The sequence below is a fragment of the Acinetobacter septicus genome (assembly GCF_019355975.1).
GTDB classification, from domain to species: domain Bacteria; phylum Pseudomonadota; class Gammaproteobacteria; order Pseudomonadales; family Moraxellaceae; genus Acinetobacter; species Acinetobacter ursingii.
This window is the reverse complement of sequence record NZ_CP079898.1, coordinates 2,304,246-2,534,931: the sequence shown is the minus strand read 5'-3', so window position 1 is coordinate 2,534,931 and position 230,686 is coordinate 2,304,246. Positions and strand designations below refer to the sequence as shown.

Annotated in this window: 200 protein-coding genes, 8 tRNA genes, 3 rRNA genes and 2 pseudogenes (2 of these 213 only partly in view); 85 read left to right on the top strand and 128 right to left on the bottom strand. The window is 40.6% G+C overall.

What is annotated here, in order from left to right; genetic code table 11:
* The 10 genes from I6L31_RS12055 to I6L31_RS12010 form a co-directional block, all read right to left on the bottom strand.
* Positions 1-76 carry the 5' end (the start) of an FAD-dependent oxidoreductase gene (locus tag I6L31_RS12055; protein WP_005001109.1) on the bottom strand. Its footprint begins 1,346 nt before the window's first position, so 76 of the gene's 1,422 nt are visible here — the first part of the coding sequence; its start codon is at positions 74-76; its stop codon lies off the left edge, out of view.
* Positions 77-145: 69 nt separating this feature from the next.
* Positions 146-4,627 carry a glutamate synthase large subunit gene (gene gltB / locus I6L31_RS12050; protein WP_005001107.1) on the bottom strand — a complete coding sequence of 1,494 codons (4,482 nt, stop codon included), beginning with the start codon at positions 4,625-4,627 and terminating at the stop codon, positions 146-148.
* 442 nt (positions 4,628-5,069) lie between these two features.
* Positions 5,070-5,930, bottom strand: a complete 861-nt coding sequence (locus I6L31_RS12045; RefSeq protein WP_004991747.1) for a hypothetical protein — start codon at positions 5,928-5,930, stop codon at positions 5,070-5,072.
* A 13-nt stretch (positions 5,931-5,943) separates the two neighbouring features.
* Positions 5,944-7,026: a 3-dehydroquinate synthase gene (aroB, locus tag I6L31_RS12040; protein ID WP_004991748.1), complete on the bottom strand. Its 1,083-nt coding sequence runs from the start codon at positions 7,024-7,026 to the stop codon at positions 5,944-5,946.
* Between the two features lie 32 nt (positions 7,027-7,058).
* Positions 7,059-7,601, bottom strand: a complete 543-nt coding sequence (gene aroK / locus I6L31_RS12035; protein ID WP_004991750.1) for a shikimate kinase AroK — start codon at positions 7,599-7,601, stop codon at positions 7,059-7,061.
* Between the two features lie 36 nt (positions 7,602-7,637).
* Positions 7,638-9,770 carry a type IV pilus secretin PilQ family protein gene (gene pilQ / locus I6L31_RS12030; protein ID WP_010588590.1) on the bottom strand — a complete coding sequence of 711 codons (2,133 nt, stop codon included), beginning with the start codon at positions 9,768-9,770 and terminating at the stop codon, positions 7,638-7,640.
* 62 nt (positions 9,771-9,832) lie between these two features.
* Positions 9,833-10,357, bottom strand: a complete 525-nt coding sequence (locus I6L31_RS12025) for a pilus assembly protein PilP (protein WP_004991753.1) — start codon at positions 10,355-10,357, stop codon at positions 9,833-9,835.
* Positions 10,357-11,070 carry a type IV pilus inner membrane component PilO gene (locus I6L31_RS12020; protein ID WP_004991755.1) on the bottom strand — a complete coding sequence of 238 codons (714 nt, stop codon included), beginning with the start codon at positions 11,068-11,070 and terminating at the stop codon, positions 10,357-10,359. The genes I6L31_RS12025 and I6L31_RS12020 overlap by 1 nt, the downstream gene beginning before the upstream one ends.
* Complete coding sequence (locus I6L31_RS12015; RefSeq protein WP_004991757.1) at positions 11,067-11,705, bottom strand: PilN domain-containing protein; 639 nt, start codon at positions 11,703-11,705, stop codon at positions 11,067-11,069. Before I6L31_RS12015 ends, I6L31_RS12020 begins: the two co-directional genes overlap by 4 nt.
* Positions 11,705-12,763, bottom strand: a complete 1,059-nt coding sequence (locus I6L31_RS12010; protein ID WP_004991759.1) for a pilus assembly protein PilM — start codon at positions 12,761-12,763, stop codon at positions 11,705-11,707. The genes I6L31_RS12015 and I6L31_RS12010 overlap by 1 nt, the downstream gene beginning before the upstream one ends.
* A 163-nt stretch (positions 12,764-12,926) precedes the next feature.
* Between I6L31_RS12010 and ponA the strand changes: the two genes are divergently transcribed.
* Positions 12,927-15,491: a penicillin-binding protein PBP1a gene (ponA, locus tag I6L31_RS12005; protein ID WP_004991760.1), complete on the top strand. Its 2,565-nt coding sequence runs from the start codon at positions 12,927-12,929 to the stop codon at positions 15,489-15,491.
* A 48-nt stretch (positions 15,492-15,539) separates the two neighbouring features.
* On the opposite strand, the gene I6L31_RS12000 is transcribed toward ponA, so the two are convergent.
* The 8 genes from I6L31_RS12000 to I6L31_RS11965 form a co-directional block, all read right to left on the bottom strand.
* On the bottom strand, positions 15,540-16,343 hold the full coding sequence (locus I6L31_RS12000) for a putative RNA methyltransferase (RefSeq protein ID WP_004991763.1): 804 nt from the start codon (positions 16,341-16,343) through the stop codon (positions 15,540-15,542).
* 54 nt (positions 16,344-16,397) lie between these two features.
* Complete coding sequence (gene mraY, locus I6L31_RS11995) at positions 16,398-17,516, bottom strand: phospho-N-acetylmuramoyl-pentapeptide-transferase (protein WP_004991766.1); 1,119 nt, start codon at positions 17,514-17,516, stop codon at positions 16,398-16,400.
* Positions 17,517-18,923 (bottom strand): UDP-N-acetylmuramoyl-tripeptide--D-alanyl-D-alanine ligase, encoded by a 1,407-nt coding sequence (locus tag I6L31_RS11990; RefSeq protein ID WP_005001100.1) that lies wholly within the window; start codon positions 18,921-18,923, stop codon positions 17,517-17,519.
* Between the two features lie 11 nt (positions 18,924-18,934).
* Positions 18,935-20,434, bottom strand: a complete 1,500-nt coding sequence (locus tag I6L31_RS11985) for a UDP-N-acetylmuramoyl-L-alanyl-D-glutamate--2,6-diaminopimelate ligase (protein ID WP_004991771.1) — start codon at positions 20,432-20,434, stop codon at positions 18,935-18,937.
* An 11-nt stretch (positions 20,435-20,445) separates the two neighbouring features.
* Entirely contained in the window at positions 20,446-22,272 is a 1,827-nt protein-coding gene (gene ftsI / locus I6L31_RS11980; RefSeq protein WP_004991774.1) for a penicillin-binding protein PBP3, read from the bottom strand.
* A 10-nt stretch (positions 22,273-22,282) separates the two neighbouring features.
* Entirely contained in the window at positions 22,283-22,615 is a 333-nt protein-coding gene (ftsL, locus tag I6L31_RS11975; RefSeq protein ID WP_004991776.1) for a cell division protein FtsL, read from the bottom strand.
* A gap of 11 nt (positions 22,616-22,626) precedes the next feature.
* Complete coding sequence (gene rsmH, locus I6L31_RS11970) at positions 22,627-23,538, bottom strand: 16S rRNA (cytosine(1402)-N(4))-methyltransferase RsmH (protein ID WP_004991777.1); 912 nt, start codon at positions 23,536-23,538, stop codon at positions 22,627-22,629.
* Positions 23,539-23,875: 337 nt separating this feature from the next.
* Positions 23,876-24,880, bottom strand: a complete 1,005-nt coding sequence (locus I6L31_RS11965; protein WP_004991779.1) for a sulfate ABC transporter substrate-binding protein — start codon at positions 24,878-24,880, stop codon at positions 23,876-23,878.
* 380 nt (positions 24,881-25,260) lie between these two features.
* On the opposite strand from I6L31_RS11965, the gene I6L31_RS11960 reads away from it, so the two are divergent.
* The 5 genes from I6L31_RS11960 to I6L31_RS11940 all read left to right on the top strand — a co-directional run bounded on the left by I6L31_RS11960 (position 25,261) and on the right by I6L31_RS11940 (position 27,857).
* Positions 25,261-25,554 (top strand): hypothetical protein, encoded by a 294-nt coding sequence (locus I6L31_RS11960; RefSeq protein WP_004991781.1) that lies wholly within the window; start codon positions 25,261-25,263, stop codon positions 25,552-25,554.
* A 124-nt stretch (positions 25,555-25,678) separates the two neighbouring features.
* Positions 25,679-27,187, top strand: a complete 1,509-nt coding sequence (gene gltX / locus I6L31_RS11955) for a glutamate--tRNA ligase (RefSeq protein ID WP_010588592.1) — start codon at positions 25,679-25,681, stop codon at positions 27,185-27,187.
* A 57-nt stretch (positions 27,188-27,244) separates the two neighbouring features.
* Positions 27,245-27,320: transfer RNA gene (locus I6L31_RS11950), tRNA-Ala, on the top strand.
* A gap of 25 nt (positions 27,321-27,345) precedes the next feature.
* Positions 27,346-27,421, top strand: a tRNA-Glu gene (locus tag I6L31_RS11945).
* Between the two features lie 97 nt (positions 27,422-27,518).
* Entirely contained in the window at positions 27,519-27,857 is a 339-nt protein-coding gene (locus I6L31_RS11940) for a zinc-ribbon domain-containing protein (protein ID WP_004991784.1), read from the top strand.
* A 33-nt stretch (positions 27,858-27,890) separates the two neighbouring features.
* Here I6L31_RS11940 and I6L31_RS11935 read toward each other — a convergent pair whose 3' ends face one another.
* The 5 genes from I6L31_RS11935 to I6L31_RS11915 form a co-directional block, all read right to left on the bottom strand.
* The gene (locus I6L31_RS11935; RefSeq protein ID WP_004991787.1) at positions 27,891-28,832 is read right to left on the bottom strand and encodes a cation diffusion facilitator family transporter; all 942 of its coding nucleotides are present in this window, start codon (positions 28,830-28,832) and stop codon (positions 27,891-27,893) included.
* Positions 28,833-28,948: 116 nt separating this feature from the next.
* Positions 28,949-32,122 carry an efflux RND transporter permease subunit gene (locus I6L31_RS11930; protein WP_005001091.1) on the bottom strand — a complete coding sequence of 1,058 codons (3,174 nt, stop codon included), beginning with the start codon at positions 32,120-32,122 and terminating at the stop codon, positions 28,949-28,951.
* Positions 32,112-33,341, bottom strand: a complete 1,230-nt coding sequence (locus I6L31_RS11925) for an efflux RND transporter periplasmic adaptor subunit (RefSeq protein ID WP_004991790.1) — start codon at positions 33,339-33,341, stop codon at positions 32,112-32,114. The genes I6L31_RS11930 and I6L31_RS11925 overlap by 11 nt, the downstream gene beginning before the upstream one ends.
* Positions 33,341-34,744, bottom strand: a complete 1,404-nt coding sequence (locus I6L31_RS11920; RefSeq protein ID WP_004991794.1) for a TolC family protein — start codon at positions 34,742-34,744, stop codon at positions 33,341-33,343. Before I6L31_RS11920 ends, I6L31_RS11925 begins: the two co-directional genes overlap by 1 nt.
* Before the next feature lie 68 nt (positions 34,745-34,812).
* Positions 34,813-35,226, bottom strand: coding sequence for a cation efflux protein, CzcI-like (locus tag I6L31_RS11915; RefSeq protein WP_010588593.1), 414 nt, complete (start codon positions 35,224-35,226; stop codon positions 34,813-34,815).
* Positions 35,227-35,475: 249 nt separating this feature from the next.
* Here I6L31_RS11915 and I6L31_RS11910 point away from each other — a divergent pair, with 249 nt between their 5' ends.
* Positions 35,476-35,919 carry an SEL1-like repeat protein gene (locus tag I6L31_RS11910; RefSeq protein ID WP_005001087.1) on the top strand — a complete coding sequence of 148 codons (444 nt, stop codon included), beginning with the start codon at positions 35,476-35,478 and terminating at the stop codon, positions 35,917-35,919.
* Between the two features lie 65 nt (positions 35,920-35,984).
* Here the strand turns inward: I6L31_RS11910 and ettA are convergent, their stop codons facing one another.
* Together ettA and I6L31_RS11900 are read right to left on the bottom strand one after the other, a co-directional pair.
* The gene (gene ettA, locus I6L31_RS11905; RefSeq protein ID WP_004991802.1) at positions 35,985-37,646 is read right to left on the bottom strand and encodes an energy-dependent translational throttle protein EttA; all 1,662 of its coding nucleotides are present in this window, start codon (positions 37,644-37,646) and stop codon (positions 35,985-35,987) included.
* Positions 37,647-37,856: 210 nt separating this feature from the next.
* Positions 37,857-39,578 carry a thiamine pyrophosphate-dependent enzyme gene (locus tag I6L31_RS11900; RefSeq protein ID WP_005001085.1) on the bottom strand — a complete coding sequence of 574 codons (1,722 nt, stop codon included), beginning with the start codon at positions 39,576-39,578 and terminating at the stop codon, positions 37,857-37,859.
* A gap of 305 nt (positions 39,579-39,883) precedes the next feature.
* Here I6L31_RS11900 and I6L31_RS11895 point away from each other — a divergent pair, with 305 nt between their 5' ends.
* From I6L31_RS11895 to I6L31_RS11880, 4 genes are all read left to right on the top strand, one after another.
* Positions 39,884-41,167: an O-acetylhomoserine aminocarboxypropyltransferase/cysteine synthase family protein gene (locus I6L31_RS11895; RefSeq protein ID WP_005001083.1), complete on the top strand. Its 1,284-nt coding sequence runs from the start codon at positions 39,884-39,886 to the stop codon at positions 41,165-41,167.
* 282 nt (positions 41,168-41,449) lie between these two features.
* Positions 41,450-42,340: an SDR family NAD(P)-dependent oxidoreductase gene (locus tag I6L31_RS11890; protein WP_004991809.1), complete on the top strand. Its 891-nt coding sequence runs from the start codon at positions 41,450-41,452 to the stop codon at positions 42,338-42,340.
* A 164-nt stretch (positions 42,341-42,504) separates the two neighbouring features.
* Positions 42,505-43,404, top strand: coding sequence for a DUF2167 domain-containing protein (locus I6L31_RS11885; RefSeq protein ID WP_005001081.1), 900 nt, complete (start codon positions 42,505-42,507; stop codon positions 43,402-43,404).
* The gene (locus I6L31_RS11880; RefSeq protein ID WP_005001079.1) at positions 43,405-44,154 is read left to right on the top strand and encodes a hypothetical protein; all 750 of its coding nucleotides are present in this window, start codon (positions 43,405-43,407) and stop codon (positions 44,152-44,154) included.
* A gap of 83 nt (positions 44,155-44,237) precedes the next feature.
* On the opposite strand, the gene I6L31_RS11875 is transcribed toward I6L31_RS11880, so the two are convergent.
* Positions 44,238-46,592 carry a Tex family protein gene (locus I6L31_RS11875; protein WP_005001077.1) on the bottom strand — a complete coding sequence of 785 codons (2,355 nt, stop codon included), beginning with the start codon at positions 46,590-46,592 and terminating at the stop codon, positions 44,238-44,240.
* A gap of 580 nt (positions 46,593-47,172) precedes the next feature.
* On the opposite strand from I6L31_RS11875, the gene ompR reads away from it, so the two are divergent.
* From ompR to I6L31_RS11850, 5 genes are all read left to right on the top strand, one after another.
* On the top strand, positions 47,173-47,937 hold the full coding sequence (gene ompR / locus I6L31_RS11870; protein WP_004991813.1) for an osmolarity response regulator transcription factor OmpR: 765 nt from the start codon (positions 47,173-47,175) through the stop codon (positions 47,935-47,937).
* 22 nt (positions 47,938-47,959) lie between these two features.
* Positions 47,960-49,417 carry an ATP-binding protein gene (locus tag I6L31_RS11865; protein WP_004991819.1) on the top strand — a complete coding sequence of 486 codons (1,458 nt, stop codon included), beginning with the start codon at positions 47,960-47,962 and terminating at the stop codon, positions 49,415-49,417.
* A 207-nt stretch (positions 49,418-49,624) separates the two neighbouring features.
* Positions 49,625-51,139: an acetyl-CoA hydrolase/transferase family protein gene (locus I6L31_RS11860; protein ID WP_005001074.1), complete on the top strand. Its 1,515-nt coding sequence runs from the start codon at positions 49,625-49,627 to the stop codon at positions 51,137-51,139.
* Positions 51,140-51,271: 132 nt separating this feature from the next.
* Entirely contained in the window at positions 51,272-51,691 is a 420-nt protein-coding gene (locus I6L31_RS11855; RefSeq protein ID WP_004991825.1) for a GNAT family acetyltransferase, read from the top strand.
* Positions 51,692-51,825: 134 nt separating this feature from the next.
* Positions 51,826-52,254 carry a hypothetical protein gene (locus I6L31_RS11850; RefSeq protein WP_004991828.1) on the top strand — a complete coding sequence of 143 codons (429 nt, stop codon included), beginning with the start codon at positions 51,826-51,828 and terminating at the stop codon, positions 52,252-52,254.
* Between the two features lie 143 nt (positions 52,255-52,397).
* Here the strand turns inward: I6L31_RS11850 and I6L31_RS11845 are convergent, their stop codons facing one another.
* The 4 genes from I6L31_RS11845 to I6L31_RS11830 all read right to left on the bottom strand — a co-directional run bounded on the left by I6L31_RS11845 (position 52,398) and on the right by I6L31_RS11830 (position 54,019).
* Complete coding sequence (locus tag I6L31_RS11845) at positions 52,398-53,126, bottom strand: class I SAM-dependent methyltransferase (RefSeq protein WP_004991833.1); 729 nt, start codon at positions 53,124-53,126, stop codon at positions 52,398-52,400.
* 117 nt (positions 53,127-53,243) lie between these two features.
* Positions 53,244-53,319 (bottom strand) — tRNA-Phe (locus tag I6L31_RS11840).
* Between the two features lie 136 nt (positions 53,320-53,455).
* Positions 53,456-53,531: transfer RNA gene (locus tag I6L31_RS11835), tRNA-Phe, on the bottom strand.
* 98 nt (positions 53,532-53,629) lie between these two features.
* Positions 53,630-54,019, bottom strand: coding sequence for a GNAT family N-acetyltransferase (locus I6L31_RS11830; protein ID WP_004991836.1), 390 nt, complete (start codon positions 54,017-54,019; stop codon positions 53,630-53,632).
* A gap of 97 nt (positions 54,020-54,116) precedes the next feature.
* On the opposite strand from I6L31_RS11830, the gene hisB reads away from it, so the two are divergent.
* From hisB to hisA, 4 genes are all read left to right on the top strand, one after another.
* Positions 54,117-54,710, top strand: coding sequence for an imidazoleglycerol-phosphate dehydratase HisB (hisB, locus tag I6L31_RS11825; RefSeq protein ID WP_004991837.1), 594 nt, complete (start codon positions 54,117-54,119; stop codon positions 54,708-54,710).
* Entirely contained in the window at positions 54,710-55,327 is a 618-nt protein-coding gene (hisH, locus tag I6L31_RS11820) for an imidazole glycerol phosphate synthase subunit HisH (protein ID WP_004991840.1), read from the top strand. Before hisB ends, hisH begins: the two co-directional genes overlap by 1 nt.
* A 168-nt stretch (positions 55,328-55,495) precedes the next feature.
* Positions 55,496-56,011, top strand: coding sequence for a DUF805 domain-containing protein (locus tag I6L31_RS11815; protein ID WP_005001065.1), 516 nt, complete (start codon positions 55,496-55,498; stop codon positions 56,009-56,011).
* A gap of 132 nt (positions 56,012-56,143) precedes the next feature.
* Positions 56,144-56,875: a 1-(5-phosphoribosyl)-5-[(5-phosphoribosylamino)methylideneamino]imidazole-4-carboxamide isomerase gene (gene hisA / locus I6L31_RS11810; RefSeq protein ID WP_005001063.1), complete on the top strand. Its 732-nt coding sequence runs from the start codon at positions 56,144-56,146 to the stop codon at positions 56,873-56,875.
* A gap of 63 nt (positions 56,876-56,938) precedes the next feature.
* On the opposite strand, the pseudogene I6L31_RS11805 reads toward hisA, so the two are convergent.
* Both I6L31_RS11805 and I6L31_RS11800 read right to left on the bottom strand, forming a co-directional pair.
* Positions 56,939-60,927 (bottom strand): annotated as a pseudogene (locus tag I6L31_RS11805) (Pls/PosA family non-ribosomal peptide synthetase).
* Positions 60,928-61,336: 409 nt separating this feature from the next.
* Positions 61,337-62,497 (bottom strand): ATP-binding cassette domain-containing protein, encoded by a 1,161-nt coding sequence (locus tag I6L31_RS11800; protein WP_080632306.1) that lies wholly within the window; start codon positions 62,495-62,497, stop codon positions 61,337-61,339.
* 39 nt (positions 62,498-62,536) lie between these two features.
* Between I6L31_RS11800 and I6L31_RS11795 the strand changes: the two genes are divergently transcribed.
* On the top strand, positions 62,537-63,406 hold the full coding sequence (locus I6L31_RS11795) for an IS982 family transposase (RefSeq protein WP_005001054.1): 870 nt from the start codon (positions 62,537-62,539) through the stop codon (positions 63,404-63,406).
* On the opposite strand, the gene I6L31_RS11790 is transcribed toward I6L31_RS11795, so the two are convergent.
* The 3 genes from I6L31_RS11790 to I6L31_RS11780 all read right to left on the bottom strand — a co-directional run bounded on the left by I6L31_RS11790 (position 63,403) and on the right by I6L31_RS11780 (position 66,939).
* Positions 63,403-63,954: an ABC transporter transmembrane domain-containing protein gene (locus tag I6L31_RS11790; RefSeq protein ID WP_005001052.1), complete on the bottom strand. Its 552-nt coding sequence runs from the start codon at positions 63,952-63,954 to the stop codon at positions 63,403-63,405. The genes I6L31_RS11795 and I6L31_RS11790 overlap by 4 nt on opposite strands.
* A 207-nt stretch (positions 63,955-64,161) precedes the next feature.
* The gene (locus I6L31_RS11785; protein ID WP_005001050.1) at positions 64,162-65,580 is read right to left on the bottom strand and encodes an NAD(P)/FAD-dependent oxidoreductase; all 1,419 of its coding nucleotides are present in this window, start codon (positions 65,578-65,580) and stop codon (positions 64,162-64,164) included.
* Between the two features lie 30 nt (positions 65,581-65,610).
* The gene (locus tag I6L31_RS11780; RefSeq protein ID WP_005001048.1) at positions 65,611-66,939 is read right to left on the bottom strand and encodes an APC family permease; all 1,329 of its coding nucleotides are present in this window, start codon (positions 66,937-66,939) and stop codon (positions 65,611-65,613) included.
* Positions 66,940-67,038: 99 nt separating this feature from the next.
* On the opposite strand from I6L31_RS11780, the gene I6L31_RS11775 reads away from it, so the two are divergent.
* On the top strand, positions 67,039-67,398 hold the full coding sequence (locus I6L31_RS11775; RefSeq protein WP_005001046.1) for a COG3415 family protein: 360 nt from the start codon (positions 67,039-67,041) through the stop codon (positions 67,396-67,398).
* A gap of 322 nt (positions 67,399-67,720) precedes the next feature.
* On the opposite strand, the gene I6L31_RS11770 is transcribed toward I6L31_RS11775, so the two are convergent.
* The 3 genes from I6L31_RS11770 to I6L31_RS11760 are packed head-to-tail and all read right to left on the bottom strand — an operon-like array spanning position 67,721 to position 69,740.
* Positions 67,721-68,116 carry a DUF4870 family protein gene (locus I6L31_RS11770; protein WP_005001045.1) on the bottom strand — a complete coding sequence of 132 codons (396 nt, stop codon included), beginning with the start codon at positions 68,114-68,116 and terminating at the stop codon, positions 67,721-67,723.
* Between the two features lie 32 nt (positions 68,117-68,148).
* Positions 68,149-68,778, bottom strand: coding sequence for a DUF1294 domain-containing protein (locus I6L31_RS11765; protein WP_035271581.1), 630 nt, complete (start codon positions 68,776-68,778; stop codon positions 68,149-68,151).
* Positions 68,779-68,789: 11 nt separating this feature from the next.
* Positions 68,790-69,740 carry a homoserine kinase gene (locus tag I6L31_RS11760; protein WP_005001041.1) on the bottom strand — a complete coding sequence of 317 codons (951 nt, stop codon included), beginning with the start codon at positions 69,738-69,740 and terminating at the stop codon, positions 68,790-68,792.
* Between the two features lie 113 nt (positions 69,741-69,853).
* Between I6L31_RS11760 and hisF the strand changes: the two genes are divergently transcribed.
* The gene (hisF, locus tag I6L31_RS11755) at positions 69,854-70,612 is read left to right on the top strand and encodes an imidazole glycerol phosphate synthase subunit HisF (RefSeq protein ID WP_005001040.1); all 759 of its coding nucleotides are present in this window, start codon (positions 69,854-69,856) and stop codon (positions 70,610-70,612) included.
* A 63-nt stretch (positions 70,613-70,675) separates the two neighbouring features.
* On the opposite strand, the gene I6L31_RS11750 is transcribed toward hisF, so the two are convergent.
* Positions 70,676-71,323, bottom strand: a complete 648-nt coding sequence (locus I6L31_RS11750; RefSeq protein ID WP_005001038.1) for a sterol desaturase family protein — start codon at positions 71,321-71,323, stop codon at positions 70,676-70,678.
* Between the two features lie 105 nt (positions 71,324-71,428).
* On the opposite strand from I6L31_RS11750, the gene I6L31_RS11745 reads away from it, so the two are divergent.
* Together I6L31_RS11745 and aqpZ are read left to right on the top strand one after the other, a co-directional pair.
* Positions 71,429-72,430 carry a helix-turn-helix transcriptional regulator gene (locus tag I6L31_RS11745; protein WP_005001037.1) on the top strand — a complete coding sequence of 334 codons (1,002 nt, stop codon included), beginning with the start codon at positions 71,429-71,431 and terminating at the stop codon, positions 72,428-72,430.
* A gap of 139 nt (positions 72,431-72,569) precedes the next feature.
* On the top strand, positions 72,570-73,259 hold the full coding sequence (gene aqpZ, locus I6L31_RS11740) for an aquaporin Z (protein WP_005001036.1): 690 nt from the start codon (positions 72,570-72,572) through the stop codon (positions 73,257-73,259).
* Positions 73,260-73,308: 49 nt separating this feature from the next.
* Here aqpZ and I6L31_RS11735 read toward each other — a convergent pair whose 3' ends face one another.
* The gene (locus I6L31_RS11735; RefSeq protein ID WP_004994464.1) at positions 73,309-73,551 is read right to left on the bottom strand and encodes a hypothetical protein; all 243 of its coding nucleotides are present in this window, start codon (positions 73,549-73,551) and stop codon (positions 73,309-73,311) included.
* Between the two features lie 69 nt (positions 73,552-73,620).
* Positions 73,621-74,694 (bottom strand): DNA/RNA non-specific endonuclease, encoded by a 1,074-nt coding sequence (locus I6L31_RS11730; protein ID WP_201686714.1) that lies wholly within the window; start codon positions 74,692-74,694, stop codon positions 73,621-73,623.
* A 259-nt stretch (positions 74,695-74,953) separates the two neighbouring features.
* Between I6L31_RS11730 and I6L31_RS11725 the strand changes: the two genes are divergently transcribed.
* On the top strand, positions 74,954-75,391 hold the full coding sequence (locus I6L31_RS11725; RefSeq protein ID WP_005001034.1) for a hypothetical protein: 438 nt from the start codon (positions 74,954-74,956) through the stop codon (positions 75,389-75,391).
* 74 nt (positions 75,392-75,465) lie between these two features.
* Here the strand turns inward: I6L31_RS11725 and I6L31_RS11720 are convergent, their stop codons facing one another.
* Complete coding sequence (locus I6L31_RS11720) at positions 75,466-77,346, bottom strand: potassium transporter Kup (protein WP_004991903.1); 1,881 nt, start codon at positions 77,344-77,346, stop codon at positions 75,466-75,468.
* Positions 77,347-77,469: 123 nt separating this feature from the next.
* Here I6L31_RS11720 and I6L31_RS11715 point away from each other — a divergent pair.
* From I6L31_RS11715 to I6L31_RS11695, 5 genes are all read left to right on the top strand, one after another.
* A tRNA-Ser gene (locus I6L31_RS11715) sits at positions 77,470-77,559 on the top strand.
* Between the two features lie 207 nt (positions 77,560-77,766).
* Entirely contained in the window at positions 77,767-79,035 is a 1,269-nt protein-coding gene (locus I6L31_RS11710) for a tyrosine-type recombinase/integrase (RefSeq protein WP_005001032.1), read from the top strand.
* A gap of 81 nt (positions 79,036-79,116) precedes the next feature.
* Positions 79,117-79,380, top strand: coding sequence for a helix-turn-helix transcriptional regulator (locus I6L31_RS11705; RefSeq protein ID WP_005001025.1), 264 nt, complete (start codon positions 79,117-79,119; stop codon positions 79,378-79,380).
* A 4-nt stretch (positions 79,381-79,384) separates the two neighbouring features.
* The gene (locus I6L31_RS11700) at positions 79,385-79,702 is read left to right on the top strand and encodes a hypothetical protein (protein WP_005001023.1); all 318 of its coding nucleotides are present in this window, start codon (positions 79,385-79,387) and stop codon (positions 79,700-79,702) included.
* Positions 79,703-80,011: 309 nt separating this feature from the next.
* Positions 80,012-81,247 carry a hypothetical protein gene (locus I6L31_RS11695; RefSeq protein WP_005001019.1) on the top strand — a complete coding sequence of 412 codons (1,236 nt, stop codon included), beginning with the start codon at positions 80,012-80,014 and terminating at the stop codon, positions 81,245-81,247.
* A 737-nt stretch (positions 81,248-81,984) separates the two neighbouring features.
* On the opposite strand, the gene I6L31_RS11690 is transcribed toward I6L31_RS11695, so the two are convergent.
* Positions 81,985-82,215, bottom strand: coding sequence for a helix-turn-helix domain-containing protein (locus I6L31_RS11690; protein ID WP_035271577.1), 231 nt, complete (start codon positions 82,213-82,215; stop codon positions 81,985-81,987).
* An 87-nt stretch (positions 82,216-82,302) separates the two neighbouring features.
* Between I6L31_RS11690 and I6L31_RS11685 the strand changes: the two genes are divergently transcribed.
* The 9 genes from I6L31_RS11685 to I6L31_RS11645 all read left to right on the top strand — a co-directional run bounded on the left by I6L31_RS11685 (position 82,303) and on the right by I6L31_RS11645 (position 90,618).
* Entirely contained in the window at positions 82,303-82,617 is a 315-nt protein-coding gene (locus I6L31_RS11685) for a LysM peptidoglycan-binding domain-containing protein (protein WP_005001015.1), read from the top strand.
* Positions 82,618-82,695: 78 nt separating this feature from the next.
* Entirely contained in the window at positions 82,696-83,157 is a 462-nt protein-coding gene (gene tnpA / locus I6L31_RS11680; protein WP_005001013.1) for an IS66-like element accessory protein TnpA, read from the top strand.
* Entirely contained in the window at positions 83,154-83,489 is a 336-nt protein-coding gene (gene tnpB, locus I6L31_RS11675) for an IS66 family insertion sequence element accessory protein TnpB (RefSeq protein WP_005001008.1), read from the top strand. The genes tnpA and tnpB overlap by 4 nt, the downstream gene beginning before the upstream one ends.
* Before the next feature lie 74 nt (positions 83,490-83,563).
* Positions 83,564-85,147 carry an IS66 family transposase gene (gene tnpC, locus I6L31_RS11670; protein ID WP_035271574.1) on the top strand — a complete coding sequence of 528 codons (1,584 nt, stop codon included), beginning with the start codon at positions 83,564-83,566 and terminating at the stop codon, positions 85,145-85,147.
* A 603-nt stretch (positions 85,148-85,750) separates the two neighbouring features.
* Complete coding sequence (locus I6L31_RS11665; RefSeq protein WP_005001001.1) at positions 85,751-86,557, top strand: TIGR04255 family protein; 807 nt, start codon at positions 85,751-85,753, stop codon at positions 86,555-86,557.
* Positions 86,554-87,162 (top strand): hypothetical protein, encoded by a 609-nt coding sequence (locus tag I6L31_RS11660; protein WP_005000999.1) that lies wholly within the window; start codon positions 86,554-86,556, stop codon positions 87,160-87,162. The genes I6L31_RS11665 and I6L31_RS11660 overlap by 4 nt, the downstream gene beginning before the upstream one ends.
* Before the next feature lie 18 nt (positions 87,163-87,180).
* Positions 87,181-88,014 carry a hypothetical protein gene (locus tag I6L31_RS11655; protein WP_005000996.1) on the top strand — a complete coding sequence of 278 codons (834 nt, stop codon included), beginning with the start codon at positions 87,181-87,183 and terminating at the stop codon, positions 88,012-88,014.
* A 518-nt stretch (positions 88,015-88,532) separates the two neighbouring features.
* On the top strand, positions 88,533-89,702 hold the full coding sequence (locus tag I6L31_RS11650; protein WP_005000995.1) for a tyrosine-type recombinase/integrase: 1,170 nt from the start codon (positions 88,533-88,535) through the stop codon (positions 89,700-89,702).
* Between the two features lie 247 nt (positions 89,703-89,949).
* Positions 89,950-90,618, top strand: coding sequence for an IS1595 family transposase (locus I6L31_RS11645; RefSeq protein WP_005000992.1), 669 nt, complete (start codon positions 89,950-89,952; stop codon positions 90,616-90,618).
* Positions 90,619-90,706: 88 nt separating this feature from the next.
* Here I6L31_RS11645 and I6L31_RS11640 read toward each other — a convergent pair.
* From I6L31_RS11640 to I6L31_RS11570, 15 genes and pseudogenes are all read right to left on the bottom strand, one after another.
* A pseudogene (locus tag I6L31_RS11640) lies at positions 90,707-91,609 on the bottom strand (DUF932 domain-containing protein); the annotation flags it as partial.
* Between the two features lie 149 nt (positions 91,610-91,758).
* Positions 91,759-92,136 (bottom strand): hypothetical protein, encoded by a 378-nt coding sequence (locus I6L31_RS11635; RefSeq protein ID WP_005000979.1) that lies wholly within the window; start codon positions 92,134-92,136, stop codon positions 91,759-91,761.
* Complete coding sequence (locus I6L31_RS11630; RefSeq protein ID WP_005000977.1) at positions 92,120-92,821, bottom strand: alpha/beta fold hydrolase; 702 nt, start codon at positions 92,819-92,821, stop codon at positions 92,120-92,122. Before I6L31_RS11630 ends, I6L31_RS11635 begins: the two co-directional genes overlap by 17 nt.
* Positions 92,818-93,363, bottom strand: coding sequence for a PAAR domain-containing protein (locus I6L31_RS11625; protein WP_005000973.1), 546 nt, complete (start codon positions 93,361-93,363; stop codon positions 92,818-92,820). Before I6L31_RS11625 ends, I6L31_RS11630 begins: the two co-directional genes overlap by 4 nt.
* On the bottom strand, positions 93,364-94,905 hold the full coding sequence (locus I6L31_RS11620; RefSeq protein ID WP_005000971.1) for a hypothetical protein: 1,542 nt from the start codon (positions 94,903-94,905) through the stop codon (positions 93,364-93,366). It abuts the gene before it with no gap.
* A 7-nt stretch (positions 94,906-94,912) separates the two neighbouring features.
* Positions 94,913-95,806, bottom strand: coding sequence for a hypothetical protein (locus tag I6L31_RS11615; RefSeq protein WP_035271567.1), 894 nt, complete (start codon positions 95,804-95,806; stop codon positions 94,913-94,915).
* A 43-nt stretch (positions 95,807-95,849) separates the two neighbouring features.
* Positions 95,850-96,638 carry a hypothetical protein gene (locus I6L31_RS11610; protein ID WP_035271565.1) on the bottom strand — a complete coding sequence of 263 codons (789 nt, stop codon included), beginning with the start codon at positions 96,636-96,638 and terminating at the stop codon, positions 95,850-95,852.
* A gap of 152 nt (positions 96,639-96,790) precedes the next feature.
* A complete protein-coding gene (locus tag I6L31_RS11605) occupies positions 96,791-97,696 on the bottom strand; it encodes a DUF2515 family protein (RefSeq protein WP_035271563.1) in 906 nt (301 codons plus the stop codon).
* Between the two features lie 92 nt (positions 97,697-97,788).
* The gene (locus I6L31_RS11600) at positions 97,789-100,557 is read right to left on the bottom strand and encodes a type VI secretion system Vgr family protein (protein ID WP_005000965.1); all 2,769 of its coding nucleotides are present in this window, start codon (positions 100,555-100,557) and stop codon (positions 97,789-97,791) included.
* Between the two features lie 491 nt (positions 100,558-101,048).
* Positions 101,049-101,948, bottom strand: a complete 900-nt coding sequence (locus tag I6L31_RS11595; protein ID WP_005000964.1) for a SphA family protein — start codon at positions 101,946-101,948, stop codon at positions 101,049-101,051.
* A gap of 104 nt (positions 101,949-102,052) precedes the next feature.
* On the bottom strand, positions 102,053-102,697 hold the full coding sequence (locus tag I6L31_RS11590) for a CoA transferase subunit B (protein WP_005000961.1): 645 nt from the start codon (positions 102,695-102,697) through the stop codon (positions 102,053-102,055).
* Complete coding sequence (locus I6L31_RS11585) at positions 102,694-103,407, bottom strand: CoA transferase subunit A (RefSeq protein WP_005000960.1); 714 nt, start codon at positions 103,405-103,407, stop codon at positions 102,694-102,696. Before I6L31_RS11585 ends, I6L31_RS11590 begins: the two co-directional genes overlap by 4 nt.
* Before the next feature lie 13 nt (positions 103,408-103,420).
* Positions 103,421-104,980, bottom strand: coding sequence for a bifunctional 3-(3-hydroxy-phenyl)propionate/3-hydroxycinnamic acid hydroxylase (locus I6L31_RS11580; protein WP_005000958.1), 1,560 nt, complete (start codon positions 104,978-104,980; stop codon positions 103,421-103,423).
* Positions 104,981-104,993: 13 nt separating this feature from the next.
* Positions 104,994-105,956, bottom strand: coding sequence for a VOC family protein (locus tag I6L31_RS11575; protein ID WP_005000957.1), 963 nt, complete (start codon positions 105,954-105,956; stop codon positions 104,994-104,996).
* Between the two features lie 61 nt (positions 105,957-106,017).
* The gene (locus I6L31_RS11570; protein ID WP_005000955.1) at positions 106,018-106,854 is read right to left on the bottom strand and encodes a fumarylacetoacetate hydrolase family protein; all 837 of its coding nucleotides are present in this window, start codon (positions 106,852-106,854) and stop codon (positions 106,018-106,020) included.
* A gap of 250 nt (positions 106,855-107,104) precedes the next feature.
* Here I6L31_RS11570 and I6L31_RS11565 point away from each other — a divergent pair, with 250 nt between their 5' ends.
* Positions 107,105-107,800 carry a TetR/AcrR family transcriptional regulator gene (locus I6L31_RS11565; RefSeq protein ID WP_010588970.1) on the top strand — a complete coding sequence of 232 codons (696 nt, stop codon included), beginning with the start codon at positions 107,105-107,107 and terminating at the stop codon, positions 107,798-107,800.
* A 690-nt stretch (positions 107,801-108,490) separates the two neighbouring features.
* Here the strand turns inward: I6L31_RS11565 and ssb are convergent.
* The 3 genes from ssb to I6L31_RS11550 form a co-directional block, all read right to left on the bottom strand.
* Positions 108,491-109,054, bottom strand: coding sequence for a single-stranded DNA-binding protein (ssb, locus tag I6L31_RS11560; protein WP_004991990.1), 564 nt, complete (start codon positions 109,052-109,054; stop codon positions 108,491-108,493).
* 51 nt (positions 109,055-109,105) lie between these two features.
* Entirely contained in the window at positions 109,106-110,470 is a 1,365-nt protein-coding gene (locus I6L31_RS11555; RefSeq protein ID WP_010588969.1) for an MFS transporter, read from the bottom strand.
* 143 nt (positions 110,471-110,613) lie between these two features.
* The gene (locus I6L31_RS11550; RefSeq protein ID WP_004992003.1) at positions 110,614-111,693 is read right to left on the bottom strand and encodes a DUF475 domain-containing protein; all 1,080 of its coding nucleotides are present in this window, start codon (positions 111,691-111,693) and stop codon (positions 110,614-110,616) included.
* A gap of 194 nt (positions 111,694-111,887) precedes the next feature.
* On the opposite strand from I6L31_RS11550, the gene tenA reads away from it, so the two are divergent.
* On the top strand, positions 111,888-112,559 hold the full coding sequence (gene tenA, locus I6L31_RS11545; RefSeq protein WP_004992006.1) for a thiaminase II: 672 nt from the start codon (positions 111,888-111,890) through the stop codon (positions 112,557-112,559).
* Between the two features lie 64 nt (positions 112,560-112,623).
* On the opposite strand, the gene I6L31_RS11540 is transcribed toward tenA, so the two are convergent.
* Positions 112,624-112,908: a YciI family protein gene (locus tag I6L31_RS11540; RefSeq protein WP_004992008.1), complete on the bottom strand. Its 285-nt coding sequence runs from the start codon at positions 112,906-112,908 to the stop codon at positions 112,624-112,626.
* Between the two features lie 20 nt (positions 112,909-112,928).
* Positions 112,929-113,273: a GlpM family protein gene (locus tag I6L31_RS11535; RefSeq protein WP_004992011.1), complete on the bottom strand. Its 345-nt coding sequence runs from the start codon at positions 113,271-113,273 to the stop codon at positions 112,929-112,931.
* 206 nt (positions 113,274-113,479) lie between these two features.
* Here I6L31_RS11535 and I6L31_RS11530 point away from each other — a divergent pair, with 206 nt between their 5' ends.
* Positions 113,480-113,854, top strand: coding sequence for a hypothetical protein (locus I6L31_RS11530; RefSeq protein ID WP_005000946.1), 375 nt, complete (start codon positions 113,480-113,482; stop codon positions 113,852-113,854).
* A 96-nt stretch (positions 113,855-113,950) separates the two neighbouring features.
* On the opposite strand, the gene I6L31_RS11525 is transcribed toward I6L31_RS11530, so the two are convergent.
* On the bottom strand, positions 113,951-114,304 hold the full coding sequence (locus I6L31_RS11525; protein ID WP_005000944.1) for a DUF1304 domain-containing protein: 354 nt from the start codon (positions 114,302-114,304) through the stop codon (positions 113,951-113,953).
* A gap of 194 nt (positions 114,305-114,498) precedes the next feature.
* Between I6L31_RS11525 and uvrA the strand changes: the two genes are divergently transcribed.
* The gene (gene uvrA / locus I6L31_RS11520; protein WP_005000940.1) at positions 114,499-117,330 is read left to right on the top strand and encodes an excinuclease ABC subunit UvrA; all 2,832 of its coding nucleotides are present in this window, start codon (positions 114,499-114,501) and stop codon (positions 117,328-117,330) included.
* A gap of 646 nt (positions 117,331-117,976) precedes the next feature.
* On the opposite strand, the gene I6L31_RS11515 is transcribed toward uvrA, so the two are convergent.
* Both I6L31_RS11515 and gloA read right to left on the bottom strand, forming a co-directional pair.
* Positions 117,977-119,686 carry a GGDEF domain-containing protein gene (locus I6L31_RS11515; RefSeq protein ID WP_005000933.1) on the bottom strand — a complete coding sequence of 570 codons (1,710 nt, stop codon included), beginning with the start codon at positions 119,684-119,686 and terminating at the stop codon, positions 117,977-117,979.
* 433 nt (positions 119,687-120,119) lie between these two features.
* Positions 120,120-120,650, bottom strand: coding sequence for a lactoylglutathione lyase (gene gloA, locus I6L31_RS11510; RefSeq protein WP_005000930.1), 531 nt, complete (start codon positions 120,648-120,650; stop codon positions 120,120-120,122).
* A gap of 229 nt (positions 120,651-120,879) precedes the next feature.
* Here gloA and I6L31_RS11505 point away from each other — a divergent pair.
* A tRNA-Thr gene (locus tag I6L31_RS11505) sits at positions 120,880-120,955 on the top strand.
* A gap of 32 nt (positions 120,956-120,987) precedes the next feature.
* On the opposite strand, the gene I6L31_RS11500 is transcribed toward I6L31_RS11505, so the two are convergent.
* The 3 genes from I6L31_RS11500 to I6L31_RS11490 form a co-directional block, all read right to left on the bottom strand.
* On the bottom strand, positions 120,988-121,803 hold the full coding sequence (locus I6L31_RS11500) for an SAM-dependent methyltransferase (protein ID WP_005000927.1): 816 nt from the start codon (positions 121,801-121,803) through the stop codon (positions 120,988-120,990).
* Positions 121,804-121,807: 4 nt separating this feature from the next.
* Entirely contained in the window at positions 121,808-123,106 is a 1,299-nt protein-coding gene (locus I6L31_RS11495) for an FAD-dependent oxidoreductase (RefSeq protein WP_005000926.1), read from the bottom strand.
* Positions 123,107-123,517: 411 nt separating this feature from the next.
* Entirely contained in the window at positions 123,518-124,402 is an 885-nt protein-coding gene (locus I6L31_RS11490; RefSeq protein WP_005000922.1) for a pirin family protein, read from the bottom strand.
* Positions 124,403-124,688: 286 nt separating this feature from the next.
* Between I6L31_RS11490 and ycaC the strand changes: the two genes are divergently transcribed.
* Both ycaC and I6L31_RS11480 read left to right on the top strand, forming a co-directional pair.
* A complete protein-coding gene (ycaC, locus tag I6L31_RS11485) occupies positions 124,689-125,318 on the top strand; it encodes an isochorismate family cysteine hydrolase YcaC (protein ID WP_004992029.1) in 630 nt (209 codons plus the stop codon).
* Positions 125,319-125,422: 104 nt separating this feature from the next.
* A complete protein-coding gene (locus tag I6L31_RS11480; protein WP_005000918.1) occupies positions 125,423-126,349 on the top strand; it encodes a LysR substrate-binding domain-containing protein in 927 nt (308 codons plus the stop codon).
* Positions 126,350-126,353: 4 nt separating this feature from the next.
* Here the strand turns inward: I6L31_RS11480 and I6L31_RS11475 are convergent, their stop codons facing one another.
* From I6L31_RS11475 to I6L31_RS11460, 4 genes are all read right to left on the bottom strand, one after another.
* The gene (locus tag I6L31_RS11475) at positions 126,354-127,442 is read right to left on the bottom strand and encodes an HlyD family secretion protein (RefSeq protein ID WP_005000910.1); all 1,089 of its coding nucleotides are present in this window, start codon (positions 127,440-127,442) and stop codon (positions 126,354-126,356) included.
* Positions 127,443-127,460: 18 nt separating this feature from the next.
* A complete protein-coding gene (locus tag I6L31_RS11470; protein ID WP_005000901.1) occupies positions 127,461-128,993 on the bottom strand; it encodes an MFS transporter in 1,533 nt (510 codons plus the stop codon).
* 484 nt (positions 128,994-129,477) lie between these two features.
* Positions 129,478-130,242 (bottom strand): DUF1266 domain-containing protein, encoded by a 765-nt coding sequence (locus tag I6L31_RS11465; protein ID WP_005000898.1) that lies wholly within the window; start codon positions 130,240-130,242, stop codon positions 129,478-129,480.
* 50 nt (positions 130,243-130,292) lie between these two features.
* Positions 130,293-130,556, bottom strand: a complete 264-nt coding sequence (locus tag I6L31_RS11460) for a BapA/Bap/LapF family prefix-like domain-containing protein (protein ID WP_005000897.1) — start codon at positions 130,554-130,556, stop codon at positions 130,293-130,295.
* Positions 130,557-131,169: 613 nt separating this feature from the next.
* On the opposite strand from I6L31_RS11460, the gene I6L31_RS11455 reads away from it, so the two are divergent.
* The gene (locus I6L31_RS11455) at positions 131,170-131,514 is read left to right on the top strand and encodes a winged helix-turn-helix domain-containing protein (protein ID WP_004988700.1); all 345 of its coding nucleotides are present in this window, start codon (positions 131,170-131,172) and stop codon (positions 131,512-131,514) included.
* Positions 131,515-131,539: 25 nt separating this feature from the next.
* Here the strand turns inward: I6L31_RS11455 and hemN are convergent, their stop codons facing one another.
* From hemN to I6L31_RS11430, 5 genes are all read right to left on the bottom strand, one after another.
* Positions 131,540-132,904 (bottom strand): oxygen-independent coproporphyrinogen III oxidase, encoded by a 1,365-nt coding sequence (gene hemN / locus I6L31_RS11450; protein WP_010588961.1) that lies wholly within the window; start codon positions 132,902-132,904, stop codon positions 131,540-131,542.
* 267 nt (positions 132,905-133,171) lie between these two features.
* Positions 133,172-134,605, bottom strand: coding sequence for an amino acid permease (locus I6L31_RS11445; protein WP_004994487.1), 1,434 nt, complete (start codon positions 134,603-134,605; stop codon positions 133,172-133,174).
* A 187-nt stretch (positions 134,606-134,792) separates the two neighbouring features.
* Positions 134,793-135,152, bottom strand: coding sequence for a RidA family protein (locus I6L31_RS11440; protein WP_005000888.1), 360 nt, complete (start codon positions 135,150-135,152; stop codon positions 134,793-134,795).
* Positions 135,153-135,162: 10 nt separating this feature from the next.
* Positions 135,163-136,266 (bottom strand): alanine racemase, encoded by a 1,104-nt coding sequence (gene alr, locus I6L31_RS11435; RefSeq protein ID WP_005000885.1) that lies wholly within the window; start codon positions 136,264-136,266, stop codon positions 135,163-135,165.
* Between the two features lie 29 nt (positions 136,267-136,295).
* Positions 136,296-137,555 carry a D-amino acid dehydrogenase gene (locus I6L31_RS11430; protein ID WP_005000882.1) on the bottom strand — a complete coding sequence of 420 codons (1,260 nt, stop codon included), beginning with the start codon at positions 137,553-137,555 and terminating at the stop codon, positions 136,296-136,298.
* A gap of 137 nt (positions 137,556-137,692) precedes the next feature.
* On the opposite strand from I6L31_RS11430, the gene I6L31_RS11425 reads away from it, so the two are divergent.
* Both I6L31_RS11425 and I6L31_RS11420 read left to right on the top strand, forming a co-directional pair.
* Entirely contained in the window at positions 137,693-138,160 is a 468-nt protein-coding gene (locus I6L31_RS11425; protein WP_005000879.1) for an Lrp/AsnC ligand binding domain-containing protein, read from the top strand.
* Positions 138,161-138,562: 402 nt separating this feature from the next.
* Positions 138,563-139,777, top strand: coding sequence for an amino acid aminotransferase (locus I6L31_RS11420; RefSeq protein ID WP_005000878.1), 1,215 nt, complete (start codon positions 138,563-138,565; stop codon positions 139,775-139,777).
* A gap of 56 nt (positions 139,778-139,833) precedes the next feature.
* Here the strand turns inward: I6L31_RS11420 and I6L31_RS11415 are convergent, their stop codons facing one another.
* The 5 genes from I6L31_RS11415 to lldP form a co-directional block, all read right to left on the bottom strand.
* Complete coding sequence (locus tag I6L31_RS11415; protein WP_005000876.1) at positions 139,834-140,154, bottom strand: hypothetical protein; 321 nt, start codon at positions 140,152-140,154, stop codon at positions 139,834-139,836.
* Positions 140,155-140,274: 120 nt separating this feature from the next.
* Positions 140,275-141,987, bottom strand: coding sequence for a D-lactate dehydrogenase (gene dld, locus I6L31_RS11410; RefSeq protein WP_005000874.1), 1,713 nt, complete (start codon positions 141,985-141,987; stop codon positions 140,275-140,277).
* Between the two features lie 20 nt (positions 141,988-142,007).
* Positions 142,008-143,162, bottom strand: a complete 1,155-nt coding sequence (lldD, locus tag I6L31_RS11405; RefSeq protein WP_005000871.1) for an FMN-dependent L-lactate dehydrogenase LldD — start codon at positions 143,160-143,162, stop codon at positions 142,008-142,010.
* Positions 143,159-143,911, bottom strand: coding sequence for a transcriptional regulator LldR (gene lldR / locus I6L31_RS11400; RefSeq protein ID WP_005000868.1), 753 nt, complete (start codon positions 143,909-143,911; stop codon positions 143,159-143,161). Before lldR ends, lldD begins: the two co-directional genes overlap by 4 nt.
* Positions 143,912-143,947: 36 nt before the next feature.
* Entirely contained in the window at positions 143,948-145,609 is a 1,662-nt protein-coding gene (gene lldP, locus I6L31_RS11395) for an L-lactate permease (protein ID WP_171063257.1), read from the bottom strand.
* 470 nt (positions 145,610-146,079) lie between these two features.
* Between lldP and I6L31_RS11390 the strand changes: the two genes are divergently transcribed.
* Both I6L31_RS11390 and I6L31_RS11385 read left to right on the top strand, forming a co-directional pair.
* Positions 146,080-146,979, top strand: coding sequence for a LysR family transcriptional regulator (locus tag I6L31_RS11390; RefSeq protein WP_004988740.1), 900 nt, complete (start codon positions 146,080-146,082; stop codon positions 146,977-146,979).
* Between the two features lie 215 nt (positions 146,980-147,194).
* The gene (locus I6L31_RS11385) at positions 147,195-148,562 is read left to right on the top strand and encodes a phosphohexomutase domain-containing protein (protein ID WP_004988742.1); all 1,368 of its coding nucleotides are present in this window, start codon (positions 147,195-147,197) and stop codon (positions 148,560-148,562) included.
* Positions 148,563-148,588: 26 nt separating this feature from the next.
* Here I6L31_RS11385 and I6L31_RS11380 read toward each other — a convergent pair whose 3' ends face one another.
* The 6 genes from I6L31_RS11380 to I6L31_RS11355 form a co-directional block, all read right to left on the bottom strand.
* Complete coding sequence (locus tag I6L31_RS11380; RefSeq protein WP_005000864.1) at positions 148,589-150,430, bottom strand: LTA synthase family protein; 1,842 nt, start codon at positions 150,428-150,430, stop codon at positions 148,589-148,591.
* A gap of 235 nt (positions 150,431-150,665) precedes the next feature.
* Complete coding sequence (gene galE / locus I6L31_RS11375; RefSeq protein WP_005000863.1) at positions 150,666-151,691, bottom strand: UDP-glucose 4-epimerase GalE; 1,026 nt, start codon at positions 151,689-151,691, stop codon at positions 150,666-150,668.
* Between the two features lie 7 nt (positions 151,692-151,698).
* Positions 151,699-153,372 carry a glucose-6-phosphate isomerase gene (gene pgi / locus I6L31_RS11370; RefSeq protein ID WP_005000857.1) on the bottom strand — a complete coding sequence of 558 codons (1,674 nt, stop codon included), beginning with the start codon at positions 153,370-153,372 and terminating at the stop codon, positions 151,699-151,701.
* Positions 153,369-154,634, bottom strand: a complete 1,266-nt coding sequence (locus I6L31_RS11365; protein WP_005000856.1) for a nucleotide sugar dehydrogenase — start codon at positions 154,632-154,634, stop codon at positions 153,369-153,371. The genes pgi and I6L31_RS11365 overlap by 4 nt, the downstream gene beginning before the upstream one ends.
* Before the next feature lie 25 nt (positions 154,635-154,659).
* A complete protein-coding gene (gene galU / locus I6L31_RS11360) occupies positions 154,660-155,535 on the bottom strand; it encodes a UTP--glucose-1-phosphate uridylyltransferase GalU (protein ID WP_004988748.1) in 876 nt (291 codons plus the stop codon).
* A gap of 102 nt (positions 155,536-155,637) precedes the next feature.
* Positions 155,638-157,077: a capsule assembly Wzi family protein gene (locus tag I6L31_RS11355; RefSeq protein ID WP_005000853.1), complete on the bottom strand. Its 1,440-nt coding sequence runs from the start codon at positions 157,075-157,077 to the stop codon at positions 155,638-155,640.
* Positions 157,078-157,332: 255 nt separating this feature from the next.
* On the opposite strand from I6L31_RS11355, the gene I6L31_RS11350 reads away from it, so the two are divergent.
* Together I6L31_RS11350 and I6L31_RS11345 are read left to right on the top strand one after the other, a co-directional pair.
* Positions 157,333-157,992, top strand: a complete 660-nt coding sequence (locus I6L31_RS11350; RefSeq protein ID WP_004988750.1) for a sugar transferase — start codon at positions 157,333-157,335, stop codon at positions 157,990-157,992.
* A gap of 57 nt (positions 157,993-158,049) precedes the next feature.
* A complete protein-coding gene (locus tag I6L31_RS11345) occupies positions 158,050-159,468 on the top strand; it encodes a mannose-1-phosphate guanylyltransferase/mannose-6-phosphate isomerase (protein WP_005000850.1) in 1,419 nt (472 codons plus the stop codon).
* A gap of 54 nt (positions 159,469-159,522) precedes the next feature.
* Here I6L31_RS11345 and I6L31_RS11340 read toward each other — a convergent pair whose 3' ends face one another.
* Positions 159,523-160,668, bottom strand: a complete 1,146-nt coding sequence (locus I6L31_RS11340) for a glycosyltransferase family 4 protein (protein ID WP_005000847.1) — start codon at positions 160,666-160,668, stop codon at positions 159,523-159,525.
* 130 nt (positions 160,669-160,798) lie between these two features.
* Here I6L31_RS11340 and I6L31_RS11335 point away from each other — a divergent pair, with 130 nt between their 5' ends.
* From I6L31_RS11335 to I6L31_RS11325, 3 genes are all read left to right on the top strand, one after another.
* On the top strand, positions 160,799-161,782 hold the full coding sequence (locus tag I6L31_RS11335; RefSeq protein ID WP_005000845.1) for a glycosyltransferase family 4 protein: 984 nt from the start codon (positions 160,799-160,801) through the stop codon (positions 161,780-161,782).
* Positions 161,783-161,811: 29 nt separating this feature from the next.
* Positions 161,812-163,080: an O-antigen ligase family protein gene (locus I6L31_RS11330; protein ID WP_035271546.1), complete on the top strand. Its 1,269-nt coding sequence runs from the start codon at positions 161,812-161,814 to the stop codon at positions 163,078-163,080.
* A gap of 201 nt (positions 163,081-163,281) precedes the next feature.
* Positions 163,282-164,169 carry an acyltransferase family protein gene (locus tag I6L31_RS11325; protein WP_005000843.1) on the top strand — a complete coding sequence of 296 codons (888 nt, stop codon included), beginning with the start codon at positions 163,282-163,284 and terminating at the stop codon, positions 164,167-164,169.
* A 140-nt stretch (positions 164,170-164,309) separates the two neighbouring features.
* Here I6L31_RS11325 and I6L31_RS11320 read toward each other — a convergent pair whose 3' ends face one another.
* The 8 genes from I6L31_RS11320 to tviB all read right to left on the bottom strand — a co-directional run bounded on the left by I6L31_RS11320 (position 164,310) and on the right by tviB (position 172,206).
* Positions 164,310-165,236, bottom strand: coding sequence for a glycosyltransferase family 2 protein (locus I6L31_RS11320; protein WP_005000841.1), 927 nt, complete (start codon positions 165,234-165,236; stop codon positions 164,310-164,312).
* Positions 165,237-165,254: 18 nt separating this feature from the next.
* Positions 165,255-166,091 carry a glycosyltransferase family 2 protein gene (locus I6L31_RS11315; RefSeq protein ID WP_005000837.1) on the bottom strand — a complete coding sequence of 279 codons (837 nt, stop codon included), beginning with the start codon at positions 166,089-166,091 and terminating at the stop codon, positions 165,255-165,257.
* Positions 166,088-167,380 carry an oligosaccharide flippase family protein gene (locus tag I6L31_RS11310; protein ID WP_005000835.1) on the bottom strand — a complete coding sequence of 431 codons (1,293 nt, stop codon included), beginning with the start codon at positions 167,378-167,380 and terminating at the stop codon, positions 166,088-166,090. The genes I6L31_RS11315 and I6L31_RS11310 overlap by 4 nt, the downstream gene beginning before the upstream one ends.
* 3 nt (positions 167,381-167,383) lie before the next feature.
* Complete coding sequence (rfbC, locus tag I6L31_RS11305) at positions 167,384-167,950, bottom strand: dTDP-4-dehydrorhamnose 3,5-epimerase (protein WP_005000833.1); 567 nt, start codon at positions 167,948-167,950, stop codon at positions 167,384-167,386.
* A 67-nt stretch (positions 167,951-168,017) separates the two neighbouring features.
* Positions 168,018-168,911, bottom strand: a complete 894-nt coding sequence (gene rfbA / locus I6L31_RS11300) for a glucose-1-phosphate thymidylyltransferase RfbA (RefSeq protein ID WP_005000831.1) — start codon at positions 168,909-168,911, stop codon at positions 168,018-168,020.
* A gap of 1 nt (position 168,912) precedes the next feature.
* On the bottom strand, positions 168,913-169,818 hold the full coding sequence (rfbD, locus tag I6L31_RS11295) for a dTDP-4-dehydrorhamnose reductase (protein WP_004988768.1): 906 nt from the start codon (positions 169,816-169,818) through the stop codon (positions 168,913-168,915).
* Between the two features lie 18 nt (positions 169,819-169,836).
* Positions 169,837-170,907 carry a dTDP-glucose 4,6-dehydratase gene (rfbB, locus tag I6L31_RS11290; protein ID WP_004988769.1) on the bottom strand — a complete coding sequence of 357 codons (1,071 nt, stop codon included), beginning with the start codon at positions 170,905-170,907 and terminating at the stop codon, positions 169,837-169,839.
* Between the two features lie 21 nt (positions 170,908-170,928).
* The gene (tviB, locus tag I6L31_RS11285) at positions 170,929-172,206 is read right to left on the bottom strand and encodes a Vi polysaccharide biosynthesis UDP-N-acetylglucosamine C-6 dehydrogenase TviB (protein ID WP_004988771.1); all 1,278 of its coding nucleotides are present in this window, start codon (positions 172,204-172,206) and stop codon (positions 170,929-170,931) included.
* Positions 172,207-172,414: 208 nt separating this feature from the next.
* On the opposite strand from tviB, the gene I6L31_RS11280 reads away from it, so the two are divergent.
* The 5 genes from I6L31_RS11280 to I6L31_RS11260 all read left to right on the top strand — a co-directional run bounded on the left by I6L31_RS11280 (position 172,415) and on the right by I6L31_RS11260 (position 178,079).
* Positions 172,415-173,518: a polysaccharide biosynthesis/export family protein gene (locus I6L31_RS11280; protein ID WP_026039965.1), complete on the top strand. Its 1,104-nt coding sequence runs from the start codon at positions 172,415-172,417 to the stop codon at positions 173,516-173,518.
* Positions 173,519-173,530: 12 nt separating this feature from the next.
* Positions 173,531-173,959, top strand: a complete 429-nt coding sequence (locus I6L31_RS11275) for a low molecular weight protein-tyrosine-phosphatase (RefSeq protein ID WP_004988779.1) — start codon at positions 173,531-173,533, stop codon at positions 173,957-173,959.
* A 21-nt stretch (positions 173,960-173,980) separates the two neighbouring features.
* Positions 173,981-176,173, top strand: coding sequence for a polysaccharide biosynthesis tyrosine autokinase (locus I6L31_RS11270; protein ID WP_004988781.1), 2,193 nt, complete (start codon positions 173,981-173,983; stop codon positions 176,171-176,173).
* Between the two features lie 190 nt (positions 176,174-176,363).
* Positions 176,364-177,071: an FKBP-type peptidyl-prolyl cis-trans isomerase gene (locus I6L31_RS11265; RefSeq protein ID WP_004988785.1), complete on the top strand. Its 708-nt coding sequence runs from the start codon at positions 176,364-176,366 to the stop codon at positions 177,069-177,071.
* 318 nt (positions 177,072-177,389) lie between these two features.
* Positions 177,390-178,079, top strand: coding sequence for an FKBP-type peptidyl-prolyl cis-trans isomerase (locus I6L31_RS11260; RefSeq protein WP_004988787.1), 690 nt, complete (start codon positions 177,390-177,392; stop codon positions 178,077-178,079).
* Positions 178,080-178,214: 135 nt separating this feature from the next.
* Here I6L31_RS11260 and murJ read toward each other — a convergent pair whose 3' ends face one another.
* Both murJ and ampD read right to left on the bottom strand, forming a co-directional pair.
* On the bottom strand, positions 178,215-179,768 hold the full coding sequence (gene murJ / locus I6L31_RS11255; RefSeq protein ID WP_171063258.1) for a murein biosynthesis integral membrane protein MurJ: 1,554 nt from the start codon (positions 179,766-179,768) through the stop codon (positions 178,215-178,217).
* A gap of 70 nt (positions 179,769-179,838) precedes the next feature.
* Positions 179,839-180,408 carry a 1,6-anhydro-N-acetylmuramyl-L-alanine amidase AmpD gene (ampD, locus tag I6L31_RS11250; protein WP_005000824.1) on the bottom strand — a complete coding sequence of 190 codons (570 nt, stop codon included), beginning with the start codon at positions 180,406-180,408 and terminating at the stop codon, positions 179,839-179,841.
* Positions 180,409-180,569: 161 nt separating this feature from the next.
* On the opposite strand from ampD, the gene nadC reads away from it, so the two are divergent.
* A complete protein-coding gene (gene nadC / locus I6L31_RS11245; protein ID WP_005000817.1) occupies positions 180,570-181,415 on the top strand; it encodes a carboxylating nicotinate-nucleotide diphosphorylase in 846 nt (281 codons plus the stop codon).
* Here the strand turns inward: nadC and I6L31_RS11240 are convergent.
* From I6L31_RS11240 to I6L31_RS11220, 5 genes are all read right to left on the bottom strand, one after another.
* The gene (locus tag I6L31_RS11240; RefSeq protein WP_005000816.1) at positions 181,412-181,612 is read right to left on the bottom strand and encodes an ABZJ_00068 family colistin stress protein; all 201 of its coding nucleotides are present in this window, start codon (positions 181,610-181,612) and stop codon (positions 181,412-181,414) included. The genes nadC and I6L31_RS11240 overlap by 4 nt on opposite strands.
* A gap of 183 nt (positions 181,613-181,795) precedes the next feature.
* On the bottom strand, positions 181,796-183,961 hold the full coding sequence (locus I6L31_RS11235) for a phosphocholine-specific phospholipase C (protein WP_005000815.1): 2,166 nt from the start codon (positions 183,959-183,961) through the stop codon (positions 181,796-181,798).
* Between the two features lie 297 nt (positions 183,962-184,258).
* Complete coding sequence (rph, locus tag I6L31_RS11230) at positions 184,259-184,975, bottom strand: ribonuclease PH (RefSeq protein ID WP_004988810.1); 717 nt, start codon at positions 184,973-184,975, stop codon at positions 184,259-184,261.
* 105 nt (positions 184,976-185,080) lie between these two features.
* On the bottom strand, positions 185,081-186,232 hold the full coding sequence (locus I6L31_RS11225; protein WP_004988813.1) for a fatty acid desaturase family protein: 1,152 nt from the start codon (positions 186,230-186,232) through the stop codon (positions 185,081-185,083).
* Positions 186,233-186,270: 38 nt separating this feature from the next.
* A complete protein-coding gene (locus tag I6L31_RS11220) occupies positions 186,271-187,293 on the bottom strand; it encodes a flavin reductase family protein (RefSeq protein ID WP_004988816.1) in 1,023 nt (340 codons plus the stop codon).
* Positions 187,294-187,482: 189 nt separating this feature from the next.
* Between I6L31_RS11220 and I6L31_RS11215 the strand changes: the two genes are divergently transcribed.
* A complete protein-coding gene (locus tag I6L31_RS11215; RefSeq protein ID WP_004988819.1) occupies positions 187,483-188,118 on the top strand; it encodes a TetR family transcriptional regulator in 636 nt (211 codons plus the stop codon).
* Between the two features lie 124 nt (positions 188,119-188,242).
* Positions 188,243-188,890, top strand: a complete 648-nt coding sequence (locus tag I6L31_RS11210) for a TetR/AcrR family transcriptional regulator (RefSeq protein ID WP_004988820.1) — start codon at positions 188,243-188,245, stop codon at positions 188,888-188,890.
* Positions 188,891-188,953: 63 nt separating this feature from the next.
* Here I6L31_RS11210 and I6L31_RS11205 read toward each other — a convergent pair whose 3' ends face one another.
* Positions 188,954-189,571 carry a thiol:disulfide interchange protein DsbA/DsbL gene (locus tag I6L31_RS11205; protein WP_004988821.1) on the bottom strand — a complete coding sequence of 206 codons (618 nt, stop codon included), beginning with the start codon at positions 189,569-189,571 and terminating at the stop codon, positions 188,954-188,956.
* Positions 189,572-189,770: 199 nt separating this feature from the next.
* Here I6L31_RS11205 and ubiG point away from each other — a divergent pair, with 199 nt between their 5' ends.
* The 12 genes from ubiG (at position 189,771) to I6L31_RS11145 (ending at position 200,247) form a co-directional block, all read left to right on the top strand.
* On the top strand, positions 189,771-190,487 hold the full coding sequence (ubiG, locus tag I6L31_RS11200) for a bifunctional 2-polyprenyl-6-hydroxyphenol methylase/3-demethylubiquinol 3-O-methyltransferase UbiG (protein ID WP_004988822.1): 717 nt from the start codon (positions 189,771-189,773) through the stop codon (positions 190,485-190,487).
* A gap of 8 nt (positions 190,488-190,495) precedes the next feature.
* Positions 190,496-191,191, top strand: coding sequence for an HAD family hydrolase (locus I6L31_RS11195; protein WP_035271636.1), 696 nt, complete (start codon positions 190,496-190,498; stop codon positions 191,189-191,191).
* 43 nt (positions 191,192-191,234) lie between these two features.
* The gene (locus I6L31_RS11190) at positions 191,235-191,981 is read left to right on the top strand and encodes a YciK family oxidoreductase (RefSeq protein WP_004988824.1); all 747 of its coding nucleotides are present in this window, start codon (positions 191,235-191,237) and stop codon (positions 191,979-191,981) included.
* Between the two features lie 160 nt (positions 191,982-192,141).
* The gene (locus I6L31_RS11185; protein ID WP_004988825.1) at positions 192,142-192,297 is read left to right on the top strand and encodes a hypothetical protein; all 156 of its coding nucleotides are present in this window, start codon (positions 192,142-192,144) and stop codon (positions 192,295-192,297) included.
* 295 nt (positions 192,298-192,592) lie between these two features.
* Entirely contained in the window at positions 192,593-192,988 is a 396-nt protein-coding gene (locus I6L31_RS11180; protein WP_004994549.1) for an RcnB family protein, read from the top strand.
* Positions 192,989-193,192: 204 nt separating this feature from the next.
* Complete coding sequence (locus I6L31_RS11175; RefSeq protein ID WP_026039967.1) at positions 193,193-193,531, top strand: RcnB family protein; 339 nt, start codon at positions 193,193-193,195, stop codon at positions 193,529-193,531.
* 120 nt (positions 193,532-193,651) lie between these two features.
* Positions 193,652-195,007 carry an amino-acid N-acetyltransferase gene (argA, locus tag I6L31_RS11170; RefSeq protein WP_005000810.1) on the top strand — a complete coding sequence of 452 codons (1,356 nt, stop codon included), beginning with the start codon at positions 193,652-193,654 and terminating at the stop codon, positions 195,005-195,007.
* Positions 195,008-195,368: 361 nt separating this feature from the next.
* Positions 195,369-196,343 carry a sulfonate ABC transporter substrate-binding protein gene (locus I6L31_RS11165; RefSeq protein ID WP_035271542.1) on the top strand — a complete coding sequence of 325 codons (975 nt, stop codon included), beginning with the start codon at positions 195,369-195,371 and terminating at the stop codon, positions 196,341-196,343.
* Between the two features lie 24 nt (positions 196,344-196,367).
* Complete coding sequence (locus I6L31_RS11160) at positions 196,368-197,375, top strand: aliphatic sulfonate ABC transporter substrate-binding protein (RefSeq protein WP_005000802.1); 1,008 nt, start codon at positions 196,368-196,370, stop codon at positions 197,373-197,375.
* 74 nt (positions 197,376-197,449) lie between these two features.
* Positions 197,450-198,625, top strand: coding sequence for an FMNH2-dependent alkanesulfonate monooxygenase (ssuD, locus tag I6L31_RS11155; RefSeq protein WP_005000800.1), 1,176 nt, complete (start codon positions 197,450-197,452; stop codon positions 198,623-198,625).
* Positions 198,622-199,425: an aliphatic sulfonate ABC transporter permease SsuC gene (gene ssuC / locus I6L31_RS11150; RefSeq protein ID WP_005000798.1), complete on the top strand. Its 804-nt coding sequence runs from the start codon at positions 198,622-198,624 to the stop codon at positions 199,423-199,425. Before ssuD ends, ssuC begins: the two co-directional genes overlap by 4 nt.
* 18 nt (positions 199,426-199,443) lie before the next feature.
* Positions 199,444-200,247, top strand: a complete 804-nt coding sequence (locus I6L31_RS11145; protein ID WP_005000787.1) for an ABC transporter ATP-binding protein — start codon at positions 199,444-199,446, stop codon at positions 200,245-200,247.
* Between the two features lie 48 nt (positions 200,248-200,295).
* Here the strand turns inward: I6L31_RS11145 and I6L31_RS11140 are convergent, their stop codons facing one another.
* The 6 genes from I6L31_RS11140 to rutA all read right to left on the bottom strand — a co-directional run bounded on the left by I6L31_RS11140 (position 200,296) and on the right by rutA (position 205,456).
* Positions 200,296-201,162, bottom strand: a complete 867-nt coding sequence (locus I6L31_RS11140; RefSeq protein ID WP_005000785.1) for an NAD(P)-dependent oxidoreductase — start codon at positions 201,160-201,162, stop codon at positions 200,296-200,298.
* A gap of 15 nt (positions 201,163-201,177) precedes the next feature.
* A complete protein-coding gene (gene rutG / locus I6L31_RS11135) occupies positions 201,178-202,542 on the bottom strand; it encodes a pyrimidine utilization transport protein G (protein ID WP_005000784.1) in 1,365 nt (454 codons plus the stop codon).
* A 28-nt stretch (positions 202,543-202,570) separates the two neighbouring features.
* Positions 202,571-203,137: an NADH-dependent FMN reductase RutF gene (gene rutF, locus I6L31_RS11130; protein ID WP_004988841.1), complete on the bottom strand. Its 567-nt coding sequence runs from the start codon at positions 203,135-203,137 to the stop codon at positions 202,571-202,573.
* An 82-nt stretch (positions 203,138-203,219) separates the two neighbouring features.
* A complete protein-coding gene (rutC, locus tag I6L31_RS11125) occupies positions 203,220-203,600 on the bottom strand; it encodes a pyrimidine utilization protein C (RefSeq protein WP_005000783.1) in 381 nt (126 codons plus the stop codon).
* Positions 203,601-203,612: 12 nt separating this feature from the next.
* Complete coding sequence (rutB, locus tag I6L31_RS11120) at positions 203,613-204,350, bottom strand: pyrimidine utilization protein B (RefSeq protein WP_005000781.1); 738 nt, start codon at positions 204,348-204,350, stop codon at positions 203,613-203,615.
* A complete protein-coding gene (rutA, locus tag I6L31_RS11115) occupies positions 204,347-205,456 on the bottom strand; it encodes a pyrimidine utilization protein A (RefSeq protein ID WP_005000777.1) in 1,110 nt (369 codons plus the stop codon). The genes rutB and rutA overlap by 4 nt, the downstream gene beginning before the upstream one ends.
* Positions 205,457-205,909: 453 nt before the next feature.
* Between rutA and I6L31_RS11110 the strand changes: the two genes are divergently transcribed.
* The gene (locus I6L31_RS11110) at positions 205,910-206,530 is read left to right on the top strand and encodes a TetR/AcrR family transcriptional regulator (RefSeq protein ID WP_010588879.1); all 621 of its coding nucleotides are present in this window, start codon (positions 205,910-205,912) and stop codon (positions 206,528-206,530) included.
* A 92-nt stretch (positions 206,531-206,622) separates the two neighbouring features.
* Here I6L31_RS11110 and rutD read toward each other — a convergent pair whose 3' ends face one another.
* From rutD to I6L31_RS11095, 3 genes are all read right to left on the bottom strand, one after another.
* Positions 206,623-207,414, bottom strand: coding sequence for a pyrimidine utilization protein D (rutD, locus tag I6L31_RS11105; RefSeq protein WP_005000773.1), 792 nt, complete (start codon positions 207,412-207,414; stop codon positions 206,623-206,625).
* Positions 207,415-207,492: 78 nt separating this feature from the next.
* Positions 207,493-208,074 (bottom strand): 5'-methylthioadenosine/S-adenosylhomocysteine nucleosidase family protein, encoded by a 582-nt coding sequence (locus tag I6L31_RS11100; RefSeq protein ID WP_372463886.1) that lies wholly within the window; start codon positions 208,072-208,074, stop codon positions 207,493-207,495.
* 53 nt (positions 208,075-208,127) lie between these two features.
* Complete coding sequence (locus I6L31_RS11095; RefSeq protein WP_005000771.1) at positions 208,128-209,267, bottom strand: TDT family transporter; 1,140 nt, start codon at positions 209,265-209,267, stop codon at positions 208,128-208,130.
* A gap of 204 nt (positions 209,268-209,471) precedes the next feature.
* Here I6L31_RS11095 and ribF point away from each other — a divergent pair, with 204 nt between their 5' ends.
* The 5 genes from ribF (at position 209,472) to I6L31_RS11070 (ending at position 215,029) form a co-directional block, all read left to right on the top strand.
* A complete protein-coding gene (gene ribF / locus I6L31_RS11090; protein WP_004988860.1) occupies positions 209,472-210,473 on the top strand; it encodes a riboflavin biosynthesis protein RibF in 1,002 nt (333 codons plus the stop codon).
* Positions 210,474-210,538: 65 nt separating this feature from the next.
* Positions 210,539-213,376 carry an isoleucine--tRNA ligase gene (gene ileS / locus I6L31_RS11085; protein ID WP_004988862.1) on the top strand — a complete coding sequence of 946 codons (2,838 nt, stop codon included), beginning with the start codon at positions 210,539-210,541 and terminating at the stop codon, positions 213,374-213,376.
* Positions 213,369-213,908, top strand: coding sequence for a signal peptidase II (gene lspA, locus I6L31_RS11080; RefSeq protein WP_004988863.1), 540 nt, complete (start codon positions 213,369-213,371; stop codon positions 213,906-213,908). The genes ileS and lspA overlap by 8 nt, the downstream gene beginning before the upstream one ends.
* Positions 213,901-214,383, top strand: a complete 483-nt coding sequence (locus I6L31_RS11075; RefSeq protein WP_005000764.1) for an FKBP-type peptidyl-prolyl cis-trans isomerase — start codon at positions 213,901-213,903, stop codon at positions 214,381-214,383. The genes lspA and I6L31_RS11075 overlap by 8 nt, the downstream gene beginning before the upstream one ends.
* Before the next feature lie 97 nt (positions 214,384-214,480).
* A complete protein-coding gene (locus I6L31_RS11070) occupies positions 214,481-215,029 on the top strand; it encodes an NADPH-dependent FMN reductase (protein WP_005000761.1) in 549 nt (182 codons plus the stop codon).
* A 213-nt stretch (positions 215,030-215,242) separates the two neighbouring features.
* On the opposite strand, the gene I6L31_RS11065 is transcribed toward I6L31_RS11070, so the two are convergent.
* The 9 genes from I6L31_RS11065 to tyrS all read right to left on the bottom strand — a co-directional run bounded on the left by I6L31_RS11065 (position 215,243) and on the right by tyrS (position 224,488).
* Positions 215,243-215,548, bottom strand: a complete 306-nt coding sequence (locus tag I6L31_RS11065; protein WP_005000758.1) for an ankyrin repeat domain-containing protein — start codon at positions 215,546-215,548, stop codon at positions 215,243-215,245.
* A gap of 30 nt (positions 215,549-215,578) precedes the next feature.
* A complete protein-coding gene (locus tag I6L31_RS11060) occupies positions 215,579-216,523 on the bottom strand; it encodes a hypothetical protein (protein WP_005000756.1) in 945 nt (314 codons plus the stop codon).
* A gap of 97 nt (positions 216,524-216,620) precedes the next feature.
* A 5S ribosomal RNA gene (gene rrf / locus I6L31_RS11055) occupies positions 216,621-216,735 on the bottom strand.
* A gap of 175 nt (positions 216,736-216,910) precedes the next feature.
* Positions 216,911-219,804: ribosomal RNA gene (locus I6L31_RS11050) — 23S ribosomal RNA — on the bottom strand.
* A 420-nt stretch (positions 219,805-220,224) separates the two neighbouring features.
* Positions 220,225-220,300 (bottom strand) — tRNA-Ala (locus I6L31_RS11045).
* Between the two features lie 55 nt (positions 220,301-220,355).
* Positions 220,356-220,432, bottom strand: a tRNA-Ile gene (locus I6L31_RS11040).
* A 177-nt stretch (positions 220,433-220,609) separates the two neighbouring features.
* Positions 220,610-222,146: ribosomal RNA gene (locus I6L31_RS11035) — 16S ribosomal RNA — on the bottom strand.
* The 16S, 23S and 5S rRNA genes sit together here with 2 tRNA genes alongside, the layout of an rRNA operon.
* A gap of 459 nt (positions 222,147-222,605) precedes the next feature.
* Positions 222,606-222,869, bottom strand: coding sequence for a hypothetical protein (locus tag I6L31_RS11030; protein WP_004986177.1), 264 nt, complete (start codon positions 222,867-222,869; stop codon positions 222,606-222,608).
* A 386-nt stretch (positions 222,870-223,255) separates the two neighbouring features.
* Complete coding sequence (gene tyrS, locus I6L31_RS11025) at positions 223,256-224,488, bottom strand: tyrosine--tRNA ligase (protein WP_171065002.1); 1,233 nt, start codon at positions 224,486-224,488, stop codon at positions 223,256-223,258.
* A gap of 61 nt (positions 224,489-224,549) precedes the next feature.
* Between tyrS and I6L31_RS11020 the strand changes: the two genes are divergently transcribed.
* Positions 224,550-225,680 (top strand): anhydro-N-acetylmuramic acid kinase, encoded by a 1,131-nt coding sequence (locus I6L31_RS11020; protein WP_004986183.1) that lies wholly within the window; start codon positions 224,550-224,552, stop codon positions 225,678-225,680.
* A 70-nt stretch (positions 225,681-225,750) separates the two neighbouring features.
* Here the strand turns inward: I6L31_RS11020 and erpA are convergent, their stop codons facing one another.
* The 4 genes from erpA to I6L31_RS11000 all read right to left on the bottom strand — a co-directional run bounded on the left by erpA (position 225,751) and on the right by I6L31_RS11000 (position 229,733).
* Positions 225,751-226,086 (bottom strand): iron-sulfur cluster insertion protein ErpA, encoded by a 336-nt coding sequence (gene erpA / locus I6L31_RS11015; protein WP_005005404.1) that lies wholly within the window; start codon positions 226,084-226,086, stop codon positions 225,751-225,753.
* A gap of 120 nt (positions 226,087-226,206) precedes the next feature.
* On the bottom strand, positions 226,207-227,211 hold the full coding sequence (locus I6L31_RS11010) for a putative solute-binding protein (protein ID WP_004986189.1): 1,005 nt from the start codon (positions 227,209-227,211) through the stop codon (positions 226,207-226,209).
* A 291-nt stretch (positions 227,212-227,502) separates the two neighbouring features.
* A complete protein-coding gene (locus I6L31_RS11005; RefSeq protein WP_004986192.1) occupies positions 227,503-228,507 on the bottom strand; it encodes a putative solute-binding protein in 1,005 nt (334 codons plus the stop codon).
* A gap of 266 nt (positions 228,508-228,773) precedes the next feature.
* The gene (locus I6L31_RS11000; RefSeq protein ID WP_370684968.1) at positions 228,774-229,733 is read right to left on the bottom strand and encodes a putative solute-binding protein; all 960 of its coding nucleotides are present in this window, start codon (positions 229,731-229,733) and stop codon (positions 228,774-228,776) included.
* 310 nt (positions 229,734-230,043) lie between these two features.
* Between I6L31_RS11000 and I6L31_RS10995 the strand changes: the two genes are divergently transcribed.
* Positions 230,044-230,686, top strand: partial view of an ATP-binding cassette domain-containing protein gene (locus tag I6L31_RS10995; RefSeq protein ID WP_005005409.1) — the 5' end (the start) only. Its footprint extends 1,292 nt past the window's final position; the window shows 643 of its 1,935 coding nt (coding positions 1-643); the start codon lies at positions 230,044-230,046; its stop codon lies off the right edge, out of view.

Here is a 230,686-nt window from a genome sequence, read left to right as displayed (position 1 = left end):
CAGTAATATCTTTTTTCTCTGGATCTTGGCGTGCTACATCCAGAAACTGAAAGTCATTATTGAGGCGTTCTGCCATGTCTCTCTCCGTGGGTAGGTGCAGAGTTCGCTGTTACCTGCACCTGCCTATGTATATGCAGTAGTGGAATTATTGAGGATCAGCTTGAGTTGCTTTCAAAAGCGTGAGCAAATTAGCAGCTTTTGGTTTTACAAGCCAGAACTTCCGACTGTAAAAATCAAACTCATTGCGGATCTTATACGCCCAAGCACTACCTGTTTCTTTAATGTGTTCATCCAGAATACGAAGCAGGAATTGTTGATGCTCTTCCATCGACTCCGTCGAGATACGAGTCAGGTCAATCAACTCATGGTTGTAATAATCAACAAAGTCATTATCCAGATCGAGTACATAAGCAAAACCACCTGTCATACCCGCACCGAAGTTATGACCGACTTTACCGAGCACAGTCACAATCCCGCCTGTCATATATTCACAACAGTGGTCGCCTGCACCTTCAATCACGGCAAACGCGCCAGAGTTACGCACGGCAAAACGCTCACCCGCCGTACCTGCTGCAAATAACTTACCGCCTGTTGCACCGTACATACAGGTATTACCAATAATCGCAGTATGTTGGGTCTGGAATGGTGAACCTTTTGGTGGGAAGATCGACACTCGACCACCTGCCATCCCTTTACCAACGTAATCGTTGGCATCACCTTCAAGTTTGATATGCAAACCACCTGCATTCCACACACCCAGTGACTGACCTGCTGTACCTTTTAAGTTCATAATGACTGGATGTGATTCCATGTCCAGATTGCCATAACGACGCGCAATCTCACCAGAAACACGTGCGCCAATTGAACGATCACAGTTACCAACTTCAAAATTAAACTCACCACCTGTACCCGCTTCAATGGCAGGAAGCATTTCTTCTACCATACGTTCAGCCAGCAAGCCTTTATCAAATGGCTCATTACCCTGAACTTCACAGTATTGTGCCTTGCCTTGTGCCGCAGGATGTGACTGCAACAATGGTGTTAAATCAAGATGTGCATGTTTATCAGTTTCACCCGGCAATACTTCAAGTAAATCCACACGACCAATCAAGTCTTTCAGGGAAGCAACACCTAATGCAGCCAACCACTCACGGGTTTCTTCAGCAATGAAATGGAAGAAATTGATGAGCATTTCAGGTTCACCAATATAGTGATCCTGACGGAGTTTGTCTTGTTGTGTTGCAACACCCGTCGCACAGTTATTCAGGTGGCAAATACGCAAGTATTTACAGCCTAATGCGATCATAGGCGTAGAACCAAAACCAAAGCTTTCAGCACCCAAAATCGCGGCTTTTACGACATCCAGACCAGTTTTTAAACCACCATCTGTTTGTACACGAACTTTACCACGTAGGTCATTTACACGCAGGGCTTGATGCGCTTCAGACAGACCAAGCTCCCACGGTGAACCCGCATGATGAATGGATGAAAGTGGAGAAGCCGCTGTACCACCGTCATAACCAGAAATGGTAATGAAGTCGGCATACGCTTTGGCAACACCTGCGGCAATCGTACCTACACCCGGTTCAGAGACTAGCTTGACTGAAACCATCGCCTGAGGATTGACTTGCTTCAAGTCAAAAATCAATTGTGACAAATCTTCAATCGAATAAATATCATGATGTGGCGGCGGAGAAATCAAGGTAACGCCCGGAACAGAATAACGTAAACGTGCAATTAAGCTATTGACTTTACCACCCGGAAGCTGACCACCTTCACCCGGTTTTGCGCCTTGAGCGACTTTGATCTGTAGGACTTCCGCAGAAGTCAGATAAGCAGGAGTTACCCCAAAACGACCCGATGCGATCTGTTTAATTTTCGAGTTACGAATCGTGCCATAACGCGCAGGATCTTCACCACCCTCACCTGAATTCGAACGACCGCCAATGGTGTTCATGGCAATCGCAATCGCTTCATGCGCTTCTGGTGACAATGCCCCTAATGACATCCCCGCTGAGTCAAATCGTGGCAAAATTGCCTCAACCGATTCAACCTGCTCAACAGGAATTGAATTGGTGGTTTTGAGCTTGAATAAATCACGGATCGTCGCGATTGGGCGGCTATTGACCAGTTCAGCATATTCTTTAAAGTCAGCATAATTGCCTGAACGTACCGCTTTGTGTAGCGCATTGATCACGTCTGGGTTAAACGCATGATATTCCTTGCCAAATACAAACTTCAGCATACCACCCTGATCAATTGGCTTACGCGCTTTCCATGCCAAATCAGCCAGTTTTTTCTGATCATTTTCAAGATCAACAAAAGTTGCACCCTGAATACGGCTTGGTACACCGAGGAAGCATTTATCCACCACTTCTGATGATAAACCCACTGCTTCAAAAAGCTGTCCACCACGATAAGACGCGACTGTTGAAATCCCCATTTTAGAGAGAACTTTCAATAGACCTTTATCAATACCTTTGCGGAAGTTGGCTTGGGCATGTACTGGATCACCAAGTAACTCACCTTTTGCGATTAAATCATTGATCACATCATAAGCAAGGTATGGATAAACTGCCGTTGCACCAAAACCGAGCAAGACTGCAAATTGATGCGCATCACGTGCAACACCCGTTTCAACAATAATGTTGGCATCGGTACGCAAACCCGTCTGAATCAAATAATGGTGTACTGCACCTGTTGCTAAAGCCGCATTTGCAGGTAGATACCCCTGACGCAAATTTTTATCAGAAAGGATCAATAACGTTTGACCATCACGAACTGCCTGTGCAGATTCCTCACAAATACGATTGACCGCAGCTTGTAAGCCTTCTTCTTCACGATAATTCAGATCAATTTCTGCAATCTCATAACCTGCGCGGTTTAAATTGCGTAATTGATGCATTTTCGAATTTGAAAGTACAGGGCTTGAGATAATCAAGCGATCTGCATGTTCTGGCCCTTGCTCGAAGACATTCTGTTCACGACCTAAACAGGTTTCAAGTGACATCACAATCGATTCACGTAATGGATCGATCGGAGGATTGGTCACCTGTGCAAATTGTTGACGGAAATAATCAGAAACATGGCGAACCTGACGTGATAAAACCGCCATTGGCGTATCATCACCCATTGAGCCTACTGCTTCCTGACCACTTTCAGCAATCGGACGTAGCATCTGGTCACGTTCTTCAAACGTCACCATAAACATTTTCTGAGCCGTCTTTAGCTCATCGCCAGCCAATCCCTGCTCAGATAGTTTTTCTTCAAGCTCAGGGTCTGCCTGTAAGCGCAACGCGTGTTCACGCAACCACTCACGATATGGACGCATTTTTTTCAGATGTGTGCTGACATCATTGGTGTCGAGTAATTTACCTGTAAAGGTATCGACTACCAAAATTTGACCTGGGCCGACACGACCTTTAGATACAACATCTTCAGGTTGGTAGTCCCACACCCCAATTTCAGAAGCAAGGGTAATATAATCATTTTTGGTAATCACCCAGCGCGCAGGACGTAAACCATTACGATCCAGCATACAAATCGCATGACGACCATCTTGGATCACCAGACCCGCAGGTCCATCCCATGCTTCCATGTGTTTAGAGTTAAACTCATAAAAGGCACGTAAGTCTGCATCTAGAGTTTCAACATTTTGCCATGCAGGTGGAACCAGCATACGTAAGCCACGGAATAAATCCATGCCACCGCCAACCAGAATTTCAAGCATATTGTCTAAGCTTGAAGAGTCTGATCCAGTACGGTTTACAATTGGATTAAGCTCAGTTAAACCTGGTAATAATGGGTTTTCAAATTTCGGTGTCCGCGCTAATGCCCAGTTACGGTTAGCGGTAATGGTGTTGATTTCACCATTGTGCGCCAAATAACGAAACGGCTGCGCTAACGGCCAACGCGGTAATGTATTGGTTGAGAAACGTTGATGGAACACCACGATATGTGAAGTCAGACGTTCATCCGCTAGATCTGTATAAAAGTCAGCAATTGCTGCTGGCATCATCAAACCTTTATAGCTGATCACATTTGAAGACAAAGTCGTTACGTAGAATGAGCTATCGTTTTGTAATTTTTGTTCAGCACGGCGACGCGCCAAGAATAACTTACGGTTGAATTCAACCTCAGTCACGCCCATTGGACAGTTTACAATAATTTGTTCAAAGACAGGTAAAGACTGGAGTGCAATTTCACCCAATACATCGTTATTGGTTGGGACAACACGCCAAGCCAAAACTTTTAAGCCTTCTGATTCAATTTCCTTGTTCAGGGTATTTTTTGCGTGCTGTGCCAATGCAGGATCTACATTAAGAAAAACCGTACCCGCAGCGAAAATCTCACTCAACGTGATATCACTAAGCTTTTTCGCTTCATCACGGAAAAAAGCTTTTGGCATAGCCAGTAATAGACCGCACCCATCCCCTGTTTTACCATCAGCGGCAATACCACCACGATGCGTCATGCAACTTAAACTGTGAATTGCGGTTTGAACAAGGTGGTGACTTGGTTGGCCCTTCATCTGGGCAATCAAACCAAAACCGCAGTTATCTTTAAACTCATCTGGTTGATATAAACCTTGAGCGGGAGCTACAGTATGAGGCGATGGCAAGTGCATAGCGTACCCTTCTTTCAACATGGCTCTTTCGAGCATAAAACGATCAATTTACTTCGCGACGTTGTCTATTACTCACGTAAAGCTAAATGTTTTACAATCCATTTTTGCATTACTATCTGACTATACGCCCTTTGTGGCAAGCAGACAGCAACTTTCTTGGCAAAAACGTTTTGAGTTATTTCGCACTGTTTTATAGCAGTTTAAAACGACGATTTCGCATACTAATTAAAAGATTAAGCTCCAAAATAGGGACAAAGTGATCAATTAGCGCATCGATAATGCAAAAATAATGCCAATACCAATTAGAAATAACTAAGTGATTTAATTATAAAAGATAATTAATTTTGTATTTTTGTAACGCCTTAAAATAAACTTAAATTTTGAACCAACATTGTGCAAAATAATATTTGAGATTAATACATGCACTATTTTTGTGCATGTATTAATTAAATGGATCACTTATTTCGCGTTCATTGTTCCGCGAAGGACGATTTTCCACATTAGGGGTATTAGGTGCAGTACTACTTGGATTTAGAGAAGAAACATTATTTGATTGGCGCTGCACACCGACCACATTCCCGTCTTGATCACGCTGAGTGACTGTTGTTGAGGTCGTTGGAGCAGCAGGTGCAGACTCAACGGAGGGAGTTGGTGATACAGGGGCGACAGGTATCGGTGCGTTTCTTAGATTAACGCTATAAAGTTGCCCTGCGCTGCCCTTAATTTCTTCAGAGCCTAAATCATTAATCAACGGTAAATAATTAGCCAAAGACACTGCCTTCGGGTGTACTGAAGCAGGGAATTTCAGATTTAATTGCGATAATTGATGCGTTGCATCGGCTTCCCGATTAAATACCCCATAGGCTAGAACGTATTGTTCTTCCTGATTTTCCCCACTTAAACGAAAGTAAATGAAATTTTTACGGTCAGACTGACTCTTTAAATAGTTTTTAATAATATTTTCATTAGACGAACGAAATAACTCAATGGTCCAGTTCCGCTGATTTTCCTGCATAAACTTGGTACCACGAAACTCTGCCTCATGATTTCCTGCGGTAATTACACGCATAGTTAAATCTAAGGGTCTGACTTCATCAGACAAAGTCCCCAAATTGGTCGTCGCGGTCACTTTCTGTGGCTGAATCTGAGACTGTGTTTCAACAATATCTTGTTTTTCGACTTGTACCACTTTATCTGAACTGGTGATCGCCCAAAAGATCAGCGCCAGCAATAAGCACAGCAGACCAAGCACTAGCCAACTATAGTGCTGAATATTCTGCCACAGCGTACGTGATACCGTCATATTACACCCAATCTCACTCTGCCTGATTTTCCAAAATAACCTGTTTCATTTTCTCAACATCAAATTCTTTGGTAATGACAGCCTGACCCAGTTGTTGTAACAACACCAATCTCAACTGTCCATTCAGAACTTTTTTGTCGTGTGCCATATAAGACAAAAACTCATCCAATGGAATTTTCGGACATGATATCGGCAATTTTGCACGTTGAATGATATTTTTTGTACGCTGTAAATCTTCAGCGGAAATCCAACCCATGCGCTGTGACAAATCAGCCGCCATGACCATTCCCGTTGCTACAGCTTCACCATGTAGCCATTTACCATAACCCAAATAAGATTCAATCGCGTGACCAAACGTATGTCCCAGATTTAAAAGCGCGCGCTCACCCTGCTCTTTTTCATCGTTCGCCACAATTCTAGCCTTATGCGCACAAGAACGATAAACCGCTTGGGCCAATAGACTTTCATCACCTGCAAGTAAGCCATCCATATGCTGTTCTAACCAAGCTAAAAACTCAAGATCACCCAGCAATGCATATTTAATCACCTCGGCCAGCCCAGCAGACAACTCACGTGCTGGCAAAGTACGCAACTGTGCCATATCCGCCATAACTACTTCAGGCTGCTTAAATGCGCCAATCATATTTTTGCCTAAGGGATGATTAATCCCTGTCTTTCCACCGACGCTAGAATCTACTTGAGAAAGCAAAGTAGTTGGCACCTGAATAAAATAAACACCTCGCTGGAAACAGGCTGATGCAAAACCTGCCATATCGCCAATCACGCCGCCTCCCAATGCCAAGACAGTACAATCACGATTGAAGCCCGCTTCTAACAATGCATCGAAAATCAGGTTTAAATTTTCAAGATTTTTATATTTTTCACCATCAGGCAGCACACAGGTCGCCACTTTTTTACCCAAAGATTCTAAATCATGAACATAATGGGACAAATACAGTTGTTCCAATGTGGTATTGGTCACGATCATCACTTGCTGACCTTTGATATAAGGTGCTAACAATGTTTTTGGATCTAACTGACTACCAATAAAAATAGGATAACGACGATCACCGAGTTCTACATGAAGTGTTTGCATGAAACTTTAATGCCAATAATAAAATAAATAGCCTAGTGAGATTCTGCTGCCAAAATCACACGTAAAATATGCTGTGCCAATTCTCGTGCAGCCCCTTGATGTGTTTCTATCACATAATGTGCAACTTCACGATACAGAGGATCACGAATTTGAAGTAGATCTTTGAGTTTTTGCTCTGGGTTTTCAACCTGCAATAATGGTCGATTTTTATCCCGATAGGTACGCTGTAATTGTAATTCTACAGGCGTATAAAGATAGATCACAATACCGCGGTTTTTCAAATAAGCGCGGTTTTCGGCTTGAGTCACCGCACCACCACCTGTAGCCACAACCAATTGTCTACGCTGGGTTAACTCATTAATGACTGTTTTTTCTCTCGAGCGAAAACCAATCTCACCTTCTTTTTCAAATATCCACGGAATACTGGCTCCAGTTTTACGCTCAATTTCATGATCACTATCCAGAAACTCGCGCCCCAAAAGCTCAGCCAAGTGCCGTCCTACTGTTGTTTTTCCTGCTCCCATTGGCCCCACCAAATAGATATTTGGCAGAGCTCTAAACTCTTTGCCTAGCAAGGAGTCACCTATTGCATAACTTGAATTAAACTTATATTACTGATTTCTCACCTGAGTGTCATTAACAATTCTCGGGGTAACGAAGATCAACAACTCTTGTTTATCGTCCTTTTTAGAGTCTTTTCTAAATAAACGTCCCACCCAAGGTAAGTCTCCCAAGAACGGCACTTTCGTCTGTTGATTGGTTGTAGTCTGTTCAAATACCCCACCCAGAATCACCGTTTCACCATTATCGACCAACACATTGGTATTAATCGTGTTTTTATTTAGAATCAACTCACCATTCGGCGCTTCTCCAGCGATCGAATCTTTGGAAATATCCAACAGCATCTGGATTTTACCATCAGGTGTAATACTTGGTGTGACTTCAAGGCTGAGTAAAGCTTCTTTAAATGAAGTGGTTGCCGTTGAACCCGAAGCAGAGTTTGTGGTGGACTGATAAGGCACTTCCTGACCCGTTGCAACTTTGGCGGTTTGTTTATCAGCAGTCATGACTTTTGGTGTTGAAATCACTTCACCATAACCATCTGCTTGTAATGCAGATAATTCCAAATCCAGCATAAAGTCAGACAAACTAATTAAGCCAAAGGCAATTTTACTCGCACCCGCTGAAGTGACACCTAAATCTACATTCAGGTTATCTGGGCGTTCGATGGTGTATTTACCATCGTCATCAGGATCACGCAGATTCCATAAAGTAGTTTCACTACCACCGACCAACAAATCATTATTTTTGGTAATCCCCTGTGAAAGAACACCCCACTTCACCCCCATTTCTTTGGTAAATGAAGTGCTTGCTCGCACAATCCGCGCCTCCACCATCACCTGCTTAACACGCACATCCAATAAATCAATCATTTTACGAATCTGATCAATTTTCTGTGCAGTATCATTAATGATTAAAGTATTGGTTCGTGGATCAATCGACACAGTTCCTCTTGGACTCAGCAAACTACCAACACTATCACCTAACGGCTCTGAACCACCTGAATTTGATGAACCTGAACTTGAGCTGTTTTTACCTTGAGTCATCAATTTTTCAATATCGGCGGCTTTCGCATAACTGAGTTGAATATACTCAGTTTGTAAAGGCGCAAGTTTGACACTTTGCGCAATCGCTTTGGCTTCTTCTTCTTCAGCTTTGGTTAATTCAGTAACTGGCGCGATCCAGATCACATTACCGCTACGGCGTTTATCCAGATTTTTAGTTTTTAAAATAATATCTAACGCCTGATCCCACGGCACATCCTTTAAGCGTAGAGTAATATTGCCCTGTACTGAATCTGCCGTCACCATGTTGATATCAGTAAAATCTGCCAATAACTGAAGTACACGACGCACTTCAATATCCTGGAAATCTAGAGAGATTTTTTTACCACTATAATTTGGCGTAGAACGTGCGCCTAACTGATTACGATCCACTGGACGTTTAAGGCTTAAAGTCAGCTTATTTTCTGCCTGATATGCCATATATTCATAGCTACCAGCAGATTGCACCACGATTACCCCATTGCCGCCTTCATTATAGGCATCCACACTCGCAACTGGCGTAGCAAAATCATTGACATTTAAACGTCGTGCCAAATTGGTCGGAATTTTATTGCCAAGCATGCGTACAACAATTTTACTGCCTTGTTGCTGTACATCGACAGGCGTATTACTGCCAAGCAAATCGATAACCACTTGACCTTCGCCCTGCGAGCCGCGCTGAAAACCAATATTAGAAACCCCTTGCTGAATATTCGTTGCCGCTGGCATAGCAACAGCGGCAGGAGTCATTACTTGTTGGGCACTATTAATCTTTAAAATAAAAGTATTGCCTTCAACACGTGTAGTAAATGCTCCAGCATCTTTTAAATTTACGGTTAAACGTGAACGCTTCGCATCAGATACTACATCGACACTGCTGGCTTCATTGGTCGCGACAGCAATAGTATTTTGTTTAAGACCCAGCTGAGCCTTATCAAAATCCAAAATCAGTCTGGATGGCTGTTCCATTTGATATGCTTGTGGTTGCGGTGGCAAACCATTGAACATCACACGGATTTCTGTCCCCTGTCCTGCGATATTCATGGGCACAATATTGGTAATACTGACCTGCGCACTAGCCACTTGCATGATTGCAAATGCAACCGCACCCATTGAAAACTGTCGAACTGTATGATTCATTGACTCACCATCCCCAATCAGAATTTTTTTTAAACCCTTTTTCATTGTTATTCCTTTCATACTTAAGGCTCAGGCCCAATCAGAACCAAGGTACGCGGACGCTCAACATAACCATCTCGACCATCTGGTACAATTTCAACCAAATCAATTTGTGTCGGACTGATTCCGACAATTCGCCCTTGATTCATTCCCATATAGCTTCCAACCTGAACCCGCTCAACTTGCCCATCAGGCGTCTGAATTAATGCAAGAATCTTTCCATTTTGGCTACGCATACTGCCTTTCATATTTAAAGATTCGAGTGCGTAGCTTTCAAGTGGTTGCGGCTGACGATTAAAGTTCGGATAAACCCGTTTACCTGCCATAATTTTGAGTTCAGCTGCCAAAGAGCTAGGTAAAAATGGGCTTTTCAACTGCATGGCTGAATAGGTAAAACTCGGCACAGGCGTGAAAACAGGTGCTGGCTCAATCGGCAAAGGTGGCTGATTACGAATGGCTGCCATTTGTTCATTTACAGCGTCAATACGTGAATCACAACCAACCAAACCACAACATACGATTGCCATGAAAATACTATGTTTTTTCATTATTTTGCCCCCGCTGCAACTGGAGCAGAAGCACCACTCGCCTGATCATCCGCACCTATATATCGATAGGTTTTTGCTTTCACGGAATAACTAATTTCAGGAATATCTGCTTTTTCTTTAACCTGTTTACCTTCAATCACAAAATCATGCAAAGTTACAATACGAGGCAATGCCGCAATTGCGCTTACAAATGCACCAAAGGCATGATAATCCCCAGTCGCATCAATCGAGATCGGCTGTTCAATAAAGAACTCTTGTCTAACTTCATTTTCAAGACGGATATTTTTAAATTTAAGTCCAGAATTTACCCCTGTCATATTGATATCTTCAACCAGACTTGGAATTTCTGTTTCTTTTGGAAGTTGCGCCAATTGCTGGTTAAAATTCGATTCCATTTCCTGCAACTGAACCTGATATTGCTGCAAGTTACGTAATTTTGAATCCTTTTCACGAAACTCGTTGAGCAAATTCTGCTCTTGTGCCTGAGCTGTTGAGATCGCATCCAGTTTAGGCTTAATGGCTAAAAAATAGCCCAAAGCACAGACGGCGAAGAAAATAAAAATCCAGCAGGTAATCTTAACTGAGAGTGGCCATCCCCCGTAGTTATTCATATCCAGCGTATTAAACTGCTGAAGAAATTTATCTAAGGTCAATTTCTTTTTCTTTGGTGCAGCAACTTCAGGATCTAGTTCATTGAATTCATCACGACTCATTGTGCTGCCCCCGTATTTGAACCTGATTGATCGTTATTATCTTCTGTAACTGATGCCCCAATTTCACCCAAATCTGTGGTCACAACGAAAGTGCCATAGCTTTCTTCGACACGCGGCACCACAGAGCTTTGATTCTGATCTTTTTTATCATCTGCTGCCAAGAAGGAGTTCATAAAGGCATTACGATACCACGGTGAAGCCTCTAAGTTACGCAATAACTCTGCAACAGTATTTGGACTTTCCGCTTTGCCTTCAATGGTAAATTTATCGCCTGTACGACTGAATTTGGTCAGATACATATTACTGGGTGTCACCCGCACCAATTCATCAATCAAGCGAACGGTTACTGGACGTTGACCTTCCAAACCTTGAATCAGCTTCATACGCTCTACAATCGCATTTCGGCGCTCTTGTAAGCCATCCAGTGATTTCAACTGCGTATCCAGATTCTGGTTAGTACTGACAACCAATTGATTGGCTTGTTCTTGATCATTAAGCTTATGATCATAAAACAACCAAGCTAAGACCACAGCAACTACCCCAAGTACTGCAACGGCAGCACTAAATGCAATAAATTGTTTCTTGCGCTGCTCTCTTAGCTCATCACGCCAAGGGAGTAAGTTAATCTTTGCCATTAATCAAAACTCCTCAATGCCAGACCACATGCCACCATTAAAGAAGAGGCATCATTTTCAATTTTTTTGATATCTACCTGAGGAGAAAAACCCATTTGTAAAAACGGATTAGCAGTGGTAACGCGATAACCTAATTTTTGTTGTAGAAGTTTTGGCAAACCAGGGATGTTGGCATTACCACCAGCCAATAAAATATGGTCAATTTCATTAAACTGTGAGGAAGAAAAGAAAAATTGTAAAGATCGTGCAGCCTGCTGAACCAACGCTTCTAAGAAAGGTTCCAGCACTTCAGTATCAAAATCATCAGGTAATGAGCGTTCTTTTTTAGCACGACCTGCTTCTTCAAAAGATAAACCGTAACGTGTCTGAACGTCCTGCGTCAGTTGCTTTCCACCGAAAACCTGTTCGCGGGTATAAATAATCTTGCCATTTTGCATGACCGAAAGTGTGGTCATGGTATGTCCGATATCTAAAATACCGACGGTATTAACACCCATCGGTAAAGTATCAGCAAATACCCCGAAAGCCCGTTCCATTGCGTAACTTTCGACATCAGCAACTTTCGGTGTTAAACCTGCAAGCTCAAGCACTTCTACACGTGTTTCAACGTTTTCGGTACGGGTTGCAACCAATAAAACATTGACTCGTGTAGGATTTGCCAAACGATCAGGCAGCACTTCAAAATCCAGACTAACTTCGTCCAGTGGAAAGGGAATATATTGCTCTGCATCCATACGGATTTGAACTTCACGCTCATCATCCGTCATATCCGCATCCATTTCGATGATCTTATGAATCACCATGGAAGTCGGAATCGCAATAGCGGCATTGGTCGATTGAGGATTGGCCAAGTTAATCACTCGCTCCAACGCATCCCCGACTGCTTCCGGATTGAGAATGTTCTTCTCAACCACGCTATTTTCTTGTAAGGGTATCAAGGCATAGCTTTCTACCCAGTAGCGACCGTTTTTTACAGAGAGTTCTAATAACTTAACAGAAGTCGAACTAATATCGACCCCTACTAACCCCTTATTTGGTTTACGATATAACATGCGCACGATAGCATTATCCTATTATTTTTTTATCCCCAAACAAAACAACAAGCTGATCTCGGTCTCTAATTTTATACGGATACAATAAGGCATCTAACAATCCGCATGTCTAAAGGATATACTGACCATCAATTCGTTTGCTATTAGCTCTTATTAAAACTTACTTGTTATGAAAAAGCTATCCAGTTCAGGTCATGTTCATCCATTTTTTTTGGTACTTATCATTATTTTAGTCTCAGTTCCAATGGGTTTTTATGGCATGTATCTCTATATTGCGCCATCCCTACCTGAAATGAGCTCTTTAAAAAAAGCGCCTTTACTAAAACCATTACAAGTTTATACGGCTGATAATGAGCTAATCTCAGAATATGGCGGCAAACTTTCTGTGCCCGTAGAATACGATCAAATTCCACCTACTTTTATTCATGCCTTTCTTGCAGCAGAAGATTCTTCTTTTTTTGAGCATAGTGGCATCAGCTTTAAAGGTTTAGGTCGTGCAGTCAGTGAAACCATTACAGGTTCTGATGTGCAGACAGGTGGTTCTACGATTACCATGCAGGTGGCCAAAAATTATTATTTAAGCCCAGAACGTACTTTAAAACGCAAACTTACCGAAATCTTTCTAGCACGTAAAATCGAACAAAACCTGAGCAAAGAAGAAATTTTGACGTTGTATGTCAATAAAATCTTTTTAGGTAAAAATGCCTACGGCATTGCCGCCGCAGCCAAAATTTACTACAACAAAACTTTAGATCAGCTCAGTATCGCAGAAATGGCCATGCTAGCAGGTTTACCTAAAGCACCGTCACGTTTCAATCCTGTTGCGAATCCTGAACGAGCTTTAGAACGTCGTAACTGGATTTTGGGTCGTATGCTACAACTAGGTTATATCACTCAGACCCAGTACCAAACTGCGGTTGCTGAACCCATTAAACTTGATATGCCAGACCGTGGAATTGCTAATCGTTTTCCTTATGTTGGTGAAATGGTGCGTTCTGAACTGGTCGAAAAATTTGGTGAACAAGCAATCGATTCAGGCTACAAAGTTTATACTACGATTGATAGCAAACGCCAGGCTTATGCCGAACAGGCAGTTCAGGATGGTCTGGAAGCCTATGATCGTCGTCATGGTTGGCGTGGTGCTGAAGCACACGATAAACCTTTAAATTCATTTATGGCTTATGCCAATACCTATCCTGCGCAAGTGACTAAAGTCAATAACTCGACTTTTGAAGCCTTAATGCAGGATGGATCAACGATCACTGTTCCTTGGTCAGGTATGTCTTGGGCACGTCCTTATCGAAATGCCAATAGTGTCGGGGGTGCGCCAAGTAATGCATCACAAATTGTCAAAGTCAAAGATATTGTTCGTTTACGTCCAAATGCCGAAAAAACCTCTTGGGCACTGGTACAGATTCCAAATGTACAAGGTCAATTGATTGCTTTAAACCCAAATGATGGTGCGATTGAAGCGATTGTCGGTGGCTACAACTTCTATCAATCCAAGTTCAATCGTGCGTTACAAGGTTGGCGTCAACCTGGTTCAACCATCAAGCCATTTATATATGCACTGGCTTTAGAACGTGGCATGACGCCTTATACGATGGTCAATGATAGTCCGATTACGATTGGTCGCTGGTCACCTCGAAACTCCGATGGCCGTTATTTAGGCATGATCCCGTTACGTCGTGCCTTATATTTATCACGAAATACGGTTTCTGTACGCTTACTACAAAGTGTTGGCGTTGAGCGTGCGCGTCAATTACTCATGGACTTCGGTTTACAGGAAAATCAGATTCCACGTAACTTTACGATTGCCCTTGGAACGCCACAGGTACTTCCTGTACAAATGGCGACGGGTTATGCCACCTTTGCCAATGGCGGTTATCGGGTACAGCCTTATTTTATTAGCCGTATCGAAGATGCTTACGGTAAAGTAATTTTTGAGGCCAAACCTGAATACGCGTGTATTTCGTGCATTAATGAGACTGAAAACACCGTTACGGATGATGAGCAAAAAGCGCAAACTCCTGATGATGAAGTGATTGAAGTCACTAATCAAAGTATGCAGACCGAAGCAACAAACACAGCATCACAAACCCAAGCAACAAGTCATTCTAGTGATTATCGTCAGGCGCAACGGATTTTAAAATCCAGCTCGGCCTATGATATGGCCAATATTTTGCGCGATGTAATCCAACATGGTACAGGACGTGCAGCACTGAAAATAGGACGGGATGATTTAGGTGGTAAAACGGGTACGACCAATGACGCCAAAGATGCTTGGTTTGCAGGTTTCAATAGCAAACTGGTTTCTATCGCATGGGTCGGATTTGACCGTCCAACCACACTGGGACGACGCGAATATGGGGGTATCGCAGCACTGCCAATCTGGATTAACTTTATGGATAAATCCTTACAGGGAACTGCCTCTTCGTGGGTTCAATTGGATAAAAATGCTAAAGCGCCAATTTCCCGCGAACAGCCAAGTCTTCAGGAAAATAGCAGTAAAAGCCGTACAGATCGCACTTCACCACCGCTCGCACGTCCACTTTATGTGCCTGCCCCAGCAGCGCCTGCTCGAACATCGGATAATGACTTTGCTGACTTACCAGGTGAAGAAATTCTGATTCCTTCAGAACAGACACCACCATCGCTCAATCAAAATCAACCTAAACATGCTGAGCCTGCTAAACGTGATGCACTTGAGGGCTTAATCAATCAGGTGACCTAAATTTACTCATCCGTTAGACTTGTCTTAAAGCCATCTTTCAAGATGGCTTTATTTCTTTTGGAAAAGATACATTTGAAAATGCGCTGTAAGTTCAAACTGGGTTTGCTGTTCCAATTGCTGTCTTTTTTCAGGCTTGGCTTTATAGGCATAGGGTGTCATTGCAATCAGATTTTTCAACTGATCCTGATCCAAATCAAACTGGCTCTCGACATGTTGTTGCAAGACCAACTCAAAATCGGACTGTAATTGCTCAACAAACTTATTGGGCTGATGGGGTTTTACTTCATCAAATAGCGCTTCACGCAACGCATATAAATGCTCAGGCGCAGGCGTCACCACCAATAAATAACCTTTTGGTTTTAAGGCTCTTAAAATTTCATCTTTCGGAATCGGGCTAAATAAGCTGGTACAAATATCAATACTTTGATCAAGTACAGGTAAGGTTGCGCCTGTCCCCACCACCCAAGTCACTTGAGCGTTAAGCTTGGCCGCATGTTGAACTGCCGTTTTTGCAATATCTAGCCCAATACATTGCTGAACTTGTTGCTGCATTGCAGACGTGTAATAGCCTTCGCCGCAGCCAATGTCCAATAATGTATGCAATTGCAGTTGCTGCAATTGAACCACGACTGCATCCCGTAAAGGCTGGTAAAAACCTTCGGATAGAAAAAGACGACGTGCCAATACAGACTCAGGTGTATCTCCGGGTGTTTTACTGTGTTTGTGTTGAACCACATGTAAATTTACATAACCTTGTTTGGCCAGATCATAACTATGCCCTTGCTCACATCGCCATGTGCGCCCGATCAAATTTAAAGCCTGACGACACACTGGACACATCAACACACTCATGATTTTCTCTCATATAAAAAAAGCCAGCTTTGCTGGCTTTTTGAGTTTTTCAGCTTAACGTAATTTTAAAGTCATTAGACCTAAAACCACCAGCATAATGGTGATAATCCAGAAGCGAATCACCACCTGTGTTTCTTTCCAACCCTGTTTTTCATAATGGTGATGCAACGGCGCCATCAAAAACACGCGTTTATTACGCATGCGCAATGACCCAATTTGCAGGAAGACAGAAATCGCTTCCATCACAAATACGCCACCCATAATCGCAAACACGATTTCCTGACGTACCATGACTGCAATCGTACCCAGCATTGCACCGAGTGCCAATGCACCGACATCACCCATGAAGATTTGAGCAGGATGTGCGTTGTACCATAAAAAAGCTAAGCCCGCGCCGACCATTGCGGAACAAATTACCACCAGTTCAGAAGTGTATTTGACATAAGGAATATGCAAATAGTTGGCAAAACGGATATCACCCGCCAGATAAGCAAACACCCCCAAACCTGCGGCAACCATCACAATCGGCATAATCGCCAAACCATCCAGACCGTCGGTTAGATTGACTGCATTAGATGCACCGTTAATCACAAGGTAGGTGAAAATAATAAACGCAATGCCTAAAGGTACTGCGGATAATGGAATTGATAGATTTTTGAAAAATGGAATCAACAAATCCAGCATGTTCGCAGTATGAATCGGATTCGGCTGATGAATCGCGATCACATACAATGCAATCCCTGCTCCAAGTGAAGCCAGCGATGTCCAGAAAAACTTTTTACGTGCCGGCAAACCAGCATTGTCCTTATAACGGATTTTAATCCAATCATCCGCCCAGCCCACGGCACCAAAGACCACCATGACTCCAAGCACAATCCAGACATAAGGATTGGATAAATCCGCCCAAAGCAAAGTACTGATCCCAATCGATAAGAGGATCAGTACGCCTCCCATGGTTGGTGTACCCATTTTTTTGGCATGGTTTTCAGGTGCGTAAGAACTCACCGCCTGACCATATTTGAGTGCCTGTAATTTACGGATCATCACAGGGCCAAGTAACCAGCCAATCGCCAGTGCCGTCAATATACTGAGTAAAGAACGCAGGGTTAAATATCGAACCACCTGAAACGAACTGTTATAGCCCGCAAGATGTTCAAATAGCCATAACAGCATTTAGAGTTTCTCCATCAAATCTGCCATCAACGTTTCCATGTGGGTATAACGAGAGCCCTTAAACAGGAAACTCATTGACTCGGGTTGATGTTGTTGAATTAAATTCGTTAAAAAAATCAGCGCGTCTGCTTGCGTTGCAAATGCTTTTAATTTTGAGGCATGAACACTGTGTGAAGCCCCTTGTAAAGCCGCTTGAGCAAACTCACCCACGGCGACAATTAGATCCAAAGGGTAATCGACCAGATCACGTCCCAAATCATGATGCTCTTGCACACTTGCATCACCTAACTCACCAATATCGCCCATGACCATGACTTTAAAGCCAATCTGCTGACTTAACACTTCAGCCGCAGCGCGCATAGAGGTGGGATTTGCATTATAGGTATCATCAATAAAGAGATATTGCTTACGCTGAATAAAGTTCAGACGACCTTTTGCACCTTTGGCCTGTTCTAGCCCCGTCACAATATCATCCAGTTGAACCCCAATGGCAAGTGCAAATGCCGCCGCCGCAGTCGCATTCTCTACATTATGCAGACCTGCAAAAGGCAGATGAATCTGTGCGAGACCTTGCGGTGTATGTAATGTAAACTGACTGGATTGTGCATTAAGTTTAATATCAGTTGCAAAAACATCACCACCTTCTCCAAAAGAAAGTTGCTGCGCAGTTTGTACAGCCTGACGAATTTTCGCAGTAAAATCATCATTTGCAGGGATAATCGAGCTACCCTCTGGCGCAATATGCACATAAATTTCCGATTTCGCACGGCAAATGCCTTCACGTCCACCAAATTCGCCCAGATGCGCAGTCCCGATATTCAGAATCCCTGCCACCTGTGGCTGCACCAGACCAGAGGTATAATCAATTTCACCCTGATGGCTCGCACCTAGCTCCATCACGGCATATTGATGTTCAGGTTTGAGCTCAAGCAACATCATCGGCACACCCAAATCATTATTGAGATTACCGCGAGTGACTAAAGTCGGTGCAAGTAGTCCGAAAATACTGCCCAACATTTCTTTGGTCGTGGTTTTGCCGCTACTTCCAGTCAATGCAATGACTTTTAAATCTGGATATTGGGCACGACGATAAGCACCTAAATGACCGAGCGCCAGACGTGTATCTGGCACCACAAGCTGAGCAATATCAACATCTAGAGGACGCTCAACAATCACCACCTGACAACCATGTTGAGCCACTTGTGCAACAAAATCATGTGCATCAAAGCGCTCACCTTTCAATGCTAAAAAGGCATCGCCCGATTCGGCATGACGCGAATCGGTTAAAATCCGTTTGATGGATTGTGTAGGCGGCTTATCTTGATACCAATAACCATGCGTTGCCTGTTGCAACTGTTCAGCCGTCCATGGAGTCAACTCTACCGTACTGGTCGTCGATGTATGCATAAAACTTAAACCTATTGTGCTGGATATGCGCTATGCACTGAATGCGCCTGCGCATCGATTGCAGCCTGAACCTCTACGACATCATCAAACCAGTGTCGCACCCCATCAATTTCTTGATAATTTTCATGTCCCTTGCCCGCAATGACCACAATATCGCCATTTTTGGCTTCATTCACGGCAAATTTAATCGCTTCACGGCGATCTCGAATTTCAAAGACATGATGTAAGCTAAAATCTACGGCTTCACGCATATCTGCAAAGATTTGATTCGGATCTTCGGTTCGAGGATTATCAGAAGTCAACACCACAGGATCCGCCCCTTCCAATGCTGCTTGCGTCATCAATGGTCGTTTGCCCCGATCACGGTCTCCGCCACAACCAAAGACCGCCCAAAGCTGATGCCGAGTATGTCGCTTTAAGGTAGTTAATACCTGAGTTAATGCATCAGGGGTATGTGCATAATCCACCACAAATAAACGCTCACCATCGCGAATCACTTGCATCCGTCCCGGCGCACCTTGAAGCTTAGGTACGGTTTCAATCAATTCAGCCAGATCGAATCCCGCAGCTTCAACCGCAATCAGACTCGCAATCAGATTTTCCACATTAAACTGTCCCAAAAACGGACTTTGAATCTGGAAAATACCACGCGGACTGCGCAATTGAATCTCTGCACCATGCAACTGATAATTGACCGCCTGCACCAGATAATCTGAGCTTTGATTTTGCAGGGAATACGTATAAATTTTAGGTTGAGATGGATTGTTTTTTGCCACCTTGAGCATTAAATCTGCGTAATCATCATCTAAATTAATCACCGCGACTTTGAGTTGTTCAAATGCAAATAATCTAGATTTCGCTTCAGCGTAGGCTTGAAGCGTTCCATGATAATCCAGATGATCACGACTTAAGTTTGAATACACGGCTATTTCAATGTCGCAACCATTTAAACGCCCTTGTTCAAGGCCATGCGAGCTGGCTTCGAGTGAAGCGAAAGTCGCGCCCTGTTTGGCATAATCATGCAACAAGGTTTGCAGTTGCAAAGCATCCAGCGTGGTATGTGTCGATGGATTTAAATGCGGCAAAATACCATTCCCCGTCGTACCAAACACCGCACAACGCTGTTGTTGCAGGCTGATTAACTCTGCCATCAAACGTGAAATAGTCGTTTTACCATTGGTGCCCGTCACAGCAAGGATACGCGCAGGTTTTACTGGATCGGTTTTTTGCAGATAATCACGCTGCCATCGACCCATTTGCAAACGCACATCTGGACACACCCATTCATTGGCAAGCCCCAGAGGCTGCTCACTAATAATTCCCAAAGCGCCAGATTCAAGTGCTTTTTGCGCAAAGCTCAGGGTTTTCTCAGGTTGAGAATAACTCGTCAGTGCAATAAAAATTTGCCCCGTCTGAACTTTGCGGCTATCTAAATTAAATCCAGAAAATGGCTGTTTTAGCCATTCAATATCCAGTGCTTTGGTATAAATATCTTGAAAAGAAATCGACATAATTCACCTGATTACTGAATGGTTGGGGTATCGAGTGGTTTATCTAGTGGAACATTCATCAGCCGCAAGGATTCCTGCATAATCTTGGCGAATACAGGCGCAGCCACCAGACCACCGTAATAACGACCTTGTGGATTTTCCACCACAACAATAATCGCCAGACGCGGATCACTGACTGGCGCAACCCCTGCAAATAAAGCCCGATATTCATTGTTAGAATAACCCTTACCATCTGCGCGTAGTTTATGCGCCGTTCCTGTTTTACCACCGACACGATACCCTGGAATATTGGCTTGACGTGCCGTACCACCCGGCATGGTGACCTGCTCAAGCATCAATAATACTTCATCGGCTATTTTAGGCGACAATACCTGCTCGCCTTTAGGGACTTCATCTAACTTATGCAAGCTCAAAGGCATTTTCAGGCCGTGATTGGCAAGCATGGCATAACCTTGTGCTACCTGCAAAATGGTGGCATTTAAACCATAACCATAGGCCATCGTCCCCAATTGTGACGGATTTAGACGGTTAGCAGGTAATAATAGACCACTACTTTCGCCCGGGAATTTGACTGCTGAACGTTGTCCAAATCCAACACGACGAAAGAAGGTCGGTAAGGTATCTTTTGGTAAAGACAAGGCAATTTTGGCAGAACCCACGTTCGAAGATTTAATAATTACGCCACTCACGGTTAATGCACCGTAGTTATGCGTATCCCGAATGGTATGCCAACCCAGTTTCATCGAACCCGGCGAAGTATTGACGATGGTATTTGGGGTGTATTGTCCTGTTTCTAGCGCCGCTGAAACAGTAAACGGCTTCATGGTAGAACCTGGTTCGAACATATCAATTGCACCACGGTTACGCATGGCATCTTTATTGGACAGACCCTTTTTGTCATTTGGGTTATACGATGGCCAACTGCTCATCGCCAAAATTTCACCCGTTTTCACATCGACTGCAATTGCAGACGCAGAGCGCGCATTGTTTGCTACACCCGCAGCGGTGAGTTCACGATACATAATATATTGTAAGCGTGAGTCGATACTTAAGGTAACGTTTTCACCCGGCTGAACTTCTTTAATCACTTCTGAAATTTTGAGACGATTGCCGTGTTTATCACGAATGATTTTCTGTTCACCGTCAATTCCCGAGAGTTGTTTATTGAGCTGCATTTCCAGCCCTTCAATCCCTTTGCCATCATTATTGGTCAGGCCAATAATCTGTGCATTGGGCTGAGGCTGTGGATAGTAGCGCTTATAGTTTTTTTCAGTATAAACACCCTCAAAATTACGCTTTGAAATGATATCTGTCTGCTGTGGCGGAACTTCTTTTTTCAACACCAGATAACGTGAACGAGGACGGTCATTCATCATTTTCTTTAAACTGGCTCGATCCATACCCACAATATCTGCTAATTCATCCAGATTTAGATTCTTATCAGGCAGTTCTCGTCTTAAACGACGTGCATTTTCGGGTTCTTTTTTAATTTTTTCCGAAATCTCTTCATATTGTTTTTTAGCTTCAAAATAATCACGCGGATCAATCACCACATTCATAATCGGGGTACTAATCGCCAAAGGTACACCATGCCGATCGCTAATCACGCCGCGCATCGCTTTTAACTGTTCAGTACGCAAAATATTGGCATTGGCTTTATTTTGTAAAAAGTCTTTATTCACTACCTGAACATAGAATGCCCGCGTCACCAAAACCACAAAACACAGGAATACCGTGAACCAAAGTAAATAAAAACGCCACATATCAAAAGCAAGGGTGGGCTTTTCAGTAATGGACTGCTGTTTTTTTCGTGTTTGCTTAATGCGCTTATCTACCATACAGCATGCCTTACTTTTTTTGCTCTGGAGTCATAGGTAATGAAATTACAACAGTTTGTGCAGCAGGAGGAGAAAACATCCGCAATTGGGTAACTGCACGGGTTCCAATTTGTGCGGTCGCGCCAAAAGTTTGCTGCTCAATCAGTAAACGCCCCCATTCTGCATTTAGATCATCTTTTTCACGCATATAAGTACTCAAATCACGATAATCATGTCGGTATTCAAACACCTGAAACACCACCATCATGGCACTAATAAACACCAGACTGATCAAAACTGCGTAGGTCACAACCTTTCTAAAAGTCGTTTTACGCGCGGACGGGAACTGTTCTTCTGTTTCCATGATTTGCCTTTTCATACTAATCGTTCGGCAACCCTCAGCCACGCACTACGCGAACGCGGATTGGATTTTACTTCTTCTTCACTGGCACGTAGTCGTGCAATTTTCTTTAAACGTCGTGTATCCACCTGCTTTTGGGGTAAACCCCAGCCCGTATCTTCCGCAAGCGTTGATTCTTTTTGAATAAACTGTTTAATCAAACGATCTTCTAAGGAATGAAAACTGATCACGGCTAGACGACCCTGTGGTTTTAACAACTCTACCGCTTGAGGCAAAAAGATTTCAATATCTTCCAGCTCTTTATTTATAGCAATTCGAATCGCCTGAAAAGTTCGAGTCGCGGGATGCTTATGTTTTTCCCATTTAGGATGAGCCGTTTTGACCAATTCAGCCAATTGACCTGTGGTTTCGATGTACCCTGCCTGTTTAATCACTTTGGCCAAACGACGACTATAGCGCTCTTCACCATATTGATAAATAATATTGGCCAAGTCTTCTTCTTTAATGTCCAGCAACCATTCTGCAGCGGTTTGTCCCTGCGAATTATCCATACGCATATCGAGCGGGCCATCTTGCATAAAACTAAAACCGCGCTCAGCCTGATCCAACTGCGGTGAAGATACGCCCAGATCGGCCATGATCCCATCCACCTGAGTAATCCCAATACGATTCAACTCAGTTTGCAGATCAGCAAAACTGGCATGAATAATTTGAAAGCGGGAATCACGCTGTGCTAACTCATGTGCAACAGACAAGGCTTGTGGATCTTTATCAAACGCATAAACACGTGCATTGGCATCTAATTTTTCCAGTAAAGCCCGCGTATGACCACCGCGACCAAAAGTGCCATCTACATAAATTCCCGTATCACGTTCAGCCAGTAAGGCATCGACAGTTTCATGAAGTAAAACGGAAATATGTGACATAAGGGCAAGATCATAAAAAGCTAAAAATTTAACTGCACATTATTACCTTGTTTTGGCAAAGCTCCAAACGACTTTTTGTTGGGAATTCTTATTTTTCATGGGCAAAACCGTTTTTTGGAGAATATTGCAGACAAATCAAGCCTAAATGTGCTTTTTTACTCCCCCCACCCGCTTTAAAATGTGTTTTAAATTATTTTTTTCACACAAAAACCAATCTCAGCCTGAATGCTCAGATCGGTTGTTTAGAATTCATTCATGAGTCCCTTTTATTTTCTCTATGGAAGAAAAATAAAGCGAGTTTAAATAATGATGAAGCAAGTCTGTTATATATCCAATCTTAAGGTTTTTCTGCCGAAATTTGGTCATAAATCGCGCCATTTACAAAATGGGTTTTCTGCGCTTTAGCCCAACCGCCAAATACATCCCCAATGGTAAACAATTTAATTTTTGGGAACTTGCCCGCATATTTAGCTGCGGCTTTGGCATCGCGTGGTCTAAAATTATATTTCGCTGCCAAATCCTGCCCCAGTGGAGAATATAAATAATTCAAATAACCTTTGGCTAAATTACGATTGCCATCTTTATCGACGGTCTTATCCACAATCGCCACAGAAGGCTCTGCCAAAATAGAAATAGAAGGATAAATAATCTCATACTGCTCCTTACCTGAACCCTGCTGAGTTGCCAGTAAGGCTTCATTTTCCCAAGACAGTAACACATCGCCAATGCCACGTTCTGCAAAGGTCGTCAGGGAACCTCGCGCACCTGAGTCTAACACCTTCACATTATGATAAAGCTTTTTGACGAGCTCACGGGCCTTGGCATCATTGCCACCCGGCTGCTTTAAGGCATAGCCCCATGCAGCCAAATAAATCCAACGTGGTGCTCCACCTGTTTTTGGATTTGGCGTAATAATTTCTACACCCGGTTTGGTCAGATCATTCCAGTCTTTAATTTGCTTAGGATTGCCCTTGCGAACCAGAAAAACGATGGTCGAAGTATACGGGGCTGAATTATGAGGAAACTCTTTCTGCCAATTTTTCTTGATCAAACCCACATTGGCAATTTCATCAATATCATTGGCCAGTGCTAGCGTCACCACATCAGCTTGTAAACCATCAATCACCGCACGCGCCTGTTTACCTGATCCGCCATGTGATTGTTTAAAGTCGACATCTTGTCCTGTACGCTTTTTCCAATATTCACCAAAACTTTTATTGTATTCCTGATAAAACTCGCGTGTTGGATCATAAGACACATTCAAAAAAGAAGTGGCTGCATAAACCACACTTGCACTTGTCCCCAACCATGCCAGTAATACTGTGGATAAAATCTTATTCATTGTCATCTCTTAAATTTGTTTTTATTTACTATATTTTAATATAAATTTTTTACAATCAAATACTTATACAATATTTTCAGAAATATATCGCATTATATGCTAAACTAGAAAATATATAATTTGATACACTTTATTTTAGGCAAAATGACTTTGCTTAAAATTTTTCATACTTTATTCATATTTGTTTGTTACAAGATAGTTGTAGCATTAAGTATCCTTAAAGGGATATCTTGATTGATATTTTTATACTTTTGTAAAAATTGTGACATAGGTCGCATTTTTATTATATATTTATAGCCGAATCGTAATTATTTTAGTTTACATTTGTTGTAGACTTGCAGTTCAGCAATAAAAATAGATGCATGCTGGGGGATGTTTGCATGAAAATGCAGTTAATTAAAGTACTTGGTTTAAGTTTAAGTTTGGGACTTTTTTCCCAGTTCAGTACTGCTGCCGTCATTAAAGACACTCAAATCAAGCCGAATGAAAAAAATTCATTGATTGAAAAGGCACTGGATCAACAAAAACGTAATCTCTCGTCATTACCAACGACAGATGATGAAATTAAAATGTTGAACACCATTCGTGTTGCACCCAGCCAAAACTTTTTTGCGACTCAACATCAGCGTTTTTCTCGTTTTGTTCAGTCTTTTTTTCAGCCGCATAATTCTTAATTTTTGTTATAGCTGATTAAATTTCACAAAAAGCCTCGCGATTTTTGACTCAAATAATGGTCAAGACGCTAGGCTTTTTCCGTTATACTAAGTCCAATTCCTTTTTTGATTTTATTTTTAAATGATGAAAGTCCGTACGCGTATTGCTCCATCTCCTACTGGTTTCCCGCATGTTGGAACCGCTTACATTGCCTTGTTTAATCTATGTTTTGCCAAACAACATGGTGGTGAATTTATTCTTCGTATTGAAGATACCGATCAGCTTCGCTCTACGCCTGAATCAGAAAAAATGATTTTGGATTCGCTACGCTGGTTAGGTCTTAATTGGGCGGAAGGTCCAGATATTGGCGGTCCACATGCACCCTATCGTCAATCAGAACGCATGGGGATTTATAAGCAATATGCGTTGGATCTGATTGAAAAAGGTCATGCATTTTATTGCTTTGCAACTGCTGAAGAGCTGGATCAAATGCGTGCTGAACAAATGGCGCGTGGTGAAACACCGAAATATGATGGACGCGGTTTAAAACTTTCAAAACAAGAAGTTGAACAGCGTTTGGCTGCGGGAGAACCGCACGTCATTCGAATGAAAGTGCCCGAAGAAGGGATTTGTCGTTTTAATGACTTATTACGTGGTGAGGTTGAAATTCCTTGGGCGCAAGTAGACATGCAAGTCCTGTTGAAAACGGATGGCTTACCCACTTATCACCTTGCGAATGTGGTCGATGATCATTTGATGGAAATTACCCACGTGTTACGTGGTGAAGAATGGCTACCATCTGCACCGAAACATCAATTGCTTTATCAATATTTTGGTTGGGAAATGCCAGTGCTGTGTCATATGCCACTGTTGCGTAATCCTGACAAATCAAAATTATCCAAACGCAAAAACCCGACCTCGATTAACTATTATCGAGATATTGGTGTATTGCCAGAAGCCTTGCTGAATTATTTAGGTCGTATGGGTTGGTCAATGCCAGACGAGCGCGAAGTGTTTACTTTAGACGAAATGATCGAGCATTTTGATATTCAACGTGTATCTTTGGGCGGGCCAATTTTTGATGTAGAAAAACTCAACTGGCTCAATGGTCAATGGATTAAAGCCCTGACACCCGGACAACTGCTTGATCGGTTACTGACATGGAAAAATGATCGCAACACATTGGAAGATATTGCGGCGGCCATTCAACCACGAATTCATTTGTTGTCTGAAGCGGTCAATTGGGCTGGTTTTTATTTCAATCATATGCCCAATATTACCGCAGAGATGTTTGAAAGCAAAAAACTGTCACAAGAGCAAGTTCGCCAAAGCCTACAGTTTGCAATTTGGCGACTGGAAAGCCAATTCACGTGGAACAATGAGACAGTGAGCCAGACTTTGATGGATTTAGCCAATCAAATGGAGATTAAACTGCGTGACTTTATGCCTGCGTTCTTTATTGCGATTGCAGGTTCAACCAGTTCTACACCTGTGATGCAGTCGATGGTCACGATTGGCCCTGATTTAACCTTTGCTCGTTTGCGCCGTGCGCTCGAAATTGTGGGTGCACCGAGTAAAAAAGAGCTAAAAGTATGGGAAAAACTCAATGAATCGCTAAAATTGCCGAAAAATGATGCAGTTGATGAAGCTTAATTGATTTTTTTATTGACGCATTCACACAATAGCCCTAATATGGCGCTCACACAGACTGGGGTCATAGCTCAGTTGGTAGAGCGCTACAATGGCATTGTAGAGGTCAGCGGTTCGATCCCGCTTGGCTCCACCAAATCTTAGAATGTGTTGCCTCATAAGTCCCTATCGTCTAGAGGCCTAGGACATCGCCCTTTCACGGCGGTAACCGGGGTTCGAATCCCCGTAGGGACGCCAAATTTCTAAAAAGCCGCTGCACAGACAGCGGCTTTTTTATTGTTTTTATTTGAGCTACGCTTGGTTAAAATAGAGAAAATAAAATTCTGGAGCATTTATGCAGTACCGTTGCCCAAAATGTCAAAGTGTTAAAATTATGCCTGTCGGGCAAGGTGGAACATCTGCTCGTCCAGTGATTCCGAAAAGTTTGGTGATCTTGCTGCCTGCTATTTTTATTCTCTTATTTCTGGTCCTGATGAGTATTGGCATGTGGATTTTTGGTCATGGTGCAGGACCAAAACTACAAATTGCAACTGTGGTGGTTTTTGTGATCGCGGCAGGTGCAGGTCTAATGTTCTGGCGTGATCTGCCTAACTTTAAATTGACGATGCAGGCATTCATGCAATCCCAAAAGAATTGGAAATGCCGTGAATGTCATCACGAATGGCAAATTTAACTGCTTTTTGACTGATCGAAATTAAAAGCCATTTCAATGTGAATGGCTTTGGGTTTCATGATCATGTATTGTATCGTGTTCATGCTCATGTACAACACATTCATCTTCTTCAATTTGCAGGGTAATTTCAGAAATGCCATGCTGATGTGACAGCATTTCATAAGCATTTCGATAGAGTTGATTCCGATCTGCGTGTGGTGCAAATAGATGTACCGTAAGATGTACATTTTTGGATGTAATTGCCCAAACTTTCAGTTGGTGAATACTTTCTACACCGTCCAAGGCTAATAAATCTTGACGCAACTTTTCAATATCAATTTCCTCAGGCACGCCTTCTAGCAAAATATTGATACTTTGTTTCAGGAGTATCCATGTTCTTGGCAGCACCCAAAATCCGATTAAAACGGCAATAATCGTATCGACCCAATACCACTGGGTAAAATAAATAATAACCGCCCCAATGATTACCCCAACAGACCCTAACGCATCACTTAATACTTCCAGATAAGCGCCTTTGACATTTAAGCTATCTTGCGCACTGGATACCAAAATTTTCATGGAAATCAGGTTAATGATGAGTCCAATCACGGCAACAATCATCATGCCAACGCTCTGGATTTCAGGCGGATGGGTAAAGCGCTGATAAGCTTCAAATAAAATATAAACTGCGACCACAAACAACATGGAAGCATTGAACAATGCCGCTAAAATTTCAAAACGTTGATAACCAAAAGTACGTTTATCATCGGCAGGACGTTTAGCCACTTTGATGGCAGCCAGAGCAATAGCGAGCGCAGCAGCATCGGTAAACATATGTGCCGCATCAGACAACAATGCCAAACTTTGAGTGATAAAACCTGCGATCACCTCTACGATTAAAAATGTAATGGTGAGTGATAGGGCAATGGTAAGTTTCTTTGCATTTTCTTCGGTCACAACAGCATGACTATGCTCATGCCCATGATGTTCACTCATGCTTCATTCCTTATTTTTCAAAATACCACACGCTAAGTGAGGCTTGTTATTTTTTATAGGACTATCTTCAGGGATTAACGCTCCATGAAGATAGCATAATTTAGCTGAAAACCGACTTAATGAGACAGCGGAGATGGTGATGGCTCGGTTCTTGAAGATTCATTCATCCAACGATAAATCACAGGCAATAAAATCAGCGTCAATAAAGTCGAAGAAATGATGCCACCAATCACAACACTTGCCAAAGGTCGCTGGACTTCTGCGCCAGTTCCTGTGGCTAAAGCCATTGGGATAAAACCTAGCGAGGCGACACAAGCGGTCATCAAGACAGGTCTTAGCCGCAATACTGCCCCCTGCCATGTCGCCGTTGCGACATCATATTTCAGGCGTAGTTCCTTGATAAACGTTAGCATCACCAGACCATTTAGAACCGCAACACCTGAGAGTGCAATAAAGCCTACACCCGCAGACATCGACAAAGGAATATCACGTAACCAGAGCGCAACTAAACCACCTGATAAGGCAAATGGTACTCCACTAAATACAAGTAGACTGTCTTTAAAATTATGAAACACAGCCATTAACAGCACGAAGATCATGATTAAAGCCAAAGGCACCACGATTTGCATTCGTGCTTTAGCAGAAGCTAGATTTTCAAACTGTCCACCAAAGCCTAACCAGTAACCACTTGGCAGTTTTTGCTGCGCCAGTTCTGTCTGCATTTCTTTGACAAAAGAGCCTAAATCACGATCACGTACATTGGCCGTCACCACGACTCGACGTTTCCCATTTTCACGGCTCACCTGTGCCAACCCCAAAATATTTTCGACTTTTGCAATATCTTGTAATTGGATCAAGCCACCATTGGGAAGTTGAATCGGTAATTGCGCCAATTGCTGAGGGGTACGCATTTCATCATTTAAACGAATGACAAAATCAAAACGTCGGTCACCCTGTAATATCTGCCCAACTGCCTGTCCACCAATACTTGCCGCGACAAGATCCTGAATAGACCTGACAGACAGACCATATTGCGCAGCTAAAGCATGATCAATGTCGACATTCAACAACGGTAAGCCATCGGTTTGCTCGACCTTAACCTCAGTTGCACCCTCAATTCTTCTCAGTTTTTGCGCAATTTTTTCAGCCTCCTGATTTAAGACTTGCAAATCATCGCCAAAAATTTTTACTCCAATATCGCTACGTATACCTGAAATCAATTCATTAAAACGCAGTTCAATCGGCTGTGAGAACTCACTGTTATTACCTGGAATATGTTCAACATATGCCTGCATCCGACCACGCAACCCATCAATGCTTTCTTTCGGATTAGGCCATTGTTCACGAGGTTTTAGTAATACAATCGCGTCAGAAATATTAGGTGGCATGACATCGGTTGCAACTTCAGCCGTTCCTGTTCTGGCAAATATCGCTTTCACCTCAGGAAAATCCTGAAGTAATTGTTTCTCAACCTGTTCCTGTATTTTTAAAGATTCTTCAATCCCCGTACTCGGCGCCCGCATGAGTTGTAAGGCAAAATCTCCCTCACTCAGTTGAGGGGCAAACTCACTCCCTACCCGAGTAAAAATAGCAGCGCTTATGATTAAAATACCCACTGCCAAAGTCGCAACAACATATTTAAACTGATACGCCCAATTCAACACATCGGCATACTTGTTTTTTAGCGCCAACATCCAGCGGCTTTCTTTTTCTTTGACTTCACCTGTAACCCATAACGCCACAGCGGCAGGAACAAAAGTGACGGATAAAATCATCGCACCCACCAATGCTAAGACCACTGCCATCGCCATTGGGTGAAACATTTTGGCTTCCACACCCGAAAGTGCAAAAATAGGTAAATACACCACCATGATGATCAATTGACCAAAAATCAGTGGTCGTCGTGCTTGTTTAGCCGCTAGAAAAACTTCCGTAAAACGTTCTTGGCGAGTGAGTAGACGACCTTTGGCATGTTGAGCTTCCGCCAAGCGTCGAATGCAGTTCTCTACAATCACCACTGCACCATCGACAATAATGCCAAAATCCAGCGCGCCTAAACTCATCAAATTGGCACTGATCTTCTGCTCCGCCATGCCTGTAATGGTAAACAACATCGATAGAGGAATAATACAAGCCGTAATTAGAGCTGCTCTAAAATTACCCAGAAAGATAAACAGGATGACGATGACCAGAATTGCACCTTCAATCAGGTTCTTGGCCACCGTTTTGATGGCTTTATCGACCAGTGAACTGCGGTTATACACTGTTTCGACCACAACGCCTTCGGGTAAAGAACGCTTTACTTCCTGCATCTTGTGATCAAGCGCCTGAGCAACGGTTTTACTGTTCTCGCCCATCATCATCATGGCAATACCGAGTACGGTCTCTTCACCGTTATAGGTCGCACCTCCAGTTCTGAGATCATGTCCAATCGAGACAGTTGCAACATCTGCAACCCGAATCGGCAGACCATTTTTTTGACTCAGCATTACATTTTCGATGTCCTGAATCGAATTAAGCGTTCCTGGGACACGAACAGTCAACTGCTGACCATTTTGTTCCAAAAATCCTGCACCACGATTTTCATTATTTTCAGTTAAAGCCGTTTGTAGATCTGTGACAGGAATCTGTAATTGCTGCAACCGTTTTAAATCTGGTGAAACAATATAAGTTTTATTGTAGCCACCGATACTATTGACCTCTGCAACACCCGCTACCCGCTGTAATTGTGGACGTACAATCCAATCTTGGATTTCACGTAAATCCATTGCTGTGTAAGCACTGCCATCTGCCTTTTTAGCATTCGGCTCAGCTTTAATGACCCATTGATAGATCTCGCCTAATCCAGTTGAAATAGGTGACATTTGCGGATCAATATTGTCAGGTAAAGCACTTTGAGCTTCTTGTAAGCGCTGATTAATCAGCTGTCTCGCCCAATAAATGTCTGTACCATCTTTAAAAATAATGGTCACCTGAGATAAACCATAACGTGAAATAGAACGGGTTTGCTCCAGATTTGGCATGCCTGACATCGCATTTTCAATCGGGTAGGTAATGCGTTGCTCGACTTCAGCCGCAGTAAAACCATTGGCTTGAGAGTTAATTTGTACCTGTACATTGGTAATATCAGGAACAGCATCAATAGATAATTTTTGATAGCTATAGAGTCCTACCGCGATCCATGTCAGGGTAAATAACATCACCCAAATGGCATTGCGAATAGAAAACTGAATGATACGGTCAAATAAACTTTGTGCAGATGGCAAAGCAATTTCTGGTTTAGTGTCCATGTTCAGCCTCTCCTTTTTCCATTTCTGATTTCAAAAGGAAACTGCCTTGACTGACATATTGCTGTTGATTGCTTAGACCAGATTTGATCTCGATCCATTGACCATCACTTGAATAATTACCGACCTCAACCGCTACGGGCTGAAAATGAACACTATTTTTTTCATTTTTGGCAACAAACACCACCGACTTACCATCGATTTGCTGAAGAGCGTTGCGAGTCACTCGAAGTACAGGCTGACTGTCCTTCGCCTCTAATAAAACATTCACCATCAAATTTGGACGTAATTCCTGTGCAGGTGTGAGTACTTTGGCACGGACTTGCAAACGTCCCGTCTGGCTATCTGCTTCAGCACTTAAAGTCTGAACCTGCGCCTTAAAGCGATTCTGAGTTTGTAATGACTTAAAATGAATCTGTTGATGAGGTTGTATGCTGATACTCTTTTCACTTGGCATGATAAATTCCAGCCACAGTTGATCAAGTTGATCGATCACAAACAATTGTTTATCTGAAGTAATGTATTCCCCTACCACGATATCTTTTTGACTGATCACACCACTTAAAGGCGCTTTTAAAGCATAACGTCCCTGACTTCCTGCATTTGCACCCAAAGCAGAGAGTCGACTGCGCGCGGCCTGTACCTGAATTTGTGCCTGACGATAGGTGTTATAGGCTTTTTGATAATCCTGACGTGCCGAAATCCCTTGATCAAACAACTGCTTTTCACGTTGGTAATCCTGCTGTGCCAAGGTCAATGCTTCCTGAGCAATACTCAAATTTGCTTGTTGATCGACCAGTTCTGGAATAAATACAGTCGCCAAAACTTGCCCTTTTTTCACCTGCTGCCCCAACATGGCATTGACACTTTCTACGCGTCCCGTAAAAGTTGAAGCAACATGCGCTTGCTGATCGGTATTGGCAACCAGTTTGGCAGGATATTCCAGCGATTGAGAAACCTGCCCCTGCTCAACCTGTGCCAGCTTCACACCAAACTCTAGCATCTGCTGCGAGGTTAACGTGAGTTTTTGACTCTCTTCAGAATGCTCCGCTTCGCCTGCCTCATCAGCATGTGTGGATTCTGCTTTGCTGTGTTCGCCTTCATCGTGTGAATCTGTTTTGCTCGATGAATCCTTAAACACAATCCATGCACTCAATAAAACGCAAATGCCGATGACCAACCCTGCCCAGAGCCATTGTTTTTGAATATTTTTAGTTGACATTATTCAGCTCCTGAAATGGCATTAAAATTACGCGTGTTTTGCCAAAGTGTTTGATTGATTTGATTCAGTGCATCACTGGACATGACCTGCTCAGGCGCAACACCCAGTGCCAAGCTTTCGGTTTCTATGGCTTTTTGCCATGCACTTTTAAGAAGTTGAACCTTTTTTAAGCGCTGTTCCTGCAACTGTGCAGTGGCTTGTTGTACATCGGTAATTGCATATTTCCCCACTTTAAAACCGATCAACATTTTGCGTTGCACATCTTCGGACAGAGGAATTTGCTGATCATTCATCAAGTCATATTGCTGCTTTAATCCAGCCAGTTCACTCTGTAAAGTTTCAATGCTATTCAGGTTTTGCTGGGTATAAAAACCTTGTTGCTGCGCTAGAAAATCTTGCTGTGTCTGTGCAATTTGTAATGAATATTGCTGTCGATCAAAAATATTCAGCGGAATGTCCAGTCCAACTCGAAACTGTTGTTCACTATTATTCGTCTCCGCACTTTTATTCGTCACCATGCCGACATTAAGCGTTGGATTTGGACGGCGTTTTGCCTTGAGATAATTCACATTGGAACGTTGCTGCTGTAACTGGAGCTGAATCGAGCGTTGCAGTAAATTCTGCTGTAAATGCGCTGCGACATCAGCCTTGCTTTCACTAGGCCATGCGTTTGCACGGTTGAAACCTAAATGATCAGAATAGGTCGATTCTCCCCATAAATTAGCCAAACGTTTTCTGGCAATGTTCAGATTGAGTTCGACTTCTTGAGCAGCACGCTGATTTTCAATATGCGCCATCAGGGTACGATCCTGATCAAGTTGGGCAATACTCCCCGCCCGATAACGTAGTCGTGTAGCGTCTAAAATATCCTGACTATTGGCCAGTTGCTGTTGTGCAATTTGATTTTCCATTTCAAACACAGCAACTTGTGACCATAGATACTTCACCGCCAGTTCAAGTTGTGCTTCATACAAACTTTGATTTAAATCAACTTGCTGACGCTGAACCTGCGCCAGTTGAGTCGCCGCTTTACGCTCACCAAACACATCCAGTTTTTGTGAAATGCCAAATTCAAGTTCACGATCCTGATTCGACTTAAAACCCGTTTGCTGAATAGAAAAAGTGGGATTCTCCCAAAGATGACTTTGTTGAATATGTGCATCGGCGATGCTCTGTTGCACTTTCCAGACACCTAGTTTCGATTGATATTGCCGTACTTTTTCGAGTACCTGAGCAAAACTCATGGAAGATTGTTCGAGTGCAGAAATGTTTTTGTGCTGAGCTATCTCTGTGTCAGCCATAGTGATGGCTGAATATGGCAATAATGCTGTGAATACGACAATCGACATTACTTTTTTGGGTGATATCGCGCGTCTTGCCTGTTGAATGATATGTACATACATAAAATAACCCTTTCGCTTTAATCATGTTTTGATCATTGAAAAGGTGGGTTATTTTTCGGCTACCCCACCTATAGCGGGGTTACAACAGGAGGAGGATTTAATCCAATAAGATGCGGCGACTGATAGAAATTCGCCCAATCGTAAACTGAGCGAGTTAAGTGACCCGTTCTGAAGGGTTCTAGTGCATTTTGTTCAGTTTCAGCCACTACGATATGCAGACAGCTAGGTAAATGATCATGATGATCCATCCAGATCGCAGCAGGGTGTGTGGTGGTTTTGAAATTCGCAGTATCTGTTTTTAGCTGATGATGGTCAGATACCTGCCCGACACTGGCATCAAGATGATGCCCAAAATGATATGGAATCGCATTATATTCAGAACCTGAAGCCGTTTCATGCGCGCAAAAAGCCGCTGCCACGTTCCATAAACTCTGAAACATGAACAAACTCAGCAAAATTGCCATCAATAACGAACGCTTCATAAGCACCATAAACTCAAAATGCGCCCTAATATAACAATAGCAGTCGGTGTAATAGAATTACATTTCACCAAAATACTTAATGTTTTATAATCAAACCACGTCACTTTGAACGCTATTTATGTGAAGTGTAATACTTTTTAAAACTTGACCAACAAACTCATTACTTGTTACACGAAATTTATGCATTCATTAAAAAACTGGATTATATTGAAAGTGTTAGCTTAATTGATAAGCAACAAGGAGCGTATTATGAAGTTTGATTATCTAAAAACAGTATGGACACTGTTGTTTCAAGCGCAAGACTCTAAAAATGATGTATTTTTACTTTTAGATACTGATGCAGAGCAAGAATATCAACAGGGTCTCTATTTTGAACAATTGGCACTGAATGACCAATATCAGCAGTATATGCGTCATCAGATTTATCGTCGTGTCCATGATCATGTTTCAGCTCATGCAACCAGCTTTGCTTATCTCAATGAACGCAATGCCATTTGGTGTTTTTTACGATCTGCTTTACGTGGTCATTCAGAAGCTGAGTATAAAATGGGGCTTGGTTATTTAAATGGTCAACTGGGTCTGGATCGCGATTATCGTAAAGCTGAAACATGGCTGAAACGTGCCGCCAAAGATGGTCATCCTGATGCCAAACGCTGCTTGTACGATGCTTATAGCCAACTTGCCTTTTCTTAGTTTTTTTCAAAAAAACTTTAAGCAAAAAAAACCAGCTCGAAAGCTGGTTTTTTATTGATAGGCAATTAACCTGTAATTTTTCGATATTTACTACGCTTTTGTACCGCATCGTCGCCTAAACGCGACTGACGGTAAGCCTCGTACTCTGCATAGTTACCTGTGTAGAATTCTGGCTGTTCGTTTTCAAATGACAAAATATGAGTCGCAATACGATCTAGGAACCAACGGTCATGCGAGACTACCATCACCGTACCTGGGAATACCAAAATGGCATCTTCCAGCGCACGCAAGGTTTCGATATCCAGATCGTTCGATGGCTCATCCAGCAAGATCACGTTGGCACCCATCTGTAGGATTTTGGCCAGTTGTAAACGGTTACGCTCACCACCCGACAATTCACCCACACGTTTTTGCTGATCTTGGCCTTTAAAGTTAAAGCGACCGATATAAGCACGTGAGGCTATTTCGTAATCACCGATTTTTAAGATATCCAAACCGCCAGAAACTTCTTCCCAAACAGTTTTGTCATTATCCAAAGTGTCACGAATCTGACCCACATAGGCCACTTTCACCGAGTCACCCAGTGTTACCGTACCTGTATCAGGTTGCTGTTCACCTGTCATCATACGAAATAGTGTGGTTTTACCCGCACCGTTTGGCCCCACAATCCCCACAATCGCAGTCGGTGGCACAGTAAAGGTTAGATTTTCGTACAATAAACGACCATCAAATGATTTACTGATCCCTTCCACTTCCACTACTTTGTTACCCAAACGTGGGCCAGGTGGAATGTAGATTTCAGAGGTTTCATTACGTTGCTGGAATTCTTTCGAGTTCAACTCTTCAAAGCGTTCCATACGTGCTTTGTTTTTCTTTTGCTGACCTTTGGCATTTGAACGAACCCATTCCAGTTCTTTTTTCAATGCTTTAGCAAAAGATTCTTCTTGTTTCTGTTCCTGCTCTAAACGGGCATTCTTTTGTTCCAACCAAGAAGAATAGTTGCCTTGATATGGAATACCATGTCCACGGTCAAGCTCCAGAATCCACTCGGCCACGTTATCTAGGAAATAACGGTCATGCGTAATCGCCACGATGGTGCCAGGGAAATCTTTCAGGAAACGTTCTAACCAAGAGACAGATTCGGCATCCAAATGGTTGGTCGGTTCGTCGAGAAGCAACATATCTGGTTTAGACAAAAGCAAACGACACAATGCCACACGACGGCGCTCACCACCAGAAAGCAAAGAAACGTCGGCATCCCATGCTGGTAGATTCAAGGCATTCGCTGCAATTTCCAATTGGTTATTGAGATTGTGTGCATCCCAAGTCTGAATAATCGCTTCCAGTTTTTCTTGTTCTTTGGCCAGTTTGTCAAAGTCTGCATCGGGATCTGCATATTCTGCAAAAACCTGATCTAAACGCTCTAAAGCGTCTAGCGCTTCACGTACGCCATCTTCTACGTTGCCACGCACGTCTTTATTAGGATCGAGTGGTGGTTCTTGCTCAAGATAGCCAATTTTAATACCCGGCTGTGCACGAGCTTCACCTGAGAAATCTTTGTCCACGCCCGCCATAATACGGAGCAAAGTCGATTTACCTGCACCGTTTAAGCCGAGCACACCAATTTTAGCACCCGGAAAAAATGATAATGAGATATCCTTGAGGATTTCGCGTTTCGGCGGCACCATCTTGGATACTCGGTTCATCGTATAAATATATTGGGCCACTTAGGACTCCTCAATAGAAAAACCAATACATCGCAGTGAGCGAAAAATAGCAGTTATTATATGCTGAATACGGCAAAAAAATAAGGCGTGATTGAGTTTAATCCGACTTTATGACTGAGAAATGTCGACGAAGTTGTTTCCTGATATAAAAATGCATGACTCAAAAATCATGCATTTTTAATGAATCGCGAGACTGTTTCTACTCAGCCTTTATTTGACAAAATTATTGACCAATAAATTTTTGACATCATCGACACGACCTGACATCAACGCTTTAATGGCATAGAGAGAGGTTGAAGAGACCTGATTCAAATTTGGATCGGGTGGCATGACCAATTCCATCGGATTGGTATGTACATCTAGTAAGGCGGGGCCATCATGTTTTAAGAAATTTTCCACTGCCTGCTCCAAGCCATCCCCGTGGGTCACGGTTTGTCCATGCAGTCCGATGACACTCGCCAGCTTGCCGAAGTCTGGATTGAGCAGATCGGTATAATGATCGAGCAAGCCTTCCACTTTTTGTTCGAGCTCGACAAAATTTAGTGAGCTATTGTTAAACACCACAATTTTAATCGGTAATTTTTCCTGAATGGTGGTGAGTAAATCACCCAATAACATGGCTAAACCACCATCGCCACAGAGTGCGATGATCTGACGTTGTGGAAATGCTTTTTGTGCACCCAGCGCCTGAGGCATGGCATTGGCCATGGTACCGTGTAACAAACTGGTAAAGGTACGGCGTTTGCCATTAACATCCACGTGACGCAATACCCATACCATTGGGGAACCCCCATCACCAAAGAAAATCGCATCATCATCGGCATAACGATTGAGCAAAGACACCAAATATTGTGGATGGATCAGGCCCTCTTTACCCACTCGCTCTTCTTTATGTCGATTTTCATCGCTTTGATGTTTAAGTTCCAGACAATGATCCAGAAAAGCTCGATCCTGTCGCGTTTGCAACAACGGTAACAAAGCATTCAAAGTAGATGAAATTTTACCGACTGCACCAAGCGTTATCGGATGACGTCGTCCTAAATGCGTTGGATCAATATCGATTTGTAAAATCTTGGCATGGCTTGGATAATATTGTGCCCAAGCAAAATCAGCGCCCAGCAGGATCAATAAATCACAATCCATTAAGGTGTGATAACCCGCTTTATTGCCAAAAATCCCGGTCATGCCCATATTGTAAGGATTATCATATTCGACAAAGTCTTTGGCACGTGAAGTGTGTGCAATCGGCGCTTTTAATTTTTCAGCGAACGCGACTAGCTGATCATGAGCGCCTTCACAGCCTGCACCTGCATAAATCCCGATTTTTTGATGCTGTGAAATTAACTCAACCATTTGCTGAAGTTCAGCTTGATTTGGCAAAATATCAGGTTCAGAATGGCGCGGCACAAAAGGCAAACCTGCTTCAGCCGAAGCTTCACTGATATTGGCGGGGACAATTACTACTGCAACACCACGCTTATTGATCGCAGCCTGACATGCCATACTCATAATATGCCGAGCTTGTGAAGCTTGGGTAATCTCTTCACAAAATACCGAGTTTTTTTCGTATACCGATTTAAAATCAACATATTGAGGAAAATCAATAAATCCCGCCATTTCAGTCGAAATTTGACTGGCAATCAAAATGACCGGGGCGCGATTGCGATGCGACTCATACAAACCATTAATAAAATGCAAACTACCCGGCCCGCAAGACCCCGCACAAGCCGTCAAATGTCCACTCAATAAAGCATCCGTACCCGCAGCAAACCCACCCACTTCTTCATGACGAACATGAATCCATTCAATACTGCTTTTTGACATCGAATCGGTCACATGATTCAAGGTATCGCCCACAATGCCATAACAACGCTGTACACCCGCTTGCTCAAGCACTTCGATAATAATATCAGATACTTTTTGCTTACTCATTAGTTGACTTCTCCAGCTTTTTTTATCATGAATTAAACCAATTTTTTTATAGTGTTCCTGCCGTTTTGTCCTCGCCAGTAGGTTTTTGTACTTTTATTTAGGCACAATGTAATCGGAAACTTAAAATAAAAAACCCCGACATTTACAGGTTTTGTTCAGGGCATGCGTATGGATGCATGAAGCGCATACACAGCCCGTTGTTATGAAATAAAAAGATGACTGTTCCTAAAAAATAGATAAATTAATCATAAAGAATATGTTAAAACACAACCTTGCTTGATTTTTATGCATCACTGGAAAATAAAATGACACAGACCTATAAAGATGAAACGCTTGCTATTCATGCAGGCTATTCCCCAGAACCGACCACCAAAGCAGTGGCTGTTCCAATTTACCAAACCACCTCTTATGCATTTGATAACACGCAACATGGGGCAGATTTATTTGATCTAAAAGTTCAGGGGAATATTTACACGCGGATTATGAACCCGACCACCGCCGTACTGGAACAGCGAATTGCTGCGCTTGAAGGGGGGATTGGCGCATTGGCTTTGGCTTCGGGTATGGCCGCGATTACTTATGCTATTCAAACCATTACGGAAGCTGGCGATAATATTGCGTCCGTATCGACCTTATATGGTGGAACCTATAATTTATTTGCGCACACCCTACCCAAACAAGGCATTGAAGTTCGTTTTTTTGATTACCAACAACCTGAAAGTTTACGTGCATTAATTGATGATAAAACCAAACTGGTCTTTGTCGAATCGATTGGCAATCCATTGGGTAATATTATTGATCTGGAAGCGATTTCCAAGATTGCACATGAATATGGTGTACCTGTTGTCGTGGATAATACCGTCGCCACGCCTGTACTTCAGAAATCGTTTGATTTTGGCGCAGATATTATTGTGCATTCACTCACCAAATATATTGGTGGTCATGGCAATAGCATTGGTGGTGTGATTGTAGACAGCGGCAAGTTTCCATGGGGACAATATCCTGAACGTTTTAAAGTGTTGAATACTCCCGATCCAAGCTATCATGGCGTGAATTATGTCGAAGCCTTAGGCCCAGCCGCCTATATTGCTCGTGCCCGCGTGGTCCCACTGCGTAATACAGGTGCTGCGATTAGTCCACTAAGCGTGTTTTTGATTTTACAAGGACTTGAAACCTTGTCTTTACGCATGGAACGTCATACTGAAAATGCGCTTAAAGTTGCCGAATATTTACAACAACATCCCAAAGTCAAATGGGTCAATTATGCGGGTTTAAAAAATCATCCTCAGCATGCACTGGCACAAAAATACGTGAAAGGTAAACCCTCCGCGATACTTTCCTTTGGGGTTCAAGATGGTCGTGAAGGCGGCACGCGTTTTATTGATGCATTGCAACTGTTTACCCGTCTGGTCAATATTGGCGATGCAAAAAGTCTGGCCTGCCACCCTGCGACCACCACTCACCGCCAGTTAAATGCTGAAGAGCTTAAAGCCGCAGGGGTAAGTGAAGACATGGTTCGCTTATCTGTTGGGATTGAACATATTGAAGATTTAATTGCAGATCTGGATCAAGCTTTGGCAAGCGTCTAAATAAATAGTAAAAAGTACTCACTAAGTCCGCTTTAATGCGGACTTTTTTATTATATAAGGGCATTTTTTTATGTTAAAAGTGAACCAAGCACAGTTTAAGATTAGAGCAATTACTCTAAAAACATTTGTAAATTCATGGACTTAACTATAGACTTTTTTAAAATTAAATCCAATAATAATTACCTAGACTTTGGTTGAATAGATTCATTCACCAAAACTTCTAAGGCGGTAAAAAAACAAGTAAAGCTTTTGGATTTAAGCTCAAAGCTCAGGGAAAAACGCGTGAATAAAAAACTTGAAACTCTTTTCCAAGAGAATGTCAAAAATAAAGTTATTCTGATCACTGGTGCATCTAGTGGTATCGGTTTAACAGTCGCAAAGAAAATGGCATCCGCAGGTGCTCATGTGCTATTAGTCGCACGTACTCAGGATACACTACAACAAGTACAGACCGAGATTGTTCAAGCAGGCGGTAAAGCATCAATCTTTCCATGTGATTTGAGTGACATGGAAGCCATTGATCGTGTTGCCAAAGAAATCATACAGAAAGTCGAGCATATCGATATTCTAATCAACAATGCTGGGCGATCTATACGTCGTGCTGTGCATGAATCTATCGACCGTTTCCATGATTTTGAACGTACCATGCAACTCAATTATTTCGGTGCAGTACGTTTGGTTTTAAATGTTTTACCTCATATGATTAACCGTAAAGGTGGTCAGATTATTAATATTAGTTCGATTGGTGTATTGGCCAACGCAACTCGTTTTTCGGCTTATGTGGCATCTAAAGCTGCGCTGGATGCATTTAGTCGTTGTCTATCGGCCGAAGTGCATTCGCATAAAATTTCGATTACCTCGATTTACATGCCTTTGGTTCGTACGCCGATGATTGCACCGACCAAAATTTATAATTATGTTCCTACTCTTTCACCAGATCAGGCCGCAGATCTCATCGCTTATGCCGTTGTAAAACGTCCTAAACGTATTGCGACGAATTTAGGTCGTTTGGCCTCAGTCACTTACTCTTTGGTGCCTGAAGTCAATAACCTATTGATGTCGATTGGATTTAACCTGTTCCCAAGTTCAGATGCAGCAGTGGGCAAAAAACAGGAAAAACTGAACTGGATGCAAAAGACCTATGCTCGAATTTTCCCTGGAGAGCATTGGTAAGTTTCAAATCATGCCGCTGTGATCATGTCATGGCGGCAACCATACAAAATAAAAACAAAATAAAATATATTTTAACAAATGATAAAATTAGTTTAAAATTCACACATAATTTATTTAAATAGATTATTAATTCATCAAAAATTTAAAAAAAATGTGAGTACATTATGTCTACAGCCAAAAAAAATTCGGCATTAAAACCGCTTTGCTATGCCATTCTTTTGAGTATGAATTTTATTGTAACCCCTAATTTTGCAGCAGAACCAGCAGACACACAAACTACCTCCTCATCGGCTCAACAAGAAAATCCGATGTCAAAACTTGATTGGCATATTGGTCCTGAAAAAGAGAATATCGCGCAAGTAGCTTCAATTAAAACCTTAAAAGATGAAGGTTTCTTGGACACGACAAATTCAGACAAATTTCTGGAGCTGACAGACAATTTAGCAACAGGAAGCACCAATATCTTAGTCGCGGCAGATAATTCATGGTGGGCAACCTTTGATTTTGATCCATCAGGCTATGTTAAAGATGATGAAAAAATCGATGCCGATGCGTTGCTTAAGCAACTCAAAGAATCCGACGCCCCTGCCAATGAAGAACGTCAACGCTTAGGTCTGACCAAACTTTATACAGTGGGCTGGTCTGTCCCTCCTCATTATGACGAACAAACCAAACAACTGGAATGGGCACTTAAAGTACGCGATGAAAATAACAACGACACGATTAACTATACCATTCGTCTACTCGGACGCACTGGAGTCATGAGTGCGACATTAATTTCCGATGAAGAACATTTAACCAAAAATATTCAAGAATTTAAGCAAACTCTGACTGGTTTTGACTTTAATGCTGGAGAAAAATATTCAGAATATAAAGCAGGAGATAAAGTTGCAGAATATGGTCTAGCAGCACTGATTGCAGGTGGAGCAGCTGTCGTTGCAACCAAAAAAGGCTTGTGGGCAGCAATTGCAGCTTTTTTTGCAGCCGCGTGGAAATTTGTAGCGGTTGGTGTGGTTGCAGTAGGCAGCTGGATTGCATCTTTGTTTAAACGCAATAAATCCTAAATGTTTTTAGATACTGACTATCTGTTTGTATTCACTTTAGTCGGGTTATATGTATATGACTCGGCTCAACTTTGTTATTTTAATGAATTCTTTTTAAGTAAAGGATTACGATCCTCTTTTCATGTTCAAACTGTTTCTCTCAATTATTCATTTGGAAAAAAGTTTTTATTTATTCCATCACTATTCTTTCCATCAACCTTACTGTTCAAAGTCAAATGGCAAACGCAGAACAAGACAGCACCTATTGTTCCAGCCGATATTGAGATAATTTACAACCTAGCTCAACAGCTTAAATTGATTCAATTTTTAAATACAATTGGCGCTATTTTGACGCTTATCGCACTGCCTTTATCAATTATTGGCAAAGCATCACATACTCTTATTGCGCTCATTATTATTGTTATTTATGCCATTAATCTCATCAATATTTTAATGATTTTTTTGCAACGCAAAACACTGTCTCTTCGTCCTAAAACCCTATTGCTACTGTTTTTAGATAGTCTTTTTTGCCCGCCTTTTGCTCTAAACCTTGTCAAAAAAATAAGTTTAAATTATGCCATTCAAACAGAAGGATTAAAGCTAGCGCAAAAACTTTTACAGCCACCCCAACTTGAAGTTTTAATCACCCAAATTATCAAAGATATCGCTTTATTAAAAACAAATCATAACCTTTCCAATGAACAACTAACGCGACTCCATGAGAAAGAATATGAACTGAATCAACTATTAACATCTTCTAAACAAGAATAAAAAACCTCTCATTTGAGAGAGGTTTTTTATGATTCAATTTGGATGTATATCACATCAAGCAAAGCAATATACAAACTCAGAAATTACTTCGATCCTTTAATCCCTGCCTGCAATAACAATGCACCGAATCCACCAATTTTATTGTCTTGTGGTTTATCCTGTTTAGGACGTTGTGGTTTTTTCGCCTGATCATTTTGACGCGCCGCTTGCGGACGTTTAGCTTGTGGTTTGCGTTCTTCGCGTTGCTCTTGTTGATCACGACGTGGTGGGCGCTGTACTTTTACAGGAGGCTGCGAACCTTCAGGACGCATACTTAAATTGACACGATTGCGTTCAGCATCGACGGTGAGTACACGTACTTGTACAATTTGACCCGGTTTGACCACTTTATGTGGATCAGAAACAAATTCGTTGGCCAATTCAGAAATATGAACCAAACCATCCTGATGTACACCCACATCGACAAATGCGCCAAAGTTAGTGACATTCGTCACTACCCCTTCAAGCTGCATACCTTCAGTTAATTGCGCCACTTCAGTAATGTCTTCACGGAATTTAGCCGTGCGGAATTCTGGACGCGGATCACGACCTGGTTTTTCAAGCTCGGCCAATACATCTTGAACGGTGGGTAAACCAAACTGGTCATCGACAAATTCATCCGCTTTAACTTGGCGAATAATTTCACTATTACCAATAATATCTTTCACCGTGGTTGCTTTGGCTTCGACTATTCTTTCCACTAAACCATAACTTTCTGGATGTACCGCAGAGGCATCTAATGGCTCTGAACCATTCTGAATGCGCAAGAATCCTGCTGCCTGTTCGAAAGTACGTTCGCCTAAACGTGGCACTTTTTTCAACGCTTGACGATTTTCAAAACGACCATTTTCTTTACGATATTCAACAATCTGCTGGGCAATGGCTTTGTTTAAACCTGCGATATAACCTAAAATTGCAGATGATGCAGTATTGACATCAACACCAACGGCGTTTACACAATCCTCAACCACCGCGTCCAAGGTTTTAGCCAAACCTGTCTGGTTCACGTCATGCTGATATTGCCCCACACCAATCGATTTTGGATCGATCTTGACCAGTTCAGCCAAAGGATCCTGCAAACGACGGGCAATCGAGACCGCACCACGAATGGAGACATCTAACTCTGGAAGTTCAGCCGCCGCCAATTCACTGGCTGAATACACCGAAGCACCCGCTTCGCTGACGCTAACCCGAGTCAGCTTGAGGTCAGGGTTTGCGGTCATCATTTCTGCAACCACCGCTTCTGTTTCACGGCTCGCCGTGCCATTGCCAATTGCAATCAAATCGACATTGTATTCACGGCACAAACGCGCCAATTCAGTGATCGAACCTTCTTTATCTTCTTTAGGTGCAAATGGATAAATGGTGCTATGTGCCAAGACATCGCCCGCATCACTTACTACTGCCAGTTTCACGCCAGTACGAATCCCAGGATCAACACCTAAAGTGGTACGACCACCTGCTGGCGCAGACAAGAGTAAATGACGCAAGTTTTCAGCAAAAACCTCCATTGCTTCTGCTTCAGCAGCAAGACGTTTTTCAGTCAGCAACGAATGTTCAATTTGTGGACGAATTTTACCCAACCAAAATAATTTAGCGGTTTGCTTTAAAAAATCCTGACGTGCTTGGGGCTGAATTTGTTCAAGACTATATTCAGTTTCAATTTGCGCCAATGGTGCTTCATCTTCACCATCGACTTTTAAGCCCAGTACATTTTCCTGACGACCACGGAGCATCGCCAATAAACGATGTGATGGGACTTTATTTAGGTTTTCAGAAAACTCAAAATAGTCACGGAATTTTTTACCGACTTCTTTTTTCTCATCAGACGCCACCGCACTTTTCAAAATCGCAGTTTTTGCAAAGAGTGCTTTGAGCGCTGTGGTTAAAGCAATATTTTGTGCCCATTCATCAATGATAATATGCTGTACCGCATCTAGTTGACTTTCAACATCTGGATAGTCTTCATGGCTAAATCCTGATAAAGCCTCTACAGGTTCAACATTTTCATTTCGGATTTTTTCTGCGACAGGGCCCAGACCCGCTTCTTTGGCCTTAAACGATTTACTGGTACGTTTTGGACGATACGGCGCGTAAATTTCTTCCAGCGCATTTTTGGTTTCAGCCGCATTGACCCGTGCCAACAAATCTTCTGAAAGTTTGTCTTGTTCTTTTAATGATTCAATGACTTTTTCACGGCGCTCATACAAATCACGCAAATAAGCCAAGCGGGTATCTAACTGGCGCAGTTGTGTATCATCTAAACCCTGCGTTACTTCTTTACGGTAACGTGCAATAAATGGAACGCTCGCACCTTCATCAATTAAACGAATGGCAGCTTCTACTTGGTTTGGACGTACGGCAAGTTCGCTTGCCAACTGCTGAACTAAGTCAGTCATCGTATTTGATTCCACAAGGCTAAAGTTTAAAAGCAATGATTATAAAGACCGAGACTATAAAATCCACAATTGTTTTGCGTATTAAAAACGAAATTTTGAATCAAACCTGTGTTTTTTTCAATTTTTAGACATTTTTATTTGATCTGGTTCAAGCTTTAGCCTAGACAGTCACATTTTTGCTAAACTTATTTACTCAAATCAAATGCTCAACGCTTCTGCCAATCCCATTGCAATGAAAATGAAGAGTTATGTTTTTTGCAAACGCGCATTTATATATTTGCATCATGCACAGCATCGATGCTTTCCCCCACAACAAATAAACTAAAAATGATTAAATTTAATTGGACAAACAAGGATTTAATCAAAAAAATGACACATCTCGCATGCTAAAATCACCTTAACCTAAAGCTGCAAACTTCAAGTACCGCAAAATCGCTTTAACATGTTGTTTTTTGGTTTCAAATCACACGGAAAATTGTAATTTTGAGCAAATTGATACATAGTCTTAAACAGACTATCCGCATTATACTGCAATGATCCAATAAGCTATAAATATTGACTTAAATTAAGGGAGTACATCATGAGTTTAGTTGTACCTGCTGAAAATAATGAAGCTGTACAAAACGAAACCGACCGTGTCGAACGCATTTTGGTGGTCGATGATGATGTGCGTTTACGCACCCTTTTACAACGGTTCTTGGAAGATAAAGGTTTTGTGGTCAAAACCGCACACGATGCCACTCAAATGGATCGCTTGTTACAACGAGAATTATTTTCATTGATTGTGTTAGATTTCATGTTACCTGTCGAAGATGGCTTAAGTATCTGTCGCCGTTTACGCCAGTCCAATATTGATACGCCCATTATTATGCTGACTGCACGGGGCAGCGACTCAGACCGTATCGCAGGTCTGGAAGCAGGTGCCGATGATTATCTACCGAAACCCTTTAATCCAAACGAATTACTAGCCCGTATTCGTGCTGTACTGCGCCGTCAAGTGCGTGAAGTTCCAGGTGCGCCTAGCCAGCAAATGGAAGTGGTCAGTTTTGGCCCGTGGTCTCTGGATTTATCAACGCGCACCCTGACCCGTGAAGGTCAAGTCGTCACTTTAACGACAGGTGAATTTGCCGTCCTCAAAGCTTTGGTACAGCATCCACGTGAACCTTTAACGCGCGATAAACTCATGAATCTGGCGCGTGGTCGTGAATGGGGAGCAATGGAACGTTCAATCGATGTGCAGGTTTCGCGTTTACGTCGTTTAATTGAAGAAAATCCAGCTCGTGCACGTTATATTCAAACTGTTTGGGGCATTGGTTATGTCTTTGTACCAGATGGTGCTGAATAAGCTGGCACTGTAGGATAATGCATTGAAGCTCGACCCCGTTAATCCACAGGACTATACCGATTTTGTTGCCTACTCAGAGCGTAAACGCACGCGCTGGGAGCGCTTTCTCGACAAAATAAAACCACGCTCTGCTGCAATGCGTACGGCAGTACTGGTGGTTTTTGTGGTGATTTTCAGTCTGGTCATGTCACTGTGGTTTTTCTGGCGAACGCTTTATTTACCTGAAATTCAGCAACATGCCCGTTATCTCGCGGTTGAACTGGAACTGGTCAATAATCCTGATATTCGAATATTTCATCGCAATAATGAAGTCGATATCGATACTTGGCTCAAAAATCGGATCGGGATTGAATACATCACCAATCCCAAAGAATATCCCAACGTCCGCGATAAAGTCATTGCAGATTTCTTCACCAATAATGTCGAAGATAAACTGGCCAAAGAGCTAAATGTTAAAGACGTAACCGTCTATTTTCAGTTCAAACCCAGCCCACGTATCTGGATTCAAACACCAGAAATGAAAGGCAACTGGGTCCGTGAACCGCTGAAAACCTATGCCAATTATAGCCCTGAGCTTATTTTTGGTTGGTTATTGGGGGTTCCCATTATTGCTTGCATCATTATTTTAACCCTTGTGCGTCAGTTAAACCGCCCATTACGTCGTTTACAGAATGCCGCCAATGAATATAGTAAAACAGGTAAAGCGCCCTATCTGGAAACCAATCATGGTCCACAGGAAATCCGTGAAGTGAATCAGGCGTTTAATCATATGATTTATACGCTTGAACAAACTGAACGGGATCGCCGTATTATGTTGGCAGGTATATCACATGATTTGCGTACTCCCCTGACCCGTATCCGTTTAACTGCCGAAATGCTGCCCGATGAATTTTTCCGGGAAGGTTTAATCTATGATGTCGATGATATGGATGCGATTTTAAATCAGTTCATTTCTTATATGCGTGATGGATCAGATGAAGAACTGCGCGAAACCAATATTAATATCTTATTACAAGAATTGGTGGTGCAATTTAAACCACTGGATATTCGTTTTGAGGCACAGGATGTTCCGATTATTCCTGCACGTAGCCTTTCTTTAAAAAGACTGATTGCCAATTTGATTAATAATGCCAAACGTTATGGTGCGGAACCGATTGAACTGAGTGCCCATGTTGAAAATGAACATATTTTAATCAGCGTTGCAGATCATGGAGAAGGCATTCCAGAAGATCAGATTGATGACTTGATGCAGCCTTTTGTTCGGGGAAATGCAGCACGTACCGTACAAGGAAGCGGGTTGGGACTGTCGATCGTGAAACGAATTGTGGATATTCATCAGGGTGAATTACTGATTCATAATCGCCCAGAAGGAGGACTTGAAGCCATCATTTCACTGCCTCTACCTAAACATTTGCAAGATGACACAGCATCGGTCAATCCACTTAATAAAATTAAGCAAAGCCTCACCGAACGCTTCTAATACTTTTGTCTAAAAAAACAACAAACAAATGATGCAGATCATTAATCGATCAATTTTTATCTTAGTATAATCAAACAGTTAAAAACATCATTAATATTTATACCCACATTTATTATAAAAATTAGACCTTAGCCTAACATGCCTCCATATCGCTTGTAGAGTAGGTACAATCCCCTCCTATGTAATCCACAAGATTGAGAGTAAGCCATGTCTTTAGATCGTATCCGATTAGCCTCCCTTCATGACAAAGTCATCAGCGCAGATCAAGCCGCTGAGTTTATCCAAGACGGTATGACAGTCGGTATGAGTGGTTTTACTCGCGCTGGTGAAGCCAAAGCGGTTCCGCAAGCACTGGTTCATCGTGCTAAAGCCAATCCTTTAAAAATTACCTTAATCACGGGTGCAAGTTTAGGTAACGATCTAGACAAACAGTTGACCGAAGCTGGTGTTTTAGCGCGTCGTTTGCCTTTCCAAGTGGATAACACATTACGTCGTGCCATCAATAATGGCGAAGTGATGTTTATCGATCAGCATTTGTCTGAAACTGTTGAACAAATGCGTAACTTACAATTAAAACGTCCTGATGTAGCGGTGATTGAAGCGATTGCAATTACTGAAGATGGTGGTATTATTCCAACAACATCAGTCGGTAACTCTGCCAGCTTTGCGATTTTTGCGGAAAAAGTCATTGTTGAAATCAATACCTCTTTAAGCGAAGCTTTTGAAGGTCTACACGATATTTATATTCCAACTTATCGTCCTACGCGTCAGCCTATTCCATTGACCAAAGTCGATGAACGTATTGGTACTACTGCCATTCAAATTGATCCTGCGAAAATTGTTGGGATCGTATTTAATGACACCGCAGATTCACCATCAACCGTGACTTTACCTGATGATGAAACGCAAGGGATTGCCAATCACCTGATTGCCTTCTTTGAAAAAGAAGTTGCAGAAGGTCGTTTACCTACAAATCTGGGTCCATTACAAGCAGGGATTGGCTCAATTGCCAATGCGGTACTCACTGGCTTAAAAGATTCAAACTTTGAAGATTTGGTCATGTATTCAGAAGTATTACAAGACTGTACCTTTGAACTAATTGATGCAGGAAAAATGAAATTTGCATCAGGTAGCTCAATCACCCTTTCTGCAAAATGTGGTGAAAAAGTCTTTGGTAATATTGAAGCCTATAAAGATAAACTGGTATTACGTCCTCAGGAAATCTCGAATCACCCAGAATTGGTACGCCGTTTGGGGATTATCGGGATCAATACTGCACTTGAATTTGACATCTATGGCAACGTGAACTCAACTCATGTTTGCGGTACCAAAATGATGAACGGTATTGGCGGTTCAGGTGACTTTGCCCGTAATGCGCATTTGGCTATTTTTGTGACCAAATCGATTGCCAAAGGTGGTGACATTTCTTCAATCGTACCAATGGTATCGCATGTGGATCATAGTGAGCACGATGTCGATATTTTAGTCACTGAGCAAGGACTTGCAGACCTTCGTGGACTTGCACCTCGTGAGCGTGCACGTGTGATTATTGACAATTGTGTACATCCACTTTATCAGGGCGCTTTAAACGATTACTTCGATCGTGCCTGTGCCAAAGGTGGTCATACACCGCATCTACTACGCGAATCGTTGTCATGGCATGCAAATTTTGAAGAAACTGGTCATATGCTGGTGGCAGAAGCTCAAGCCAAATCTGCTTAATCTCCAGATTTAATCTGTTAAAAAAGCACCCGACTGCCCTTGGGTGCTTTTTTTTGCTGTATGAGAAGCAGACTTATCAAATAGACAATTTTCGATTATCTTAAAGCAAGACAATAACAAGTAGAAAATTCCATGTTTATGATTCGCCAATTTATTCAGTCCGATCTAGATGACGTGATTCATCTCTGGGAAATTTGTGGGCTGACTCGCCCATGGAACAATCCCGAGCTGGATATTTTTCGTAAACTGGTTCAGCAGGATGATCTATTTTTAGTGGCCATAAAAGATGAACAATTAATTGCCGTATTAATGGGGGGTTATGACGGACATCGTGGCTGGATGAATTATTTGGCAGTACATCCGCAACACCAACGTCTAGGTATTGCGACCGCATTGGTTCAACAGTTGGAAAAACGTCTGATTGCACGCGGTTGCCCTAAACTTCAATTATTGGTTCGTCAGGATAATCTTGATGTACAAACTTTCTACGAAGAACTGGGTTATGAAGAAGTGGATGTGGTGTGTATGGGCAAACGTCTAATTCAAGACTAAATAAGATTCGCTTTAGTGCAATCAAAGTCCTCAAGGTTTAAATGCCAAATAAATATCGATGATATGACAATTAATCTAGCAATAGTCTGATTAAAATTGAATCTGAATGATGATTCATCAGGGGGATTCAAACAATGAAGATAAAACTATTAGGTTGTGCGATGCTTGCTCTTACTGCATCCAATTTTGTTCAGGCTGAAGTAAATACCAAACCATTTACCACGACAGAACTGAAAGCATTAAGCTGTACTGATCTAAGTGTTGAAAAAGCCAATGCCAAACGAGAGCTTGCAGCTGCTGAAAGAAACATCACCAACATTCAAACGGATACGCCAAACAAAACCATCAGTAAATGGGCGGGTGTTGCAGGTGGAGCGCTTAGTGCTTTTGGTGGAAAATCTGAACATGCAGCTAAAGCCAAAGATATGGCGAACAATTTGGCTGGTTCAGAAGACACTTCAGATGAAAACAATCTAAAACTACAGCAAGCCCTGAAAAATAAGGCTCAAACTAATATTGAAAATATCGAGACTTATCAAAAAAGTAAAAAATGTAAAATTTAAATTTTAAAAATCTCGAAAATCATAAGAATGATGAGTTTTCAGCGCCAGATCTCAATGATCTGGCTTTTTTTATGTCTTAGATTTGGCTGTTATCACAGTATCGTCATGTCTAAAGCGGCTATGCATCATTGTTTTGCTATTGATTACCCAAGCGTTCCTACTCTTAACAAAATAGGAAACTCAATTTGAAAGCTTTGATCGGATGAACACAAGGCTCGTATTCGATTTAAAGGATCTGTGTCATTTTGCTGGATATAATGTTTGATTGCCGACCACGTGTACAAATAATCAATCAATTGTTCAGAAGACCACGCTAACTGAATTTTAAAATCAGGCATGGCAATTTCCTTAAATGGAAACGGAATGGTCTGATACTGCTCGTCCACATAATGACGTTCAGCATCCCAGTAATCTTTGAGGATGACCCGATATAAATACTGAATCGCGTCATTGAGTTGCGTATGATCGATCTGAATCAAACCATAACCCAATACAGCAAATACACCATTGGGTTTTAAAGTTCGTTTAACTTGCGCATAAAAAGCATCAAAATCAAACCAGTGAATCGCTTGGGCGACGCTGATGAAATCAAAACATTGCGCTGGAAAACGAGCCTGTTCTGCCGTCTGTACCTGATAACTGACATTTTCAAAATAAGGGGCGTGTTGCAATTGATTGGCGCTTAAATCTGTTGCCACAATTTGCTCAAAATAAGGCGCTAAAAGTTGGGTAAACTGACCTGATCCCGCACCGCAATCCCATGCAAAGTCGCATGCAGGCACATGTTTAAGCAGCTCTTGAACTACTGCCTGTGGATAAGTTGGCCGTGCCTGTTGATAAAGCTGACTTTGGGCTGAGAATAAATCTTTCATCCTCCGCTCCTTGATTTGAGATGCTTATACTTGACTATAAAATAAAAATAAAAGCACATCACTAAAATTGTCAGACAATAAAAAAGCCCTAAACAATGTCTAAGGCTTTTTTGAATATGGTGGCGTGAGGCAGGATCGAACTGCCGACACACGGATTTTCAATCCGTTGCTCTACCGACTGAGCTATCGCGCCGATGGCGTGTATTAAGCCGTATCTCAGGCAATTAGTCAATCAAAATCAGCATCTTTTTCATCAAATGTCTTTTTTTTACCCAAAAAAAATCCCTGATGGGATCAGGGATCGAAAACACAAATTTGGTTTTTAAATATGGTGGCGTGAGGCAGGATCGAACTGCCGACACACGGATTTTCAATCCGTTGCTCTACCGACTGAGCTATCGCGCCGATGTGGGCGTATTAAACAATGTTCGACCGCCTCAGTCAAGATACAGCCTGCATTTTTTGCCTGAACGTTTAAATTTAAAGCAGTATTTTCGCAAAAATTATCCCTGAACCGATAATTTACCAATATGCGCCAGACAACGATGAATCGCCCCACAACCTGGTTCAAAAAATTTAACTCCTTTTTCTTCTTCCATACGGCAAACTTCACTCACCAGACGTTCCGCGACCCCTCGCCCCCGATTGGCAGGATGTACAACAATATATTCCAGAATCTTGCTTTCACCTTGTCCTGTACACCAGATTGCACCTATAATCTTGGTGTTAAATTCAGCGGTATAGACTGTGGTATACTGCGCCAGATTTTGTTCTAGCTGCTCGACCGCATCTTGCCCATCGCCAAATTCAGGACTTGTGTCATACAGTCGCTCAAGCTGGCTGCGCATTTCTTCGTTTTCAAGTGAAGTATAAGCATGTACGGTTATAGGCATGGATTAACCCTCCTGAGCAATCTGTGTGCTGTCACTTTTGTCACAGCGAATTGAGCTTTATATTCATCATTTTTAACGTTTTTTGAGGAACGTGTCCATGACAGAGCGTATCAGTGAAGTGGTAAGAAATACCAATGAGACCAAAATCCGGGTTCGTTTGAATCTTGATGGTTCTGGTCAGGGTACACTGAACACTGGAGTTCCATTTTTAGACCATATGATTGATCAAATCAAGCGTCATGGTTTATTTGATATTGATATTCACTGTGATGGCGATCTTGAAATTGATGATCACCATACCGTTGAAGATTGCGGAATTACGCTGGGTCAAGCATTTGCACAGGCATTAGCTGATAAAAAAGGTTTGCGCCGTTATGGTCATTTCTATGCGCCATTAGATGAATCACTTTCTCGTGTCGTGGTGGATTTATCTGGCCGTCCAGGTTTATTTATGGATATTCCATTTACCCGCGCGCGCATTGGAAGTTTTGATGTCGACTTATTTTCTGAATTTTTTCAGGGCTTCGTTAACCATGCGCTGATGACTTTACATATTGATAATCTCAAAGGCAAAAACAGCCACCACCAGATCGAAAGTGTGTTTAAAGCCTTTGCCCGCGCACTTCGTATGGCCTGTGAAGTTGATCCACGTGCATCAGGAACGATTGCTTCGACCAAAGGGAGTCTGTAATGACTCGTGTTGCTTTACTTGATTATGGCATGGGAAATCTTCATTCGGCAGCCAAAGCACTCGAACATGTGGGAGCAACGGTCGATGTGACCAATGACCCAAAACTGATTGCGCAAGCAGATAAAATTGTTTTTCCTGGGGTTGGCGCCATGCGGGATTGTATGCAAGGCATGCATGAGGCTGGAATTGATGAGGTCGTGCGTCAAGCGGCTTTTAATAAGCCTGTTTTAGCCATTTGTGTCGGTATGCAAGCGCTTATGCAACGTTCTGAAGAAAATGGCGGAACTGACGCGCTTGGAATCTTTGCAGGTCAGGTCAAACATTTTCCTGAAATCGAAGGTTTAAAAGTGCCGCATATGGGTTGGAATCAGGTTCATCAAGCCGATCCATCTCATCCTATGTGGAATAAGATCGAACAGGATGCTCGTTTTTATTTTGTGCATAGTTATTATGTTGAACCGCAGCAAAGTGAATTAGTTGCCGCAACCTGCGATTATGGGCTGCCATTTTGTACCGCCATTCATCAAGACAACTTGTTTGCAACCCAATTCCATCCTGAAAAAAGTCATACAGCAGGCTTACAGCTGTTAAAAAACTTTGTGGAATGGAAAATTTAAAGCAACGTCTGCACACTCACACTAGATCAAGTCAAAATTGACTTGATCTTTTAAATCCATCACAAAAAATATAAATATTACAATTTATCTTTCATTTTTCTTTTATACTTTAGACTTGATCTCAAAACTGCCTTATTCAAAATAGTTGAACGTTTCAGGGAAAATAAGATGCGCTCTTCAGTTCAGGGTACTTGTCTCGCCAATGATTCGCCATTACGCCCCGAAGGTCGTTTTGGTCGCTTATCATTTGCAGCTTGGAGTTTACTGGGAAGTCTTTTTTTTCTAATCGCGTGTAGTACCATTGGTTTTGGTCTGATTCAAATGAGCGAAAAACAAAGCAGCTATTCAAATCAAACCATCCTGTTTATGATTTGTTCTATAGGCACGCTGACTGCGATTTTTGTTTATTATCATTTTATTTTTATGATTCGCCGCTTACATGATTGTAATCAAAGTGGTTGGTTATCTTTACTTTATATGGTTCCGCTCATCAATATTGTGTTTATGGTCTATTTACTCTGTGCCAAAGGCAATACGCGTTTCAACGATTTTGGCCCAACACGCTATACCTGTAAGTGGGAACGATTCTTTGGCTGGATTTATATTATTCTTGTTCCATTGAGTCTGATGATTGGGCTTTTAAGCATTCTGCTCATTCCGACCTATCAAACTTATCTGCAATAGCACAACAGCAACTCTCCAAACAAAATCATCCAGATTAAAACGAAATCTTCATTCTGTTGACTTAGCAATTGCGATAGAGTTTGCTAAGATGAGGCAATTTTTATTTTCCCAGATGAAGCAAGGAGCGAAAGCATGCTGATCATCCCTGCAATTGACCTGAAAGATGGTAAGTGTGTCCGTTTAAAACAAGGCCGTATGGAAGATGATACGGTTTTTTCAGATGATCCTGTCGCAACTGCTCAACATTGGGTCAATGAAGGCGCGCGTCGTTTGCATTTGGTTGATTTAAACGGTGCTTTTGCGGGTACACCGATTCATAAACCTGTGGTCGAAGCGATTGCCAAAGCACAACCTGAACTACCAATTCAAATTGGTGGTGGTATTCGCTCGCTTGAAACCATTGAGCATTATCTGGATGCTGGCGTATCTTTTGTCATTATTGGAACCAAAGCCGTTCAAGATCCTGCGTTTGTAGAAGAAGCATGCAAACAATTTGGCGGTCATATTATCGTCGGGATTGATGCTAAAGATGGTTTTGTAGCAACAGACGGCTGGGCCAATGTGACCGATGTCAAAGCCACTGATTTGGCCAAACGTTTTGCCGATGCGGGTGTCTCTAGCATCGTGTATACCGATATTGCCCGTGATGGCATGATGCAAGGGGTCAATGTCGAGCAAACTGTCAATTTGGCTCAATATTCAGGGCTTCCTGTGATTGCTTCTGGTGGTGTGACCAATCTTGAAGATGTCCGTTTACTCAAAGGCCAGCCTGGTATTTTGGGTGCGATTACGGGTCGTGCCATTTATGAAGGGACATTAAGCCTACGTGAAGCGCAGCTTTTATTGGATGAACAAGCGCTGTAAAAAAGAGTAGACATAAAAATGGGCGATTCATTCGCCCATTTTTTGCTGCAATTCAGACCCGTATTAGCCAGCCACCCATGGTTGTGCAGGCGAACCGATCCAAGCGGATTGAGTTGGAATTTTTTCACCTTTCATGACCAGTGTCAGCGGTCCAAGTAGCGTTTGATCGGCAACTTCAGCATTATAGAGTACGATACTCCGACAATGGACGGTGACATGGCTGCCAATTTTCACCTCACCAATTTTCATGATTCGATCTTCAAATAAATGTGTTTGAGGGCCACTAAAACTATTCAGTTCACTGTTATCTCCAATACTTACGCAATCGAACTCGGTGATATCAGCAGTATCCAGATATACATTTTTACCGACTTTGACCCCCAGTAAGCGCAATAACATTGGCAAAAACGGTGTACCACGTACATAGTTGAGACAGTTCTGAATGGCAATCGACTCATATAAACTGGTAATACCTTCACTGACCCAGACAAACATCGTCCACATGGGTGCTGAACGGGTTTTATAATGACCAATCAACGCCCATTTCAAGACCACGATGAGAAGAAAACTACAATACCATAAGCAATACCTGACAAGGTTAAAGCCAGTAAGCCATAGAGCCAGCCTTTTGTGACCACCGTATTGATTACAGATAACACGATCATATAACCAACACCAATTGCAAACGCAGAAGGCAGCACAATACGCAAACCTTCAATAAAACCACGCATCATCCGTCGTGCAATACTAGGTTTAAAGGTCAAATGTTCAGGAAAATCCGCAACCGTTTCACGTGCAGGCAGCCGTAACGCAGGTGAACCAAACCATGTTTCACCACTTTGTAATTGATCTTTTTCAGGAATTTTTGATTGAACACCAATCAATACCCCATCAGGTAAATCTGTACCATCGGCAATATAAGCACTATTTCCGACAAAGCTACGACGACCGATTGTTGTCGGCTGTAAAATCATCCAGCCACGAGTAATTTCTTCATCACCTAGCATCACCGCATCGGCAATAAAACTTTCATCGCCCAATGTGAGTAACTCAGGGATCACACCTGTGGCGGTTGAAACTTCACTGTCTTTCCCCACTTTGGCACCCAGCAAACGAAACCATGCAGGTGCATAAACCGTCGCAAACAATCCATGCAAAGTTTGCAAACTGGTTTCCAAAATTTGAGTGGCAAACCATTTACGATAATAAGTCGAGCTATGCAACGAATAGGTTCCAGCTTTGAGACTTGGCAACAGGATTTTACGCACCAATGCCGCGAATAATGCTGTGGCGATAATCATCAATACGCTGGCAGGAATGGCAAGCAAGAAATAATGCAAGGCAGTAATCGCACTATTGCTGCTTGCCCAGTCACTAAAATATTTGACATCGAGCCAATCGACCAAAATAAAATTAGGGAAGATCGGGATAAAAAATAAACAGGAAATCAGTATCGCACTCACTGCATAGTAAGCAGCTTCCCACATTTTACGCAGAGTACTTACTTTTTCACGTGGCAATAATTGCGCTACATCAATACGGCTATGATATTTTGCTGGTGCGCCATCCCAGATTTCATGTGCAGGAATAGTTTGACCATTTGGCAATGCCGATAAAGCTTTTAAATGGGCATAATCTTCAAGACAGGTATTTTCTTCCAAAACACTATAAGACCCGACATAACTTTCCTGTTTTAAATGTATGCGACCTAAAACCAGATGACCTTGCTCGACTTTGGCATTTTCCAGATTGACATGTGAACCAACACTGACACCATCATCGATTTGCAGCAAGGCTGGCATGCGGATAAAGACTGAACCGATATGCACGTTCTGACCAATTTTAGCGCCCAAAGCACGCAAATACAGACGATTTAGACTTGAACCCGCCAATAAATAAACAGGCGCAATGTTGGTCAACCGATCTGCCAGCCACCATCTAAAATAAGTTCTACTCCAGAGTGGATATTCACCCGCTTTAACACCCCTTAACAATAAGCGATTACCTACAATGGAGAGCGCAAAACTGGCAATCATACTCAGTACATATACGCCCAGTGAAATCGCAATTGCATGGGGAATACTATCGCTCGGGCTACCCGTAAAATAGTGATAACTAAAAAATGGAGCAAGCCATTGTAAAATGGTCAGCGCAATCAATACAGGGATGACCACAAGCTGCGCCACACCACACAGCACACGATGCAGGCTATTTACCTCATAGCTATTCACTTCACGCATTTGCTGTTGCTTGGTCTGGGCCAACATAAACTGGCTAATCGCACCAACTTTACGATTTTGGTAAATATTTTGGATCGTGATTTGCGCATATTCAGGATATTCACGTAGCTCAGACGTCAATACAGCAGCCAAAAGTGAATGTCCACCCAAATCATCAAAGAAATCGGCACTGAGGCGAATCGCCTGATTTGGAAATAATTTCTGTAAAATAGTAAATAAAATACTTTCTGCTTCATTTTGCGGTTCGTCTGAAACTTCTTTATCTATAGAAGTCGTCAACTCAATTTTACGCAATGCATTTCGGTCAATTTTTCCAGACAATAAACGTGGAACTTGCTCAACAATTTCAAAACGGTTGGGAACCATATACGCTGGCAATCTGGACTTTAAATATGTCCGAATATCTTTCACCTGAATCTGGCTTTTAGCCTCTTGATCAAGCACGATAAAAGCGACCAGTTGATCCATTTCGTCATCACGGCGCAACACCACAGCCGCTGTACCGATTCCATTTAAATCACACAAAGCGGCTTCAATTTCACCTAGTTCAACACGGAAACCACGAATCTTGACCTGATCATCAGCACGTCCCAAACACTGGATTTGACCATTTTCATCAAGTCGTGCCAAATCACCTGTACGATACAGTTTAAGTTCGTGCTCGTTTTGCGCCCATTGATTATCAATGAATTTTTCAGCGGTAAGTTCTGGACGCCCTAAATATTCACGTCCCACGCTTGGGCCAAACACACAAAGCTCACCCACTTCGCCCTGCGCTAATAGCTCAAGCTGATCGTTTAAAACCAGCATGCCGTAATTCGGCAAGGGAACGCCAATCGTCACAGGTTCATTGGCATAAACACGCGCCAGACTTGAGGTGACAGTTGTTTCAGTCGGTCCATAGGTATTAAAAATCTGATGATGTGGTAAATCCCAACGCGCCACCAAAGCTTCGGGACACATTTCACCGCCCAGATTGATGATTCTTAAATTTGGTACATCTTCTGGAAATAGCGCCAATAAGGTTGGCACGGCATGTAAAACTGTAATATTTTCTTGTTGAAGGGTTTTACAAAGACGCTCAGGATCAGTCACCAGATCTTTGGGTGCAATCCAGATCGTGGCACCGACCAAATAAGAAATCCAGACTTCTTCAAACGACATATCAAAAGCGACAGAAAAGCCCTGATAGACTTTATCTTGGTGACATACGCCCAAGACTGAATTTTCTGAACGCAGAAAGTGACAAATATTACGCTGCTCGATTACAATCCCTTTCGGCTTGCCCGTTGAACCAGAGGTATAAATGATATAAGCCGCATCATCCAGTGCAGCACGTTGCTGAATTATCGGGTGTTGTGTTGGCTGATTCAGTTCATGCGCAGTCCATACATTTTGTTGCAGTTGTGTCAGTAAACCCGCCCATTCCTGACTGGTCACAATCCCCACGGCTTGGGCATCATCCAGACAAATCTGAATACGATCGACAGGAACATCCATATCAAAGGGAAGCCATGCAGCACCTGCTTTACAGATCCCCGCTTGAGCAATCAGTAAATCTGCTCCACGTGGTAACCATAGTCCCACGCGATCACCTGCTTTGACACCACGCTGGATCAACTGCTGTGCAATTTGATCGACTTGCTGTTGTAACTCGGCATAACTGATCTTTCGCTCCTGATCAATCAGGGCAATATGGGTCGGATATTGCTCTGCTGTATGGTCTAAAATGTCTGAAAGAACTTCAGTTCGAATAAACTCTGGTCGTTGATCACCACGAATCACAGAGAGGGTATGAATAATTGCATTCATAGGATGTCCAGATGTTCGCCATCGCGTTATTTATCCCAAATACTTACTTAATAAAAACTCAGGATAAAACTCTTGTATTTATATGCAGTTCATCAGAAACATATAAAATTCAAACAATGACCTAAAACTGATTTTTTTATTCAGGCTTATTGTTTTCCTGTTGATGCTAGGCAGAATTGCTTAATAAATAATTAAAAAAACTTTCCTATCGGATTTATTTTTTAGCAGTCAATGATTAAAAATAATATTCAACTAATTGTTATATATTGATTTTATAAAAATATAGCAGAAATAATGAAGTCTAAATTACAAAATAATCTGAATGGTTTACTTGATCTGACATTTTTTTAGTATCTTAATCAAATTTCTCATGGATCACACTTGATCATCATGCCTTGTTTTCAGTGGACTAGTTAAACTGCTGATCTAAATCAATCACGTCATCCATTAAATCAATACATTGCTGCGAATGTGAAACTATAATCAGGGATTTCACCTGTTTTTTTAGTAACTCTATTATTTCCAGTGCGGTAGTGATATCTAATGCTGAGGTTGGCTCATCTAAAATCAATAATTGCGGTTGCCTTAAAACTCCACGTAAAATACTTATTCGCTGTTTTTCACCTCCTGAAAAATTTTTATATACATCTCCCATATCATCATTTAATGTTATTTTGTTCTTTTCAAGAATTGAGTTTAATTTAAATTTTTCCAGCCATTTTATCAACTCAGCATCTGTATAATCATAAGGGCTATTATAAACTAGATTGTCTTTTAAACTGCCAGAAAAAATAACAGCATGCTGTCCGACAAAACTGACTTGATTAAAAATTTCTTCAGAAAAATTCTCCGAAATATCCAAATTCTGATAATAAAGTCGCCCAGATTTAATCTTTGACACCCCAATTAAATAATTGATAAGGGAAGTTTTTCCGCGACCTGTCTGGCCTACAATCGCATAATGAGTATCAGCCATTAGCTGTAAATTAAAATGCTGTATCTCATGTTTACCCAAGTTCAGTGTGGCATCCTCAAATTGATATAAAACAGAAGTGCTAGACGCTGTTGATGTCCAAGGCTGATAATGGTCACGCGTTAAATCAAAATATTGTCGATAAGTCTTTAGCGCTACAATATTGCCATTTACCCGCATCAGGCTTTGCGAGACCATTAAAAAAGGCAAAGTCAACTGAATAATATAGGTACTAATCAGGACAAAATCGCCTGAACTAATTTGCTGATGCTGGGAAATATAGGCGGTGTAAAACATAAATCCGAGTAAAAATAGAAAAATTAAAAGAACCTGCATCATCATTAACCCACCAATACGAAGATTGGTATTTTTGACGATAACTGCATAGCTCGATAAACTTTGTTTTAAACGATTCTGTTCATAAACTTGTGAGTGTTTAATTTTAATTTCATAGCTTTGAGATACTTTCTCTAAAATAGCTGTATTGATTAAATTACGTCCCTGATAAATTTCATTAAAATAACCACTACTTTTTTTACTAATTAACCCGAATCGCGGATAAGCAATTGACTTGAAAAATAAGGGGACTAGAGCCATCAGTTGAGTTACCACACCAAACCTAAAGCTCTAGCCCTGATGTTCAATAGTACCGAATTATTCTGCATCATTGATGATTTCTTTCTTAAATTTGAAGCAACTTATTGGAAGTTTCTCAAACAAAGTCGTCGCTCTGTAAGAATTCGACCAGCCCAGCTGAGTCTCTCAGAAATACATTTTATCGCCATTTGGTATAAGTGTTCTCATTTCAACAATTTCAAAGCTTTCTTTTCATGGTTGAAGCAGGATAAAAATCATTTATTTAAACGCTTACCCTGTTACCAAAGGATGATTCACCTGATCAATATGCATCAATTAGCTCTACATGCTTTACATGTCGCTTTGATGAAAGGTGAATACAAACAATATTTATGGATTGATTCAACGACTCTGCCTGTCTGTAAAAATCAGCGTATTCAGCGTCATAAATCATTAGCCAAGATTGCATCTCGCGGTAAAAGTTCAATGGGATGGTTTTATGGCTGTAAGTTACATATCGTGATGAATCAATTCGGTGAGATCGTTAGCTCAGGCTTATCTAATGGGCATGTTGCTGACATAAAAATGGTTGAACAATTGGTTGAAGGCTTAGACGCAAAGCTTTATGCGGATCGTGGCTATATCAGTCAAAATTTAAAAAGCAGGTTAAAAGATCAAGGGGTTGATTTGATTACTTACCATAGAAAGAACATGCAGGCTATTCAACTCTGTTCATCAGATAAATATCATTTAAAACAACGCAATAAGATAGAAACGTTATTCAGCTTATTGAAAGGACAATACAATTTAGTGACGAGTAAAGCACGTAGTATTCATGGATTTCTTAGCGGAATTTATGCATCGTTATGTGCATATCAATTAACTCATCGGAATAAGCCAACAATTCAAGTTATGGAATCATTAGCTTAAGCAGGATTCGGGTTAATTAATATAGAAACAATAAAAATCAGGAGGGCCGTCCCCACAAAACATGCACTAAACACGATATTAATCGTTTTAAATAACACCACAAAAATAAATAAAAGTTGAAATACAATCGGCCCTAATAACATAAAAAAAGCAAAAGTCATTTCGCTCATCGCCGATGCCCCACGTTGCAAGTCGGTCAGGAAGGCGCCTATTTCCGTTTGATCTTGATGTTGTTTTTGCAGGGCTAAAAAGTTTTCGACGCCAGAATACATCAGTGCCGTCTCAAAGTTTACCGACATGATCATGCTAAATAAATTTTGACACCATGATAGCAATTGCGACATGAGCCATGCTGCGGCATAAGCCAGCACCAATAAATAGAGTTTTTCTATACTAAATAAATGAGCAATTTCAATATGATGATTTTGTTCAACCTGATCGACCAGTAACTTCATGAGATAGGGAAACAACGTCCCAAATATCGCAACGAAGACCACCAGTAAAAACATCAGAATAAAATCGAGTTTCAGGCGTGAATATCGCTGCATCGCAAGTTGACAGGCAAAGCGATAATTCTTTATCCATTCAAGACGTTTCAGTACATTTATAAAGATAGCGAGTGATTATTTTCAATTCATTCTGCATATAACTGAACATAACAAGCTTGCATCAGGCAGCACTTGATAGCCTGATGATCTTCATAGATCAGGCAATACATTTTAGTACATATTGCCTGAGTTAAGCCTGTTTTGAGACTAAAACGATACCATTTTGCCTGGATTCATCGCAGCACCGACGCCATAAAATCCTTTTGCCATTGGAATAACTAAAGGTGCTAAAGCTCTGCCCCACAGAATATCTTGATGCTGAATCTGGGTCAGCATTTCAAAGTCATCTGGCTGCCCACAAAAATCATCTGCAATGGCTTTGCCAATGCGGACAGTCTGCGCCACGCCATGACCGCTCCAGCCATGTACGGCATAGACAGGAAATTTATCCCCTGATTTACGGCTATCAGTTGCACCGTTGACGGTCAAATCAGTTGTGCCACTCCAGACAAAATCGAGTTCGACCTGTTCTAATTGTGGAAACACATGCAATATGCGACCTTTCAAATATTGTGCTGTTTTCTCAGCATTCCAGCAAGTTCCTGTGCCTTGTCCACCAAAAAGGAGTCGATTATTGGAAACTCCACGGTAATAATCAATTTGAAATTGGGTGTCATATACCGGATGATCCTGTGGCAATAATTGCTTTAATTCAATATTAAGCGGCGCGGTGGTACAGACATAGGTATAAAATGGAATGGTGGTTTGATTTTTTTGTTCCAGCAATTTAAAAGACGCATGATGCACGGCTAATACCACACTTTTTCGCGCTTTAATGCATCCTGTATTGGTCTGAACATAAATCCCGTCCTCCCGTTCTTGTATCGAGACCACTTCGGTATGTTCATACACTTGCCCACCTTGCTGACAAAATCCATAAATTAGTCCACGATTGAGCGCTAAAGGATGAATATGTCCGCCTAAGCGATCAACTAATCCCCCAAAATAACGATCAGACTTCACATATTCGTAGAGTTCATGTTTACCCACCACCTGCGTATGGTTTTCACCCAGATATTTTCGAGCATCTGCTCCTTGTGTCAATGCAACCAAATGTCCTTCATGTACTGCGGCGGTAATATGCCCATGTTTACGTGCCGCATCAATTTGATAACGCGCCAAAATTGAATCAATCAACTGCATAGCTTCAGTTGAAGTAAACTGCCATAATTTTTTGGCATCAGCATGACTGAGCTGCTCAATCATTTCTTCTGCCTCCCAACGTGCAAGACCGGGGGTAAGTTGTCCGCCGTTACGTCCTGAAGCACCGCTCCCTATCCGATTTTTTTCAACCAAAACGGTGTCAACGCCTTGTTCAGCCAGATGTAGTGCCGTAGATGCACCGAGTAAGCCTCCACCAATGACCAAGACATCACACTCAAGATCAGTTTGTAAACTTTCAAATTGATGCCAATCTGCCAGAGAACTTTCATAATAATTGGCAGCATGCTCGATATGCCCATGTTGTGGAGCAATCCAGTTCCACTCTTTCTCACTTGTCATAGCTTGGCTAACTTTAAATTCTACATCATTCAACAGCACGGGTTTCATTAACAGATTTTTCATTTGTTCAACTCACTTTCATTCCAATATTTATTAAGCATTGCTCATGACAACACTTTGCTTTCTCAATTTTTTATAGATAAAAATAGCAATTCCCAGACTGAGCCAAACACAACCAAAATGCAGTGCCGCAGCATCAAGGTTAAACCACAGACAGACAATGGCCGCGACAGAGAAGATCGGAAGCACAAGATTTTTAAAAATATTGTTCCAGCCTTTGTTCTCACCTTTCTTGATGTAAAAATGCATAAAGACCGAGAAATTAACCGCAGTAAACGCAATAAGTGCACCGAAGCTAATCAGACTGACCACCGTTGCCAAATCCAGCAACATGGCAGTCATGGAAATCGCGCCAATAACCAAAACGGAATACAGTGGTGTACCGAGTCTGGCATTAAAACTGCCAAAAATCTTTTTGTAGAAAATACCATCTTTACCCATGATATGGATCAATCGTGCGGCACTGGCATGGGTTGCCAAACCTGAAGCCACCGTATTCATAATCTGCCCGCACAAAAAGATCGCCTGAAACAATGCCCCACCCACATATAACACAATCTCTGGTAAAGCCTCACTTGGATGCTTAAAACGTGTGTTATCTGGAAAATACAACTGAATAAACCATGAAGCGCTGATGAAAATAACACCACCTGCCAGCGTGGTTAAAATCACTGCTTGAGGAATCACTTTTTTTGGTCGCTCGGTTTCCTGCGACAATGTCGTGACTGCATCGAAACCAAGAAAAGAAAAACATAAAATTGATGCGCCTGCGATCAATGGAAGCAGTTGAGGATCTCCATTCCAAAGTGGGGTAAGCGTAAGCACATGTTCATAGCCTTCGGTCGTCCCAATTCCTTTAATGACCAGATAAATAAATACCAGCATTAGCACAATCGGCGCAAAAACAAACAATAAGCTCAAGTTCGCCAAAATCTGGATGCGAAAACAATTCACCAATGTGACCAAAGCTGCTGCCAGCATCACCCAGAACCAATATGGCATCGCAGGAATCAAGGCATGTAAATAAATCCCTGCCAATAAAGCATTAATTAACGGCAAGAGAAGATAATCCAGTAAGGCACACCATCCCACAAAGAAACCTGCGGTTGTCCCACAACTTTCAGCGGTATAGCTATAGGCCGAACCAGGTCGTTCTGAACAACGACTAAATCTTGCATAGCTAATCGCAGTCAATAACATGGCCACCAGCGCCAATAAATAAGCCAAGGGCACTCGCCCGTCAGTGGTTTCAGAAACGATGCCAAAAGTATCAAACACCGTCATAGGTGTCATATAAGCGATGCCGACAATGACCACTTGCCACAAGCTCAACTTTTTGGTTGGAAATTGCTCATTTTCCATTTTATTGTAACTCGCAATAAAATAATGTTCAGTGATTATTCTTTTGCAACAACTATGCCATATAATAAAAAAATTATTTTGAACCAATCTGAGAATAAAATGCCACGCTACTCGATTGAAACGCGTAAAGCCGCGATTGCAGCCTACAAAAAAACCGACTACAAGCTTGCTGTCTGTAAAGAATTCAACATCTCCAGAGTCACACTGGATGCATGGATTAAGCTTGAAGAAGAGACAGGAAGTTTGACCCCAAAACCCACCAAAAAACGTGGTGTACCCGCGCATATTAAAGATTGGGATGCATTCCAAGCATTTGTAAAAAATACAAAATTTCAAAATATTAGTGATTTAATTCCCTTATTTGAACAGGAGTTTGGCTATTCAGTTTCCTATGCGGTCTTGGTTCGTGCAATCCATGTTTTGGGTCTACGTCGTCGTAAAGGTCGCTTCTATGGTTAGAACAAATACAAAATTTAGCGACAAAAAAAACAGAGATTTTTTGTAATTTTAAAATATTAAAAATGTAAATTTAATTTATTAAAAAAGTAAAATATTTAAATTAAAAAAGTAAATTTAAATAAATCAAAATGTAATGTTTAAATATTAAAAAAGTAAATATATAAAAATTAAAAGGTAAATTTTATAAATCAAAAATGTTTAGTTATTATTAACACTGTTTTCAAAATAGCGCAGCAAAGTGAGCAAGTATTGTTCAAATTGCACTATTATTAAGCAAAAAAAGAGAAGCAATTCGCTTCTCTAGACCATGACAAATTCTAAACTATTGATACATGGCTTTATTATCATTTAAGGCAATTAGGCCGCGTATTGCACGATAGACAATCCAGATCCAAGCAGCGGCAATCACAACTACGCAGAAAGTACTCGCAGATAAGGCGACACCTGCAAATAAATTGTCGTTATCACCAGTAAAAAATAAAAAGAAGAACGGTACAAAAGCAATGATGTTCCAGAACAAATACCACCAAAATGTGCGAATTTGCCAAGTAAAGTGACTAGCAAGCCATGTCCCTTCAACATCACGACGTTTTACGTAATTAATGATGAGGGCCACGATTGCTAACAGCCCTGCACTAAAAATAGCGGCGATGTATAAAATATAAAGAACCAGCGTTAAGGTTTTATTGGATTGCAGTTGTTCTAAAGAATTGTTCATAGAGACACCTTTGGATTTATTGTATTGATCCTCTAACGTAGTACTACATTTAACGGAGAAATCAGCCAGAGTAATAAAAGTATATTTAACACTATGGTACAAAAATAAATTTTCCTAAAGGGTTGTTTTTGTGTTTTATGTCGCAATTTTTGTTGCGCTAACCCTGCCGCAGGCCAACCGCCCAAAAAAGAAATAATATGCAAGGTTTGTTCAGGCACACGCCGATTTCCCAGTTGCGCGGCTTCTTTGTCTTGCGCATACAACCAATAACTCAAGACATTCATCAGTGCAATAAAGATAAAACTATAAGCAGGTAATAGATGTATAAAGCTGAGAAGGGCAACAATGACAATATAAACCACTGCTGCAATTTGCATCGGTTTAAGTGAAGATGCACGAGCGGTGGAAACTGGACGTTTTTTATTTGCAGCTAAAGCGCGAGTTTGTGCCGCCTTTAAATAAATCACCTGCTTGGCACGATAGCGTCCTCGCTCATCCAAAATCACCAGATATTCCAGTGCACAGCCGACGATTGGTCGTGGTCCAGAACGAGCAAAATCCTTGATATGTAAAAAAACACGGTCTTTATCCGCATCATTAGGTTGAATAAAACCGTACCCTTTTTCATCGAACCATTCAATTAATCGTCCCTGATCACGCATCATGGTTTTCCTTAATCTGTTAAAGCGGCTAAACGATTTTGCAATAATTGTCGCATTTCTAAAGGATTTTTTTGCAAAATATCTTCACTCTCTCGCACTTCCTGCGCATTACGCTGCGCGACTTGCAATCGTAATAACCAAAATCGACAAGCAGCCATCGCCAAATAAACCCTCAAACAGGCTTGTTCATCTGAAGTCAGTGTACGAACCGTTTGATAGCCTTCGATAAATGCATTGAATTGATCCGAATTAAGCTGTACCGTCGGATGTTCGGTACAAAAATCATTGATCGCAATGGCAATATCAAATAATAGATCATCCTGATTCATTTCAGAAAAATCTAAAATCCCCTGTAATTGATCTCCCTCAAACAGAGTGTTATCTCGGAATAAGTCGGAATGAATCCATCCCTGTGGTAAATCACAATGTTGCTCACGCTGCTGATTAAATAAGCGATAAACACGATCTAATAATTCTAAATCATCTTGACTCATATAGGCTTTAAGCTGATCGGCAACACTTGTCCAATAAGCGTGGTTGCGATAACTTTGACGTTCAAATTGAACATTCTGTAAGGCTAAATGTAACTGTGCCTGTGCTTGACCAATCGCAAATATTTGCTTAAGTGTTGGTGGAATGGGATGCTTTCCCGCAATTCTTGGAGCAATTTGAGCGGGTTTATCGGCAATAATATGAATAAATTGTTCTGCATAACTTAAAGGCACAGCAACAGGAATATCTTGCTGACCTAGATATTGTAATACTGGCGGCAATTCATTTGCGCCTTGCAAATCCAGTTCTTCAAACACCGTCAACACGTATTGTTGATGATCCTGCGTCACTAAAAAATAATTGGTGTTTTCAATTCCTCCCTGAATGGGAATCAAGTCCATCACCTCTAATCCATAAGGCGAAGCAAATGCTTGAACTTGTTCTAAACTCAACGGCGTATAAACCGACATAGAAAACCTGCGTGCAACAATTATAAGTTTGATAGAATAGCGCTACAGTTTACCAAGATTCTGCTCTGTCTCGTGAACTTTATTGATTTTGACCAATATCGCTGGATGTCACCATGCTTGCAAAACGTATTATTCCCTGCCTTGATGTCGATAATGGCCGTGTCGTCAAAGGTGTTCAATTTTTAGATATTCGTGATGCAGGTGACCCTGTTGAAGTGGCGCGTCGCTACAATGAGCAAGGCGCCGATGAAATCACGTTTCTGGATATTACCGCAACACATCATGGGCGCGACACCACTTATCGTACTGTAGAGCGTATGGCAGAAAGCGTATTTGTGCCATTAACCGTTGGTGGCGGTGTGCGTAAAGTCGAAGATATTCGTGCGTTGCTCAATGCAGGCGCAGACAAAGTCAGTATCAACTCTGCCGCGGTGTTCAATCCTGAGTTTGTACAGGAAGCCTCTCAACGTTTTGGGGCGCAATGTATCGTAGTCGCGATTGATGCCAAAAAAACAGGCGAAAATAAATGGGAAATTTTCACCCATGGCGGTCGCAAGCCGACGGGTATTGATGCGCTTGAATGGTCGGTCAAAATGGCAGAATATGGCGCTGGCGAATTATTAGTGACCAGTATGGATGCAGATGGGACTAAAGCAGGTTATGACATTGCCCTGATGCGTGCCATTAATGATCGAGTTTCGATTCCCACCATTGCTTCTGGTGGTGTTGGAAATTTACAGCACATGGCAGATGGTATTTTACAAGGTGGCGCAGATGCCGTTCTGGCGGCCAGTATTTTCCACTTTGGACAATATACCATTCCTGAAGCCAAAACATTTTTAGCGGAACAAGGCATTGAAATGCGCCTTTAACTTCTAACACATCTCTTGAAATAATATAAGGGCAGTTCAGTTTGACTTAACTGCCCTTTATTTTTAAGCGACGGAAGTTTGCGTTTGCATCTCTTCTGCGGTCGAAGCCTCTAGCAATTTTGGCTTTTGTTCAATGTATTGGGCTGGAAAAAAGCGTTCAATGGCGGTGGTCAACTTTTCAGACCATTTTTCAGGTAATCCTAAACCTAAAGGATTGGCCTCTTTTAAATCCGCAGATGAAACAACTCGTGTTCCCAAAATATAATCAAACCATGGCCGAGTCACGCCCCAATTTGCATCCTGATTTGAGTTCATGTGATGATCATAATGCCAAGGAACACGGCGTTTTGCCCAGTCAGGTTCAAGATGGGAACGACGGTGTACATAAAAATAATTGCCTGCACTATAGCAAAATGCCAACGCCATACCTTTTGAAAATGGATAGACAACCGCACTTGAAACAATAGCGACTACAGCTAAGGCACCAAGTTCATTACGAGTACGCCAGTGATGCAATCCTTCCACATAGCATTCGTCATGAAACTCAGTTTTGCGCACTTCGCGATGATGCGCCCAATGTGACTCCATTTGCTTTGGTGTGGGGCTAAAACGTGGCTGACCTTTTCGATGTACACCATGTAATAAATACTTGTGTGCTACCCATTCAAAGCCATTGGCTAAGACTAAACCGGCTACAAAACCTTTTATCATTTTAAATAATCCTCCCTTTTGACTTGAATATAAGAATTTTTCTATGCTATGTATTGACTCATTTTCATCATTCATTGACAAAACACGACAAAAGAGCACTAAAGGATGGCTTTAATAAAAAATTATGCGGGATCAGTCTATGGAGGGCTGGGACATTTATTAAAATTATATTGTGAATCACAACATCTTGTTGTTCCGCCTAAGCTGCTTGAAATTCAAAATCTGGAACGTTTCGATTATGTGATCTGGCGTGATTTGCTGGAACAAATTCAAGAGTTACAACCGCAAACGGGTCTGGGGCTACGTATCGCAAAATATGTACAACCCAAGCACTTGGGTATTTTGGCCTATCTGGCATTATCCTGTGAAAGTCTAGGTGAAGCACTTCATCGTTATCAGGATTTTCATCGACTGGTTTATGATGGCAGTCCCTTAAAAGTTGAGTTCGTATCGCCCTATTTTTCGATTCGCTGGGAAGAAACCGAACTGCATCCCACTCAACTGACCGATGAAATCGCGATTGCTTTAATGGTTGAATTTTTACAGCAGTTTATGTGTAAAGAACAAATTCAGTTACACGAAATACATTTCATCAATCCTCCTCCTAAAGATGCTCGAGTTTACGAACGCTATTTTCATTGCCGAGTACGCTTTTCTCAAGCCAAGACACAAATCCTCATTCCGATAAGTGAAGCTAATAAAGTGATTGGTAATGCAGACCATACCCTACAACAATTATTGATGCGCCAAGCACAAGAACTATTACAAGAGTTACCTCATTCCAATCAACTCGATCAGCGTTTACAACAAGCCATTTTGAAAGGCTTACAAAAGAACGAATATCAAATTGATCAAATCGCAGCGCAATTGGGCTTATCGGTACGTCAATTACAACGTCATTTACAACAACATAATATGACTTTTCAGCAACGAACCCAACAAATCCGCTATATGCTGGCGCTTGAATATTTAAAAGATCCTCATTTGAGCTTACAGGAAATCGCATTATTGCTCTGTTATTCAGAACAAAGTGCTTTTCAACGTGCGTTTAAACAATGGAGTGGACTGACACCACAACAATGGCGACAGCAGTACGTTCATCATTAAATTAAAATAAGACATGAAATAAAAAATTTATCTTCTTGCTTAAATTCTCAGATAGAGATAAAAATAAAACCATAATCGCACAAATATTAACCACAGCAAGCGATTTATAAGTTCAAAAACAAAAGTAAGAGAAAACAAAATGCATAAATATTTAGCAGAGTTCTTAGGTACATTCTGGCTGGTTTTCGGTGGTTGTGGCAGTGCAGTATTGGCCGCCGCATTCCCTGAACTGGGTATTGGCTTTCTAGGTGTTTCATTTGCCTTCGGATTAACTGTATTAACAGGTGCTTATGCCTTTGGGCATATTTCTGGTGCGCATTTTAATCCAGCGGTAAGTGTTGGCATGTGGGTTGGCGGTCGCTTAGATGGCAAGGAGGTCATTCCTTATATTATTTCACAGGTCATTGGTGCGGCTGTTTCGGCGTTTGTGCTGTATATCATCGTACAGGGACAAGCAGGCTTTTCAGGTACAGGTGGTTTCGCCACTAATGGTTATGCTGAGTTATCACCGAATCATTTCTCATTAGGGTCTGCATTCTTAATTGAAGTCGTACTTACCGCTTTCTTCCTGATCATTATTTTACTATCGACACATCGAAATGCGCCTGCGGGTTTTGCACCTATCGCCATTGGTTTAACTTTGACTGTCATTCACTTGATCAGTATTCCAGTCACCAATACCTCTGTAAATCCTGCACGTAGTACAGGAGTTGCTCTTTTTGCCGAAACCGCTGCTTTAAGCCAATTATGGTTATTCTGGGTTGCTCCCATTTTAGGTGCGATTGTGGGCGCGTTCATCTATAAAGTGGTGATCAAAGAAAAAGACTAAGATTTAAATGTCAAAAAAACAGTCTTTTTAAAGGCTGTTTTTTTCTTCGTTATAAAAACGGATTATCAATCTCTTGTTCAGTTTTGGTCTGAATTTTCTCGGGAAGTGGCTGTTTCTCAAGTTCAGTCACCATTGCATTCACCAATGCCTGTAATTGTTTTGCCAGTTGCAAGCCATGTTGATCTTTGGTGATCTGCAAATTGCCATATAAACTCACACAATCGATCTGATTTTCAAGTGTTAAGTCCTCAATACTGGATGATTCATTTCCATTCTCAAACGGTTTAAACATTTATTTAAGGCTCTTTGATGTTTTCTATCATTTGAAATTAACCTATTTTGCAACTTCTGCACGATTGATTTATCTCAAAATTTGTAAAAAATAATGCAACAGTGCATCGACCAATTGTTTGATCATCGCTTGTTTGGTGTCTTCATCAATCCCTTGGGCTTCAATAGGTACCGCTTGCTGTTTTTGCTGCGTAAATTGTTTCTGCACGGCGGTCAGGGTTTGCTGCTCGACATCTTCCGCACACTGGCTTTCACCATCCCAATGTAAATAGCTCAATGCTTTTTGTGCTTTGACGGCATTGGCACTGAGGGGAAGTTGATAGACATTACGTTTTTGTTCTTCGGTCAATTGTGGAAATACGTTCATTCCGAGCTTTTCTTCGAGATAGCATACGCTGACTACCCTAACCTGTAATGAATTATCGTTCGGCGCATAATATGCACCAATTGCCCCTGTTTTTGGTAAATAAATGATCTTATATACGGCGCTTGGAACGATCACTCCGCGCCCGATCGTTTTTAATTTTTTTCCTTCAAAGACTGGTCCTGTCACCACATAAACGTCCTGTTTCTGCTTCGTCACCAATGCACGGGTAGCTTCTTCAAGTTCACGCCAAACTTGTTGATTATTTTTAGGCGCTTGCGGCACCATATTAGCCAGTGAAAAACTATCGTATTGTGCTGTGGTATTGCCCATATCGCCATTCGGTGCCATGTGTCCACGGTCATAACCCGAACCACGATAGTCGCTTAATAAAGCTCGATGCATCTCTGGAATTCGGGTTTCTTCATGAAAATTATCTTCGCGCTTAATTCGATTACTTAAACGTTGTGGAGTCAATTTTTCTGCTACCCAAAGCGGTGTTTTTGAAACACCTGAATACATGACATTAAAGTCATGAAAACACAGGGCATAACTATTTTTTTGTAGACTGTCTTTTGCTAAAACTGGAGGAATATCGCGATAAAACTGACTGAGACACGCGCTATTATTTGAAATCGGACTTATCCATTGTGAAACTTTACCCTCACCAAAAGCAATCACAAAACTGCCTGCCGCAACTGAGCCCAAAAAAAATTTACCAATATGTTGTTTGATCCAAGAGAAATCTGAACTTGCTCGGGTCTTTCTTCGTGCCACAATCTTCTACATCAAATCAAGAGTCTAAGTAAAAGCTTAACAATTCAAGTTTTCACTGTATATTCAGTCAGATCTCATTTGATTAAAGCAACAGCACAATTTGATCAATAAACAATCTATGCGCGTAACAGTTTGTCGTTTTATTTTTATCTTTGACCATGTGATTGGTCATGTTTCGTATATTTAATTGAAACAACAAGAATGGCTATGCGAAGGTAGGCTCACGATGAACATGAAAAATGATTAAATTTAGGAGTCTCTTATGCGCACTCAATTCATTGCTGTAGCTTTCGTAACAGCCTCATTGAGTATGACTGCTTTCGCAGAACAACCTGTTCAGGCGGGCGAAACTCTAGAAAGTTTATCCAAAGCCAAAGTGACGACAACGGTAAATGGGCAACCTGGTTCGCTTGAAGAGTTAGTTAATAGCGGCAAAGTTCAGCTTATTTCTGCTCAATCTAATCCAGTGCAAACTCAGTCCATGAACTCACAAGACGTTCAGGCTGTCACACCGCATCAAAGTGAAATGGCAGACCCTGCTGCTACACCAGCCCCATCGATCGATCCAAATGCACCAGCGCAAGCGATGCCTGAATCTGCTCAACCAGAAGCACCTGCAATGCAAGCAGCGCCAGCAGATGTGCAGGATCAAAATAGCAATGCAGCTCCTGAGCAAATCTCAGCGCCAGTGACTCAATAACTTGAACTTGCTCGCTATCCAATAAAAAACCAGAGTCATTGTGACTCTGGTTTTTTTATTTCATCAATTTGGATTTAAATTTCAATCTGGCTACCCAGTTCTACCACACGGTTAGGTGGAATCTGATAAAAATCGCTGACAGGACTGGTATTTCGTTGCATTGAAATAAACAGTTTTTCACGCCACGGCGACATGCCATCTCCAACCGTATGAATCAATCGATCACGTGAAATGAAGAAACTGATCTGCATCATATCAAAATCAAAGCCCCATTCATCATAAGCCTGTTCGAGTGCCTGAGGAATATTGGGCTGATCTTTGAAACCGTAATACATAAAGATACGATAAAAATGATCATTCAATTTTTCAAATTTAATTCGATCCTGCTGCGCCACATAGGGAATATCCCGCGTATATACAGTCACCATGACATTACGCTCATGTAACACTTTATTGTGCTTGATATTATGTAGCATCGCATGTGGCACAATATTCGGATTACCTGTCAGGAATATCGCTTCGCCTGGCACAAAATGCGTTTCATTACTCGAACCAATACTCTGGATAAACAGGCTCATTGGCAATGCATCTGTTTCTAAACGATGATAGACAATTTCACGACCACGTTTCCAAGTCATCAAAATCGTAAACACCACAATACCAATGACAATTGGCACCCAACCGCCTGCCAAAATCTTGAGCGAAGTAGATGCAACAAAAATACCGTCCAAGGCTAAAAATGGAATCGCAAACATCGCGACTTTCCACCACGGCCATTTCCATGCACCATAGGCCAATACAGAAATCAAAATCGTGACACACAGCATGGTCATAGTAACCGCCACACCATAAGCACTGGCCAGATTACTGCTGCTTTCAAATAATATAATTAAAATAAAAACTGAGATATACAGTACCCAGTTAATAAACGGCACATAGATTTGCCCCTGCTCGACATCAGAGGTGTGAATCACACTTAAACGCGGTAAATAACGCAATTGAATGGCCTGGTTGACCATTGAGAATACGCCAGTAATCACCGCCTGCGACGCAATTACGGCAGCAGCTGTAGCCAAACCAATCATCGGGTATAAAGCCCATTCGGGTACCAGTAAATAGAATGGATTTGAAACCGCTGCTGGATCGCGCAGTAGCAATGCACCTTGACCTGCATAATTAAGTAATAAACACGGGCAAACGATAATAAACCATGCCAACCGAATAGGCAGACGACCAAAATGCCCCATATCGGCATATAGTGCTTCTCCACCAGTCATGGTCAAAACCACAGAACCCATCGCAATAAAGGCAATAAAAGGTTGGTGAATCGCAAACTCAATGGCCCATAAAGGATTTACGAACAAGAGAATATGCGGTGTCTGAATAATGCTCCATAGCCCCAATAAGCCAATCGAAATAAACCAGACGAGTGTGATTGGACCAAAAAATTTCCCCATGGTCGCCGTACCATGTCGCTGTACCACAAAGAGTGCAGTCAAAATTCCTAAACCAATCGGCATCAGCCATTTATCAAATGCAGGCGTGGCAATGCTCAAACCTTCGATCGCAGAAAGTACTGAAATTGCGGGGGTAATGATACCATCTCCAAAAAATAGAGAAGCCCCGACAAATCCCAAAGCAATGAGACACATTTTCTGATTTGGAGTGAGTTCTTTTATGCGCAGTAATAATGCCAAAAGCGACATAATACCGCCTTCGCCATTATTGTCTGCACGCATCACAATGGTGACGTATTTAAAACTAATGGATAAGGTGATACACCAAAAAATCAGGGAGAGAATACCAAATACTGTGGCTTCGGAAATCGTAACATGCGCACTGGTAAAGGTTTGTGCAAATGCATAGAGTGGACTGGTTCCAATATCACCAAATACCACGCCTAACGCTGCTAGCGTAATCGCGGGCAATGCGGCTTTTTTTGCAGGACTTTGCATACTCAATCTTCAATATTTGAACAGTATTTTTGCGCCATATTAACATTAAGTTATTTTTTTTTCTGCAAATCAATTGTTTTAAGCTTGGCAGCATGTCTTTTTTTAGCTATTATCGCTCGCCTTGGTGAGGTGTCCGAGTGGCTGAAGGAGCACGCCTGGAAAGTGTGTATACGTTTACGCGTATCGAGGGTTCGAATCCCTCTCTCACCGCCAAATTCGATTTTTACGGTAGTGCACCGTAGTTCAAAAAGCTTGATCTTAAAAGGATTGAGCTTTTTTTATGTCTGATACACTACGGCGCAAAACGGTAGCATACCAACAACTATGTTGGTATATTTGTTGGTATCAAGCCGAAAAATTAAAATTTCTGCTCATTTTTCTTTTTCATTGAAAAAAGTACCAACAACTGAGGTCATTATTATGGCTAAAGAATCGAATAAATTAGATGCAAAAACGGTTAAAAATCTGACTGCTGATCCAGAACAAGATAAAAAATATTCTGATGGTGGCGGTTTATATTTACTTGTGAAGAAGAATGGTTCTAAGTATTGGCGAATGAACTATCGCCATCCAATTAGCAAAAAACAAAATACTTTAGCCTTAGGCACGTTTGAACAACTCCCCCTACAGCAAGCCAGACTCAAGCGTGAACATGCCAAGCAATTACTATTACAAGGCATTGATCCAGCAACAGAGCGAAATCAAAACAGGAATGAAAAAAAGGCAACTTTTGAAAACACTTTTAATAAGTTTTGTCAGGAATGGCTAAAAACTAGAGAACTTGAAAATAAGGTTGATAGCGAAACGATTCGTAAGCTAAATAAAGATATTCTGCCGTTTATTGGTGATATGCCAGTGGTCAATATGACCGTTGAACAACTGGAACGTGATGTCACGGATCGAGTTGTGGAACGTGGTGCATTGGAATCAGCACGGCGTATTAAATCCATCATGGCAATGGTTTTAAAATTAGCAGTAAAGAAACGAGTCATTACCTATAACCCAGCGTATGACATTACCCTACCCCAACCAATTAAGGGCAACCATAACGCCATCACTGATGAAAAAGAGCTTGCCGAGCTGTTACACAAGATGTGGCGATTCACTAAAGATAATCCTCGAAATCGGCTCACCACCGAACTGGCCATGAAGTTGTCTGTTTATATATTCCAGCGTCCCAATGAAATACGCGGCTTATTATGGGAATCGGTAGATTTTGAAAGACGACAACTTTCGTTCTCTGCCAGTAAAACTCACCAAGAACACATAGTTCCACTCTCCAGACAGGCTTTTGATATTTTGAAAGAGCTACAGGATCTACGGACGAATTCAGCCTATGTATTCCCTAGTGTGAAAACAGGTCGTGAATGCATGAGCGAAGATACTATTCGACAAGGATTAATCCGTATTGGCTATAAAGGCAGACATACAGCACATGGCTTCAGGGCTACAGCTAGAACAATCCTCGATGAAGAACTGGAGTATAGAACGGACATTATTGAGCATCAATTGGCGCATACCGTAAAGGATCCAAATGGTACTGCATATAACCGTACCGCCTTTTTACGCCGTAGACGTGAGTTGATGCAACTATGGGCTGACTATTTAGATACCTTGCGTCAAGGTGGTGACGTTTCTCAATTCAAGCCACAAAATAGCAATTTAATCGAATTTAATAAAATTGGATAACAAATATCGTTTGGCTAAAAAAAAATCAAACATGAACTACTGCTGACTATAATGCATTATGAACACATTTAGGACAGTCTAATGCAACAGTATTACAGAATGTATGATCTAGCTACAACAGCGGCAAGATCGTCAAGAATTTATACAACCAAAGATGGTAAGACCCGAATAATTAAAGGACGCCCAGAACATAAAGGTTTATTGCCAATGGGGGAGAGTACCATCTGGGAAAAAGTACGCTCTGGTGAGTTTCCTAAGCCCATCAGATTATCTGAACGTGTGACAGTTTGGCGTCAAGAAGATATTCAAAATTGGATTGAATCAAAGGCTAAAGCAAGGAACTAATCACGTGATTGATAATGAATATTTCGAAGATAATGAATATTCCGAAGAAGCTGAATATTTCGAATCGATAGCAGATGCAAATCCAATTTTATTTGATCACTCAACCCAAGAAGGAATCATTAATCAAGCTGTATTTGAGTTTATTACCGAGCATACAACGGAATTTGATTTAAATAGTTCCGAAAGTGTTGAGGATGCAGCGGAATATATTCACACCTATCTTTGTAGTCGCGGTGAACAACTAAGATTAAAGGGTTTTAATACATTTACTGACTTTGAATTTGATGATGTTTTAAACGCCCTTAAAACAGCATTGAGGTGAATATGAAGGATGTTCTAAATCGCTGGGAAGCAGCGAAATACATTGCCTCAAAGCTTGGCAAAGATCCTCAATATTGGTATGGCTATTTGCGATCTAACACAAACGCTAGAAGCCGAGCATTAAAAGAACATCGGTATAAAATAAGTGTACATGTTTTGGATGGAGAATTAGCGTACACAAGATTCTCTTTACAAGAGTTTGTTAGAGTTAATCTAACCATTCATTCAAAAAATTAACAACAAAAAGGCGGAATTTTGACTGAATCCCGCCTTTTTGTTGTCTTGAACTGTTATTCAAGAGGAAAATACCTTGCAATCAGATTATAGCATACAAACTCTTACAGGCGAGCAAATTTCACACATTGAGTGCCTGTATGAAGGCAGAGACATCAGAAGAACAAATAGTGGATTAGATTATTTTGGTAACCTGAATTCTTTAGAAGAAATATTAGCAAAAGAGCTTGATGATCTTTTAAAGTCTTATGACGATGAGACAACTACTACTCTATTTGAACCAATTGAATCTATTAGCTCATTTGATTCAATTCAAAAAGTTAATAGAGTTATGGATGGTTTAAAGCGCCGTGTTCTAGCTAATGCAAAATTAGCAGAAAAAATGGAAACAGAAATTTACAGCAATATTAACAGTTATGAATTTGACTGGATGGGTATTCAAATCAAGCCCTGTATCGATGTGCTTTGTTTGTATTTTGAGCCAAAAAAAGCAACAAATAGAAGCCTCATTAAGCAATTCATCACTCGTCAAACTAGTCATAGATACTATATTAGGAATGATGATTCAGGTATTAGCAAAGCTGGAACCGGATTTATCATCCATCTTCACAACATTAATAAAAAGAAAGACTTATATAAAATTATTAAAATTTTATCAAAACATTACGAAGCCTCTATCTCCTCAATGAAAATTAACTCTATTGAATTAGCGGTTGATTTCATCAAAACCCCACATATCGGTTTGATTACAGCGTTATTTAAATCTCTAATATTGAAACAAGGCATCATTCAACTAAACAAACAAGGTAAGCCAGACTTTCGAATTTTCAAATATTCGCAAGGGCCTATCCCATTGTCACCACATAGTTTGTTTAATAGACTTAAAAACGGTTGGAATATTGCTATTAATCATAGAGATAATGACTCAATTTACTATCATTTTTATTACAAGACAACAGATAACAATGGCATACCTTTACCTCGTGAGAAATGGTGTATTCGTGTTGAAGTCCGTTTGAAAGAAGTTATATTAAGTAGTATCGGCAATGATCTAGTTAATTTTAATCATTTATTGAGACAAGGATTCAAGTATTTGAGATTTACACAACTCAGATCTGATGTATCTCATGAAGATAAGCTAATCTATAGTAACAAGGTTAAACCGTTCGGGATGGAAGTAGAAAGTCACTATGATCAATCGAGAAATAAAACGAATCGTAATAACATCGCAGAAAAGAATGCTAATCTAAACACTGAAATAAGCAAATGCTCAAGTAATTTTGCAAGGTTTAACCTAAAGATGTATTCGTAAAAACTTCTCAAATTAATTGTAATTACATTTCTTTTCTAACGAATTGATAGCAATTGTTGGGCTATAGTCAGAATAAGCAGTGTCTCCTATTAACTGTACCTAATATTATTAAGCTATAAGAGACATTGCTTAACTATTACAATCACAATAAAGAACACTATTAGGCGATCATTTATTAATCATTATAAAAGTCAGCATTTATACAACTTTCGATGATAGAGTCATTAATTCAACTTTAAACGCACATATATAACAGTTAAAGGTAAAATGATGAGCATACAGTAAATAACGGAAGATCAATTCACAACACTAGTAATAGACTTAGTAGATAGAAGAGAGGCTCAAGCTTTAGATTTGGGTGGAATGTTAATCATGAAAGCCAATGGCGGTAAAGTTTTGATTCAATCAGCATCAGACAGCAAATATTTATTAATCACTTAAGATTAATTAAAAGAGCCGAAGTCTTAGAAAAAACGGACTTCGGTTTAAGTATTGCATGTGAATCGTTTGACTATTTTTTGAATTAACCTTGTCACAAGATTTTCTTTTTAGAAGTCAAAATTTTTGGGAATGAAACCTTGAAAAGCTTATCCATATTGCGCGTTAAATTCAAAACTCATCACAGATCGAACAATAAACGATTAGAGCGCGATTAAAGTTAATTCAGCCCTTGTATGGTGAGATGATCTAAACTACCTTTTAACGCAATCGACAGCCGATTTCGTATTTTCTTTTAGCTAATCAACTAAAATTTTGATCAAAAAATCTCTATCAGCACCCAATGCTTTCAACCATTCTTTAAGTTCAATTACATCGACCCTTCGATCAAAATTTTCTACCTTAGCTATGTATTGCTGCGGTTTATCCAATTTTGAGGCAAGTTCAACCTGAGTCACATTTTTTGACTTTCGATAGCTCACTATTTCTTTGATTAGAGCTTGATAGGCAGGATTATGGATTGAACGCATGCCAAGAATATCAAGCACGCAAACAAATACACCAACTTGGTGTATTATTAAAGCACCTAAACTATATAATTGAATATACGGAAATTTATGAAAAAGCTTTTAATGCTAGTTTTCTTTTTGATAAATTGCTCACCTATAGCTGCTAATGTTCAAAGTAATATCTACGATGAATACACAGTTAAGGCAGGCGATACTTTACATAGTATCGCCAAAGCTCATAATACAAGTTATGAAGAAGTGGCTAAAGACAATAATCTACAAGCTTATAAAATTACAGTTGGACAAACCCTTAAACTCCCAAAAGCTTTAAATAATACTGAGTACGAAAGTCTTATAATCCAATCAACACCTAAATGCTCCAGTCGAGAAGATTGTGACACAAAAATGGAAGCTGCTAAGTAAGCGTCCGCTGAACCCCACTTTTCTTATTTTCTCAATATCCCGATAGTGTCCATTATTTATTAAATGGACATTATGTTTATGGCCTTAGACACTTTTATAGACACTGAACAAACGACAGAAAGAACCCGCAGAATCTTCGCAACTGAGTTTAAACAGCACCTGGTCGAGCTTTGCCTGCAGCCAGACACATCGGTGGCCAAGGTGGCAATGCAACATCAGGTCAATGCCAATCTGCTACATAAATGGATTCGCCAGTCCAGATCAATGGTCCCGGCATTAAAAAGCCCACCCAGTCCACAGACCGACTTTCTTCCCGTCATTCTTCACCCGACGCCAGTCAGACAAGAAGCACCTCTGCCACCTGACGCAACTAAACAAGAAACACCTCCACCACCTGTGCCGGAGAAGAATGCTGTCGCTCATATCAGGATTCCACTGCATAAGGAACAAGGTTCCGCAAGGGATCAGATGATCGAGATCGACTGGCCGGTGGAATCTGCAATGGAATTACTGCCTTTACTTCAGGGCTTGATCAAATGATCCGTATCGATGAAATCTGGCTCTCTACCCAGCCGATGGATATGCGTGCAGGTATGGATACTGCCATGGCTCAGGTGCTGAGAGCATTTGGCTATATCAAACCACACTGCGCTTACCTGTTCTGTAATAAACGTGGTCATCGCATGAAAGTGCTGGTGCATGATGGACTGGGTGTCTGGCTGTGTGCCCGACGACTGGAACAGGGTAAATTTCACTGGGCTCAGGTTCACCAGGGTGAAACCGTGGCGATCAGCCCGGAACAGTTACAGGCACTGATCCAAGGTTTAGCTTGGCAGAGAATCGGACTGCAGCAAGTGGTAACAATGCTCTAAACCAAGCTCATCCATTCTGCTATTCTCCAAACGTTTTATTTACACATATTCATGATCTCAGCCATACTGTGGTCATGAATACGCTGCCTGATTTAAGCCAACTGACCCATACACAACTGCTGGAATTCACCAGGCAGTTGGCGCTGCAGCATCAGTCTCTAGCACAATCAAACCAACAATTGGATGCCAAAGTTCAACATCTTTCTATTCTCAATCAAAAATACGAGCATGAACTCGCACTATTTAAACAGCACAAATTCGCCCAAAAGAATGAACACTTAACGGCAAAACAAATCCATCTCTGGGATGAAGCGGTTGAAGAAGATATTGCCGCGGTTGATCTAGAACTGGAACGGCTAAATGCAGATAAAACCGATGCAGCGACAGAGAAAGCCACAGTCAACAAACCTAAACGTCGACTGCTGCCGGATCATCTACACACCATCCGTATTGAGCATGAACCTGCATCAACCCAATGCAGTTGTGGCTGCCAGTTACGTCGTATCGGCGAAGATATCAGTGAAAAACTGCATTTCAGACCGGCACAGTTCTATAAGGAACAGCATGTACGTGGCAAATGGGTCTGTGATCAGTGTGACACCCTGACTCAGCAAGCGATGCCCGCCTATGTGATTGATAAAGGTATTGCCAGTCCTGAACTGCTCAGCCATGTGCTGGTATCGAAGTATGCCGATCATTTGCCGCTGTACCGTCAGCGCCTGATCTATCAGCGGGCGGGCATTGATCTGTCCAGATCCACGTTATCTGACTGGATTGGTCGCTGCGGTGTAGAACTGGAACCTCTGGCCAATGCCTTAAAACAGGTGGTGCTGCAACAGCGGGTGATCCATGCCGATGAAACGCCGGTCACCATTATGCGGATGGGTGAGAATGAGAAAAAACCGAAGAAAGGTTATGTCTGGGCCTATGCCACCACACAGTACAATCCAGTTCAGGCAGTGATCTATGACTTTCAGGATAGTCGTTCAGGTCAGCATGCTGAAGCGTTCCTGAATGGCTGGCAGGGTCATCTGGTCTGTGACGATTACAGTGGTTATAAAGCACGCTTTAAATCAGGCCAGGTCATTGAGGTGGGCTGCATGGCGCATGCACGTCGTAAATTCCATGAGCTACATGTGACTGGGAAAAGTCAGATCGCTGAACAGGCATTACTGATGATTCAGAAACTGTATGCGATAGAAGCAGAACTCAGGAAAAAGACCGATAGTACAGCAGAACACCGCCGCGAATATCGGCAAAAGCATAGTCAACTGGTGATGCAACAACTGTATGAATGGCTCAACCAACATTATCTGACGGTGCCATCGAGTTCTCCAACTGCCAAGGCGATCAATTACAGCCTAAAACGTTGGCAGGCACTCTGCCGCTATCTGGATGATGGTAATCTACCCATTGACAATAACTGGGCAGAGAACTCAATGCGCCCCTGGGCCTTGGGACGAAAGAACTGGCTATTTGCAGGTTCGCTGCGCAGTGGTCAACGAGCAGCCAATATCATGACTTTAATCCAGTCAGCAAAGCTGAATGGGCTGGATCCGTATGCCTATCTAAGTGATGTGCTGAAAAGGCTGCCGACACATAAAGCGACCCAGATTGAAGAGTTACTGCCACACTGCTGGAAACCTAAATCGAATTAAAAATTGGTATGGGGTTCAGCGGACGCTTACGCTGCTAATTTATGGGTCAGTAAAAATGCAGATTACAAAATTAGATCGGCAAACAGCGTCCTAATTGAGACCTATGCTCCACGCGAATTTAAAGGCGATATCATCGTATCAATCGCAAAAGAATCAACTGGTGAAAAAGGAAACTATGCAATCGTAGCCACAATGTCATGCGGTAACCCAAGCATGTTTAAAGGCTACAATCCAATGACAAGCTGTAAGCGTAATGTTTACCGAGATATTCTTAAATTCAACGAATTCGTGAATAGTTATTAACCTGTATATTCTATTAATTGGAAAAAATAGTTTCTCACTCATACAGAACTGAATTTTGCAGAACCATGTTTTTTGCCTAATTTTCTGCCCTTCACTGGCAGAATATAGCTTATGACATCTAAGTACGACTCTTTAATATAAGAACATGACTAAAAATTAGCTTACAGCATTCAATGAATGCCTAAACAAATTTTGAAACCCAATCGTAAAAACCTATGGAGGTATATATTCCAACAAATATCAAAAAAGTGTAAAGTGAAGTGTAAACAATATTGCTTTTATAAAGGTTTGAGGCTTCAGATGGGAAGTGTTTTGAGTAAACCGCCAGTGTTTCATACTCTAGTACAAATTAATATTAAAGAAATTCCTGACTTTAAAGATGTCATTGATTTAATTCATAAAGAATTTTACAAATCGGGCTTTATTGATAAAAAATCAGAAGAAATTGAAGAGTTAGAGTTTACCGTTCATGTAGCTCAACCTAAAGTAAAAAAAATGACTTCTTGGCATTTCATAAATTTTGAACAAGATGCAGGTTTTGTAGTAAATCCAAATTTTATCGTATTTCATACTACTAATTATTTAGGTTTTGAAAAATTCAAAGAAGCTCTCTTATTAGGTATGGGGATTATCAATAAGCATTTAGAGATGATCGTAATTGAGCGTATAGGCTTGCGATTCCTAAATGCTGTGATCATACAAGATGGTGAGCAAGTTGATAATTATTTGGTAAAGGATTTACTTTCAGTTCAAGATAAACTTGGTTTAGATGAGGAATGTTTTAAAATTCAGCATGCAATGAATGAGAAAATTTTGATAAACGAAAATTCTAATGAAACCTGTGTTTCTCGTATTGTTTCAGCAAAACTTGCGAATAGTAATCCTCTGTTACCACAAGAATTAGTACCATTGATTCAACATTTAAAACTCAAAAAAGAATTAAATAATATTACTGGATTAATGACCTTAATTGATTTAGATACTTCTAAAGTTGGTATTAGAGTTAAGTCTACAGAGATTGCTGAGTGGAATACATATTTTGTTAGACTGCATGATAATCTTTCAAATGTGTTTAAAAGTATAGTTAATGTGGAGGCATTCAGATGACCGTAATAGCTTATAGTTCTTCTCAATACGTCACTCCGAAATCTAGAACATCACTAACAGAAATTTGTTTAGCTGGCATAGTTGGTTTTTTTGGGGCAATGGGCACAGGAAGTTCTTTAAACCCAAGAGCCACATTGGAACATGCTGCATATGTAATTCCATTGGATAGCAAAAAAGAAGAACTAGATACTTCTAAAAAAGTGACTTATTTGACTATTTCTGAGCAACTTGAATTAATCAAAAATAGTTTTGGTTTGAATATGTCTGCAATGGCTGAACTTTTAAATATTAGTAGACCAACGGCTTATACATGGCTTAAAGGGGAGCCGCCTAAGAATCAAGAGAATATTTATCACACTAATTTTGTAGTAAGCCAAGCAAAAATCTATAGTGAATTAAATTTAGAAAGACCAGATAACTTCATTAAGAGGCCTTTATTTAATGGAGAAAGTTTATTTTCATTGTTAAAAATGGGAGAAACCATTTCTGAGCTAGAATATGCTCGTATCAAAGAACTAGACTTAAAAGAATCTCAAACTAGAGCTAGTGGATTAAAAAAGAATGCGTTTAGGACATCCGATGATGTTTTGGATGACTTGGCATAATGTAAATGGGAGCTAGCTTTGACTTGTATAGTTAAACCTCAGTGTGAGTGTGGAAGAGTTATTGCAAAATTCAAACAAGGCTCAATTATAAAAGTTAGTGACCTTTATCTTGGTGACCAGTCAAATTTTGAAGGTGAAAACTATGTCTTCGTGATATCACATGATTGTGATATCACGGCAGAAGCGGATAAAGAACCTGATATAGAGGTTTTGAAAGTCCAAATTTTAGATGAGGGTGAGCAGGATCCGAATTTGATATATGGTAAAAGCCCAAGAGAAATTGATTTGCCAGTCTTTATTGATGGTATTCAAAAATATTTAAAATTATCTCAGTTAACTAAAACAAAAATCAGTAAGCAACATAATCAAAATGTTATAGCAGATGATAGCTTAAAGATTGACGATAAAGGAGTGAAATTACTCCGCTCATGGTTATCTTCAAGATATAAAAGACACTCCTTTCCCGAGAACTTAGCACAGAGACTATCTAGGTTGCAAAATAAGATTGAAAGTCGATGTAAAAGTCAGACAAAAGCAAATGGTATTATTGCTTTATTTATTAACGTGGATCCGAATGATCAAGAACTTGAAGATGGAGAACCGTACGAAATAGATATAGCTATTGTATATGAAAGTGAAATAGAGCGAGCTAATGAAAATGCTCAAGCTTTGAAAATTGATATTGAAAAATGTTTAAAGCAAATTGAAACTCAATATCCAAACAGTATTATTGGCAAAGCTAGTATCAGAAGTGATTCAGAATTTACTTTTAAAGATATGCGTTCCTATGTTGAGTGGAGATTCGAGCATCTTTCATTTAGGGGCGAAACAGCAGGTGCAACTGTTGAATAAACAATGACTAGAAAATCTTAAAAGTCTAAGAGAGTAGCTTTTGAACACAATTTTTATAAAAAAGCCTCCTTTGCTTTCCTGTAATTGGACTTAAGAATTCACTAATTTCTCCAAAATAAATTATAACCTTATTCATTAACGGTCAAAGATGAAATCTTTCGAACATTTCGACCTATTATTTTTAATAATAGGAATCAAATACTCGATACGCGTAATTTATAATTAACTTTTCCCACTTGTTGGTATTTATGTTGGTACTTTTTAAAATTTAATCTTTAATATTATTTAAAAACAGTATATTAAGTAATTATTATGGCTTCCTCTCTCACCGCCAAGATGACTACTAACAACATTCCATGTTGTCCTAAAAAGCTTGAATTTAAAGGATTCAGGCTTTTTTTGTGTCTAATTAAATCTGACCATATCTCTTGCAAGCTAGATATAGTTGGGGGTATAACTGGGGGTAAAATAATTTACCCCCATTTTTTTACCCCCAAATTCTAAACGGGATAATCCATATGCTTACAGATGCCCAAATCAGAAAGATAAAACCATTAGAAAAGAAGACCAAATACCCTGATGAAAAAGGTATGTATCTAGAGGTTAGTCCGTCAGGTGGTATGCACTGGCGTATGAAGTTTCGGCTTTTTGGAAAAGAAAATATTTTTAGTATTGGTACATATCCTGATACCTCACTTGCACAGGCAAGAAGGATTCGAGATGAAGCACGCTTACAAATAAAAGATGGGATTAATCCGAATGAAGCGAAGAAGCAGAGAAAACTGCAAGTAGATGAAAGCACCCTTTTCAGAGCACTCGCGATGGAATGGATGGAGGGTCGGAAAGCAGTGATTAAAGAAGCGACTTATTTACGTGATTTATCGGTATTTGAAAAAGATCTTTTTCCTGATCTAGGTGACATGCCGATTGATCAGATCAAAGGTAAAGATGTCCTTGCTTGTGCCAAAAAAATTGAAGCGCGTGGTGCGCAAGAAATGGCTAAACGCTCCATTCCTTTAGCTGGTCGCATTTTCCGTTTTGCAATTCGTAAAGGCATTATAGAGAATGACCCCACCCCGCACTTGGGGGAAGCTCTTAAGCCACGTAAAGTAAAAAATATGGCACGTTTGAATATTTCTGAGTTCCCTCCATTTCTTGCACGCATGGATCGATATCATGGTAGTCCTGTGATCAAAACTGCACTTCTGTTGATGACTCTGACATTTGTACGTACCGTCGAACTTAGAAAAATGGAATGGAGTGAAATTGATTTTGAAAATCAATTATGGCGCATACCTGCCGATAAAATGAAAAGAACTATGCCACATATTGTTCCTTTATCTAAACAAGCTCTAGAACTGTTAGATGGATTGAAACCTCTAACTGGCAATCAACAATATGTTTTTTACAATTACAGTACAGCTAAGCCTATCAGCAGCAATGCACTTTTATGTGCAATTCGAACAATGGGCTATAACGGCAAAATGACTGGACATGGATTCCGTGGGCTTGCTTCTACAACCTTACATGAACAAGGCTATATGCATGATGCAATTGAAATACAATTAGCTCATAGAGTTGGTAATGCTGTGTCTCAAGCTTATAACCATGCCCAGCATTTAGACTATCGGGCTAAGATGATGCAGGAATGGTCTGATTTTATTGATAGTTTAAGAAAGAAATTATAGTATTTTTAGAATAAAAGATTTATTTCCCATATATTCATCCATTTTTTAATTAATCATCAAATGGTAAGGGAAGAGTACATAAATCCATACCATCTTCTTTACTAAAATCTTGAGGGTTTAAGCTCTCCAGAATATTAATCAATCTCTCTATAGATTGATTTAAAGGAAAAACTGAAACTATTGGTTGGATTTTGCTATACATTTTTTTAGGAGCTGTAGTAGATTAGAAGTGTGATAGTCTACTTTTATGAAGATAACTAGATGTAAATTAAGTAAAAAAACTCAAAGAAAACTACTTGAGTTTTTTATTGCAGAGGTAACCGCTAGAACAGCAGCAGATTTACTCGGTATTCAACCTAATTCTGCTGCTTTGTTTTATAGGAAAATACGCCAAGTCATCATGTATCATCTTGACCAAGATGCCATAGAGGTTTTTGAGGGACAAATTGAGCTAGATGAAAGTTATTTTGGTGGTGTTCGTAAGGGAAAACGTGGGCGTGGAGCTGCGGGAAAAGTAGCTGTATTTGGTATGCTTAAACGTGGTGGCAAAGTTTACGTCAAGATTGTTCCAGATACAAAGACAGCGACCTTACTGCCAATAATTACTAGAAAAATTGCTCCAGATAGCATTGTTTATACAGATAGCTATCGTAGTTATAATGCCCTTGATGTCAGTGATTTTAGCCATCATAGAATCAATCATTCAGAAAAATTTGTTGAGGATAAAAATCATATCAATGGTGTTGAAAATTTCTGGAATCAAGCAAAACGAGTACTAAGAAAATATAATGGTATTGACCGAAATGCCTTTATATTGTTTATTAAAGATGAGAAGCACTGCTTCGCAAGATTTCGATTCAACTATGGCAGTCCAAAAGAGCAGCTAAAACCTCTACTCATTTGGACAGATATTTAAGCTTATCTACTACAGCCCCTAGATTTTTTTTTAAAATGCAGAAAGAATTCCATCACTGCAATTCATTCTTTCTGCTTAGCCCATCAATCTATGCAATCATTCTTAATGCTTGTTCCAAACCTCGTTGTTTAATCGCAGCCCCCATACCAAACCATGTCGAATCTAGCCTGTGATCCTGACTCATAGCTCGGCGTTCGTGATCACAGTATTCTGTTACTGCACAAAGTAAACCATAGGCGGTGTCTTTCGCTGAGCTGAGTTCAGCACCACGGCCTTGACCATTAAACATTTGCATGACTTTGCTTAAGGCACGGCCATTAGGTTCTGATTTACTCTCAGATTTGGCTGCGACATTTTGGTAGAACTGAATGATGCTGTCCTCCTGTTCCATCACGGTGAGATTGGTATTGTTAAACACTGCCTCAAAGTAAGCTGCGGCTTGAGTCTGGCTGACTTTTCGTTGACTGAGTTGTTTCATCTGATACATGTGTTCATTCCATCCTCGTACTGAAATTCCCAGTTGTTGTTTGACTTTGTCGGTATCAAAGCGGGTACTGTGTGGCACTTTCACCACACCCACATTGCTATTTTGTCCTTTCAGTGCGATGGCTAAAGTGTTATTACACACCACACGGATCGAAGTGAATTGTGCGGTGGTAGCTAAGGTTTCATCACAAGCAGTAGCCAGTAGAATATAGCCATTACTGACATCCTTACCTTTTAAGGCGGTGCTCTGTCCAGTCCTCGCCAAAGCCCAGAATTTCTTCCCACCTTTGAGTACCCCTGCGGTTTCCAGTTCAAAACCTGATTGTTCAGTCAGATCTCGATAAAATTCCAAGATTGAATGTGGTTGGACTTCCTGAAAGCGTTGGCTGACCACCGATAAAGGCGCGTGAGTATCAGATCGATAGAGGACTCGTTGTTCTTCAAACGGTAGAATGATGTTTTGTCCTTTATCATTCTTTGCCATATAGCTGACATCTAAAGATTCATCAACACTGTTTATACAGCTCTCAACATACTTTATTCAGCTTTGTAGCACTCATTTATTTTTTTATTTAAGTCCATAAAAATCCAGTAGACTTACCCTTCCCTTTTGAAACTCTAACTCAAAGTCAAAATTTCTGTGATTCCTGACATTTATCTTATTTCAACAGCTATTTCCTGTGCTTTTTTATCTTTTTCTACACAAATACTAATATGGTTTGATGACCATATAAATGAAACGATGATGATCAAAAGACAAATTAAAATATAAATTAAATTATTTCTGGTTCGCCATACTTTTATATACCAATATAGAAATAGGAGAATATGCAATACAGGGATAAAGCTTAATATAAATGCAACTGCTGTCCATACAACCACTCTACCAACTGTTACATCAGCAAATGTAATGGTTGAGTTGAGTACCTTGACCAAAAAAATAAGCCATATAATTGTGAGCAACGACCATGAACCAAGATAAAGGATTAAAAAAAAATTCTTCTTCACAGACTTACTATTCCAAACCTTCATTTTTAATCCTTTTAGCGAGTTCTGCCCAACGTCTTGGGGAATCAGGAACTACATGTGCATAATAAAAATGTCCTTCCGCTTTATTGTTATTCATTTGTGTTCCAAGCAAAGGGGCATTTTTAACAAGATCGAAAAAACTCATCCCAGCATAAATAGGGTCACCATGTTCAGTTAAATCTATAACACTTACCTTTTTGATATTTTTATGATTTTTTAACATCGATAAAAAATCAGCATCTATGGGAGAACCAATCAAAACCAAATGATCAACCATATAACCAAGGTTTGCATAAGATTTTGCAGTTTGTGCTGCAAGCATGGAACCGTAAGAATAGCCAACCAAATTAAACTGCTTTGCTGCACTGGTCGGAGTAGGTGGGTAAACTCGCCAATCATCAGTTCCATCATCATTTTTGATCATCACCCCTGTACGTGCAGCATCCATTAATGTGCCTATAGTGCTAGGTACGTTTCTCGTTGCGGTATTCCCCAACCCTGACCATATATAGTGAATTCCTGCATCTGTAAATGCTTGAGTCATTGGTTTTAAATATGGTCCATCCAATCCGGCACCACCCCAAAACACTGTACCACGTGGTTTATTGACGGGAATTACTGTCTTAGTACCTGTATCTGACTTTAATACGAGTGCGCTACTGCCAGTGCCTACAATTAGAGGTATCATTTTGATTGTTCCTCATAATTCTCAGGATAAACCTCTATCAACACTTCTAACTTTTTAGATGCTGTCATTAATTGGGCTTGTCCTTGGCTATCTGTTTTCCCTGTAATTGTTTTACCATCCATGATTATTTTATAAAATCGATCCGCAAGTGGCATCTGAGTGAACTCATCTACCAATACAAATTGATGCTCATAGGTCTTTTCAGAAACATTACTTTGTGCCACTACATTGTCAGTATTTGATTTTGTTGAATTACTACTAGAACCCGTTCCAACCAGATCAACTGACTGAGTCGCCATCACGATATGATTTCCAGGGCAACCACATTGAACCTTACATCCATGATATGCAACTCCAATATTCTGCACCAGTTGAAGATTACTTGCCTGCACGATAGAGCCCATTTTTTTACAGACTGGACAAAAAAATTTATCACCTAATCGGATAATATTCTTGCCACTAGATTTGCGTGCAGTTTGAGACGGAATCATGCGTCCGCCTGTAGTGGTTGGATCACCTTCTACAATAATGGGTTGGGACATTTAGCTGACCTCTCCTAATTCAGTCTCTGATTCATCAAGTAATTTTTTAGGAGGTGTAAGCAACCAACTCAACCCAAGTTGATTTCCAGTATTGTTAATAAGTATAGATTGCTTTTGCTCTTCCGCCGTATTTGCAAGTGCAAGGGTTAATGAAAAGCCTGGAGCCATCGCAGAAGTATCATTTAATATAGGACTTATGGAAACGATTTGATCATCTTCAATCTGAAAATGACTAGATACAGAAGTAAGCTCAACTAAAGAGTTAGTCTGTGTTGCACCATGATCAGTAAATAAGAGCTCATCCATTTCAAACAGTTTATCTTGATTATTAAAATTGTATGCTTGCTGAAGATGTAGTATCACCTGTACTAAGTTCTCTGCAATGGTTGGATCCTGTTGAGCTGTTGAATGCCTGTGTTGATACCGAACAGGTACACTAATATTAGCAATAGGTTCTAGTTCAGTTGTTAGGAATTGATCAGCAAAGAGTACTGCAAAGCCTCCTTCTGAAGGATTTACTGCTTTTTTTTCGCCCTCGAATTTAATGTCAAGGTACTGTTGATCAATCCATGAATCTATTCCCATCATTAAAAGAAGTTGAGGATGCTTGTCATGGTCATGATTAGAGTGTTTCAACAATGCATCATAAATTAATCGTTGGGTATCATCACTATTCTCAACATCAACAATATGATAGCTAAGCTCATGCTGCTCCCCCATATCTAACAAATTTAAATGCTGCTTTAGAATATCAGAGAGTATATTTCTTTCTATTTCCAATATATGAGTAGGTAATATAAACAACACTTTCAAGCTCGGAAGAGGACGATATATAGCAGGAGTTTCTTCTGATATCGACTTCTTAGTCTGTGATATCCATTCAGGATGTAACCGTGCTTGATGAGCTGACTTAGTATTTTCCTCTAGATCTGAGTCCAATTTTTTAATATCAATACTTAGAAAAACCAAAGAAAGTTCTCTGAATAAATGAGCCATAATCTGCTCAACTCTTTTCGAACGATCAGTGAAAAGTGGTCTCGATGCTAAAGACTCCGACAAGTTTTCCTGTTTTAAAAATGCCTTTTCCTGATTATTCAGTGCTGGCATAGCTTGGATACGCCGACTTAAATAAGGATAAGTATTTTGAAATTTTAATATTGGGTCCGGCTCTGCAAGTGTATTGCTTCGTAATGAAGCCATAGCCTGTGTTACGTCATTTCCAAAAGGTGTTACAAGCGCTGTTGCTAAAATAGAGAGCGGTTGTTTAACCTCTAAGCTAAAAGGTTCTGCCAGAGGTAAATCCCGCTCTTCTTCAACAACAGGCGACACTACTGGATGATTTGCTTTCTTTTTTATATAAGAAAATAAGTAAGTGAGAGCATAGAAGCCAAATACCAACGCCAAGGGTGCCACGATCAGCATCTTTATGAGTAGTGATGCCGATACATCTAGGTGTATATCCTTCCAGTAGCTAATGACAATCCAGTCAAAAATAAGCAAAACCATAAGCGCAAATATAAGCCAACGTATACCTTTAGACATAAATGGCTCACTTTTTACTTACTAATGGTGGATCTTGATAGCTTTCATCAATCATGATTCCTTGGGCTTTAAGTTCGGCTTCCTTTTCAGCGCGAATCTGATTCATTTCTTTTTTGATGCCTGGATATAATGTAACCCAACGCGCAGCATTGATTTCCCATTTTTTTAGATCATCATCTTTAAAATAAGGGGCATAGTATTCTTTTTCTGATACAAATTCATAACTAATATAATAAGCTCCAGATTTTTTAGGATCCATTTTACTTTGATCGCGGCGCATTGTAATAGTCACATAAATTCCATTGGCTTGTAACAGCCAACGTGAACCATCTTTCAATTGCATCCATTCATCTAAGGTATAAGCATAGTCTGGATCAAGTTCATAAGTATGCTTACTTGCATAAGTAATAGTATCCTTACCAACAAGTCTCGGTGAGGATAATTCAATGACTCTTTGCCATCCTTTCTGCTTTAAATGTTTAAAAATGGACAAAATTTCAAGTCGAGCTTGGTCATGTCCCATGGTATTGTTATTGGTTAAACTAGCACCGATATTGTTGTAACTATTAACGATTCCATTATTACCAGCAGTTGCCGTTTGCACACTAATTACATGATGTAAAGTAATGGTATTTGGACCATGCTCAATCACAACATCAATTGGATTTTTATGCCATTGTTGATTATAAAAAGTGGTGCTCGACGTTGGCAAAGGATTATCAGAATTTGCTTTCGTACGGGCAACAAATTGTGCGCCTGTTTCTTTATTAAAATATAAGGTTAAAGGATTCGTACTGTTTTGATTGCCACTATCGGAGGGAATATGTTGGTCGGTACAGGCGCTCAAGAAGACACTTCCCAGCAATAAATACAGCCCAAGAAAATATCGTATCACCCGCATTGCTCTATGCCCCAACAGCCAATCCCACCCCATAGTGAATACCTTACTTTTTACTCACCAACGGTGGATCTTGATAACTTTCATCAATCATAATTCCTTGTGCTTTAAGTTCGGCTTCCTTTTTAGCTCGTATTTGATTCATTTCTTTTTTGATGCCTGGATATAATGCAACCCAACGTGCTGCATTGATTTCCCATTTTTTTAGATCATCATCTTTAAAATAAGGGGCATAGTATTCTTTTTCTGATACAAATTCATAACTAATATAATAAGCTCCAGGTTTTTGGGGGTCCATTTTACTTTCATCGCGGCGCATCGTCATAGTCATATAAATCCCATTGGCTTGTAATAACCAACGTGAACCATCTTCTAACTGCATCCACTCATCTAGGGTATAAGGGTAGTCTGGATCAAGTTCGTAAAATTCTTTTTGGGCATAATCCCATGCATCTTTACCAGTCAATCTAGGCTCAGATAAACTAATATAACGTTGCCATCCTTTATCTTTTAAATGTTTAAAAATGGACAACATTTCAAGTCGAGCTTGGTCATGACTCATACTGTTTTCATCAGTTAGGCCAGCACTGATAGGATCATAACCTGTCACCATGAAGTTATAGTTTTTTCCAACCCCAGTTTGTACCCCGATTACATGATGCAGAGTAATACTATTCGGCCCATGCTCAATTTTAATATCAATCGGGTGATTATCCCAATCCAGATTATAAAAGGTGGTACTCGACGTTGGCAGAGGATTAGACGAATGTGCCTGCGTACGTGCAGCAAATTGTGTGCCCGTTTCTTTATTAAAATATAAAGTTAAAGAATTCATACTTTTTTTATTTCCATTGTCACGTGGTAAATGGTCATTACTACAAGCTGTTAAGAGTAGGAAGAACAACAGTAAGCATGACTGTACTAAGTGCCTTATCATTTTCATTGCAAATCCTATTGGTCAAAATTTTGTAGTTAAACCTAGTTTGATTACTCAAATAAGTCTTTATAGTCCACCCAACCCGCGATGGTCTTGAGTTCATTTTCCATATAGGTGATATCACTTTGGAACTGTGCTCCTTGCATTAACCCATGAAATTGCTTAGCGGCACTTGTAATCCATTTCATCCTACTCGCAAAGTTCTCCAAAACAGTATCATCTGGAGCAACCGACTCTAGTCTCGAGTCATCGGTACTACATGCATGAGAAAAAACCAGTTTGAGCGTTGGTGATACCTGCTTTACCCCTGGCCAGCGTTGTCTACCGACCCATTTAGCAAAATCTTTATCTTCATAAATCAAAGGCTGTAACACATTACCTTGTTCATGCTTGGCAATTGCCATCAGGTGTTTGAATTGAATTGAAGGGCGTCGAGTTTGATTTGCTTCCTCCTCAAACTTTTGTACCAATTCCATGCCTTCTTCAATATTCGGATTAGATTTTAAGTTGTTAATTTTAGGGAGGGCTTCTTCCGCCCACGGCATTTTTGCCAATACTGCCCTGACCTCTGGTACACACTGATCCGCACCTCGTTGTAATTGGCAAATGTTAAAACTGCTTTTATAGTTATTCCAATACCAGTGCCAACATACAATATCCATAAATAACCAGAAATTACCTTTACCCAATCCTTCGTTCACAGTACTTAACACTGCAACTCGTGGATCAGCCAAAGAGCAGGCAACTGTTTTGCTAGCAAAAGCACCCAAAGCCATCCAATAATAACGACCTTTAAGTTTAGGGTTACCACCAACTTCGGTTTCCAAATAAAAGCGTGCATAGGTTGCCGCAATTCTTTTGGCACGCGTGTTGTAAATTTTTGATAAAACTATTTTATTTCCATCTTTTTTATTAGACAGTCGCACATAAGCAAATTGCTGTGCCATTGACCACATGTGGTCACAATTAACAGAAATATTTTTGCATGAGTCCTGATTTTGATTGGTTGTACTTGTCTGGGTCACATTCTTCTCTCATTCAGCTAAAATCATTCTTGCTCTGTATCTTCATCCATGAGTTCATACCAAACAGGCTCGAACTGGACTTGCTGTTCAGCCTGAGAAAACACTTTGGTCGAATGACCAGTATCGACAGTCTCACCTATAATTTCAGTATCCGATCCTGTAATTTTGTAAGGCAGGTTGCTAATTACGTTACCCGCCGGATCTAATACTTTAAAGACCTCGTTATAAGTCAATACATTTTGAAAGGCAGGTAAAGGAAGATTGAGCGTAGCAGCGCCCAAAGTATTAAAGATTTGAGATTTAACTTCGACAATCGCAGGGCTACCTATTTCAATTGAACCGTCAGATTTGATCTTAATATAACCACCGCTTTTATTTCCTAGCGTTATTTCATTTTGTGCTGCGATGGTAATTGAACCCTGACTGCTCGTAATTGACATATCTTTTAAGGCAGCCAGTTGTAATGCATCATTTTGCGCCTGAATCTGTACTTCCCCCTGATTAGCTAAAGCTTTCAGACCACCTTGTTGAGCATATAGACTTATACCGCTGACGCTATTTGCTGTCAGTTGCCCCATGCTGTTCAGATCTATTTGTTGATTCGCAATCATTGTGATGCTTTCACCAGCATTGTAACTATGACTTTTAGGGCTAGTTACTGCTATCCCTGTAGGGGTACTGATTAAAATATTCGGCTTAGCCATACTCTTCAGTTGGTCATCAAGTTGCTGTTTTAAGCTTGGATAACGCATATAACCATCTTTAGGATCAGCCTTTGCCTGAGTTGCGCCTTTTTGTAACACCTTGATTTGATTTAAGGCTTGTTCAAGCTGTTGGATTGCAATATCGATATCGAGCTGCTTACCCTCGGCATTGCTTTGTATGTCTGTGCCAAGAAATAAACCTTTTGCAGCCCGAATTGCGCCCCAATCATCCGTCCTTAATTCAAACCCTTCTCCACGACCATCACTTGTCGCACCTTGTTTAGGGTGACTTAAGTTGCCAAGATTCAATTGCGTGGCACCATGGCTACTATGTAACTGCGCACTGATTTGTCCTGTAGTGTCATCAAAACGAAGTTGATTGTAGCCTTCTCCTCCGACTTCTTTGGAACGAATACCGCTAAGTTTTTTGGTGTCAGGCAGTTGACCTTTGATATCAAACTTAGTCGGTGAGCGTTGGGCTTCATGGATTCTTCCCGTAACAAAGGGACGGTCAATGTTGCCGTCAAAGAAGTCGATCACCACGATTTCCCCGATACGGGGTAAGAAACGAACGCCATAACCCTCACCCGCCCATGGAGTCAGGACATCCACCCATGCGGAATCAGTATCACTGTCATTCCTGCCTGCGCCACCATCGTGTTGATGGTCTTCATTTCTGGTAAAGAGAAAGCGGACTTTAATACGTCCCCATTCATCGACATAGATTTCTTCTCCTTGTGCACCCACAACTCTGGCGCGTTGCACATGAGCAGTCGCACGATGTTGTAGTGGATCATATTCTGGTACAACATCAATGCTACGGCGTACTAAAGTCATTTCATTGGCTTGGCGTTCTTGTTGGCTGTCTTTGCTGCTTTGCCAATGGCTCAGGCTGAGTAGTTGTTCAACTTGGTTGTGGATGTCTTTAGGGAGATTATTCTGGTTGTAAAAACGTTTGCTCAGAATCAGAAATTCTTTGTCATTTTGACTATGGTTTTTCTCTAATTCAGGATGATCAATAAGTTGGAACCAGTATCCAACTTGGGTATCGCGTACGCTGCTGCGCGCAATAAATGATTTGGCTTGTAATGCTTGATATTGATTCAATTGTTTATTAAGTTTTTCGAGTTGGCTATTGCCCGAAGTAGTGGCTTGGTCTTCACCATTCAGATCTGTGATCCATGCTGGAGAAATATTCCATGCCTGTTCCAGACTTAAGCTTTCGTTATCACGTTGTTGACTATGTTGATGGGTGCTTAAGACTGAGCCACTAGCATCTTCTTGGCTTAAGCTATCGGCTTGCCAACGTTGCACATATATGGCGGTCGGTTGCAGTTGACGTTGTGCGATAAAACTGGTGATGCTGTCTTGTTGTTCGGTGGCATTACTACGATGGTAACGAATGGAACGGCGTTGCAATGCTTGAAAGTAGCTATTGTCATCCATGAGGCGAAGTTTTTGTGCTTGAATTTCTTGCCCTTGTACAGCAACCAAATAACTGTCTTCATCAATCAACCAGTTGATAGATTCCTCACGCATTAAGCGTGTTAAATAAGCGTAGTCACTCTCATTGGACTGCATGGAAAATGGACGAATATCATAGTCTTTACTGAGTCCACTACTGTCGAGCTTGAGACTGGCTGCAAACAGCGGACTTTTGTTCTGCCATTCTTTAAAGATGATTTCAATAATTTCAATCGCGCTTTTACTCATAAAGACACGACTATTACGGCGTTTATGCCATAGACTCGTGGCATCTTGTAAGGTGAGACGGTACAGGCTCAGTGCACCATCACTTTGTCCCTGACTGGCACCTGTGATAATGCCTGTGGTTCGATACAGTTGCCCTATATCGGTAACTTGGTCGACTGCAACCTGACAGCCTATAAATTGTTTGAGCGGAATATAAGGATTGGTTGAGAGGCAAATCAACTCGGCAGAGAGACCTTCATTCATGGCATGATAACCGTCAATGCGTTGCAACATGACTTGATGATTCAGTTCTTGATTTGAAAATTGAATACTGATTGCACGTTTTTGTTGGTTAAATCCCAGTTGGTCAAGAATGCCAAAAATATGATTCAACATTATTGTAAGTGGCCTTATTATTGATCAAAAAAGGCTACCAGAACGACCTGTCTATATCAATTTAAGTTATTTTGTCTTTTTGTTTCAGCTCATGCAAAAGCTTTTTATAGGATCGCAACGAAGAGCAAATTAATGAAATAATTTATTTGTGTTGAAGAAGCTTTGAATCATTGCATACAAAAGAGCTTAAATTGTTAAATATCAAATGAATGAATCGCTAACTTTTTTTACTGTTATATTTGTCACTTGAATCCGCTCATTGTTTAAACCACATCCACATGAATAACTCAGATCATCAGCTCCGCAGCGAAGCTCACGCTCACTGTCGAGATATATTGTGCCTTTTGAAGAATTCGAATATTAATTTCATAACAATCGACATCAACTTTGGCAGCCCATTCACACCAATGCGAAGCTCTAGCGGAGAGTAAAAAACTATGGTCATTCGATTTTACTCTCCGCTATTTTTAACCAAAAAACCTCAATATCCCTTAAAAACTCCAAACAAATTTCAGCCATGTCGAACCACCTTTAGTGCGGTTTTCAACCTGATCTTCAAATAAATACTTGCCTTCTAAAAACCACTGTCTGGATGGATGATAAGAAACCGCTGGACCGTAAGCGAGGACTTGGGCCTTACTATCTTGAACCTTAACAAAGTCACGCTTATCGTCTGTGAACTGTTTTAATGCGTATCCTTGTAAGCCCAGTGTCAGATCAGGTCTGACCTGATAACTCAAATTATAATCAAATGCAAAATAATCCCCTGATTTATAATGGGTATCATCATTTTTCTCGTTGATACTATAGGACATTTTGGTAGAAAGATCCCAACCTGAAGCCGTCATATAGCTATAGGCAAACATCGGCCGAAAGGTGTAATAATTCTTACTGATATTGGCAATAACAGGCTTAGGACTGTTCTTATCATAGTCGCCAGTAGGAAAAACATTTTCAAGCGCCACGCCCCAATGGTGATTACCATGATGCCATGCCAATAAAGGTGCAAAGACAAAATCTCCAAGCCCTTTATTACTATCTGAAAATCCCGCTGCTGATAATCGAACATCCACAAAGGGCTGGATACCATAAAATCCCAATTGTCCGCCCAACAGTTTCTGATCCGTCATCCATACCAACCGTGCCACTAAAGCATTTGCATCCAGATGGAAATCTGGAACACTCGTATTTCCATGTTGATCAAGCATTTTGTCTGCATGATAATTCTGATAATAAGTAATGAGATAAACACCTTTAGGGGGTAAATTGCCTGCCATCGTACCTTCTGCACCTAAAGCAGCAGAATCCGAGCCATTTTCAATTGCATAGCTATTTATACTCATTACAGTCAGTAAAAGACCACAGCATAGATTACGTTTATTTTTAAACATGATAGATTCCCTTTTTCACACGTGAGATAACCTGCAAGATGTCCTATCTCGCTTAAAGGCTATCGTCACTATTTTTGTTTTATGTTGTCTGAAACACTTTGGCTTTATGCTGTGCACACTTCTATAAGTAGGTTGGCATCTGTTGCTGCCAAAATTTCTTCGACTGAAACGTCATGGGCTAATTCAACGAGCTTAAATCCTTCTTGTGTGATATCAATGACCCCTAAATCGGTAATTACACGCTGTACCACCGCTTTACCCGTTAAAGGCAGTCGACATTGCTGAAGTAGTTTCGATTGACCGGATTTTGCACGATGCTCCATCAGAACGATGACTTTTTTGACCCCAGCCACCAAATCCATCGCACCACCCATCCCTTTAACTTTATGACCCGGCACCATCCAGTTCGCCAAATCACCCTGCTCTGATACTTCCATACCGCCTAAGATGGCGACATCAATATGCCCACCACGGATCATGGCAAATGAAGCTGAACTCCCAAAAAAAGATGCACCCGGCTTCGCGGTCACCGTTTGTTTGCCTGCATTGATTAAATCGGCATCCACCGTTTCCTCTGTAGGAAACTCTCCCATGCCCAATAATCCATTTTCAGATTGCAGCCAAATCTCGGCTTCATCAGGAATATAGTTTGCGACTAAGGTCGGCAGACCAATGCCCAAATTGACATAAAAACCTTCTTGCAGTTCTTTGGCAGCACGTTGTGCCATTTCTTCTCTTGACCAACTCATGCGAAGACTCCTGCAATGTGCTTTAACATCATCTGTTCAATTCGTTTTTCGGGATTAGGATTGTGTACGATTCGTTGTACATATACGCCCGACAAATGCACCTCATCAGGATCCAACTCTCCCACCTCAACCAATTTCTCAACTTCAGCAATGGTAATTTTGCCTGCTACCGCACAGTCGGGATTAAAGTTTCTTGCTGTTTTTCTAAAGATCAGATTACCAGCTCGATCTGCTTTATAGGCTTTAACCAATGCGATGTCTGCGGTTAGAGATCGTTCCAGTAAATATTGTTCTCCATCAAACTCACGTATTTCTTTATTTTCAGCAATTATCGTTCCGACCCCAGTTCGGGTATAAAATGCAGGAATCCCTGCACCGCCTGCTCTTAATTTTTCCGCAAGTGTGCCTTGAGGAGTTAATTCAACCTCTAACTCGCCATTTAATAATTGACGTTCAAACTCCTGATTATCTCCAACATACGAAGCAATCATTTTTTTAATTTGTCGGGTTTGTAATAACATGCCTAGACCGTAATCATTCATCCCTGCATTGTTTGAGATACAGGTCAGCCCTGTTACTCCACTATCACGTAATGCACGTATCAGCGTTTCGGGAATACCACAAATTCCAAAACCACCCACTGCAATCGTTATGTCATCTTTTACAATATCCGCCAAAGCTGTTTCGGCATCTGCATATACTTTTCTCATGGCATGTCCTTATTCAAGCCAGCGCATAATCGGCTGAAGTGCGATATTGCTGCATAGTTTCTTCAAAATATTCAATCAAATCGCCAATCTGCTGACGCTGTTCAACCGCACCAAAAATATAAAAATCAGGGCGAATTAACATGGCTTGAATATGGTGTTGTTGCATGAAGTTGACAATAAATTGCGTGCGATCTGATGACTGTTTATCCAGTAAATCAACTACGACCAAACCTTCAGGAATCCTCACATCCTCCGCAATAGCTTGTATAGTGAGAAGACTGAAATGTCCTGCAATCAAATCATCTAGACGACGTGTTTGTTCTCCACATTGTAAATAAGCATGTGGAGATAACTTCCCAGCAAGTTGTTGTGGATTAAATAATGGATGCTGAGCCAAAATTCCCTGTGTTAACTCTGGAAAATCTGGCATTGGAGGGACAAGGCCATCAAAGAAAGCCTGATCACGCTGCTGGGCTTCTTGCTGATCAGAAACGCAAATTATTTTGCCTAAAAACATCGAAAGCTCAATCACATCGTTGACATGCGGACTTCGTTCTTCAAAGTAGGTATCTAGAATGTTAGATTCATAATCACCATTGAGTACGCCTGAAATTTTCCACGTTAGATTCCATGCATCTCTAAAGCCAGCACACATTCCCTGCCCCATAAATGGTGGCATGACATGAGCCGCATCACCTGCAATCAGAATATGATCTTGACGCCATTTTTGTGAAATCAGTGATTTGAAGCTATACAGTTTAAAACGAATTAAGGTCGCCTGATCAGGCGTGACCCAAGGTTTAAGTAGCTCCCAAACCTTTACTTCATTTTCAATATCTTCGACCGATTCGTGGGGTAAGCGCATAAACTCCCAACGTCGCAGATATGCACCGTCATGAATCCCTGCTGGCGCAATCGTGGTTGGTCGTTCAGGATTACAATGCTGAATGGCTTCTTTAGGAATGTTATGACTGGCATCTCCATGCGGAATGATATCCACCACCAACCAATCGGCAGCAAAACCCTTATTAAACCAATCGGCATCAATACTTTGACGAACCAGACTATTGGCACCATCTGCTCCCACAACAAAACGTGCTGAATATTCTTCGAGCTGATCTGTCTCTAGATTTTTACAAACTACCTGTGCATGATGCTCGTCTTGTGAAACTTCCACGACTTCATAACCCAAATGGATATCAACATTTGATAATTTTCGAAGCTCTTCATCAATCAGCTTTTCAAAAGAAGGTTGATGAATAAAATTGACTTCTGAACCTCCTGAAATAGACTCTTTAGTCCAGTCAATGGTAATAAGTTCCTTCCAATCGGCATTGACCCATTGGTAAAGTTGTCCCGGTTGGATAATCGATTCAAGCGGTTTTTCCAAACCTAACGTCAGTAGCATTCTGCGCATTTCATGATCTATACAGATTGCGCGTGGTAAATGATAACGCTGAGTCCAGCGTTCAAAAATCGTAATATGATGACCTTTTTTAGCCAGATTTAAGGCCAGTACTGCACTAACTGGACCGAAACCTACAATGATGACATCCGTTTTTTGAATTTCCATGATTTAAATCCTTTTAAAATATAGGGGCTGTTGTTTCGTAGTTTTTTACAAAATCCTGTGGTGGATTTGGTCCCCATACGTACATTGAATCTTCGACAGGGTGATCAGCGGCAGGCCAATCATGGGTGTGCGGCACAAAGTCAATATCGTGTGAATATTCTGCGTAACTTCCCCATGGATCACGAACATAGTAAAAATAGTTTGATCCCAGAACATGGCGACCCAAGCCCCAACCTTGATGGTATCCCGCATGTTCCATTTGCTGTTTGCCTAAACCAACATCATCAATGCGATTCACATTCCAGCTTGAATGATGCAATCCATAACCATCTGATTTTGACAAAGCCAGCAGATGATGGTCACTTCCATGCGCGCCATGCAAAAATGCCACCAAACCACTGGATTGATCTGAGACTCGAAGCCCCAACACATCAATATAAAATTGCAATGTGCGATCAAAATCCTGTGTAAAGGTGAGAATATGTGACAAATGCGTCGGCTGAACCTGTGTAATCGCCTTTCGGTTGGATGCACGACCTACCAATGAAGACTCAACAGGATGAATAACTTGTGATTTTTGGTCGGGTGATACTTTTTCCGAAACGCATATTTGCAGTGCCAATCCATCTGGATTTTTGATCCAGATGGATGGATGATCAGAGGTCTCTAGCGGCGCAATGGTTTCAATATTTTGATCTTGAATACGCTGTTTAAACGCATCCAGATCTTCTGGATAAATACCAAAGCTAATCCATTGCAGCCTTTTTTTATCACCGCCTCGATAAACACGTGCCCAACGATGCTCATGACCGTAGGTATAAAGCTCAAGATAATCATTGGCTAATGATCTTTTGACATTTAATCCAAAAGCCTGATAAAAGTCATAAGCTTGTTGTAAGTCTGGCACACTAAAAACAAATTCCCAGACAGAATGAATGGCAAGCTGACCCGCTCGCTTGTAATGATGATTTAACACAGCGTATTCCTCGCTTTTTAAAATTTCTCAATCCATCAAGAAATCTTTATTTGTTTTTACATTAAACAACGACCTGTTTTTGTTGACCAAGTACATCACTTTCAATCGTGACGACGTCTCCTTTTTTCAGATAACGAGGAGGCTTCATGCCACCACCTACACCTGCGGGTGTTCCCGTAATAACAACATCACCTGGTAATAAAGTCATAAACTGACTCAAATAAGACAGCACTTCAGCAACCGAAAAAATCATGTCACTGGTATTTGCAGACTGCATCACTTCATCATTGACCTTCAATGAAAATTGGACACTTTGCGGATCCGTCAATTCATCTTGAGTCACTAACCATGGACCAATGGGACCAAAAGTCTCAAAACTTTTGCCTTTGCTCCATTGCCCATTTCGTTTAAGTTGCCAATCACGTTCAGAAACGTCATTTGCCAAGCAATAACCTGCGACATAGTCCAATGCTTCAGATTGTGGGACATTCTTTGCCGTTTTGCTTAATACAAAGCCAAGTTCAAGCTCCCAGTCCGTCGCAACCGAATTGGGTGGCAGTTCAATGTCATCGAATGGTCCACTTAAAGAAGTAATGGCTTTTTGAAAAACTACGGGTTCAGTTGGAAGATCTAAACCTGATTCTTTGGCATGTTCACGGTAGTTCAAACCGATTGCAACAAATTGACGGACACCAGTGACTGGGGTACCTAAGCGTTCAGTGGAATCTACTATTGGAAAGATGTCTAACGACAATTGATTAATCAGTGACAGCTTTTCAGGGGTTAACCATTCAGGATTCCAATCTGGAATGATTGAAGAGACATCACGGATATGACCTTGCGCATCGATAATCCCTGGCTTTTCTTGTCCTTTGGCGCCAAATCGTACTAGCTTCATGCTAAAATTCCCTTTATTGACATTTTGTCATTATGACATTTCATCATAATTATTCTAAATGAATTTGCTGTCAATCATTTTTTGATCAACTCATCGCAATAAGGCTTTACTCTTCTGATTTTTAAGTACTTATTTTTATAAAAATGTGAACAATAGCCTTGAATGTTTAAGGCTTACTGTGATTTATGGTTTTTTGTCTTATAATTCAAAAGCGTTAAAAATATCTTTTTTGCTTTATGTGAGTTATTCAATGACGGAACAAAAAAAACTGTCGAACCATCGCCATAAAGTTGCTTTAGAAAAAAAACAAAAAATGAAAAGTCACTTAATGCTGTCTGCCCTCGACTTATATTGTCAGAGCTCACCCGAAAAAGTTTTAGTGATTGATGATTTTGTAAAATATGCAGGCGTATCGAGAGGCACTTTCTATAACTATTTTTTATCCACCAATGAGTTACTGACTGAAATTTCAATGAATATGAGTGATGAAGTTCTTGAAATTATTGAACCCATCATTGCGGTACTTAATCACCCCATTGAGCGTGTAACTATCGCGACCCGATTATATTTGCGTTCTGCCATGCACTATCCAGTGTGGGGCAGGCTGATTACCAGTGTCGGCCCCAGATACGTTGTGCGTGATCGAAATGTTGCGAAATTCTTAACACGTGATCTGAAAAAAGCAGATGAACTCGGGCATATCAAAATTGAAGACTATCGTGTTACCCGCGATATGTTTTTAGGGTCAGTCTATTACTCTTTAGAAACTATGCTGACCGAAACAGTCGATCAACATTATCTTGGCTTGGTGATTAAAACTCTTTTAGGACATTTGGGCATTCAGCAAAATGAAGTGCAACGTTTATATCAATTAGAACTTCCTAGTGAAATTGAGATTACCACTCCTTTTTTTACGATCTTAAGGCAACATCAAATTAAAAGTTAAAGTCATAAAAACTAATGCCGAATTTCCCACTTGCATTAACTCTAAGATTGGGTGCTTATCATTGAATTTGACGAAAGATGCAGATTATATTTACATATAAATGCGAATCACCCCAAACAAGAAAAACTTTTTCAACTGAAGTGGTCAGTTTTAATCGACTATTGAGCACGACAATTCAATGAATGTACAAGCAGAAATTAGACAATAAGCTTCTAACTGGCGTAAAAGTATCAAAATTTATGCAAAAGCGGAGCTATTCGATAGCATCATTATTGAAGAAGATGATGCCCAAGTTTTGGTGAAAAAAACGACCGCTCCTACGCTTAAAAGTCTGGAGCAATATGGTCAAGTAATTTATATCAAAGCTCTTATCCAAACCTTTAGCACCCAGATTACGTTTGGGTTTTGGTTCTATTGCTTTAGATAAAATATCTGAGGGTGTGCAGCATTTAGCCGCCGTAGTCGAAGAGTATTCTTTATATAACGGATAGAAAGATTCAAAATTAAGCTAAGAAATCATTTAAAATCAATATAACACTGTTTCTAACGAATTTGAGCTAGTCAAAAATATCCATGACTAAAACTCCAAATTAATAGTGGCTTTTACCACAGTTTTTTAAGACAAAAAAATAAGAACCTGATCTCAATCAGGTTCTTACTATAATTAAGCACAATATTTAGTTATATGATCTAGAACGGTAAATCATCATCCAAATCAGAAGGCGCTGGTGCAGCAGGTGCTTTTGGCGCAAAACCGCCTGGATTATTGTTGCCCGCATTGCCATAACCGCCAGAAGAATTATTGGCATAGTTACCCTGATTAGAGCCATTATTTTGACCATAGCCAGACTGTTGTGGAGCATTATTAAAACGTGGCTGATTAAAATCATTGCCACCGCCCATTGCCTGATCCCCTTGCTGACGAGAATCCAACATCTGCATTTGCTCACCACGAATTTCAGTGGTATAGCGTTCCTGTCCGTTTTGGTCCGTCCACTGGCGAGTACGCAAAGAACCTTCAATATAAACTTTTGATCCTTTACGCAAATATTGCTGTGCAATTTCCCCTAAACGATTATGCAAGACAATACGATGCCATTCGGTTTGCTCTTTACGCTCACCTGTATTTTTATCTGTCCAAGATTCACTGGTCGCAATTGAAAACTGAGTCAGTGAACCTCCATTTGGAAAAGTTTTGGTTTCTGGATCACGTCCTAAAGTACCAACTAAAATAACTTTATTCACACCACGCATTAGCTAATTTCTTCCTATGTATTTCTGTGTTTTACTTTATAAGAGTTATGCTTAAATGGCTACCTCTGAACCTATCAAGTGCGTTAAATGTTGTCGCCCAGTATCATCGATCACCTGCTTATCAACTTTAATATACGCTACTTTTTGCTCAGCCATCACCACCACTTCTTCAATACCACGAATCGCCAATAGTTTTGAAGTCCATTCATCTGTTTGTTTTAATTCAGGTAAGGGCAATACGATCGAAGATAAATATCGCGGCTGCGCCAGACCAAAACTAATCAGCAACCAGATCATAGCAATGCCAGCCAAAATACTCCAACCAAGCGAAGTATTATGTAACATTAAAAGCTGACCACCCAGCACCCCCCCAAAAAATGCCCCTAAAAACTGGCTACTGGCATTAATCCCCATCGCGGTGGCCTTAGACTGAAGCGGCGCAGATTTGGATAACCATGAGGGTAACAGTGCTTCCATGACATTGAAGGCAATAAAAAATAAACCCAAGCCTAATAACAGAATATATTTGGACTCATAGCCAAAAATTAAGATCAGTAAACCTGCAATAATGCCCAAAATTGCGGTTAGAAAAATTCCGCGCATTTTGCGATATTTTTCCGCGACAATAATACTAGGAAACGCAAAAAGCAGACTAATCACCAAAAGCGGCAAATACACCATACCGTGTTTAGCTAAAGGAATATTGGCAAACTCAATCAATTGAGATGGTACATAGATAAACATGGCTGTCAGCAGTAAATGCAGTGAAAAAACCGAAACATGTAATCGATTTAAATCGCCCATCTGGATGACTTGTTTGAGCTGAGCCAGATAACCCTGACGAAAATTACGATGATGTCGAGTGACTTTCGGCACCAGCAGCAACATAAAAATGGCTGCAATTCCCATGATCGTGGTGACCCAAAATAAACCAGAGATGCCCACCTGACTGGTCAACCACGGCCCTAAGCTAAACGCGATAACAAAAGACAGACCAATACTCATGCCCATCACCGCCATGGCTTTAGTCCGCTGTTCCTCTCGGGTAACATCGGCCAGAAGTGCCATGACCACGGCTGACACAGCCCCTGCGCCTGCAATCGCACGTCCAATAATCACACCGTAAATAGTATGAGACATTGCGGCAATGGCACCACCTAGTGCAAAAAGTACCAGCCCTAAAATAATGAGAGGTTTACGGCTAAAACGGTCTGCCCAAAGGCTAAATGGAATCTGTAAAATCGCCTGACTTAGACCATAAATACCCACAGCCAAGCCAATCAACGCAGGTGTTGCATATTGGTAAGACTGACCTGCGATAGAAAACACGGGGATAATCATGAACAATCCCAACATTCGCAGGGCAAAGATACTGCTTAATGCAAAAGTTGAGCGACGTTCTATAGCATTCATCATCTTATTACGCTGAATTTAACCTGTACAAATTATAGGGTATTCACATCAAAACTTCGCTACATTCCTTCAATTTCTTGTGAACATAAAAACAAGCAGGGTGTAAAAACACCCTGCTAATTTAGTTGATTAGACTGAAAATTTGCTTAACTCAATGGTTGGTGCTTGCGATATTGGATCGATGCAATCACCGCCCAAACAATAAATGCCACCCCAATTAAACCCGTCACCACTTCTGGAACATGGACGCCCGTACCACTGGCAAGCATGATAAAAGCCAGTGCCCCAATCGCATAATGCGCCCCATGCTCAAGGAAGATGTAGGCATCTAGTGTGCCTTTTTCCACCAAATAGATCGTCATGGAACGCACAAAGATCGCACCAATGGCCAAGCCTAGCATAATAATTACGACATCACTGGTAATCGCAAATGCGCCAATCACACCATCGAAACTAAATGAAGCATCTAAAACTTCAAGATATAAAAATCCACCGAAACCAGCTTTTACCACTCCCGTCACTGCACCATTTTCATCATGCTTGACTGCATTACCTTCTTCATCCACTTCAGGTTCACCGCCTAGTAAGTGACTGAGTACTTGAACTCCAATATAGATTACTAAGCCCCAAATCCCCGCCATGGTCACCACCAGACGTTTTTCATCTGCCACTTGTGCAGACATGATCAGCAAAGCAATCAAGGCAATAAATACCGACATTGCAGGAACACTAGCCAAATGCGAAAGCTTGGATTCTAACCATCTAAACCAGTGAGTATCTTTGCCATCATCAAAGAAGAAGTTTAAAAAGACCATCAACAAGAATGTTCCACCAAAGGCGGCAATTTCAGGATGATGTTCCATCAAACGCTGTGAATACGTCGCAGGATCATTCAGCGCCATTTGTACTACTTCCAACATTCCCATATCCGCGGTTACTGCGACAATCACAATAGGAAAAATTAAACGCATACCAAATACGGCAACCAGAATACCCACCGTTAAAAATATCATTTTCCAGAAATGATCCCAGTTGCGTAACACTGAAGCATTGACCACGGCATTATCAAAAGATAAAGACACTTCCATCACCGCTAGGATTGCAGTAATGGTTAGGGCTTTAAACATCGTCGAAATGCCCGCCTCTGGCCCATGGGTATAGCCCCAATAAGCTGACAAAGCCAAACAAATCACGGTAAAAAAAATCGAAAAACGGAAATGCTTCATGCGTGCCCTGAATCAAAAATATTAAAATTAGGATTTCGCTGCATATTATGCGCGTTTTCAGCGTGCTTGCAGATGACTTTTATCTTTTTTTAGTAAAATCTTAAGGCAAAATTAATAAAGTATCTCTACGGCTACGCATGACAAAATTTTGTTATAGTCTGGGCGGATGATCTTTAGAATTTAGAGCAAAACAGATGAGTTTTACCCAAGAACTTTGGCACAATAATATTGAACTTTACCAAAAAACCTTGAATCTTCCATTTAATCAGGAGCTTGCCGCAGGGACTTTGTCTGCCGATGCTTTTTGTCATTATGTGATTCAGGATGCGCATTATTTATTGGCCTATGGTCGTGCTTTGGCAGTTGCCGCAGCAAAAGCGTTTGATGCCGACGATGTGATTCAGTTCGCTGAGGCAGCCAAAATCGCAATTATTGTAGAACGTAGTCTGCACAATGACTTTATGCAGCATTTTGACATTAGCAAACAGCAATTTGAAAGCACGCCACTGACACTTGCCTGTCATCACTATACTTCATTTTTAACCGCGACAGCATGGTCTGAAAGTTATCCAGTGGTGTTAGCCGCGTTGTTACCTTGTTTCTGGATTTATGCGGAAGTGGGTAAAGATAACGTAGAAAAATCAGTGGTGAATAATCCATATCAGGCTTGGATTGATACTTATTCGGGAGAAGAGTTTCACACTGCTGTGGGCAATGTGATTGCCACTGTCGATAAAGTTGCGGCGCGTTGTGACGATGACACCAAAGCCAAAATGCATGCAGCCTATACCATGGGTGCAAAACTAGAATGGTTGTTTTGGGATAGTGCTTATCAGCAACGACAATGGATGGGGCTCACACAATGACGCCTCTCTTTTAACATCGTTTGAGAATATTCCACTACATGCTGATAGAGGTATATCGCTTCGATCAGCAATTTAGAAGTTGCTCAAACTCCGGCCCCGTTTTGGAAAAAGTAACTTCTGTAATCTGATAGTCTGCAACTTGCTGAAAAGGATCTTGTTGTAGAATATGCTCAAGTTGTTCACGAGGCATGGTTTTGACCAAGACTACACCACCAGTACGTGGCTGTTTGCGCCCCGCACTAATAAAAAGACCTTCCGCAAAATATCGGTTCAACCAGTCAATATGTGGCTGGATCAACGCATCAACTTCATTGAGGGGTTTGATATAATTTAAGCTGACAATAAACATTGTATTTTCAACCTCAAGCCTTAAGCAGAATAAAAAGACGTCCAGCCATATAACAAAATTGCCGCAGCCAATACCCATGCCAATGTTGCAAAGCTGAGACACATCCCAATCGAAACCCGATCTGCAAGGTAATACACCGTTCCAAGATAAATGGCATAGGGAATCAGCGACCACAATCCAAACAACGCCGTTTTGCGCAACGCCTCAGCGCCTTGTTGTCCAAATACAATCACATGCGCAATCAGTGCAAAAGTGGGAAATAACGGAACCAAACCCGCAATATAAAATGATCGGCTTTTGGACAATAAAGAAATCAGCAATACCACAGCCGCACCTAAGGCGCATTTAAAAAACAACCCGATCATGAGACAAAGAACACTGGAACAATGCTATTGAACTTACTCCTTTTTCTTGTAAAAAAATAGAAGCCTAGCCGTATTCAACTCAAAATCTACGATGCAATTTTACAAATTTGGCTTGCAATTTTGGTCAAGTTCAAGCATTCTTATTTGATAATGATTATTATTTACTTAACTTGAATATTTATGGCACGACCGTGTGGGAGAACATAATGCTGATAGAAACTCAAGGTAGTGAAGCGATGAATGCCATGATTACCTTGCGCCAATGCTGGTATGCAAACGAAGAAATTTATATCAATAAAGGCTGTTTACATTGTGGTTCAGCAGCGACCTATTTGATTTATTTTACCAACCGAAAAATACAAAAATTGATGCTGGATTTTATTGCCAAATATAATTGTAATCATCCTCAGCGCATGGATCTTATGGATATAGAGCATTTTGAGCAAGATTATGAACAATTACTGTCACAACTTGAAGCTCAAGTCATCCATTATTCTTTTTCGCAGCATAATCAACCGAAACGCATTGCCTTTGAACAAGTGGAATCTATTTTTGAACGTGATTTTGCAATGGCTTGCTAAAGAATAACAATTACAAAAACTGTCTCCCGATTGACTCCAAAGCACAGCTTAAGTTGTGCTTTTTTTTATTCGCTTGATCAAGTTTTCATAAGATTTTTATAATAAGTACACAGCCAGTAAGCCAAGCAATGCAGGTAGTGCCTGAATATAAATAATTTTGCGACTTGCTGTAAGTCCACCATAGATCCCTGCCACCAACACACAACTCAAAAAGAAAGTGGCCAAAGGCACCGCATAACTTACAGGAGCAAACAATGACCAAATGAGTCCTGCGGCTAGAAAACCATTATATAAACCCTGATTTTGTGCCAGAACTTTGGTGAGTTGTGCTTTTTCTAGCGTATTCCCAAATGCCTTGAGTCCATAAGGCCGATCCCATAAAAACATTTCTAGCACCAAGATATAAATGTGCAGCAGCGCAATGAATGCGATTAGAATTTTACCAATCATGGTCGCTATCCTATTTTTTAATCAAGTTCATTTTTAGAACTCTAAATATAACGGATTTATCTTCATGTGTATAAAAGTTTATTCTGTTTGTTTTCTGCCGACACAAATTGACGCATAAAATGGTAAATTCCATGCTTGAACATTTTTCATGCGCTATCATATATACCTTTTTAAAATTCGTTTAGGATCATTTTATGAGCCAAAGTCATATCCGTATTCGAGGTGCGCGTACCCATAACTTAAAAAACGTGTCTCTCGATATTCCACGCGATAAGTTTGTGGTGATTACGGGACTCTCAGGCTCAGGTAAATCCTCTTTAGCCTTTGATACCTTATACGCTGAAGGTCAGCGTCGCTACGTTGAATCGCTATCGGCTTATGCACGCCAGTTTTTATCGCAAATGGAAAAACCTGATGTGGATGCCATTGAGGGTTTAAGTCCTGCGATTGCGATTGAACAGAAATCCACCAGCCACAACCCCCGTTCAACGGTCGGGACAATTACCGAGATTTATGACTACTTACGTCTACTCTATGCCCGTGTCGGTACGCCTTATTGTCCGGAACATGATTTACCGATGGTGGCGCAAACCGTGTCTGAAATGGTCGATGCGGTTAAGGCACTGGAAGAAGGCACCGCCTTGATGCTACTGGCGCCCGTAGTTCGCGAACGTAAAGGTGAATATTCACAACTGTTTGAACAACTGCAAGGTCAGGGTTTTGTTCGCGCGCGTGTTGATGGGGAAATTATCGATATTGATAGCCCACCAGAACTAGATAAAAAGAAAAAACATACCATTGAAGTGGTCGTGGATCGTTTTAAAGTGCGAGACGATCTAGGCAATCGGATTGCGGAATCCTTTGAAACGGCGCTGCGTTTAGGTGGTGATCTGGCAATTTTATCGTGGATGAAAGACGAACAGCCTGATCGGGTGTTTTCAGCTAAACACTCCTGCCCTGAATGTGATCGTGCGGTGGCAGAACTCGAACCGCGGATGTTCTCGTTTAATAATCCGTTTGGTGCTTGTCCCGTCTGTGATGGTTTGGGTACACGCAGTCATTTTAGTCCAGAGAAATTGATTCCAAGTCCAGATTTGTCCTTGAGCCAAGGGGCGATTCGTGGCTGGGATCGTCAACGTCCGTATTATTATTCGATGCTGCAAAAAGTGGCTGAACATTTTGGTTATTCGCTGGATGAGCCGTGGAACACACTGGATAAAGACACACAAAAGAAATTTTTATATGGCACAGGCAAGGAAAAAATTGACCTGAGTTATATCGATGAACGAGGTCGCAAACATAACCGCGTGATTCCTTTTGAGGGCGTGATTACTCATCTGGAACGTCGTTATCGTGAAACCGAAAGTAATTATGTGCGTGATGACTTGGCACAATATTTATCCAATGCCGCCTGTGACGCTTGTGGTGGTTCACGTCTGAATGAAATTTCACGCCATGTCAAAGTCAAGGATAAAACCATTGCTGACATTACTAGCATGTCGATTGGTGATGCAGAAAGCTATTATCAGGACTTAAATCTTGACGGCGCCAAAGGCGAAATTGCCGATAAAATTTTTAAAGAAATTCGTGAGCGCTTACACTTTTTGGTCAGTGTCGGACTGAATTATTTGAGTTTGGCACGTTCAGCCGAAACGCTTTCAGGTGGTGAAGCGCAGCGTATTCGTCTCGCCTCACAAATCGGCGCAGGTTTAATGGGTGTGATGTATGTACTGGATGAACCTTCCATTGGACTGCATCAACGCGATAATGACCGTTTGTTGCAAACCCTGATTCGCTTGCGTGATCTGGGCAATACCGTTCTCGTGGTTGAGCATGATGAAGATGCCATTCGTGCTGCCGATCATATTATTGATATTGGACCAGGTGCAGGTATACATGGTGGTGAAATCATCGCCGAAGGAACCTATGAAGAATTGGCAAATCATGCAGACTCTCTGACAGGTCAATATTTATCGGGCGCTTTAAAAATTGCAGTACCGAAGCAACGTCTGCAATCCCCCACACCTGATCAGAAAATCAAGCTTTCTGGCGCAGCAGGTCATAACCTAAAAAATGTTGATCTGACTATTCCACTCGGTATCATGACCTGTGTCACAGGCGTTTCCGGTTCAGGCAAATCGACCTTGATCAACCGTACTTTGTTGCCATTAGCCGCAACACAATTGAATGGTGCAACCACGCTGACCGCAGAAAAATTTGATTCGATTGATGGGTTGCAACATCTGGATAAAGTCGTGGATATCGACCAGAGTCCAATTGGTCGTACACCGCGCTCGAATCCTGCGACTTATACGGGTTTATTTACCCCAATTCGTGAATTATTTGCGCAAACGCCTGAAGCAAAAGCACGTGGTTATGCCGCAGGACGTTTTTCATTTAATGTCAAAGGCGGTCGCTGTGAAGTATGTGAAGGCGATGGCATGATTAAAGTCGCCATGCACTTTTTACCTGACATGTATGTGCCTTGCGATGCCTGTCATGGTAAACGCTATAATCGTGAAACGCTGGAAGTCACCTATAAAGGTAAAAATATTTCTGATGTTTTAGAGATGACGGTCGAAGATGGCGCAGAATTTTTTAATGCCATTCCTGTGATTCACCGCCGTTTGGAAACACTGACTCAAGTGGGCTTAGGTTATATTCGTTTAGGTCAGGCAGCAACCACACTTTCAGGGGGCGAGGCACAGCGGGTAAAATTGGCACGTGAACTGGCCAAGCGTGATACGGGTAAAACTCTGTATGTGCTGGATGAACCGACCACAGGGCTACATTTCCATGATATTGCCAAGCTTCTGGACATTTTGCATGAACTACGCAACAAAGGTAATACTATTGTGGTGATTGAGCATAATCTGGATGTGATTAAAACCGCAGACTGGGTGATCGACTTAGGCCCAGAAGGTGGTTCAGGCGGTGGTCAGATTATTGCTGAAGGTACACCTGAGCAAGTCGCTGAAGTTGAAATTTCGCATACAGGACGTTTCTTAAAGCCGATGTTGCAATAGCCTTACATTGTGATCCAAAAAGTCAACAAGCTAAAATAGAGCTAAACCCATAGCTCTATTTTTATTTTTAAATTAATAAAAAGAAGCCTAATTTCAAGATCATCAAGATGTTTAAATATCTTGTTTAACGGCCACCTATTGAATATAATTCTCATTATCAAAATTTTAATTAAAATTATACTTCTACTCTTAGAAAAAGTGATGAACTGTATGTTTTTGGATTATTTAAGATTATGTATAAAATATAGCGTTTTATATTTTGTTATTTTATTCATAATCACTTTAATATTAAAACTTACCCATCTGTTTGAATATGATGATATTCAAGTCACTACTGGATTATTATCTTTTATAGGCGCTGTTATTTTAGGTTATCTTTTTACGCTTAAAGCACCCGAAAAAAAGTATATTTACGCGAGCGCTGCATCCATTGTTTTTTGTGTAGTGGTGGTACTGATTGTCAAAGTATTTAAAATTCCGTTACAGAGCACTTTACTTTACAGCCTTTCGCCTTATTTTATATGTTTTCCGATGGGTATCATCACGTACTGGATGTTGAATAGACTCCCGTTGCAACTAACTTAACATTAAGCAAGACAGTTGCAATAAAGCGTTCTGCTTGAAAACACCATTCAGCTTATGAGCGCTATATTCCCTCCACTACATTCTTGCCTTTGGCTTTGGCTCTCAATAATGCCTGATCAGCTTTTTGAAACAGATCTAGCCAGCTCAATGCACCCACGGCAACACCTATACTGCTTGAAACATAAAGCGGCGTTTTAAGATCAGACGTTTCAATCGCTTGTTTACTCAGTTTAAATCTAATTTTTTCTGCAAGATTTAAAGCATGCTCCAGCGAAATATCTTCAACCAACACCAAAAATTCATCGCCACCATAACGAACAATTAAATCGGAGTTGCGTACTGATGCTTTTAGAATTTCAGCCACCAGTTTAATCACTTGATCCCCGACAATATGACCATACTCATCATTTACTCCTTTAAAATTATCAATATCAATAATCATTAGGCATAATTGAGATAAGGTCTTTGGATGCTGTGACAAAATAACTAAATAATCATCTAATGCCAGTCGATTAGAAACACCTGTTAACGCATCTGTATTGGCAATGTTGCGCAACTGAAATTCAAGTGCATCACGCTGCTGCAACATACGTTGTAGTTTTTTAATGGCACTAAACAATAAAGCAAATTCATTTTTTTTATTTTCATGGCGATCATTCCCATCAGCAACACCATCTGAAAGTTCAAGAATTTGTTCTTTTGCTTGAATTAATGGGTGAATAATTCGTTTTTGCGCATAATGCATCGTAAATAATGCGACTGCAACGGACAAAAAAGACAATAGTAAGGTCAGAATAAACTGTCGTTCAGCTTTTTCTTTACGTTTTTTTGCAACCTCGACACTGATATCCAACAGATATTTTTGTAAATCGACCACTGGCGTGAATTTACTCACAATACGTTCTGTAAGTTGAGTTCCAGTCATTGAATAAGCTTCGTGGCGACGGCTTTCATCTAAAAGCTGCCCAACTAATGCAACACCTTCATCCAAAAACTCATGTTTTACTTGCTCATGCAGTTTTTCATATTCAGGGGTTTTCGCATATTGTGGCTGCAAGGTATCAATCAGGTTCCAAAGATATAATGCCTGATATTGGGTTTGCAGAGAACGAGCGCGATTATTATCGGGAATTGCTTCGTGAAAACTCACCGATGCAATCACATTAGACGCAACTCGTCCTGCCTGATCACGTAAATCTGATAATAATAAAATCATAGTGATATAGTCAGAAAGCTGACTATCAACACTATTTCTTTGAACCACAAACGCTCGCAAAATTTCACGATAACTATCCCAAGCTGCAAACATGGCCTGAACAGCATGGTCATATTGAACCGATGTACGTGAAATGTCAGGAAGAGCGGCATAATCATCGACCAGATCACGTGCTATTTTTAGATCTCGCATCATGTTTTGCTGTAACCGATCTGCAACCTGATACTGACCAAGCGTTCTCAGCAAAATCACATTTTCACGAATATCTTGATCCACACCTTCTCGATAAAGATCTAAGGCTTGCCGATGCGAAGCTTGATTTGCATAAGGACTCGACATCAATTTATTCGCAAAGGCTCTCTCTCTTGAAATTTGATTCGCGGTATGAACCAATAATTTTAAAGATTGAATCCCGATTAAATCTTGTTTTGCAGCCTGTAATGCCTGATAACTATTGATCATTAGAGGAAAACAAATACACAATAACGATAAAATAATCATCGTCATAAACATAAATAAACGCTGACGAATAGAGCTGAAACCTAACTTTGGCATGTTTAAGTAAGACTCCCCAAGACTACGTCTGGTTCTATAAATCAACTGTATTATTTTCGATCTAATTGATTATATTAGCTTAAAACCAAACCAATACCTAATTTCAGCCAAATGATAATAAATCATGCTTTAATTTATTGATTTTTAGATTATAAAATAAATATTTAGACGATTGATCTCAAGACAAGAAAGCTTACAGTATTTTTTATCTTGTAGTCGATCTAACCTCAACAATCTAATCAAACTTAGAAGCTTGGCAAGTTCTAAAGAAAAATGGGAGATCAAATAATTGATCTCCCATTTTTAGCTCTAAGCTTGAGAGGAAAGGACGCTTTTCCACCTCTAAGATATGTTCAATGAATCGGTTTTTATCAATAAAATCTTTATATACAACAGTATATAATCAGATTCATTTCTAGCCATAGCCAGATGATTAAGCATGGCTGAGAGGTGTTGGCTGTAAGATTTCAATCCAGTAATCATCTGGATCTTTGATAAAGGCGACATAATTCATACGACCTTCACTGAGACGTTTTTGAAAATTCACACCCAATTGCTCAAAACGCTCACATTCCTTAACCACGTCAGGGACAGAAACACATAAGTGCCCAAAACCACGTGGTTCACTGTTGCCATTGTGATAATGAAACTCTGGATCATTTTCAGTACCATGATTTAAGGTCAATTCCAGTACCCCTGATTGACTTAATACCCACTGTTTACGCTCAATATCGTCTACAGGAATTTCATTTAAATGACGACGTACCAGATAAACAATGGTAAATGCAGCTTCATCAAATACCTGCTCATACACAGGCACAAAACCCAAAACTTTGGCATACCATTGAATCGACTCTTGCAGATTTTTCACCCGAATCATAGTGTGATTAAATACATAATCTTTGGTTTCAGGATTTTCAGAGACAGGAAGATCAAATTTGCTTAATAAATCGTGTAATGCCATGAGGGCTTACTCCAGCCAGATTTCGGAAGAGGAATCATATTAGATAGCGAAACTTTAACGCATCAACAAGCTCAAATCCAATCTGGAGCAAATCATGGTTGCATAAATATACATTTTTCTCCAAACCTATCTTCAAGATTATTTTTACAAGTGAGATGTTCAATCTTCAAACAAATACGCATTTGAGACTTGTTTTTTTCGTGGGCTTCGGTAAAATTCACGCCACGTTGCCGGCATAGCTCAGTTGGTAGAGCAACTGACTTGTAATCAGTAGGTCCACAGTTCGAATCCGTGTGCCGGCACCATTTCCCCTTCTATTGATCCTAAAATTTTCTTTTTATTTTTTTATTGCACTGATTTGCATATAACGAATCATGCCTTCTCTGTTCAAGTAATCACACAATTTTGCGGTTGCCTGTATTTTAAATTGCGCCAAATCCTTTTTTGTATTGGAATTTGAAGCTATAAACCGTGCAAAACCACCCAATACCGACTCGGTGATATCGACACTTTTAACTTGGTAAAACCCGTGTTGTTCAAGTTGAAGCCGAGTCATGCCAAGCGTGGCGATGTGACTCAGATTTACATCCGCAGCTTTAAGCAAATAAGAATATTTTTGTTGCTGAAATCGGGAAAGTTGCCGCCATTTCTCCGTCAAAACCAAATAATGAAAACCCAAACGTCCCTGTGTTTTTAGCACGGGTTTAACTGCATTTAAAAAGCGTCGTAAGTCACTATGGTAGGCGGCATCTATACACAAGATGACATTAAAAGCTTCTGGCAAATAAAGCTGATTTAAATCTAAAAATGAACCCTGCTGAATGTGCGCTAACTGCGGTAAATGTTGATGAATCTGCTGAATAAGTGCTGGCTGTAACTCGAGCGCGCTAAGCTGTTGCACCTGATAGTGCTCAATCCAATGTTGCAAACTTGCACCTTGACCACAGCCCAAATCCAGTAAACGATCTTGTGCTGTTAACTGAACTGCGTTTGCCAGTTGATCTGCTAACTGGCAACATGCGGTTTTATAATCTGTTGTATTGTCCCAATATCCAAGATTACTCCATGCGAGTGTCCGTTCATCCCCCAATCGTGCAACATCAATTGCATATTTATGAGGAAGTTTAGCCGTTAACGCATGAAGTAATTTCATCGATTTAGTAGCCGAGTTGGGGAGCAACCTCCACTTTAGGTGTTAACCCTACAAACGGCAATGGTGCGTTAAAAATTTCAGCAATATGCATGGCTGAAGTCACCGCAGATTCTAAAATAGGTAAACCATCGCAAGACCATGAACCACAGAAAAAGACCTTACGATTTGGCATTTTGTGACGTTGTTGCAATTCCTTGTTTAACGCGACTGTTTTGGAGTCCACGACTGCACGGGTCAATTTCACAGTAGAAATGATTTTCTTTGGATCAATTTCTGTAACAGGTCGCCAAGTCTGGAACACAGGATTTTTACCCACCAATGTTGGTTCAACCGCATTCATCCACACAGTAAATTGTTGACGGGTAAATTTACGATCCATCATATAGCTTAGGACTGACCAGTCTTTGCGACGTGGCGGCATCACCGATGTATCGGTATGGATCACCAGATCGCCATCTTCAAAACGAAATTGTTTTAAGATCGCAATATCATCTGCAAATTGTTCAGCATTTAAAAATTCTTCAACTTTGGAAGTGGGCGTCGCCACAATCACGCGATCATATAACCCTTGTTCGCCTTGAGTATTGACCACTTTTACTTTTTCGCCCTGTTGCTCGACCTGAGTAATCGCCGAACCACTACGAATATCCACCCCGTCAATCAAACGATCAACAAATGCCGGGGTTCCACCTTGCATACGCAATAAAGCATCACCATCGGTCAGTTGACGCAAAAAAGTCAATAAAGGTTTTGCAGGCCATTCACCAATGGTTTTAGGATTACAGGTACAAATGGTATATAGCACAGGCATCACCGCACCATGCCAAAACACTTCTTCAATATGATTCTGATTAATAAATTCGGCTAAGGTAATATCCTGTTGTTTAGACTTAAAAAACTGATTAATCGCAGTTTTTAGCTGTAACATTCCTTTCACCAGACGCCAACCATATTGTTGAATCCCTTTTTTATTATTGATAATCGGGAAGTTTCCAATGCGGCTGCGGTTCGTGGTTAACCAGGTTTCTGTACGGTCTTCAAATAACCAGCTACACGCCATATAGGTACGTACTGGAAACATTTTCATACCCAAATGCGTTGCCAGACTTAAAGTATTCTTCCATAAATAAGGATTCATCACACGCAAAGGAGCATCGATCACTCCGTCCTCGAACTCAATACTATGGCTATCCATTCCTCGACCTGAGAGGGCTTCAAATATCGTCACCGTATGTCCTGCATCTTTTAAAATTCTTGCGGTAGCAAGACCAGCCATTCCGCTACCGATAATTGCGATATCCAAAATTATGATCCATCAGTTGAGAATTTTTTTGATTATGACTGATCGTCATGAAAAACACCGTATTAAAATCTACCAGTTTTTCTTAAAATTTTTAGCGATTTGAATAAAAAATAATCAAATAAAAATGTGATTTACATCACACTATAATTATCAAACAAATAATTGAAATTATTGTAGTTTTAATTTTATATTTTTCAAAAAACTGATTAAAAAAAACAAGATAAATTAACCATTCGATCAATAAAGATTTTACAGTCATCTTCAATTGCGATAGGATGAACCCATAAAAATGCAAACTAAATCACAAAAAGTTTTTATAAAAACCTTAAAATGATAATCATCACATTACAGCGAAAAAGCCCTTTATCAAGGTTGATAAAGGGCTTTCTTATTTGAAAAAATAATCACGGTTTAGTGGTTGAGTTGAGCCTCTGTACTAATCCGACCAAATTTTCCGTTATTGAAGTCATGAATGGCTTCAATAATTTCTTTTTTACTGTTCATGACAAATGGCCCATAACCTTCAATTGGCTCATTCAAAGGTTCACCAGTCAACACCAGAAATTTGGCATCGCTATTGGCTGTCAATTCAAAATCGACATCAGCCTGATCAAAAATGACCACTGAACGCTCACCCACTTCATGTGTTGCATTGATCGAGACATCACCACTCATCACCACCAACAGTGAATTGTGTCCTACAGGAACGCTAAATTTATGGGTTTTACCCGCAGTGATAAAGCCATCCCAGACATTCACAGGACTAAAGGTGGTGGCAGCCCCTTGTGCAGTTTGATACTCACCAGCAACGACGCGGATATAACTTCCTGCATCATCCAATGAAATTAATGGAATTTGATCCGATTCAATCGCCTGATATTTGGCAGGCGTCATTTTTGAATGCGCAGGTAAATTCACCCAAAGCTGTGCCATTTCAAACAAACCACCGTGCTCTGCAAACTCAGGTGAATGAAATTCTTCGTGCAGAATACCACCACCTGCCGTCATCCATTGCACATCGCCTGTTTTGATGGTTCCACCACCACCTGCTGAATCTTTATGCGTCACTTCGCCTTTATAAGCAATCGTCACTGTTTCAAAACCACGGTGCGGATGTGAGCCGACACCCCGTTGTGAATGCGTCGGTTTAAACTCATAGGGTGCGGCATAGTCCAATAACAAAAATGGACTAATGGCTTGTCCAAAACGATCATAAGAAAATAGATTGTTGACTGGAAAGCCATCACCGACCCAATGCATATGTTTGTTTTGATAAATACCTTGAATATTCTTCATTGCCATCACTCCTCTATCAGGGCTAGCATTTGTACAAATTTTACGCCGATCCTGATAGAAGTGATACCGTCTGCATAAAACTCAGTGTCTCATATTTAAGACAATTCAAGACTTAAAAACTAGATATTTGAAAATATTTACCGAAATTACAGAAAAATATCCTATTTTTATGATTGTTTATCTCAATAAATTTTCTTAAATGCCCATCTTCGCTCATCTAACATGGAAAACTTGGCTAGCCTATTTTTTTTAAAGGCTGGCAACCGCTCAAGAGAGGAGATAAATCATGAGCAAACCTTATGTGCGTTTAGATAAAAATGATGCTGCGGTATTATTGGTTGATCACCAAACTGGTCTACTTTCATTGGTTCGTGATATCGATCCAGATAAATTTAAAAATAATGTGTTGGCTGTAGCTGACATCGCTCAATATTTTAATCTACCTACCATTTTAACGACCAGTTTTGAAGATGGACCTAATGGCCCGCTCGTTCCTGAATTAAAAGAATTGTTCCCAGATGCGCCATATATTGCCCGTCCAGGACAAATCAATGCATGGGACAATGAAGATTTTGTCAAAGCCGTGAAAGCCACGGGTAAAAAGCAATTGATTATTGCTGGCGTAGTCACCGAAGTATGTGTTGCATTTCCAACCCTGTCTGCACTGGCAGAAGGCTTTGAAGTCTTCGTGATTACCGATGCATCTGGTACATTTAATCATCTTACTCGCGATGCAGCGTGGGATCGTATGTCTCAGGCTGGCGCACAATTAATGACATGGTTCGGTGCAGCAGGTGAATTACACCGCGATTGGCGCAATGACATTGAAGGTCTAGGTCAGTTATTTTCAAACCATATTCCTGATTATCGTAATCTGATGACCAGTTTTGCCTTAACACATTCTGATCATAAATAAGTTGCAACCCAACGATCCGAATAAAAATAAGAGTGAGCCAATCACTCTTATTTTATTTTAGTATGTAATAAAACAAAGACGACCTGTTTGATTGAGGCCGAAACATGCATTCATTTGATGATTATTATTATTTTTATTTGGTGGTCAAACATGGTGGATTTAGTGCTGCCAGTGAAGCTGAAAATATAACCAAATCCAAGCTCAGCCGCCGCATTTTAGAGCTTGAGGATAAATTCAATGTGAATTTAATCCAGCGAACGACGCGACATTTTAAAGTCACTGCGTTAGGACAAGAGTTCTATGAAGAATGCGCCAAAGTGATTGCACAGGTGGAGTGCGCCAAAAATGTATTGTTACAACAACGTACTGAACCGCAAGGTCTGGTCAAAATTAGCTGTCCGTTATTGATGATGCGTTTTCAGATTCGAGAATTGATCAATCATTTTCTAAAAGCTTATCCCAAAGTTGAAATCGAACTAGAGCTGACCAGTCGCCGAGTCGATGTTTTGTATGATGATATTGATATTGCGATTCGTACCAATTTTGAGATGACTGAAGATTCGAGTCTGATTGTTCGAGATGTGATTAAGACCACGCATTGTCTGGTGGCAGCCCCTGAAGTCTTACAAGGCAAACACATCGAAAACTATCAACAACTCACAGACTTTCCGTGTATCGGTTTAGGCAATCAGAAACAGGATTATGTCTGGATTTTAAGGCATCATGAAAATAGCCAACACGTTGAAGTTCGTTTTAATCCACGTATGCGTTGCAATGATCTGGCGGGAGTGTACTATGCTGCCTGTGATGGTTTGGGAATCGCAGATTTACCCTATCTAACCGTTGAAGAAGACATTAAACAGGGAAAATTAATTCATATTTTGCCCGAGTGGGAGTCCAATGAAGGGATGGTACAACTGGTATATGCTTCACGCAAAGGCCAGCGTCTCGTGGTTGAAAAGTTAATCGAAACACTGGTCGGTGGCATGCGCTCGCTAGGCAATATGAAAAAAGGCTATCGTCTCATTTAAAATCTTATGCATTCTTACAACTTTGATTTGCTGTATTGGCTTCCAGATTAACAATCGCTGACATACCAATCGCAATTTTATCGAGACCTTTTTGCTGCGGATCAAAGCTGATTTTGACAGGGAAACGTCGCACAATTTTTGTAAAATTTCCTGTGGCATTATCAGGCGGTAACAATGCCAGTTCTGCACCACTACTACGTGAAATACTATCAATTTTTCCACAGAACTTTTGATGAGGAATCGCGTCCAGACTAAATTCCACCCGATCTCCAGCTGCGAGTTTAGCAAGTTGCGTTTCTTTTAAATTCGCTTCAATCCAAAGCTGATGGATGGGAGCAACCACGATCAGATTTTTACCGACACTCACAAACTCACCCTCACGAACTTTACGCGAGACCACAGTTCCCTCACGTGGAGCCATCAGCTTAGTGGCAGCCAAATTATTTTCCGCCTGCGCTAAATTGGCTTGGGCGGCGACCAGCGATGCTTTTAATGAATCATTTTGTGCTTTTAACACCTGAATATTCTGTTGCGATTCTTTGATTTTAATATTAGAAACATTGACTAAAGAAGTTTGGCTCACCGTGTCTTCAACCGCTTTGTCATATTCACTTTTACTCATGCCCCCTATTGCAGCAAGTTCTTTGGTACGTTTGAGATGATTATCCGCACGAAGCTGAGCAGCTTTGGATGCCGCAATTTCTGCTCTGGATATCTCAACCTGATCTTGAGCCAGCTTAATTTTTTCCTCTAGCTCATGTTGACTGGCCTGAATTTCCAAAATCCGTGCCTGCGCTTGATCTACCGCAGACTGATAGTCTGTTGCATCAATTTCGACCAGTAACTGACCTGCTTTGACATGCTGATTATCCGAGACATTGACTTTGGTCACATATCCGCCGACTTTATTGGCAATATAAGTCAGATCGCCTTTGACATAAGCATTGTCAGAAGACTGTGAATTTTTACTGACACTCCAGTAAAAATACAGAAAATATACCACCGCAAAAAGCGCACACATGATCACCAAAGCAATCACAACACGCACCCAAGGACGAAACGGTCTTTTAGCTTGAATAGTTTCTGTGGTCATGAATTTATCTCGGCAAAGTTAATGCATGGCTTTACTGTATGGGAAAACCCAGACACAAGCAGATGCGATAAATAAAATAAAAAATACCAGCAAGAATGCATCGTTATAGGACATCGCAAAAGCTTGAATCCGAATATGTTGATTCAACTGTGCATAGCTCACAGCATTTAATGCTGACGGATCACTTAATGCGGTATTCAAGCTGTGACGGATGCTTTCCAGCATTGATAAGGTTTGCTCATTTTGTAACTGAACACCCTCGCCGATCATGGCAGAATGCAATTTTTCACGTTCATTAATAAAGTGATTTAAGATGCCAATACCACCCACCAAACCAATTACCCGTGCATAGTTAAAACCAATACCACAAGTGGGACCTTCCGTTGGAATAATGTCATATAGCACCAGATGCAAGGTCGCCAAAGAAAATACGCCCTGCCCTAAACCTGCCACAAAAATAGGCCATAGAAAATCATGGATCGCCCACTGTGAAGTCGAAAAACTACAATACAGTGAACTAACAGCCAAAATGCACAAGGCCAGTGACATCATGATGCGCTGATCAATACGTGGGCTCAGATAATAAGCCGTCATCACGCCTATGAAAGTACCCACAGAAAAAGGCCAAAGCACTTCCGCAATTTGTTCAATCCGAAAGCCTGAAAGCTGAATTAGGAACTGAGGAATCACCCAAATAATAAACAGTGAGCCAAAACGGAAAATCACCTGAAAAATAAGTGCATAACTAAACGGTTTATAAAACAGGGTTAATTTGAACAATGCCGCATCATGTCGAATAAAATGCATAATCGCAAAGCCCATCAACAAAAAACCTGCCAAAAAACTGGCGCTAATCCACCATGCTTCAAACCAGAAATGTCGCTCACCTTCTGACAAAGCCATCACGATTAAACTGAGACCCGCCGAAATCAGTAAATAACCCACCCAGTCAAACAACTTAAATGCTTCAAGTCGAATCGGATCTTCCTTAAACAAAAAATTGGCAAGAATGACATAAGCAACAATCCCTAGCGCGGGAATAATGAACAGCAAATGCCAGTTTTCGCTATACAGAAAAAGGCTGCCTAACCATGCAGATACGCCAATTCCAATCGCAGTGGCAAGTGCAAAATAAGTTAAGCCACGCGTCCGAATCAGACCCGCAGGATGGGTAGAAAACAGGATAATAAACATTAAAATCGGTAACATGCCTGCAAAAAAACCATGCAGGATCCGTAAAAACAACATCACGGCAAAAGAATGAGTCATTACGATCAACAAAGAACTCAGAATAAAACCCAGTCCTGCAATCATCATGGCACGTCGACGACCAAAGGCTCCTGAAAGTAAAAAGGCAATCGGTAAACCCAGTATTTGTCCAACATTGTATAGGGTCACCACCCAACCCACTTCCTGCGAGGTCACTGCAAAAGCACCTGCAATATCTTGCTGCGCAAAAATAATCGACAAAGGAAATGTACTACTCACAATCGCGCCAAAAGCCGCGATGGTCATTGCCATTATTCGTTGCATTTTTACTGCATCTGGCATGTCATTTCCTTGGTTTTAATGGGTCAGGATATTGATCGTGAAGCTATAAAACTATCTTTACAATGATAAACATCGGCTAGATCAAGATATTAAGCTCACATATCAGCGATTCATCAGTTTCCAGCTCATTTGATTTTAAATGTTTTTTGATCAGCAAATGAGATGTCCATCGAAAAAGATCGTTTTATTATTAGGATAATCAGTTTTATCATCAGAACAGATTAAACTCACCAAGCTTTTTTTTTAAAGCTTAGCGTTGAAATATGCTTGATTCTGACGATTCAGTACAGTTAAAAATAAAGTGGATCGAAAAATACAGCTTCGATGCTTAGCCTCTAAATGCCAAAAGCCCTCATCATGTGATAAAGGCTTTTGCTCTGGATAGATCAATAGTGCTCAATACAGTTCATTTATCAATGTGTTAGATAAACCAACTCAATGGATATCTCGATTTAAATCTACAATGACCGCATTGTGATTCAAATTACCAATCTTTTTCCAATCTCATATTCCAATCCAGTTGAAAAGGGCTATGAGCTTGCTTCTCAAGTTTTTCAATGATTTTAATTGTATTCTGATCGGCTGTTAATTTCAGCTCGGTCTCTGTGGAATACAACCAAAATCGAAAACCATAAAGATAGCTACGATTAAAATCATGCCATGAGTTAAATAACTGCTGAATTTTCTGACAAATCGCCATTGAGCGTTGGAGTGCATCTTCCTTAGTGATCATGCCTGCAAGATAAAAATCAGATAAAAGATATACCGCACGACCAAAATCCCATGCCAATATTGCTTGGTCTGCAAATTCCTGTGTTGCATCAAAACTTACACGATCTAATAGTTGATGTTTTATATTCGATGTAATTTTTTGATTATGTCTTTCAAAATCCTGTCGGCTGAGTCCCAAGAGTTGCATTTCATCTACATATTTTAAAAGCAGCGCATTATGTAATCCCCGTTCACTGGTCAATTCAGCAATCATGGCATTGCCTTCTTCTAAATCATGTATCCCCCAATGTTTGATCAGGTTCTGTTTAGCCAGTTCAGTGGTTTGCTTTTTTTTGGCTACGCCGCCAAATACATAATTCAAATTACGTTGATTCAGCGTTAAAAGTACAGCGTATGTTCCGTTCATCCACAAGATCGCTGGTGAGGCCTTGTTTCCCTCTGGTTTAGGTTTTTGAAAAAAAGACCATGCTACTGCAATCAACACCAGTCCAATTACTAGATAAGTAATATATTCCATACAACATTTCCCCAAATCATCAATAAAAATAAAAATGCTTTCTAATTTTTTTAAATGCACAACCCATTTTCGAATGCTAATGTATTTTTACTTGAATCGCCTGAACCATTCGAATCGAAGAAGTCAGAGATAATAATGACTTCACCTGATTTTAATGTGACTTTGACATTTCGGCCATCTTTTTCAATTCGGTTCACATCCTTAATATCAACCTGCAATAGAACCACAGAAGGTTCTAAAAGCGTTAAACTATCTTTTTGACCCTCCAAAAGAATTTCATGAGTTTTTTTTGATACAATCTTTACATTAGCCATTTAAAGTATCTCGCAAGAGTTGGCCCAATACAAATAAACTCATTCATATTTATAAAATCCGAAACAATGTAATCTTCAGAATAAATACAAATAAAATTCAATTATTTGACCAATAAAATAAAACTAGACTTTCATACTTTAAAATATACAAATCGGCCTATTTATTTTCTTATCATTTTGCGATTGCTTTTTTGTCATCAAAAACAATGTAAAAAAAACACTATAGAAATAATGAGATAGAACAAAAAGAAGACACCTAAAATTGACTATTTATTTAGAATTTCGACCCATTAAAACCAACCATTTTAATATGATTAATCAAAATTAAACTCATTATAGTTAAGATTCTTAAATTTCACCTATAACAACATCATCTAAGATAAATTTTCAAATTACCTAATAGCTAAAATAGTTTATTATATTTAATACAAGAAAATCATTTAACAATCAATACAAATCTAAAACCAACAACTTATTCTAGTGATTTAACTCAAGATAAATCATTTATTAAACAATATAAATATAATTTTATTTTTGTTTTTAAATTAGAACTTTTCTGTATTTCATTATAAAATTTTACTGATTTCCTTTTTATGATCATTATGGCTTAACAATGGCTCAACTCAAATTACGTCTTAGGTTGATGGTTGATCAAGAGATTGCTTTTGGTCCTGGAAAAGCGGACTTACTCGAAGCCATTCAAGCGACAGGTTCCATTTCTCAAGCAGCTAAAAAAATGAACATGAGCTATCGTCGCGCATGGCAACTGGTAGAAACCATGAATCAACTTTATGCTTCGGCTTTGGTTGAAACCTATAAAGGTGGCGAATCAGGTGGTGGGGCGATCGTCACCGCTTTTGGCTTTGATATTTTAAAGCAGTTTAGATATATGGAGCAAAAAGCCCTAGCTGCAATTGAAGCAGACTTCCAACAGCTTTCAGGTTATTTAAAACCCTAAGCTGTTCACGTCAATTGAAGCTAAACTAAATCGTCATCGAAAAAATCTGGTTATTCGGTATTTTACGTTTCATTCGCAAGTCAAATGCCATACAGATATTACGAACAAACGCCTTGCCTTGCTCTGTAACCTGCATACTTTTTTCACCGATTTTCAGTAATTGATCTTGCTGCATTTCTTCAAGCTGCTGTAACACTCGCGGCAACTCTTCAAAGCTTTGCGTTGGGTCTTGCCATGAGGTTTCAAACTGACACATGAGATTTAAAATATGCTGGCGAATCATCAGGTCTTCTGACGTCAAAACATGTCCACGAAACACTGGAATTTCATTGTTTTCCAGTCGAGCATAATAGTCTTCCAATACCTTTTCATTTTGAGCAAAGCTGTACCAGCTATCACTAATCGCAGACACACCCAAACCAATCATGACTTGGGTTTTAGATGCGGTATACCCCATAAAGTTACGATGTAACTGACCCTGTAAAAAGGACTGATACATCGGATCAGTTTTCAAGGCAAAATGATCCATCCCAATTTCGACATAACCATGATCCAGCAATTTTTGTTTGCCGGCTTCATAAAGTTTTCGTTTCACTTCATCTTTGGGCACATCATGATCTTTAAAACCACGCTGACCATTGCCTTTAATCCACGGCACATGCGCATAACTATAAAAAGCCAAACGGTCGGGCAATAATCGATTAGTTTGGTCTATGGTATACAGCACATCGTCCAATTCCTGAAAAGGCAAGCCAAACACCAAATCATGGGAAATCGAGTCATAACCAATTTCTCTCGCCCATTGCGTCACATTGGCGACATTTTCAAACGGTTGAATGCGATGAATCGCTTTTTGAACCTTTAGACTATAATCCTGAACCCCAAAACTTACGCGACGGAACCCGAGATCATACAACGCCTGTAAATGTGCTTTGCTGGTGTTGTTCGGATGCCCCTCAAAACTAAACTCATGATGTTCAGCAATCTCAGCCTGATCCAAAATACCATGAATGAGTTGTTGTAGATGTTCGACTGAAAAAAAGGTCGGCGTACCACCACCCAAGTGGATTTCACGAATAATCGGTTTTTCTTCCAATAATTCACAATACAATGACCATTCTTTGAGTACCGCCGCAATATACGGCGCTTCAACTTCATGGCGTTTGGTGACTTTTTTATGGCAACCGCAAAAAGTACATAAGCTTTCACAAAAAGGTAAATGAATGTACAGGCTGATGCCTTCACTTGCATTTGATTCAATAAAAGATTGGCGCAAGGTTTGCTGCCAAGCCTCTAGTGAGAATGTATCTTCCTGCCAATAAGGAACAGTCGGATAACTGGTATAACGAGGTCCTGGAACATTATATTTTTGAATCAAAACATTTGACATTTCAATATACCCAAATACCTTTATCTTTTTATTATAATCCATTTAACCCTATACAAAAACCTCAAAAATAAATTAATTAAAATTAAATAACTAATAAAAACAATATTTTAATTTTAAAAAATAATTATTCTCATCCATTTCTGTTTTTAAAATTAGATATTATAAAACCTATGATTTTGGTTGGGATTAAAATAATTTATCAAATTAATTAAAATAAAAAAGGCATATTTATTTAAATAGATATGCCCTCAAAAAAGCGCGATTTAATTAAGAACTTTTTAGCTGTTTGAGTCGCTTGATACGTGGTTTATACAGCAACTGATACGTTACCGCCAAAATCAACAACCATAGCGGACTCACATATAAGGCTTTTAATGTATCGGGTTCCAGTGCCAAAATCACCAAGGTGAACAGCAAGAATGCCAATACCACGTAGCTCATCCAGATTCCACCCGGCATTTTAAAGGTCGACTGGGCATGTAATTCAGGTCTGAGTTTACGATAACGCAGATAGCACACCATGATCAGCCCCCAAACGCTAATAAATAAAATCACGCAAAGAGAACTGGCTAAGGTAAAGGCTTCAATGGTATTGGGTACAAAATACTGTAATGCCGCACCCGCCATAATAAACAGACAGGAAAACACCAAACCATTAGCTGGAACAGCGCGTTTGGATAACCGCGCCAATGCTTGCGGTGCCTGCCCCCCACGGGATAAACCAAATAGCATCCGACTGGTCGAAAACACACCACTGTTCATGGAGGAGGTTACTGAAGAAAGTACCACCAGATTCATAATAATCGCTGAAGTTGGAATCCCTGCATGTAAAAATAATTCAACAAATGGGCTTTTATTAGCACTGATCATATTCCACGGTGTGACTGACATCACCACCAATAATGCCAACACATAAAACAAAATGATCCGAATCGGGATTGCATTAATCGCTTTGGGTAAATTCTTTTTCGGATCTTTGGTTTCGGCTGCTGTGGTGCCAATCAGCTCCACTCCGACAAAAGCAAACACCGCAATCTGAAAACCTGCTAAAAAACCCTCGGTACCTTTAGGAAACATGCCACCCGAAGACCAGAGATTACTTAAAGAAGCAACGGTACCCGTTGGTGCCTGAAAATGGCTAAACACCATAAAACCACCAATTGCAATCAATCCAAGAATCGCCAAAATCTTGATCAAAGCAAACCAGAATTCGACTTCACCAAATAAACGCACGGTGAGCAAATTCAGCGCCAATACAAACAATACACAGCCCGCACTGATCAGTGCTTGTCCCATCGGTGTAAAACTTACGCCATCAGGCAACCAAAAACCCAGATAATTAATAATCGCCGCCAGATCGGCTATACCCACCAATACCCAGCCGAGCCAATAGGTCCAACCCATATAATAGCCTGCACTCGGGCCGATCAAATCATGTGCCATATCAACAAACGATTTGTAATGCAGATTCGCCAACAATAGCTCGCCCAACGCGCGCATCAGGAAGAAGAACATGACCCCAATGATCATGTAAATAAATAAAATTGAAGGTCCTGCCAATGAAATGGTTTTACCAGAACCCATAAATAGCCCAGTGCCAATCGCACCGCCAATCGCAATTAGTTGCAAGTGTCGATTGGAGAGTTTACGTTGAAGATCATGCGACGAATGTTCGTCTTCAGAATGACGTACTGTTGTCATGATTAAATATCCTTTTTAAATGTCCCTTTTTTTGATCAATTCTGTGTGACTGCCAACCAAAATAACAAGGCAGAAACCGCAGAATTGATGCCGAGTAGCATCAAAATAAAAACCAGAAGGCATCCTTTTCCGTGGCAATTCTGGTTTTAAAATTAAACATTAGATGAATGAAAATAGATCAATCGGTTTATTGCTGTGCTGCAATCACGGCGATTTCAATCAACCACGCGGGATTGACTAAATCTGCCTGAATCGTAGCGCGGGCAGGCGTTGCCAATCCATCTAACCACTCAATCCAGATCGCATTGACTTGAGCAAAGTCATCTAGGTTTTTAATAAAAAGCTGCGCTGAAAGCAGACGCGACTTATCACTTTTCGCCTGCGCTAAAAGTTGATCGATGGTCGCCAAGATTTCGCGGGTCTGACCTTCAATATCAAGCTCCGTGTTTTTGGGTACTTGTCCCGACAAATACACCACTTGATTAACAATGGTAGCCGAACTCATCACCTGATTGCTGTTAATTCTTTCAATATTAGAGACTGACATCACTCTATCCTTATGCTTCAATAAAAAATGGAACACGTGCGGTTACACCACACATCAATTCATAACCCACGGTGTCTGAGGTCGCTGCGACTTCATCAATTGGCAAAATCGTACCCGAACGAGATTTGCCCCAAAGCACCACTTCACTGCCAATTACCGCATCTGCAATCTCGGTCACATCGACCGCCAACATATCCATACTGACCCGACCAATCGTGCGAGTGCGGATGCCATTGACCAACACAGGCGTACCCGTAGCAGAAATACGCTGATAACCATCGGCATAACCACAGGCCACAATCCCGATTTTCATGGCTTGCTCGACCTGAAAGGTTGAGCCATAACCGACCGTTTGCATGGGTTGTAAATCTTGAATGGCAATGATTTCACTGCGTAGACTCATACTGGGTTGTAAATCCCAGTCCTGAATCGAGTGTTGGGGAAAATCAGGCGAGCTGCCATAAAGTAAAATGCCCGCACGGACAGTTTTAGAAGTCAGTTGCGAACCATGCCGCAGGATCGCAGCGCTGTTACAAATCGAGCGTTCACCTGGTAAATCCTGCACTGTGTCTTCAAAGATTTTGAGCTGTACCTCAATCCCAGATTGCCCCAGACGCTCACCATCGGCATCGGAAAAATGCATCATATGCGTGAGGCTATTTACTGTGTTGCAAGATCGAAGTGACTGCCATATTTCGCGGTAATACTGTGGCTGAAAACCCAGACGATTCATGCCGCTGTTCATTTTCAGGAAAATATCAAACTGAGCAGGCTCAGGATGCTGTCGCACCCATGTCGCTTGTATTTCACTATGGACACTAAAACTGAGTTGGTAAGCTGTACAGTCAAACAAATCCTGCGCTGAAAAAATGCCTTCGAGCAGCAAAATTGGCCCTGTCCAGCCGAGTGCACGTAAGCGTTTGGCTTCATCGATATCTAGTAAGGCAAAACCATCAGCGGTTTTGAGGGCGGGATAAACCCGTTCAATGCCATGCCCATACGCATTGGCCTTTACTACTGCAAAGACCTCATGCTGTGAGGCATGCTTTCTGGCAATGTTAAGATTATGTGCCAAAGCATTTTGATGAATGATGGCACGGATTGGACGTGGCATGGTTCTTCCCTGAACTTGAGTATTTGATCTTAAGCTGCGTGTGAATAACGCAGGATCGATAAGCCTTCGGTACTAATTTCAGGCTGATGATTAAGCACAAGGTCGCTAATCAACTTGCCTGAACCACAGGCCATGGTCCAACCAAGTGTGCCGTGCCCTGTATTTAAAAACAGATTACTAAACCGCGTCGCACCGATGATTGGGGTACTGTCTGGCGTCATTGGACGTAAACCTGTCCAGAATGAGGCTTGCGCCATATCTCCGCCTGGGAACAGATCTTGAGTGACCATTTCTAAGGTGGCACGACGATCCTGATTTAACCCCAGATTGAAACCACTGAGTTCCGCCATTCCACCGACACGAATCCGCTGATCAAAACGGGTAATGGCAATTTTATAGGTTTCATCAAGCACAGTAGATTGCGGTGCAAATTCAGGCTGTGCAATTGGAATCGTCAATGAATAACCTTTGACAGGATAAACGGGTAAATTTAAATGCAGGGGTTTAAGGAAATCACGCGAATAACTCCCAAATGCCAACACATAACGATCCGCAGTTAAAACCTGACCGTTGACGCGAACGCCTTTGATTTCATCACCTTCGATCAGCAATGCTTCAACATTTTGGTTAAATTGAAATTCGACACCTAACGCTTTGGCTTTTTCTGCTAGAGCATTGGTAAATAAATAACAATCGCCTGTTTCATCATTGGGTAAATGTAAACCACCGACCAGCTTGTCTTTGGCATATTGCAGTGCGGGTTCAACCTTGGCTAAATCGTTTTGATCAAGCAGTTCATAGCTGACACCGCATTCTTTGAGGACTTCGATATCCCGATGAACCGCCTCAAGTTGGGCTTCGTTACGAAACACCTGCAAGGTGCCTTTGGCACGGTTTTCATAACTGATCCCCGTGGTTTCACGTAGTTCTTTTAAACAATCGCGGCTATATTCAGCTACACGCATCATCCGTTCTTTATTTTTGGTATAGCTTTCTGGATTGCAGTTTTTCAGCATTTGTGCCATCCATTGTAGTTGCCACATGCTGCCATCAATATTAATCGCAAGCGGTGCATGATGCTGAAACATCCATTTCACTGCTTTAAACGGAATCCCTGGTGCTGCCCAAGGCGTTGAATAACCTGGGGAAACTTGCCCTGCATTACCAAAACTGGTTTCTTCGGCAGGCCCAGCTTGACGATCCAGTACCGTGACTTGTGCTCCCTGTTGCGCAAGATAGTACGCACTTGCGACACCAATCACACCACTCCCTAAAACGATCACGCGCATTTTTCTTCCCTCACGCAGTCCAGTGAATTTAACTAGTATATTTTTGCTTCAATAGTTTATTTCACTGTTTTAGGCACTATAATCTAGGAAAATTGGCAGTTTTGTCGTGTAGAAATTCTAAAAAAAGGAAAAAAATAATGCGACCACTGGATCGAACTGATCGGCAGATTCTGGATATCCTGCAACGTGAAGGACGTATTGCGATCAGTGAATTGGCGTCTAGAGTCAACTTATCGACCACGCCCTGTTCCGAACGGGTGAAACGTCTGGAACGTGAGGGCATCATCATGGGTTACTATGCGCGGCTCAATCCTGCACATGTCGATCGAAATTTACTGGTATTTCTGGAAATTAAACTCTCGGCCAAATCGGGCGATGTATTTGATCAAGTCGCGCGTGATCTGATTGAAGTACCAGAAGTGCTGGAATGTCATTTAATTTCAGGGGAATTTGATTATCTGGTCAAAGCCAGATTGAAAGAGATGAGTGCTTACCGAAAACTGCTGGGCAATATTTTAAAAAAACTGCCTGCATCGGCTTCATCGCATAGCTATGTGGTGATGGAAGAAATTAAGGAAACCTTGTATCTAGATTTATCTCAATAAAGAATTTTATTCAGATATATTCTCGTCAAAAGAGAATTTACATACTGTTTCAGCAAATTAAGCTTCCTTTAAGTCTCAAGTTTTAAATTGAAGTCCTCAGAGCTTAAAACTTTTGCCACACTCCCCTGTGTGGTTTTTTTTGGCTAAAATTTAGAAAATTGCACTTTTTTAATGCATTTCTATCCTAAAAAAACGCATCGAAGTATAAAAAAGTTTTAACATTCACTTCACTAATCTTTGCAAACCAAGATTAAGAATTTTTCAGTTCTAAGACTAGAAGAGCATGGCACGATACAGGTCTTACTGCTACATTAGTCAGGTTTGATGTTTGCTTAAATCTCATGCACTCGCACCAACTCCGCGCAGTTTTGGTTCAAACTGCGAAATGAAAGGATTTTTTTGATGTTTCAACATATCCCCCCATATGCAGGCGATCCGATTTTATCGCTTATGGAACAATTCAATGCCGACCCACGTCAAGGCAAAGTCAATTTAAGTATTGGTCTTTATTATAATGAAGACAGTATTGTGCCTCAGCTTGATACCATTATTGAAGCGCAAAAACGCATTGAACCCCTGCAAAGCAAAACCAAGCTATATTTGCCGATGGAAGGCTTCAAACCTTATCGTGAAGCGATTCAAGCGTTATTGTTTGGAACAAATTGCCCTGCTGTAAAAAGTGGTCGCGCTGTCACCATTCAGACTTTAGGTGGTTCAGGTGCACTTAAGGTTGGCGCGGATTTTCTTAAAAATTATTTTCCAAATTCTGAAGTCTGGGTCAGTCAGCCGACTTGGGATAACCATGTAGCCATTTTTAATGGAGCAGGCTTTAAAACCCATTTTTATCCATATTTTGACGCCCAAACGGGTGGTGTGAATTTTGAGGGAATGCTCTCTGCCCTCAAACAACTGCCTGAACAAAGTATTGTGTTATTGCACCCATGTTGCCATAACCCAACGGGCGCAGATTTAAATCCTGCACAGTGGGATCAAGTGATTGAAGTACTGAAAGCGGGCAATCTGATTCCATTTTTAGATATTGCCTATCAAGGCTTTGGCGATGGTATGCAGCAGGATGCGTATGCGATTCGTGCGATGGATCAGGCTGGTCTGAATTTTATCGTCAGCAATTCATTCTCAAAAATTTTCTCACTTTATGGCGAACGTGTCGGTGGTCTGACTTTTGTTTGTGATGATGTTGAAGCCGCTCAAGCCACTTTTGGCCAGTTAAAAGCCACTGTACGCCGTATTTACTCTAGCCCACCTACCACAGGGGCTTGGTTGGTGGATCAGGTTCTTAACGATGCTGAGTTAAATCAACAATGGCAGGGCGAAGTTCAGCACATGCGTGAACGTATTATTAAAATGCGTCAAATCTTGCGTGACGAATTAAGCAAAGCCTTGCCAGATCGCGACTTTAACTATCTGGTCGAACAAAAAGGCATGTTTAGCTATACAGGTCTTACTGGCGAACAAGTCGACACCTTACGTGAAGACTATGCCATTTATCTGGTGCGCAGTGGCCGTATCTGTGTCGCGGGTCTCAACATGAATAATATCTATGTGGTCGCAAAAGCTGTCGCAGAAGTCTTGGCTAAAGCGCCTACACCAGCTTAAGCATTGATCCACGACGAAGCATTAAACAAAGCCTGAGATAAACATCTCGGGCTTTGTTACTTTACGTTTAAATTAACGACCATACCCTGGATCAGGGTTAGTTGGTCGGTTAAAACCTGGATCAATCTGATTTGACTGGTTATTTTCTCCCGGACGTAAACCACCATTGTTTGAGCCTGACGGATAGTTATAACCAGGATCGGGATGATCATGGGGGTTTCCCCAGGTCGCAATCCACCATGATCATGTGCAGGTGGACGGCTAAAACCAGGGTCTGCTTGACGGCCTGATTGATTGATATGATCATCAGGCGTCACGATACAAGCAGTCATTAATGTTGCAACTGCCAATGCAGCCAATATGGTCTTGATATGCATCAATCTTCTGCTCCTTAAAATAGTTGTTATCAGGTGCTTAAAGTTAGCGTGAGTTGTATGATTTAGACTTTTAAATTATGACGAATTCTAGCAAGGATAAAGTTGCAACTATGTAACCCACTAGGATGAAATCTTGCTTTTACCCCAATATTTAAGCTTAGACGTATGTCCAATTCCGACATTAAAACTGTTGGTCGGATCGAGCTTTTGATAAAAGTTGGCCAATGCAGGTTTAGCGATATATAAATGTCCAACATTATGTTCTGCTGGATATTCTGCTCGACGAGCATCCAGCAATGTCCACATTTGATGTTCCATCGCTAAAGGATCAACGCCTTTTTTGACAATATAGTCCTGATGAAACACATGGCAGAAAAAATGCCCATAATACAGTTTATATAAAATTTTCTGTTCCATATCAGCAGGAAGTTGCTCGACCCAGTCTCGATCGTTACGGCGCAGGGCAATATCCAGTGCCACAATATCTTCTACTTCGCTACGATGGGTATCGCGATAACGTATCGCAGCCCCCGCGATGGCAAAGCGATGTAAAAAGGCTTTCCGACCTTCTTCCTCATCACATAAAAAATAAGCCCCAGTCGCATGTACAGCAAAATATTCTTTTAAAAATTGTTCAGTCTGATCTTTGCTATTATTTTCCACTCGTAAAATCAAATGATGCTCATATTGATCGCGAAATTCTGTCATACGTTTAGGTAAATGATTCGGCAAAAAGAAAGTCAACGCTTGTAATAAATGATCTGTGAGTCCTTTAATTTTAAATTTTTCCAGAAAACCATCGACTTTATCTTTTAAGGCAAAGGCTTTCGGGACATTGGCGGTACCAAATTTTTCAATAAACAAGAACGTGTCTTTGCCATACTTCTCCCCAATCCGATATGCATCACGATGAATATATTCCCCTGCAATCGGTAAACTGGGTAACGACGTTAGTAGATAACGACGAATTGCCGTCAGGTCATTATGATCATTGCTGCCAATATAGAACACATCGCTTGCCACTTTTTCATACGTATCCAAACGTACTGCAAATACACAGACTTTTCCTGCCGAACCCGAAGCCTCAAACAAACGTGAAGGATCTGCGTTAAATCGTGCTGGACTATCTGCATCCACCTGCGTCACATCATGCGCATAACGCTGATCGGAAGCCTGACGATTTGCATCATGCTGTATATCGCTGACCTGATATTGCTGCTGCTCTAATCGACTTAAAATTTCCTCTGGAGTTTGTCCCAGATCAATGCCTAAATGATTGATGAGCTGTAATTGCCCATGATCATCCACCTGTGCATACAGTGCCAGTTCAGTATAGGCTGGCCCACGTCGTACCAATGCCCCACCCGAATTATTACAAATTCCCCCGAGTACCGATGCGCCAATACAGGATGAACCGATGACCGAATGCGGCTCACGCTGATGAGGCTTTAAAATCTGTTCAAGATTATCCAGCGTCGCACCCGGTAAACACACCACCTGTTTACCTTGATGAATCACCTGAATGCCTTTTAAACGACGTGTACTCATGATAATCACAGGGCGGTCATAGTCTTCGCCATAAGGTGTCGAGCCGCCGGTCAGCCCCGTATTGGCCGCCTGCATAATCACAATACAATTTGCTGCAATACTGACTTGTAATACCTGCCATTGTTCAAGCAAAGTTCCTGGACAGACCACGGCCAACACTTTGCCTTCACCAAAACGTCGACCCTGACGGTATTGCCGAGTGTGTTGATCATCAGTGAGCACATAGGCTTTACCGACTAACTTTTGTAGTTGTGATAATACATTCGGATCAACATGGGACAGCATGAACATCTCCTTGCAACAACTTAAGCTTGAATCAATTTATTAACCTGTACCAGACAATCCGCATTGATCTCCGCAATGCTTTTTGCACCGGTTAGAGTCATGGCAACCCGCATTTCTTTATCAATCAGTTCCAGTAAATTGCTTACGCCCTGTCCACCCGCGGCGGCAAGTGCATAAATAAAGGCTCGACCCAACATCACACTATCTGCGCCCAAAGCTAACATGCGCACCACATCCAGACCATTGCGAATACCCGAATCGGCCAGAATGGTCAAATCACCTTTCACTGCATCGGCAATGGCAGGTAATGCACGAGCTGAGGACATCACCCCATCGAGCTGACGCCCACCATGATTAGACACCACAATACCATCTGCACCAAAGCGTACCGCATCTTTGGCATCTTCAGGGTCTAAAATGCCTTTGATCACCATTGGTCCATCCCAAAATTCACGGATCCATTCCAGATCTTTCCAAGAAATTGAAGGATCAAAATTGGTACCTAACCAACCAATATAATCTTCTAGTCCTGTCGGCTTACCTAAATATTTGGAAATATTGCCCAGATCATGTGGACGTCCTAACAAACCGACATCCCACGCCCACTGCGGATGCGTTACCGCTTGCAAATAACGGCGCATGGCAGCATTTGGGCCACTCATACCTGAATGTGCATCGCGATAGCGTGCGCCTGGCACGGGCATGTCCACGGTAAACACCAAGGTCGAACAACCTGCGGCTTTGGCACGTTCCAGTGCATTGCGCATAAAACCTCGGTCACGCAACACATAGAGCTGAAACCACATTGGACGACCAATGGCAGGCGTGACTTCTTCAATCGGACACACAGACACAGTCGAAAGCGTAAAGGGAATGCCCTTTTTATCTGCGGCGACTGCGGCCTGTACTTCACCCCGACGCGCATACATTCCTGTTAAACCCACAGGTGACAACGCTACAGGCATCGACAGGGTTTCATTAAAAAGTTTGGTTTCCAGACTCAAACTGGACATATCGTTCAACACACGTTGTCTTAATGCAATTTGCGATAAATCTTCAACATTCCGTTTCAGGGTATATTCTGCGTATGCCCCGCCATCGATGTAATGAAATAAAAAAGGTGGCAAACGACGACGCGCCGCTTCACGATAATCATTTGAAGAAGAAATAATCATGTTGGATCAATCCTGTTTAAACGTGTGGCACGTTTCTGGCGAGCTTCGTCTTCATCCAGAGAACGTACATGATCGATGACAAATTCAATATGGCCACACACTGCATCTCGTGCTGCCTGAGCATCTTTACGGTCAATGGCATCCATCACCTGAAAATGCTGATCACTGAGTAGATCGGCACTAATTGGATGTTCATAGACTTTTTTACGCCCTAAAAAGACGTTGTATTGCAGTAAATCAAATAAACTGCGCATCATTTGAATCAGCACCACATTATGAGAGGCTTCGGCAATCGCCAGATGAAAATTGGCATCGGCAACTGCCGCTGCTGCGGAATCCCCATGTGCCTGATGATAGGAAATTTCATCAAAATACTGATGGATCTTGGCACGATCAGCTTCGGTTGAACGCAAGGCCGCATACCAAGCGGTTCCGCCTTCAAGGACTAAACGAGATTCCTGTACATCAAAACGATAATGTGGATCGTCCTGCATCAAATGGCTAATCGGCTCAACAATCAACTGCTGTGACCATGTTTCAGGGAGCTGTTGAATATAAGTCCCATCACCACGACGACTGGATAAAATTCCCAGACTAATCAATTGCTGAATCGCTTCACGTAGCGATGGACGCGAAATCCCCAAACTGGTCGCCAGTTGACGCTCGGCAGGCAAACGATCTCCTTGCTTGAGATTCTGCTGCTCAATCAGCGTCTGTAACTTTTCTACCACCTGATCAGAAACTCGCATCATTTTTCCTTCAATTTAGCCTCAATCAAAACCGAATTAGGGAATCATCCACGGCACGATATACGCCTGTACCGTCACGATGATCCCCACAAAGATGGTAAATATGATGCTATGTTTTACGGTAAAACGGAACAAATCTGATTCTTTTCCAACTAATCCCACTGCTGCACAAGCAATAGCAATCGATTGCGGTGAAATCATTTTTCCTGTGACCCCACCACTGGTATTTGCCGCAACCAGTAATACCTCTGGAATCCCAATTTGTTGTGCCGTCGTCGCCTGCAATGCTGAAAATAGCGCATTGGATGACGTATCTGATCCCGTCAGGAACACGCCCAACCACCCCAAAAATGGTGAGAAGAAGGTAAAGGCATGACCCGTATGCGACAATGCTAAAGCCAAAGTTGCAGATAGACCTGAATAGTTGGCGATAAAGGCAAAAGCCAACACCATCCCAATCGAATAAATCGGAACTTTCAGCTCATTTAAGGTTTCGCCAAAAGTCACCACGGCCTGCTTCGCATTCATTTTTAAGAAAATGACGCTAATCACTGCCGCAATAAAAATCGCAGTCCCCGTGGCTGAAAACCAGTCAAATTTATAAATCGCATCATAAGGCGTATGTTCAGCCACAATCGGTGGCATTTTTTCCACCAGACGATGCAAATCTGGAACTTCTATTTTAAAGATCCAATGTTCGAGTGCACCACCTTTGGCAAATAGATCCTTAAACGGTTTAATGCTCCACAAAGTCACCATCGCCGTCAAAATCGCAAACGGAGACCATGCTTTGGCAATTTGTGCAAACGAATATTGGGTGACCGATGCCGTTTGTTGATCTAGCTTTTCTGCTTCGGCGAAACGGAAAATATGCTTTGGCTGCCAGACTTTAAACAATAAAGTTAAGCTGACCAATGAGGCAATTGCTGCTGTAATATCAGGCAATTCTGGCCCAATAAAGTTTGAAGTTAAATATTGAGCAATGGCAAAAGAACCACCACCGACCAACACCGCAGGCCAAGTTTCTTTGACACCACGCCAGCCATCCATAATTGCCATGATCCAAAACAATACGATGATGACTAAAAAAGGTAACTGACGACCTACCATCTGACTGATTTCCATGGTATCCACCCCAGAAACCTGCCCAGCCACAATAATCGGAATCCCCATCGCACCAAAGGCAACAGGCGCCGTATTCACAATCAGACATAGACCCGCAGCATATAGAGGTTTAAAACCAAGCCCCATCAGTAAAGCAGCGGTAATCGCCACTGGCGCGCCAAAACCCGCAGCCCCTTCCAGAAAAGTACCAAATGCAAAGCCTACCAACAGCATTTGTAGACGTTGATCTTCAGTAATGGACAAAATACTGGAACGAATAATGTCAAACTGACCTGTTTTCACCGAAATTTTATATAGGAATACCGCGCCTAGAATAATCCATGCAATCGGCCATAAGCCGTAAAAAAAACCGTAAATGAGCGAAGCAAAGGCCATTGCCGCAGGCATTTGATAAAAGAACAACGCAATAGCCAATGCAATCATCACGGTTAAAGTCGCCGCGATACTGCCCTTTAAACGAAATACGGCCAACGCTAAAAAGAAAAAGATAATTGGAATTAAGGCAATCAGACTAGAAAGCCAGATATTCGCCAGTGGATCATAAACTTGCTGCCAAACATTGAGCATTGTCATCTCCTTGAAATGCTGCCAGATATTTGTTTGATGAATCATCACGATTCAGTATTTATGTTAAAATTGGTATTACCAATTTAAATTAAAAAACAAAATACAGAAGGAATTTATAAACAAATGCATCATAAATAGTCTATATCAGCATTTCAAGGGCAACTTTAAAACATTATTGGTATGACCAATAATAAAACATGATAAAATCTGGTGTTTAGCGGGCATTGTATGATTGACCTATACGACTAAAGTTTCAGCACAAGAATCCACCTTGATCATTCTCGGATTTCAAAAAATAGTGTTTGGCATAAAACGCTGTTTTAATTTTGAGTCAAATTTCGTATAAACCAGACTTTCATTAGCGTCAGTTCTGCTTTTAGATCAGTCCATCTATACAAGGATTGACGAATCATTAAGATCGGTAGATTCTTGACAGAAGATGTCAATTCATCTGTTTGGGAAAAAGGAAAAAATAGGTGTTCGATTTAGACAGCCGTTTACTGAATATTTTTTATCATATTTATAAATCCAAAAGTGTTTCGATGGCAGCAGATGCCATTGGCGTAAGTCAGCCCACGATTAGTAATGGCTTGGTTAAAATTCGCCAACATTTTGATGACCCGCTATTTTTACGGGTCGGAAATGAAATGATTCCAACCGAACTGGCCAAACAAATTTTCCCTTTGGTCAGTGAAGTGATCAATAAAGTCGAGAGCATTAATAATTTTAGTCTGCATTTTGAACCGTCAAAATCTGACATGATACTTACACTTGCCATGACCGATGTATCACATCTGGTACTTTTACCCAAAATTTCCAATTTTTTGGCACAAAGTGCGCCGCAAATTCGCATCAATGTCCGTCCCATCAGTCTGGAAACCAGTTACCAGATGGCCAATGGTGAGATTGATATGGCAATTGGGTTTTTACCACAACTTGAAGATGGCTTTTATCAACAAAAACTATTTTCACAGCGCTATGTGGTGATTTCACGTAAAGATCATCCACGTATTAACGCGCAGAACTTTACCATTGAAGATTATATGCGCGAACTGCATATCGATATTGATACAGGTGTGGGACATTACCAGATTGAAAATGCGTTACAAAACAGTGGTGTGAAGCGTGATATTTTGATTCGCCTACCGAGCTATCTTGGCGTCGGCTTGATGGTACAGGAAACCGATGCGATTGCGACGGTACCTTATTATTTAAGTAAAGTACTGTTATCACGTGATAATTTACAAATTCTGGATGCGCCTGTCGATTTTCCAACGTATAGCATCAAACAACACTGGCATATGTGTTGTCATCATAAAACCAGTCATCAATGGTTTCGTAAATCCTGCTATGAAATTTTTAAAAATATGTCCTGATATCAATGTCTTTAATCAACTTTTTTCATCATTGTTTAAACCCTCTTTATTTTTCTCCCATAGGAAGAAATAAAATGGGTTGATAAAAAAGTCTAATTGAAAAGAGCTTCAATTCAATACTGTTGAATCATGTAAACCTTCTGATTTGCAACTCGGATTTTAACCAAACTTCTGTATAATCATTTCACAAATTTTTAACGCTAACTATTCTAGAAATGACGACACTAACTTGCTTTAAAGCCTATGATATCCGAGGCAAACTCGACACTGAACTGAATGAAGATATTGCTTATAACATTGGTCGTGCTTATGGACAAATCTATCAACCTAAAACGATTGTGATTGGTTGCGACATTCGTTTAAGCAGCGAAGGCTTAAAACAAGCCACCATTCGCGGTTTAAATGATGCAGGCGTGAATGTACTCGATTTAGGCATGACGGGTACCGAAGAAGTTTACTTTGCTGCCTTCCATCTGGATGTACAAGGCGGTATTGAGGTTACGGCGAGCCATAACCCGATGGACTATAATGGCATGAAACTGGTACGTGAAAATGCTCGTCCGATTAGTGCTGATACAGGTTTAAAAGAGATTCAAGCTTTGGCTGAATCACAACAGTTCAATGATGTTGAACATAAAGGAACGACCAGTCACTACAACATCCTTCCTGAGTTTGTCGATCACCTGATGGGCTATATTGATCCAGCAAAAATCAAACCATTAAAACTGGTGGTCAATGCAGGCAACGGTGCGGCAGGTCACGTGATTGATACCATTGAAGAAAAATTTAAAAGTCTGAATGTACCTGTTGAATTTATTAAAATTCATCACGAAGCAGATGGCACTTTCCCAAATGGCATTCCTAACCCACTTTTGTTTGAAAACCGTGATAGCACTTGCGATGCCGTAATTGAACATCATGCAGATATGGGAATTGCCTGGGATGGCGATTTCGACCGTTGTTTTCTATTCGATGAAAAAGGTCAATTTATTGAAGGCTATTATATCGTCGGTCTGTTAGCTCAAGCCTTTTTGATCAAACAATCGGGTGAAAAAATCGTACATGATCCACGCTTGGTCTGGAACACTTTAGATATTGTGGAAAAATATCAGGGTGAAACCGTACAATCCAAATCTGGACATGCCTTTATCAAGCAAGTCATGCGCGAACACAATGCCGTCTATGGTGGTGAAATGAGTGCACACCATTACTTCCGTGACTTTGCTTATTGTGATAGTGGCATGATTCCGTGGTTACTGACCATCGCGCTGCTGTCTGAAACAGGTCAATCGCTTTCAACTTTGGTTGAGAATATGATTGCGAAGTTTCCATGTAGTGGTGAAATTAACTTCAAAGTGGCAGATACGCAAATCACCATTCAGAAACTATTTGATCATTATGCAGCGCAACATCCACAAATCGACCGTACGGATGGTGTCAGTTTAGATTTTGGTATTTGGCGTTTTAATGTACGTGCTTCCAATACCGAACCTTTACTGCGTTTGAATATCGAGAGTCGCGGTGAACAGGCTCGTCCAATGCAAGATTATGTCGATGAGTTAACAGCACTCATTCAGGCTTAAATAATCAAATTAAAATACGGCTGAGATTACTCAATCTCAGCCGTATTGTCTGGCGTTAGACTTAAACCATAAAGATAATTTTCACCCGATAAACTATCCTGATTGATATTTTTATACTGCTCTAAAAGTTGCTTGGCATCATGCTTACACTCAGAAGCAGGCATCAAAAATTTAGGGTGAATCACCTCATAACAGCCCGATAAGCGCTGCATAAAATGATAATATGGAGAAAGCGGCAATCCTGCGACCTGCAATAATTTAGGTGCCACAAAACTGCTTGGAGTCGACTCTTGCTGTAACACTTTTTTCTGAATTGGAAAATTACTCCAGAGCGCCAAAGGCGTTTGATAGTTCTTTAAAGCCGTGCGTTCTGGATCATTTTTAAAATAATCATATTCATCATAAACGCCCTGCAAATTTGGCAAATGATCGCCAAAAACCAGCACAATGGTGGGTTGTTTTAAGGTTTTCAAATATGCAGTTAATTCTGATAATTTCTGATCTGCTCGTGCAACGCCAGCCGTATACGTACTGAGTTTTCGTTGGTTGAGCTCTGAAAGCGTTTTGCTGAACTTAAATTGTTGTTTGCCATAACGATCATCATTGTACATTGGATGATTTTCAACCGTAATCGCATAAATAAACTTGGGCTGATCCCCTTGCTGTAACACTTTTTTAATATTTTCGTAAATCAGCACATCCGTCGCCCACCCGCCTGCGTTAAATATCTGAGGTCGTTTTTCTTGCGAAACCATATTCTCTAAAGAAATAAATTGTTGAAAGCCTAAAGCAGGATAGACCTTATTACGATTATAGTAGTAGCCATAATTATTGTGCATGGCAATGGTTTGATACCCCAAACCATCCAGATAAAAGGGTAACGCATAAATCGGACGTTTCACTTTAGACACATACAATAATTCATTGGGAAAAAATGCCGTGTTTAAACTGGTCAATACCTCAAATTCAACATTGGCTGTCCCACCGCCAAATGAAGGTGAAATCAATTGCGATACCTGATTTTTCTGAAAAAAAGGCAATAAATTACGCCCTAAAGCCTGATCCAGATGTCGCGGATCCCAAAAGGATTCTTGCATAATAATCACGATATTGGGTTTTATTGCATCATCAGCCAAAGTACCTTTAACTTCTGGATTTTGATGCAAAATATCCTGTATCGCCTGCTCGGACACTTGCGCACGGGGCAATAACCGATCTGTCACCTGATCGAGTATTTTAGAAATATAAAATGTACTAAAACCATAATTTTGAATTTTACGATAATCTCCAACCCAGTCATTTCGTGTATTGGGAAAATCTGCGAGTTGATTACAAATGGCGGGACGATCGTCACGCTGACAAGCCCCTGTCGGATTCATAATGAAATTGAGATATATCAAACTGCTACTGATAAAAAAGAAAATAATCGTGTTCGGAACATAACTATGTATCGTTGTTTTTTCTTCTTTTCTGATTGCAATCACCAATACCACGAGGAACAGTGCAATTAAAATGAAAAAAATCAGTTGTAATGACCATGGAGAAGCTTTCATCGCCTCTGGTAATAAAAACACATCTTCAGGACTGAGATTGCTGAATAAATATTGTTGTTTTTTCTGATTAATAAAATTCAGAAACATCACAAAAATTTGACTTAAAATCAATGCCGTATATTGACGGCCAGTGGCGATAAAGAAAAGCTGAATAATGGCGTAATTAAATAAAACGGCGAATAGAACTTTGTTATAGCCAATATATAAATAAAACTTTTTAAGTGTAAATGCATCGCCCCAGCCAATGTAGACACCAATACATGCAGATAAAAAAGCAACGCCAATAAACAGCAATTGCTGGCGTAAAAACGACATAGGCAGATCTGGGAGAAATACAACAAAGCTTTATTTTAGCATATATTCGAGATAGGCTTACTTTATTCAGAATGTAACCCAACAGAAAAAAGCAGCTCGAAAGCTACTTTGTAAAATCAATAGCTTTCTTTCATCATTGTTTAGATTCTCATTATTTTCTCCTTAAAAGAGAAATAAAAGGAACTAATGAAAGAAATATAATACATGATCAAAATTCAAACAGAACTTGATCTGATCATTCGACATCCCGATAACCATTTGGATTTTGTTTTTGCCAATGCCAACTGTCTTTCAGCATATCTTCTAGCGTGAATTGCGCACTCCAGCCTAACTCTTCTCTTGCTCGTGAAGCATCTGCATAAAAAGCGGATAAATCTCCAGCCCTACGCTCAACAAACTCTGTAGGAATGGAAACCCCATTTACTCTTTCAAAAGTTTGCTTAATTTGTAGAACTGAGATCGCGATACCTGTTCCAATATTCCAGGCACGACAACCTCGATGATTCAAGCGATTATCGACAGCTAAGACATGCGCTTTTGATAAATCAACCACATGAATAAAATCTCGCTCACATGTTCCATCCAAAGTAGGATAATCATTACCAAAAATCGCTAATTTCTCACGACGACCGACCGCTACTTGAGTCACATAAGGCATTAAGTTATTTGGAATACCAAGCGGATCTTCACCAATTCTTCCACTTTGATGCGCCCCGACCGGATTAAAATAACGCAATAAGGCAATTGACCAACGTTCATCAGCTTCAGCTGTCTTTTCTAAGATCTGCTCAATAACTAATTTAGTATAGCCATAGTTATTATTTGGCATACTGAGTGTCATATTTTCACTGTACGGCGATGAATTCAGCTCGCCATAAACCGTTGCAGATGAGCTAAATACAAGCTTAAAGACTTCTGCACGTTGCATGGCATTGACGAGATTAATACTTCCCGCAATATTATTATCAAAATAAATTAGAGGCTGTTGCTGACTTTCACCGACTGCCTTTAAACCCGCAAAATGAATCACCGCATCAATTTGATGCTGTGCAAACACATGATCGAGTTGTTCACTATTACGGATATCACCTTCCACAAAAGTCAGAGATTTTCCAGTCAATTCCTGAACTCGATTAAGCGACTTTATAGAACTATTTGATAAATTATCAAATACTACGACATTATGATTTGCATTGAGTAATTCAACACAAGTATGTGAACCGATATATCCAGCGCCGCCAGTCACTAAAATATTTGCCATCTTTGTCTTAACCCTTTTTATTTCCAAGCAGCAACTCAATCAAACCTCGCGTTGAGGCATCCAGATGTGTTGTCTCTTGTTGCTGACCATTTAAGATCGGTAAAATTTGATTGGCGATTTCCTTGCCTTTTTCCACGCCCCATTGATCAAAGGGATTAATATTCCATAATACAGACTGTACAAAAACCTTATGTTCATATAGCGCAATCAACATGCCTAAGGTTTTTGGATTTAACTCTTTAATTAAAAAAGTCGAACTCGGTTGATTACCCGTATATTGTTTATAGATGGGTAAATTTTCTAACTCTTTTTGATCTAAAGCCTGATTACCAAAGGCCAAAAGCCGAGACTGTGCCAAACAGTTGGATAAAGCCAAATGATGTTGCTCAATCAATGCTTCAGCATTTTCAACATAAGTAAAATGATTGGCATTATAGCGTTGAATTGGCGCGATAAAATCACAACTCACCGCATGCGTACCTTGATGTAGTAATTGATAGAAAGCATGTTGGGCGTTTGGTCCCACTTCGCCCCAAACAATTGGACACGTGCCAGATTCAACTTTGTGATTATCACGTTGAACCGACTTCCCATTCGATTCCATTTCCAATTGTTGCAGATAAGAGGCAAAATATTTTAAGCGACCATCATAAGGCAAGACTGCATGGGTTTGCATGTTTAAATAGTTAGTATTCCATGCCCCAAGCAATCCCATCATCACTGGGACATTTTCATGAAATGGGGTCTGACGAAAATGCTGATCAATTAGATAGGCACCTGCCAACAGTTCCTGAAATCCTTCAACACCCACTTTAAGCGCAATCGGTAAACCAATGCATGACCATAAGGAATATCGACCACCGACCCAATCCCATAGTAATAGCTGATTGTCAGAATGAATGCCCCACTCAGTCATTTTTTCAGGTTTGGTCGACACCCCAATAAAATGGCTTTTTAATACACAATGACGATCACCTAGTGCCTTTTCCAGCCATAAACGCGCCGTTTCAGCATTAGATAGCGTATCAATCGTTCCAAAAGACTTAGATGAAATAATAAATAGCGTCGTTTCTGGGCGTAACTGATGTAATAAGTCAGAGAGCTGGCTACCATCCATCGTCGATACGAAATGTACGTCCAATGGTTTTGCTGTTGGCACTTTAAAATCAGACAAAGCATGTGTCACCATCAATGGACCTAAATCAGAACCACCGACGCCAATATTCACCACATCTTGAATCACTTCGCCTGTTACGCCACGATATTGTCCAGCATGGATTTTTTCAACCAATCGAAACATCCGATCCAATTGTTCATTGACTTGCATTGACAGTTCAGAAAACTGCACCGTATTTTTAGGTAATCGCAATGCCCAGTGCATAGCAGCGCGTTTTTCAGTATAATTAATCAGCTCTTGTGAAAATAATTGCTTAATCCATTCCTTCAAATCTTTAGCTTCAGCCCATGCCACTAAAGACTGTATTATGTCCTGATTGACTCGATGCTTACTATAATCGAAAGTCAAATCATCGCAACCCAATGAAAACTGCTCAAATCGATCATTTTGTTGTTCAAATAATTGATTCAGATGCATGTCTTGCATCTTCTCAGCAAGAGATTGAAGTTGTATTACTGCTGATTGTTTATTTTGCTTTGGAAATTTTTCAATATTTTCATTCATAGCCGACCAACACCTTCATAGGCGAAACCCTGAGCTTTTACAAAATCAGGATCATAAAGATTACGTCCATCCAGAATAAGGGGATGACGCATTGTTTGCTGTAGTTTTTTATAATCAGGACTGTAATATTGTTTCCATGCGGTAATCACACAAAGTGCATCTGCATTTTGCACTACGTCATAAGCGTCCAGACTCAAAATCAAGTCATCTCGCTCACCATACATTTTATAAATTTCTTGTAAAGCCTGTGGATCATGCAGTTGCACCTTAGCACCTTGTGCCCACAATGCAGCTAACATTGCATGAATCGGAGAATTATGAATACTTGATGTATTTTCTTTAAATGCAGCCCCCCAGATGGCAATGGTTTTGCCTTTTAAATCTGAATGGTAATAATTCCAGAGCTTACGAAATAGAATTTCTTTTTGTTGCTCATTAATTTCCCAAACCTGCTCTAACAAACGGCTTTTCGCACCACTTTTAGAGACTTCGCTAGATAAGGTCAAAATATCATGCGAGAAATTCTCCCCCCCAAAACCTGCACCCGCCGATAAATAGGCTGAACCAATACGGGTATCCGCGCCCATTCCTTGCCTTACATTGGCAATATCAATGCCTAGCTTTTCAGCCACGAGAGCCAAATCATTCATATAGCTAATTCGCGTCGCCAACATGCCTGAAATACTCAATTTAGTAAATTCAGCATCCAAAATAGGCATAAACAAATATTGATTTTGATAGCGAAAAAATGGGCGAAGGAGTTCTTCCATCATCAATTTGGCAGCTTCTGCCTCTGCTCCAATAATGACGTGTTTGACATTCAGAACACTATTAATCGCATTGCCTTCCTGAATGACGTCAGGAAAATACACCCAGTCATCATTCGGTAAAATTGCTTTCAGCTTATCTGTTCCATGCAAACCAAAAGTTGAGCCATTGACCATCAGCTTTGGATGAATAATCGGGCGTAATGCAAGTTCTTTTAATGTGTTTAAGGCAAGTTTGAATTCAGCTGGATTATAACAAAATAGATAAGTATCAATATCTAAAGGCAAATCTACCAATGTGCTTTGTAGCAACATTTTGGCTTCACGTTGTTTACTTAAACGACGATTCACCTCTTCATCCTGATATTGAATATTTATGGATGTTGTGGATAGATGCGAATGTTGATAGCACCAATAGACTTGATTACCATATTCGGCTAATAAAGCTGCCAATACGCCAGCCTGTAACGTAGTCCCTAATATCGCAATCTTCATTTTTTATACCTGAGGTCTTATAAATTTAAAGAGCTAACTCACGAATCAGTGTTTTAAAATCATTACCTAATTTAGGATGTTCAATCCCATAATGTAAAATCGCTTTTAAATAGCCCAATTTACTACCACAGTCAAAAGTCTGTCCCTGCATCCGATAGGCTTCAACTTGTTCTGACTCTTGTAACATAGCAATCGCATCAGTCAACTGGATTTCATTACCTGCACCCTTTGGTGTTTGCTCCAAGAGCTGCATAATCTTGGCAGGTAAAACATAACGACCGACCACTGAAAGATTTGATGGTGCAGCACCCACCGCAGGTTTTTCTACAATACCCTGCATGATTTGGCTTTGGCCTTCTTCGGGAATTGTTGCAACATCGACAATACCGTACTGATCTACTAAATCATCAGGTACAGCCTCTACCATGATTTGCGCTGCATGAGTTTCATCAAACCGCTGTATCATACGCGCTAAATCATTTTGCTCAGATTTTGCTTTAACCAAAACATCAGGAAGTAACACTGCAAAGTCATTATTTCCCACAATACTTTTGGCACAAAGAACTGCATGACCTAGACCTAAAGGTTTTGGCTGACGCACACTCACTACGCTGACATTGGGAGGAACAATATCCGTAATTTCTTTAAGCAAATCAAACTTCTTTTTTTGCTCTAACGTCGTTTCAAGTTCAAAATTACGATCAAAATAATTTTCAATGGACGCTTTAGATGAATGAGTCACCAAAATAATCTGCTCGATACCTGCTGCAACCGCTTCACGTACCACGTATTCAATGGCTGGACGATCCACCACTGTGACCATCTCTTTGGGAATTGATTTACTAGCAGGTAAAAAACGAGTACCCAAGCCTGCTACTGGTAAAATTGCTTTTTTGATCATTTCACTATCTATATTTTATTTACAAAAAGGAGTTAAGGAATTTAATCACTATTCAATAATTAGAACTGAAAATTATCAGCTTGGTGTTTTCGCAATTCCAAATTAGTGCATAAATTCTATAGGAATTTCTATACTAACAGAAGCACCCCTGTCTCGATGATTAATATCAGAGTCACTCAACCATCCTCTGATTTTTAACGGAATATCGCTTTTGAAATAATGTGTCCAAGTTAAATCCAAAGCCTTAATTTTATCTTCTTGAGGAAAAGCCTGATTAATCGCAAGATTTGACTGATTGACTTTTGTATATAAAACTCGACCACTTAGCCGATTCATTGAATCAAAACGAATATCCCCCCCTATTGAATACATTTCTCCATCCCCACCAATAGGATAAGCAAGAGGATAGCCATGTTGATAAAACCCATCTGTATAAACTGAATGATTATAGGTATATCCCCATACATCTCCATTCGTACGCGTATCTGCCCATTCAGCATAGACACTATAAGGCATATTTTTAAAGCTAGAAGCAAAATCGACACCAGCTAGATATAATTTACGAGATGGCAGTCCTCCTGCCTCATCCTCACCAACTGCTTGACCGTAAAGGCTAACTGGTAATTTTAATATACCATTCAATCCTAAACGAAAATCAAGACCCGCGAGTTGATTCGAACGATCTTCATTCGTATCATATACGTTATCATTGCCTTTGATGGCATCCCACAATGTACTGAAGCTTTCTGAGCGCCCCTCTCCTCCCCATTGTAATACACGAGAAGCACCCACCTCTAAATAAGGGAAGGGTTGAGCCGTTAATCGCAAACCTAATAATTTTGCATCTGGAACAGCATGATAATCTTTAAGTTGACCTGCAAAAGCTTGATACTGCCAAGGACCGATCCAAGACAGCCATTTTGTTTCAAAAGCATTTTGTATAGCTCGTTGCATGGTAAAACCATAAACAGGTCTCGAAGCATCACCACGAATTAAGCTACCTTCATGACCTGGTCCCCACCATGTTGGAATTTGTCCAGCAACCACCCATTGATTCCAAAGTTTACCCGCAATATAAAATCCTTCTACATTCACATCGTCATTGTTGTCATCTATTTGGTCTTTTTCCAAGTTGACATGTAATTTAGCATCCCAATTATCTCCCCCTCCATTTAACTCTATATTACCCTGATATTGCGACTTACTTACATCACCAAAAGATTGAGGAAGATAGCTCTGATCTGTCTCGGCAAATAGACCCACTTTAAACTGACCATTATCTACTTTTAAGTTATTTTTTATTGAGGTAATAACTTTTTCTTGTGCTGGCGTCTGAACGTTTGCTTGTTCAAGAGCTTTTAATATTTCATCCCCACTTAGCGGCCATGTAGATGTACTTACATGAATCACACCTTGCTGGTTTAACCAAATAAGGTCATTACGTAAATCTGAATTGTTAAGTAAAATTCCTTGAGCAAAGGTCTGTGTTCCTGAACCTGCTAAAATAATAAAAAAGGCAAGTTTTTTTTTAAAATTCATCATATTATGGACTCAAAATTTCACTACATGTATAAAATACTATTGATAAGGTTATATTAGCTAAAATAAAAAAAAATTCCGTTATTTTAATGTTTTTCGTGTACTTTTGTATCTAAATAGAAATTTCTGATATTTCAAATATTGAAGTCTTCACTATATTTCATATAGAATCTCGTATAGATTTTATTTTCAATTCAATTGTAATAAATAAAGTTTTACAATTGCAAAAATGTTCTTTGAGCACAATAGACGTGATACATGAATACAAAATTACCAGAACAAACCGTTATTGATCAAAAAATTAACTATATTCAATCTCCGGTCAAAAGAATATTTGATTTTTGTCTAGCTGTTGCATTATTTATTATTTTATCCCCGTTTTTTATATTGTTTTCTATAATCGTCAAACTCGATGGAGGCTCTGCTTTCTATGGGCACGAGAGAATTGGTAAGAATGGTAAAAAGTTTAAATGCTTGAAATTTCGATCAATGGCAAGTAACTCTAAAGAACTTCTTCAACAAATTTTGGATAATGATCCCTTAGCGAAAAAAGAATGGCAAGAAACTTTCAAATTAAAAAATGATCCGAGGATCACAAAAATTGGGCATTTCCTAAGAAAATCAAGCCTAGATGAAATGCCGCAATTGATTAACATTATGAAAGGTGAAATGAGTTTTGTTGGACCACGTCCTGTAACAGCAGCAGAATTACCTCAATATAAAGATAATGTTATTTATTATTTAAACGTCACTCCAGGACTCACTGGCTTGTGGCAAGTAAGTGGTCGTAATGATGTAAATTATGAAACCAGAGTTGCTTTAGATACAAAGTATATTCAAAGTTGGTCTTTTTTTCAGGATATAAAGATTTTATGCAAAACTGTTTTAGTTGTACTTTTTAGAAAGGGTGCATATTAAATTCTATTTCCTTTACTTTTATTATAACTAGTCGCTTCAGCTTTAAGGCAATTTTTTATGAGTTTTAAAATTACACCAGTAATTATGGCCGGTGGTAGCGGTACCCGCTTATGGCCTTTGTCACGCACACAATATCCGAAACAATTTTTAAAACTCTCTCCAGATGGCTATACTTTATTACAAGCCACACTTTTACGTTTAAAAAATCTTGATTGTGCAGACCCAATACTCATTTGCAATGAAGAGCATCGCTTTTTGGCAGCCGAGCAAATGCGCGAAATTGGCATAACAGCCAAAATTATTTTAGAACCAGAAGGTAAAAATACTGCGCCTGCCATTACCCTTGCTGCACTGCACCAAACCCAACAGACAAAAAACTCAGATACAATCATGCTGGTGTTAGCAGCAGATCATGTGATTAAACAGCAAGACCAATTTGAAGAATGCATTATACAGGCTTTAGAGCTTGCCAAGCTTGACAAACTGGTGACTTTTGGGATTGTACCTACACATGCAGAAACAGGCTATGGTTATATCGAAAAAGGCAGCAGAGAATTAAATGGCTTTCAGGTACAGCGCTTTGTAGAGAAGCCAGATGCGGTCACAGCGCAACAATATTTAGAGAGCCAGAAATTTCTTTGGAATAGCGGCATGTTTATGTTTAAGGCCGACGTTTATTTAAACGAACTGCAAAAGTATGCACAAGATATCTATACCTCATGTGTTGCTTCGATGCAGAACACCAAAGCAGATCTAGATTTTATCCGTATCGATAAAGAAGCTTTTAAAAAGTGTCGTTCTGAGTCGATTGACTATGCTGTGATGGAGCAAACCAAAGATGCAGTGGTGGTGCCACTTGATGCCAACTGGAACGACGTAGGCTCTTGGTCTGCGCTTTGGGATATTCAAGATAAAGATGCACAAGGCAATGTAATTCAGGGTGATGTCATTACTGTAAAAAGCCAAAACAATTATGTTTTTAGCGAAAGCCGTTTGGTGAGTTTACTTGGCGTTGACAACCTGGTGGTGATTGAAACCAAAGATGCGATACTGGTTGCAGATAAATCCAAAGTACAAGACATTAAAAAGATTGTCGAAAGCATTAAAGAACAAGGTCGTACTGAACATTTCTGCCACCGCGAAGTCTATCGGCCATGGGGTAAATACGACAGTATCGACCATGCAGAGCGCTATCAGGTAAAACGTATCACCGTTAAACCTGGTCAAAAACTCTCGATTCAAATGCACCATCATCGCTCTGAACATTGGATTGTGGTGAGTGGTACAGCTAAGATTCACAAAGGAAAAGAGTCATTTTTACTCACAGAAAATCAGTCGACTTATATTCCTTTAGGTGAGATTCATGCGCTTGAAAATCCGGGTAAAGTTCAACTTGAATTAATTGAAGTTCAATCGGGCTCTTATTTGGGCGAAGACGATATTGTTCGTTTTGAAGACTTGTATGGTCGTTGTTAAAAAATAGTCAGTCTATTCAAGCCGCGCGAAATGCTCGGCTTGAATAATTTTAAACTATGACATCGATTCTTTTTTAATAGCCCATTTTTGCTGAACATACTGGTTAATTTCGCTGTGAAAGCGTTGATTGGAAAACTTTAAAGCCTGATTACGGCAGTTTTCTGGCAAAAATAAATCACTGTTCTGCTCAAACCCCTCAACTGCTGCAATCACACTTGATACTTCCTGCTTATCGAAAAAGGCCCCTGTTGGATTTGCTGAGTGAATAGCATTTATGGTTTCTAACGCCCCACCTTTACCAAAAGCGATCACGGGTGTACCACATGCTTGAGACTCAACAGGTGTAATGCCAAAGTCTTCTTCCGCCGCAAATACAAAGGCTTTGGCACGCTGCATGTAATCTTGCATCACACTATTCGGTTGATAACCTAAAATTTCAATATTAGACGTCGCTTTAGATTTGATTTTTTTCATGTCTGGGCCATCCCCAATAACCACCAATTTTTTATTTGGCATGTGGGCAAAAGCCTCAACAATTAAATCAATTTTCTTATAAGGCACCATACGCGAAGCGGTAAAGTAAAAATCATCTTTGTTTTCACGTAATGTAAAGCGGTCTGTGTCGACAGGAGGATAAATGACATCTGCATCGCGCCCATAAACCTTATGAATACGACGCGCAATAAATTTGGAGTTTGCAACAAAGTGATCTACCCCATTGGCGGTGCGATAGTCCCACATTCTTATTTTGTGTAACAACCAACGTACAATGATAGCTTTAATGCCTTTGGTAAGCCCCAACTCACGTAAATACTGATGCTGTAAGTCCCATGCATAGCGTATAGGCGAATGAACATAACTGATGTGCAGTTGGTCTGGCCCCGTAAGCACACCTTTAGCTACTGCATGACTACTCGATAAAATCACATCATAGGCAGAGACATCTAACTGCTCAATGGCTAAAGGCATAAATGGAAGATAATTGCGGTATTTCGTTTCAGCTTTAGGAAATTTTTGAATAAATGTTGTTTGGGCGTGTTTACCTAAAAAATGCTGTCGACTTTCATCACTTAAAAAATCAATTACAGCAAATAGGTCTGATTTTGGGAAAACTTTTAATATTTCAGTCATTACGCGCTCAGCACCCGCATAGGTGACAAGCCAATCTGCAACTAAAGCTGTTTTTGGTTCTGTTATCATAGGAAGCTCTTACTCATCCATAATTTTGTAAAAAAATTGAATTTTTGAAGTTAGCAAGTATATACCATTTATATTCCGATAGGATTTCATTATAATTCGAGGTAATTAAAATCTCGTTTAATAAAATTGTATGTTAAATCAACAAAATAAAGTAATTTTCGATACACGTTGGTTTGGAGAGCATGGTATCGGGCGTTTTGCGACAGAAGTTTATGACGAAGATTTCTTTCAGCCAATAAAATTAAAAGGCAACCCTGTATCAATTTTTGATGTTATTAAGCTTACTATATATTTGTTTTTTAACAAAAACTTCTTTTTTTCACCTGGTTTTAATGCACCTTTTTTCTTTTTACATCGAACAGCAATTACTATCCATGATCTCAACCATATAGATGTAGATGCCAATACATCCTTTTTAAAGAAACTCTATTACAACATTGTTCTTAAGAGGGCATGTAGAAAAGCTGCACTGATATTTACCGTCTCTGAGTTTTCAAAAGGCAGAATTGTAGACTGGTCGGGTATCAATCCAGATAAGGTGAAAGTAGTGTATAACGGTGTATCGAGTGCTTTTCATCAAGATGTGCAGCCCTACCTACCGGGTTTTCCGTATATTTTCATAGTGGGTAATCGAAAGCTACATAAAAATGAAGACCGAGCTTTAAGAGCTTTTGCACAGGCAAATATAGATAAAAATATCCATGTTTTATTTTCGGGTAAACCTTCTGATCAATTAGCAAATACAGCGAAAGAGCTTCAAATTGAAGATCGAGTTAAGTTTCTCGGGCGATTAAGTGAAGATGAACTGGCATCTACCTACAAAGGCGCACTCTGCCTACTTTTTCCATCACTTTATGAAGGTTTTGGGCTTCCTGTAATTGAAGCGATGGCATGTGGAACACCTGTAATTACGTCGAATACGACCTCGCTTGTAGAAATTGCTAACAATAGTTGTGAATTGATAAATCCAACAAAAATTGAACAAATTAGTAAAGCGATTGAAAAAATTCTGGACAATATTGAACTTCGAAAAAAATATGTCGAATACGGTTTAATTAATATACAAGCTTATAAGTGGTGTGATTCAAAAGAAAGATTAAAAAACTATTTATAACCTACTATTAAGTTTGAGAAATCAGAGCCATGATGACAAATTTTAAAATTTCCACAACAAATTTTTATCTTTTTATTTTATGTTTTTTTATAATTTTTGGAAACTTAGGTCGAATTGGCTCTTCATTTAATATTACTGAGATAGCTATTCTTTTGATTTTTTCATTGAGTTTTTTCTTAAAAAAAATACAAAAAAGAATTTTAGTAAGTTTATTGAGCTTACTATTATTAATACTTTTATCAATGATAGTAGGAATTATTAAATTCTCATTAAATTTTGATGGTATCTCATATTCAATTAGATTAATTATTCAAATATTAAGTATTTATAGTATAGCCTATACACTTTTAAATTATGAAAAAAATCAACATGATTTCAATAGAATAATAAATTCTTATATAAATGTGTACATATATTTATCAATTATTTCGATAATTATTTTGTTTTTATTTCCAAATTCAGTTGATTTTTGGTCATTCTTAAGTAATTTTGGAATCATAATTGATGGTGACCCTCATGTTAATAGAATAGTTTCAACCTATTTTGATCCAAATTTTTTTGGTAATATTTTATTACTACCTTTCTTACTTACAGTAATTCAATTAAAATACTACCCTTCAAAACTCAACGTATTTAAATTACTGATTTTAGCTTTTACATTAATCTTCACATTCTCTAGATCAACAATTGCATCTATGTTTTTGCTAATTTTTTTATACTATATTTATCAAGTATATACATCACTTAAAAGTGGCAAAATACAAAAGAATTTAATATATACAGGTATATTGTTTTTATTGACAATACCAGTTTTTGCTAATAACTCATATATTAGTGAACGATTAGTACAAAGATTTAGCTCCACTTCTTCAAACGACGGATCAACTATGGCAAGAATTGAATCTTATAATATTGGGAGAGAATTATTCTACAACAATCCAATACTTGGTACAGGATTCAATTTCACATTAGAAATACAAAAAAAATTAAGAGGTGGTATTGGCATAGATTCAAGCATACAATCAATTCTAATAGGCTTTGGAATTATAGGGAGTATGTTTTTAGTATTTTTATTATTTATTTTTATTGTATCAATTTATAACAGTTATAAAAGAGCGAAAAATTATGAAAGAGAGATATCGTTTTTCTATGTAATTTATTTAATTTTTTCAATACTTTTTTTATCAAATTTCAATCAACTACTTTTCTATCCTTTTTGGATGATACCAACTTTATCATTTGGAATTTATTTAATTATCCGAAAATCTCATTTTCCAAAAACCATTTATAAAGATTAAGTGAAAGCAATAGACTTAATTAATTTTAAATATCATTAATTATGAGTTAATTTACTATTTATTCTATTTAAAAAATTAACTCATATATAAATGATAGAGTGATTTTCGATACGTCATATTAATTATAAAAATATTGTTTTTTTTTACATTAATGATTAAAGTTAGAATTTGCAAACTGTCATTCATTAAATAATTTTCAATATGATCAAAAATATTCAAGTCTTAAGGGCTTTTGCTGCCATAGTTGTAGTAATGTATCATGCTGTAGGTTTAGTAGAAGACTACGGGTTCTCTTACTCAAGCTATAAATTTTTAACTTTTAACGTAGGTTACTGGGGGTCTTTTGGTGTAGATATATTTTTTATTATCTCTGGCTATATCATGTTTATGATTCAAGATAACAAAAATAAATCTCCTTTTGAATTTGCAATTGATCGCATTAAAAGAATAGTTCCATTATATTGGTTATATTTACTTACAATATCCTTATTGTTTTATATTTTCCCCGACTTATTTCGAGCCTTAAATATAACACCAGAATATCTACTTACTTCGCTCTTTTTTATAAGTCATTATTTTAATTATAGCTATCCTGTAATATATGTAGGATGGACTTTAGAATTAGAGATGTTGTTTTATTTTATTTTTTTCATACTACTTTTTTTAAAAAGAATAGATACAAAAATTAAGATACTTATTATGCTCTTAGTATTTATATCTTTATCATTTTATCAAAACACAAATCCGATTATCTTTGAATTTATTTTTGGTGGATTTATATATTTATTTCTATCAAACTTCAAAATTAGAAATAATAATTTTTTCTGGATTCCGATAATATTTTCAATTATATTTGTTAGTCTTTTAAACAAAGAGTTTGAAAATTTCAGATTGATATTCTGGGGTATACCAGCATTAATAATATTTTACTCAACCCTACATATAAAAGAAATTAATAATAAAATATTTCTTGAATTAGGCAATGCTTCATATTCGATATATCTTATTCAAGTTTTCACCTTACCTTTGGTAGGTAAGATCTTAGCAAAATATGCAGCAAACACTCATGGAATTCTTGTTTTATTATAATGGTCTTGTTTTCAATAATTATAGGTTATCTATCATACTTAATTATTGAGAAAAAATTAATAAGTTTATCTAATAAAATAGTAAAATAAATTCAGAAAAAATAATGCTTGGCTAGTCAAGCATTATTTTTTATAAAAAGTTTAGATAAATAAAAACTTTAAATATCTTATTGCTCTTGAAAATTGAAATCTTCGAGCTCTATTAAGAGATACTAAAAAAATAGATAATTTCACAAAAATTAGTTTATTAGGATAAAACTTTCTTGTTATTAAAATTCTGTTTCTTACAGAGCAATAATCTGCAATCTGACTTTTACCTTTATTTGTTGAAGCACCATGGGCATGAAAAACTATACTCTGAGATGCTATACCAATTGAAAAATTATTTTCTCTAGCTCTATTACAATAATCAATTTCCTCGTAATATAAAAAATAATCTTCACATAATAGACCAACATTTTCTAAACAATCACGAGATATAAGCAATGATGCACCAATTACGTAGTCAATTTTTTCTTCAAATTCTTTTTCATTAATAGCATCATTAATCTTAAGATCACTACCAATTTCTTTCGTTGTACAAAGCCAGGGATTAATTATACCACCTACACCCTGTACATTACTTTTATTTTCCAACTCTACTAATCTTGAACCTACAACTCCATAATTATTATTTTCTAAAAACTTATGAAGCATAAATTTCAAACTATCACTTTGAACAACGGTATCATTATTTAAAATCCAAACATATGACATTCTCTCAAACTTCAAAGCAAAATTAATACCAATATTATTTCCACCAGCATAACCATAATTTTTAAAATTTTTAATAAAGTAAAATTTCTTATCAATCTTATATGTTAAAGTTTCATCTTCATTTAATGAAATATAATCATTACCATAAAAATCACTTAAATAACTCTCTATTTGTTTAATAGAATTCACATCAGAGTCATTATCACAAACAATAATTCTGATATTATTAAAGTCATCTAAATTAACTAAACTTTTTAAACAAGCTATAGTTTCTTTAGCAGAATTCCAATTCAATACAACAATATATATCATTACCAACACTCAATTAATTTATTTATATGAATCAATAACTTTACTTGATAAATCATCATAAGTTGTAACAATGCTATCTCTAGGAGTTGCATTATTCTGCTCAATCATAATCTTTAGTTTTGCTAGTGTTGTAAAACGATAAACGCACATTAATAAAGATAAGACTAAACCATAGAAACCATCTTTATATCCACTTTTTAAAATAAATCTATAAACAAACTCTCTAATACAAGTATATATTACTGTTAAAAATGATGACTGTTTTCTTTTATCAAATAATTGTTTAGCCTCAACTGTTGTATATTTATTTAATTTTTCTAAAAAATGTTCAATATCAATATAATTAAAATGCCATATACATGTTTCATTATTTTTTAAAGTTATTATTCTTGCTTGATCAGAAATATTTACAAAATTATGTATAGTACTTCCATATGTCATCATAATTTTTTTGAAAAATCTCATTTGAATATCATCGTGCATATTCCAGCCCGTATGTTTAATCTCATGACCAAACATAAAATTTTTTCTAGGAATCCATATAGCATCAGCTTTATCTTCCTTTGCTATCGCTATCAACTCGTCTGACAAAGACTTTGGAATTACTTCGTCTGCATCTAAAACCACAACCCATTCATTCGATACTTGGCTTAAAGCGAATGCGCGTGCTGGTTCAGAATATCCAACTCGCTCAAAATAAAAAATTTTATCTGTATATTTTTTTGCTATTTCTACAGTTTTATCATCACTATACATATCTACTAAAATGATTTCATCTACCCAACTAAGTGATTGAAGACATTTTTCAATGTTTTTTTCCTCATTGAGTGTATTTATTAATGCTGAAATTTTCATTTTATAACCTTCAATTTTAACTCAGTAAATGCTTCGCGCCAGTACTTAAATGGACTATTTCCTGTTTTCAATATAACACAGAACATTGAGAAACAGATTATTAGCTCTACCAGAATATTTGCCAAAACAGCACCATAATTAGATAGAAATTTTACAAAAAAAACAAAAATAAAAACATTGACTACAGATGAATACATAATAATCTTACTGAATGCTTTTTCTAGACCAGCAGGAATCATAATTAAATTTGCAAATATTATAGCCAACATTACTAATATTGGTAATGGAGAAAATAACTTTAGCAAATACCCAGCTTCTTTAAATTCATAACCAAATAATAAATTTACAATAAAATCGGATAAAACAAAAATAATAAAACTTCCTGTAAAAAATAAGGCTAGTAGTATGTATATTATTTTCATTGTTGAAGCTAATGCATTAGCTTTATCTTCATGAAACATCCTAACTTGATTTGGAAAAAAAGCATTACTAATCGGAGAACATAGACTAATTGAAGCTCTTATAAGCTTTTCAGCTATATAATAATTTGCGACCAAAGAAGGAGGTAGCATTAAACCAAGAAAAAAAGTATTACAACTTAAATATAGATTTCCAAAAATATTTGGAATAAAAATAATCCAACTATATTTCAGCTGTTTTATAAAAAAATCTTTTTCAGATATTTTTTTTTCAGAAAATTTAAATATTTTTAGTAATTTAGGTATTAATATAAATCCAGCTAATAAACCACCTGCTGATTGAAGAAAAACTGCCCAATATATATCAGTTTCATTTTTAACACACAGTAACAACATAATAAATAACAATATTCTAGATAAAATCTGAATAAAACTTACATATTTTAATTGCTCTAAACCCTGAAACAACCATTGTGGATAAATGATATTTCCTATTACAGCCGTGCATGCTAACAAATATAAGATTAAATCATTTCCAATACGTTCAAAAAATAATCCTGACAAATATAATATAAAAACTAAAACGCTTGAGAGAATAATTTTTATAATTGTTACAGTGCCCCAGATTTCAAAAAGTTTATTATTGTCATTTCTATAAACTGCTACATCTTTAGCAGCACTCAAATTAAATCCAAAATCACTTAAAATCAGAAGTATTTGTGAAATAGCCATTGCAAATACTACTTTTCCTAAACTATCTGCACCTAAAACTCTTGCTAAGTAAGGTAAAGCCAATAAGGGTAGTACTAAATTGATTAATTGTACCAATGTTAATGATATAGCATTTTCTGTTATCTTATTTAGTTTCATAACTTATTCGTCATTTTTTAACTCATGAAAGAAATTAGCTTTTTCATCTTTCTCAGTTAGCTTTATATTCACTCCTTCTTCAATAGGCCAATCAATCGCAAGATCTGGATCATTCCATACAATACTTCTTTCACATTCCTTAGAGTAGTAATTCGTGGTCTTATATAAAAACTGAGTATTATCTTCGAGTGCTATAAAGCCATGTGCAAAACCAGCAGGAATCCAAAACTGTTTATGGTTTTCACCTGTAAGCTCAAGCCCTACCCACTCCCCAAATGTTGGTGAGTTTTCGCGAATATCTACTGCCACATCCCACGCTCGGCCCTGTACCACACGTACCAGTTTTCCCTGCGCATGCGGATTCAGCTGATAATGCAAACCGCGCAATACGCCTTTTTGTGAAAACGAGTGATTATCTTGTACAAATTGTGGCACATCTAAATCACGCTCAGTAAGCGCCTGCTCAAAGTTTTTTTGGTTAAAACTTTCCATAAACCAGCCACGGTCATCACCAAATACACGCGGCTCTAAAATGAGTAACCCATTGATTTTAGTTTCAATAATATTCATTACGACAATATCCAGTGTAGTCTATATGCAAGGCATCATGTTGATTTAGATAATGACTTGATTACATTTATTTTGAATGTTCTTGATGCAATTTTAACAAGTACTGACCATATCCTGTCTTTTTAAAGAATTCACCACGTGCTTTCAATTGATCTAAATCAATCCACCCGTTGTTAAAAGAAATTTCTTCTAGACTGGCTACTTTTAAACCTTGACGATGCTCAATCGTTTGGACAAATTGACTGGCTTCAATCAATGAATCATGTGTTCCCGTGTCTAACCACGCAAAACCACGACCAAGTACTTCTACATTCAGGTTGTTCTGTTGCAGGTAAACATTATTCACATCCGTGATTTCTAATTCGCCACGATGTGATGGTTTAATATTTTTGGCAATTTCAACTACGCTATTATCGTAGAAATATAAGCCTGTTACTGCATAATTAGATTTAGCCTGTTCAGGCTTCTCCTCAATACTTAAAGCCTTACCCGATGCATCAAAGTCGACTACACCAAAACGCTCAGGATCATTCACATAGTAGCCGAATACTGTAGCGCCCTGATCTTGGACTGCTGCACGTTTGAGTTGTTCGCTGAAATGTTGACCATAGAAAATATTATCACCCAATATCAGTGTGACATTATCCTGACCAATAAATTCTTCACCCAAAATAAATGCCTGGGCAAGTCCGTCTGGTGATGGTTGTACTTTATAAGACAACTTAATTCCGAGTTCTTGGCCTGTACCCAATAATTTCTCAAAGTTTGGCAAATCTTCTGGTGTCGAAATAATTAAGATTTCATTAATCCCTGCCAACATCAAAACAGACAATGGATAATAAATCATTGGTTTATCATAAATAGGGAGTAATTGTTTCGATGTACCCATCGTGATTGGATACAAGCGTGTTCCAGAACCACCCGCTAAAATAATACCTTTACGATTTTTTTGTACTGTCATATTAAATCATCTCTGCAATCGCATGTTCTACACCCTGTTGCCACTCTGGTAAGTGGATGTAAAAAGTCTGTTGTAATTTTTGGGTATTTAATCTGGAGTTAAGTGGACGCTTGGCAGGCGTCGGATAAGCAGTTGTCGGAATTGCTTCTACCTGCTTAATCTGTAGCTCAATACCCTTTTGACGTGCTTTTTCAAAAATAAATTGTGCATAGTCATACCATGAGGTTTCACCTTGTGGAGCAAGATGATAATGCCCATGTAAATCATGGTGTTGATCTGGATTAAAATCATAATATCGTATGACTTGAGCTGTGACATCCGCAATCAAAGCTGCACCTGTCGGTACACCAATTTGATCCGCAATAATATTCAGTTCATCTTTACTTTTTGCGAGTTTCAACATGGTTTTAATAAAATTATTGCCATGCGTACCATAAACCCAACTGGTTCTAAAGTTAATAAATTTAGCCTTGCTTTGCTCTAGTGCAATTTCACCTGCTAGTTTGGTATGTCCATAAGCATTTTGAGGAGCTTTCTCATCAGTTTCTTGCCATGCAATTTGTCCCTGACCATCAAACACATAATCAGTTGAATAATGTATCAACAATGCATTCATTATTTTACATTGTTCGGCCAAATGCTTTACCGCCAAATGATTAATTAAATCTGCCTGTTCAAGATCAGTTTCAGCTTGATCCACCGCAGTATATGCGGTTGCATTCACTACAATATTCGGACGAAATTGTGTAATGACTCGAGCGATGGCATCAAAGTTTACGATATCACCACAATACTGAGTTTTCGCATCTTGATAGCGATCTAGAGCCAATACTTCACCTAAGGGTTGTAATGCTCTCTGCAACTCCCAACCGACCTGCCCATTTTTACCTAAGATTAACAGCTTCATCTCTATTCACTCACTGTTTTAGGCATTGGCATACTGTTGTTCAACCCAGTTCTGGTATTCGCCACTTTGTACATTCCGCACCCAATCCTGATGATCTAAATACCACTGTACTGTCTTTCGCAGACCTGTTTTAAATGTCTCTTCAGGTACCCAATTTAAATCTTGTTTAATTTTAGTGGCATCAATCGCATAGCGTAGATCATGACCTGGCCGATCTGTAACATAAGTAATCAGATCTTGATACTGTGCTATACCTTCTGGCTTGTTAGGTACAAGTTCTTCTAAAAGTTCACAAATCGCTTTGACTACATCAATATTTTTCTGCTCATTATGACCACCAATATTGTATGTTTCGCCTACTTTAGCTTCAGTAACAACTTTATAAAGTGCACGTGCATGATCTTCAACATATAACCAGTCCCGAATTTGTGCACCATTCCCATAGACTGGTAATGGCTTACCAGCAAGCGCATTTAAAATGACCAGTGGAATCAGTTTTTCTGGGAAATGATAAGGTCCATAATTATTAGAACAATTGGTTAATACAACAGGCAAACCATAAGTACGATACCAAGCACGGACGAGATGATCCGAACTAGCTTTACTTGCAGAATAAGGTGAACTTGGGGCATAAGGCGTGGTTTCCAGGAATAAATCCTCTGTACCCTCTAAATCACCATAGACTTCATCAGTAGAAATATGATGAAAACGAAATGCTGATTTTTTATCTTCTGCTAGGGTATTCCAATAATATCGTGCTGCTTCCAGTAACTGATAGGTACCGATGATATTCGTTTCTATAAAATCAGCTGGACCTGAAATTGAACGATCCACATGTGACTCCGCAGCCAAATGCATAACGGCATCGGGTTGGAAATCCAAAAAAAGTCGATCTAAAGCAGCACGATCACAAATATCGGTTTGGGAAAATTGATATCTTTCATTTTGATCAATTTCTTTTAAAGATTCTAAATTCCCTGCATAGGTTAATTTATCCACATTTAAAATTTCATCGTTTGTATTATTTATAATATAGCGCACCACCGCAGAACCAATAAAACCTGCACCACCCGTAATTAATATTTTCATCTTTTAAATATCACTTCTAAATTACAAACGAATATCGCTATGCGCTTTATCGAGAACATATTTTAAATCATATAAAACATGTTTTTCTTTGCCTAATTGTTTAAATTGATCAATTGTCATACTTTTAAACTGGTCATGTGCCACCGCAAGCACGATGGCATCATACTGCCCTTGATGTAATTCTTTAATAGGTGCTAGGCCATATTCATGTTGGACTTCTGTATCATCCACCCAAGGATCATAAATATCTAAATCAAGATCATATTCTTTCAGAGCTTTGACCATATCTACAATTTTGGTATTACGGATATCAGGACAATTTTCTTTAAAACTCAGTCCCATGATGAGGATTTTTGAACCCACCACTTGTATCCGTTGTTTGACCATTTCTTTAATCAATTGGGTCGCCACATATTCGCCCATTCGATCATTTAAACGTCGAGCGGCGAGTATAATTTCTGGATGTAAACCGATCGATTGTGCTTTATGGGTTAAATAATAAGGATCGACACCAATACAATGCCCACCGACTAAGCCAGGACGGAACGGTAAAAAGTTCCACTTAGTGCCCGCCGCTTTCAGCACTTCTTCAGTATCAATGTCGAGTTTATTAAAAATTAATGCCAATTCATTAATCAACGCAATATTCACATCACGCTGAGTATTTTCAATGACCTTTGCTGCTTCAGCGACCTTAATACTTGGTGCTTTATACGTGCCTGCATCTATGATCAACTGATAAACTTGATCAATATAATCAGCGACTTCAGGCGTAGAACCCGAGGTTATTTTTAAAATATTGGTCACACGTCGTTGTTTATCACCTGGATTAATACGTTCAGGACTATAACCCACAAAAAAATCCTGATTAAATTTTAAGCCTGAAACCTTTTCTAAAACTGGAATACAAACCTCTTCAGTGGCTCCTGGATAGACTGTGGATTCATAGACTACGATGTCGCCTTTTTTTAGGACTTGACCAATGGTTTCAGAAGATTTGATCAATGGGGTTAAATCAGGTTGTTTAAAATCATCAATCGGTGTTGGAACAGTCACAATAAAGAAATTGGATTGCTTTAATGCAGTAAAATCATGGGTATAACGCAAATTGACTGCTTGTTTTAATTCTTCTGCCGAAGTTTCTAGCGTATGATCATGCCCAGCAAGCAGTTCAGCAATACGTTGTTGATTAATATCAAAACCAATGGTGGGTTTTTGCTTGCCAAACTCAACGGCTAGTGGCAGCCCAACATAACCTAGTCCAATAATTGCAATACTGAGCTGTTCAAGCTGAAACATAAGAAACCTGATAATGACGAAGCAATCTGCGAAGTATATTACGAAAGTAGATCTTTACATGTTACAAAATATAGCAGATCTTACATGACGGATGTTTGAATTATACAATTTAACATTTAAAAACCTACATCTTATTTTCATTATGGTCTACAATTCTGACAGAATTTTGATTCAAAGTTACAACGAATTACAAACAAAGGGTTTTGCTGTGAAGTTGAGAAGCACCTCATTTTTATTATCTATCTGTATTTTAAGCCTTTCAGGATGTGCTGTTACTTCCGGATTACAGACCTACGATTTACCAGAACAAGGTCATTTTAGAACAGACCAAGGCGCAGATGTGTCTGTCGTTCAACTTAATCAGGCGAATCTTCCTGCATTACAAACCGCAGCGAATGTGACCTCCTCTGATTTAGCATCATTATTTCGTTCGCAGCATACCTTATACCGCTTAAGTGCAGGTGATGTACTGTCGATACAGCTTTGGGCTTATCCAGAACTAACTCCTCCTCTTCAACAAGATTCTGCCAATATCAAAGCTTCAGGCTATCCGATTGATAGCGATGGCAATATCTATTTACCACTTGTCGGTAAAATTCACGCTGCTGGCAAAACCGTGTCTGAACTGAATCGAAACCTTCGAGCTCAATTTGCGCATTATTTAAAAACCCCTGATGTTGTGGTTCGGGTGCTTTCTTACGAAGGGAATCGTTATTTTGTCAATGGTCAGGTGATGAAAAGTGGTCAATACACTTTAAATGACCAACCGATTAGTATTTATACCGCACTGGGTATGGCGGGTGGTGTCAATACCGAAACTGGTGATAATACCTCGATTCAACTGATTCGTAATGGTAAAACGTTTGATCTAAACGCGGTGAGTCTAGAAAAACAGGGCTATTCCCTACACAAACTCCTCATCCAGCCCAATGATACGATTTATGTCAACACCAAACAAAACCAGAAACTCTATGTGATGGGTGAATCGAGTAAAAGTCAGGCGCTGTCTTTACGTGATCAAGGCATGACTTTAAGTGATGTATTGGGTGAAAGTGAAGGGATCAATCCATATTCAGCCAGCGCAGCGCGAATTTATGTGATGCGTACTAATTTACAAACGCGTACCTCAACCATTTATCATTTGGATCTCAGCAGTATTGGAAACCTAGCGTTGGCCAATCAATTTCAAATGCAAAAAAATGATATTGTTTATATCGATGCAACAGGTTTAACTCGCTGGCAGCGTATTATGAACCAGATTGTACCGTTCTCTAGCGCACTTTATACATTTGACCAATTGGGTAAAAACTAAGCGAATAAACGAATGCAAATACAAAATATTTTGGTGGTTTGTGTTGGAAATATCTGCCGTAGCCCAATGGCTGAGTATTTATTAAAACAAACGTATCCACATCTCAACATCGAGTCAGCAGGGATCTCTGGCTTGATTGGCGAAGTCGCAGATGCCAAGGCTATTCAGTGCATGGATGTAATCAACATTGATATGCGTCCACATGTTGCACGTAAACTAAATAGTGATTTAATCAAAAAAGCTGATTTAATTTTAGTGATGAGCTTAAATCAACAAAAACATCTAGAACAGACTTGGCCTTTTGCCAAAGGTAAAGTGTTTCGACTTGGACATTGGCAACATAAAAATGTGCCTGATCCCTATCAACACGATCAGGCGTTTTTTGATGAAACCTGCCGTAATATTCAGGCTTACGTGTCTGACTGGAAATCACATATTTAATTTTTAAGTAGTTGCATACCCATGAGTCAAAATTCAACAACAACTGAAGACACCATTGATTTAAAAGAGCTATTTTTCTCTTTGATTGCGCAATGGAAAATTATCGCGCTGTGCATTATTTTGAGTTTAATCTGTGCCTTGCTTTATCTTCGCGTTACGCCTGATATTTATTCAGTCGATGCCATGGTACAGGTTGAAGACAGCAAGAGTGCTGCTTCAGCTGCTTTATTAGGCGAGTTAAGCAGTGTTGCAGGTGCAGTAGGCGGACAAAAATCACCTGCCGATGCAGAACGGGAAATCCTGAATTCGCGACTCGTTTTGGGTCAGGTCATTCAGAATTTGCATCTGGATATTCAGATTAAAGATACACAAGATACGTTGTTTAATCGTCTCGTATCAGAATCAAAGCGTAAACTGGATTATTCTCAATCAGGCGTTTTATTTAAAGAAAACGGACAGTCTTTTTTTGTTGAAAAGTTTGAAGTGCCTTATTACTTTTTAGATAAGCCTTTAACCCTTCAATTTAAGCAAAATCAATTTAGTTTGAGTTATAAAGACAGTATTGTTGCTGAAGGTCATTTAAATCAGGATAACCTTTTAACCACCAATAAAGGTCAATGGAAAATCCGCATCAATAGCACTACACCATTTAAACATGCGTTCAAAATCACCAAATTTGCTTTACCAACAGCGGTTAAAAATTTAACTGAAAATTACAGTGTGGCTGAAAAAGGCAAGATGACGGGAGTGCTTGGTCTGACCTATCAAGGACAAGATCAGGAAGAAATTACTCAAGTTCTGAATAATATTTTAGTGGTTTATCATGCGCAAAATATTGAAAGAAAATCCTTAGAATCTAAACAAACCTTGAGTTTTCTGGATAAACAATTACCTGAATTACGCAAACAATTGGAAGATTCTGAAAAGAAATTCAACCAGTTCCGTGAACAACATAATACCGTTGATGTCACTCAAGAGTCAGAATTATTGCTTAAGCAAAATATTCAACTTGAAACCATGCGAATTGAATTACAACAGAAACAAGCTGAGCTGGCTGCAAAATACACGCCTGACCATCCATTAATGGCTGAAATTAATGCGCAGGTGGCGACCGTTAATAAAAAACTGGGTGAACTGAATGGAACCTTGAAACGTTTACCAGAACTACAACGCTTATATTTACAGTTATATCGTGACGTCAAGGTCAATACTGAACTTTATACGAATTTACTTAATAGTTATCAGCAACTTAAAATTTCTGAAGCGGGTGAAATTGGTAATGTACGAATTATCGATAATGCAGTTGAGCCGATTAAACCGATTAAACCGAAAAAGCTGATCGTTCTGATTCTGTCTATTTTTGTCGGTGGTTTTATTGGGGTACTGATTGCTTTAACCCGTAATATGTTGCGTACAGGTATTAAAGATTCTGCCCAAATTGAAAATGAACTTGAACTTCCTGTATACGCTACTGTGCCTCGTTCTCCAGTACAAGAAAACCGTTTGGCTGTTTTGAAAAAGAAAAAGAATATTCCTATTCTTGCAGTTAAACACAGTGATGATGTTGCCATTGAAAGCTTACGTAGTATTCGTACTGCGATTCATTTCGCGCTTTCAGGTGCCAAAAATAATATCATTATGATCAGTGGTCCTGCGCCAGAAGTTGGTAAGTCCTTTATCTCGACCAACTTGGCAACGATTTTTGCTCAAAGTGACAAAAAAGTCTTACTGATTGATGCCGATTTACGTCGTGGTTATTTGCATAAATATTTTAATCTGGAGACTCAACCTGGTCTTACCGAATTATTAACCGATCAAGCAACTTTGACGCAAGTAACGCATTCAACTGAAGTGCCAAATTTAAGCTTTATCAGTCGTGGTAAGAGTCCGTCGAATCCCTCTGAGCTACTCAGTTCTCAAAAGTTCCAAACTTTATTGCAAGAACTTTCTCAGCACTATGATCATATTATTCTGGATACACCGCCAGTACTTGCGGTCACAGATGGTATTATTATTTCACAATATACTGGCGTAAATCTGATTGTGGCGCGTCATGCCAAGACGCAAATGAAAGAGCTTGAATTAACGCTCAATCGTTTCGAGCAGGCTGGAACCAAAGTGAATGGCTTTATTCTTAATGATATTCAGCGTTCGGCTAGCGGTAGTTATGGCTATAACTATGCTTATGCCTATAAAGCGGCCAAAGATGATTAATCATTCTTAAGCTCTGTATCGTTAAAAAATCGAATCTACGGGTTCGATTTTTTTATGCAGAATTCAGGATTGGTGTGAAATTAGATAAAAATCCTGTTATTTTTTTTATTAAACAGGATATGCTTAAGGTAGCCATGCTAAGATTGCATGCGATTGATATTTGGTTAAATAAACAACATTTGGAACACTCATGAGTAAAGCCTTACCCATTGCTGTCGCTGTAATTTTAGGCGGTGCTGCACTTATTCCCGTTTACTATGCATCTCAACATCCAGTGGCAGAGGTTGGTTCAAAGGCAGACAAGAATGCCTCGCCTGTTAAAAAAATCAGCTATGCACTGGGCTATGAAGTTGCCCATCAAACGCCACCAGAACTTGATGTTAATGCTTTTGTTAGTGGGATTCGTGATGGTCATGACAAGAAACCTGCGGCTTATACTGAACAGGAACTTCAAGCTGCCTATGTAGAGTTTCAACAGCAAATGCAACAAAAACAATTGGAAGATGCGAAAAAAACCGAATCTTCTAATGCGAACTTCTTAACTGAAAATGCTCACAAAGACGGCGTTAAAACCACGGCTTCAGGTTTGCAATATAAAATTATTAAAGAAGGTACAGGTAAGCAACCGACAGCGACCTCTGTCGTCAAAGTCCATTACAAAGGCCAATTGACCGATGGTAAAGTGTTTGACAGTTCTTATGATCGTGGAGAACCAGTTGAATTTCCATTAAACAAGGTAATTCCTGGCTGGACAGAAGGTTTACAGTTGCTTAAAGAAGGTGGAAAGGCAACTTTCTATATTCCTGCGCAACTGGCCTATGGTGAACAAGGTGTGCCGGGTATGATTCCACCAAATAGCACTTTAATTTTTGATGTAGAACTGTTAGAAGTTAAATAATTCGTAAGGAAGGAGAGCAGGGTCTGTTGACATTTCACAGATGCGTGCGACAGAGGACATTTTTTAGACGGTACAAGGCATGACTTATGAAATTTAGTCATTCTAAATGAATAAGGCATAACGCAGTAACGGCAAAAAATGTCCCTGTCCCGCAGGGTTATAGCTAAAACTGCCTCAAAATTCGTTATGAAATTAGACAAGGGAGATGCCATTGCCTGCGTTTCATGCCTCGTTTGAGTTGTTTTAGCGAATAACGCAAGGCATGGCTGAAGTGTCAACAGACCCTGAATACTCTCCTCTTTTATTTTAGGAAGCACAATGAAAAAAACCAGTTTAGCACTCTTATTACTTAGCATGACGGTGACCAGTTTTGCTGCTCCTGTCACATCAAAAAGCCCACAAAAAGACCAATTGGGTTATAGCTATGGTTATGTCATGGGACGTACCAATGCAGATACGCTAAAAGATTTAAATTTAGAAACGTTTATTCAAGGTTTAAAAGAAGGTTCTACAGGCAAAGCCTCTTCTTTAAGCGATGAGGATATGGCTAAAGCCCTAAGTCAATATAAAAAACAGGTTGAATCCAAACAACTGATCGAATTTCAAAAATTAGCACAAGACAATCAAAAACAAGGTCAGGCTTTTTTAACCGAAAATGCTAAAAAATCAGACATCATCACCACTAAATCAGGTTTACAATATCAAGTACTTCAAGCAGGCACAGGTAAATCGCCAAAAGCAAATTCAAAAGTTAAAGTGAATTATGAAGGTCGCTTATTGGACGGTACAGTATTTGATAGCTCGATCGCACGTAATCATCCTGTTGAATTTCAGCTCAGTCAAGTCATTCAAGGCTGGACAGAAGGCGTACAAACCATGAAAGAAGGCGGAAAAACCCGCTTCTTTATTCCAGCGAATCTAGCCTATGGTGATGTCGGTTCGGGCGATGCGATTGGTCCCAACAGCGTTTTAATTTTTGATATTGAACTGCTACAAGTTTTACCCTAATTTATGATCTATGCGATCTCAAAAAGCATACAATCCTTTTTTACTTAAAGCACAGTCAGATTTGGGCTGTGCTTTTTTATTCTCTATTAAAGATTTCATGACAGCAAAAACATCAAGTTCAATTTAGCAAGCTCATCACTCATGGCGTAAGTCGCGTGGTCGAAATCCTGTGGCTAACAGTGCAACACCATAAGCAATCACGCCCAATACACATAAAACAGCCACTTCAATAATCCGTATCCACTGTGAAGACTGACCATCATACCAGTGCAAACCAAACCATAATGCAGCAATCATCGCAATATTGGCAATGGCATATTGAACTGCCAGTTTTTTCCAATGCCCACCAAATCGAAAAATATTGCGTTTATGCAAATAGAAATAAAGTAATCCTGCATTCACCAAGGCGGAACCCGATGAAGCCAATGCCAATGCCATATGCTCGGCATGCCAATTGATTAATTTAAAAAAGCCAATCAACACCACGTTTATAATCGCATTGGCAGCCACTGCCATCAACCCAACACGCACAGGTGTCTTGGTATCCTGCTGCGCATAAAAACCTGGGGCAAAGACTTTAATCAACATAAACGCAATCACACCACCGCTCATACACTGCAATGCCAGAGCGGTCATCTGGGTATCCCGTAGATCAAATTCGCCACGCTGGAACAATGCCTGAATAATCGGGGTAGATAACATGAAGAGCGCAATACTGGCAGGTAATCCCACCAAGACAATGACACGTGCCGCCCAATCTAGCATGCCGCGAAATTTAGCCTGATCCTGTTCTGCATGTCGTGTTGAAAGTGAAGGTAAAATTACCGTACCAATCGCCACACCAATGAGACCGAGCGGTAATTCGGTCATCCGTTCCGCACTATACAGCCATGACACTGAACCATCCTGCATAAAGGATGCCCAGATGGTATTGAGTAATAAATTGATCTGAGTGACCGATACACCAAACAAGGCAGGCAACATCAATTTCATGATGCGTTCTACCCCTTCATGTTTAAAGTCAATTTTGGGTGGAATGAGCAGTTTTTTACGCCATAGTTCAGGAATCTGCACCGCAAGCTGTAAAATACCCGCGCCCAATACAGCCCAGCCCAAAGCCATAATCGGTTGTTGCATATACGGCGTCAACCACCATGCTCCTGCGATCATGGCGAGATTGAGTAACACGGGAGAAAATGCAGGTGAGGCAAACGAGCCATAACTGTTTAAAATACTACTGGCAAAAGCGGTCAACGACATAAACATCAGATATGGAATGGTCAGACGGAATAGACTCACCGCCTGATCAAATTTTTCAGGATCATGATGAAAACCGGGCGCATAAGCATAAATGATGACAGGCGCGATAATCATCGCCACTAAGGTCAATAAACTCATGACTAGAAGCAAGCAACCAAAGACTCGACTAATCAAAATCTGAACTTCAGCATGCGCCCGTCCAGTTTTATATTCAGTTAAGACTGGAATAAAGGCCTGTGAAAATGCCCCTTCAGCAAACAGTCGCCGAAAAAAATTGGGAATACGAAAGGCAACCACAAAAGTATCGAAATCCTTCCCTGCTCCAAATACATTGAGCAAGACCATATCCCGAACCAGTCCCAGTACACGAGACAACATCGTCATAGCACTGACAATAAAGGTTGATCGCCATAATGCCATCGCATCCACCCACGGCTAAATACAAAGCCGATATTGTAATGAAAGTAAAAATTTATTTCGTTGTGAAATGATGTCTAGCCTACATTTTTTTTGCATTCAACAGTCGCCGGAAATAAGGCCACTGAAAAAATAAGCCGGGATCAGTCTTACGACCACGTGCAATGTCTGAATGTCCTGCAATATGCTGCTGAATTTTGGGATAAGTTTGCTGCAAAACGGCGGTAATTTCCGCTAATGCTTGATATTGTATCTCTTCAAAAGCGAGGTCATCACTGCCTTCAAGTTCTATTCCTATCGAATAATCATTGCATTCGACCTGTGCCAAATAGCTGGAACGTCCTGCATGCCAAGCCCGATCATGAAAGTTAACAAATTGAATCACCTCACCTGTTCTTAAAATCAACAAATGTGCTGAAACCTGCATGCCCTCAATGGTCTGAAAATAAGGATGAAGTGACCCATCCAATTGATTTTGAAAAAACTGTTCAATATAGCCTCCGCCAAACTGAGACGGTGGCAAACTGATGTTGTGCACTACAATCAGTTGAATTTCAGCAGATTCAGGACGCTGATTATAGTTTGGAGACGCAATCTGTCTGGCACCAATCAACTGCCCATTTTCAACTCGATATGTTGTGCTTAATGGCATGGTTAGGATGATCCCATCTGGTTTTGAATGCTTCTAGTTTAATCGACTCCTCAAAAATTAAAACGGTATTGATGGCATATTTATGACAATCGTTTGTGAATTTTGAGAGGGACAGTGCTAATATATCGCTCAATTTTCTGGGTTAATACTGGGTATCAAGTATGAGCATTCCTCAATCTTTGCTAGAACAATCGATTCAAATCAACGTACAACAAGCACTGGCTGAAGACATTGGGGATGGCGATATTACTGCGCTATTGACACCAGAAAATGAACAGGCGACTGCAACGATTATTAGCCGTGAAAATATGGTGTTGGCAGGTCGTCCGTGGGTCGATGCACTGATTTCACAATATGACCCAACTGTGCAAATTGTATGGTTAAAAGAAGACGGTGAATCGGTTAACGCAGGTGAGGCTTTTTTAAAACTGGCGGGTTCAGCACGTAGCCTATTAACCGTTGAACGCCCTGCGCTAAACTTTATTCAGACTTTATCTGCGGTTGCTACAAAAGCTGCTTTTTATGTAAAACAACTCGAAGGGACTCAGACCAAGTTATTAGACACGCGTAAAACCTTACCCGGTCTACGTATTGCCCAAAAATATGCGGTTGCCATTGGTGGCGGTCAAAACCATCGTTTAGGTTTATTTGATGCGTTTCTCATTAAAGAAAACCATATCATGGCCGCAGGCGGAATTGCCCAAGCCATTGCTCAGGCGCATCGAATTGCACCGAATAAACCCGTTGAAGTTGAAGTTGAAACTTGGGATGAACTCAATCAGGCACTTGAAGCGGGCGCAGATATTGTCATGTTGGATAATTTTAGCCAACAACAAATGATCGATGCGGTTAAATACGTGGCAGGTCGTTGTAAATTAGAAGCTTCTGGTAATATTACCTTAGACAACCTACGTGAAGTCGCAAGTACTGGTGTAGATTATATTTCGATGGGTGTACTCACCAAAGATGTTACCGCAGTTGATCTTTCGATGCGGTTTAATGCTTAAGTCTGCTCGGTTTCAATATTTGTTTTTGTGGTTTGATTTTCGATCTTGGTCGCATGCTTAGGCTGGGTCAAAGCTTCTGAAGTTTTGGCTTGAGCCTGCCATGCGGATGGATTGCGTGATGTCTCATTTGGGCGTGGATCACAGGCCATAATGGTAAATGTAATAATGGCAAACAGTACAATAAAACCTTGTAGCATATAGATTTCCCCAATTTCATAGAACGATAAAAATTATTCGCTACTTTAAAATTTAATCATGACCAACTTGAGCAGGCTTTGTTTTTAAGCTGAATCTAAAAAGTTATCGTTTGTGAAATAGTTGAGGTTTGTGTAAAAAGGATGCCTGATCGCATCCTTTTTCTTCATTCATTTCCAATTCAATTAGTTTTCAATATAGCCCATATAGGGATCAGAAATTGAATCTTTCTGGGTTTCAATACGCCCTGCAAATCGGCGACTATAGCTCGGATCAACTTCCAGATAGACTGTAAAATCGTACCATCCTCCAAATTCAGTCATATCCCAAACCAATTCTTTTTCTGAGTTCGTGGTTTCAATTGACCATTGCTGATTGGGTAAATAAGCATTGGCTTTTACCTTGAGTTTACTACTCGATTGACCATCATGACGAACTTTTAAAAACAACTTGGCTTCACAGTCTTCCACACACACCCGAATCTCAGGTAAAGCTTGCTGCTGTAAACTTTGATTCAGATTGCCTGTAAATGCACGATGAAAACCATTTGGACCTAAGACCCATAAATCATAGAGACCTTGTTGCGTACTCCATTCATCCTGTAATTGCTTGCCTGCTTCGACCATATAACGGCGAGGAATCGCATCCAGATTTAAACGATCATAGACATGAAAAACTGCTGCTTGTTTACCTGTATTGGCAAATAAAAGCTGTACGCTTTGTCCCGATGGATTGACCTTGGCGCTGGTATGCAAGATATACGGTAATGCTCTGGATGGACGAATCCCCATCTCTTGCTGTGGAAAGACTTGTTGGCTCGGAACAGCAACTTGTGGCAATAGCGACTGTGCCAAGCGAATTGCATCTGCTTCAGTTTTGGCTTTTTTACCTTCAAGTTCGGGAAGCTGTGTGCTATTTGGGGTTTTAAAATCAAACGCAGTGGTTAAATCACCACAAATTGCACGACGATAAGCACTGATATTCGGCTCTTTCACACCAAAACGCTGTTCAAGAAATTGAATAATCGACGTGTGGTCAAATACCTGTGAATTGACCCAACCACCCCGACTCCACGGTGAAATCACATACATCGGCACACGAATCCCCGGCCCGTAGACTCGACCATCTGGCTTGGGTTGAGATTTGGCTGTCGCCACCGCAGGATGGCTAAAATACTCTTGTGATAGAGATTCAGCAGGCAATGTGGTTTTACCATATATCTTGCCTGTATCATCTTTAGATGGCGCACTTGGTGATGGTACGTGATCAAAGAAACCATCATTTTCATCAAAATTGATCAGTAACACGGTTTGTGACCAAATCTCAGGGTTTGCGGTAAGGGCATTGAGCACTTCCTGAATATACCACGCGCCTTGTACTGGACTAGAAGGTCCCGGATGCTCACTATAAGTGGCTGGTGCTACAAGCCAACTGACCTGCGGTAATTTCCCTGTGGCAAGATCTTGCTTAAATGTCCCTAAAAAACCACCATCTGGCATGGTATTGGCAATCCCTTTGTATAAAGGTTGAGTGCTATCAATTTTTTCATCGTAGGCAGGACTAATCAGATCATCATGACTGACAGGTTGACCTGACAACTCATTGGCACGACGATATTGCTTAAAACCCGCCAATGGATTATCCGTAAAATTATCGGGCATATTTTGATAAACTTTCCAACTAACCCCTGCTTGTTGTAAACGCTCAGGATAAGTCGTCCATTCATAACCGCTTGAAGATGCACCCAGACCATCAAATTCATTCACCACCGCAGCGACACCCGCCGCTGGGCCATTGGTACCTGTCCAGATAAACATGCGATTGGGATTGGTTCCTGCATGCATGGCACAGTGATAAGCATCACACAGCGTAAAGGCATTGGCTAAAGCAAACTGAAATTCAACCTCCTGTTTTTTATAATATCCCATGGATTGCGGTTTTTTAAATTTCACCCAGTCTCCCATGCGCCCATGATTCCAAGCATCCTGACCATCTGACCATGAATGCGGTGTACCTGAAACACGCTGAGCATTGCCTAAACGACTATCTAAATGATAAGGCAGGATTTTATTTTGCTTGGCATCATACTGTTCCCAGACTTTACGCTTTTGACTCAATGGAATGCTAAAACGATCACCAAAACCACGGACGCCTTTTAAGGTGCCAAAATAGTTATCAAAAGATCGGTTTTCCTGAGTCAAAATCACCACATGTTTAACATCCTGAATGCTACCTGTTTCTACTTTGGCATCAATGGCGAGTGCTTTCTGGATACTCAAAGGAAAACTGGATAATGCAGCAGTGCCAAATAAAGTCTTGGCAGTATTCAGTACAAAATCACGACGGTTCATTATTTAATCCTTATTTATGATTTTTATTATGGCGCACAGTGCATCGTGCAATTATTTTTAGGCGATTGTGTCGGCTGGGTCGATGATTCATCGTCCTTGCAAGCACTGAGCATGACAGTGCTAATCATGAGAAAAAAACAAAAGAATTTAGACATGGGTCTCTCCATTGAAGAATGGAGACTAGTAAAAAGCTTGAAAATTACAACAATATGATGATTTGATGTCGATTAGATGAAGACATAAAAAAACGCATCCGAAGATGCGTTTTCACTTAAAATATTTCCACTCAAGAAAAGATTACCAGCCCAATGCTTCCTGTTGTTTTTGAATCAGGGTTTGAATGCCTTTTTCAGCCACTTCCAACATGTCATTGGCTTGAGTACGAGTAAATGGTTTTTCTTCAGCCGTGCCCTGAATCTCGATAAATTCGCCCGCTTGGGTCATCACTACATTCATATCGGTTTGGCAATTTGAATCTTCTTCATAGCACAAATCCAGTAAAACTTGGTCTTGATAAATCCCGACCGAGATCGCTGCAACCAAACCTTTAAGAGGATCTTGTTTGATTTTCTTCTTTTCTAATAACACATTCATGGCATCAATCAAGGCCACTGCCGCACCTGTAATCGCTGCGGTACGTGTCCCCCCATCGGCCTGAATGACATCACAGTCGATGGTAATGGTATTTTCACCCAATTTTTTCAAATCGACCATCGCACGTAAACTACGACCAATCAAACGTTGAATCTCTTGGGTACGGCCACTTTGTTTGCCACGAGCCGCTTCACGGTCACTACGAGTATGCGTAGAACGCGGCAACATGCCATATTCTGCTGTCACCCAGCCTTGTCCCTGCCCTTTTAAAAAGCGTGGTACCGAGTGATCAACGCTTGCGGTACATAATACCTTGGTATGACCGAATTCGACCAAAACCGAACCTTCAGCATAACGGGTGTAATTTCGCGTAATTTTTACATCACGTAATTGATCAAGTGCTCGTTGGTCAAGACGCATCATCTATCCTTTCTTTGCCGCTAATAAGATTGCAACATAGTATATCAAAAGCCCTCAATAAAATTGGGCCGAATTTGGCCCAATCTTGTCTTTTTACAAAAGCACTTATTTTGCAAATGAAAATAGATTTTTCACTTTTTGAATCGTATTGGATACTTGATCGCTATAGCCATTGGGTAATGAACATTTAGCTAAACGCACCCAAACACTCCAGAACTGTTTCATAAAGTTGGCTTCGTTATAGTTCACGCCATATTCTTCACACAATGCTCTGATTTTAGGGGCAACTTCCGAATAACGATTTGCGGGCATATCAGGAAATAAATGGTGTTCAATTTGGTGGCTCAAATTACCACTCAAGATATGTAAACCTTGAGTTCCACTAAAGTTACTTGAACCCCGAATTTGACGTAAATACCATTGCGCGCGGGTTTCAGTCTCAGTGTTATCTTCTTCAAAAGTCTCAGCATCTTCAGTAAAGTGACCGTTAAAAATCACCGCAGACGACCATAAACTACGAATGACATTTGCTACAGCATTACCCAAAAAGACAGGAATGGCATTTGGTCCAGCAATCAATGGAAAAAACACATAATCTTTACCGACCTGACGCACTACTTTTTTGCGCAATTTAGCCGAATCTTTCCAAACCTCTTTCCATGATTTGGTTTTGTATACAATGGCATCTTCTAAATGTAAATTCTGCGCCCCAACATACCATTCAAAAAACACCATTAGTTGCATTGCCATTGGAACATTCAATAAGAAGCGGGGTTCCCATTTTTGTTGTTCACTGACGCGCAATAGTCCATAACCGACATCATGATCTTTACCGACAATATTGGTATAGGTGTGATGGACATAGTTATGGGTATGTTTCCAGTCATCCCCTGTGGCAATGGTATCCCAGTCATAATTGGCACCGTTTAAGCTTGGGTCATTGAGCCAGTCAAACTGACCATGCATGACATTATGACCCAGCTCCATGTTCTCTACAATTTTGGAAATACCGAGTAAACCTGTACCGACTAACCATACGGGTGGAATCCAGCCGCCAAACATTAACATCCCGCGTGATGCGATTTCGCTATAACGGACAAAGTTACGAATTTTGTAGATGTATTTGGCATCGGCTTCGCCCAGATTATCCATGACTTCACGGCGAATCTCTTCGACACGGCGACCAAATTCCTCAACCTGTTCTGGGGTTAAGTAGTTAGATTTACTGTTTAATGGAAATTTTACGGACATATTCATTATTTTTCTCCGAATCTATTCAAATGGACTGACGATTGTTAAAGATTGATCGTGACAGGACTAATCGCCTGACTGACGCACAGTTTAATTTGGGTGTTATTGCCATGATCAATTTCACCCGTCAGAATATTTTTGGTGGAACCACTGATTTTGGTACAGGTACAGGTATTACAGATTCCCATACGGCAACCATGTGCTGGACGTAAACCCGCTTGTTCAGCACTTTCCAGTAAATTGGTATTGGCTTCAAATGCTTGCTGCGAGCGCAAAAAAGTGACGGGTTGCGCTTCAAGCGTTTCATCGACTACAGGCTGGAAATACTCCATATGCAAACGATCACTCAGATTTAACTCTGCAAAAATCGTTTTGGCTGCTTGCATCATGTTCGATGCACCACACAAATACGTGTGCTTTTGCTCTAAATCGCCAATTAGCTTATTTAACAAATCTACAGTTAAATGCTGTTTTTGCTGAGTGGTATCAATGTGGTGATAATGAATTGATGGATGATGATCAGCTAAACTTTGTAATTCTTGATGAAACGCCGCATCACGACTAAAGTAAATCACATCAATTTGCGGTAATTGTTGTTTAATCGCTTGCTGTAATAAGGAATAAATCGCGGTAATGCCACTGCCTGATGCAATCAGTAGCGCAGCGCTTTGATCCTGATGCAAACAAAACTCACCCTGAGTTTGAGAAATCTCAATCACATCACCCGCGTGTAATTGGCTCATAGCGCGTGAAACGACACCTTGAACTTTAACGCCCAAATACAGATTGCCCTGAGCATCGATCTGCATCACAGAATAACTACGCTGATAACGTACGCCTGCCACTACCACCGTTACCAGAACACTTTGACCTGTCTTAAAATTGTGTGCGGCAAAGTTGCTATTGGGTTGTAAACAAATTTGATAAAGTTCAGGCGTGATCGCGGTCACTGAAGTTACCTGAGCTTTGACTTTTTTCCAAGTCCACATTGGGTTAACTTTTTCCAATATGAAATCGACAAAATCTTCGCGAATCCATTGAGGCTGATAATTGGCTGCAATGTTCATACGTTCCTCGTTTGTATCTGGCTATTTATATGAGTGAACAAATGTTCTTTCAGTGAACATGTGTACACATTATTCTTTTTTTTTAATTCAGTCAACAGGTGTTCACTGATTTTTTATTGATTGATTTATTTTTTTGAAAGCAGGACAGTTTTTGGTAGACTCATGGCTGGTTTAACATAGGTCAGTTGCATGTCGATACGGGATGAACGTAAACAACAAAGTCGCCAAGCATTACTTGATGCAGCATTGCAACTGAGTACTGCTGGACGTTCATTTAGCAGTATTAGTTTGCGTGAAGTCGCGCGTGAGGTCGGTTTAGTTCCTACCGCGTTTTATCGACATTTTCAGGACATGGATGCGCTAGGTCAGGAATTGGTTGATCAAGTGGCGCTGCATATTAAAAATCTGATTCATCAACTCGGACAAAGTTATTTACATCAAGCCAAAGCCAACCCTTTAAGCAGCATCGAATTATTTGTGCAGGCAGTCAATCACAGTCCACTGGAATGGCAATTTATGATTGCTGAACGTTGGGGTGGATCTGCTACTGTTCGCTATGCGATTGCCCGTGAAATTGAAGATTTGACCGAAGCCTTGACCACAGACCTGCGTAAATTGCCGACCTTTGAGCATATTCAGGACAATCAGGATCTTAAAGTGCTTTCTACGATTTTGATTAATATGTCATTTACATGGGCCATGACGTGGCTCAGTCTACCGCGACAATACGAAGGCGAAGCGCTACACCAGCAGCAACAGGCTTTTATCGAAAATGCTTCTACACAAGTTCGTTTGATTTTCCGTGGTATTGCCAACTGGGAATAAGGCCAATGCCAAACACCATTTGATAGCAAAAATATCAGTAAATTCCTGCAATCAGCTTGGCGAATTTACCAATTTGGCTTAATGTCAGTACATGCGTGTATGTACTGCTGTAATAGGAAGGGTTATGAATCCAGATCGCCATCAACAATTTTTAATTCGCAAGGAACGTATCTTAAGCGTTGCAGAAAAACTATTGTTGGAAAACAATCAGGAAATCACGCTGGATGAACTCGTCGCTGAACTGGATATTGCCAAAGGGACGCTGTATAAACATTTTAAAAGTAAAAATGAGCTGTTACTGGAACTGGTCATTGAAAATGAGAAAAAACTCTTAGAAATCTCGCAAAAGCACAATAATAATTTTAAGGAATATGCCCCAATTTATATGCTGCATCACTTGCTTGCGCCAGCGCGAACTATTTTGCTGCATCAGCTCGAAGAAAATCTAACCATGAGCGAGTCCAAACTTAATCATTTATTTAAAGAACTGTATGACATTCGTCAGGAACGCATTTTGGCGATTAAAGACATTACTGAAGCCTATTTAAAATCAGTCAATTACGATATGTCGATTCGCGATTATCTGTCTTATATCTGGTCATTGACCTATGGCGCGGCGTTACTGCTCAATTCAAGTTATTATCAACGTTCGATTGGTTCACGGCAAAAATTGATTAATCTGTATGTCAATCAGGCACTTTCTCTACCAACGCAATCCATCAATCTGGATGCTTTTGAACTAGAAATTAAACTCGATGAACTCAACAAATAAAAAGATAAATAAAAATAAAGCCCCTTTATCTAAACAATAGAGGGGCTTTTATGACATTAAGGCTTATTTGCCTTTACGTTCTTTTTCAATTAGATAGTTAATAACTTGAGTCACTTTACCATCTTCACCCTGAACCACGTATTTACCATTCACCACCACCGCAGGAACGCCTGTGAGCTGATATTGCTGTGCCAATTTATTGGATTCTGCAATTTTTGCGGTAATTGGGAATGAGTTAAACATGCTATTAAATTTCTGCTCTGGAACGCCATAACCTGCGTAGAACTTCGCTAAAGAGGCCTGATCAAAAATTTGCTGCCCTTGGTCATGAATCGCATGGAACAATGGCAAATGGGTCTTTTTACGCACGCCAAGCGCTTCAGAAACATAATACGCACGCGCGCCTTGTTCCCAAACCTTATTCATAGCAGCAGGTGTACGCAAAAAGTTTACATCTTTTGGAATCTGTTTTAACCACGTTTGCATATAAGGTTCAAGCTTGAAGCAGTGCGGGCAACCGTACCAAAAAAACTCACGCACTTCGATTTTCCCGGGTACCGCTACCTTGCCAGGATTGGCAACAACCGTATAATCCTTTCCTGCTACAAAATCAGCCGCCATAGCTGTGCCAGAAATTGCCATCATCGCGGCACACAGACCACCAAATACAAACTTTTTCATTCGCTGTTTTTTCCTCTAAATCATTGTGTTGAGTTTATGCTCTAAATATAAAACAAATATGCTAAATTCGTTTTGCTTGTGTGAAGATTTTTAGCATATCTTTTAGCAAGCTGGTCGCTTTTTTCCGATTTCTGGTTACACTAACACTAGTAAACCAAACTTAACGATTGATGAAAACACTTATAAAAGAGGTGACACCATGTCGCAACTGAATGTTGATCCACAAGAAATCGCAAAATTTGAAGCACTCGCAGCCAAATGGTGGGATCAGCATTCCGAATTTCGTCCGCTACATCAGATTAATCCATTGCGTTTAAACTGGATAGATGAACACGCAGGCGGCATTGCAGGCAAGAAAGTGTTGGATGTCGGTTGTGGCGGCGGTATTTTAGCCGAAAGCATGGCACGTCGCGGCGCAAATGTGTTGGGGATTGATATGGGTGAAGCGCCGCTGAACGTCGCGCGTTTACACGCACAGCAGGACAATGTTAAGAATATCGAATATCGTCAAATTCCTGTTGAACAATTGGCTCTGGAGCAAGCAGGACAATACGATGTGGTAACGTGTATGGAAATGATGGAGCACGTGCCTGATCCAGCCTCTATCGTTAAGGCTTGTCAGACTTTGGTCAAACCCGGCGGTCATGTGTTTTTTTCAACCATTAACCGTAATCCAAAATCGTATTTGTTTGCCATTCTTGGGGCCGAATACGTTTTACGCTTATTGCCAAAAGGCACGCATGACTATCACAAATTTATCCGTCCCTCAGAAATGGCACAGGATATCCGTGAAGCAGGTCTGACCTTAAAAGAAATGACGGGCTTACATTACAATCCATTGACCAAACATTATTGGCTTGCACCGAATGTGGATGTCAACTATATGGTACATACCGTCAAGGCTGTCGCAGTATGAGTGCAGACATGAAAGCCGTTCTGTTTGATCTGGATGGTACCTTAATCGATACCGCTGCTGATTTTATTCGGATTATTCAGGCCATGTGCCGTGAAGAACAACGCCCAGTCGTTGAGGCTGATCTGATTCGTACTCAGGTATCTGAAGGCGCACGTGCGATGGTGAAATTGGTCTATCCAGAGTTAGAACTAGATGACCCTGTATTTTTACAGCATCGTCAGCGTTTTTTGGATATGTATGCCCAGCAAATTGTGGTGGATACCGATTTATTTTCAGGCATGTATCCATTACTTGAAGAACTAGAGGCACATCAAATTCCATGGGGCATTGTCACCAATAAACCGCGTGGCTTAAGTGAGTTGTTACTGGCTGAACTGAATTTAACTGAACGATGCAGTGTACTGGTGTGTCCTGAAGATGTCAGCAAGACCAAGCCCGACCCTGAGCCGATGTATCTGGCTGCCAGACAGTTAAATTTGCCTAGCGAACACATCGTTTATGTGGGCGATCATCCACGTGATATCGATGCAGGTCGCGCTGCCAAGATGTATACGATTTTGGCCGCCTATGGGTATTTGCCACTGGAATATCAGGATAATCTCGAAGCTTGGCAAGCGAATGCCATCGTGCAGGATGTTACTGAATTACACTGCATGTTACGCCAATTACTACAGTTAAGTTCACAAAAACCCGTTAGCATGTGAGCAGTATCATTATAATTTGAATCAAATTTTAGGGAGGTTCACCATGAAATATTCAGAATATCAGCCTCGTACCGATTTATTAAAAGACCGTATTATTTTAATTACTGGTGCGGGTGATGGCATTGGTCGTGCTGCTGCCATGAGCTATGCGCTACATGGCGCAACTGTGGTATTACATGGTCGAACCCTGAATAAACTTGAAGTGATTTATGATGAAATCGAAAGTCTAGGCGCACCGCAACCTGCGATTTTACCGCTACAACTTTCCAGCGCATCGGTGCGTGATTATGAATTGTTGGTGAATACCCTTGAATCGCAATTTGGTCGTTTGGATGGAATCTTGCATAATGCAGGAATGTTAGGTGAACGTGTTCCTCTAGCCGATTATTCACCCCAAATCTGGGATGATGTCATGGCCGTCAATGTACGTGCGCCCTTTATGCTGACTCAGGCTTTATTACCCCTTTTACAAAAGTCAGAACATGCTTCGGTGGTATTTACCAGTTCTGGTGTCGGACGTGAAGCACGAGCGCTTTGGGGGGCGTATTCTGTTTCCAAAGTCGCCATCGAAGCGGTCAGTAAAATTTTTGCCGCAGAGCATATCCATCCCAATATTCGTTTTAATTGTATTAATCCGGGTGCAACCCGCACCGCCATGCGTGCAAAAGCTTATCCAGATGAAGATCCATTAAGCTTACCTACTCCAGAATCGATTATGCCGGCCTATTTATATCTGATGGGTGATGATAGTTTGCATCTGGATGGTCAAAGTATCGATGCGCAAGACTGAACCTACTCTTAAAGAAAAAGATCAGCATTCTTCGGGATGCTTTTTTCTAACACAATAATCGTATTTTTAAATTAAAATAAGAAAATTATTCGTTTTTACAAATTATACAACCCCATTTAAACTGCCTTCATATTTTCATTGATCCTTAAGGAGAACAGTCATGCGGGATTCCATTCATAAGAAACAAATTATTCAATCGATTCGTCATTTACAACTTTCAGAAACCCTTGTGATTGCACTAGATGATGCTCAACAGGCAACAGACATCATCGTCATGCTAGATTCCTTGCAGCGTTTTTCTGAACAATGGCATTAAACCCGTTTCACTTCGCTAAGGATGTGAAACGTATGGAAAATTCGCTTTGAAATACATTACTCAAGCTCTGTTATTGCTATATCTGCTATTTATAGATGTATTAAGCTTCAAATCCCTCAGACTTAAGACTTATCCGACTGGACAAAACAAATTAAAACAGTGCAAAATGCCTAGGCAAAAAGATCAGTCTTATCTTCATATTTTTAATTGAATTATTGCGCAATCTTCACAGTTTCTCTGCATTTTTTTTGTACATTAAAACCATGAAAAAGAAGTACGTCACCGAGGAAGCATGATGAAAAAGATTTTGACAGTTCTGGCATTATCTTTGACTGCACTAATGAGTACGGTTGCAGTGGCTGGACCGTATTTTGATCGCGATAATAGCCATGATTTTCCTCAGGCACGTAAAGAGCGTGGTTATGATCGCAATCATAATGATGACAATGAACAGATGCGCTCAGAACAACGCCGTATGCGTGAAGAACGTGGCGTACAACGCTTAAAACAGCATCGCTGGCAAGCTGGTTATGTCATGCCTCAACACTATCGCAGCAATGGCTATAAAGTTGAATATCGGGATCATAATCTGCCGAAACCTGACCGAAATCAGCAATGGTATAAAATCAACAATGACTATATCTTAGTCAACTCAGATACCAATGATATTATTCGGATTGTAGGTTTTTAAACGATTTACTTTTATTAAAAATATTACTTTTTTCTAGCCCAGATTCCAAATCTGGGCTTTTTTTAACCCTATGTTCACATGCTCTTCTTAATCCATCCCGATCTTTCACAATTTGCTATGCACTCTTCACGTTTTCTCTCAAATTTGACGTTAAGTTAAAACCATCAAAGATAAGTTGAAACATGATAGAGGTACATTATGCAGATGAATAAATGGATCAGTACAATGGTTTTGGGCATGAGTGGATTACTGGCAACCAGCGCCATGGCCGCTCCACAAGATCCGCATTCAAAACATTATGTCCATCAAAATCAGGCAGAACTTCATCAACCCAAACATGAGATGGATAAAAAGCTGGATCCGAGCCGTGACTGGCGGATTGGTCATACCCTACCACGTCAGTACCAGTCATCGCGCTATCAGGTTGATTACCGTAGCCACAAACACTTGGCGCAGCCCAAACGTGGTCAGCAATGGTATCAGTTGAATGGACACTATGTTCTCGTCTCTCAACATGATCATAAAATTCTAAAAATGCTTTGATCACGTCTAAGCTTTTTTAAAGCACCCTGATGATGATTAGGGTGTTTTTTTGCATCAGGCATTCCCCTTTAACGAATTTTGTTTAAAATCAGTCTATATTTCTCTATTTTTGAGTCGATTATGCAATTACACGAGACTGAGTCTACTTCTAGCACCACGCAAGATTATGTGCGTTGGTTTCGTCACTCAGCACCGTATATCAATGCACATCGAAATAAAACTTTCGTTTTAATGTTCGGCGGTGAAGCCGTTCAACACCCTAATTTTCAACATATTATTCATGATATTGCGTTATTGCATTCGTTGGGTATCCGACTGATTTTAGTCCACGGCGCACGTCCACAAATTAATCAAAATCTGCAAGAAAAACAGATTCAAACCCCGATTCACCTGCATCGTCGCGTCACCACACGCGAATCTCTCGGCTGCGTTATGAATGCTGTGGGTTCTATCCGACTTGAAATTGAAGCCCTGTTATCGATGGGGCTGGCTAACTCACCCATGTTTGGTGCGCGTATTGATGCTGTTTCTGGCAACTTTGTCACTGCCAAACCCTATGGAATTCGTGATGGCGTGGATTTTCAGCTCACGGGAGAAGTTCGCAGTATCGACACCGATGCCATTCAGCGCCATTTGGATAATCATAATATTGTGGTTCTGGGACCAACAGGCTATTCCACCACAGGCGAAGTGTTTAATCTGTTGGCAGAAGAAGTTGCCACCAAAACTGCGATTGCACTACAGGCCGACAAACTGATTTTTTTGGGCAATAAACAAGGCTTACTGGATGATCAGGGCAAAGTATTACGGGAACTCAATTCACATCAGTTAGACCATTATATTGAGCAATTTCAGCAAGATGATGATGAAATGGCCTTGCATTTACAGGGAGCGCAGCGCGCCTCACTGTCAGGCGTACATCGAGTGCATTTGATTTCTTATGCCTACGATGGTGCTTTAATTGAGGAGTTATTTACTCGTGATGGTATCGGCACCATGATTACCGATGCACATTATGAAGAAGTCCGTATGGCCACCATTCAGGATGTTGGTGGACTGATCAATCTACTACGTCCACTGGAACAAGATGGTATTTTGGTCTATCGCTCCCGCGAACGATTAGAAAGTGAAATTGGACAATTTGCCGTGATCGAACGCGATGGCATGATTCTAGCCTGTGCTGCGCTCTATCCAATTCCAACAGAAAAAAATGAAATCCGCTCTGCTGAAATCGCCTGTGTCGCAGTGGATCCCGCTTATCGCAAGTCGAACCGTGGCAGTCAAATCCTACATTTCTTAGAAGAAAAAGCCCGACAAAGCGGCATATTACAATTATTTGTACTCACCACACGCACCGCGCACTGGTTCTTGGAACAAGGTTTTCAGACTGCCAGTGTCGATGATCTCCCCAATGCACGGCAAGAGTTGTATAACTATCAACGAAATTCATTGGTATTTAAAAAAATGTTGATGTAAATCCTGATGTTCTTTTTTTGAGCGACCAGTCCATTGAGTACAATGGGCTGGCTTTAGCATAACGGTGTATATCTTTATTCTAACTAAGCTTAGTCATAAAACTTCTGTTGCGCTTTAACAAGATTATTAATTATTTTCATAAACTTATTCTTATTCAATAAAATATTTAAGATCAAATACTTAATGGATATATTTTGATCTTTGCTATTTCTTTTAAATATTCCTTTTTGCATATCCTTAGCACTTTTTTATTTATCCATTTTTTTCATAACTAATGTCAAAAAACTTATTTTTTATGCAATAGAAATGGTTTTAAGGTGTGCCCTCAACGCTTATTTTTAGATTTAGGGCAATACACCTCATGACACGCATCCATTCTTCTTCGTGGTTCAAATTTTCAGTGATGACGGCGAGTATCGCAGGAATCATGATGCTCAGTGGCTGTGCCAAAAAAGAAGCTCAGGATCTCACCACCTTAAATATCGGTTTTCAAAAATATGGTTTATTGCCGATTGTCAAAGAGCGCGGTGTACTAGATAAAGCGTTGAAAGCACAAGGAATCAACATTAAATGGGTTGAATTTCCTGCTGGACCACAGCTTTTAGAAGGCTTAAATGTCGGGAGTGTAGTGTTTGGCGAGGCAGGTGAAGCGCCTCCTATTTTTGCTCAAGCAGCCAATTCGAATTTGGTCTATGTCGCCAATCAGCCTGCTGCTCCCAATGCTGAAGCGCTGATTGTGCCTAAAAATTCTACGATTCAATCCATTCAGGACTTAAAAGGTAAACGCATCGCCTTCAATAAAGGCTCCAATGTGCATTATCTATTACTTAAAGTCCTAGAAAAGAACCAACTAAGCCTAAATGACATCCAAGTGGTGTACTTACCGCCTGCCGATGCCCGTGCTGCCTTTGAAAAAGGTGCCGTCGATGCATGGGTGATCTGGGATCCATTCTTTGCTGCGGCAGAACAACAAATTGGTGCACGTGTCCTTGCCACTGGACAAAATCTGGTCAGCAACCATCAATTTTATCTGGCAGATCGTAAATTTGCCCAGAACCACCCAGATGTGTTGAAAACATTGGTCAATGAACTGAATCAAAGTACGGAATGGGTTAAGACTCATCAGGATGATGCTGCCAAACTCCTAGAAAAACCGACTGCACTGGATTTCAATATTCTAAAAACCTCAATTTCCCGCATGGGCTTTGGCGTGACGCCATTGTCGCCACAAGTGATTAATGAACAGCAACAAGTGGCCGATGCTTTTTATCAACAAAAGTTAATTCCACAGCCATTAAAAATTCAAGATGCCATTTTAACTGGCGAAATTAAATAAATAAAACCAATAGGATAATAACTGATGATTAGCTTAAAACAGTGGAGTGTGATTGGCGCTATAAGCCTTGGATTGGGGCTCAGTGCTTGCCAGAAAACCGAATCCCATGCGCAAGCACAAAAAGAGGCAGGCACAACCCAGACCGCGCCAGTGAAAACCTTAACCATCGGTTTTCAAAAATCTTCACTGAATTTTTTGATTGCCAAACAACAAAAAATATTTGAGCAGGAATTTCCAAATGCCAAAATTGAATGGCGTGAATTTCCAGCTGGCCCACAAATGCTTGAAGCGTTGGCTGTAGGTGCCGTGGATTTTGGTGCAGTCGGCAATACACCACCCATCTTTGCACAGGCTGCTGATAAAGATCTGAGCTATGTCGGTTATGAGGTGGTTCCTGCCAATTCTCAGGCCCTGTTGATTCCAGCCAATAGCACAATCAAATCGATTCAAGACCTTAAAGGAAAACGTATCGCGGTACAAAAGGGTTCAAGTGCGCATGAATTGCTTGCCAAGGTGCTACAAAAAGCAGGTTTAAGCTGGCAGGACATTCAACCCGTCTGGCTCCCCCCTGCCGATGCCCGTGCCGCCTTTGACAAAGGTGCCATCGATGCTTGGTCAATCTGGGAACCGTACTTAAGTACCACTGAGCTTAAAGGTCATGCTAAATCGCTGATCGATGGCACAGCTTTCCCAACTACCTATTCTTTCTATATTGGTAATCCAAAATTTATCCAACAGCATCCTGATGCTGCGCAAAAAGTATTAACTGGCTTAAACCAAGCAGATCAATGGTTTGTGAAACATCAAGATGAAGGTTTAAGTATTTATGCACAAAGCACTGGACTGGATACCCAAGTCGCCAAAGCAGTACTAGACAAGCGACTTAAGCCATCACCTGTACAACCTGTGACGCCTGAAGTCACCCAAGCCCAACAGAATATTGCCGATCTATTTCTGCAAGTTCAACTGATTCCTAAAAGTATTCAGGTGAGTCAAACCATCTGGACAGCCAAATCACCCAAGGCTTCTTAATTTTTAAGTTAATGAATACTGAGTTTCTTAACACTCAAGCAATTTGATGAAAACGCATTTAAAGGAAGGTTAATATGAATATTTTCTGGTTTATTCCCACTCACGGTGACAGTCGCTATTTAGGAACCAGCAAAGGTGCGCGTCAGGTGGATCATGCGTATATGAAACAAATTGCGGTGGCGGTGGATAATCTGGGTTATAGCGGTGTTTTGATTCCAACGGGACGTTCATGTGAAGATCCTTGGATTACTGCGGCCAGCCTGATTGATGCAACCAAGCATTTGAAATTTCTGGTGGCGCTGCGTCCGGGGATTACCACCCCTGCACTGGCAGCTCGTATGGCAGCCACCTTTGATCGTTTATCTGGCGGTCGCGTATTGCTCAATTTGGTGACAGGCGGCGATGAACAAGAACTTAAAGGCGATGGCTTGTATGAAGACCATTCAACCCGTTATCAGACTGCCAGTGAATACGTTAAAATCTGGCGTGAAATCCTGACGCGCTCACATACAGGCGAAGCGTTTACCTTTCATGGTGATCGTTTGAGCGTCGATGAAGCCAAACTGCTCTATCCACCGATTCAAAAACCTTATCCACCCTTATGGTTTGGTGGTTCATCCGATGCCGCTTCAGAACTGGCGGCTGAACAAGTTGATACCTATTTGACTTGGGGTGAACCTCCTGCGGCGGTTAAAGAGAAAATTGAAGGTATGAAAGCAAAAGCTGCTGCCAAAGGACGCACCCTGAACTATGGGATCCGTTTGCATGTGATTGTGCGTGAAACCAATGAACAGGCTTGGGCAGCAGCCAACGAACTGATTCAATACCTGGATGATGACACTATTGCCGCAGCACAAAAGAAATTTGCACAAATGGATTCGGTTGGTCAGCAACGCATGGCGGCTCTACACGGTGGTCAACGTGACAAACTTGAAGTTTCGCCAAACTTATGGGCAGGCATTGGACTGGTTCGTGGTGGAGCAGGAACCGCGCTAGTTGGGGATCCAGAAACGGTTGCTGCGCGTATTCAGGAATATGCCGACTTAGGGATCGACACCTTTATCTTCTCAGGCTACCCACATCTGGAAGAATCGATTCGTTTTGCTGAACTGGTGTTTCCACTACTTCCACTCAAAACCCGTGAGAAACTGGCGCAACCGAACCTTACAGGGCCTTTCGGTGAAATTATTGCCAATAACTATGCACCTGATCAGACCAAGAAAGAAAAAGTGATCAAGGAGCCTGTATGAGTGTCAATACAGCCTCCTCTATTGTTTCACGTGGAACAATAGCGATTTTTAAACGCAGCTTACCGTGGTTGTTTCCAATCGCATTGATTCTGATCTGGCAACTCGCGTCCAGCACAGGAATCCTGCAAAGTCGCGTCTTGCCTGCGCCAACGGCGGTGGTTAGTGCATTCTGGCATCTGCTGGTCAGTGGTGAACTTTGGCATCATGTCAAAGTCAGTGCTGGTCGAGCACTGCTTGGTCTGTTAATTGGGGGCGGATTAGGACTGCTGTTAGGATTACTGAATGGCTCATCCAAAACCGCCTCTACCTTACTCGACACGACCTTACAGATGATTCGTAATATTCCTGCATTGGCGCTAATCCCTTTGGTGATCCTGTGGTTTGGTATCGATGAATCTGCCAAATTATTTCTGGTCGCAGTCGGTGTTTTTTTCCCAATGTATATCAATACCTATCATGGTATTCGTTCGGTCGATCCACAATTGATCGAAATGGGAAAAAGCTATGGTTTGACCCGCTGGCAACTGTATAAAGACATCATTTTACCGGGTGCGATGCCGTCCATTCTGGTCGGATTACGCTTTGCACTGGGTCTGGTGTGGGTACTGTTGATTGTGGCAGAAACGATTTCGGCACAGTCTGGTATCGGTTATATGACCATGAATGCACGTGAATTTTTACAGACTGATGTGGTGCTGGTCGGGATTTTACTTTACGCCTTATTGGGCAAACTTGCCGATGTTTTGGCACAGGGGCTTGAGCGCTATTTATTGCGCTGGCATGCAGGCTATCAACCATAAATTTCGAGGGCTTTGATCATGACCAATTTAAATTTACCGTTATATCCAGATAAACCAGCGAATCGACCTCTTGAAACATCTATTCAGGTTGAAGATGCACCGATAGGTGCCGAAATCAGTATTGAACAACTGCATAAATTTTATGGGCAGGTGAAGGTTCTAGAAGATCTTGATCTGCATATTCAACCGGGTGAGTTTGTTGCGATTGTAGGTCGAAGTGGCTGTGGCAAAAGTACGCTCCTGCGCTTAATTGCAGATTTGGAACAACCCAGTTATGGCGAAATTAAGTTTAAATCTGCACGAAATTTTCGTGAAGGCATTACTAGTGATGATATTCGGGTAATGTTTCAGGATCCACGTCTTTTGCCCTGGAAAAGTATTTTACAGAATGTACAGCTAGGATTAGCCAAAGATAAACGTGATATTGCTGAACAACTCTTGGAAAAAGTCGGACTCAAAGACAAAGCAGGTCAATGGCCATCTCAGTTATCAGGAGGTCAACGCCAACGTACGGCGCTGGCTCGGGCTTTATCGCATTCACCACGTATCCTGCTTTTAGATGAACCTTTAGGCGCACTGGATGCTTTGACTCGTCTGGAAATGCAAAATCTGATTGAACGCTTGTGGAAAGAACAAGGTTTTACCGCCATTTTGGTCACACATGATGTCAGTGAAGCAGTCCAACTCGCGGATAAAATTATTTTGCTGGATAAAGGTCATATTGCGCATAGTTTTGAGGTCAATCTACCTCGACCACGCAAAAAAGGGGCTGAATTTGCAGAATTAGAACAACGAGTATTAGAGGCTGTTTTGGCCACATAAATAAAGCCGCAATCTGCGGCTTTTATTCATTCAAGAATTTACCTATTTTTAATTCAACAATACTTGGTGAGATTGCTCAAGCACTTGAATAGCCGCTGAAAAATCGACGTGCTCGGCTGTTTGTCGATCGGTTTGAGCATACAACTGTTGTACAGCATGTAATAAACGTCCCTGCTGCTGAGTCTCTGCAATCAGATCAAGCGCAATCCCGATATCTTTTTGCAATAAATGCAGCGCAAACGTTTTATTAAAACGCCGACTCATGATTTTTTGCGGCATCACCGTCTCAGACATGGTACTTTTACCACTGGAGTGATTAATACATGCCAAAGCAGCTTCTAAATTGACCCCACGCGCCTTGAGTACCGACAAACCCTCACTTAATGCCCAAAGATTAGCAGCCATCAAGCTATTATTAATCGCCTTGACCGCAAAGCCAGCTCCACTTTCTCCGACATGTTCAATCTTTCCCGCAAAGGCCTGAATCACAGCTCTGGCTCGTTCAAAAGCAGTGGCATCACCCCCAACCATTACAGTCAATGTTCCCTGTTCTGCGCCAATGGTTTGTCCTGAAACTGGCGCATCCAAAAACTCGATATTCCGCAGTTTTAACGAATGGCTCAACTGTTGTGCCGAGCAAGGAACACCACTGGTACAATCTATCCAGATACTGCCAGATTGAGGTGGATGTGCAGCAATCATTGCTTCCACCTCTGCACTTGTTGGAAGACAGGAAAAAATAAAATCGGCCTGTACTAACACATCCAGATCAACTGCAACTGTTGCAAATTGGGCTGCATGTGCCTCTGCTTTACGTTGAGTTCGATTCCATACCATAACCGTGGCATCGAGCTGAGTTAAATGCCTCGCCATATGCCATCCTATCGCTCCTAGACCTATAAATCCGATACGCATCAGCAGATTTACTCCTTAAGACCGCGGGCTAAGCGGTTGAATATTTTGATCATCATGTGCTGAAGTGTCTGTCTGGTTTAAAGTCTTTTGATTTCGATTCAGCAATAGGTTCAATACGATGGCTGCTAACGTCCCAGTTCCAATTCCGCCCAGATCAAACGGACCGATATGTAAACTGAAATTTCCTGCCCCCATGATCAAACTCACTGCGGCAATAATCAGGGTACTGTTTTGACTAAAATCAACCCGATTATCAATCCAGATTTTAGCCCCTGCCACGGTAATCAAACCAAAGACCACGATCGAAGCACCGCCCAGTAAAGCAACTGGAATGGTATGAATCACGGCACCAAATTTAGGTGAAAGACCCAGTAAAATGGCAAATATCCCCGCAACAACGAATACGGTCGTCGAATAAACTTTGGTTACCGCCATCACGCCAATATTTTCAGCATACGTGGTCATCCCTGTCCCACCAATTGAGGCAGACATAGTGGTACACACGCCATCAGCAAAAAATCCACGCCCCATATACGGCGAAAGATTGCGTCCAGTCATGGCAGAAACCGCCTTAAAATGGCCCAGATTTTCTGCTACTAAAATCAAGGCAACAGGGGCTATCAGCAAAATCGCATTGGCTTGAAAAACGGGCGTATGGAAGGTCGGTAAGCCAAACCAAGCCGCTTGTGCAATGGGGGTAAAATCAATGGCTTTGCCCCATCCCAATACATTGGCGAAGATAAAATAGGCAAAATAAGCCACACATAACCCGACCAGTAATAGCAAACGACGGAGCATGCCTTTGGTGAATACTGCTACTGCGCTGATACATAGAATTGTGAGAACCGCCATCCATGTATCAAAACCATTGCTTGAAACGCCTTTAATCGTCACTGGAGCAAGATTTAATCCGATGATCATGACGATGGCACCTGTGACAATCGGTGGCATCAATTTTTCAATCCATGCCGTACCTGTACGCATCACCACCAAACCAATCAGCGCATAAATTATTCCGCAGACAACTGTTCCTCCCAAAGCCAAAGCCAGATTTGGGTTTGCTCCAATACCATTGTAGCCCGTTGCCGCGGCAACTGCTGCAATAAACGCAAAACTTGAACCTAAATAGCTGGGTAAACGCCCACCTGTAATTAAAAAGAATAAAATGGTGCCAAAACCAGTAATAAAAATCGTCAGATTGGGATCAAAACCCATCAATAACGGTGCCAGCACGGTTGCCCCAAACATGGCGAAAGCATGTTGTAAACCCAGTACAACACTTTTTCCTGCGGGAAGATATTCATCAATCTGAACAGGATTTTGATCCAGATTGCCTTGATAAGGTTTAAATTTGACAAACCACGGTTCTTGACTCGACATCGCTATTTCTCCTCATTTCACATGAGATTTAAGCTACATAATGGGGTTCACAATAGTTGCGGTTAAAATACATTAGGGGGTTTTGCCCCTGACCATACTGGATCGCCTTGACCTCGCAGAAAAAAACATCGTGGCTACCGACGGATAGGCTCTGCACCACTTCACAATCAAACGACACCAAGGCATCTTCTAAAACAGGCGCCTGTGTGACCAATGTTTGCCATTCTCCCTGAGCAAAGCGTTCAGGCATTGGCGTTTTGCCGCCAAAAAGATTAGATAGGGTGGTCTGATGCGCCGCCAGCGTATTGACACAAAGCACCTGATTTTTCTGAAAAGTTTCAAATACAGAAGCAGAACGGTTTAAACACACCAATAATGTCGGTGGGCTATCGGTAACACTGCACACGGCGGAAGCCGTAAAACCTGATTTCCCAGCGACACCATCGGTGGTAATCACATTAACCGCAGCGCCCAGATTGGACATCCCCTGTCGAAAGGCCTGTTGATCGACCTGCAAATGCGTAGAACGATGAGACGGTGTAATTTTTTCAAGCAAGCTTTTAAGCTGATTTGTGGTGTGTGTTAATACAGTCATTGCTGATCTCCCCCTCAAAACATCAACGTCATGAGGATTCACGTATGCTATTTAACAGCATAAGAAATTGGTTTTGGTGTAGTTAAACGTGCGCCACTGAGGCGATTTCAACCAGCGCATCGGGTTTGACCAATCCCACCTGAATGCAGTAACGGGCGGGACGTTCATCTGGAAAATATTCCGCATAAACCTGATTCATCGCGGCGTAATCTGCCCAGTCTCGTAAAAAAATATGGTTAAAGGTGACGTCTTGTAAGCTTCCGCCCGCATTGGCTAAGATTCCCTTAATCGTCTCTAATACATGGCGGGTTTGTGCGGCGGCATCACCGACATGCAGCACATTGTTATTTTCATCAAAAGCTAAAATCCCTGAGACATACACGATATTATCGGCTTTGGTTGCAGGCACATACGGTGCTAAAGGCGGTGGTGTTCCTGCTGGTAAAATAATCTGTTTAGGCATGACGATACTCCCTTAAGCGGTCTTGGCAAACTGTGGGTTATGTTGAAATGTGTCGACAAAACTTTGCGTATCTGACACCCAGCCAAAAAAAGTTTTGATGTTGTACATACTGGCTGTATGCATTTCAGGCGGGCCGGCCTGATAGCAGGCATCGTCTAAGGCCACCCCGAAATATTCAAGGAAGAAACCATCGCGCAGAGTCGATTCCACACAGACATTGGTGGCAATCCCGACAAACACCAAATTGCGAATCCCGCGAGCGCGTAACATGCTATCCAGTGCAGTATTGAAGAAACCACTATATCGTGGTTTTTCAATCACAATATCTTGTGTTGTAGGTTGTAATTCATCAATGAGTTCAAAATCCCAACCGCCTTTTGCCAGTAATTTACCCTGTAGCTCAGGCTGTTTACGCATGGTTTTCAGCGCATTGGATTTATGAAAATTAGGCGAACCTGCACCGCCCGCTTCGACATATTGATCATCCCAACCATTTTTAAAGTAAATCACCTGAATGCCCGCAGCATGGGCTGCTGTAATCGCTTTTTGAATATTGGCAACCACAGGTTTGGTTTTGGAGACATCAAAACCTGCCAGATCCAGATAACCTCCGATCGAGGTATAGGCATTTTGCATATCAATTACGATGAGAGCGGTCTGTTCTGGCGCAAGTTGGATCGCTTCAGGTTCCGCTTTTAACACACGACCTGTACCTGCGCGTTCGGTAAAATCTGCAATCACGGTATTCATGCGCTTTTCTCCAAAGTTTGAGTGGGTTGATACTCAGCAACCACCTCCTGACGCGATTTCATCAGCGGTTGGATCCGTTCGCCAAAGTCTTCAACGCCTTGTACAAAGTCATCAAAAGTCAGCAAGATGCCTTCTGTCCCTTGAATCTCCGCAATTTCATCTAGCATGGCGGCGACCTTCTCATACGAACCGACTAGCGTTCCCATGTTGATATTGACGGGCGAAACACTGGATGCCATTTGACGAATATTGGTATCTGTGCCTGATTTAGTATCTTTGCCACCTTGATTCATCAGCCAATTGATCGCCTCTACGTCGGCACCGTCGTTATAGCTTTGCCATTTCGCCATTGCTTTTGCATCGTTTTCTGCCGCAATCACCATAAACAACACATAGGTCTGAACATCACGACCTGTTTGGTCGGTAAAATGTTTTAAACGATCATTAATCTCTGCGTATGCCGTTGGTGTATTCAATCCTTTACCAAACACGAAGTTATAATCGGCATGTTGGGCGGAAAATTCGAGCCCTGTATCGGATTGTCCTGCGCAGATAATTTTCATCTCACTTTGTGGTTGCGGACTCACCCGGCAATCATCCATCTGAAAATGTTCACCCTTAAAATCTGACTGCCCTGTCGCCCAAAGTTCTCTCAAAATTTGAACGTACTCAGACAAATATTCATAACGCTTGCCAAAATATTCATCGCCTGGCCACATTCCCATTTGGCTATATTCAGGGGCTTGCCAACCTGTCACGACATTCAGACCAAAGCGTCCATTGGAGATTGAGTCAATGGTCGAGGCCATCCGAGCCACAATCGCTGGCGGCATGACCAATGTTGCAGCGGTTGCATAAATTTTGATTTTGCTGGTAACCGCAGCCAATCCTGCCATCAGGGTAAAAGTTTCGAGGTTATGATCCCAAAATTCAGTTTTTCCACCAAATCCACGCAACTTGATCATGGACAGGGCAAAATCGAAACCATAATGTTCAGCGCGTTGTACAATTTGCTTGTTGAGTTCAAAAGTGGGCATATATTGTGGCGCATTTTCTGAAAGCAGCCAGCCATTGTTTCCGATGGGACAAAAAACACCTATTTTCATTTGGTCAATCCTCTTGGGAAGATGTAATGCACGGATGACTTGAGCAATCGCTAAAACTCATCAATTCAATTTCTAAGAATGGCCATTTCTTGTTATTTTCTAATGCATATGCCATGCCAACTTTGTTTTATTCATAATTTATAAGCATTTGAATAAAACATATGGTCAAATTGTTTTTACCGTTTAGTAAAATTATGGCGCACAACAATGCACTATTTAAGTGAAACGCGAGTCAATAACGTGCAAAAAAACAGCAAAACCGTGATCATGACATTCGACTAAAATTTATATAATTTGTTTGCTTTTTGAACAAAAAGATGCTGGAATTTCAAACAACTCCCGCAAGATGAAGTACTTATTTTTTCTTCTCGGGCAGAAAAATAAATTTAGGCTGTGCACAAATCGCACGGTTTACCTTACAATCCTTCTGAACCGTCTAGACTAGTTATGCCAATGGAACAAAAAAAGAGTACGCAAAAACGAAATCAGTTGCTCAGTGCTGCACTGGATGTCTTTTCAACTTACGGTTTTAGCGGGGCAAGTCTGGATGAAATTGCTCAACTGGCAAATATGCATAAGTCCAATATTTTCTATTATTATGAAAATAAAGAAGCGCTTTATGTGGAAGTGCTGACCACGGTTTTACAAAAATGGCTGGCTCCTTTACAAACACTGGAAGTCGAACTCGAACCGACAGAAGCACTGGCGCATTATTTGATTCAAAAAATAGAAGTATCGCGGACTCAACCTAAAGCCTCTAAGCTTTTTGCTTTAGAGATTATTCAGGGTGCACCGCATATTTTGGAAATTTTAAAAGGGCCATTAAAAAAACTGTTTAAACGCAAGGCCAAAGTGATTCAAATATGGCAGGAACAAGGCAAGATTTCTGCCGACATTGATCCAGAATTATTGATTTTAAATATTTGGGCGGTCACTCAAAATTATGCTGACTTTAGTATTCAAATGGAAATGGTCACAGGCAAAACCCTGCGTAATCGCAGTATGCAGCAACGTGCGATTGAGCATACGGTACATATGATGCTTTACGGCGTATTGCCACGTCCTTCAGCTTGATCTTTATCGGTGTTAATCAGCTTTAGAAGATTAAAATTGACGAGACTCGTCACAGCGCATTTTACTACCATCTGAATGGTGATAAAGATCGATCAAATCTGCTGTAAAAATCTTAAAATCCGCTGATTGACCAAAGCCGCTTGCGTTACCGTTGAAGCGTGCCCTCCATCTGCCATCAAATAGAGTTCGGCTTGAGCTACTAATTTCCACAGTTTTAAACTTTGATGATATGGCACCAACATATCATCTTGATTTGCAATCAAAAGAACGGGCCTTTGCGCAAGCTCAGTCAAATGCTGTGGTGTGATCTGAAAATGCATTAATGCTGAAATACGTCGTATAACATTTTGAATTGGTGGAAAATCTTTTTGCTGTTTTTGTTCTTGTTGCTCAATTTCAAGATGATACTGAGAAATCCAGCTTGGCGGATATAAAAATAAAGCCTGTGCAGCAATATACGCCGCAACTCCCGCATGTTCGAGTAAAGCCAATCGGGTTTGGAAAGATTTTAAAGTGTGTGGATCTAGCGCTGCCCACCCATTAATCACGGTTAAGCTTTGCATGTTTAATCCAGATGTAGCAAGCAACTGAGTTAATTCCAGCCCAATAAATCCGCCTATCGCATGACCAACAAAATGGAACTGGTGAATATTCAGTTGTAGCAATAGATTTTTAATTTGCTCGGCTAAATCCTGAAAAGAATAAGTTTCTGACAATAAGGCATTATCAGCATGACAGCCTTCATGATCATAAATCAAAACATTATAAGCTTGCTGAAAAGCAGCAATCTGTGGCTGCCAAAACTGGCCGTGTCCACCCAGACCCGAAGAAAAAACCACATATTCCTGACTGGCATTGAAAGCAGGATAAAGCTGATAGTTCATTTTAAACCATTTGGTCAAATTAAGTTATCAATCACCCAGCAAGATTTATGCCTTTTTCTTCAAACCTAATTCACTATTTTAGAAATGGCGCTGATATAAGGCCAGTAACTTCTGTGCGCCCAAAAGTAAATTGGCTTCCCAATCCAAATGCGCCGTATCATTGGCACCATCACTAATGTATTTAACGGAAATACAGCGAACACCTAGTTTTTTACACACCTTGGCGATCGCATACGCTTCCATATCCACCAGATCACAGGTGAGCTTGGGTACACCGGTTTCAAAAGAATCACCTGTACCACAAATGCCTTTTGGCAATTCTGAAAAAAAGGGTTCAAGTTCAATTGCAGCAGGAAAGTCCTGATCCAAAGGCGTAGTTCCAATCGCAAAGCCCAAAGGAGAAACGTCCATATCACGTTGCACCACCTGACTGACTTCAACCAATGTATGTGCATCAAACGTAGCACTGCCTGCACTCCCCAAATTCAACAGCACATCACAGCCCGTTTTTTGAATCACGTCAAATGCACTAAAGGCGGCATTGATTTTGCCAATACCGCTATAGTGAACACGAATACCCGCCTGCTCAAATAGACCTTTGGATTCATCAGGAATTGCCATGATCAGCGCAACTTTCATGTTGTATTCTCTCCGTTTCATTACAGCGCATTTAAGCTGATCAATTTTACATATACAACTTTATCTAAAAAGAATTAATGATTTTCCTGCTGCTGTTTCCAAATCTGTAAGCAAGGAGAAAAAAATAATTGTCCTGAATATGCCCCACGAATGGTTTTTAAAGTGACCAACACCCATAAACCCAATAACAACATCATCAAACCGTGGACAATCACCGTCAAACTACTCCATTGTAATTGTAACGCCAATTGTTGCAGTGCCAAGATGAACACTCCTAAAGGAAAGGTCAATCCCCACCAGCCCAAATTAAATGGAATGCCCTGTCGCAAATGATGCAAACTTGCAAAAATCGCAATGCCTAACCACCAAATACCGACTCCCACAAACACCAGAGCAATGAATAGACCGCTATGCTGCAAAAAAGGCCCAAGCAGTTGTAAATTATGCTGTTGCAAAACCTGTGGAGCAGCCTGTCCAAGTAATAACATTGCCAGTGCTCCCGTTCCAATCGGGCCAATAGATAACCAGCTTGAAATCGCCAATTCTTTTTGGGGGATCTGATGTAAGGCCAAGCGTAAAACCAAAATGGCAAGAATTAAAAACGCAGGTAATACAGACATGCCCCAGAGGATGTAACTGCCCCACAAGATGGTGACAGCATTGGGTAAATGTGGCGCAACATTCAAAATTAAGCCCCCAGAACTTGCGGCAACTTCTGCGGCGACAATCGGTAATAGCCACATTGCAGTCATGCTCGGTAGTGTATGTTGCTGACGACTAAACATACAAAATGGCACAATCCATCCCACTAAAATCGCCAATAGCACATCCAGATACCAAAGTTTAAGCGCAATCAGCACAGCCAATTCACCGAAAAGAGGCATGCCATAGCTCAAAAAACCATTGAGAACCGTGGCCAATGCCATGGGAATCGTACCCAGAAACAAACTCATGGTTGGATGACTCAAAATCTGCTTGGCTTCTTCAGGGTAAAAAAACCAGCGTGCCAGATACAGCACACTAAAAACAATGAACAATGCGCTATTGAATATCCATAACATCATGCCAAGACGATAAAATGAACTGGATGCAAAAGGAAAATGCGCCAAAATCAAGGCGACCACACCGGTACCCATGACCACCGCAAACCAATTTGGGGTAAATTCCCGAATCAATTTTTGCTTCAATTGCATTTGATCAAATAGAATATTCATCCAATTTATCTCATCGTCTGATAGAAGCATCATAATCAAAGTTTAAAATAAGAAAAATTGATTTATTTTTAATTTAATTATCAATATTATTTATAATAAGAAAAAAGATCGTGCTTTTTGCCTGCATAAAAACGCAACAATAGCACCAAGCCCTCAGTTTATGGCAATATAGAGGACTTTCAAAAATTAGCTTCATTGACATCCATGAAACTGCTCCGCCTGAATGCCTTATCGCCAAATTTTAAGTTGCCTGCGACTGCGGTGACGATTGGCAACTTTGACGGTGTCCATTTGGGGCATCAGGCGATGATCGCGCAACTCAAAAAAATTGCACAATCAAACGGCTTAAAAACGCTGGTGATGGTCTTTGAGCCCCAACCCCTTGAATATTTTAAAGGCTTTGACGCGCCACCACGGATTAGTTCGCTTCGAGAAAAAGTCGAATATTTGACTGAATTAGGCGTGGACTATATTGCTATTGCCAAATTTGATGAACAATTTCGCGGTCTAAGCGCACAACAATTTGCAGATTTACTACATTTTAAACTCAATGCACAGCAACTGATTTTGGGCGATGATTTTCATTTTGGTAAAAACCGTCAGGGCAATAGCGCGTTTTTACGTGATTATGGCTTTCAAGTCACCAATTTAGACACCATTGAATACCATGGAGAACGGGTGAGTTCTACTCGTATTCGTCAGGTTTTGGCCGAAGGTAATTTAGCTCTGGCAGCACAGCTGTTGGGTCGTCCTTACAGCATTATAGGTCGAGTGCAATATGGCGATCAGATTGGTCGCACTATTAACTTCCCGACCATTAATGTGCGTTTAAATCGGCATAAACCGTGTTTAAGCGGTATTTATGGGGTAGATGTGGTCTGTGAAAGCAGGTCTCTACGCGATAAAGTGCAAAGTGATGATCCTACACAAAAAGGCATTGAGGGCTATCATCTCGACAGTTTATTTGGTGCAGGTCATGTCGGAACACGCCCTGCGATTCAACAGGAACATCCCGAATGGCGATTGGAAGTACATTTCCCGCAAGTTTCTGCTAATCTGTATGGCCTGTTAATGCGAGTGACGTTTCTAAACTTTTTACATGGTGAACGAAACTATCCATCGCTGGACGCGCTGAAAGCTGGAATTGACCAAGATGTGGAAGATTTGCTTGAATTTCGAGAGCAGCACCCACAATTCCCTTTTTAATCTTGAATTTTTTTGATGCTAAAACACGTCAGCTTTAACGCTGATCGAACTGGAAGACAACTTGCATGAGCGATAAGCAAACTCCTGAAAATGCCGTGGATTATAAAGCCACACTCAACCTGCCGGGCACCGAATTTGCCATGAAAGCCAATCTGGCTGTGCGCGAAGTCAAATGGTTAGAAGAGTGGTATGCCGACAACATTTATCAGAAGATTCGTGCAGCGCGTATTGGCAAGAAAAAATATGTTTTACATGATGGCCCTCCTTACGCTAATGGTCAGATCCACTTGGGTCATGCAGTCAATAAAGTCTTAAAGGACATTATTGTTAAAAGCCGTGTCATGGATGGTTTTGATTCGCCTTATGTACCGGGTTGGGACTGTCACGGTTTACCCATCGAACTCAAAGTTGAAGAAAAAGTCGGTAAAGTTGGCGTAAAAGTAGATGCATCGACTTTCCGTAAAGCTTGCCGTGAATATGCGATGAGTCAGGTCGATTTACAGCGCAAAGACTTTATTCGTATGGGCGTGTTTGGGGATTGGCAAGATCCGTACCTGACCATGAATTTTAAACAAGAAGCGGATATCGTCCGTGCTCTAGGTGAAATTCAAAAAGCAGGTCATATCGAGCCTGGCTTAAAACCTGTCAATTGGTGTATCGATTGTGGTTCGGCACTGGCAGAAGCCGAAGTTGAATATGAAGATAAAAAGTCCGATGCAATTGATGTCGGTTTTGGTGTGGTTGATCTAAATGATCTTGGTCAACGCTTGAATGTAGAGGTGACTGCACCAACCGATATCGTGATCTGGACGACGACGCCATGGACATTACCTGCCAACCAAGCGGTTGCATTACATGCCGAAATTGACTATCAATTGGTACAGGTACAGAGTGACCGCGGTACTCAGAACTTTATCTTAGCCAAAGACTTGGTTGAATCTGCGATTGCCCGTTATAAACTAGAAAATCCTGTTGTTTTGGCAGATTTCAAAGGTGCCGTGCTTGAGCATCTGAGCTTACAGCATCCCCTGTTGGCTGATCGTCAAGTGCCTGTGATTTTAGGTGAACACGTCATTGCGACCAGTGGTACGGGTGCTGTACATACCGCGCCGGGTCATGGTGCAGACGACTATAAAGTGGGTCTGATCTATAACCTGAAAGTGGATAATCCTGTCGGTGGCAATGGCGTGTATTTACCGACTGCGCCCATTTTTTCGGGCGAACATATTTATAAAGCCAATCCGCAAATTATTGAAGCATTAGGCGCTGTGGGCCGTTTATGGGCGCATCAACCGATCGTACACAGCTATCCACATTGCTGGCGTCACAAAACCCCTATTATCTTCCGTGCCACACCGCAATGGTTTATCAGCATGGATGCCAAAGGTTTACGTGAATGTGCCCTCAATGCGATTGAAAATGACATCAGCTTCGTGCCTGATTGGGGTAAAAACCGAATTGAGTCGATGATCGAAGGTCGTCCAGACTGGTGTATCTCACGTCAACGAACTTGGGGTGTTCCAATTCCGTTCTTTGTGCACAAAGATACACATGAACTGCATCCACGTACGGCTGAACTAATCGAAGAAGTAGCGGAGTTGATTGAGAAAGAAGGCATTGATGCTTGGTTCAATCGTGAAGCCAAAGACTTTATCGGTGCAGATGCCGAACAGTACAATGCGGTACGTGATACGCTCGATGTCTGGTTCGATTCAGGTACAACCCACTATGCCGTATTACGTCAACGTGAAGAACTCACCGATCCTGCCGATTTGTATTTAGAAGGGTCAGATCAACATCGTGGCTGGTTCCAGTCATCTTTATTGACTTCGATTGCCATCAACGAACGCGCGCCATATAAAGGTCTACTCACACACGGTTTCGTGGTCGATGAAAAAGGGCGCAAAATGTCGAAGTCTTTGGGCAATATCATCACGCCACAAGACATCATCAAAGACATGGGTGCCGATGGTCTTCGTTTCTGGATTGCTTCGAGCGACTATCGTTATGAAATGACTGCGGGTAAAGAAATTTTCAGTCGTGCATCAGACGGTTATCGTCGTATCCGTAATACCTTGCGTTTCTTGTTGGCCAACCTCAATGGCTTTAAACCATCAACCGATGCCCTGCCAGTTGATCAACTGATTGCATTGGATCAATACATCCTGCAACGTGCTGTTGAGGTTCAAAAAACGATTCAACAAGCCTATGAAGATATGAACTTCCATATCGTATGTAGCGCTTTGACCAATTTCTGTATCAATGACTTGGGTGGTTTTTATCTCGATATCATTAAAGATCGTCAGTACACCACCAAAGCGGATTCACAGGCGCGTCATTCTGCACAAACTGCACTGTATCACTTAGTTCAAGCCTTTGCTCGCTGGATGGCACCGATCTTGAGCTTTACTGCACAAGAAGCATGGCCATTGATCCCAGAGCAAACCGAACAATATGTGTTTACGGCTGAATGGTATGATTTGCCTGTCGCATCCACAGCAAACCTGATTTCTGAAGCCGATTGGCAAACCTTGATTCAGGTTAAATCAGCAGTCAACAAGCAGATTGAAGCGGCACGTAATGCCAAGCTGGTCGGAAGTAATTTGTCTGCCAAAGTTGAGATTTGGGCCAAAGATGAACTGCAAACAGTATTGAACCAATTAGGTGATGAATTACGTTTTGTTCTGATTACGTCTCAAGTCAATGTCTATCCATTCGCTGAACAAGGTGAAGCAACCGAGATGGATGGCTTACGCGTGCAAATTTCGGCAGCAGAAGGTGAAAAATGTGTGCGTTGCTGGCATGTATTGCCAGATGTGAATACCCATACTGATCATCCGGGTTTATGTGGTCGTTGTATCGTAAACGTCACAGGTCGTGGCGAAGTGAGAAAATATGCCTAAGACCCAAACAAAACAAGGCTTATTCCAGTTTTATCCACATAATCTGATTTGGCTTGGACTGGCTGTCCTTGCCATCATTTTAGATCAATGGACCAAATGGATCGCCAGTACTCATCTGAATTATGCCGATCCTGTACCTGTCTTACCATTTTTAAACTGGACGCTGTTGCATAACTATGGCGCAGCATTCAGTTTTCTCTCGGATGCAGGCGGTTGGCAGCACTATTTATTTACAGGGCTAGCAGGTATTGTCTCGATTATTTTTGTGTTTTGGCTGATGCGTATGCCTAAACACAGTATCATCTTGCCTGCGGCCATTGCTCTGATTCTAGGCGGTGCTTTAGGCAATTTAATTGATCGTATGACCTTGGGTTATGTGGTCGATTTTATTCATGTCTACTATAAAGACCACCATTTTCCTGCATTCAATATTGCCGACAGTGCCATTACGCTAGGAACCATCCTCTTGTTAATTGATACTTTTTTTCTTGAAAAGAAACGTATCCAACGTGCAGAAGTGAAACATGACTGAAATTATTCAACCAAATGAAGAAATTCGTATTCAAGAAGGCGCTCAGGTCGAGTTACATTTTTCTGTAGCGCTGGAAAATGGCGTCGAGATTGATAACACGCGTAGTCGCGAACAGCCAGTCAGCTTAATCATTGGCGATGGTAATTTATTGCCTGGTTTTGAAAAAGCTTTATTTGGTTTACGCGCAGGTGACCGTCGTACCGTGCATTTGCCACCAGAAGATGCTTTTGGTCCGTGGAACCCTGAAAATGTTCAAAAGTTTGATACAGTTAAATTTGAACAGCGTCCTATCGTCGGTCATATGATCGAATTTGAAGATAAAGCCAAAGCATCATTATTTGGTGTCGTGGCATCAGTCAATGATGATATTACTGAAGTGGATTTTAATCATCCGCTTGCAGGTAAAAATATTAGCTTTGAAGTTGAAATCTTTAAAGTCACCCCTGCTGGTCAGCAAGGCGTGAAATTAATGTAATACAAAAGCTCTCATCCGAGAGCTTTTTTTACACTTAAAAAACAGTATAAGATGGTCAAAACCAAAATAGCATATCAATAAAATACAGGATCATCACATGCGCATTTATATTATTGTTGGAAGTATCCGTGAGGGACGTACTGCGATCAAAGTCGCAAATTGGGTAAACTATAGTCTTTCGAGTCAACCAAATACAGATCTCCAAGCTGAAATTATCGATTTAAAACAATGGGATTTACCACTTTTCGCAGGCAGCCATCCACCTGCTACGGGTATTTACGACCAACCCAAACAACAAGAGTGGGCCGATAAAATTGCGCAGGCAGATGCCTTTATTTTTATTAGTCCTGAATACAATCACGGTTATAGCCCTGCGCTTAAAAATGCATTGGATTATTTGGGCAAAGAATGGAGTGGAAAACCAGCCTCATTTATTAGCTACGGGGTGACCTATGGTTCAAATTCGCTTGGACAAATTCGCCAAGTCACCTCAAGTTTAAATATGATCGATCCGAATGCAGTGATTGAAATTCGAGATATCTTCAAACGGAATAAAGAAGAAAGCTTTGAAGCCAATGAATTTGAAGAAAAAGCATTAACCGATTTGGTACAGAAACTCAAAAAATACCAAAAAAATTCTGTGTAAGCTAAAACTTACATATATCGTCGTTATTGACGAATTGGTGTATCAATAGATTTAATCTATTCTATAAAACATACAGAGACAGGAAGTCTCATTGAAAATAATAAGATGCATAGGATGCGGTCATAGATAGGATATTTGTGGCACTATAAACGGAATATAAAGAAGCCCTGTCAGGATGATGGGGCTTCTTTTTATCTATTACTTATATACGATTTACAGACTTCTTAAATATTCAACCACATCGGTATTTTTTGCCATTTCAGCAAGCTGTAGCGCAGTATATTCCCCTTTATATGCAACATTTGCACCTTTTCCCACGAGTAACTTCACTACGGCTAAATTGTCATTCTCAGCGGCTGCCTGTAGTGCACTATAGCCATCATCATCCGTCTGATTGGGATCTGTTCCTTCTGCCAATAATTGTTCGACTTGTTCCACATCACCAAGAGATGCCCAGTATACAAGTTCAGGAAGCTTCAACTCATCGTCAGAAATTGGAGAAAATATGTTAAATTTCATAGATAATTCCAAATTATATAAAATTAAGATTCAATTAGTAATTCCAGTTGAAGCAATATTTTCTAACTTCTCTAAACTTAATTCACATTTAAAATTTTCAGATAAAATAGCTTCAAACATGATACATAATTTATAAAATTGTTTAGTTTGGTAATTATTTTCAACATTTACATATGCTAATAAATACAGGGCAGAAATCCTATTTTGTATATCCAATAAATATATAGGTGAAGTATTAGCTATACTATTAGCAATTTTTTCGAAAACCAAATAAATATAGTACATTAAATATGGTAAACGAGTATACATAAATTGATATAAAGTTTCTTTGGATTCATTTGTACCAAAAATAAAATTAATATTCAAATTTTCAGTTTTAATAGCTTGATGCTCAGTAAATAAATGCATTGCTTGATTACAAACTCCATCAAAACTGTCCTCACTCTTTTTGTCATATCGTAAGGTTGCTAAATAATGTGAATCTAGAATTTGATCAAAATTTAAATCCTTAAGAATTGTTTTTATTCTTAGATCATGTCCATTTACATCACCACCATTTTTATGCCTTAGTTTTAATGGATTACTTTCAAAAATATCAATAAAATCATCTTTTAAAATCATTTCTTCTAATAAATATAAATTTTCTTGGATAGGCTTTCTAATTAACATATAAGCTATACTAACTTTTCCCTTTTCCATCGCTTTTAAAGATTCATAAATACAATGCAACATATCTGATAATAATGCTTGGATAATTGTTTTTTTAATTACTGATTCATAATTACTTTGCTTATTTTTATTCTTTAACCAATTTAGAATACTTCCATCATAGTCCCAAAATTCCTTTTTTTCTAAATCAGATAATTCAACTTTACTTAAGAAAATATCATTTTTCTCACCAGTTTCTAGAAAATCAACCATAATATCATGTATAAAAAAACATAATTTATGCGCTCTATCATATAGTTTATTCATGGTTTTTCTTTTAATTCATTTCCTAGAATTATAGTAAACTTCTTTATAAAAAAAAGCACCCCCTCTGCATAAGCGGAGGGGGTGTTTAGTATTTAAAAGCTGGCGATGACTTACTCTCACATGGCTAACGCCACACTACCATCAGCGCGAAGAGGTTTCACTTCTGAGTTCGGGAAGGGATCAGGTGGTTCACTCTTGCTATTGTCGCCAGCAAACTGTTGTGGTGCTTTGGGGTCTTATTCACATTACTTAATAATGTATGCCTTACTTACGAACCAAAGAGTTATTAACGGATTGGAAATTGAGTCGGTATTGTAACTAGTTTATTGACTAAATCAAGTTTTCGTATCGAATTTATCTTGAATACAACAACTGTTTGGGTGTTGTATAGTCAAGCCTCACGAGCAATTAGTATTGGTCAGCTTCACATATCACTATGCTTCCACATCCAACCTATCAACGTCCTAGTCTTGAACGGCTCTTTAGGTGACATATAGTCACAGGGAAATCTTATCTTGAGGTAGGCTTCCCGCTTAGATGCTTTCAGCGGTTATCCCTTCCGAACATAGCTACCCGGCGATGCGACTGGCGTCACAACCGGTACACCAGAGGTTCGTCCACTCTGGTCCTCTCGTACTAGGAGCAGATCCTCTCAAATTTCCAGCGCCCACGGTAGATAGGGACCGAACTGTCTCACGACGTTCTAAACCCAGCTCGCGTACCTCTTTAAATGGCGAACAGCCATACCCTTGGGACCTGCTTCAGCCCCAGGATGAGATGAGCCGACATCGAGGTGCCAAACACCGCCGTCGATATGAACTCTTGGGCGGTATCAGCCTGTTATCCCCAGAGTACCTTTTATCCGTTGAGCGATGGCCCTTCCATACAGAACCACCGGATCACTAAGACCTACTTTCGTACCTGCTCGACTTGTGGGTCTCGCAGTTAAGCGCGCTTTTGCCTTTATACTCTACGCGTGATTTCCGACCACGCTGAGCGCACCTTCGTACTCCTCCGTTACTCTTTAGGAGGAGACCGCCCCAGTCAAACTACCCACCAGACATGGTCCTCGCCCCGGATTACGGGGCAGAGTTAGAACCTCAACATTACCAGGGTGGTATTTCAAGGATGGCTCCAATGCAACTGGCGTCACATCTTCATAGCCTCCCACCTATCCTACACAAGTAAGGTCAAAGTTCAATGTCAAGCTGCAGTAAAGGTTCACGGGGTCTTTCCGTCTAGCCGCGGGTACACTGCATCTTCACAGCGATTTCGATTTCACTGAGCCTCTGCTGGAGACAGCGCCGCCATCATTATGCCATTCGTGCAGGTCGGAACTTACCCGACAAGGAATTTCGCTACCTTAGGACCGTTATAGTTACGGCCGCCGTTTACTGGGGCTTCGATCAAGAGCTTCGCTTACGCTAACCCCATCAATTAACCTTCCAGCACCGGGCAGGCATCACACCCTATACGTCCACTTTCGTGTTTGCAGAGTGCTATGTTTTTAATAAACAGTTGCAGCGGCCTGGTTTCTGCGGCTGCCAAGCGCTCAGGGAGCAAGTCCCATCACCCTCAGCAGCGTACCTTCTCCCGAAGTTACGGTACCATTTTGCCTAGTTCCTTCAGCAGAGTTCTCTCAAGCGCCTTGGTCTACTCGACCTGACCACCTGTGTCGGTTTCGGGTACGATTCCTGTGTAACTGAAGCTTAGAGACTTTTCTTGGAAGTATGGTATCAGCCACTTCACTGTACAAGTACAGCTTGATATCGACTCTCAGCATAGAGCACCCCGGATTTGCCTAAGATGCATGCCTACTGTCTTCCACCTGGACTACCAACGCCAGGCTGACTTAACCTTCTCCGTCCTCTCATCGCATTACACAGAAGTATGGGAATATTAACCCATTTCCCATCGACTACGCCTTTCGGCCTCGCCTTAGGGGTCGACTCACCCAGCCCCGATTAACGTTGGACTGGAACCCTTGGTCTTTCGGCGAACGGGTTTTTCACCCGTTTTGTCGTTACTCACGTCAGCATTCGCACTTCTGATACCTCCAGCATACTTCTCAATACACCTTCATCGGCTTACAGAACGCTCCCCTACCACGTAACTCTAAAGTTACATCCGCAGCTTCGGCACATAGTTTTAGCCCCGTTACATCTTCCGCGCAGGCCGACTCGACTAGTGAGCTATTACGCTTTCTTTAAAGGGTGGCTGCTTCTAAGCCAACCTCCTAGCTGTCTATGCCTTCCCACATCGTTTCCCACTTAACTATGATTTTGGGGCCTTAGCTGGCGGTCTGGATTGTTTTCCTCTTGACTACGGACGTTAGCACCCGCAGTCTGTCTCCCGGATAGTACTCATAGGTATTCGGAGTTTGCATCGGTTTGGTAAGTCGGGATGACCCCCTAGCCGAAACAGTGCTCTACCCCCTATGGTATTCGTCCGAGGCGCTACCTAAATAGCTTTCGGGGAGAACCAGCTATCACCAGGCTTGATTAGCCTTTCACCCCTATCCACAAGTCATCCCCTGGCTTTTCAACGACAGTGGGTTCGGTCCTCCAGTTAGTGTTACCCAACCTTCAACCTGCTCATGGATAGATCGCCTGGTTTCGGGTCTATACCCAGCAACTAAACGCCCTATTAAGACTCGATTTCTCTACGGCTCCCCTATGCGGTTAACCTTGCTACTGAATATAAGTCGCTGACCCATTATACAAAAGGTACGCAGTCACCGAACAAGTCGGCTCCCACTGCTTGTATGCATGCGGTTTCAGGATCTATTTCACTCCCCTCACAGGGGTTCTTTTCGCCTTTCCCTCACGGTACTGGTTCACTATCGGTCAGTCAGGAGTATTTAGCCTTGGAGGATGGTCCCCCCATATTCAGACAAGGTTTCACGTGCCTCGCCCTACTCGTCATCATGATGTGTGCCCTTTCGTGTACGGGACTATCACCCTCTACGGTCGCACTTCCCAGAGCGTTCCGCTAAAACACACATCACTTAATGGGCTGATCCCCGTTCGCTCGCCGCTACTAAGGGAATCTCAATTGATTTCTTTTCCTAAGGGTACTGAGATGTTTCACTTCCCCTCGTTCGCCTCAATAACCTATGTATTCAGTTATTGATACCTACCTTATAGTAGGTGGGTTCCCCCATTCAGACATCTCCGGATCAATGGATATTTGCCGCCTCCCCGGAGCTTTTCGCAGGCTATCACGTCTTTCTTCGCCTCTGACTGCCAAGGCATCCACCACATGCACTTAATTACTTGACTATACAACCCCAAACAGTCGTTAATACCTACAAGTAGTATTACCAACATTACAGTTTGAAGTACTGTGCATTTAAGCACCATACAGCTTCAATCTAAATTCATATACCAAAACGCTTGATTCAGTTAATTTGCTAGTTCTCAATTAACTCTAAGATCAGAATGACTTCTTCTCTCTTTGTTATTGAGTGAACAATTTATTTCAGACTCAATTCTCAATCTGTTAATGAATTAATGTAACCTCGTCAGCTACATTAAACTGTGATTAATCACAGAGCTTAATAAATCATTATATTTACTAAGCTCTATAATTATCTTAGCTTCAAGCTCCATCATATGTGTGCCTGCGCACAGCATAGCTGTTTGCTTAAATTTCAAGGAAAATCCTTAAAGCGATGCTTTAAGTTTTCTGTTCTTGAAATTTGGTGGAGACTAGGAGAGTCGAACTCCTGACCTCCTGCGTGCAAAGCAGGCGCTCTACCAACTAAGCTAAGTCCCCAGCTTATATCATTTACGTATCTTTAACTCTGTACTCATTAATCTATTCGTCAGAATGGTGGGTCTGACAAGACTTGAACTTGTGACCCCACGCTTATCAAGCGTGTGCTCTAACCAACTGAGCTACAGACCCTGAGAAATAAAAAAAGAGATTAATAATCTCTTTTTTTATTTCGCAAGACAAGCGCAGCGCGTAGTGCATGACTTATCTCTGAAATTAAAAGAGAAAACTCGTTCCTTTTCTATCTTTCATTCAGATACCAGAAGAACAACTTGTTGTGGATTCTTACCAATCAACCAATCTTTTCGTTAAGGAGGTGATCCAGCCGCAGGTTCCCCTACGGCTACCTTGTTACGACTTCACCCCAGTCATCGGCCACACCGTGGTGAACGTCCTCTTTGCAGTTAGACTATCCACTTCTGGTGCAACAAACTCCCATGGTGTGACGGGCGGTGTGTACAAGGCCCGGGAACGTATTCACCGCGGCATTCTGATCCGCGATTACTAGCGATTCCGACTTCATGGAGTCGAGTTGCAGACTCCAATCCGGACTACGATCGGCTTTTTGAGATTAGCATCCTATCGCTAGGTAGCAACCCTTTGTACCGACCATTGTAGCACGTGTGTAGCCCTGGTCGTAAGGGCCATGATGACTTGACGTCGTCCCCGCCTTCCTCCAGTTTGTCACTGGCAGTATCCTTAAAGTTCCCACCCAAAGTGCTGGCAAATAAGGAAAAGGGTTGCGCTCGTTGCGGGACTTAACCCAACATCTCACGACACGAGCTGACGACAGCCATGCAGCACCTGTATGTAAGTTCCCGAAGGCACCAATCCATCTCTGGAAAGTTCTTACTATGTCAAGACCAGGTAAGGTTCTTCGCGTTGCATCGAATTAAACCACATGCTCCACCGCTTGTGCGGGCCCCCGTCAATTCATTTGAGTTTTAGTCTTGCGACCGTACTCCCCAGGCGGTCTACTTATCGCGTTAGCTGCGCCACTAATCCCTCAAAGAGACCAACGGCTAGTAGACATCGTTTACGGCATGGACTACCAGGGTATCTAATCCTGTTTGCTCCCCATGCTTTCGTACCTCAGCGTCAGTGTTAGGCCAGATGGCTGCCTTCGCCATCGGTATTCCTCCAGATCTCTACGCATTTCACCGCTACACCTGGAATTCTACCATCCTCTCCCACACTCTAGCTAACCAGTATCGAATGCAATTCCCAAGTTAAGCTCGGGGATTTCACATCCGACTCAATTAGCCGCCTACGCACGCTTTACGCCCAGTAAATCCGATTAACGCTCGCACCCTCTGTATTACCGCGGCTGCTGGCACAGAGTTAGCCGGTGCTTATTCTGCGAGTAACGTCCAGTAGCTGGTAGTATTAATACCAGTACCCTCCTCCTCGCTTAAAGTGCTTTACAACCATAAGGCCTTCTTCACACACGCGGCATGGCTGGATCAGGGTTCCCCCCATTGTCCAATATTCCCCACTGCTGCCTCCCGTAGGAGTCTGGGCCGTGTCTCAGTCCCAGTGTGGCGGATCATCCTCTCAGACCCGCTACAGATCGTCGCCTTGGTAGGCCTTTACCCCACCAACTAGCTAATCCGACTTAGGCTCATCTATTAGCGCAAGGTCCGAAGATCCCCTGCTTTCTCCCGTAGGACGTATGCGGTATTAGCATCCCTTTCGAAATGTTGTCCCCCACTAATAGCCAGATTCCTAAGTATTACTCACCCGTCCGCCGCTAAGATCAGTAGCAAGCTACTTCTCTCCGCTCGACTTGCATGTGTTAAGCCTGCCGCCAGCGTTCAATCTGAGCCATGATCAAACTCTTCAGTTAAAATCATTTTGCGTCTTTCTTAAAGAACAAGACGCCAATTCTGGCTCATCAATTACTGACAAATTCTCTCAAATAAACTTCGAGTAATTTAAACCAATTAATCAATGATAATATTTCGATCAATCAATTAGTAAAAATCCACACAAGTTGTTCTTCTATTCTCTTAATGATCTATTCCTCACCTCGTCAGTAAGAAATTCAACTCAATACAAACCTTCCAACCTTAACCCTAAAAGCCAAGATCTTCATCGTGTATCGCGTCGGGATGCTGCGTATTCTATACAGTTTTTAAAGCAACGCAAGCCCTGAAAGCATTTATTTTCAATAGATGCACTTTTTTTCAGCAATTTAGCCTTGAGCGTTCAACAAATAAACATAAATTGATTATTCTTCAAACTTGGCATTAAAAAAAGTACATGCAAGCATGTACTTTTAGCATAAATGGAATCTTAGACGTCTTCAGTGAATATGGTAATTACCGCGTACATCAATCACTTCTCGAATCATTTGCTGTCTTCCTATATAACTTTCCCCAAAGAAAAATAGTTTTGCTCGATAAGGTAATCTGGACATGACCATGCTTGATAATTGGTAATTTTCAACAACATCTAATTTATCTAGATAATAATGCGCTAATAAATACTGTTCTTCTTCAATAGCACTAGGATCTGTGTCAAATAAAAAAGTGATAAGCCAGTTGAGGTGTTGTTGATCAAATCCCATGGATAGCTCTCCTCTCGTTGTTTTTATCTACTAAGATGTAGTTTCTATTAGGTAAATATCATTTTTACTGATGAATGCGGGTTTATCTATAATGGTTCGCGAGGACGCTCTCCTTAAACTTCAACATGTCATGAATTTTTTGTTTAATCTATTTATACCGTAGTTTTTTCTGTTGTACAGGATTTATTTGCCTTTTCCCAAAAGAATGCGATTGTGATCATTTTACTGTTTGTTTGACTTATTTTATGTATTTATGCGGATAAACAAAGTGATACTCACCATAGTTGTACAGCTCATATTCATAATTTAACAAAGCTTGAATTGGAATATAAAGAAAAAGCAGACACGAGGTCTGCTTTAGAAATATCACAAAATTTTAGTAGGTGTTAGTCAATGAAAGTGACTCGAGCTATGGCTTTTTTGCCTGCTTGTATAATGTAGGTCTGATTTTCTTTGACAGAGAAATTGGCATCGACCACGTTCCAGTCTACTTTCACGGCGCTACGAGCAACCGCATCTTTGGCTTGAGCTGCATTTTTGGTGAGTCCTGCCAAGCGAAGAATAGAGGCAATAAAAATTTCTCCTCCAAATTCTCCACGAGATATCGTCACTTCTGGTGTATCTTCTGGAATTTCACCTTCAGTAATGATATTACCCGCACCTTTATGCGCATTGGCGGCGGCTTCCGCGCCATGAAAACGCTCCACCAACTCAATCGCCAGAATCTTTTTCAGCTCTTGCGGATTACGACCGTCAGCCATTTCTTTGAGCAGAGCCTGAACCTCATCCATGGATTTAAAGCTGAGTAATTCGAAATAACGCTCAATCAAAGTGTCAGGCATCGATAGGACTTTTTGATACATCGCACCGGGTGCATCAAATACGCCAATATAATTGCCTAATGATTTAGACATTTTGTTGACGCCATCCAAACCTTCAAGAATAGGCACCGTAATACACACTTGTGATTCTTGCCCATAACGGCTTTGTAAGGTACGACCCATCAGCAAGTTGAAAGTTTGGTCTGTTCCGCCAAGCTCCACATCTGCTTCAAGTGCAATTGAATCGTAGCCTTGAACCAGTGGATATAAAAATTCGTGAATCGCAATCGGCTGATGGCTGTTATAGCGCTTGGTGAAATCATCACGTTCCAACATCCGTGAAACCGTTTGCTGACTGGCCAATTGAATCAAATCTGCCGCAGATCTTTGATTAAACCATTCGGAGTTAAAACGCACTTTGGTTTTATTGGGATCAAGAATTTTAAAAACCTGTTCCTGATAAGTTTTGGCATTGGCTTCGACCTGTTCACGGGTTAACGGCGGACGTGTCGCACTTTTACCCGTTGGATCGCCAATCATAGCCGTATAGTCACCAATCAAGAAGGTCACTTCATGCCCAAGATCCTGAAAGGTTTTAAGCTTATTAATCAATACGGTATGGCCAAAATGTAAATCTGGCGCAGTTGGATCAAAACCTGCCTTAATTTTTAAAGGACGATTTTCCTTGAGTTTCTTGAGCAGATCCTCTACAGAGATAATTTCATGAGTGCCTCGTTGAATGAGGGCAAGCTGTTCTTCAGCAGGCAAGAAATTTGACATCACAAAACCTAAACACATCAGTTATTCAATTTGTGCGATATACTAACACTTTTTCAGCAGATTGCAGGCGAAGTTAATCATGACATCGATCTATATTGGGGTAATGACCGGTACCAGCATGGATGGGGTCGATTTGGTTGCTGCTTCATTTGATCCTTTACATCTTCATGCCACTTTAACCATTCCTTTTGAACCTGAGTTACGTGATGAGCTGATGGCGCTGACCTTGCCGGACGATAATGAAATTGATCGCATGGGTAAAGCTGATGTCACCCTAGCGAAGTTGATTGGTCATGGGATTAATGAGCTGATTGAAAAAAACCATTTAGATCGCAGTCAAATCAAAGCTATCGGTTCACATGGACAAACCATTCGCCATCGTCCTGAACATGGCTTTACCTTGCAAATTGGCGATCCGAATATCATTACAGAAATTACAAAAATTCCTGTAATTTCAGATTTTAGGCGTCGTGATATGGCCGCTGGCGGGCAAGGTGCGCCCTTGGTTCCTGCATTTCATCAGGCCATTTTTCAACATTCCAGTATTCATCGGGTGATTTTAAACTTAGGCGGCATTGCCAATGTCAGTCTGCTTCCCGCAGGTCGTCCAGAGGATGTTTATGGTTTTGATACAGGACCTGCAAATATTTTAATGGATGCATGGTGCGAACGTTATACAGGTCATCCTTATGACGAAAATGGCAATTGGGCAGCCTATGGCCATCCTATTCGAGGATTATTAGAACGCTTGCAAGCGCATGAATTTTTTTCCAAAGAGCCGCCAAAAAGTACGGGCCGTGAAGACTTTAATATCGACTGGCTGGATGATCAACTTGCTGACTGGCGTAATGATGAACTGGAATATGACGAGTTAGAAGATACCCCTGAAAATGTACAGGCAACCTTGCTTAAACTCACCACACGCGCGATTAAAAAAGCTATTTATCGCTCTGATCTGGATACAGGTGAAGTCTATGTTTGTGGGGGCGGTGCTTATAATTCACATTTACTGGAACAACTACGCTGGCGTTTGCGCAAACATAATTGGTCGGTGCAGAGTACCAGTGTGCTTGGATTATCGCCGACATGGGTTGAAGCTACGGCGTTTGCATGGCTGGCCATGCGTTTTATGACGCAGCAAAGCGGTAACTTGCCGTCAGTCACTGGTGCAGAAGGATTTCGGGTATTAGGAACCATGACCTGTGTTTAGAAAGGCATGATCCTTTGAGACCTTTCTAACTAAAAAATCCCCTATTGGGGATTTTTTTATGCATCAAATTTTAGATCGAAAATGAAGAACCACAACCACAAGTCGTGGTTGCATTTGGATTTTGTACCACAAAACGTGAACCTTCCAAACCTTCAAGATAGTCTACTACTGAACCAACCAGATATTGATAGCTTAAAGAATCGACCAACATGATGACATCACCATTTTCAAACTTGGCATCATCTTCATTGGCACTTTCAGCAAAATTAAAACCGTAAGAAAAACCAGAACAACCACCACCCGTCACGTAAACACGTAACATTAAATCCTGATTCCCTTCGCTGTCACGGAGTTGGCGCACTTTTTTGGCAGCATTATCTGAGATAACAAGAGCTTGGGCATTCATGATGGGGTCCTCAACCTAAATCTGACGTCTTATAAAGAACAAGACCATATACAGTATAACATACACAATATATGGTCAGTTCTGGAAGTTTAAACTTTATTCAGACTATTTGTATCAGGATTATTTATAATTTTCATCCTGCAACGCGCATTCAAAGTTTTTCGGATTTTCCTTACAACGGAATTGCCACAATAGTTTCATCATGCGTTTATCGTAAATGCCTTTTTTGGTCAGGTTTATACGCGATTCACGCATCAACTTTTGATAGCCAGGTTTGTCTGCTTCAGGGACATCCATCCAGTACTTTTGAGGAATATCCGCTTTCATTTTACCTAAAATAGTAAAAGAACGCGGCAACTGGGTCTTAACCCAATCACGTGATTTTTGACCAAATCCCGCAGGGAATTTATCAGGACGAATAATCAGGTTACCTGTGACCTGTAAAATAGGATAATTTACAATTGCACCCTTTGTACCTAAACCTTTATGTAGCTCAAGTGCTTTAAAGGCGGCGGCAGGTGCACCAATGATATCCACCTGATGGTTATTAAATTTTGCACCAAAATTAGTGACATCCGCACTCACTGCTTGCGCACCAATTTGTTGAACCATAATTTTTTGTGCTTCGTCGTAATCTAAAACGGCAATTTTCTTACCTGCGGCTTTGGCAACCGTATTGATATTGCGGTCATTGACCAGCAAATACGCATCACCAATTGGAATGACACCCACCACTTCATATTGACCTTGAGTCATATATTTGGCAAATGTAGGACTTGAAAGACCTTGCATGATCTTCACTGCAAGTTTTAAATCAGGAATGGCGCCAATGGCGTCTAAAGAACCCGTAAATGCATTGAACTGTCGACCGCGTAAGCCTGTGATACTGACGCCATCACATTTACCTGCTTTAAAATCATCCGCAATCACACTTTCATTTTGACTGACTTTAAGCTCGATATCCGCGCCCCAGTTTTTGGCGGCCAATTGATAGTCTTTCATTACACTATAGACATCGCCATTTTTTCCAACCAAGTCAAAAACACAAATGGTTTGTTTTGCTTGTACTCCCATAGATGCCGCCAATAATCCAGCTGTCACTGCGAGAGTTTTTGACCATTTCATATATTTACCTTCCATTATGAGCGTTGTTGTTTTTGTTTGCTGATCCTACAGATGCACTCCAGCACCTGATCATGTTTCAATCCCGTTCAACCGATAATTTCACATATCGAGTAAATCACGTATCTAAACCCCTTTAGGTTTCAGTTTAAGTCTTCGTGATCACTGATCCATGTGAAGTTATTGTTTAATTTTAGATTATCAACTTTATACACCGTATCAATGGCTGAACTGACAGTGTTTTAGAAATAAAAAAACTCGGAAATTATTCCGAGTTTTTTAGCAAAATCAATATTATTCGCCAGCCATCGAACATTCAAAATTGGCTTTATCTACTGAACAGCGCGCTTTTTTCAGTACAGACATCATACCAGCATCGTACACACCACGTTTAGTTAAATCGATACGACCATCACGCAGCAGTTTTTGATATTTTAATTTGTCTTCTGGTGTCAAGTTCATCTTGTATTTCGCAGGAATTTGCGCTTCAAGACGGTTGATCATTGCAAAGCTCTTTGGTAATTGCTTCACAAACCAATCACGTGATTTTTGACCAAAATCAGCAGGGAATTTTTCTGGACGAATTACCAAATCAGCAGTAACGTGCAAAACCGGGAAGTTCATCATTGCACCATTGGTACCCAAACCTTTATTTAACTCAAGTGGCTTGTAGGCGTAGGCTGGCGCACCCACCATATCAACCTGACCATTGTTAAATTTTGCAGCAAAGTTAGAAATATCAGATAAAACAGCTTGTGCACCTACACGTTGAACCATGATTTTTTGCGCATCGTCATACCCCAATACCGCAAACTTTTTACCCGCTGCTTTTTCTACCGAGTTAATGCTCTTGTCACGTACAAAAATAAAGGCTGAACCTAATGGTGCAATCCCTGCAACTTCGTATTTTTTACCACCAAGATTCGAAGTTAATTTTGCAGCGTTACGTGCATCTAACACATAAGTAATCGCACGTTGCGCAATCTGGTTATTAGGTACACCACCCAAAGAGTCGATTGAACCAGCAAATTTATTGTATTGACGAGCACGCATTGCAGTCATGGTTACTGCATCACATTTACCTGCTTTAAAATCATTGTCTGCAACAGCTTCGTCCTGACGCGGAACCAACGTAATGTCAGCACCCCAGCCTTTGGCTGCCAATGCCCATTCTTCCATCATTTTATACGACTCGCCTGATTTCCCTAGCAAATCGAATACACATACTGTTGCAGCTTGAGCTGTTACCGAAACACCAGCTAAAGTGGTAGCGGCCAGAGCGAATGCAATTTTTTTCATATTGTTGTTCCTTTGTACATAATTTCCAGTTAGGAGTATCCTTACACGGCAAATATTAATCGGGTTATTTAAAAAAAAATAGAGTATTTACTCCATTTTTTGTGGAAAAATGAATATTTATTGTACAAAATCGTGAATGATTTCTTATTTTTAGTAAAATTCAATTAAAGATATATAAATAAAATATTAAAAGATAAAGAGTTTTCTTAAAATTTATTTTTTTAATCGAAAAAGAAAACTCTTTAGGTCATTTTAAGATTTTTTGTTTATTCTCCGCCTAATGAACATTCAAAATTGGTACGCTCTACTGTACAGCGCGCCCGTTTAAGTACTGTCAGCATATTTGGATCATAAATTCCTTGTTTCGCCAAATCGATACGTCCATCGCGTAAGAGTCTTTGATATTTTATTTTATCTTCATTGGATAAGTTAATTTTATATTTATCAGGAATACCCGCTTCTAAACGTCGTACCATGGCAAAGTTTTTTGGTAACTGATTAAGAAACCAATTTCTGGATTGTTGACCAAAATTATTGGGAAATTTGTTTTGTCGAATAATCAGGTCAGCAGTAATGTTGGCAACAGGAAAGTTGATCATCGCACCAGTACTGCCCAAACCTTTTTGAATTTCTAACGGTTTATAAGCGTACGCTGGTGCAGGCACAACATCCACTTGTCCACTGTTAAATCTAGCTACAAAATTTGAAATATCAGATGCGACAGGAACCGCACCAACACGCTGACTCATAATTTTCTGGGCTTCATCATAATGCAGGATTGCAATTTTTTTACCCTTGGCACGTTCCAGATTATTAACATTACGATCACGTACAAATAAATAGGCCTGTCCAATCTGGACAATTCCTGCGACCTCATATTTATCGCCTTCGATCGTTGTCGTTAATCGATGATTATTGCGTTTATCCAAAACATAAGTAATTGCCTTTTGCGCGATAGAATTATTCGGGACTGCACCTAGCGCATCAACTGAGCCTGCAAATTTATTGTAAGGACGTGCACGCATGGAAGTTATATAAACAGCATCGCACTTGCCTTCGCGAAAATCTTTTTCTGCTTGGGCTTCATCCTGACGCGGTATGAGATTAATATCTGCATTCCATGCTTTGGCCGCTAGCGCCCATTCCTCTAACATTTTGTAGGAGTCACCTGCTTTTCCCAATAAATCAAAAGCACAGACATTAATTTGAGCATGAGCGGTTGTCATCCATCCAGACAACACGGTCGCCCCCAGTATCGAAAGTCCTTTATTCATCATCGCATTCCTTATCCGACTTTTTTGCTTAGTTTTTGTTCTCTATTGATTACTATACTCATTATCTTAAGCCTGACTCAATCAAAAATAGAGCTTTAGCTCTAAAAAAGCGTAAATCCTGCCAGTTTTCTGACGAAATGCATCATTTTTTCGACACAATTCAAGTTTCTGTAAAATAGATAACACTGACTAAAACTTTGTCTTATTTTGCATATCCCTTTAAAATGGTCGCCTTTCTTTATGATGTAGCGTGTTCATTTCCATGATTCAGCTTGACCAGTTTTCAATTCGCCGCGGCGGACGTGTTTTATTTCAAAAAGCATCGATGCAACTGCATCCAGGTTGGAAAATTGGGTTGACTGGCGTCAATGGTGCAGGAAAATCCACTTTATTTTCTGCATTATTGGGGGGAATGGAAGCAGATAGTGGCAGCTTAAGCCGTCCAAATGTATGGACTGTGGCTCACATGGCACAAGAAATTAAAGCCTTAGACATGAAGGCGATTGATTTTGTGCTATCAGGAGATGAAGAGTACTGGACAATTCAGCATCAGCTTGAACATCCAGAACAACTCAGCAATGATGAATTGGCGCATCTGTATAGTCGATTTGATGAAATTAATGGCTATTCTGCCTCAGCCAAAGCTTCACAATTAATGGCAGGTCTGGGTTTTTTTGAACACCAATCTCAACTGGACGTATCCAGTTTCTCAGGGGGTTGGCGGATGCGCCTGAATCTGGCAAGAACCTTGATGAGTCGTTCAGATTTACTGTTGTTGGATGAACCGACTAACCATTTGGATTTAGATGCGATTTTATGGCTGGAAGACTGGCTCAATAGCTATGAAGGCACATTAGTCCTGATTTCACATGACCGTGATTTTTTAGATGCAATTACCGATCATA

Excerpts from the sequence above, each read along its gene's own strand:
- I6L31_RS12020 (WP_004991755.1), bottom strand. The coding sequence starts at position 11,070 with ATGAGTCGTGATGAATTCAATGAACTAGATCCTGAAGTTGCTGCACCA.
- ssuC (WP_005000798.1), top strand. The coding sequence starts at position 198,622 with ATGAGTGTCAATACAGCCTCCTCTATTGTTTCACGTGGAACAATAGCG.
- I6L31_RS11625 (WP_005000973.1), bottom strand. The coding sequence starts at position 93,363 with ATGTCCCAACCCATTATTGTAGAAGGTGATCCAACCACTACAGGCGGA.
- I6L31_RS11635 (WP_005000979.1), bottom strand. The coding sequence starts at position 92,136 with ATGAAGGTTTGGAATAGTAAGTCTGTGAAGAAGAATTTTTTTTTAATC.
- I6L31_RS11780 (WP_005001048.1), bottom strand. The coding sequence starts at position 66,939 with ATGGAAAATGAGCAATTTCCAACCAAAAAGTTGAGCTTGTGGCAAGTG.
- I6L31_RS11340 (WP_005000847.1), bottom strand. The coding sequence starts at position 160,668 with ATGATAACAGAACCAAAAACAGCTTTAGTTGCAGATTGGCTTGTCACC.
- I6L31_RS11415 (WP_005000876.1), bottom strand. The coding sequence starts at position 140,154 with ATGCATATCAAGACCATATTGGCTGCATTGGCAGTTGCAACATTAATG.
- hisA (WP_005001063.1), top strand. The coding sequence starts at position 56,144 with ATGCTGATCATCCCTGCAATTGACCTGAAAGATGGTAAGTGTGTCCGT.
- gloA (WP_005000930.1), bottom strand. The coding sequence starts at position 120,650 with ATGGCATTACACGATTTATTAAGCAAATTTGATCTTCCTGTCTCTGAA.
- I6L31_RS11685 (WP_005001015.1), top strand. The coding sequence starts at position 82,303 with ATGAAAAAGCTTTTAATGCTAGTTTTCTTTTTGATAAATTGCTCACCT.
- mraY (WP_004991766.1), bottom strand. The coding sequence starts at position 17,516 with ATGCTGTTATGGCTATTTGAACATCTTGCGGGCTATAACAGTTCGTTT.
- I6L31_RS11110 (WP_010588879.1), top strand. The coding sequence starts at position 205,910 with ATGGAACAAAAAAAGAGTACGCAAAAACGAAATCAGTTGCTCAGTGCT.
- I6L31_RS11765 (WP_035271581.1), bottom strand. The coding sequence starts at position 68,778 with ATGCGTGATCAGGGACGATTAATTGAATGGTTCGATGAAAAAGGGTAC.
- I6L31_RS11960 (WP_004991781.1), top strand. The coding sequence starts at position 25,261 with ATGAAAATGCAGTTAATTAAAGTACTTGGTTTAAGTTTAAGTTTGGGA.
- tenA (WP_004992006.1), top strand. The coding sequence starts at position 111,888 with ATGAGTTTTACCCAAGAACTTTGGCACAATAATATTGAACTTTACCAA.
- I6L31_RS11920 (WP_004991794.1), bottom strand. The coding sequence starts at position 34,744 with ATGTATGTACATATCATTCAACAGGCAAGACGCGCGATATCACCCAAA.
- I6L31_RS11895 (WP_005001083.1), top strand. The coding sequence starts at position 39,884 with ATGACACAGACCTATAAAGATGAAACGCTTGCTATTCATGCAGGCTAT.
- rsmH (WP_004991777.1), bottom strand. The coding sequence starts at position 23,538 with ATGTCACATATTTCCGTTTTACTTCATGAAACTGTCGATGCCTTACTG.
- aqpZ (WP_005001036.1), top strand. The coding sequence starts at position 72,570 with ATGCATAAATATTTAGCAGAGTTCTTAGGTACATTCTGGCTGGTTTTC.
- ompR (WP_004991813.1), top strand. The coding sequence starts at position 47,173 with ATGAGTTTAGTTGTACCTGCTGAAAATAATGAAGCTGTACAAAACGAA.
- I6L31_RS11430 (WP_005000882.1), bottom strand. The coding sequence starts at position 137,555 with ATGCGCGTGATCGTTTTAGGGAGTGGTGTGATTGGTGTCGCAAGTGCG.
- I6L31_RS11720 (WP_004991903.1), bottom strand. The coding sequence starts at position 77,346 with ATGCAAAGTCCTGCAAAAAAAGCCGCATTGCCCGCGATTACGCTAGCA.
- tyrS (WP_171065002.1), bottom strand. The coding sequence starts at position 224,488 with ATGTGTTTAGGTTTTGTGATGTCAAATTTCTTGCCTGCTGAAGAACAG.
- I6L31_RS11735 (WP_004994464.1), bottom strand. The coding sequence starts at position 73,551 with ATGTTTAAACCGTTTGAGAATGGAAATGAATCATCCAGTATTGAGGAC.
- erpA (WP_005005404.1), bottom strand. The coding sequence starts at position 226,086 with ATGAATGCCCAAGCTCTTGTTATCTCAGATAATGCTGCCAAAAAAGTG.
- I6L31_RS11795 (WP_005001054.1), top strand. The coding sequence starts at position 62,537 with ATGTTCAATAGTACCGAATTATTCTGCATCATTGATGATTTCTTTCTT.
- I6L31_RS11985 (WP_004991771.1), bottom strand. The coding sequence starts at position 20,434 with ATGTCGATTTCTTTTCAAGATATTTATACCAAAGCACTGGATATTGAA.
- ribF (WP_004988860.1), top strand. The coding sequence starts at position 209,472 with ATGAAACTGCTCCGCCTGAATGCCTTATCGCCAAATTTTAAGTTGCCT.
- I6L31_RS11990 (WP_005001100.1), bottom strand. The coding sequence starts at position 18,923 with ATGCATACATCGACGACCAGTACGGTAGAGTTGACTCCATGGACGGCT.
- I6L31_RS11270 (WP_004988781.1), top strand. The coding sequence starts at position 173,981 with ATGAGTCAAAATTCAACAACAACTGAAGACACCATTGATTTAAAAGAG.
- lspA (WP_004988863.1), top strand. The coding sequence starts at position 213,369 with ATGCCTAAGACCCAAACAAAACAAGGCTTATTCCAGTTTTATCCACAT.
- I6L31_RS11455 (WP_004988700.1), top strand. The coding sequence starts at position 131,170 with ATGGCTCAACTCAAATTACGTCTTAGGTTGATGGTTGATCAAGAGATT.
- I6L31_RS11690 (WP_035271577.1), bottom strand. The coding sequence starts at position 82,215 with ATGCGTTCAATCCATAATCCTGCCTATCAAGCTCTAATCAAAGAAATA.
- I6L31_RS12025 (WP_004991753.1), bottom strand. The coding sequence starts at position 10,357 with ATGAAAAAACATAGTATTTTCATGGCAATCGTATGTTGTGGTTTGGTT.
- I6L31_RS11515 (WP_005000933.1), bottom strand. The coding sequence starts at position 119,686 with ATGCCAAAGTTAGGTTTCAGCTCTATTCGTCAGCGTTTATTTATGTTT.
- I6L31_RS11535 (WP_004992011.1), bottom strand. The coding sequence starts at position 113,273 with ATGATCGGGTTGTTTTTTAAATGCGCCTTAGGTGCGGCTGTGGTATTG.
- ftsL (WP_004991776.1), bottom strand. The coding sequence starts at position 22,615 with ATGGAAACAGAAGAACAGTTCCCGTCCGCGCGTAAAACGACTTTTAGA.
- ileS (WP_004988862.1), top strand. The coding sequence starts at position 210,539 with ATGAGCGATAAGCAAACTCCTGAAAATGCCGTGGATTATAAAGCCACA.
- I6L31_RS11600 (WP_005000965.1), bottom strand. The coding sequence starts at position 100,557 with ATGTTGAATCATATTTTTGGCATTCTTGACCAACTGGGATTTAACCAA.
- I6L31_RS11830 (WP_004991836.1), bottom strand. The coding sequence starts at position 54,019 with ATGCCTATAACCGTACATGCTTATACTTCACTTGAAAACGAAGAAATG.
- I6L31_RS11610 (WP_035271565.1), bottom strand. The coding sequence starts at position 96,638 with ATGAATTCTTTAACTTTATATTTTAATAAAGAAACGGGCACACAATTT.
- I6L31_RS11595 (WP_005000964.1), bottom strand. The coding sequence starts at position 101,948 with ATGTTTAAAAATAAACGTAATCTATGCTGTGGTCTTTTACTGACTGTA.
- I6L31_RS11385 (WP_004988742.1), top strand. The coding sequence starts at position 147,195 with ATGACGACACTAACTTGCTTTAAAGCCTATGATATCCGAGGCAAACTC.
- tviB (WP_004988771.1), bottom strand. The coding sequence starts at position 172,206 with ATGTTTCAGCTTGAACAGCTCAGTATTGCAATTATTGGACTAGGTTAT.
- I6L31_RS11205 (WP_004988821.1), bottom strand. The coding sequence starts at position 189,571 with ATGAAAAAGTTTGTATTTGGTGGTCTGTGTGCCGCGATGATGGCAATT.
- I6L31_RS11440 (WP_005000888.1), bottom strand. The coding sequence starts at position 135,152 with ATGTCAGTCTCTAATATTGAAAGAATTAACAGCAATCAGGTGATGAGT.
- I6L31_RS11705 (WP_005001025.1), top strand. The coding sequence starts at position 79,117 with ATGCAACAGTATTACAGAATGTATGATCTAGCTACAACAGCGGCAAGA.
- I6L31_RS11605 (WP_035271563.1), bottom strand. The coding sequence starts at position 97,696 with ATGTGGTCAATGGCACAGCAATTTGCTTATGTGCGACTGTCTAATAAA.
- I6L31_RS11470 (WP_005000901.1), bottom strand. The coding sequence starts at position 128,993 with ATGCCAGATGCAGTAAAAATGCAACGAATAATGGCAATGACCATCGCG.
- I6L31_RS11925 (WP_004991790.1), bottom strand. The coding sequence starts at position 33,341 with ATGTCAACTAAAAATATTCAAAAACAATGGCTCTGGGCAGGGTTGGTC.
- I6L31_RS11070 (WP_005000761.1), top strand. The coding sequence starts at position 214,481 with ATGCGCATTTATATTATTGTTGGAAGTATCCGTGAGGGACGTACTGCG.
- I6L31_RS11815 (WP_005001065.1), top strand. The coding sequence starts at position 55,496 with ATGCGCTCTTCAGTTCAGGGTACTTGTCTCGCCAATGATTCGCCATTA.
- I6L31_RS11760 (WP_005001041.1), bottom strand. The coding sequence starts at position 69,740 with ATGTCGGTTTATACGCCGTTGAGTTTAGAACAAGTTCAAGCATTTGCT.
- galU (WP_004988748.1), bottom strand. The coding sequence starts at position 155,535 with ATGATCAAAAAAGCAATTTTACCAGTAGCAGGCTTGGGTACTCGTTTT.
- I6L31_RS11530 (WP_005000946.1), top strand. The coding sequence starts at position 113,480 with ATGCTGATAGAAACTCAAGGTAGTGAAGCGATGAATGCCATGATTACC.
- ssb (WP_004991990.1), bottom strand. The coding sequence starts at position 109,054 with ATGCGTGGTGTGAATAAAGTTATTTTAGTTGGTACTTTAGGACGTGAT.
- I6L31_RS11060 (WP_005000756.1), bottom strand. The coding sequence starts at position 216,523 with ATGAATAAACTATATGATAGAGCGCATAAATTATGTTTTTTTATACAT.
- I6L31_RS11355 (WP_005000853.1), bottom strand. The coding sequence starts at position 157,077 with ATGATGAATTTTAAAAAAAAACTTGCCTTTTTTATTATTTTAGCAGGT.
- I6L31_RS11930 (WP_005001091.1), bottom strand. The coding sequence starts at position 32,122 with ATGGACACTAAACCAGAAATTGCTTTGCCATCTGCACAAAGTTTATTT.
- I6L31_RS11100 (WP_372463886.1), bottom strand. The coding sequence starts at position 208,074 with ATGAAACGGAGAGAATACAACATGAAAGTTGCGCTGATCATGGCAATT.
- I6L31_RS11540 (WP_004992008.1), bottom strand. The coding sequence starts at position 112,908 with ATGTTTATTGTCAGCTTAAATTATATCAAACCCCTCAATGAAGTTGAT.
- I6L31_RS11550 (WP_004992003.1), bottom strand. The coding sequence starts at position 111,693 with ATGAAGCATTTCCGTTTTTCGATTTTTTTTACCGTGATTTGTTTGGCT.
- I6L31_RS11220 (WP_004988816.1), bottom strand. The coding sequence starts at position 187,293 with ATGAACATTGCAGCCAATTATCAGCCTCAATGGATTCGCGAAGATTTT.
- I6L31_RS11875 (WP_005001077.1), bottom strand. The coding sequence starts at position 46,592 with ATGACTGACTTAGTTCAGCAGTTGGCAAGCGAACTTGCCGTACGTCCA.
- I6L31_RS11320 (WP_005000841.1), bottom strand. The coding sequence starts at position 165,236 with ATGATATATATTGTTGTATTGAATTGGAATTCTGCTAAAGAAACTATA.
- I6L31_RS11145 (WP_005000787.1), top strand. The coding sequence starts at position 199,444 with ATGACCAATTTAAATTTACCGTTATATCCAGATAAACCAGCGAATCGA.
- tnpA (WP_005001013.1), top strand. The coding sequence starts at position 82,696 with ATGGCCTTAGACACTTTTATAGACACTGAACAAACGACAGAAAGAACC.
- I6L31_RS11785 (WP_005001050.1), bottom strand. The coding sequence starts at position 65,580 with ATGAAAAATCTGTTAATGAAACCCGTGCTGTTGAATGATGTAGAATTT.
- rfbC (WP_005000833.1), bottom strand. The coding sequence starts at position 167,950 with ATGAATATTATTGAAACTAAAATCAATGGGTTACTCATTTTAGAGCCG.
- I6L31_RS11465 (WP_005000898.1), bottom strand. The coding sequence starts at position 130,242 with ATGGAATATATTACTTATCTAGTAATTGGACTGGTGTTGATTGCAGTA.
- I6L31_RS11325 (WP_005000843.1), top strand. The coding sequence starts at position 163,282 with ATGATCAAAAATATTCAAGTCTTAAGGGCTTTTGCTGCCATAGTTGTA.
- hisF (WP_005001040.1), top strand. The coding sequence starts at position 69,854 with ATGCTTGCAAAACGTATTATTCCCTGCCTTGATGTCGATAATGGCCGT.
- I6L31_RS11650 (WP_005000995.1), top strand. The coding sequence starts at position 88,533 with ATGCTTACAGATGCCCAAATCAGAAAGATAAAACCATTAGAAAAGAAG.
- I6L31_RS11215 (WP_004988819.1), top strand. The coding sequence starts at position 187,483 with ATGTCGATACGGGATGAACGTAAACAACAAAGTCGCCAAGCATTACTT.
- I6L31_RS11210 (WP_004988820.1), top strand. The coding sequence starts at position 188,243 with ATGAATCCAGATCGCCATCAACAATTTTTAATTCGCAAGGAACGTATC.
- gltX (WP_010588592.1), top strand. The coding sequence starts at position 25,679 with ATGAAAGTCCGTACGCGTATTGCTCCATCTCCTACTGGTTTCCCGCAT.
- I6L31_RS11180 (WP_004994549.1), top strand. The coding sequence starts at position 192,593 with ATGAAAAAGATTTTGACAGTTCTGGCATTATCTTTGACTGCACTAATG.
- I6L31_RS11860 (WP_005001074.1), top strand. The coding sequence starts at position 49,625 with ATGTCTTTAGATCGTATCCGATTAGCCTCCCTTCATGACAAAGTCATC.
- I6L31_RS11790 (WP_005001052.1), bottom strand. The coding sequence starts at position 63,954 with ATGCAGCGATATTCACGCCTGAAACTCGATTTTATTCTGATGTTTTTA.
- I6L31_RS11380 (WP_005000864.1), bottom strand. The coding sequence starts at position 150,430 with ATGTCGTTTTTACGCCAGCAATTGCTGTTTATTGGCGTTGCTTTTTTA.
- I6L31_RS11235 (WP_005000815.1), bottom strand. The coding sequence starts at position 183,961 with ATGAACCGTCGTGATTTTGTACTGAATACTGCCAAGACTTTATTTGGC.
- I6L31_RS11915 (WP_010588593.1), bottom strand. The coding sequence starts at position 35,226 with ATGAAGCGTTCGTTATTGATGGCAATTTTGCTGAGTTTGTTCATGTTT.
- rutB (WP_005000781.1), bottom strand. The coding sequence starts at position 204,350 with ATGAATACCGTGATTGCAGATTTTACCGAACGCGCAGGTACAGGTCGT.
- I6L31_RS11420 (WP_005000878.1), top strand. The coding sequence starts at position 138,563 with ATGTTTCAACATATCCCCCCATATGCAGGCGATCCGATTTTATCGCTT.
- rutG (WP_005000784.1), bottom strand. The coding sequence starts at position 202,542 with ATGTCGAGTCAAGAACCGTGGTTTGTCAAATTTAAACCTTATCAAGGC.
- I6L31_RS11965 (WP_004991779.1), bottom strand. The coding sequence starts at position 24,880 with ATGAATAAGATTTTATCCACAGTATTACTGGCATGGTTGGGGACAAGT.
- I6L31_RS11630 (WP_005000977.1), bottom strand. The coding sequence starts at position 92,821 with ATGATACCTCTAATTGTAGGCACTGGCAGTAGCGCACTCGTATTAAAG.
- I6L31_RS11660 (WP_005000999.1), top strand. The coding sequence starts at position 86,554 with ATGACCGTAATAGCTTATAGTTCTTCTCAATACGTCACTCCGAAATCT.
- I6L31_RS11935 (WP_004991787.1), bottom strand. The coding sequence starts at position 28,832 with ATGAGTGAACATCATGGGCATGAGCATAGTCATGCTGTTGTGACCGAA.
- I6L31_RS11880 (WP_005001079.1), top strand. The coding sequence starts at position 43,405 with ATGTTTTTAGATACTGACTATCTGTTTGTATTCACTTTAGTCGGGTTA.
- dld (WP_005000874.1), bottom strand. The coding sequence starts at position 141,987 with ATGCTGTCCCATGTTGATCCGAATGTATTATCACAACTACAAAAGTTA.
- I6L31_RS11570 (WP_005000955.1), bottom strand. The coding sequence starts at position 106,854 with ATGAAGCTAGTACGATTTGGCGCCAAAGGACAAGAAAAGCCAGGGATT.
- I6L31_RS11345 (WP_005000850.1), top strand. The coding sequence starts at position 158,050 with ATGAGTTTTAAAATTACACCAGTAATTATGGCCGGTGGTAGCGGTACC.
- ampD (WP_005000824.1), bottom strand. The coding sequence starts at position 180,408 with ATGCCATTAAGCACAACATATCGAGTTGAAAATGGGCAGTTGATTGGT.
- rfbA (WP_005000831.1), bottom strand. The coding sequence starts at position 168,911 with ATGACAGTACAAAAAAATCGTAAAGGTATTATTTTAGCGGGTGGTTCT.
- ponA (WP_004991760.1), top strand. The coding sequence starts at position 12,927 with ATGAAAAAGCTATCCAGTTCAGGTCATGTTCATCCATTTTTTTTGGTA.
- I6L31_RS11565 (WP_010588970.1), top strand. The coding sequence starts at position 107,105 with ATGACGGAACAAAAAAAACTGTCGAACCATCGCCATAAAGTTGCTTTA.
- rfbB (WP_004988769.1), bottom strand. The coding sequence starts at position 170,907 with ATGAAAATATTAATTACGGGTGGTGCAGGTTTTATTGGTTCTGCGGTG.
- I6L31_RS11665 (WP_005001001.1), top strand. The coding sequence starts at position 85,751 with ATGGGAAGTGTTTTGAGTAAACCGCCAGTGTTTCATACTCTAGTACAA.
- I6L31_RS11475 (WP_005000910.1), bottom strand. The coding sequence starts at position 127,442 with ATGACCACAGAAACTATTCAAGCTAAAAGACCGTTTCGTCCTTGGGTG.
- hisB (WP_004991837.1), top strand. The coding sequence starts at position 54,117 with ATGACAGAGCGTATCAGTGAAGTGGTAAGAAATACCAATGAGACCAAA.
- I6L31_RS11005 (WP_004986192.1), bottom strand. The coding sequence starts at position 228,507 with ATGAAAAAAATTGCATTCGCTCTGGCCGCTACCACTTTAGCTGGTGTT.
- I6L31_RS11500 (WP_005000927.1), bottom strand. The coding sequence starts at position 121,803 with ATGAAATTACTTCATGCGTTAACGGCTAAACTTCCTCATAAATATGCA.
- I6L31_RS11240 (WP_005000816.1), bottom strand. The coding sequence starts at position 181,612 with ATGCTACAAGGTTTTATTGTACTGTTTGCCATTATTACATTTACCATT.
- I6L31_RS11000 (WP_370684968.1), bottom strand. The coding sequence starts at position 229,733 with ATGACAACCGCTCATGCTCAAATTAATGTCTGTGCTTTTGATTTATTG.
- tnpB (WP_005001008.1), top strand. The coding sequence starts at position 83,154 with ATGATCCGTATCGATGAAATCTGGCTCTCTACCCAGCCGATGGATATG.
- I6L31_RS11525 (WP_005000944.1), bottom strand. The coding sequence starts at position 114,304 with ATGATTGGTAAAATTCTAATCGCATTCATTGCGCTGCTGCACATTTAT.
- gltB (WP_005001107.1), bottom strand. The coding sequence starts at position 4,627 with ATGCACTTGCCATCGCCTCATACTGTAGCTCCCGCTCAAGGTTTATAT.
- I6L31_RS12015 (WP_004991757.1), bottom strand. The coding sequence starts at position 11,705 with ATGGCAAAGATTAACTTACTCCCTTGGCGTGATGAGCTAAGAGAGCAG.
- I6L31_RS11165 (WP_035271542.1), top strand. The coding sequence starts at position 195,369 with ATGACACGCATCCATTCTTCTTCGTGGTTCAAATTTTCAGTGATGACG.
- hisH (WP_004991840.1), top strand. The coding sequence starts at position 54,710 with ATGACTCGTGTTGCTTTACTTGATTATGGCATGGGAAATCTTCATTCG.
- I6L31_RS12045 (WP_004991747.1), bottom strand. The coding sequence starts at position 5,930 with ATGACGGTATCACGTACGCTGTGGCAGAATATTCAGCACTATAGTTGG.
- I6L31_RS11490 (WP_005000922.1), bottom strand. The coding sequence starts at position 124,402 with ATGAAGAATATTCAAGGTATTTATCAAAACAAACATATGCATTGGGTC.
- I6L31_RS11350 (WP_004988750.1), top strand. The coding sequence starts at position 157,333 with ATGAATACAAAATTACCAGAACAAACCGTTATTGATCAAAAAATTAAC.
- hemN (WP_010588961.1), bottom strand. The coding sequence starts at position 132,904 with ATGTCAAATGTTTTGATTCAAAAATATAATGTTCCAGGACCTCGTTAT.
- lldD (WP_005000871.1), bottom strand. The coding sequence starts at position 143,162 with ATGATTATTTCTTCTTCAAATGATTATCGTGAAGCGGCGCGTCGTCGT.
- argA (WP_005000810.1), top strand. The coding sequence starts at position 193,652 with ATGCAATTACACGAGACTGAGTCTACTTCTAGCACCACGCAAGATTAT.
- I6L31_RS11590 (WP_005000961.1), bottom strand. The coding sequence starts at position 102,697 with ATGAGTTGGTCAAGAGAAGAAATGGCACAACGTGCTGCCAAAGAACTG.
- nadC (WP_005000817.1), top strand. The coding sequence starts at position 180,570 with ATGAGCATTCCTCAATCTTTGCTAGAACAATCGATTCAAATCAACGTA.
- ycaC (WP_004992029.1), top strand. The coding sequence starts at position 124,689 with ATGAGCAAACCTTATGTGCGTTTAGATAAAAATGATGCTGCGGTATTA.
- I6L31_RS11800 (WP_080632306.1), bottom strand. The coding sequence starts at position 62,497 with ATGGCTCTAGTCCCCTTATTTTTCAAGTCAATTGCTTATCCGCGATTC.
- I6L31_RS11310 (WP_005000835.1), bottom strand. The coding sequence starts at position 167,380 with ATGAAACTAAATAAGATAACAGAAAATGCTATATCATTAACATTGGTA.
- I6L31_RS11010 (WP_004986189.1), bottom strand. The coding sequence starts at position 227,211 with ATGAAATGGTCAAAAACTCTCGCAGTGACAGCTGGATTATTGGCGGCA.
- rfbD (WP_004988768.1), bottom strand. The coding sequence starts at position 169,818 with ATGAAGCTGTTAATCTTAGGTAAAAATGGGCAGGTCGGTTGGGAGTTG.
- I6L31_RS11020 (WP_004986183.1), top strand. The coding sequence starts at position 224,550 with ATGACATCGATCTATATTGGGGTAATGACCGGTACCAGCATGGATGGG.
- rutC (WP_005000783.1), bottom strand. The coding sequence starts at position 203,600 with ATGCCTAAACAGATTATTTTACCAGCAGGAACACCACCGCCTTTAGCA.
- I6L31_RS11445 (WP_004994487.1), bottom strand. The coding sequence starts at position 134,605 with ATGACAACAGTACGTCATTCTGAAGACGAACATTCGTCGCATGATCTT.
- I6L31_RS11745 (WP_005001037.1), top strand. The coding sequence starts at position 71,429 with ATGGCTTTAATAAAAAATTATGCGGGATCAGTCTATGGAGGGCTGGGA.
- I6L31_RS11265 (WP_004988785.1), top strand. The coding sequence starts at position 176,364 with ATGAGTAAAGCCTTACCCATTGCTGTCGCTGTAATTTTAGGCGGTGCT.
- I6L31_RS11845 (WP_004991833.1), bottom strand. The coding sequence starts at position 53,126 with ATGAAAGATTTATTCTCAGCCCAAAGTCAGCTTTATCAACAGGCACGG.
- ubiG (WP_004988822.1), top strand. The coding sequence starts at position 189,771 with ATGTCGCAACTGAATGTTGATCCACAAGAAATCGCAAAATTTGAAGCA.
- uvrA (WP_005000940.1), top strand. The coding sequence starts at position 114,499 with ATGAGCCAAAGTCATATCCGTATTCGAGGTGCGCGTACCCATAACTTA.
- I6L31_RS11645 (WP_005000992.1), top strand. The coding sequence starts at position 89,950 with ATGAAGATAACTAGATGTAAATTAAGTAAAAAAACTCAAAGAAAACTA.
- I6L31_RS11710 (WP_005001032.1), top strand. The coding sequence starts at position 77,767 with ATGGCTAAAGAATCGAATAAATTAGATGCAAAAACGGTTAAAAATCTG.
- I6L31_RS11065 (WP_005000758.1), bottom strand. The coding sequence starts at position 215,548 with ATGAAATTTAACATATTTTCTCCAATTTCTGACGATGAGTTGAAGCTT.
- ssuD (WP_005000800.1), top strand. The coding sequence starts at position 197,450 with ATGAATATTTTCTGGTTTATTCCCACTCACGGTGACAGTCGCTATTTA.
- lldR (WP_005000868.1), bottom strand. The coding sequence starts at position 143,911 with ATGCGAGTTTCTGATCAGGTGGTAGAAAAGTTACAGACGCTGATTGAG.
- I6L31_RS11175 (WP_026039967.1), top strand. The coding sequence starts at position 193,193 with ATGAATAAATGGATCAGTACAATGGTTTTGGGCATGAGTGGATTACTG.
- I6L31_RS11480 (WP_005000918.1), top strand. The coding sequence starts at position 125,423 with ATGCATTCATTTGATGATTATTATTATTTTTATTTGGTGGTCAAACAT.
- I6L31_RS11855 (WP_004991825.1), top strand. The coding sequence starts at position 51,272 with ATGTTTATGATTCGCCAATTTATTCAGTCCGATCTAGATGACGTGATT.
- I6L31_RS11580 (WP_005000958.1), bottom strand. The coding sequence starts at position 104,980 with ATGGAAATTCAAAAAACGGATGTCATCATTGTAGGTTTCGGTCCAGTT.
- I6L31_RS11195 (WP_035271636.1), top strand. The coding sequence starts at position 190,496 with ATGAAAGCCGTTCTGTTTGATCTGGATGGTACCTTAATCGATACCGCT.
- rph (WP_004988810.1), bottom strand. The coding sequence starts at position 184,975 with ATGCGTCTTGACCAACGAGCACTTGATCAATTACGTGATGTAAAAATT.
- I6L31_RS11620 (WP_005000971.1), bottom strand. The coding sequence starts at position 94,905 with ATGTCTAAAGGTATACGTTGGCTTATATTTGCGCTTATGGTTTTGCTT.
- ftsI (WP_004991774.1), bottom strand. The coding sequence starts at position 22,272 with ATGGTAGATAAGCGCATTAAGCAAACACGAAAAAAACAGCAGTCCATT.
- I6L31_RS11225 (WP_004988813.1), bottom strand. The coding sequence starts at position 186,232 with ATGAATATGTCCGTAAAATTTCCATTAAACAGTAAATCTAACTACTTA.
- I6L31_RS11160 (WP_005000802.1), top strand. The coding sequence starts at position 196,368 with ATGATTAGCTTAAAACAGTGGAGTGTGATTGGCGCTATAAGCCTTGGA.
- I6L31_RS11910 (WP_005001087.1), top strand. The coding sequence starts at position 35,476 with ATGAAGTTTGATTATCTAAAAACAGTATGGACACTGTTGTTTCAAGCG.
- I6L31_RS11030 (WP_004986177.1), bottom strand. The coding sequence starts at position 222,869 with ATGGGATTTGATCAACAACACCTCAACTGGCTTATCACTTTTTTATTT.
- pgi (WP_005000857.1), bottom strand. The coding sequence starts at position 153,372 with ATGAATGAAAATATTGAAAAATTTCCAAAGCAAAATAAACAATCAGCA.
- I6L31_RS11775 (WP_005001046.1), top strand. The coding sequence starts at position 67,039 with ATGCCACGCTACTCGATTGAAACGCGTAAAGCCGCGATTGCAGCCTAC.
- alr (WP_005000885.1), bottom strand. The coding sequence starts at position 136,266 with ATGCCACGTCCAATCCGTGCCATCATTCATCAAAATGCTTTGGCACAT.
- I6L31_RS11095 (WP_005000771.1), bottom strand. The coding sequence starts at position 209,267 with ATGAATATTCTATTTGATCAAATGCAATTGAAGCAAAAATTGATTCGG.
- I6L31_RS11585 (WP_005000960.1), bottom strand. The coding sequence starts at position 103,407 with ATGAGAAAAGTATATGCAGATGCCGAAACAGCTTTGGCGGATATTGTA.
- I6L31_RS11885 (WP_005001081.1), top strand. The coding sequence starts at position 42,505 with ATGTCTACAGCCAAAAAAAATTCGGCATTAAAACCGCTTTGCTATGCC.
- I6L31_RS11555 (WP_010588969.1), bottom strand. The coding sequence starts at position 110,470 with ATGATGAATGCTATAGAACGTCGCTCAACTTTTGCATTAAGCAGTATC.
- I6L31_RS11315 (WP_005000837.1), bottom strand. The coding sequence starts at position 166,091 with ATGAAAATTTCAGCATTAATAAATACACTCAATGAGGAAAAAAACATT.
- I6L31_RS11365 (WP_005000856.1), bottom strand. The coding sequence starts at position 154,634 with ATGAAGATTGCGATATTAGGGACTACGTTACAGGCTGGCGTATTGGCA.
- I6L31_RS11260 (WP_004988787.1), top strand. The coding sequence starts at position 177,390 with ATGAAAAAAACCAGTTTAGCACTCTTATTACTTAGCATGACGGTGACC.
- I6L31_RS11140 (WP_005000785.1), bottom strand. The coding sequence starts at position 201,162 with ATGCGTATCGGATTTATAGGTCTAGGAGCGATAGGATGGCATATGGCG.
- tnpC (WP_035271574.1), top strand. The coding sequence starts at position 83,564 with ATGAATACGCTGCCTGATTTAAGCCAACTGACCCATACACAACTGCTG.
- rutA (WP_005000777.1), bottom strand. The coding sequence starts at position 205,456 with ATGAAAATAGGTGTTTTTTGTCCCATCGGAAACAATGGCTGGCTGCTT.
- I6L31_RS11750 (WP_005001038.1), bottom strand. The coding sequence starts at position 71,323 with ATGATAAAAGGTTTTGTAGCCGGTTTAGTCTTAGCCAATGGCTTTGAA.
- lldP (WP_171063257.1), bottom strand. The coding sequence starts at position 145,609 with ATGACAATGCTCAATGTTTGGCAGCAAGTTTATGATCCACTGGCGAAT.
- I6L31_RS11335 (WP_005000845.1), top strand. The coding sequence starts at position 160,799 with ATGTTAAATCAACAAAATAAAGTAATTTTCGATACACGTTGGTTTGGA.
- I6L31_RS11075 (WP_005000764.1), top strand. The coding sequence starts at position 213,901 with ATGACTGAAATTATTCAACCAAATGAAGAAATTCGTATTCAAGAAGGC.
- I6L31_RS11615 (WP_035271567.1), bottom strand. The coding sequence starts at position 95,806 with ATGCGGGTGATACGATATTTTCTTGGGCTGTATTTATTGCTGGGAAGT.
- I6L31_RS11190 (WP_004988824.1), top strand. The coding sequence starts at position 191,235 with ATGAAATATTCAGAATATCAGCCTCGTACCGATTTATTAAAAGACCGT.
- I6L31_RS11185 (WP_004988825.1), top strand. The coding sequence starts at position 192,142 with ATGCGGGATTCCATTCATAAGAAACAAATTATTCAATCGATTCGTCAT.
- rutF (WP_004988841.1), bottom strand. The coding sequence starts at position 203,137 with ATGACTGTATTAACACACACCACAAATCAGCTTAAAAGCTTGCTTGAA.
- I6L31_RS11850 (WP_004991828.1), top strand. The coding sequence starts at position 51,826 with ATGAAGATAAAACTATTAGGTTGTGCGATGCTTGCTCTTACTGCATCC.
- I6L31_RS11425 (WP_005000879.1), top strand. The coding sequence starts at position 137,693 with ATGCGACCACTGGATCGAACTGATCGGCAGATTCTGGATATCCTGCAA.
- I6L31_RS11725 (WP_005001034.1), top strand. The coding sequence starts at position 74,954 with ATGCGCACTCAATTCATTGCTGTAGCTTTCGTAACAGCCTCATTGAGT.
- I6L31_RS11770 (WP_005001045.1), bottom strand. The coding sequence starts at position 68,116 with ATGAACAATTCTTTAGAACAACTGCAATCCAATAAAACCTTAACGCTG.
- I6L31_RS11460 (WP_005000897.1), bottom strand. The coding sequence starts at position 130,556 with ATGGCTAATGTAAAGATTGTATCAAAAAAAACTCATGAAATTCTTTTG.
- galE (WP_005000863.1), bottom strand. The coding sequence starts at position 151,691 with ATGGCAAATATTTTAGTGACTGGCGGCGCTGGATATATCGGTTCACAT.
- pilQ (WP_010588590.1), bottom strand. The coding sequence starts at position 9,770 with ATGAATCATACAGTTCGACAGTTTTCAATGGGTGCGGTTGCATTTGCA.
- I6L31_RS11940 (WP_004991784.1), top strand. The coding sequence starts at position 27,519 with ATGCAGTACCGTTGCCCAAAATGTCAAAGTGTTAAAATTATGCCTGTC.
- rutD (WP_005000773.1), bottom strand. The coding sequence starts at position 207,414 with ATGAACTATCAGCTTTATCCTGCTTTCAATGCCAGTCAGGAATATGTG.
- I6L31_RS12000 (WP_004991763.1), bottom strand. The coding sequence starts at position 16,343 with ATGAGTGTGTTGATGTGTCCAGTGTGTCGTCAGGCTTTAAATTTGATC.
- aroB (WP_004991748.1), bottom strand. The coding sequence starts at position 7,026 with ATGCAAACACTTCATGTAGAACTCGGTGATCGTCGTTATCCTATTTTT.
- I6L31_RS11900 (WP_005001085.1), bottom strand. The coding sequence starts at position 39,578 with ATGAGTAAGCAAAAAGTATCTGATATTATTATCGAAGTGCTTGAGCAA.
- I6L31_RS11275 (WP_004988779.1), top strand. The coding sequence starts at position 173,531 with ATGCAAATACAAAATATTTTGGTGGTTTGTGTTGGAAATATCTGCCGT.
- I6L31_RS11330 (WP_035271546.1), top strand. The coding sequence starts at position 161,812 with ATGATGACAAATTTTAAAATTTCCACAACAAATTTTTATCTTTTTATT.